Raw genomic sequence first — 225,452 nt, forward strand, 5'->3', positions numbered from 1 at the left:
TTATTTTCACAGGAGACAACCTTGAAGAAATTCGCTCGCGCGGCGCTTGCCGCATCCCTTGCCGCATTCATTTCCTTCAGCGTCAGCGCACAGGACGTGCAGGAACGGACCATCAAGTTCGGCCACCTCAACAACCCCGATCACCCGGTCAGCTTCGGCGTGAAGCGCTTCGCCGAACTGCTGGCTGCCAAGAGCGGCGGCAAGCTGAAGGTGCAGGAATATCCGTCGAACCAGTTGGGCAACGAACTGCAGCAGCAGTCTGCGCTGCAGGGCGGCGTACAGGAGATGTCGGCGCCCAGCACCAGCTCGCTGGCCGGTATCGTGAAGGAATTCGGTCTCGTCGATTTCCCGTTCGCCGTGGCCAACTTCGCGCAGGCCGATGCACTGCTGGACGGCCCGCTCGGCCAGGCACTGATCGCCAAGCTGCCGGAGAAGGGCCTCGTCGCGCTCGGCTACTGGGACCTGGGCTTCCGCAACGTCACCAACAGCAAGCATCCCATCAATAAGCCTGAAGACCTGAGTGGCGTGAAGATCCGCGTGATTCCCAACCCGGTCTTCCTGGAAACCTTCAAGGCCTTCAACGCGAACCCCGTGCCGATGCCCTTCACCGAGCTCTACGGTGCGCTGGAGTCCAAGGCTGTGGACGGCCAGGAAAACCCGTTCGCAGTGATCCTGTCGAACAAGTTCTTCGAAGTGAACAAGTTCGTCAGCGCCACCAACCACGTGTACGCAGCCAACATCATGCTGGTCAGCAAGCGCTTCTGGGACCGCCTGTCGCCCACGGAGCAACGCATGATGAATGAAGCCGCCAACGAAGCGCGTGGCTACCAGCGCCAGGTGAGCCGCGCTGCCGCAGCGAAGGCCGTCGGTGAACTCCAGGCCAAGGGCATGCAGTACAACGAAGTCGCGCCGGCGGAGCAAGCCCGCATGCGCCAGATCGCCAAGCCGGTGACCGACAAGTTCGCCGCCACCTACGACCCCGCCATCGTCAAGCTCTACAACGACGAATTGGCCCGCATCCGCAAGTAAGCGAAAGCAAAGCGACTTCATGAAATTCCTGGTACTTCACGGCCCGAACCTCAACCTGTTCGGGCGGCGGGAGCCGCACATCTACGGCACGACCACGCTGGCCGAGATCAACGAGCGGCTCCAGGGCCTGGCGCGCGAGCTGGATGTCGAACTCGAGATCCACCAGTCCAACCACGAGGGGACACTGGTGGACCGCTTCCACGACAACATCGACATCGCCGACGGTGCGCTGCTCAATCCTGCGGGGTTGACGCAGCATGGCGTGTCGCTGCACGACGCGATCAAGGCGATGCCGTTCCCGGTGCTGGAAATCCACATGTCCAACATCGGCGCGCGCGAGCCGTGGCGGCATCACTCCATCATCTCGCCCGCGGTGAAGGCCACCATCCAGGGGCTCGGCTGGCGCTCGTACACGGCGGGCCTGCGCGCGCTGGTGGAGATCGTGCGCGAGGGCAAGGCAGCTGCTGCCAGGGCGGCGTGAGGGGCACCATGGACAAGGCGTTTCGTTACTATTGCCGCGCCCTCGAGGCGCTGATCGCCGCGGGCCTGTTCGTGATGGTGGTGCTGGTGTTCGGGAATGTGGCCCTGCGCTACATCTTCAACTCCGGCATCTCCGTCTCGGAAGAGATGTCGCGCTGGTTCTTCATCTGGATCACGTTCCTGGGCGCCATCGTCGCATTGCGTGAGCGGGCCCACCTGGGCACGAGCATGCTGCTCGATCGGCTGAACAGCACAGGCAAGAAGGTATGCCTGGTCATCGCCTACGTGATGATGATCGGCACGAGCTGGCTGGTGCTGCGCGGTGCCTGGGAGCAGGCGCGCATCAACCTGGACGTGACGGCGCCGTCGAGCGGCGCGTCCATGGCCATCTTCTATGCAAGCGGCATCGTGTTCGCGGTCTCGGCAATCCTCATCCTGCTGGCCGATCTCTGGGGGCTGGTCAGCGGCAGGATTACGCCCGAGGCGCTTGCTGCCATGCGCGAGTCCGAGGAGGAGCCGGCATGACGATCCTCATCTTCGTGGGCACCCTGCTGGGCGCGATGGCCCTGGGCATCCCGATCGCGTTTTCGCTGCTGGTCAGCGGCGTGGCACTCATGTGGCATCTGGACCTGTTCGACGCGCAGATCCTTGCCCAGAACCTGATCAACGGCGCGGACAGCTTTCCGTTGCTCGCCGCGCCGTTCTTCATCCTGGCCGGCGAAATCATGAACGTCGGTGGACTTTCGCGCCGCATCGTCAATCTGGCACTCACGCTTGTCGGCCATGTGCGCGGCGGCCTGGGTTACGTGACCATCATCGCGGCGTGCCTGCTGGCTGCGCTGTCCGGCTCGGCCGTGGCCGATGCCGCTGCCTTGACGGCGCTGCTGCTGCCGATGATGGTGGCAGCAGGGCATGACCGTGCGCGGTCGGCGGGGTTGATCGCTTCGGCCAGCATCATCGCGCCGGTGATCCCGCCCAGCATCGGCTTCGTGATCTTCGGTGTCGCTGCCAACGTGTCGGTGTCCAAGCTGTTCCTCGCGGGCATCGCCCCGGGGTTCATGCTGGGCGCGGCGTTGTGGCTCACCTGGTGGTGGCTGGTCCGCCGCGAAAAGGTGGAGGCGCCGCCCCGCAAGAGCACGGTGGAAATGATGCGTGCATTGCGCGAAGCGAGCTGGGCGCTGGTGCTGCCTGTCATCATCATCGTCGGCCTGAAGTTCGGTGTCTTCACGCCGACGGAGGCTGCGGTGGTCGCGGCGGTCTATGCGCTGTTCATCTCGACCGTCGTGTACCGCGAACTCAAGTGGCACCAGCTTTACCGCGTGTTCGTTGCGGCTGCCAAGACGAGTGCGGTGGTCATGCTGCTTGTGGCCGCCGCAATGGTGAGCGCGTGGCTGATCACCGTGGCCGATCTGCCGTCCAAGGTGGTGTCGCTGCTGCAGCCTTTCATCGACAACCCCAGATTGCTGATGTTCGCGATCATGGTGCTCGTGATGGTGGTCGGCACCGCGCTCGACATGACGCCGACCATCCTCATCCTCACGCCCGTGCTGATGCCCGTGGTGAAGGCGGCTGGCATCGATCCGGTCTACTTCGGTGTGCTGTTCATCATGAACAATGCCATCGGGCTCATCACGCCGCCCGTGGGCGTGGTGCTCAACGCGGTCGCAGGTGTCGGCAAGATCAAGATGGATGACGTCACCCGCGGCGTACTGCCGTTCATGGCCGCCCAGTTCGCGCTGATCATCCTCATGGTGATGTTCCCGCAACTGGTGACCGTGCCGGCGAAGTGGTTCACCGGTTGAGCCGGCCCTGACCGGCCCGCATGAAAGGCGGGGTTACTTGCCCGTGACCGCTGCGGCTTCCAGCGATTCGAAGCGGTAACCCTGTCCGTACACCGCCGTGAGGCGGAAGCCGTTTTCCGGCCGCAGGCCGAGCAGCGAGCGCACTTTGGAGATGTGCGTGTCCAGCGTGCGCGACATCACGTCCGGGCTGGACTGGTTGCTTGCGCTCCACATCGTGTCCAGCAGATGCTGGCGCGACAGCAGCCGCCCCATGTTGGAAAACAGGAAGAACGCGAGGTCGAACTCCTTCTGCGTGAGCGTCACCGGTGACCCGTCGATCTCCACGCGCCGGTCGGCCGGAAAGAAGTGGAACCGTCCCCATTCCTTTTGCTGCACCTTGCTGACCGGGTAAACGCGCCGCAGGAGGGCCTGAACGCGTGCAGCCAGTTCACCCACGCGCATCGGCTTGATCATGAAATCGTCTGCGCCGCAGGACAGGCCCTCGACGACGTCCTGTTCCTGATTGCGGTTGGTGAGGAAAAGGACCGGAATGCGGTCCTTGTAGTTGCTCCGGATCCACCTGACGATCTCCGGGCCGCTGGTATCGGGTAGATGCCAGTCGAGGATGAGCAGGTCGTAGGTTTCCCGTCGCAGCTCGTGCAGCAGCGCCAGGCCTTTGGAGAAAAGTCGGCAGTCGTGGCCGATGGCTTCCAGCGTCGCACGTGTGAGCTCGAGCTGGCTCAGGTCGTCATCCAGTACAGCGATTCTCATGTTGTTCCCCTCCATTCAACGCGTCATGCAGCGTGAGCACATGAACATGGGGCGCATCGTAGGCGCGTGATGGGAAGAGGGAAAGTCTAGTGACGAACGATGAGAAATGGCCTCGAAAAATGTCAAGGATTGATAACTCCGGACCTGTTTCCGGCCCGCGTTTCACTTACAAATCGAAGCGTGGAACCCACTCGACACAAAGCGTGAGGTTGCTCGTGGGACGTGCCACGCAGGGAAGGATCCAGCCTTCCTTTTTTTCTTCGGCACTGACGCCGGGCCATTCGATGTCGTAGCGCACGGTGCCTTCGGTGGACTGGACGATGCAGGTGCGGCAGGTGCCGTTGCGGCACGAGCTCGGCAGTGCGATGCCGGCCGCTTCTGCCGATTGGAGCAAGGGGCGATCCGGCAATGCTTCGAATGCGATGCCGGCGGGGTCCAGCTTCACTTCGAACGTCATGACGTCACTTCACGGGGATCGCTGTTGCGCGGTCGATGGGCACGGCGGTGATGCTGTTCATCGGTGATCCATCGACCAGGCGTTCCGAATAGGTCAGATAGGCGAGCGTGTTGCGTTGGGTGTCGACCATGCGGACGATGCGCAACCGCTTGAAGAGCACCGACATGCGTTCGCTGAACACTTCCTCCTGGCGGGGCAGGGGTTGCCTGAACGTGATCGGGCCCACCTGCCGGCAGGCGATCGAGGCTTCGGCCTTGTCTTCGGCGAGACCGAGTGCGCCCGAGATGCCGCCGGTGCGCGCGCGCGAGACATAGCACGTGACGCCTGCGACCTTCGGGTCGTCGTAGGCTTCGACCACGATCTTGTGATCCGGCCCGATGAGCTGGAAGGCGGTATCGACGTCGCCGATCTTCTGGGCCGAAGCCGCCGGGACGATGAACATCGCCAGCAGTGCGGGCAGGACGAAACGCCAGTCGGGGGTGGACTTCATCAAAGTACCTTTTCCGGTGTGTCTGCGACGCGACTCACGCGATGTCGATGTTGTGCACGCCAAACGACCCGGCGCGGCGGTCGGCGAAATACTGCTCCAGCGTTTCCTTCACCGTCCGGAAGGCGATCTCGTCCCAGGGAATCTCGGCTTCGGTGAAGAGCCGTGCTTCGATGGTTTCATGCCCCGGCGCGAACTTGTCGCTCAGCAGGCGGGCGAGATAGAACATATGCACCTGCCCGACACGTGGGACGCTCAGCACGGTGAAGAGGGATTGCATCTCGATCTGCGCGCCGGCTTCTTCGTCCGTCTCGCGCGCGGCGCCCTGTGCGGTGGTTTCGCCGAGCTCCATGAAGCCGGCGGGCAGCGTCCACTTGCCCCAGCGCGGCTCGATGTTGCGCTTGCAGAGCAGGACCTTGTCATCCAGGAAGGGCACGGTGCCCACCACGTTGAGCGGGTTTTCGTAGTGGATGGTGTTGCAGGCCGGGCAGACCGCGCGTTCGCGCACATCGCCGTCATCAGGCACCCGGTACGCGACGGCAGTGCCGCAGTTCCGGCAGTACTTGATCTGGCTCTGCAAAGTCATGCGTCGAGTTTACGGGAAGCGTGCGCGTCAAAAGAAAAGGGCTCCCGGAGGAGCCCTTTGACAAACAGCCGGCGAGCCGATCAGGACTTGGTGGTCCTGGTGTGCTTGTCGATCAGGCTGCGGGCCGTGTCGAGCAGCTTGCGGCCGTCGAAGCCGCGCTTGTCCATGTCGGCCACCCATTCCACTTCGATCGCACGCGACTTGCGGCGGAATTCCTGCGCTTCGGCTGCGCCCACCGTGAAGATGGTGTTGCCGCGATCGGCTGCCGGCTTGCGGCCCTTCGGGTCGTTGCCCTGCTGCGTCTTGCCCAGCCAGGCCGAGGTGGCCATGCCGGAGTTGTTGTCGATGACCTTCTTCAGGTCAGGCGGCAGCGAGTTGTACTTCGCCTTGTTCATCGCCATCACGAAGGTGGTGGTGTAGAGGCTGCCGCCCGCCGGGTCGAACTCGGCGTGGTACTTGGTGAGCTCGTGCACCTTGACCGACGGAACCACTTCCCACGGGATCACGCAGCCGTTGATGGTGCCCTTGGACAGCGCATCGGGGATGCTGGGCAGCGGCATGCCGACCGGCGTCGCGCCGAGCGATGCCACCAGCTTGGTCACCTGGCGGGTGGGCGCGCGCAGCTTGAGGCCGCGCATGTCGTCCACCGTCTTCACCGGCTTGTCGGTCGTGTGGATGACGCCCGGGCCGTGCACCTGCAGCGCGAGCACCTGCGTGTCCTTGAACTCGTCGGGTGCGACGGTCTGCACGTATTCCCAGTACGCCTTGGAGGTGGCTTCGGCATTGCTCATCATGAAGGGCAGTTCGAACACCTCGATGCGCGGGAAGCGGCCGGCCGTGTTGCCGGGCAGCGTCCACACGATGTCGACCACGCCGTCCTTGGCCTGGTCATACAGCTGCACGGGCGTGCCGCCCAGCTGCATGGCCGGGTAGCCTTCGAACTTGATGCGGCCGCCCGATTCCTTCTCGACCTTGTCCATCCAGGGCTTGTGCATGTCGAGCCAGACGGCAGACTGCGGGGCCATGAAGGTGTGGAACTTCAGCGTCACGGTCGACTGCGCGAAGCCGGTGAGGGCGGGTGCGCCCAGGGCCACGGCAGCGCCGGACTTGAGCAGGGTACGTCTCTGGATCATCTTCACTCCTCGGTTTCAATGCAAAAAAATGATGGCAACAAGGTAAGGGAAACCTCCCGGCGCGTCCATGGTGTATGCCCTATGGTTTGCGCCGCTCCCGAAGGGAACTTCTGACGCCGCTAGCCGATGTACTGCACCAGCCACAGCGAGATGCCCGGGAACAGGAGCAGCACGGTGGCGCGGATCACGTCGCTGGCCAGGCAAGGCATGACACCGCGATAGCTTTCGCCGATCGGCACGTCCTTGGCCAGGCCATTGACCACGTACACGTTCAGGCCGACCGGCGGCGCGAGCAGTCCGAAGCTCACCGTCATCAGCACCATGATGCCGAACCAGATGGCAACCGACTCCTTGGGCATGCCGAAATCCAGGCCCATGACCATCGGAAAGAAGATCGGGATGGTCAGCAGCAGCATGGACAACTCGTCCATGACCGCGCCGAGCACGACGTAGAACAGCATGATGGCCGTGACGACCATCACCGGCGACAGGCCCCAGCCGCCGACGACCGACGCGAGCTGGTTGGGCACCTGCGTGAGGGCGAGGGCCGCGTTCATCAGGTCCGCCCCGATGAAGATCAGGAAGATCATGGCCGAGCTTTCCGCCGTGGCGTAGAAGCACTGCTTGAACTTGTCCCAGGTGATCTCGCGCTTGATCAGCGCGGCCACGAAGGTAGCGGCCGCACCGACGGCCGCACCTTCGGTGGGTGTGAACCAGCCGCCGTAGATGCCGCCGAAGACCAGCAGGAAGATGATGGCGATGGGCAGGACCGCGAGCGAACCCTTCAGCGACACCGGCTCGATGCCCGATTCGTTCTCGGGCGCCTGGCCGGGCACCACGCGCACATAGACCGAGATCGCGATGATGTAGCCGACCAGCGCGATGATGCCGGGCACCATCGCAGCCGCGAACAGCTTGGCGATGTTCTGCTCGGTCAGGATGGCGTAGATCACCAGCGGCACCGAAGGAGGAATCAGGATGCCGAGCGTGCCACCGGCCGCGAGCGTACCGGTGGCGAGGCGCCCCGAGTAGCCGTGGCGCTTCATCTCCGGCAGCGCCACGCCGGTGATGGTGGCCGAGGTGGCGACCGAGGAGCCGCAGATCGCACCGAAGGCCGCGCAGGCCAACACCGCAGCCATGGCCAGACCGCCCTTGAAGCGGCGCGTGACGGATGCGGCGAACGAGAACAGCGCCTTGCTGATGCCGCCCTGCGTGGCGAAATGCCCCATCAGGATGAACAGCGGGATGACCGACAGGTCGTAACTCGCAAAACGTGCAAAGGCCTGCGTATTGAGGAAGTTTGCCAGCGGCAGCCAGCCGGTCTGCATCACATAGCCGACAGCGCCGGCCACGAACATGGCGATGGCGATGGGCGTGCGGATGGCCATGAAGACCAGCATCAGCCCGAAGATCAGGAGCGTGAGCGTGATGGGGGTCATGGGTGGGCCTCCGTCTCACCGAAGCCGAAGAGTGTCTGCCAGAGGCCGACCACCGACGCCAGCACGAAGGCCGGCACCATGGCTGCGTACACGGTCCATTCGGGGAAGCCCATCATCATCGTGGTGGAGTTGGTGTCGTACGAATTGATGCCGCCGAGCACGGTGCGCCAGGCCAGCAGCGCGAACACGCCTGCAAGCAACAGGGCACCGAAGCGGTCGAACTTGTCGTTCGTGCGGTCACCGAGTTTTGTGGTGAAGAAGTCCACGATGATGTTGCCGCGCCTGAACTGGCACCAGGGCATGAACATGGCGATGGCTGCGCCGGTTGCGACGCCGGTGAGCTCGAAGTCGCCCACGATGGTCACGCCGATGGTGTTGCGGCCCAGGAGGCTCGCGCAGGTCATCAGGGTGATGACTGTCAGAAGCACGCCGGCCAGGATGGCACAGAGCTTCGAGAGGAATTCAAGAACTTTCAACTACGTCTCCAATCCGCCCATTTGTTATGGATGTTTTTATTGGGATGCTGGCGCATGTGGCAAGCAAAGGCCGCGCCAGCCGGGGAATGTAACCGCCCGGCGCCGAAAGCAAGCGGATGTCCCGCCTGCCTGCTCAGGCAACTGGACTGGCGGATCACGCCACCTTGATGGTGAGCGTGCCCAGGCCACCCACGCTGCCGACCAGCGTGTCGCCCTGCACCACGGCGGCCACGCCTTCGGGCGTGCCGGAGTAGATCAGGTCGCCCGGCTGCAGGTCCCACGCGGCGGACAGGTGTTCGATGGTCTCGCCGATGTTCCAGATCAGCTTGGAAACGTTGCTGCGCTGGCGGTCCGTGCCGTTCACCTGCAGCCAGATCTCGGCGTTGGGCACATCGCCGGCATCGGCCACGGGCGTGATCGGCCCGATGGGTGCCGATTGTTCGAACGCCTTGCCGATGCACCAGGGGCGGCCCTGCTTCTTCATGTCGTTCTGCAGATCGCGGCGTGTCATGTCCAGGCCCACGGCGTAGCCGTAGATGTGCTTGAAAGCATCCGCCGCCTTGATGTTGCGGCCGCCGGTGCCGATGGCCACGACGAGCTCGATCTCGTGGTGGAAGTTCTTCGTGAGCGTGGGGTAGGCAATGCTGCCGGTCTGGCCCGCTTCGACGGCGACGACGGCGTCGGCCGGCTTCAGGAAGAAGAAGGGCGGCTCACGACCGGTGAAGCCCATCTCCTTGGCGTGTTCTTCGTAGTTGCGGCCCACGCAGTAGACGCGGTGGACCGGAAAGCGCTCGGCGCGGCCGACAACGGGAACCGAAACCGTGGGGGCCGGCGCGAAAACGTAGCTCATGACAACCTTTCTTCCTTGTGAATGCCCAATGCCTGATGCACGGGTCGATCTGAAAAACTGAACAGCACGCAGCCCGTCTGGGAGCTGAAGCGCGCAGTGTGCCACGAGGGCACGACGAAATGATCGCGCGGGCCGAAGTGGAATGTGTGCGTGGCGTCGCCGCGCGCAACCTGCACCGAACCGGTGCCTTCGACGACGCTGAACACCGCGCCGTCGGTCTGCCGGTACGCCTTGCCGTTGAAGCCGGCGGGCAGGCGCTGCATGAACGTGGCCATAGTCGGCATCGGCGAGCCGCCGGTCGATGGGTTCACATAGCGCAGCTTCACACCATCCCAGTCGTCGATGGGCGCATCGCGTTCGAGCTGGTGCAGCGCGTCGCGCGTGCGCGCGTACGGGTAACTGAAGATGGGGGATGTGGCACCGTAAGGTGCGTCGCGGCGCAGCGGCGCCATGTTGTTGCCGTAGGTCGCAAGGCTCGTGCCTTCGGGGCGCGTGACCTTCTGCACCTTGCCGTCGTCGTTCTGCGCGAAGCCGGCGTCGAAGAAGCGGATGGTGGGAATGTCCAGCCCGTCGAGCCAAACCACCGGTTCGTCGGTGTCATTGCCATGGTCGTGCCAGGTCCAGCTCGGGGTGATGATGAAGTCGCCCGGGTGCATGGTGGTGCGCTCGCCATCCACGGCGGTGTAAGCGCCCGACCCCTCGACGATGAAGCGCAGCGCGCTTTGCGTGTGCCGGTGGCTCGGCGCCACTTCGCGCGGCATGATGAGCTGCAGGCCGGCATACAGCGACTGCGTGATCGCTGACTGGCCCCGCAGCGCCGGGTTCTCCAGGATCAGCACGCGGCGCACGGCTTCGTCGGCAGTGATGGCTGTACCGGCGCGCATAAGGAACGGGCGCACCTCGTCGTACTTCCAGAGCGCGGGCACGCACGGTGTCTGCGGCTGCTGTGGCACAAGCGCGTGCAGGACTTCCCACAGCGGCGTGAGGTTCAGCGGTGACATGTCGGCGTAAAGCTGCTTGCGCAACTCGGCGGCCTGTGCTGCGCCCAGGGCGTTCACTGCGCCGGGCGTGAGTGGGGCGTTCATGCGTGTCTCCTTTTTTCGGGGCGGGTGATTGGCTACCACTCCGTGCCGAGGTAGGCGCCTTCAGCCTTGAGCCGGGTCTGCAGCGCGCCAACGTCCACGTCGGCTGCGGTTGTCTGTTTCAGCAGCGCAAGCGCGGCGGCCGTGCCCGCCGCCTGGCCCATGACGAAGCACGCGCCGGTCACGCGCGCGGCGGACTGGGCTTCGTGCGTCATCGATGCGCAGCGGCCTGCCACCCACACGTTGTCCAGGCCGAGCGGCACCGTCATGCGGTAGGGCAGGTGGTTGAAGCCGCGGCTTTGGGGGATCTTCGGCCAGCGGAATTCGACGTCTCCCTTGAGGTGCAGTTCGAGTGGCCAGCCGTTGACACCGATCGTGTCGTCGAAACTGGCGCACTCCAGCACGTCCGGCTCGGTCAGTTCATACAGGCCCCTGATGCGGCGTGTCTCGCGGATGCCCACCTGCGGCGCGATGTCCACGATGTAGGACTGCTCGAAGCCCGGCACTTCCTTCAGGAAGCCGGCCACGCTGGCGATCTGCTTGCGGCCGAGCACTTCGGCATCGCTCAGTTCGCGTGCGTCGGTGCCGTCCATGGCGTTGCCTTGCGCATTGCCCAGTTGCGTGAGGTTCACGCGCCACTCGACCGGGTTCTTCTGGGGGCGGACGATGGGCGTCTTTCGCGGAAACTTGTAGCGGCCGGCCGCTTCGGCTTCGAGCATCAGGCGTGGGATCACGCCCCAGTCGCTGCCTGCGCGCTGCGGATCGATGCCGTTGAGCCGGAACATCGTGGACGGGTAGAGCATGTGGCCTTCGCCATCGCCCTTCTCGAAGGGCGCGCCAGCCCATGCGGCCAGGTCGCCGTCGCCCGAGCAGTCGATGAACGCGCGGCCCACGACCGCACCGCGACCCGACTTCGTCTCGACCAGCAGCGCCTGCACGCGCCGCTCGCTGTCCATGACCACACCGGCGGCCAGCGCATGGAACAGCAGTTCGACACCGGCAGACAGCAGCAAATCGTCGGCGGCGATCTTGTAGGCAGCGGTGTCGTAGGCCTGCGCGGAGGTCTTGCCGAATACGGTATGCGGCGCGTTCAGCCCGCCCAGCTTGTCGATGCGCGCAAGCAGGTCCGACGCGACGCCGTGCACGACCTGCCGGATCTCGCCATGCACATTCGCGTGCAGGCCGCAGAAGTTGGTGACGCCCGCTGCCGTGCCCATGCCCCCAAGGAAGCCGTAGCGCTCGATGAGCAGCGTGCGCTGCCCCGCGCTTGCCGCCGACACAGCGGCCGCCATGCCGGCTGGCCCGCCACCGAGCACGACGACGTCGTATTCGCCGAGCACCTTCGTCTGCCGGCTGGGTTCAGTGATGAAAGTCATGAATGCTAAGTGTACATATCAAGTGCAAGGATCTCTTGCGGTGTTTACCCGCAAGGCGCGCACAGGGACGTCACCTAAACTCGCCGCCATGCCCAGCAGCTACGATTTTCAGCACGCACCGGGCTATCTGGTGCGGCGAACGCACCAGATGGCGGTGGCCATCTTCACGGAAGAAACAGCGGATTTCGGCATCACGCCGGTGCAGTTCGCCCTTCTCAACGCCCTGATGGACACCCCCGGCGAAGACCAGGTGACGCTGGCGGGGCGGGTGGCGTTCGACGCGGCCACTTCCGGCTCGGTCATCAGCCGGCTCGAAGCCAAGGGTTGGGTCCGGCGCGAAGCTGACGCGAATGACCGGCGTCGCAAACTGTTGTGGGTGACGCCAGAGGGCGAGGCCGTCGTCGGCCAGATGAAGCGTGCGGTCAACCGCGCGCAGGCTCGCATCACGAGCCCGCTGGATGCGCGCGAGCGCGGGCAACTCATCCGCCTGCTGGGAAAGCTCGTTGCCGGTCATGAAGCCGGCGGGGCCTGATCCGCCACGCCGGCCGGATCAGGCCGGCGACTTGATCACCAGATTGAAGTGTTCGACCACCGGCGGCGCCGCGAAGAACGGCCCGACGATCGCGCGCCATTGCGTGAACAGATCGGAGCCGCGGAAATCCACCGTGTGGTTCTCCAGCGTCTCCCAGTGAATCTGCAGGACGTACCGCTCGGGCGATTCGATGCCCTTGCTCACCTTGAAGTCGCGGAAGCCCTGGGCCTTGGAGATCACGGTCTTCAGTCCGCGCTCGATGGCCTCTTCGAAGGCTGCCTGCTGGCCGGGCTGGATGCGGATGTCTGCGAGTTCGAGGATCATGTTCGCGCTTCAGTGCTGGGTGGCCGGCAAGTCTACCGTGATGCCGCTGATCTCGTCGGTCAGCTTGATCTGGCAGCTCAGCCGGCTGTTGGGCTGGCGTGGCGACGCGGTGAAATCGAGCATGCCGAGTTCGTCGTCGTCGGGCGGCGGCAACTGGCTCGCGAAGGGCTCGCGCACCATCACGTGGCAGGTGGCGCAGGTGAGCAGCCCGCCGCAGTCGGCTTCGATGCCCTTGGCGTTGTCGTGGATGGCCGCTTCCATGAGGCTGAAGCCCGGCTTGGATTCGACGGTGGTGGTGGTGCCGTCGGCACTGACGAGATGGATGGTGACCATGGTGATCGTGGTGGTTGTGTTCGTGTTCGTCTTGGCGTTTGCGCCCTGCATTGGAACCGACTCGCGTCAGAACCGGCTGAAGTATTCCCGGCGCTGGAAGTCGTCCTTGTCGGCGGCTTGTTCGTGACGCTCGACCTCGGCACGTTTGACGCGATCGAATGCCTTGATCAGGTCGTCGCCGAAGGCCTTGCACAGCGTGGTGTCCGCCTTCAGCGCGTCGAGGGCTTCACCCAGATGGGTCGGAAGCGGCGTGCTGGCGGCGGCGTAGGGCGAGTCGGTCGCGGGCGGCGCCTTCAGCTTGCGTTCGATGCCGTCCAGGCCCGCGTGGATCTGCGAGGCGATGTACAGGTAGGGATTGGCCGTCGGCTCGCCGATGCGGTTTTCCACCCGTGTTGCGCTGTCGCCGCATTCACCGACGAGGCGGATCATCGCGCCACGGTTGTCCCGACCCCAGAGCGCGGCCATGGGTGCCAGCGCGTTGGGGCGGAAACGGCCGAAGCCGTTGATCGTCGGCGTGCAGAACACGGCCATGCCGCGTGCGTGGTCGAGCAGGCCCGCCATGTAGTGCTCGCCGACCTCGCTCAACAGGAACTGCGCATCGGCAGGTGTCGCGCCGGGGGCAGGTTCGCTGCGGCGGAATGCATTGGCACCGGTCTTCAGGTCCACCAGCGACTGGTGCAGGTGCCAGCCGCTGGACATGATGTGCGGAAAGGGCGGCCGGCACACGAAGGTGGCGTAGTAGCCTGCGCGGCGCAGGGCCTGGCGCACCGCGCTGCGGAACAGCACCATGTTGTCGGCGGCGGTGAGCGCATCGCTCACGTCGAACACGGCCTCCACCTGGCTCGGGCCGAACTCGATCTCCAGCGAGGTCAGCGGAAGGCCGAGCGCCTGCGCCGTGCGCTGCACGATGCGCAGCGGCTCTTCGGTCAGGTCGAAATTGCTTTCTGCGAGCATGTGATAGCCCGGGTGCAGCATCGATACGCGCGGCGGCAGGCCAGGCCAGCCCGCAAGCTCGGGGTCGGTTGCCGGGCTTTCGTCCTCGATGCGATAGATGTGGAACTCGACTTCGAGTCCGCACTTCATGCCGTAGCCCGCGTCGGCCAGCCGCTTCAGTGCCTGTTGCAGCACATGGCGCGTGTCCTGCGCGACGGGTTTTCCGTCGGGGTGATGGAGCTGCCCGCGCAGCCAGCCGGTGCGCTCGGCCCATGGCAGCGTTTTCAGCGTCGACGGGTCGGCCATGAGCAGCGTATTGCCGGCGAACTCGAAGCCCGGCAGGTCGGCAGCGCCGCCTTTCTCGAAGATCTTGAAGGCGGTGCGATCGGAGGTGTCCTTGAGTACCGCCGAACTCACCAGCCCCACACCGGCGCGCAACGCGCCTTCGACGGCCGAGGCCACGAGCGTCTTGCCGCGCACGACGCCGTGCATGTCGCACCAGCCGAAGCGCACCAGCTCGAGGCCGCTCGCGTCGATGACCTTGCAGGTTTGCGCGATTGCACTCTCGCGGGCGGCATCGTGGATGCCGCAACGTTCCGCAAAGCTCGTCATGCAGCAGTTTCCGTTTCGCCGGGCGCCTTCGCGATCCAGGGGGCATTCGCGCGCTTGTCGTCGACCTGCTTGATCCACCAGGTGGGCCATTCACCCGCAGGCGCGATGCCATCCACCGTGTCCGGGCCGCCGTCGATCGACGCCGCGGTTTCCGCCGAGGCGATGCCCGGGCCGGTGCCGCCTGCGGCCACGGTTTCGATCGCGGCCAGCAGCATGCGGCGGTTGGCCATGATCACCTTGTCGCTCGTGCCCAGGTGTTCGCGGGTGCGGTCCTGGATGGGGCCCATGCTTTCGACGGCCCACTGGTCATGCACGTTGATGTCTTCCTCGCCCATGCCGAGGTAGGTGGTCGTCATCTGCTCTTCGGAATTGAAACCCCAGTTGTTATGGCGGCCGGAAACCGGCGTGTAGTCGGGCAGGGTGATGAACTGCTGGCGCTGGGCGCGCATGGCTTCCTTGTCGAGCGGACCGTCGAAGCTGGTGAAGAACGAATACCAGTAGGTGTGCGTGTCGTCCACCGGCACGTGCATCTGGGTGATCGTCATCGTCTCGGACAGCGGGATCACGAAGGTCGACGGGAAGATCGAGTTGGTGATGCGCACGTGCGTGAGCTTCTCCGTCATCGGGCGCAGGGCGGTGAGCTGGATGCCCCAGGGCTTCTGCTCCACGCTGATCTCGGGCTGGCAGAACTCGCGCATGATGCGCGTCATCGGCCACTGCTCGCCGTCGTAGTTGCCCGCACTTGCGCTGCGGAACTGCTTGCCGGCGGCGTTGTTGCCGATCTCTTCCAGCGCTTCGTCCTGCAGGAAGCGGTGCAGGAAGGACGGGTGGGCGGGGTCGATGCCGACTTCGAACGCCTGCAGCCAGTTGGCATTCCACAGGCCCTTGAATGCGAAGCTGTGCGTGGCCGGCGCTGCAAACGCGTCGAAGTTGGGCATGGGCGGCGGCGCCTTGCCCTCTTCACCGAACCACCCGAACAGCACGCCTGCCTTCTCGATGATGGGGTAGCTGCGTTGGCGCACGCGTTCGCACAGCTTGCTGCCGGCGGGTTCAGCCGGCGTTTCGAGACAGGTGCCGTCCGCTGCGAACTTCCAGCCGTGGAAGGGGCAGCGCAGGCCATCGGCTTCACGGCGGCCGAAGGCGAGGTCGGCGCCCCGGTGCGGGCAGTCGCGATCCAGCAGGCCCCAGCGGCCTTGCTCGTCCTTGAACAGCACCATGTCCTGGCCCAGCACGCGCACCGGCTTGACGGGGCGCTTTTCCATTCGCGGGTCGAGCTTCGGGTTGAACTCGTCCACCAGGGCTACCGGCTGCCAGTACTGGCGCAGCACGGCGCCGGCGGGTGTGCCGGGTCCGACACGGGTGATCAATTCGTTCTGCTCGGCTTTCATCGGGGCTTCCTTGAGACTTGAAAATAGGGCTGGATACCAAAATAATTAAACGGTATACCGTTTCTAAAATTCAGTGTACAGTCTGATCCATGAACTTGCAAGACACCGTTCTCATGCAATTGCGGGACCTGATCCTGCGCGGCGAATTCGAACCCGGTCAGCGGCTGGCTGAACAGCAACTGGCCGAGCGCCTCGGTGCGTCCCGCACACCCGTGCGGGCGGCGCTGGTGACCCTGGAGCAGGAAGGGTTGGTCGAGGTCAACGAGACCGGCGGCTATCTGGTGCGCCAGTTCACGCCGCGTGAAGTGGCTGACGCCATTGCGGTGCGCGGGCATCTGGAAGGCATGGCTGCGCGCCTCGTCGCGGAGCACGGCCTTCCGCGCCAGTTGCAGATGGACCTGCAGGCCTGTCTGGACGAGGGCGACCGTGCGCTCGCTGCCAACCCGCTCACTTACGAGAGCTATGCCGACTATGCGGCCATGAACAACCGCTTCCACGCGCTGATCCTCGAAGCCTGCGGTAACCGGGCGCTGCAGCGCTCCGTGGCATTGAACGACAAGCTGCCCTTCGCGCCGGCCTCGGCCATGCTGCCGATGCAATCGACGATGGAGCAGGACCGGGACTGGATGCACTACGCACACCGCCAGCACCACATGCTGTTCGCCGCGCTCAAGGCGGGCGAGGGCGCGCGCGCTCAGGCACTGGCCGTGGAACACATCGAGGTCGCGCAGATGAACATGCGCATGGCGCTGGAGCGGCGCGTCGAGAGCGAGCGCGTCATGCCGGCCATCCGGCTGGTCGTGGGCGGCTGACGCTGACGGGCAAAGCCCCGTTCCAGTAAAGTCGCCTTCCATGACGGAGAAGGCGAACCGGGGGGACGTGTCTTTCACCCGCGCCGGCTTCTGGCATGGGTTCGTGATGGCCCAGCCGCTCGCGCCCGGCGCGGCCATCGGGGTGGCGATGTGGAAGAGCAAGTCCGACCTCTGGCCCGTCTGCGCGGCGGCGCTGAGGCATGGGAGGTGAATCTGCGCATTGATCGCGCGTTCCTGCTGGCGCTGGCGGGCGCGGCCACGGTCGCGCTGTGCCGCTGGCTGGGGCTTTGAAGCGGGTGCCGCGATCGCTGCGGCGTTTATGCTTGGCACTCATGAAGCTCTACAACTATTTCCGCTCCTCGGCCTCCTTCCGCGTGCGCATCGCGCTCGAACTCAAGGGGCTGGCGTACGAGTACGTGCCGGTGCACATCGCCAAGGGCGACCACAAGCAGGCACCCTACGCCTTGATCTCTGCGGACACCCTGGTGCCCATGCTCGAACTGGACGATGGCCGGCGACTCTCGCAATCGATGGCGATCATCGAATACCTCGAAGCCGTGCATCCTGCGCCCGCGCTGCTTCCCGCCGATGCTTATGCCAAGGCGCAGGTGCATGCGCTGTCGCAGTCCATCGCCTGCGAGATCCACCCCATCAACAACCTGCGCGTGCTCAAGTACCTGGTGCGCGAGCTCAAGGTCGGCGAAGACGCCAAGAATGTCTGGTACCGCCACTGGGTGCGCGAAGGTCTTGTGGCGTTCGAGCGGCAATTGGCACAACTGCCTGCGTCCACCTATTGCTTCGGCGATGCGCCGACGCTCGTGGACTGCTGCCTGGTCCCCCAGATCTTCAATGGCAAACGTTTCGACTGCGACTTCAGCGGCTTGCCGCGCACCATGGCTGCTTTCGATGCCTGCATGAAACTCGAGGCTTTCCAGAAGGCGCAGCCCTCGTTCTGCCCTGACTCGGAAGCCTGAAGCGTCACGACATGTCGTTGCCCGACACCCTGACCGGCTCCCTGCCTGAAGCCTGGATCGAGCCGGACTGGCACTTGCCCGTGGGCGTGCGGGCGGCCTGCTCGACGCGCCGGGGCGGACAGTCCACGGGCGCATACGACAGCCTCAATCTCGGCGACCACGTCGGCGACGACCCGGTGGCTGTCCACGCGAACAGGGCGCAGGCGCAGCGGGCGCTCGGCGCGCGTCCGGTCTTCATGCAGCAGGTCCACGGGGCGCAGGCGGCACGGCTTTCTGCCGCAACGCCAGATGGCGTGACGGCCGATGCCTGCGTCACCACCGAGCGCGGTGTGGCCTGCACGATCATGGTGGCGGACTGCTTGCCTCTGCTGTTCGCGCATGACTCGGGTCAGGCCGTCGCAGCCGCGCACGCGGGTTGGCGCGGTCTTGCCGGTGGCGTGATCGAATCCGCGCTGTCGGCGCTCGCGCGCGAAATGGGCCAGCCGGTGGGCCTCGCGGCGGCACGGACGCGTGTATGGCTCGGCCCCTGCATCGGCCCGCGCGCATTCGAGGTCGGGGACGAGGTGAAGGCGGCGTTCGAAGCCGATGACGCGGGGGCTTCGGCGTGCTTTGCACCGCATGCGGCGGGCGCTGCCGGGAAGTGGCTGGGCGATCTGCAGGGGCTCGCGCGACAGCGGCTATCGGCGCTTGGCGTTGCCTCGGTTCACGGCAATGACGGCAGCGACGACTGGTGCACCGTCAGGCAGGCATCACGTTTCTTTTCCCACCGGCGCGATCGCGTCAGCGGGCGCTTCGCGGCTTTCATCTGGCGCGACTGAGGCGCTGACTGAGGCGCTTTGTGTGGCGTGTTGTGCTGCACGCTGTGCGGCTGCCGCACGTGCTTCTTCCTCCTCCCGTGCCTTGATCTTCCGCTTGCGGCCCGGCGTGCCCAGGATGTAGACCACGATGGACATCGGCAATACGCCGTAGAGCACGAAGGTGACGATGGCACCGAGGATCGTGCCGGTGGTGTTCGTGGCTTCGGCAACCGACATCATCAGCACCACATACATCCACGCGATCACGACGAGATACATCCATTCACTCCACAATCGGTTGTCGCGCCAGTTCAATTCCGACATACTAGGGTAATCCCGGATCACGCAGCGCATAGGAGACAAGAATGAATTCTGGAGCAGATTGGGTGCTCCCCACCCAGCAGTTTCAGCAACTTTTCGGCGAGGAATTCCAGAAGTCGATCGGCAAGCCGATCGTGTTCTCCCAGGACAAAGTCCAGTCGCTGCAGCAGGACTACGTGCGTGAAGCCTCCAGCCTCTGGAATGAAGGCGTGCAGGCCGGCACGAAACTCAAGGACCGCCGGTTTTCGGCCGAGGCGTGGTCGCACAACCCGATGGCGGCGTTCAATGCGGCGCTCTACCTGCTCAATGCCCGCACGCTGATGGGCCTTGCCGATGCGGTCGAGTCGGACGAAAAAACCCGTGCGCGCGTGCGCTTTGCGGTCGAGCAATGGCTGGCGGCGACGGCACCGAGCAATTTCCTTGCATCCAACGCCGACGCACAGCAGCGCGCGGTGGACACGCAGGGCGAGAGCATCGCCAGGGGCTTGCAGAACCTGATGCGTGACCTCGGCCAGGGCCATATGAGCCAGACCGACGAGTCGGTATTCGAGGTGGGCCGGAACGTTGCCACGACCGAAGGAGCCGTCGTCTACGAGAACGAGTTGTTCCAGCTGATCGAATACAAGCCGCTCACGCCCAAGGTGTACGAGCGGCCGATGCTGTTCATTCCGCCCTGCATCAACAAGTTCTACATCCTCGACCTGCAGCCCGAGAACTCGCTCATCCGCTATTCGGTGAGCCAGGGGCATCGCACCTTTGTCGTGAGCTGGCGCAATCCGGACGAGTCGCTGGCCGATGCCGACTGGGACGATTACATCGAGAAAGCCGGCATCGAGGCCATCCAGGTGGTGCGCGATATCACCGGCGCCAGGCAGATCAACGCGCTGGGCTTCTGCGTGGGGGGCACCATCCTCGGCACGGCGCTGGCCGTGCTCGCCGCGCGCGGCGAAAAGCCGGTGGCCAGCGCCACGCTGCTGACGACCTTCCTCGACTTCGCCGACACCGGCATCCTGGACGTGTTCATTGACGAGGCCTTCGTGAAGTTCCGCGAGATGCAGTTCGCGCAGGGCGGGCTCTTGCCCGGGCGTGATCTGGCTTCGACGTTCAGCTTCCTGCGGCCGAACGACCTGGTGTGGAACTACGTCGTCGGCAACTACCTGAAGGGCGAGACGCCCCCGCCGTTCGACCTGCTGTACTGGAACAGTGATTCGACCAACCTGCCGGGCCCCATGTACGCCTGGTACCTGCGGAACACCTACTTCGAGAACAATCTGGTGAAGCCGGGCAAGGCGCTGGTCTGCGGCAAGAAGGTCGACCTGGGCAAGGTGGACATCCCGGTGTACGTCTACGGGTCGCGCGAAGACCACATCGTTCCCATCGGCGGCGCCTATGCAAGTACGCAGCACCTGCCGGGCAAGAAACGATTCGTCATGGGCGCGTCCGGGCACATCGCCGGCGTGGTGAACCCTCCGGCGGCGAAGAAGCGCAGCCACTGGATCCGCGACGACGGCAAATTCCCTGCGACCCAGCCCGAGTGGCTGGCTGGCGCGACCGAGCACCCCGGCAGCTGGTGGACGGACTGGTCTGCCTGGCTCAAGCCGCATGGCGGCAAGCAGGTGCCGGCACCGAAGAAATACGGCAATACGAAGTTCAAGCCCATCGAGCCCGCACCGGGCCGCTACGTCAAGGCGCGAGCAAAATAGCATCAAATCCCAGGAGAAAACACATGGAAGACATCGTCATCGTCAGCGCGGCCCGCACGGCAGTGGGCAAGTTCGGCGGCACGCTCGCCAGGACCGCCGCCCCCGAACTGGGCGCCATCGTCATCGCCGAACTGCTCAAGCGCAGCGGGCTGGACGGATCGCAGGTGGGTGAAGTGATCCTGGGTCAGGTGTTGGCCGCAGGCTCGGGCCAGAACCCGGCGCGCCAGGCGCTCATCAAGAGCGGCCTGCCGAAGGAAATACCGGCGCTCACCATCAACGCGGTCTGCGGCTCGGGCCTGAAGGCCGTGATGCTGGCTGCGCAGTCGGTCGCCACGGGCGACAGCGAGATCGTGATCGCCGGCGGCCAGGAAAACATGAGCGCAGCGCCGCACGTGCTGCCGAATTCGCGCGACGGCCAGCGCATGGGCGACTGGAAGCTGGTGGATTCGATGATCGTGGACGGCCTGTGGGACGTCTACAACCAGTACCACATGGGCATCACCGCCGAGAACGTGGCGAAGAAGTACGGCATCAGCCGCGAAGCGCAGGACGCGCTGGCGCTGTCCAGCCAGCAGAAGGCCGCGGCCGCGCAGGACGCCGGCAAGTTCAAGGATGAGATCGTGCCCGTGACGATTCCCCAGAAGAAGGGCGATCCGGTAGTGTTCGACACCGACGAGTTCATCAACCGCAAGACCAACGCCGACGCGCTGGCAGGCCTGCGCCCCGCCTTCGACAAGGCCGGTGGCGTGACTGCGGGCAATGCTTCCGGCATCAACGACGGCGCGGCAGCCGTGATGGTGATGACGGCGAAGAAGGCCGCCGCGCTCGGCCTGAAGCCGCTCGGCCGCATCGCCAGTTACGCGACCACCGGGCTGGACCCGGCTTTCATGGGCATGGGCCCGGTGCCGGCGTCGACCAAGGCGCTGCAGCGCGCCGGATGGAAGGCGTCAGACCTCGACCTGCTCGAGATCAACGAGGCTTTCGCCGCGCAGGCCTGCGCGGTCAACAACGAGATGGGCTGGGACGTGAGCCGCGTCAACGTCAACGGCGGCGCGATTGCCATCGGTCACCCGATTGGTGCATCGGGCTGCCGCATTCTGGTGACACTCCTGCACGAGATGCAGCGTCGCGATGCGAAGAAGGGCATTGCGTCCCTGTGCATCGGTGGTGGCATGGGTGTTGCACTGACTATCGAGCGGTAAACCAGGGGTGCCGTTCCGGCACCCGCCGCAACCCCGCTGTCCTTGTCGCGACCACAGTGACGTTTTTGATGTCACTGTGGCGTTAACCCGTAGCTGCGTCGCGCAGTGCACGGGACAGAATGACAGCGTGCAATCGGGCATTCATTTCAATTCAGAGGAGCATAAAAATGAGTCAGAAAGTAGCGTATGTGACCGGTGGCATGGGCGGTATCGGTACCGCCATCTGCCAGCGCCTGCACAAGGATGGCTTCAAGGTCATCGCAGGCTGCGGCCCCACGCGCGACTATGCAAAGTGGCTGGGCGAGCAGAAGGAAAAGGGCTTCACCTTCTACGCTTCCGTGGGCAACGTCGGTGCCTGGGAATCGACGGTCGAAGCCTTCGGCAAGGCCAAGGCCGAGCACGGCAGCATCGACGTGCTGGTCAACAACGCCGGCATCACGCGTGACCGCATGTTCCTCAAGATGACCCGCGAGGACTGGGATGCCGTGATCGAGACCAACCTCAATTCCATGTTCAACGTGACCAAGCAGGTCGTGGGCGACATGGTCGAAAAAGGCTGGGGCCGCATCATCAACATCAGCTCGGTCAACGGCGAGAAGGGCCAGGCGGGGCAAACCAACTATTCGGCGGCCAAGGCCGGCATGCACGGCTTCACCATGGCGCTGGCGCAGGAGCTCGCTTCCAAGGGCGTCACGGTGAACACCGTGAGTCCGGGCTACATCGGCACCGACATGGTCAAGGCCATCCGCCAGGACGTGCTCGACAAGATCGTCGCGACGATCCCTGTCAAGCGCCTGGGCGAGCCGAGCGAGATCGCTTCCATCATTTCCTGGCTGGCGTCCGACGAGGGCAGCTACTCCACCGGCGCCGACTTCTCGGTCAACGGCGGCCTGCACATGGGCTGACGGAAGGAACCCGCGCCGGATGCCCCACAGCGTTTCCCTCATCAATACCATCGCTGCGGGGCTGGGCCTGGCACTCGTGCTGGGCTTCATCGCGGCGCGTCTGCGCCTTCCGGCGCTGGTCGGCTACCTGCTGGCCGGCGTGATCATCGGCCCGTACACGCCGGGCTTCGTGGCGGATGCCGAAATCGCGGCCCAGCTCGCCGAGATCGGCGTGATGCTGCTGATGTTCGGTGTGGGGCTGCATTTTTCGCTGGACGACCTGCTTGCGGTGCGCAAGCTTGCGCTGCCCGGGGCCATCGTGCAGATGGCGGTGGCGACGCTGCTGGGCATGGGCGTGGCCACCTTGTGGGGCTGGGAGCCCGGCGGTGCCCTGGTCTTCGGGCTGGCGCTTTCCGTGGCGAGCACCGTGGTTCTGCTGCGCGCGCTGGAGAGCCTGGGCATCCTCGATTCGTTCACCGGGCGCATCGCGATCGGATGGCTGGTGGTCGAGGATCTGGCCATGGTGCTGGTACTCGTACTGCTGCCCGCGCTGGCGGGCTGGCTCAAGGGTGGCAGCGAGGCGAGCGATCCGCTCGCATTGTGGGAAGCGCTGGGCATGACGTTGCTCCAGGTCGGCGGCTTCGTGGTGCTGATGCTGGTGGTCGGACGCCGCGTGTTCCCCTGGGCGCTGTGGCAGGTGGCCCGCACCAATTCACGCGAGCTGTTCACGCTGTGCGTCGTGGCGGCGGCGGTGAGCATTGCGTTCACATCTGCGGCACTCTTCGGCGTGTCGTTCGCATTGGGCGCGTTCTTTGCCGGCATGGTGATGCGCGAGTCCGAGTACAGCCATCGCGCGGCTGAAGAGTCGCTGCCGTTGCGCGACGCGTTTGCCGTGCTGTTCTTCGTGTCGGTGGGCATGTTGTTCGATCCGATGGTGCTGGTGGAGCGACCGTTCCAGGTTCTCGCGGTCGTCGCCATCATCGTGGTGGGCAAATCGCTGGCGGCTGCGGCGCTTGTGCTGGCGTTCCGGTATCCGCTGGGCACGGCGCTCACGGTGTCGGCGAGCCTGGCGCAGATCGGCGAGTTCTCCTTCATCCTCGTCGGGCTGGGCATTTCGCTGAACATGTTCCCCAGGGAAGGCCAGAGCCTGGTGCTGGCGGGCGCGCTGATTTCCATTGCGCTCAATCCGCTGGTCTTCCGCTGCATCGAACCACTGCAGCGCTGGCTGCACGCCAAGTCGGCCTTGGCTCGCAAGCTCGAGATGCGTGACGACCCGCTGGCGGAGCTTCCCATGACGACCGACGAGAAGTACCTGTCGCGCCAGGTGGTGGTCGTGGGCTATGGCCGCGTGGGCCGACGCATCGCCGCTGCGCTCATGGCGCACAACCTGCCGTTCGTGGTGGCCGAGCAGAACCGTGAATTGGTCGAGCGACTGCGGTCCGAGGGCATCGCCGCGGTGTCGGGCGATGCAGCCGATCCTTCGGTGCTGATCCAGGCGCACGTGGCGCGGGCACGCATGCTGGTCATCGCCACGCCCGATTCACTCGACGTGCGGCAGATGATCGCCACCGCGCGCGCCCTCAACCCGACCATCGAGACCGTCGTGCGCACGCACAACGAAGACGAGGCGCGGCTGCTCGAACAGGAGAACGCCGGCAAGGTGTTCCTGGGTGAGGAAGAACTTGCGCAGGCCATGACTCGCCACGTGCTCGCGCGCTCGGCGGCATCGACCGCGCCCGTGTAGGCCGTGTCCTACGCGGCGAAGGAGCCCAGGCCCACACAGGGCCCGCACCATTCTTGTTACATTTTCCGCTCAAAGCCAATCGGCCAAGACGGCGCGACGTCGGAAGTCGCCCGGCACATGCATCGGAACAGAAGAATGCGCGCAAGCTCGGGAAAAAAATTGGCAATCGTCACGCTGCACGGCGCGATGTGGAACCCCAGAAGGATTTCGGGACAGACCTCAGGTCAGCTGGCTGAAGCCGCTGTTGCCCCGGCCCCCGGTGCCGACGGCAGTGGCACCGAGCAGGTATTCGAAGAGCAGGTCGAGTTCGTTGGACTTGTCGAACACCGCGTCGGCACCGAGCCGCGAGCAACGTTCGCGGATGTCATTCGTGGCGTAATTGCTCAGCACGACGACTTTCTGCCACGGGTTGCGGTTTCCGGTCGCCTCGATGACGCCCAGGCCGTTACCCTGCTTGAGGAAGAGGTCGACGATTGCGACGTCCCATCCACCGGGATTGTTGCGGAACCATTCGCGCGCTTCGGCTTCGCTCTCGGCGAAGCCCACCAGTTCGGCGCTGACCAGCTCCTGGAGGCTTTCAACAAGCGCATCCCGGATGACCTGGCTGTCCTCGACGATATAAGCACGCATCTGAATCTGTTGTCCTGTGGGGTCCCGCCCTCGGCTCGTGACCTTGGTATATGCAGAATTTACCGCAGGTCCCGCGCCGAGTATGTGGGCTTGGCGGGCGCAGGCGTGTAGGAATTTTCTGAAACCAAACGATTTAACGCCACAAGAAGCAGGGGGAAACACTCATATGCCCGACGACATCCGTACCGACCAGGCCCGCAGTTTCAAGCAGATCCTCGCCCGCAACATCGCGCTTCCGATCGCAATCGGCTTCGGCAGCGCGACCGTGTTCGTCGCGATCATCCTTTACCTGCTGTCGGTCATCAACTGGGTCGAGCACACCGACCGTGTGGTGGCCGACACGACGGAGCTGGCGCGTCTCGCGGTCGAACAGGAATCCAACATGCGGGGCTTCCTGATCGCGGGTGACGAGGTGTTCGTCGGCAATTACAACGCGCTCAAGAGCCGCATGGAAAGCCAGTTGGCAGGCCTCAAGGATCGCATCGCGGACAACCCGGCCCAAGTCGCGCGCCTGCAGAACATCGAGTCGATGCAAGCCCAGTGGAACCGCTTCGCCGAATCGGTGATCGACATGCGCCGTCAGGGGCGCGACTACCGCGAAGCGGTGTTGCCCGGTCAGGGGCGCCGCATGACGGACGAAGTGCGGCGCGAGTTCACTGCCATCCTCGACGAGGAGCGCCGCCTGCGCAAGCTGCGCAACGACGAAGCGCAGGAGACGGCCCGCTGGGTGCTGGTGGGTTATGTCGCATTCACCGTCATCATCTCGCTGATCCTCGCGATCTTCGGGCGACGCCAGCTAATGACGCTGTCGGGCAATTACTCGCGTGCACTGGACGAGCAGATCCGCCACGGCGAGACGATGCAGAAGCAGGCCTGGTTGCGTGCGGGGCAATCGCGACTGGCCGAACGCATCATCGGCCATTCGTCGCTGCAGCAGATGGGCGCAGGCGCGCTCGATCATCTGGCCGACTATCTCGGCTTCGTGGTCGGCGCCATCTACGTGCGTGATGCGGAAGGACGCCTGAGCCGCTTCGCCGTGCACGGCATGGAAGGCTCCAGCGCGGACAGCGCCTTTCACGCCGCGGGCGGGCTGGTGGCGCAGACGGCGCAGGGGCAACGCGTCGTTGCGCTGGAAGACCTGCCGGCCGGCTACTTGCGGGTGAGCAGCGGCACCGGGGAAGGCGCGTCGCAGTCTGCGTTGATCGTGCCGCTGACGGCCGACGGGGAAGTCAATGGCGTGCTCGAAATGGGCTTCCTGCGCAAGCTGGAGGAGCGCGACCAGGAACTCATGGAGCTCATCGGGGGCACGCTGGGCACGGCGATCAGCACGTCGCTGTACCGCCAGCGCCTGCAGGAATCGCTGACGCACACGCAGCAACTCAACGAAGAACTGCAGGTGCAGCAGGAAGAGCTGCGCACCGCCAACGAAGAGCTGGAAGAACAATCGCACGTGCTCAAGGAGTCACAGGCCCAACTGGAAAGCCAGCAGGCGGAGCTGGAGCAGACCAACGAGCGGCTGTCCGAGCAGGCACTCATGCTCGACCAGCGCAACCAGGACCTGCGCATTGCCCAGGACGACCTGCGGCAGCACGCCGACGAGCTGCAGCGCGCCAGCCGCTACAAGTCCGAGTTCCTGGCGAACATGTCGCACGAGTTGCGCACGCCGCTCAACAGTTCATTGATCCTTGCTCGCCTGCTGGCGGAGAACGCTGCCGGCAACCTGACCGATGAGCAGGTGCGGTTCGCGCAGTCCATCACGTCGGCGGGAAACGACCTGCTGAACCTCATCAACGACATCCTGGATATTTCCAAGGTCGAGGCCGGGCACATGGAGCTCGTGATCGAGCCGGTGTTGGTGACGAGGCTGGCCGACAGCCTGCGCCAGACCTTCGAGCCGCTGGCCATGCAGAAGCAACTCGCGTTCAGCGTCGATGTGGCCGAGGAAACGCCGCAGATGCTGCGCACCGACCGCCAGCGCGTCGAGCAGGTGCTCAAGAACCTGCTGTCCAATGCCATCAAGTTCACCGAATCGGGGAGCGTGAGCATGAAGGTTTCGCCGGGCGGGCACGGCGGCATCGATTTCACGGTTCAGGATACGGGCATCGGTATCGCCGAATCGCAGCACGAAGTGATCTTCGAGGCGTTCCGGCAGGCCGATGGCACCACCAGCCGGCGTTATGGCGGCACGGGCCTCGGCCTGTCGATTTCGCGCAACCTGGCGCAGTTGCTGGGCGGCAGCATTTCGGTGGAGAGCGAGGCCGGAAAAGGCAGCCGCTTCGTGCTCCATCTGCCGCTCGTCCATGTCGCCCAGGAGGAGCCCGCCCGAGTGCCGCCCACTGCGGCGAACAAGGCAGCCAGCCCGCCGCCGCCCCGCAAGCCTGCCCCGGCACCCGATGCACCGGCGCCGGGCGATGCGGATCCGGCATTCGTTCCACCACCGCCTTTCGACGACGACCGCAGCATGCCGTCATCGGGTCGCAGCGTACTCGTCATCGAAGACGAGCCGCAGTTCGCGCACATCCTGTATGACCTCGCGCATGAACGGGACTACCGCTGCTTCGTTGCGCAAGGCGCGCAAGAGGGCGTGGCCATGGCCTCGGAGTTCCTGCCCGACGCCATCCTGCTGGACATGCGGCTGCCGGACAAGCCGGGCCTGGACGTGCTGCAGCAGCTCAAGGACAACCCGCGGACAAGGCACATTCCCGTGCATGTGATCTCCGCGTCCGATGCGCGTGAGGCCGCGCTGCACATGGGTGCGATCGGCTATGCGATGAAGCCCGCCACGCGCGACCAGTTGCTCAAGGTGTTCCATCAACTGGAAGACCGCCTCACGCGCCGCCTCAAGCGCGTGCTGCTGGTCGAAGACGATGCACGACAGCGCGACAGCGTGGTGCAGCTCATCGGCGACGACGACGTGGACATCATGGCCGTGGCCACAGGCGCCGAAGCGCTGGCGCAGCTGCATGGCCAGATCTTCGACTGCATGATCATCGATCTCAAGTTGCCCGACATGGACGGTGCGCAACTGCTGGAGCGCATGTCCACCGAGGATATCCAGTCGTTCCCGCCGGTCATCGTGTACACGGGCCGCAACCTCACGCGTGAGGAAGAGCGCCAGCTCCTGCGCTACTCGCGCTCGATCATCATCAAGGGCGCACGCTCGCCCGAGCGGCTGCTGGATGAAGTGACGCTGTTCCTTCACAAGGTCGAATCGAACCTCTCGCAGGACCGCCAGAACATGCTGCGCTCCGCGCGCAGTCGCGACAAGGTGTTCGAGCAGCGCCGCATCCTGCTGGTGGACGACGACGTGCGGAACGTGTTCGCGCTCACCAGTGCGCTGGAGCAGAAAGGCCTGACGGTGGTGGCTGCGCGCAACGGCCTGGAAGCGCTGCAGAAGCTCGACACCTTGCCCGACATCGACCTGGTGCTCATGGACATCATGATGCCGGAGATGGACGGTCTGGAGGCGACGCGCCGCATCCGCGCCGATTCGCGTTTCTCCGCGCTGCCTGTCATCGCCATCACCGCCAAGGCGATGAAGGACGACCAGGAGGAATGCCTGAAGGCCGGTGCCAACGATTACCTCGCCAAGCCGGTGGACCTGGACCGCCTGTTCTCGATGCTGCGCGTCTGGATGCCGCGCCTGGAGCGCTTCTGATGAGCATGCCGGCCAGCGTCACGGACATCGAGATCCGCCTGCTGGTGGAGGCGATCTACCTGCAGTACAGCTACGACTTCCGGAATTACGCAGGTGCTTCGCTGCGGCGTCGCGTGCTGCATGCCACGGCGCAGATGGACTGCGGGACGGTGTCGGCGCTGCAGGACCTCATCCTGCATGACGCGAATGCGTTTGCGCGGTTGCTGCAGTACATGACCATTCCCGTCAGCGAGATGTTCCGCGATCCGGAGTACTTCCGCGCCTTGCGTGAGCACGTCTTGCCGGTGCTGCGCACCTATCCGTCCATCCGCATCTGGGTGGCCGGCTGCAGCACGGGGGAAGAGGTCTATTCGATGGCCATCATGCTCAAGGAAGAAGGGCTGCTGGACCGCACGCACCTCTATGCGACCGACATCAACCCGGTGTCGCTCGAGAAGGCGCGCGCGGGCATCTTTCCCATCGATGCGGTGCGCCAGTACACGGCCAATTACCAGAAGGCGGGCGGCCGCGCATCCTTTGCCGATTACTACCTGGCCGCCTACGACAACGCCTTGTTCGACAGGTCGCTCGCCGCCCACGTGACGTATGCCGATCACAGCCTGGCGACGGACAGTGTGTTTTCGGAGACCCATTTCGTCTCGTGCCGCAACGTGATGATCTATTTCAACCGCAGCCTGCAGGAGCGCGCGCTCGGGCTGTTCCACGACTCGCTGGTCCATCGCGGCTTCCTGGGCCTCGGCACGAAGGAGAGCATCGAATTCTCAAGCTATGCGGACCGCTTCGAGTATGTGGCGCGGCGCGAACGCATCTACCGCAAGGGAGCGGCGTGACATGGCGCGTGCTCCGGTGGACATGGTCTGCATCGGTGCTTCCGCCGGCGGCGTGGAGGCCCTGATGTCGCTGCTGGGCCCCTTGCCCGCGAACTACCGGTTGCCGCTGGTGGTGGTGGTCCATCTGCCGGAAGACCACGAGAGCGTGCTCACCGAAGTGCTGCAGCATCACGTTGCCTTCCCCGTGCAGGAGGCGTGCGACAAGGAAAGCATCGGCCACCGGGGTGTGTACATTGCGCCGCCCGGCTATCACCTGCAGGTGGAGGACGACCGCACCTTTTCGCTGAGTTGCGATCCGCCGGTGAACTATTCGCGGCCCTCCATCGACCTGATGTTCAGCAGCGCCTCGCACGCATTCGGCCCGCGCCTGGCGGGCATCCTGCTGACCGGTGCCAACGAAGACGGCGCCGAGGGCCTGGCCACCATCGCGCGGGCAGGGGGAATCACTGCCGTGCAGGATCCTGCCACCGCGCGCGTGACCACCATGCCCGAATCCGCATTGCGCATTTACCCGCAGCACACCGTGCTGTCGCTGGACCAGATTCATCAATTTCTGCTCAAACTGGAAAAGGACGCCCATGCCTGAGACGCCCGTCAATATCCTCATCGTCGATGACCTGCAGGAGAACCTGCTCGCACTGGAGGCGCTGATCCGGTCGCCGGGCCGCCGCATCCACCAGGCGCGGTCGGGCAACGAGGCGTTGGCGCTCCTGCTGGAGCATGAATTCGCGCTGGCCATCCTGGACGTGCAGATGCCTGCGATGACGGGCTTCGAGCTGGCGGAGCTGATGCGGGGTACCGAGCGCACGCGGCACATTCCCATCGTGTTCGTCACGGCGGCCGGCCGCGATCTCGACTACGCCTTCCAGGGCTATGAGAGCGGCGCGGTGGACTTCCTCTACAAGCCGTTGGACAACTACGCCGTGCAGAGCAAGGTGAATGTGTTTGTCGACCTGTTCCTGCAGCGCCGCGCGGTGCGCGACCAGGTGGAAGCGCTGGAAGAAGCCCGGCGGCTGCAGGACGAACTGGTGCAGCAGTTGCAGGAAACGCAGGCGGACCTCCAGCGCGCCGTGCGCATGCGGGACGACTTCGTCTCGCTCGTCTCACACGAGCTGCGCACGCCGCTCAACACGCTTTTCCTGGAAGTGCAGATGCGTCGTGTGCATCTGGGCAAGGGAGACATGCAGGCGCTCAGCCCCAAGAACATGGAAGCCGTGGTGCAGCGCGAGGAGCGGCAGATCCAGAGCATGGTGCGCCTGATCGACGACATGATCGACGTGTCGCGCCTGCGCCGCGGCGTATTGCCGATCCGGTATGCCCGGACACAGCTGGCCAGCGTCATCCAGCGTGCCGTGGATGGCCTGGCGCATCGCAGCAACGAGGCGGGCGTGGACATCCGTGCGTCGGTCGCGCAGGACGTCGAAGGGCTGTGGGACGAGTTCCGCATCGAGCAGGTGATTTCCAACCTGCTGTCGAATGCGGTGCGTCACGGCAAAGGCGGCCCGGTGGAAATCAACGCCGCGCCTGCGAACGACGCGCTGGGCCAGCCGGGCGTGCAGATCCATGTGCGCGATCACGGCGAAGGCATTGCGCCGGGCGATGAAGAGCGGATCTTCGGTCAGTTCGAGCGGGGCGCGAACCAGGGCGGGACGCTGGGCATGGGGCTGGGGCTGTTCATCGCCCGCCAGCTGGTCAGCGCGCACGATGGTGAGCTGACCTTGTCGAGCAACACGCCGCAGGGCGCAACCTTCACCGTGTGGTTGCCGCTGAAGCCGCGGTCTTCCTCGAAAAGCTGAATCAGAGATCGGCGAAGCCGGTGTTGCCGCTGTGCTCGCGCCGCTGCCAGGCCTCGATCCAGTTCACGGCCCGGCGGCGCAATTCATCGATCACGACGCCTTGATCGGCATGCGAGTGGAGCAGGGAGAGGCGGCATTTGCGTTCGCCTTCCCGCAGCAACTCGACATAGGCGCCAAGTGCGCTGCCATCCGGCGATGCAACCGAATGGAAGCGCATCGACCAAAGGCCGAAATCTTCGGTCTGCAGGAGTTTTTCGCTGTCGCTCATGCAATTCCCCAACGCCTGGATTTGTTGTTGTCGAGGCTGTGCCGCCCCGCGAGAAGGAAAGTGTAACGCCCGGTCTGAAGCCGTAAAGGGGTAAAGCTGGGAAAATGTCGCGCGATGTCACAGCAACCCCAGTCAACCGGATCGCCCCGGCCTCCCGTCACCTCCGTCGCGCCCATGATGGACTGGACGGACCGTCACTGCCGCTATCTGCACCGGCTGCTGTCGCGCCACGCCCTGTTGTACACGGAAATGGTGACAACCGGCGCGCTGATCCATGGCGATGTGGCGCGGCATCTGCGCTTTCACGATGCGGAGCATCCTGTGGCGCTCCAGCTCGGCGGTAGCGAGCCGGCAGACCTTGCACACGGCGCGAAGCTCGGCCAGCAATGGGGCTATGACGAGATCAACCTCAATTGCGGCTGTCCGAGCGAGCGCGTGCAGCGCGGGGCGTTCGGCGCCTGCCTGATGGCCGAACCGACGCTGGTGGCCGATTGCGTGAAGGCCATGGTCGACGTGGTGGACGTGCCGGTCACGGTGAAGCACCGCATCGGCATCGACAGGATCGAGAGCTACGAGTTCGTGCGCGACTTCGTCGGCACGGTGAGCGAGGCGGGCTGCGACACCTTCATCGTCCATGCGCGCAACGCCTGGCTGCAAGGCCTGAGCCCGAAGGAGAACCGGGAGGTTCCGCCGCTGCGCTACGACATCGTGCATCGGCTCAAGCGCGAGCTGCCTCACCTGCACATCGCCATCAACGGCGGCATCGACACACTGGCGCAGATGCGCGAACAGCTGGAGCACCTCGACGGCGTGATGATCGGGCGTGAGGCGTATCACAACCCCTGGTTCCTGGCGGCGTGGGACGCGCAGTTTCATGGCGCATCCGAGCGCGACATCACGCGGGAGTGGGCCGAAGAGCAGATGGTGGCCTACATGGAGCAGGAGGCGGCGCAGCATGGCACCAACTGGTATTCCATCGCGCGGCACATGCTGGGGCTGCGCAATGGTTTGCCGGGTGCCCGCAAGTGGCGCCAGGTGTGGAGCGACCACCGCCTCAAGACCTTGCCGGCGCGTGAGGTGATGGCGCTGGCGCGCTCGGGACAGCTTCAGGCCGCGTGAAGCATCGCCTCGGGCACATCCATGACGGTGGCGCGGCGCATGTCCCGGCGTTGTGAAAGGTCATACCGGCGACCGCGATGCAAGGTACATCGGTTGTCCCACATCACAAGATCGCCGACCTGCCATTGGTGCGCATAAACGAACTCGCGCTGCGTCGCGTGCTCGAGAAGGTCCGCAAGATACATGCGTCCCTCCGCCACCGGCCAGCCGATGATGTGCGTGGCGTGCACACCCACGAACAAGACCTTCCGACCGGAGCCGGGATGCGTTTCGACAAGCGGCCACGTCACGGGCGGCATCTTGCGCTTCTGCTCCTCGGTATAGGCTTCGTCGCCAAGCAACAGCCGGGTATGCAGGGCGTAGTGTTCAGCGCTCAGGCCCTGGATTTCGTCGCGCGTTCGTTGCGAAAGCGCGTCGTAGGCAGCGCGCAGATCTGCGAATTCCGTATTGCCGCCCCAGTCCGGGATGGCCACCGCATGCAGCATGGAATAGGCAGCGCGCGGATCCTGGAAAGAACTGTCACTGTGCCAGAGCTGGTTGGCAAAGCCGGACAAGGCCTTCATCGTTCCCCGGTCCGCGACCTTGCCGTCCGCGTTCAGGTTCGAAATGTCGATGAGCCGCTCGTCGTCCATCCGCTCGGCGCGCTTGAAAATCCGCTTCAGCCCGATGTCCAGGGGACCGAACGATTCGGCGAAGGCCAACTGCTGCTGCTGGCTGAGCGGCGTGTTGCGCCACACCAGCACGGCGTACTGGTTCATCGCCGCGTTGATTGCGTGAATGTCCTTGCGGGCGAGTGGTTGCGTGATGTCGATGCCGCTGGCCTCGGCGGCAAACTGGGAATGAAGGGGCTTGAGTTGCAATGTCATGGGTTGTCTTCCGGTTGGGTTCTTGCGTCTTCACTCGGCCTGGATGTTCCCGTCGGCGATCACCTTGGACCACTTCTTCATCTCGGACGAGATGAACGCATCAAACTGCTCGGGTGTCGAGCCCACGGGCGCCAGCGCCATCTCGTGAAGACGCGCCTGGATTTCAGGCATGCGGAGCACCTTCGCGGTATCGGCTGAAATCTTCTGGACGGTGGCGGTGGGCGTGCCGGCGGGGGCGATGAAGCCGAGCAACGAACTGGCGACGAAGCCCGGCAATGATTCGGCCACCGTCGGATACTGCTTCTCGTATCCTGCGACACGCTGGTCGCCAAAGGTCGCGATCATCTTCATCCTGTTGGCCTTGACGTAAGGCATGACTGAAAGGAACGGGTCGGTCATCAGGTCGATGCGCCCGGCCATCACCTCCGTGTGGGCGGGTGCACTGCCCTTGAAAGGGGAGTAGAGGATGTCCACCTTTTCGTTCTTTTTGAGCAGTTCCATCGCCAGGTGGGTGGTGCCGCCGGCGCCGGCGTTCCCGTAGCTCAGCCTGCCGGGGTTGCGTCGTGCGTAGGCGATCATCTCGGGCACGGTGTTGAACGGGGCATCGGCTCGTGCGACCAGCGCGAGTTGCATGTCGGCGATTTGCGTTACGCCGCGGATGTCCTTCTGCGTGTCGTACGGCAGTGATTTGCGCAGCGACGGGTTGACGGTGAATGCCGAGTTGACCAGACCGATCACGTGTCCGTCCGGCGGTGCCTTGGCAACGAAGTCCACGCCGATGGCCGTGCCGGCCCCGGGCTTGTAGTCGATGACGACCGGCTGCCCCCAGGTTTCCTGCAACTTCTGTGCAATCAGCCGTCCCACCGTGTCCGTCGGGCCACCGGCAGTAAAGGGAATGATGATCTTGACCGGTCCTTTCGGAAAGTCCTGAGCGACAGCCGGAGCGGGGGAAATTCCCACGCAGATGGCGAACAGTGCAAACACGGAAAGGCGGCGATTGAATCCAGCGTTTTGTCTCATGGTGGTTTAATTAAAATGGAACGTGGTTTCAAAATACTATTCGCTCTGCTTGAGCCGTATCAATGATTCCCCGGTGGCGCGAACAGATGTTCCATTTTTCGGGGCAGGGGGTGTTCCTTGGCGAAACAAGTGACCGGGCACAAAGATGAAGTGAGTGCGCTGGCGCGTGGACTCGCGCTCCTGCGTGAGGTCGGGCACGGGGCATATCCGCTCAGCAATCGTGAGCTGGCAGACAAGACGGGCATACCGAAGGCCACGGTATCGCGGCTCGCGGCGACGCTGGTGTCGGCGGGATACCTGCGTCAGCATCCGCACAGCGAAAGGTTCAGCCTGGGTCCGGGCGTGGTCGACCTGAACAATGCCTATTTGCGCAACTTCGATCTCCGTGGGCATGCGCGCCCGCATCTCGCCGTGCTTGCCGATTTCGCGGGCGTGACTGTCCACCTGTGCGTGCAAGACGGGCTGGACATGCTGATCGTCGAATCCGTGAGGCCGCAGACGGCGGTGCTGCTGTCGCACATGGACGTGGGCTCGCGGATGACGATCGCTACCTCCGCTGCGGGGCGCGCCTACCTGGGGATCCTGTCCATGCAGGAGCGCCAGCGGCTGCTCGAACAGATCCGCAGCGCCAGCGCGAAACACTGGCGCTCGCTTCGCCCGCGGATCGACAGCGCGCTCGCGGACTATGCCGATAACGGATATTGCGCGTCGTTCGGGGAGTGGAATCCGCACATCCACGCGCTCGGTGTCGGGTTGTCCGGCCCTCGCGGGGAGAAATACGCGATCAGTTGTGGCGGCGCGGCCTACCTGCTTCCGGAGGAGGACATGCGACAGCGCGTGGCCCCGAAAATGCTCGAGATCGCGAGGGTGATCTCGGCAGAGATCGGCGCACCCGCTGTCTAGGCCGCCGCTTCCAGCCCGTTCGCAAAGTGCTCCTGCATGCGCTGCATGGCGAGCGATGCATTGCGCGCCATGAGTGCGGCCACGACGGCGCGGTGCTCGGCCAGCGATTCCTCGACCCGGCCCGCCTTCAGCAGCGAGTTGTGCCGGTTCAACTTCATCACCTTGCGCAGGTCGGCCACCATCTGGTCACGCCAGCGGTTGTCGGCGATGGCCAGCAGCTTCATGTGGAAGCGCTCGTTGATCTCGAAGAACTTTTCGCGGTCGTCGACGGCTTTTTCCAGCTTGTCGTGCAGTGACTGCAGCTCTTTCAATTGCGCATCGGTCGCGCGCTGGGCCACCACGCCGGCCGCATCGGATTCGAGCAGCGAGAGCAGGTGGTAGACCTCGGAGAGGTCGCGCTCCGAAACTTCCGTCACATAGGCGCCACGGCGCACCTTCATCGTCACCAGACCTTCGGCAGCCAGCACCTTGATGGCTTCACGCAGGGGCGTTCGGCTGATGCCGTATTCCTGGGCGAGCTTCATTTCATCGATCCAGCTGCCGGGCTCCAGCTCACGCCGGAAGATGCGCTGTCGAAGCAGCTCCGCCACCTCTTCGTAGAGGGCGCGGGGGGTCAGGGTGACGGCGGACATGGCGGCGAGTGTAGCCGATCAAAAATTCTGCATCAATAATTATGAATGACGTAGAATCCCGCAGGTTTTATATGCACCGCAGCATCCACGCCGCGCCAACGCCTTATGTCCACGCCCGACAAGTCCGCCAAGCCCGAAACTGATGCGCCGACCTACGCCGTACCCGGCGTGGACGCCTGGGCGAAGTCTGCCGCCAGGTCCGCGCCCGAGGGCGACGTAAACCGCCTCAACTGGCAGACGCCCGAAGGCCTCACCGTCAAGCCGTTGTACACCGCGCAGGATGTGCAGGGCCTTGCGCATGCCAACACGCTGCCGGGCTTCGAGCCGTTCATCCGGGGTCCACAAGCCACGATGTATGCGGCGCGCCCCTGGACGATCCGCCAGTACGCGGGCTTCTCCACCGCCGAGGAGTCCAATGCGTTCTACCGCAAGGCGCTGGCCGCAGGCGGGCAGGGCGTGAGCGTGGCGTTCGACCTGGCGACGCACCGTGGCTACGACAGCGACCATCCGCGGGTGACGGGCGACGTGGGCAAGGCCGGCGTGGCCATCGACAGCGTGGAAGACATGAAGATCCTGTTCGACGGCATTCCGCTGGACAAGGTGTCGGTGTCGATGACGATGAACGGCGCGGTGCTGCCGGTACTCGCGGGCTACGTGGTCGCGGCCGAAGAGCAGGGTGTGCCGCAGGACAAGCTCAGCGGGACCATCCAGAACGACATCCTCAAGGAGTTCATGGTCCGCAACACGTACATCTATCCGCCGCAGCCGAGCATGCGCATCATCGGCGACATCATCGAGTACACGGCGAAGAACATGCCGAAGTTCAACTCGATCTCGATCAGCGGCTATCACATGCAGGAAGCCGGTGCCAACCAGGCACTCGAACTCGCGTTCACACTGGCCGACGGCAAGGAGTACGTGAAGACGGCGCTGGCCAAGGGCCTGGATGTGGACGACTTCGCGGGCCGCCTGTCGTTCTTCTGGGCGATCGGCATGAACTTCTATCTGGAGATCGCCAAGATGCGCGCGGCGCGCCTCTTGTGGTGGCGCATCATGAAGGGCTTCGATCCGAAGAACCCCAAGAGCCTGATGCTGCGTACGCACTGCCAGACCAGCGGCTGGAGCCTGACCGAGCAGGACCCGTACAACAACGTGGTGCGTACCACTATCGAGGCGATGGCGGCTGTCTTCGGCGGCACGCAAAGCCTGCACACCAACAGCTTCGACGAAGCGATCGCGCTGCCCACCGAGTTCAGCGCGCGCATCGCGCGCAACACGCAGCTCATCATCCAGGAAGAGACGCACATCACCAACGTGATCGACCCGTGGGCGGGCAGCTACATGATGGAGAAGCTCACGCAGGACATGGCCGACAAGGCGTGGGAAATCATCGAGGAAGTGGAGGCCATGGGCGGCATGACGCGTGCCGTCGATTCCGGCTGGGCCAAGCTGAAGATCGAGGCGAGCGCCGCAGAAAAGCAGGCGCGCATCGACTCTGGCAAGGACGTGATCGTCGGCGTCAACAAGTACAAGCTCAGGCAGGAAGATGCGATCGACATCCTCGAAGTTGACAACGTCAAGGTACGCGAGAGCCAGATCGACCGGTTGAACCGCATCAAGGCATCGCGCGATACTGCGAAGGTGCAGGTGGCGCTGGATGCATTGACTGCCGCCGCTGAAGAAGGCTCGGGCAACCTGCTCGATTTGTCCATCCGGGCGATCCGCCTGCGCGCGACAGTGGGCGAGGTGAGCGATGCGCTGGAGAAGGTCTTCGGGCGCCATCGCGCCGATACGCAAAAGGTGACCGGTGTGTACGCAGCAGCTTACGACTCGGCCGAGGGCTGGGAAAAACTCAAGACCGAGATCGCGGAGTTCGCGGAAGCGCAAGGCCGCCGTCCGCGCGTGATGATCGCCAAGCTCGGCCAGGACGGGCACGACCGTGGCGCCAAGGTGGTGGCGACGGCGTTCGCCGATCTCGGCTTCGACGTGGACATGGGGCCGCTTTTCCAGACGCCGGAAGAATGCGCGCGCCAGGCCATCGAGAACGACGTGCATGCGGTCGGCGTGTCCACGCTCGCTGCAGGGCACAAGACGCTGGTGCCTGCGATCATCCAGGCGCTGAAGGACCAGGGCGCTGACGACATCATCGTGTTTGTCGGCGGCGTGATTCCGCGCCAGGACTACGACTATCTCTACGAAGCCGGCGTGAAGGGCGTGTACGGTCCCGGCACGCCGATCCCGGCCAGCGCGAAGGATGTGCTCGAGCAGATCCGGAAAGCCATCGGGTGACCCCGTCCGGGTTGATGCAGTCCTTGCGCGGCGATGATGCGGCCGCGCAGCGGCGCGGCATGGCCAAGGCCATCACGCTGCTGGAGTCGACACGCGCGGACCATCGCGCGCAGGCGGACGAACTGCTCTCTGCGTTGTTGCCACACACAGGCGGCGCGTTCCGCTTGGGCATCAGCGGTGTGCCGGGTGTGGGCAAGTCGACGTTCATCGAAGCGCTGGGTCTTTTTCTGATTGACCGGGGGCATCGCGTGGCGGTGCTGACCATCGACCCGTCGTCAACCGTGTCGGGCGGCTCCATCCTCGGCGACAAGACGCGGATGGAGAAGCTGTCGGTGCACGAGAAGGCCTACATCCGCCCGAGCCCGTCGAGCGGCACGCTCGGTGGCGTGGCCGAGAAGACGCGCGAGTCGATGATGGTCTGCGAAGCGGCGGGCTACGACGTGGTGATCGTCGAGACCGTGGGCGTGGGCCAGAGCGAGACGGCGGTCGCAGGCATGACGGACATGTTCTGCCTGCTGCAGCTGCCCAATGCGGGCGACGACCTGCAGGCCATCAAGAAGGGTGTGATGGAGCTGGCCGACCTCGTGGTCATCAACAAGGCCGACATCGACCGCGACGCCGCGACGCGTGCCGAGGCGCAGATCACCTCCGCATTGCGGCTGCTGGGGCTGCACGGCAACCCTGACCATGCGCATCACGACGAGCGTCTCTGGCATCCGCAGGTGCTGCAGATCAGCGCCTTGCTGGGCACGGGCGTGGATGCGTTCTGGTCTGCGGTGGAGACATTCCGCAAGCTGCAGACCGGCAGCGGCCGTCTGCAAGCGCGGCGCAGCCAACAGGCCCTCGCCTGGATGGGCGAACGGATCGAGGCGGGGTTGAAGCAACGCTTCAGAAGCCATGCGTCGGTGCGCGCGGCGCTGCCTTCCGTCACCGCCGAAGTTGCTGCGGGGCGCCTGCCAGCATCGACGGCCGCGCGCCAGTTGCTGGGCCTGCTCGACGGCCCCCCGACGAACTGAATCCAAACGACAACAGACATTCATCCGGAGTCAATCGACATGCAGGACATCCTCGAACAACTGGAAAAGAAGCGTGCTGCCGCCCGTCTGGGTGGTGGGCAGAAGCGCATCGACGCGCAGCACAGGAAGGGCAAGCTCACGGCACGTGAACGCATCGAGCTGCTGCTGGACGACGGCACCTTCGAGGAGTGGGACATGTTCGTAGAGCACCGCTCAGTCGACTTCGGCATGGCCGAGCAGAAGATTCCGGGGGATGGGGTCGTTACCGGCTACGGCATGATCAACGGCCGCCTCGCCTTCATCTTCAGCCAGGACTTCACCGTGTTCGGCGGCGCGCTGTCCGAGGCACATGCCGAAAAGATCTGCAAGGTGATGGACCAGGCCATGAAAGTTGGCGTACCGGTGATCGGCCTGAACGACTCGGGCGGTGCACGCATCCAGGAAGGCGTGGCGTCGCTCGGCGGCTATGCCGACGTGTTCCAGCGCAACGTGATGGCTTCTGGTGTGGTGCCGCAGATCAGCATGGTCATGGGGCCGTGCGCGGGCGGTGCGGTGTATTCACCGGCCATGACCGACTTCATCTTCATGGTGAAGGATTCGAGCTACATGTTCGTCACCGGCCCCGAAGTGGTGAAGACCGTGACGCACGAAGAGGTCACTGCGGAAGAACTCGGTGGTGCCAGCACGCACACCACGCGCAGCGGCGTGGCCGACATGGCGTTCGAGAACGATGTGGAGGCGCTGATGATGTTGCGCCGCCTCTACAACTACCTGCCGCTCAACAACCGCGAAAAGCCGCCGGTTCGTGCCAGCGGCGACCCGGCCGACCGCGCCGACGCGTCGCTCGACACGCTGGTGCCCGACAACCCGAACAAGCCCTACGACATGAAGGAGCTCATCACCAAGGTCGTGGACGACGGCGACTTCTTCGAGCTGCAGCCCGACTACGCGAAGAACATTGTCATCGGCTTTGCGCGCATGGACGGGCAGTCGGTCGGCATCGTCGCGAACCAGCCGCTGGTGCTGGCGGGGTGCCTCGACATCAAGAGCAGCATCAAGGCCGCGCGCTTCGTGCGCTTCTGCGATGCATTCAACATTCCCGTGGTGACCTTTGTCGATGTGCCCGGCTTCATGCCTGGCACGTCGCAGGAATACGGCGGCATCATCAAGCACGGCGCGAAGCTGCTCTACGCGTATGCCGAGTGCACCGTGCCGAAGATCACGGTCATCACGCGCAAGGCCTACGGCGGCGCCTATGACGTGATGTCGTCCAAACACTTGCGTGGCGACGTGAACCTTGCCTGGCCCAACGCCGAGATAGCGGTGATGGGTGCGAAAGGCGCGGTGGAGATCATCTTCCGCGAAGACAAGAACGACCCGGTGAAACTCGCTGCACGCGAAGCCGAGTACAAGGCCCGCTTTGCCAACCCGTTCGTCGCCGGCAGCCGTGGCTACATCGACGACGTGATCCTGCCCCACGAAACGCGCAAGCGCATCTGCCGCTCGCTCGCGATGCTCAAGGACAAGAAGCTCGAGAACCCGTGGCGCAAGCACGGGAACATTCCGTTGTGAACGCCCACCCCCGATGCGCCTGCGGCGCCTCCCCCTCAAGGGGGCGCAGCCAGTGGCCCGGCAAAGCCGGTTCCACGGCTACCGCGCAAGTCCCCTCTTTGGAGATTTCATGTTTAAAAGAATCCTGATTGCGAACCGCGGCGAGATTGCGTGCCGTGTCATCAAGACCGCGCAGAAGCTGGGCATCCAGACCGTGGCTGTGTATTCGGAGGCAGACAAGGATGCGCGCCATGTCGAGCTGGCCGACGAATCCGTGCTGCTCGGCGCAGCGCCATCGCGCGAGTCATACCTCGTGGCCGACAAGATCATTGCGGCCGCGAAGCAGACCGGTGCGCAGGCCATCCATCCCGGCTACGGCTTCCTGTCGGAGAACGAAGACTTCGCCAGGCGCGTGGAAGAAGAAGGCCTGATCTTCATCGGCCCCAAGCACTATTCCATCGCGGCGATGGGCGACAAGATCGCTTCCAAGAAGCTGGCCAACGAAGCGAAGGTCAACACCATTCCCGGGCACAACCAGCCGATCCTCTCGGCGGAAGAGGCGGTGGAGATTGCGAAGAAGATCGGCTATCCGGTGATGATCAAGGCATCGGCCGGTGGCGGCGGCAAGGGCCTGCGTGTCGCGTTCAACGACAAGGACTGCTTCGAGGGCTTCACCTCGTGCCGCAACGAGGCGCGCAACAGCTTCGGCGACGACCGCGTGTTCATGGAGAAATTCGTCGAGGAACCGCGTCATATCGAGATCCAGGTGCTGGGCGACTCGCAGGGCAACGTCATCTACCTGAACGAACGCGAATGCTCGATCCAGCGCCGTCACCAGAAGGTGATCGAGGAAGCGCCGTCGCCCTTCATCAGCGAAGCGACGCGCAAGGCAATGGGCGAGCAGGCCGTGCAATTGGCGAAGGCGGTGAAGTACCAGAGTGCGGGCACCGTGGAGTTCGTGGTCGGCAAGGACCAGGGCTTCTACTTCCTCGAAATGAACACGCGCCTGCAGGTCGAGCATCCGGTGACCGAGTGCATCACCGGGCTGGATCTGGTGGAGTTGATGATCCGCGTGGCTGCGGGCGAGAAGCTGCCGCTGACGCAGGCCGACGTGAAGCGCGACGGCTGGGCCATCGAATGCCGCATCAATGCGGAAGACCCCTTCCGCAACTTCCTGCCCTCCACGGGGCGTCTGGTGAAATTCCAGCCACCGCCCGAAACGATGTTCGCTTCGGACACAGAGCATCTGCACGGTGTGCGCGTCGATACCGGTGTGTACGAAGGCGGCGAGATCCCCATGTACTACGACTCGATGATCGCCAAGCTCATCGTGCACGGCACTGACCGCGACGACGCGATCCGCAAGATGCGCGAGGCGCTCAACGGCTTCGTGATCCGCGGCATCAGCAGCAACATCCCGTTCCAGGCGGCGCTGCTCGCGCACCCCAGGTTCGTGGCGGGTGACTTCAACACCGGCTTCATCGCCGAGAACTACGGCAGAGGCTTCGACGCGCAGGACGTACCGCATGCCGAACCGGATTTCCTCGTCGCACTTGCTGCCTTCCAGAACCGGCGCTACCGCGCGCGTGCCTCGGGCATCAGCGGGCAACTCGCGGGCCACGGCGTGAAAGTCGGCGAGAAGTTCGTCGTCGTCACGCTCGGCCATGGTGGCGAGAACCGGTACACCGATGTATCGGTGACCGACTTCGAGGGCACGAAGGGGTCGAGCCAGGTGACGGTGGATGGCAAGGCCTACAGCATCACATGCAATGCGCCGCTGGGCGCAACGCGCATCCAGGGCGTCTGCAATGGTGCGGCGTTCACTGCACAGGTGGAGCGCGGCGCGTCGAAGAATCCGCTGGCACTGCGCGTCTCGCACAACGGCACGCAGATCGACGCCATGGTGCTGTCGCCTCTGGGTGCGCAGTTGCATCGACTCATGCCCTACAAGGCACCGCCGGACCTGAGCAAGTTCCTGCTGTCGCCGATGCCGGGGCTGCTGGTCGACGTGGCCGTGCAGCCGGGTCAGAAGGTGCAGGCGGGCGAACGCCTCGCTGTCATCGAGGCGATGAAGATGGAGAACATCCTCTTCGCGTCGCAGGACGGCGTGGTCGGCAAGGTGGTCGCGAACAAGGGCGAGTCGCTCGCCGTCGACCAGGTCATCATCGAGTTCGAGTGAGGCAGGCCATGACGAGACCGTTCAAGGTATTGGGCATCCAGCAGATTGCCATCGGCGGCCCGGACAAGGGGCGCCTGCAGAAGCTGTGGGTGGACATGTTCGGCCTCGAAGTCACGGGTACGTTCAAGAGCGAGCGCGAGAACGTGGACGAGGACATCTGCGCCATCGGTACGGGACCGTTCAAGGTGGAAGTGGACCTGATGCAGCCACTCGACCCCGAAAAGAAGCCGGCCGTGCACACCACGCCGCTCAATCACGTGGGCCTTTGGATCGACGATCTGCCGGTGGCCGTGGAATGGCTCACGGCGCAGGGCGTGCGCTTCGCGCCGGGTGGCATCCGCAAGGGCGCGGCGGGTTTCGACATCTGCTTCGTGCACCCGAAGGGCAACGAGGAATTGCCGATCGGCGGCGAGGGCGTGCTGATCGAACTGGTGCAGGCACCGCCGGAAGTGGTGCAAGCCTTCACGGCGCTTGCACTGTCGCCGCAGGGCTGAAAGACCAGCTGATCTTCAGGCGCCGGGACGGCGCCACAAGGCGAGCGTCGCGGCCAGCAGCCACATGCCGGCCGCGCAACTGCGGTTGATGACGAGCAGGCTGCGTGCCGACAGCCAGCGCACCGCGTGCATGCCGGCCGATGCATAGACCACCATCACCATCGTGTCGAGCGTGACGAACACGCTGCCCAGCAGCGCGAACTGTGGTGCCTGTGGCAGCGACGTATCGATGAACTGCGGCAGGAAGGCCGCGAAGAACAGCACCGTCTTCGGGTTGGACAGCGCCACCGTCAGGCTGCGCGTGAACGCGAGGCGCGGTGCCACAGGGCGGGCTTCGAGCGAGCCCAGTGCACAGGCCATGCCTGCAGGCCGATTGCGCCACATCTTCACGCCGATCCACGCAAGGTAGATCACGCCGGCCCAACGCACGACATTGAACAGCAGTTCCGACGCTTCGAGCAGCGAGCCGAGCCCCAACGCGACGGCAACGATCAGCAGACTGCTGCCCAGCGATGCACCCGCGATGCCGAACCACGCAGTGCGCAACCCGCCGCTGATGCCGTTGGAGAGTGCCAGCAACATCGTCGGTCCTGGCGTGACGGCCAGTGCCAGCGATGCGATGGAAAAGACGATGAGGGTTTCGAGTGTCACGATTCAATCCTGCGATTGCGTGCGCGGGCGAGCGCAGCTTCGATCACGGCACGCTTGCGCGCGAGCTCGGCCGTGTCGCCGGATTGCGCGTGCGTGAGGCCCGGCAAGTCAGCAAGTTTGGCCTGCGCCTTGGCTTCGAGGCGGGCTTCGTGTTCGCTGGCCTCGTGCTTGATGCGGCGCGCGCGAGACTCGTAGCGGTCACGCGCCTCGTCTGCCTGCTGTGCTGACCAGGCCTGCCAGCCTGTGCGTTCGCCCGTCACGTTTTCCAGCGAGATGCAATCCACCGGGCACACGGGAAGACAGAGTTCGCAGCCGGTGCAGTACGGCTCGATCACCGTGTGCATGCGCTTGTTGCTGCCCATGATCGCGTCTGTCGGACAGGCCTTGATGCACAGTGTGCAGCCGATGCACCAGGCTTCGTCGATCACAGCGACGGGGCGCGGGCCTTCGGAACCGTTGTCCCCGTTCAGCGCAAGAAGAGGCAAGCCGGTGATGCGTGAGAGGCGGGCGATGCCTTCCGCGCCGCCCGGTGGGCACTGGTTGATGGGTGCTTCGTTGCGCGCGATGGCTTGCGCATAGCCTGCGCAGTCCGGATAGCCGCAACGCGTGCACTGGGTCTGGGGGAGCGCATCGAGGATGCGTTCGGCCAGTGCAGGCGTATCCATGCGTGATGCCTTCAGCGCGTCGCCTTGCGTGCAGCGGGCTTGCGGACGGCAAGCTTCTTTGCCGGGGCTTTCTTCGCAGCAGTCTTTTTCGCTGCGGCCTTCTTCGCTGGGGCAGGCTTGGCTGCAGGCTGCTCGTCGTGCGCAAGAATGAATTCACAGACCTCCGGGTACACCTTCTCGCGCCAGCGCTTGCCGCTGAAGATGCCGTAGTGGCCGGCACCCTTCACTTCGTAGTGGCGTTTGTCGGCGCCCGTGATGCCGCTGCACAGCTTGAGCGCCGCAGCGGTCTGGCCCGAGCCGGAGATGTCATCGAGCTCACCTTCGACGGTGAGCAGCGCGGTCTTGCGGATGTCCTGCGGGCGTACGCGCTCGACTTCGCCTTGCGGGTTTTTCACGTCCCAGGTGCCGTTGACCAGCATGAACTCCTGAAAGACGGTGCGGATGGTCTCGAGGTAGTAGTCCGCATCCATGTCGAGCACGGCGTTGTACTCGTCATAGAACTTGCGATGCGCCTCGGCGCTGGTGTCGTCGCCCTTGAGCAGGTCTTCGAAGTATTCGTAATGACTCTTGGCATGGCGGTCCGGGTTCATCGCCACGAAACCGGTGTGCTGCAGGAAGCCCGGGTACACGCGGCGGCCTTCACCGGGGAAGCCCGAGGGCACGCGGTAGATCACGTTGTTCTCGAACCATTCGAAGCTCTTGTTCATCGCCAGGTTGTTCACGGCGGTCGGCGACTTGCGGGCGTCGATCGGGCCGCCCATCATCACCATGGACAGCGGCGTCATCTCGCCGCGGCTGGCCATGAGCGACACGGCCGCCAGCACCGGCACCGTGGGCTGGCATACGCTCACAACGTGGCAGTTGCCGTATTCCTTCTGGATGTGGCGGATGAATTCCTGCACGTAGTTGACGTAATCGTCCAGGTGGAATTCCCCGTCGGACAGCGGCACGGTGCGCGCGTTCTTCCAGTCGGTGATGTACACCTTGTGGCCACGCAGCATGGTGCGCACGGTGTCGCGCAGCAGCGTGGCGTAATGGCCCGACAGCGGCGCGACGATCAGCACGGCAGGCTGCATCTTCATCTTGTCCAGCGTGGCCTGGTCGTCCGAGAAGCGCTTGAAGCGGCGCAGCTCGCAGAAGGGCTTGTCGATCTCCACACGTTCCTGGATGGCGACGTCGTTGCCATCGACGTCCACCGACTGGATGCCGAACACCGGCTTTTCATAGTCCTTGGCCAGACGGTAGAGCAGGTCGTACCCGGCGGATACACGTTGTGCGAGCGGGTTTTGCCCGAGCGGCGAATGCGGATTGCTGTAGAGCTTGGCAGCGGCCTGGGCAAAGTCCGCGAAGGGCTCCATGAGCGCGCGCTGCGCTTCGTAGATCTGGTAGAGCATCAGGGCAGGATCGGGCTGTGATCTGTTGGTTATGTTGCAGTGCAATATAGCAGCGCAAGGTTGTGCACGTTGGAGAGGAAACACCAATCCCGACAGGCGGCCGGCCTCTTGCGTTCCCGTCATGATTCTGCAAGGCTTCAGAAGGAACCGGTTACGCCTTGGCGACATCCGAAACGGACGCCATGATTGCTTCCCCATGAACAGAAGAAAACTGATGTCCGCGGCCGGCGGCGGCCTCGCTGCCACAATGCTCGGCATGACCACCCAGCCCGCTGACGCCGCGACATTCGACAACCTCAAGTCGCTCAAGCGCAGCCCGAAGATGCCGGTGATCTTCGTCGGGCACGGCAGCCCGATGAACGCCATCGGCGACAACGAATACCGGCGCAGCTGGCAGGCATTGGGCGCCGAGTTCGGCGCGAAGCTGCCGAAGCCCCAGCTCATCCTGTGCATTTCGGCGCACTGGATCACCCGCGGCTGGTGGCTCACCGGCATGGAAAAGCCCAGGACCATCCACGACTTCGGCGGCTTTCCGGACGAGCTCTTTGCCCAGCAGTACCCCGCGCCCGGTGCGCCTGCGGCAGCGCAGGAGATCGGCGCGGGCCTGCGCGCGCCTGACAGCAACAAGCCCGTGGGTCTGGACAAGGACGAATGGGGGTACGACCACGGCACTTGGTCGGTGCTGAAACCCATGTTCCCCAAGGCCGACATTCCCGTCATCCAACTGAGCATGGACTACAGCCGCCCGCCGGCCGAGCACTACGCGCTGGGCAGGCAGCTCCGGGCACTGCGCGAGCGCGGTGTGCTCATCGTGGGCAGTGGCAACATCGTTCACAACCTGCGCGCCGCGCAACGTGGCGTGGCGTCGAACCAGGCGTATGACTGGGCCATCGAGTTCGACCGCGTGGTCGCGGGGCAACTGGAGTCCGGCAAGCTGGACATGCTGTCCGACTTCCAGAAGTCAGGCCAGCTCGCACAACTGGCGCACCCCACGCATGACCACTACCTGCCGTTGCTCCATGCCGCCGGTGCGGCAGATGGCAAAGACAAGGTCCGCACCTTCAACGACAACTTCCAGTCGGCGTCCATCTCGATGCGGTCGGTCGTCTGGGGCTGAAGTCCCGGGGTCAGGCGGCCGATTCAGACAGCCCGGTAGCGTCCGGGCTTGTGGTTGATCCACAGGAACAGGCTCATCACCACGGCGCCGAGCACGGACCACGCAACGCGCGTCCAGTCGATCACCAGCAGCGCCAGCAGCACGATGCTGCAGTCGATGGCCATCTGCACCTTGCCGGCACGGATGCCGTAGCGGTCCTGCATGTACAGCGAAATGATGGTGGCGCCACCCAGGCTCGCCCGATGGCGCGCGAGGAACAGGCAACCCGTGCCCAGCAGCAGCCCGCCCGTGATGGCCGCGTACGCGGGGTGCAGCGAACCGACGCCCAGCACAAAGGGCGTGGCATCGGTCAGCACCGAAAGCAGGGTCACGGACACGAAGGTCTTGATCGTGAATTCCTTGCCCATGCGCGTCCACGAGAACCAGTAGAACGGCAGGTTGATCAGGAAGAAGAGTTGTCCCAGGCTGATGCCCGTGGCGTAGTGCAGCACGAACGCCGCGCCGGCCGTGCCGCCCGTCAGCAGACCGGCCTGGTTGTAGAGCGACAGCGCCAGCGAAACGAAGAGCGTGCCCGCGAAGAGCGCCTGCGCGTCCTCGAACCAGGTGTGCCGGTCAGGCGGCGGAAGGGAGGGGGAGTCCATTGCGGAATCCAGGGAGGCATCCATGGGGATGCCCTTGCAAGTCGCGGGCCACGTCCGGGTTCATGCGGGGGCGTCTGCGTGGGCCGTCAGGCCGTTCTCAGCCAGGGCCAGCGGCTGCGGTAGCTCTCGACCTTGTCGTCGTAGAGGTCCTTGTAGTTGCACTTGGGATTGGGCCGCAGGATGCCCGCCTCCAATTCGTCCAGCCCGTTGGGCGCGTACAGTTCGGCGCCCACGCCGGACGGGGACGGCGTGATGCCCACGCAGGTGCAGGTGACGAGGAAGCGGTCGATGCCGTCCTTCGAGGAGCGCAGCGAGGTGTAGCGATGACCGAACCAGTCCTCGTACCAGAGGTGGACGCGGGCCTGGTTCTTGGTTTCGACAACGATGCCCAGGTCGCCGAACAGCACACGCGCACGGTTCTGGACCTCCTGCTCGGCCTCGGCCGACAGGTCGGTCGGGTCGAAATAGAAAAGGTCGTAGTCGCGGATGTTCGCCATCGGCGGCAGGCCAGTCCGCAGGTTCCACACCGTCTGGAACAGGCAGCCCGCCACCAGCCACGCGTCCTGCAGCTTGAGCTGCGGCAGGCGTTGCAGGATGGTGGCGTTGTTGCTGTTGGTCAGCACCTGGCGGATGAACCGGTCAGATGCCGGGTCCGGCGCCTTGCCGTAAGCCGACAACGGGTTCACGACGGAAACCTCACGATGCGGCGGGCCTCAGATCACCTTGGCGATCGACGCGCAGACGTAGTCGATGTTCTTGCTGTTGAGCGCGGCCACGCACATGCGGCCGGTATCGGTGCCGTAGACACCGAATTCGCTGCGCAGGCGCACCATCTGGTCCTTTGACAGGCCCGAGTAGCTGAACATGCCGATCTGGCGCGTGATGAAGCTCATGTCTTCCTTCACACCGGCAGCCTTGAGCTTGTCAACCAGCGCGGTGCGCATCAGCTTGATGCGGTCGCGCATTTCGGCCAGCTCCTGCTCCCACATGGCGCGCAGTTCGGGCGTGCCCAGTACGGCAGCAACGACAGCGCCGCCATGGATGGGCGGGTTGCTGTAGTTGGTGCGGATGACGATCTTGAGCTGCGACAGCACGCGCGAGGCTTCTTCCTTGTTCTCGCACAGCACCGACAGGGCACCGACGCGTTCGCCGTACAGGCTGAAGCTCTTGGAGAACGAGGTGGAGACGAAGAACGTGAGGCCGGCCGCCACGAACTTGCCGACGACGGCGCCGTCTTCCGTGATGCCGTTGCCGAAACCCTGGTAAGCCATGTCGAGGAAGGGCACGAGCTTGCCGGCCTTGACCACAGCCACCACTTCGTCCCACTGGGCGGGGGTGATGTCATAGCCGGTCGGGTTGTGGCAACAGGCGTGCAGCACCACGACGGTGCCGGCTGCGGCAGCCTTCAGGCTGGCCAGCATGCCTTCGAAGTTCACGGTGCGGTTGGCCGCGTCGTAATACGTGTAGGTCTCGACGGTGAAACCGGCCTGGTTGAAGAGGGCGCGGTGGTTCTCCCAGCTCGGATCGCTGATCAGCACCTTGGCTGCGGGGTTGAGCTTCTTCAGGAAGTCGGCCCCGACCTTCAGCCCGCCAGTGCCGCCCAGGGCCTGGATGGTGGCCACTCGGCCGGACTTGACGGGCTCGCTGTCGGCCCCGAATACGAGGCTCTTCACGGCGTTGTCGTAGGCCACGATCCCGTCGATCGGGAGGTAACCGCGGGCTGAGGGCGCAGCCATCATGCGCTTTTCGGCTTCCTGCACGCACTTGAGCAGCGGCAGCTTGCCGTTGTCGTCGAAATACACACCCACGCCCAGGTTGACTTTGGCAGGGTTGGAGTCGGCAGCGAATTGCTCGTTGAGACCCAGGATCGGGTCGCGCGGTGCCATTTCGACCGAGGAGAACAATGACATGAAAAAGTCCTTTGGAGTTGTCAGTAGCGCCTGTCGCCAAGCTCGGTTAGCCTATGCGATTGGCCTCAATTTTAGCCCCCCATGCCCGAAGCCGTTGAAGCACCGCCCATCCAGACACCCGGCGAATTCGTGAGTTTTCCCGGATCGCCTTTCGAACTGTTCCAGCCTTACCCGCCTTCGGGCGACCAGCCCACGGCCATCGCGGGGCTGGTGGAGGGTGTGCAGGACGGCGAGGTGTTCCAGACCCTGCTGGGCGTCACGGGCTCGGGCAAGACCTTCACCATGGCCAATGTGATTGCGCGGCTGGGTCGCCCGGCGATCGTGTTCGCACCCAACAAGACGCTGGCGGCGCAGCTGTACAGCGAATTCCGCGAGTTTTTCCCCAAGAACGCGGTGGAGTACTTCGTCAGCTACTACGACTATTACCAGCCCGAGGCCTACGTGCCGCAGCGCGACCTGTTCATCGAGAAGGACTCGGCGATCAACGAGCACATCGAGCAGATGCGCCTGTCGTGCACCAAGAGCATCCTCGAGCGGCGTGATGTGGTCATCGTGGCCACTGTCTCGGCCATCTACGGCATCGGCGAGCCCGAGAGCTACCACCGCATGATCATGACGTTGCGCGCGGGTGACAAGATGGGCCAGCGCGACGTGATCGGGCAGCTCATCCGCATGCAGTACCAGCGCAACGAGCAGGACTTCACACGTGGCAAGTTCCGCGTGCGCGGCGACACCATCGACGTGTTTCCGGCAGAGCACAGCGAACTGGCGGTGCGCATCGAGCTGTTCGACGACGAGATCGAGTCGCTGCAGCTGTTCGATCCGCTCACCGGGCGCATCCGCCAGAAGATCCCGCGCTTCACGGTTTATCCGTCCAGTCACTACGTGACCCCGCGCGACAAGGTGTTGTCGGCCGTCGAGACCATCAAGCTCGAACTCGACCAGCGCCTGAAGGAGCTGGTCGGCATGGGCAAGCTCGTGGAAGCGCAGCGGCTGGAGCAGCGCACGCGCTTCGACCTGGAAATGCTCAGCGAAGTCGGTCACTGCAAGGGCATCGAGAACTACACGCGTCACCTTTCGGGCGCAGCGCCCGGTGATCCGCCCTCGACGCTCACCGATTACATGCCGCGCGACGCGCTGATGTTCCTGGACGAAAGCCACCAGATGATCGGCCAGCTCAACGCCATGTACAACGGCGACCGCGCGCGCAAGACCACGCTGGTGGAATACGGCTTCCGCCTGCCTTCGGCGCTGGACAACCGGCCGCTCAAGTTCGAGGAGTTCGAGCGCCGCATGCGGCAGGCGATCTTCGTGTCGGCCACGCCGGCCGCTTACGAGCAGGAGCATGCAGGCAAGGTGGTGGAGCAGCTCGTGCGGCCTACCGGCCTGGTCGATCCGAAGGTGGAAGTCCGCCCGGCGACGCACCAGGTGGACGACGTGCTGCAGGAAATCCGTATCCGCGTCGAGAAGAACGAGCGCGTGCTCATCACCACGCTGACCAAGCGCATGGCCGAGCAACTGACCGACTACCTCACCGACAACGGCGTGAAGGTGCGCTACCTGCACAGTGACGTGGACACGGTCGAGCGCGTGGAAATCCTGCGTGACCTGCGACTGGGCGCGTTCGACGTGCTGGTGGGCATCAACCTGCTTCGCGAGGGGCTGGACATTCCCGAGGTGAGCCTCGTGGCCATCCTCGACGCCGACAAGGAGGGCTTCCTGCGCGCCGAGCGTTCGCTGATCCAGACCATCGGACGGGCGGCGCGCAACCTGAACGGCCAGGCCATCCTCTATGCGGACCGGATGACCGATTCGATGAAGAAGGCCATCTCCGAAACCGAGCGCCGTCGCGCGCGCCAGATCGCCTGGAACGAGGAGCATGGCATCACGCCGCGCAGCATCGTCAAGCAGGTGCGCGACCTGATCGACGGCGTGTACAGCGAGAAGGCCAGCAAGGAAGCAGAGAAGCGTGATCTGGCGCGTGCGCATGTAGAGGACATGAGCGAGAAGGACGTGGCGCGCGAGATCAAGAAGCTCGAAAAGCAGATGCTCGAACACGCGCGCGGCCTGGAGTTCGAGAAGGCGGCGCGTGTGCGCGACCAGTTGGCGCTGCTCAGGCAGCAGGCCTTCGGCGCGCCGGGCAGCGACAACGTCATACCGCTCACACCCAAGGCGGCCGGCGGACGTTAGCATCGCGCGGGTATGCAGACCTCGATCTACCTCATCGAAGACGACACCACGGTCCACGATTTCGTGCTGCGCACGCTGCAGGCGCGGCCCGAGTGGAAGCTGGCGGGCTATTCGGCATCGTTTGCCCATGCGGCTGAAAACGCCGCAGATGCTGCCGCCAGCGTCTATCTTGTGGACCTCGGCCTGCCCGACGGTCACGGCGAGGATCTGCTGAAGATGCTGTCCGTCAGCAACCCCGGCTGCGAGCTGCTGGTGTTCACCGTATTCGGCGACGAAACCCGGCTCATCAACGCCATCGAGGCAGGCGCCACGGGCTATGTGCTCAAGGGCTGCAGCGGCGAAGAACTGATCTCGGCCATCGAGCAGATCCAGGAGGGTGGGGCGCCCATCTCGTCATTGCTTGCGCGGCTGCTGCTCAAGCGCCTGCGGTCCGTGCAGGACTCGCTGCCGCCGGTGCGCGCGGATGCGCTGTCCAGCGAAGTCATCCTCTCCGAGCGCGAGACCGATGTGCTCAAGCTCGTTGCCCAGGGCTACGTGAACAAGGAGATCGCCCGCAAGCTCGACATCTCCGGCCATACCGTGGGATCGCACATCAAGAACCTGTATCGCAAGCTTGCCGTCCACACGCGCGTGCAGGTCGTGCGCGCAGCGCAGGAGCGGGGGCTCGTTTGACCCTTCCGCGCTGGCTCCTGCGTCTGGCGGGGCGAATGCATCAGGTGCCCGCATGGGCCTGGGTGGGCGCGCTGCTCACACTGGTGCTCGGCGGTCTGGTGCTGGTGTCGCTGCCGCCGCAATTGCCCGGCGCGGTGGCCATTGTGGAAGCCGTGGCGCAGCTCGACGAACCGACAACGGTACCGCCGCGGGCCGTGAAGCTGCCGCACATCTGGGACGACGAGCGTCCGCCATGGGAAGGCACGGGACGCTACGCGATCGCCTGGCCCCCGCAACTGTCGGAAGCCGACCATGCGGCACAGCCGCTCGCTGTCTACCTGCCGCGCGTGGGCTCGCGCTTCCGTGTCTGGCTGAACGACCGGTTGATTGCCGAGAACTCGTGGGACGATCCGGGGTATGTCGATACCAGCGTCATGCCGCATATGGTCACCCTGCCGGCTGAACTGCTGGCCAAGGATGCGCGCCAGAACCGCCTCGTCGTCGAGGTGCGCGGCACGCTTCTGCGCAAGAGCGGGCTGTCGCCGCTGGTCATCGGACCGAAAGATGTCGTCGAGACACGCTTCAAGAAGATTTACTGGTGGCAGGTGCAGGCCACATGGATGGTGGCGGCGTGTTCCGTGCTGCTGGCCCTCCTGTCCGGGCTGATCTGGCTGCAGGCGCGGGAGCGTGTGTTCGCGCTGCTGGCTGCGGCTTCCACCGCGTGGGCCATCCGGCTCGCGCTCACGCCACTGGTGGAACCGAACATGCCGTTCGAACTGTGGTTCTACCTGCACAAACTGTCGTTCACTGTCTATTGCGGCTTCCTGTACCTGTTCCTCTGGGAGTTGTTCGATTTCCGGCAAGGCTTTGCGCGCCGTCTCGTCGTCGGCCTCCTGTGGGTCGGGCCGGTCTGGCTGGGTGTGACCACGCTGACTGGCAACTACAACATGTACCGGATCTGGACAGCGGTGCTGGCGGTCATTTCCATCATCACGCTGGTTCTGATGTTTCGCCGGGCGCGCTGGGGACTCGACGGCGACCAGCGGCTGATGGTGGTGGTGGGCATCGTCACGCTCGTCACGGGTGTGCGTGATTTCCTTGTGGTGCAGCTGAATTTTCCCGGCGACGGGGACCTGCGCTGGATGACGACAGGCAGCCTCGTCTTCATGCTGACGCTGGCCTGGGTGATGGTGCAGCGCACGTCCAGCTACATGCAGCAGATCGGGCAGCTCAACCAGGATCTGGAGCAGCGTGTGCGCGACCGCGAGCAGGAGCTGCATCACGCCTTCGACCAGTTGCGCGAGGCCGAGCGGCGGCAGGTGCTGGAGGACGAAAGGCAGCGCCTCACGCGCGATATGCATGACGGCCTGGGCAGCCAGCTGGTCCAGACGCTCAATCTGGTGCGCGGCGGCACGAAGACCGATTCGGCGGCGGTGGAAGCCATGCTCACGCATGCGCTGGAAGAACTTCGCATGACGCTCGACTCCATGGAACCGCTCGAAGGCGATTTGCCTGCCATCCTGGGAACTTTGCGCCGGCGCATCGGGCCCGCGCTGGAAGCCGCGGGCATCGAACTCGTCTGGCAGGTGGAGGAACTTGCGCCCATCACCGTCCGCGGCGAGCCGATGGATTCACGTGGCGTGATGCACCTGTTCCGCTGCCTGCAGGAGGTCTTCGCCAACATCGTCAAGCACGCGGGAGCCACGCAGGTGACGGTGCGCACCTGGATGGACGGCGCTACCGCATTGATGAGCGTGACGGACAACGGCCGGGGACTGGGTGCAGGTTCGCGCGAGGGCGGCCGGGGCATGAGCAACATCCGTCTTCGGGCTGCCGAGCTCGGGGGAACCGTCACCTTCTCGGACACCAGACCCGGCACCTGTGTCGTTTTCAGTTTCTCTACCGGCGCCTGAATATCGATTGACAAACTTGATATCCCGGATCGAGGAACCACTTGTCCTACTGGGAATCACAGGAATTACAAGAACAAGTCGTCGGCCGGGCAACCGGAGCGCATCGGAAGTCCCGAAACCCTGACATATACCTGAGTAAAACAATGGGGTTTTTGTGCTATACTTGATGCAAATACTCAACAACAAAAGACCCGACGATGAAAAGGGCCAGCACAAGCTGGAAAAGGGCGGAGACCGTGTTCCGTAGCCCACAAGGCGTCGGAACTGTTTAGCTTAAGCCTAGCCTAGGAGCTTGCGATGCGTCTCACTACCAAAGGCCGTTTTGCGGTCACTGCCATGATTGATCTGGCCCTGCGCCAGAACAACGGTCCCGTTACCCTGGCTGCTATCAGCCAGCGCCAGCAGATTTCGCTTTCCTATCTTGAACAGCTTTTCGGCAAGTTGCGCCGTCACGAACTGGTCGAGTCCACCCGGGGTCCGGGCGGTGGCTACACACTGGGCCGCAAGGCTGCGGACATCACCGTGGCCGACATCATCGTTTCCGTGGACGAGCCCATTGACGCCACGCATTGCGGCGGCAAGGAAAATTGCCTGGGCGAAGCCGGCCGCTGCATGACGCACGAACTCTGGGCGTCGCTGAACCAGCGCATGGTCGAGTTCCTGGACTCCGTCACCCTGCAGAAGCTGGTGGACGAGCAGATCGCCAAGGGCGTGACGATCGAGGACAAGCCCTCGCCGAAGCGTGCGATCTCCAGCCAGCCCGTGGTCAAGCCGATCCGCGTGAATGCACCGAATTCGGTGTTCGCGCTGGGTAACGCATTCGCGAAGTCCTGACCGGCGTGCCGCGCTTGATCCTGACCCCCGCTCCCGTTGTTTCTTGCCAGCCAGAGTTGTACTGAGCCAGCCATGGACATGACCCCGCACTTTCCGATCTATCTGGACTACGGCGCGACGACGCCGGTCGATCCGCGCGTCGTGGACGCGATGATTCCCTGGCTGCGCAAGCATTTCGGCAACCCGGCTTCCCGCAGTCATGCGTGGGGCTGGGAGGCGGAAGAGGCCGTCGAGAAGGCGCGTGCCGACGTCGCCGAACTCATCGGCGCCGACCCGCGGGAGATCGTCTGGACCTCTGGCGCCACCGAGTCGAACAACCTCGCGCTCAAGGGCGCGGCCCACTTCTACAAGGGCAAGGGCAAGCACCTCATCACGGTGAAGACCGAGCACAAGGCCGTGCTGGACACCATGCGAGAACTCGAACGCCAGGGCTTCGAGGTCACTTACATGGATGTGCAGGAAGACGGCATGCTCGACCTGGAGGCGCTCAAGGCTGCCATCCGGCCGGACACCATCCTGATCAGCGTCATGTTCGTGAACAACGAGATTGGCGTCATCCAGGACATCCCCGCCATCGGCACGCTGTGCCGCGAGAAGGGCATCATCTTCCACGTGGACGCCGCACAGGCGACGGGCAAGGTCGAAATCGACCTCAAGACGCTGCCTGTGGACCTGATGAGCCTGGCTTCGCACAAGACCTATGGGCCCAAGGGGATCGGCGCGCTGTACGTGCGCCGCAAGCCGCGCGTGCGCCTTGAAGCGCAGATGCACGGTGGCGGTCATGAGCGCGGGATGCGTTCGGGCACGCTGCCCACGCACCAGATCGTCGGCATGGGTGAGGCGTTCCGCCTGGCCCGCCTCGAAATGGCGCAGGACCTGGCGAAGGCGCAGGCATTGCACCAGCGCCTGCTGGACGGGCTTAAGGACATCGAGCAGGTGTTCCTCAACGGCCATGCCGAAAAGCGCGTGCCACACAACCTGAACATGAGCTTCAACTTCGTTGAAGGCGAGTCTTTGATCATGGGCATCAAGGGCCTGGCGGTGTCGTCGGGTTCGGCCTGCACGTCGGCCAGCCTGGAGCCCAGCTACGTGCTGCGCGCGCTCGGCCGCAGCGACGAACTGGCCCACAGCAGCCTGCGCATGACCATCGGCCGTTTCACGACCGAAGAGGAAATCGATTACGCGATCTCCACCATCCGGCACAACGTCGCCAAGCTGCGCGACCTGAGCCCGCTGTGGGAGATGTACAAGGACGGCGTCGACCTGTCGACCATCCAGTGGACGGCGCACTGACGCGATAGAACAGAAAAGAGGTAACCCATGGCCTATTCAGAAAAAGTCGTTGATCACTACGAAAACCCGCGCAACGTCGGCTCCTTCGAAAAGGGCGACGAGACAGTCGGCACCGGCATGGTCGGTGCGCCTGCCTGCGGCGACGTCATGAAACTGCAGATCAAGGTGAATCCTGAAACCGGCGTCATCGAAGACGCGCGTTTCAAGACCTACGGTTGCGGCTCTGCCATCGCATCGAGCTCGCTCGTCACCGAATGGGTGAAGGGCAAGACGCTGGACGAAGCCGCGTCGCTCAAGAACAGCCAGATCGCCGAAGAACTGGCCCTGCCGCCGGTGAAGATCCACTGCTCCATCCTGGCGGAAGATGCCATCAAGGCGGCGGTCGACGACTACCGCAAGAAGCACGCGGCTGTTGCCGTCCATTGATCGCAAGCTGAACAGACGGACATGGCAGTCACACTGACAGAAGCAGCAGCAAGGCACGTGACCCGCTATCTCTCCAAGCGGGGCAAGGGCGTGGGCGTGCGCCTGGGCGTGAAGACCACCGGTTGCTCGGGCCTGGCTTACAAGCTCGAGTATGTGGACGAAGCTGCGCCTGAAGACACGGTGTTCGAAGACCAGGGCGTCAAGGTGCTGGTCGATCCGAAGAGCTTGAGCTATATCGACGGCACACAGCTGGACTTCGTGCGCGAAGGCCTCAATGAAGGTTTCCGCTTCAACAACCCGAATGAACGCGACCGTTGCGGTTGCGGTGAGAGCTTCCGCATCTGAGCCGCGCGTCCTGGCCGGTGCTTGACGCCGGCCTCGACCCAACCGCCTTCACATGCGTGCTGGCGGTTTTTTATTGACCCATGAATCTTCAATCCACTGACTTCGAGCTCTTCGGCGTACCGGCGCGGTTTGCGCAGGACCGCGCTGCGCTCGACGCGCGCTGGAAGGAACTGCAGCGCGAAGCGCACCCCGACCGCTTCGCCGCGCAGGGCGCTGCGGCGCAGCGTGTGGCCATGCAATGGTCGGTGCGCATCAACGAGGCGTACCAGCGTTTGAAAGATCCCCTGAAGCGCGCGGCATACCTGTGCGAGCTCCATGGCGCGCCCGTGAACGCCGAGAACAACACCGCCATGCCGCCTGCATTCCTGATGCAACAGATGGAGTGGCGCGAGGCGCTCGACGATGCTTCCACGGAAGACGCGCTTGACCGGTTGTCGTCCGAAGTCCGGAATGCCGAACGCGAAGCGCTGGCCGCGTGCGGCAGCTTGCTCGACGAACAGAAAGACTACGGCGCCGCAGTGGCGCAAGTCAGAGCCCTCATGTTCATTGCGCGTTTCTCGGACGACGTGCAGGCGCGCTACGAGAGACTGGGACAATAGCGGCATGGCATTGCTTCAGATTTCAGAGCCCGGCGAGTCGCCCGATCCACACCAGCGCCGCATCGCGGTGGGCATCGACCTGGGGACCACGCACTCGCTCGTGGCCGCGGTGCGCAACGGCGTGGCGGAGTGCCTGCCGGACGAGCAGGGCAGGGTGATTCTTCCTTCAGTGGTGCGCTATCTCGCCGGTGGCGGTCGCCAGATCGGCTTCGACGCGCAGGCTTCGCTGGCCGGGGACCCGGAGAACACGATTGCATCGGTCAAGCGTTTCATGGGCCGTGGCCTGACAGACCTGCCGCATCGTGGACAGCTCCCATACCGCTTCGTCGATGCGCCGGGCATGGTGTCCATCGACACGGCACACGGCGTGAAATCGCCCGTCGAAGTGAGCGCGGAAATCCTCGCCACGTTGCGCTACCGCGCCGAAGACACATTCAACGACGACCTGTATGGTGTCGTGATCACCGTGCCGGCGTACTTCGACGACGCGCAGCGCCAGGCAACCAAGGATGCCGCGCAACTGGCCGGCCTGAACGTGCTGCGCCTGATCAACGAACCCACGGCGGCTGCCATTGCCTACGGCCTCGACAACGCCAGTGAAGGCGTCTATGCCGTCTACGACCTCGGCGGCGGCACGTTCGACATTTCCATTCTGCGCCTGGCGCGTGGTGTGTTCGAGGTGGTCGCCACGGGCGGCGATTCCGCACTGGGCGGTGACGACTACGACCGCGCGTTGGCGGATTGGGTGCTGGCCCGGGCCGGCCTGCAGGCCACGACCGCCGGTGACAAGGCTGCCGTCAAGGTGGCTGCCCGGGCATGCAAGGAGGCCTTGTCGGCGAACGACATCGCCACGTTCGCCGCACAGCTCGCGTCCGGCCCGGTCCTGCGCGACGTGAGTGTCGCGGACTTCGAGGCCGCCACTGCCGCATTGACGGCCAGCACCATGTCCGCCGTCCGCAAGGTCCTGCGCGATGCAAAGCTCGACAAGAGCGAAGTGCAGGGCGTGGTGCTCGTGGGCGGTTCCACGCGCATGCCGCAGATCCGCAAGTCGGTCGGCGCCTTCTTCGGGCAGGAGCCGCTGACCAACCTGAACCCGGATGAGGTGGTCGCGCTCGGTGCAGCCATCCAGGCCAACCAGCTTGCAGGCAACAACGCGTCCGGCGATCTGCTGCTGCTGGACGTGATCCCGCTCTCGCTCGGCATTGAAACCATGGGCGGCCTGGTGGAGCGCATCGTGCCGCGCAACCAGACCATTCCCACCGCGATGGCGCAGGACTTCACCACCTATCAGGACGGCCAGACCGCGCTGGCCTTGCATGTGGTACAGGGCGAGCGCGATCTCGTGGCCGACTGCCGCAGCCTGGCGCGCTTCGAGTTGCGCGGCATCCCGCCGATGGCGGCCGGTGCCGCGCGCATCCGCGTCACGTTCACGGTGGATGCGGACGGGCTGCTCAGCGTGTCAGCCAGGGAGCAGGGCAGTGGCGTGGAAGCACGCATCGACGTCAAGCCGTCTTACGGGCTTGCCGACAGTGACATCGCGCGCATGCTGCAGGAGAGTTTTTCGACAGCCAGGCAGGACATGGAGGCACGCGCGCTCGCCGAGGCGCGGCTCGAATCCGACCGTATGGTGTCCGCCACGCAAAGTGCGCTGGCGGCCGATGGTGACTTGCTGTCGCCTGCCGAGCGTACTGCCATCGAGGCGCTGATGCGTGCTGCGGCCGCCTCGAAGGTCCTCACCGATGCGGCCGCCATCGAGGCGGCGACCGAAGCGCTGGCGCACGGCACCGAAGCATTCGCTGCCCAGCGCATGAACGCCGGCATCCAGCGCGCGCTGGCAGGCAAGAAAGTGGAGTCCCTCTGATGCCGGTGATCCGGATCCTTCCCCATTCCGAATACTGTCCGCAGGGCACAGAAATCACGGCGCCCGCAGGTACCTCCATCTGCGAGGCCCTGCTGGACAACGACATCAGGATTGAGCACGCCTGCGACATGAGTTGCGCCTGCACGACCTGCCACGTGATCGTGCGCGAGGGTTTCAGTTCGCTCAACGAGCCGGATGAAGACGAGGAAGACCTTCTCGACCGGGCGTGGGGGCTCGAGCCGCAGTCGCGGCTGAGCTGTCAGGCCATCCTGGCGCAGCAGGACGTGGTGGTGGAAATCCCCAAGTACACGATCAACCACGCCAAGGAAAATCACTGACATGACACGTCAGATCGTCCTCGACACCGAAACCACCGGCCTGTCTGCCGAGAACGGCGACCGCATCATCGAAATCGGCTGCGTGGAGCTGGTCACACGCAAGCTCACCGGCAACAACAAGCATTTCTACCTCAACCCCGGCCGCGACAGCCACGAGGAAGCGCTCAAGGTCCACGGCATCAGCAACGAATTCCTGCGCGACAAGCCCAAGTTCGAGGCGGTGGTCGATGAACTCCTGGAGTACCTGCAGGGCGCGGAAATCATCATCCACAATGCGGCGTTCGACGTCGGCTTCCTGAACAAGGAACTCGAGCTTGTGGGACGTCCGGGCATCAAGACCTACGTGAGCTCGGTGACCGATACGCTGGTGATGGCCAAGGAAGCGTACCCCGGCAAGCGCAATTCGCTGGATGCGTTGTGCGAGCGGCTGGGCGTCGACAACTCCGGCCGCACCCTGCACGGCGCGCTGCTGGACGCCGAACTGCTGGCCGACGTCTATATCAACATGACGCGCGGCCAGGACGCGCTGATCATCGATATGGCTGGCGATACCACCGTTGCAGGCAATGTGGCTGCCATCGATCTGCGCGGATTCGATCTGCCTGTCTTATTTGCGAGCGAGCAGGAAGCCGCCGCCCATGAGGACGTACTGGCCAAGCTGGACAAGGCCAGTGGCGGCAAGACCGTCTGGCGACTGCAGCTGTAATCGGGTGCCGGGGCTGTGGCATAATCTCAGGCTTTGCTGGAAAGCAAACGTAAGAATTCGGGTGATTAGCTCAGCGGTAGAGCACTGCCTTCACACGGCAGGGGTCGCAGGTTCAAACCCTGCATCACCCACCAATTTTTCTCGATTCTGTTTAGAATCAGATAGTTAGGCGCACGCTTGCGGCGATTTTTCAACCCGGTCACGGCAGTGACCAAGGAGAATCGTAGTGCGCCCTGGCATCCCTTCCATTGACCTCGCGGCAGCTCTGGCCGCGTCCGTCGCCCAACCCGCCTCAGAGCTGACCCTCTCGGAACTCATCCGGGCCTATTCCGTCGCGCGCTGCGACGGCTCCGACCTGCGCCTGCGCAAGTGGGAAGCCGCGCTCGGCGCAAAATCGGCCTGGGTCATCACCCCCGACGAACTGCAGATTGCCGCTGACGCGATGGTCACGCATGGCTACTCCCCGGCGTCGGTCAACCGCGACCTGTCGGCCCTTGGCAGCGTGTACCTCTGGGCGCGCGAGAAGCGTCTGTGCAAAAAGACCTTCCGCAGCCCCACGCTGGACGTGCCGCGTTTTGAGGAGCCCATCCGGCGCGTTCACATCGACGCTGGCCAGCTGGTCGCGCTCAAGGCGCGTGCGCTCGCCTTCACGGACCGGCGGTTTGGCGTGCTGGTGGCGCTTCTGTGCGACACGGGCGCTCGCAAGTCCGAGATCCTGGACCGGGTCGGCCGTGACTTCGACCTGGATGCCTGCCAGGTCATGGCCCCCATCACCAAGAACGGCACCCCGCGCATGCTCTTCTTCAAGGAGGAGACCGCCGCGTTGATGCGCCGTGTTTTCCCGACGCTCCCGCCCGAGCGCCTGGTGTTCCAGGGGGAGGTGCCGGGCCAGCCCGCCAAGTTCCGCCGCCAGTGGGAGGAGTGCGTGACCTCGGTGGGCTTGCCGGATCTGCGCATGCACGACCTGCGCCATGCGGCAGCCGCCTCGCTCCTGCGCGCCGGGGTGACGCTGCCGGTGGCGGCGCAGGTCCTGGGGCATGACCCCGCCGTTCTGGCGCGTCGCTACGGGCACTTGGAGACGGCAGCTCTCAAGAAGGCGCAGGAGGCATCCTGGGCGTGCGCTGTCTGATTTTTGCACCGCAGGTAGATCGATTCTTCCGCACCTGCGGTGCCTAAATTGTTGGTCGCTGGGAGGATGCTTGTTACGCCGCAAGCGTGCATTTAACTACTGAGAGGACCATCAAAATGACCAACACCCATGGCTGGGCACCTGCCCTCGATGCTTGGGGGCAGTTCGTTCGGGAACACCCCGAACTGGGCTACCGCCCCGGCTTCTGGCAGCTTCATAATTTCCTGCGCCTGCATCGTGACGCGTTGGTGCAGCACGACGTCATCCGCAAGGCTCGCAACAAGTTCTGGATCGCCAATGCCCAGAGCTTCTCCGGGGTCGCCTTCGACTGTGCCACGTCACCCCGCGTGTAGACGGGCTGAAACCGACTGGATAGAGTCAGGGGCATGGCAAAAAACCCTTCGCGTGGCTCGGTGTTGACCGAGCTTAAGCTGCTCAGTCAGCTTGACTACCTGGTCCCGAAATCCGCTGCGCGCTACCTCGAGCTGATCTTGCATCCTCTAAAGCTGAGCGAGAAGGACCTTTGGGATCTGGTGCTTGATCAGAAGGTCCATTTCTCCGTCGAGACGATTGACTACCAGATACTGGCGCGGCGCGGCGAACTGCGTGACCGGGGGCCAGAGACTGATCAAATTCCTCGTGAAGATGTACTTGAAGTCGAGGGCGATCGGATTCTTGATTTCTCCGGCGACCGGCGCTTTGAGAGCCTCTCGGGGGTGTTCGACGTACCGACGCGTGGTGGCTGGCGCAGTATCGCCAGCAAGCAGCGTGACGGCGGCAACGTGGATAACTGGGATTGCCAACCCGTGTTCTACCAGCGCCCAGGGGACCCATTGCAGGTCTGGGTCGGTTTGGCCTACATCGGGGAGCCGCTGGTATTGCAACAGTCGGCGGATCTCGGTCCACAGCTGCGCATCGGCTTCCGCAGGGCGGAACTTGATCGCTTCGTGGAGACCATCGGTGGCGAGACCTCGGTCGATGACGATGATGACCTGAAACAATTCCGTCTGACGACAGCCCTGAAGATCCTCGGCGCTGTGCTGTCCGTGACCACGGATATGGTGAGAACTCAAGACAAACTCCAGAAGCAGATCCACGGTTTGGACCTGACCGGGCTGAGCGAGAGCAACTGCGAGAAGTACTTTCGTGCCGCCAACCGCCAGTTTGCAGAGCTGGATCACGATCGGATGGATGCGAACAGAATCAAAAACCGCAAGTAAGCAAACAGTTCCCTACCTGCGGTGCTTTTATCGCCGTCATTTTCTAAGCTCCTGCTTGCCCTTCGGGGCGTCGCAATTGACCCCGTGTCAACCGACCTGACTCATTCAAGCGTCCGACAGCACGATCCGATAGTCAGAAGCGCGGCAGGATTGAAACCTCACACCGCAAGCGCGCCGAAATCACCAGCGCGAGGATGACCCAGATGCATGGGGTTGTGGTGATCAGCCAAAGAGCGCATCAGCTCGAGGTTACTGCTGCGCGTCCCGACGATGACGGCTGAATGGAGGCCCGCACCACCACGTTGAGGGCGGTATGGGCCTCCTTTGCCCGGGAGCCCTCGGAATCCAGCTGTATGGTTTGAGAACAGTTAGAAGGTTGTGAATAGACCATTCTGAATTTTTAGAAGTGAGGATAAAGAAAATGCCCAACATCACCGTGAAGTCTGCCGCCGACGAAAGCGCTGCCTTGCTGGCCAGCAGTGAGTTCGCTGCGGCGGGTGTCATCGCGGCACGCGCCGGGATGGACGATGCACTCGGACCGTTGATGATCACGCTGCAAGAGCAGGCGGAGGCGATCCAGCGAGGTGACACTGGCCTCGTTGACGCCATGTTCATCAACCAGGCGGTGGCCCTCCAGACACTCTTCTTCTCGCTGCTTCAGGACGCCGCAGCTGCTGTGGGCGCGACAGAGAAGCAGAACCTGACGCAGCTTGCTCTCCGCGCTCAGTCGGGCTCCCGGGCGACGCTGCAATCGTTGATGGAGTCCAAGAATCCGCGACACTTCAACGTCATCCAGCAGGCGAACGTCGCGCACAACCAGCAGGTGAACAACGGCGCGCCGCCGCCCGCGCGTGAGAAAAATCGAGCGAACGCGCAGAACGAACAATTTGTTATTGAGAGCGCCCATGGCAGCACGACGTTGGACGGAAGAGCAGAAGCAGAGGCAGGCCGCCTTGATCAAGACGTGGTCACCGTGGACGAAATCCACCGGCCCGCGAAGCGCCGCCGGCAAGGCCGCGTCCTCGCGTAACGCCTACGCCGGTGGTCGACGCGCAAAGATTCGCGCGCTCGCTGCGCAAATGCGGGAGGCGATGGCTGATTTCAAAGACGCACTCGCTGCTGAAGTTGATGCTCAACATCACACAGGCGGCGAGTCCGGCGGCCAGTTGACCTGATGCGGTAGGTCTGAGATAGTCCGCCTACGGGGCATACCGGGGGCTTGATGGTCAAGCCTCACAACCCGGACAACAGTCCGAGGTTCTATGCCCGCATCCCCGATCACCTTCCAATCCAGCGCCGCCTATGCGACCTTGCAGTTAGCTGCGCGCGACGGATTCATCTCCCACATAGACGAGCACGGTGCCAGCCTGGTTCGGGCAAGTGTGCCGCCGTCGAGCTGGCGGCTGCTGTGCCGCTCTCCTCAGGCGGATATGGAGGTGCTGGCCGAGTACCCATCAATCTCGACTGTCCAGTGGTACGAATTCGTGAATGCTCTGGTCCGTGCTGGCTGGCAGCGCCTGCCCAAGGGCAGCTTGCTCGACGTCCTGCTGGCCAATTCCCGCGTCTATGTCTCCAGGCTGCCCAGGCTGCCGGCAGCGGAGCAAGACCTGATTCTTCTGCGCATCGCTGCGCGAGCTGGGGATGCTCGCCCCAGTCACCTGATGCTGGTCGCGCGTTGGGCTGCTCGTCTGCGCATCCAGCTGTCTGAGGCCAACCAGTGGCACGCGCTCGTGCGGCGCGCCGTCGACTGGCATGCGCGCGGAGCCCAGGCCAACGACGGCGATTCGACCTGGCATTTCCACTGTGGCCGGGTGGCCTGGCGTGGCTACGAGATCGTCCCCCTGACCACGCCGGGTGACCTGTGGATCGAAGGAGATGCGATGTCGCACTGCCTGTTTGATCTGCGGGCACTTTGCAATGCGCGCAACCCCAGCAGGTTCTTCTCAGTACGAAGAGACGGTCGCCGTGCGATGACACTGGAGCTGTCACGCAGCGCGCCTGAGCACGGCATGCTTGGCCCTGACCGCATCTGGGGCCAGTGGGAACTAAGTGATTGCCGGTTGTCCGGGAACAGGGCCCCGGCCGGGCATCTGCTCATCGATCTAATGTGGTTCGCGTGGCAGTACAACCTGTGGTCTCAGCGACCGGCGCGGCAATCAAGTCAAGGCATAACGCAATGACGGGCTACTTCCTCAAGCGGACCAGCTCAAAAAGATCGAAAACGGTCATGCCGAGAGCATTCGCGATGACGTCCATGGCGTTGAGGGTGGGGTTAGCCTGTCCCCGTTCTACGCGGCTTAAATAGGTTTGATAGAAGCCGCATCGCTCCCCGAACTCGACCTGACTGAGGCCAGCTTCGATCCGAAGCTCGCGCACCACAGCACCGAATTTCTGAGAAAGCGTCGAACGAGTCACTGCCTGACTGTTACTCGTATGCTCTAATTCACATAAACACTAATTCGTATAAATTGCTCCTTGAGCAAGACCAAACACAACTTCACTGAGGGGCTGGAAATGACTACGGATATCAATCGATTCCAACTGTTCAACCATGGCGGCGTATTCGTGGTTGTGGCAATGCTTTTGGGCTGCGCGAGCCCACCGCCTCTCTCAGAAGCTGGAGCGCGAGTGCGGGCGATTACCCGTGACCAAGCCAAAGACTGCAGGTTCGTCAGGGTGGTCCAGTACAACCAGCGTGAAATGACGACTGGCAAGACAACCACAGTTCTGAAGGCCATCGGGGAGACCAACATCAGAAACGCCGTTGCTTCGCATGGCGCGAATGCGTTTGTGCTCATCAAGGAAGAAACGGACTGGTTCCTGGGCACGATGGACTACCAGGCTGAAGCCTTCTCCTGTCCCTGATCGCCCCATGATCTCCATTCGATCCGTACTGACTTCTGGACTCGTGACTCTGCTTGCATTACCTGCGGCGCACGCGCTCACGGCCGAGGAGGAGGCAATGATCAGGGCGGCACTTGGTCCCAAGGTTCCCATCTATGCCGATATCAGCGCGGCTACCAAGAAGCGAGAGCCCCGAACCGTGCCGCCACGCACGGTCTACGATGACTGCATCTTGAAGAACATGGCGGGGGTTGCCAACGATGCGGCAGCACGCTCGGTGCGGCAGGCATGTGAGGGCAAGCAGAAGCAGTTCGTGGCCGAGACCCGCTCAAAGTACGACCAGCAGTACGGGCAGGTGGCTGATGACGCCGTGCTCGAAGTGACCAAGGTTGAATCACGGGATGGGATGACGCGGATCTCTTTGCGGAATGGCGATCAGGGAACCAAGAAGATTGTCACGTATGCACGGGTACTGGTCGGTGGACATGCGGTGCTTGGCGAGGGCTGCAGGGGCTTCTACGAGATATTCAGCATTCTGGCCAACATCGCACCGGGTGGCACGGTGGTGGCAGAGGTGCAGCCCAAGGCGCTTGGCAAGGGAGCGGAGCCCTGCGTCGAGGTGCTGGCCGCCCGGGTGAAGGAGCCAGCATGGTCCGATAGCTTGAAGGCTGCCGCGACGTCGAGGGTGAAGCCCATGCAGGATGATTTTCTGGAAGCTTACGAGGGTTCTCGATAGACGTCTCATGGAATTGGGTTGGTGACGACCGGCAGAGTAGCAGGCTCATCAGCTGATCACGGAGTGGCGTGACATTCGATAAACGCGGCCATTTTGCGGACAGCCCTCGCGCCCATGGCTCAACTGCCTGGTTCGGCACCAGTAAAGCGGTGGATCAGTGACGATTCGATGAGTTGTCCGATAGCGGCTGAGGTCACCGAACTGTGCAGCTTTCCATCTTCGCTGCGTGGCAGCTCGCAGAGAAGCGTAGTGCGGCAGGGCATCTCGTTGCCCAGAACATGGATGGCTCCTATGAATTCCACCATATCTTTGCCATCATGGTGCCCAACTTGGTAGTGGCCGATGTAACTCGCAGGCAGCCTGTGACTGCCAATCTCGATGGTTAGAGATCCGTTGATGGGTTCGCTCTCTGCCACTTCGATTTCCTCACGAAATCAGTTGGGTGAAATCATTGGATGGATGCTTGCACCCGTTCGCGCAATGTTCAATCCGGATACTCCGAACGCCTTCATCGCTGACTCGTAAAGCAACTGCTCGCGCTCGATGGCAGCCTGAGCTGCCTGCAACTGCTCGTTTGATGGGCCGGGGCCAACGCTCTGTGCTTTCGCAATCTCGGCCTGGAACACCAGGTTCTTCAGGTCCGAAGCAGCGCGATGGGCTTGATGCCATTGTTCAAGTGAGTCGTTCCAGCGATCCATAGGACAAGTCGTTGAAAGGAGGCACTGCTAAAAAAGGACCCCACGAAGCCGTAACTGCATGGGGTCGAGAGCTTGGGGCGGTAGCCACCCCAGGGGAGGGTGATCAGAGTGTGAAGCAGGTCGCCAGCGTCGAATGTAGGACACCGCCGTAACATTCTTCACTGCCCTCTATCGTTCCTGCGGAGATGCCGCCTATTCGCCCGTTCTTTGCGCTGATTCCTCTGATTGCGTGGCATCGGGCAGCGCGAATCGATACCAGCTTGAGGCTGGCACAGGATAGCGAAAATGACGTGTGGCGATGAAGTCCAGCGCACCAAGGCCAACTTCCACGGCTGGAGACTGCTCAGTCCACTGATAGTCTTTTATCTCCAGAAATCGTGTGATCCGCTGACGTAGCTCGTCGGTCGTGGCTGGTAGGTTATACGGTGCCTCAGAGTGGCCAGTATCCAATGCGCGACCAACGTACCAACTGACTGCCCAATCCAAAGTCGGATGCCATAGCTGCGCCGTGACTGACCCGTAGTCTCCTGTTTTGAGGTGTCGGCGTAGTAACTCGTAGTGTTTTTCCAACTTCAGGATGACACACCAAGCTGCAAGCGTGGCCAACGTCCAAGATGTTTGCCGCAGCCGCTCAAGTAGGCGAGGCTCCCCTGAGCCAACTGCGAGTTCGACGAGATCCTCCAGCGAGTCAGTAGAAACTGGAAAACCATTGTCGGAGCGGAAGGCGATATCTACGCGTTTCACGATCTCTTGCACCCATTGAGATGCCCTATCTTGACGACCTGCGACCATGAGAAACATGAGTGCGAGGGTGATGTCAATTATGTGGTTGTCCATACGCGGCGAGCCGCTGGCGGAATGGTTATCCAGCAAAGCAGTCAATCCATCGGCCAGCGCGTTCACCTCTCGTTGCATGACGTCAGCTTCTTGCTCGTTACTTGGTAACCTCATAGCACAGCCAAGGCCAATGGAGCCCATCAGGCCGATATGCTGAAAAAGAACAATCGAGAAAGAAGCGCCCTCGCTACTGTAGCCGGCCATCCCATCACGAACATGAAAAGCTGGTGCTACCGCCTCGTAATAGCGACCTGCCGTAGCCACATACGCTCCCCAAAGCCCAGCGAGGGCAGGATTCAAGATCTCACGATCCTTCTTTTGGCACAGTTGCACCCGATGCCACGACCAGAGCAACGTGCGTTCGCATATCCAAAGTGCTTGGCGCGAATCGCCATCGGTTAAAGCCCATTGGACGCATATCTGTGAAGCCAGATGGGCGCGTCGAAGCGCCTTCAGCAACACTTGCGAATTTTCAGCTGGACGCGCCAGCGTCCCATCGGCCTTGAGCCCCAATTGCCGCAGCAAGAGGCGGCTGAGGTCGGCGAAGTCATAGTCAATCTCTCCGGATAAAGCCAATGCCTTGCGCAGGTCGGAGCGGTCTTGAGCAGCAAACAGGTTTTCATCGAGCATGTACTGTTCGACCAGCGCCGCGACGCGATCCGCGCCCCAAAAATCGAATCCAGCTTGGCTGATGTATCTGGCTTTGAACCCGTTCCAGTTCAATTCGACTTCCTGCTTCAGATCGCCAGATGTGGCCAACACCACAGTTTTGCGGAAACTTGCGTGCTCAGGTCCAACCATTTTAGAAAGGTACGCATCAACGACTTCTTCAAGACTTGGACGCACCGCCGTCGGATCGTCTTTCGCCCATTCTCTGCGACCAATATCACCTTGCTTAATGACAAAGAGCAGCATCTCTTGGGCACCGTCGACCGGCGATGTCCCAACGACTGCGAGGTCTACTCCAAACTGTCGCACTCCGGTTTGAGGCTTAGATAGCGGTACGTATCCCATCGCAAGACAAAGGTCGGGAAGGAGCTGGTCGAACTCATTGCGCTCGCGTAGCGTGCGTAGGAACTGGCTGATGATGAGCTTCATGATTGCCCCCGCCTCGCACCGCGGAACAGGTGCAGGCGAATGTCGTTTCCTATTGGGTCCGTTGCGAGTCGTGCTGGCAACTCGACGCTGTGTGAAACGGACTTGAGTTCTATTTTTGTATCGAGGCCATCGTCATGAAAGCTGAACGTCGTTGCTCCAGCCTTGATGGTCACTTGCGAGGAGATTTGTCGCCATATAGAGTTGCGGCTCGCTCTCTCAAAAGAATCGTCCATCTGACGGGCACGGGCACGCGAGAAGAGTCGACGCAACTCAGCCGGCGGGCGAAACTCATTCCTGTCGGGCAGGGCCTCTCGTGCTTGGACAACAGCTTCAATGGCCTGAACAACTTGCCGTAAAAATTGTGCTTCAGCTTGTGGACAGTTCTCCCGGTTCGCAGCTTCTCGTGCGGCTTCAATAGTCCGACCTGGATAGTCGTAACCGATTTGCTCAACCAAGAGGTCATGTGCAATCGGAAAGATGCGTTCGGCCGCATCGCGAGAACGGAGCAGGGAGAGCGCGAGAGAAGTAAGCTGAGAGCGATCAAGGACAAAGCCCACCAGACGCCTTGCTAAGAAGACGATGCCATCGCGATCAAGTTCATCAAGCTGATCGATGTCGAGAGGCGGTGGCTGTCGCTCCTCTACATCTGGCACACGCAGAAATCGTGAGGCCGCATCCGCATAGACCGATTGCTCGCTGAGTAGCCATCGCGTTAGTAGTGGTCCCCAGACTGTTGGATGCGTCGGCAGTTTTCGTGCCGTGTCAGAAAATAGATCGTTTACTGGTCGTTCGGATGTTATTGGATGCCGGCCGATCCAATGCGTCAGCGTAGTTGCGGCAAGTATGCGGTGGTCTACGTCACCAAGAAGACGCGCCAGAGAATGGTCGAGTGAGCGAAGGCCGCCCACACTTTCCGGCGCTAAGGCGGGCATGTGCATCAGTAGGCGAGCCACTATCCCGCGCGCCTGAAGATCTTTGCCATGAAGAAATAGACTTTGTGCGAGGACCTCGAGAACATCTTGATCCTCTGCGCCGGCGAGGCGAAGTAGAAGATCGTCAAAGGCAGAGGTAACGTGAAATGCGAGCCCGGCTGCCCTGATGGCGTGGGTACGGCCACCATTCGGCGGAAGTTCGATCAGTTTCGAGAGTTCGAGAGCCGCGTTGTCGTAAGGATGTCCATGCTCGATACCTTCGTGGATTAAGCGACCGAGCGTCCAAATTCCTTGCTGTGATTGACTGGTACGTCCGGCGTGAGCGTCCGTTCTCGCCAGCGCGATTGCTGCATTGAAGTCCGCTTTTGCCAGCGCCATGACAGAGCAGCAGATCAGGGGTGCGACTGAGTCCTCGCCGTGCTGAACAGCGGCATCGTGCAATTGCAGCTGCAAGCTTCTGTCGCGAGTCATTAGCCAGCTTGCAATCGACTCGTAGATGGCGCTGCTGGCTAAGTCGTGGTCGTTCGCTTCATGCCGCGCACTGAGCAGGTCTATGAACGAATGGGGAGCGACATCCTTAATGTAAGGCAGGGCAGAACACACCAACTGCAACACTGCGAAGGCGGGGGAACCGGAGCGAATGTGATGGGCCGCCAGCCTGACGACATCTTGCTCAGGCATCGCCATCGCCAAGAGCCGCCCTGAGGCTTGATCCTTTTCGCCGATCTCGCTGTTCCACAGCTTCTGCGCGAACTCAAATAGAGCATCTGTGTCCAGCACGGGCGTAGAAATGGACGAGAAAATCGAATTTGCAATGAAAGAGTTGCGCACGCTGGTGGAAGCAAAAGTCACGCGACCATCCTTCAGTGACACGCCTTCGGGCAGATCGGTAGACGTCAGTGCTGACGAGGGCGGCACCTCGGCGCTGAGCGCATGCTCACCGTCTTTATGTAGGCGGGACGCTATTGCGAATAGCTCGGTATGTGACGGCGCGGAGTCTGTGACCATTGGAGGAAGCTGATACTTTCAGTGGGTCGTCGATATTAAGAGTTTCCTCTACATCCGTCTCCTCCCTACTTTGCTATTCAGTCGGATCGCGTGACGAGCCGCTACTCATTACGCAGTTCGACAAAGTTGCGCTGCGCCGACGCGTGGACGGTTCGGTTCTGGTATGCCCAAACCGAACCGGAAACGAATTGGTTCGATAAGACGGTTGCGCCATTTAAATCGAACCACTATTATTGGAACCACCTAAACCGAACTGGAGTGACCATGTTGGTCCGGGCATACCTGAGAGCGTCTAAGTCGGAGCAAGATGCCGGGCAGGCGCAGGCGGAGCTGAGGGCGTTCGCCAAGGAGCGCCAGATCCGAATCGCGGCGTTCTACATCGAGCACGAATCTGGGGCCAGCTTGAGTCGCCCTGAGCTGTTCCGTCTCCTGGAGGAAAGCCACCCTGGCGACGTGCTGCTGATTGAGCAGGTTGACAGGCTCTCCCGGCTAAACGCAGCCGACTGGGACATTTTAAAGACCATGTTGCACGAGAAGAAGGTGAGGGTAGTAGCCTTGGACTTGCCCACATCGTGGCAGCTCGCCAGCACGGGTGACCAGCTTACGCAGCGCCTTATGGATGCACTCAACAGCATGATGCTGGACATGCTCGCGGCAATCGCTCGGAAGGACTACGAAGATCGCCGTCGTCGCGCTGCACAGGGAATACAGAAGGCGAAGGCCGCAGGAAAGTATCGAGGCCGGCGCGCGGATGATCAGCGCAATCAGTCGATCTTGGCGATGCTCAAGGGTGGTATGTCATGGAGCGATGTCTGCAGCGCCACCGGCGCGTCTCGTTCCACTCTCAGTAGGCTGACGAAGGTCGCTGCCGTAAAGAGCGCATGACGAGCCTCAGTGACCAGGGTAACGAGCGATTGGAGATGATTTAAGTCAAAGGAAGTACATTTAGTTCTCGACGAAATAAACAATCGAGGACATGGAATGACCAGCTTTGAACTTGTTAAGGTGGCCCTTGATAGCCTGTATGCCGAAGCCCAAGCAGAGCATGGGAAGAAGGCGGACGCCACAATTGCCGCATGTATCGAATACCTTGCTAAGAGCTACAGCGGTCTGAACACACCGGGTCGTGCGGCTGTGGATTACAAAGATCCTGCTACGCGATTCGCATACGTCTACAAATACGTTGCTTCTCACAGCGACTATGTGGTCCAAGTGCTTGAAGCATTGCAGAAGCAAAGGAAGCCGATTTTTGGCGCTGAAAACATCCGGGTCTCTTGTGTGGGTGGTGGACCCGGAAGTGACATCGTAGGCGTGCTTCGCTATTTAGATGAAAACAAGCACGTCGAGAAGGTGTCTAAGGTGACGTGCTATTTGCTGGATCGAGAGCAGGCTTGGGCAGATACTTGGACCGAACTCGACGATTCATTGAAGACGGATCTGGTTTTGCACGCCAACTTTCAACCGCTCGATGTCACTGATCCGGACTCATGGGCTCAGCAGAAGAAATTCTTGCAGGCGGACCTTTTTACGATGAGCTACTTCGTGTCGGAGGTGAAATCGCTTGATAGCGGTGGCGTTGTCTCTACCTTCTGGAAGACGCTCTTCAAGAACGCGAAGTCAGGCGCCCTGTTTCTCTATGACGACAATGGCCATGACAGTTTCAACAACTACTTCGACGCCTTGTGGAAGGCTGAGGGTCTTAAGTGCATAGTGGAGGCGACCAACAGTTGGGTTTGGCCTCGTGGAAATGAACAGAAATCCGAGTTGGGTGACTATCTCAACAAGTTCGGGCAACAGCCCAAGCTGAAGACACCGCTGAGCTATCGGGTCCTACAGAAACTGTGACAGCTGATTTATTTAGCGAGCGATCGTCGTTTGAACGTCTGCCTCTTGAAGGAGGCGACGTGCAGATTTGGCGCGACTTCCTGCCACCGACCCGCGCACAAGCGGTGCTCGTAGATTTGATCGAGAACACACCATGGAGGGCTGAGGAAATTGTGGTGTGGGGAAAGCGGCATCCTCAACCTCGCCTGATCGCTTGGTTTGGTGATCTTGGTAAGAAGTACACCTACTCGGGGATTGCCATGAGCCCACTGCCCTGGACGGGGGAACTTGATGCCCTGCGAGAACAGGTCGAAGCCGCTTGTTTGGTGCGGTTCAACAGCGTCCTGCTGAACTACTATCGCAGCGAACGGGACAGCATGGGCCTACATAGCGATGACGAGCCGGAGCTTGGACCTCGGCCCGTGATTGCGTCTCTTAGCGTTGGAGAGGAGCGCGTATTTGCGTTCAAGTCCAAAACTTCTCCTGTGCAATCCGCGAGCCTGCCACTACCTTCCGGCAGCCTGCTGTTGATGCAAGGTGATACGCAGAAGAATTGGAAGCACGGCATCGCAAAATCAACGCGACGCATGGGTCCTCGCGTTAACCTCACGTTCCGGCAGATTTCTTAACTTTCCAGCGTCGGACTTTCACCGAGTGCGGCGAGACCGCTCCACCTCCCCTTCGACCATTTTCAGCAGCCTTCGTGGGTCGGGCTCGGGCAGCGGTTTTCCGTTGACGAAGAAGGTCGGCGTCGCACGCACGCCCACCGCCTGGAGATCGGCCATGTCTTGCTCAAGCACTTTGTTCACCGCCCCGGTCTTCAGGTAAGCGGCGGCCTTCTCCAGATCGAGTCCGGCAGCGCTGGCAAAGCCCCAAATTCGCTCGGTGGCCGGGTTGTTGTGGCTGGCCCAGACGGGCTGAGATTCCATCAAGGCGTCCATGACAGGCTCGAACAGGTTTTGCTGGCGCGCCGCTTCGAGAACCTGCACCCCGGCCACGGAGGGCTCCCGATGGAAGGGTACGTATCGGATCACCAGGCGTGCCTCCTTGGGATAGGCCGCCAGGATATGCTTCACATAGGGGTGAAATGCCCGGCAGGCTTCGCACGCCGGATCGAAGAACTCGACTATGGTCACGGAGGCGTTGGCAGGTCCTACAACGGGAGAATGCTCCCGCACCATGACGTTGAAACTGGCGGCGGCCTGCTCGGCTGCCTTCTGTCGGTCATGGTGCTGGTAGAGAAGGACGGCAGCGGCGAACGAGGCCAGCGCAACCAGCGCGGTGAGGAGGACGATGGTGTTGCGTCGGGTCATCGGTGAGTCCTTGAACGGGTCATCAGGAGGAGGACGAGGACGGCCCCGAAGGCGGCTACCGCCAGCACAGGCAGCGGCAAGCCGCCCAGCACCGTCATGTCGGCGCCGGTGCAGGCCCCTCCCTGGCTGCAGGGCTTGATGCGTTCCGGGATGGCGCCCATGTACAACAGGGTATGGAAGCCCGCCACCAGAAGGCCGCAGATGGCCAGAGGCAATCCGTAGCGCCATACTGACGCGTCGCCGCGCCAGCTCGCCACGCCCAGCACGACCGCCAGCGGGAACATGAAAGCACGCTGGAACCAGCAGAGATTGCAGGGGGTCTGTCCCATGACCTCGCCGACGAACAGCACCGCCAGCGAGGCGAACAGCGCAATCAGCCAGGCAGAAAACAACAGTGCCCAGCCTGCCCCGTGTCGGTCCGGCGGCGTCGCTTCAGCCATGTCGATCTCCCCGCAACCGACTCACCCCTACTTCACCTCGAAGCGGCCGGTGGAGGCGGCTCGCTTTGGCACGTTGACAGTAGCAATACCTTTGGTGCCCTTTGCGATCTTGAATGTGCCCTTGGCTTCGAGCTTGTCGCCGACGGGAACGAGTTCTACTTCGGATTTCTCGGTGCCGTTCAGCAGCGTCACCTTCGCCTTGGCACCCGCGAGATCGACGGCCTTGCCGTGGTCTTCTGCGTATATCTGGATGAGGTCGGGCTTTGCCACCACCTCGAGGTCCAGCGACTTGGTCTCCACGACGATCCCGCCGCGCTTGGGCTCGTGGCCGTGGCTGCCTGCAGCATGGGCCGCACCTGCGAGGGCCATGGCGGCTGTCAGTGCGCCGAGCATCTGGATGAATTTCATGAGTGACTCCTTGTTGAAGTAGTTTGTGGTTGGAAATCAGAAGGCTTCGTTGCCCGAGGCGTTGTCGACAAGCCGCTCAATCGGCTTGCGGCCGAACAGCTTGACCATCGCGGGTGTGAGGAACGAGTCGAGCAGCGTCGAGGTGATGAGTCCCGAGAAAATGACCACGGCCACGGGGTTCAGGATCTCGGTGCCGGGCTGATCGGCTTCGAACAGCAGCGGCGCCAGCGCCAGTGCCGCCACCAGCGCCGTCATCAGCACCGGCGTGAGCCGCTCCAGCGAGCCGCGCACAAGCATCCTGTCATCGAAGTTCTCGTTCTCGTAGGCGCACAGGTTGATGTAGTGCGACACCTTCATGATGCCGTTGCGGATGGCGATGCCCGCCAGCGTGATGAAGCCCACGAGTGCGGCGACCGACAGTGGCTGACCCGACAGCCACAGGCCCACCACAGCGCCCACCAGCGCCAACGGAATGTTGGCCATGATGATGGTTGCCAGCACGGCCGACTTGTAGCGCGAGTAGAGGATCAGGAAGATCAGCACCACCGAAGCGATGGAGAGCAGGCCGATCAGGCGACTCGCGTCCTCCTGCGCCTGGAACTGTCCGCCAATGGTGACGAAGTAGCCTTCCGGCATCTGCGTCTGCGCGCTCACGTTGCGGATGTCGGCCACCACATCGCTGAGCGCGCGGCCCTGCGCATTGGCCGAGACCACGATACGCCTGCGTCCGTCGTCGCGGCTGATCTGGTTGGGGCCGTCGGTCTCTTCCACCGATGCCAGCAGCGACAGAGGAACGCGACCGCCGGGGGTGTCGATCATCATGTTGCGCAGGCCTTCGATGCCGCGTGCGGTCTCGGGCAGGCGCAGCACCAAGTTAAAGCGGCGGCTGCCCTCCACGATCTGGGTGATGCGTTCTCCGTCGATCATCATCTGCAGTTCTCGCAGCAGCTTCGATGGTGCGATGCCGTACCCCAAGGCTTTGTCGTAGTCCACAGTCACCTTGATCTGTGGCGTGAGCACCTGCTTCTCGACCTCCAGGTCGACGACGCCATTGATCGCGACGAGCTTCTCGCGCAATGCTTCTGCCTGACCGCGCAGCACATCCAGGTCATCACCGTAGATCTTGATGGCGATCTGCGTCCGCACGCCCGAGAGCATGTGGTCGATGCGGTGGCTGATGGGCTGCCCGATGCCAATGGCAGCGGGCAGGGCGGCGATGCGGCTGCGCATGTCAGCGTAGATTTCTTCCACACTGCGGTCACTGCGCTTGAGCTTCACATCCAACTCAGAGACATGCACGCCCTCCGCATGCTCGTCCAGTTCGGCACGACCTGAGCGACGGCCGACGTGCTCGACCTCGGGGACGGCCTGCAGTGCGCTTTCTGCGACCGCGCCGATGCGCGTCGACTCTGCCAGCGTGGTCCCCGGGTTGAGTCGCAGACCGACCAAGGCCACACCTTCGTTGAAGGGCGGCAGGAACGTGGTCGGGAAGAAGGGCACTGCCGCAGTCGCCAGCACGACGGCCACGGAACCCGCGATCATCCATCGGTTGGGCAGTGCCAGCACGCGCTTGAGTGCTCGCTCATAGCCCGACTTCACCCACGCCTGCACCTTGGTGTCGCCGTGGTCCAGCCCCTTAATCTTGGGCAGGAGGTAGTAGCACATGACCGGCGTCACGGTGACCGACACCATCATGGATGCGAGCAGCGAGACGATGTACGCCACGGCCAGTGGCTGCATGAGTCGGCCTTCGATGCCGGGCAGGAAGAAGAGTGGCAGCAGCACCAGCACGATAATGACCGTCGCATAGACGATGGCCGATCGCACTTCCAGTGTTGCGCGAGCGATTAGTTCCAGCGGCCCGATGCGCGCGCCGCCGCTTCCCGTTCGGTCGATCTTCAGCCTTCGCAGCACGTTCTCCACCCCGACCACCGCATCGTCGACCAGGCCACCGATGGCAATGGTGAGGCCACCCAGCGTCATCGTGTTGATGGAGAAGCCGAAGTACTGGAAGACGAGTACGGTAATCATCACCGACAGCGGAATGGCGGTGAGTGCGATGAGCGTCGTACGCAGGTTCATCAGGAAGGCGTACAGCACGATGGCGACCACTGCTGCGGCCATCAGGAACTTGCCCTGCAGTGTGTTCACCGAGGCTTCGATGAAGTTGGCCTGGCGCATGGTGACGATGGGCTTACCCATGCCAGGGGGCAGGCTGTTGCTGAAGGCATCGAGCGCCTGCTCGACGGTCTGGGTCAGTTTCACCGTGTCTGCATCGGGCTGCTTCTGCACGGCCAGAACCACGGCGGGTTTGCCGTTGTAGCCGGCATCGCCCCGCTTGATGGCGGGCGCGAACGCCACCGACGCAACCTGACTCAGGCTGATGGGCTGGCCGTTGCGATAGGCGACGGGCAGTCGTTGCAGGTCTTCGATGCGCGTGGTGCGGCCGATGTTGCGGATCAGGTATTCACGCGAGTTGAGCTCCAGAAAACCGCCGCTCGTGTTGGCCGAGAAACCTGCGAGCGACTGCTCGAGGTTCTCCAGCGTGATGCCCAGCGCGGCCATGCGTTGCGTGTCCGGCTGCACTTGGTACTGGCGCACCTCGCCTCCGATCGGGATGACCTGCGCGACCCCGGGAATGGTGAGCAGGCGAGGACGCACGACAAAGTCCGCATACTCGCGCACGGCCATGGGTGTCGTCTTTTCCGGGTCGATGGGCAGCGCCACCAGCATGATCTCGCCCATGACCGAGCTGATGGGGCCCATGGCCACATGATCGACGCCGGGCGGCAACTGCTCGCGCGCGGTGGCGAGGCGCTCACCGACCATCTGCCGCGCACGGTAGATGTCGGTCTTCCAGTCGAAGGTGACGTAGACGAAGGCGAGGCCGACGCTCGATACCGAGCGGATGCTCTCTACACCCGGGATGCCGCCCATGGCGGTCTCCAGCGGAAAGGTGATGAGCTGCTCGACTTCTTCGGGCGCCATCCCGCCGACTTCTGCCTGCAGGGTCACGGTGGGCTTGTTGAGGTCGGGGAACACGTCCACCGGCATCTGCACGAGCGTGAAAGCGCCGTAGAGCATCAGCACGATCGCGGCGATCGAGACGATCAGCCGGTTGTGCAATGAAAAATGAACCAGTTTGTCAAACATGGGAGTCCTTCATCGCACCTGGTTGATGAGCGCCGCGCCTTGCACGACGACGCGCTCACCCGGCTTGAGGCCATCGACGACTGCGACGGTCGCGCCATCCAGTGGTGTGGCCCGCACCGTGCGCGACACGAAGGTCTCCGCACCGGTGTGGACCCAGACGGCGTCCTGGTTGCTGGGGTTTTTCACCACGGCAGCCGCAGGCAGCGACACGCCCTTCACCTGCTGGCGCGTCTGGACGAGCACCTTGACCGGCTGGTTGACCGACAGCGGGACCGCCTTGGCGCCTTGCGTGCGGAACTGCAGCGGGATCGCGCCTTCGCGCTGCGCCCGGCCAGCGCCTGCCAGTTGTAAGGGCACAGAAACATTGGCCGCCGCTGTGGCGCTTGCCGAGGCGATGTCGTCCAACAGCGCGACGTCGAAGACCAGCGCCTCCACCATGAGGCGGGACGGATCGATGACTTCGAACAGGATTTCTCGGGCATCGACTACCTGACCGGCCACGACGTTCGCGGCCGAGATGACGCCGCTGATGGGGGCAACCAGTGTTTCCGTGGCGGACACCGAGCGCGACACAGCAGCTAAACGCTGCTGCAGGCTTGCGGCATCCGCTTGTGCGGCCTCGATCTCCTTTTGCGGAACGGAGCCTTCGAGCTGCTGCATGCGGGACGCGCGGCGGCGTGCAAGTTCCAGTTGGGACGACAGTTCTGCCACCTGGGCTTGTTGATTGGCCTGCTCAATGGCGCCGGCCGAGGAACGGACGACGGCAAGCACCTCGCCCTTGCGAACAGCCTGGCCCAGTTGCGGCAGGCCACGGCTGCCCGGCTCGATGCGTCCGGGTTGGAGCGGCTGAACGCGCCCACCGGCATTGGCGTCCATGATGACGCGACCGGTCAGCTCGACCGATTTTGCGAGCTGCTTCTCTTCGGTGACAAGGGTTCGCACCAGCAACTGGCGTTGCGACACCTTGGGAAGGAAAACGCTGCCGTCAGGCAGCCGCTTGGGAGCATTGCCGGAGGCGGCCGGTGCGCTGTCGCCATGGTCGTGGCCCGGGGCGGCCAGGACAGGGAAGGGGCTGGCTGCCATCAGGGCTGCGCCGGCAAGGATCGAAAGAATGAATCGGGAATTTTTCATACCGGCCTCTCAGGCTTGGGGTTGCGCGCTGTCGGACTTGCGGCGACTGGCGACGAAGAACAGGACGAGCGCAGCGAATGCCGCCGGCACACCGTAGACAAGCCACTTGCGCCATGCCGGCGCTGCCGCCTCGTCATGGTCGTCATGCACTTCGCCGATCTCCAGATGCGCGGCCAGCAGATCGGTTTCCCCGCCAGCGTCGATGACGAACGAGAAATCCAGCTCGCCCGGGTTCTTCAGCGCGGGCAACTGCACGGCATAGGTGCCGTCCTCCTGGGCTGTGGCGGTGCCTTTGCTGGCACCGACCTCGAAGTCGATCTTTGCGTTGGTGACGGGCTCGTTGCTGGAAAAGCGGTCGAGGAACAGCACGAGCTTCTCGCCCTCGACCACACCTACGAGTTCGAACAGGTCGGAGTGCGTGTTGAAGCGAGGGCTGCTCGGTGCCGACGAGGCGGCGGGCGCTTCACCATGGTCACCGGCCGCGAAAGCAGGAAGCGCGATGGCGGTCAGCAGCGTGGCGACAAGAGTGATGGTGACGCGTGAGGCGCGCCGGATGGCGTCCCCGATGGAAGAGCAAAAATTCATGGAAGCACCCCGAAGGCCTGGTTGAGTTTGGAGATGGCGCGCTGCGTTTCGACGCGGGCGCGCGCATGAGAGAGTTCGGCGTCGAAGCGCTCCGCTTCGGCGCGCAATCGAATCTGCAGGTCGCTCTCGCCCAACTGGTAGGACTTGGCGATGAGGCCATGCACTTCGCGCGCGAGAGTTTCCCGGTCGGCAGCCAGAGACTGCGCGCGCCGGGTTGCTGCAAGCTCTGCCTGAGCGGCATTGCGTTCGGCATCAACGGTGCGCGCGGCCGCCTGCGCCTGCGCCTGGGCTTCGTCCACCTCGGCGCGTGCAAGTGCGAGCTTGGGTGCGTTTCGACTTTCAGATCCGAACGGGATGCGAACCACGAAGCGGATGGAACGTTCGCTGCCCGCGCCGGCGGTGGGGCGCTCGCGCGTCATGCCCACGCCGAGTTCAATCGGGTCGCGCCGGTCTGCTGCGGTCAGGTCAAGGTTGGCCTGGGCGCTGCGCAGTTGCGCCTCAGCAGCAAGTTGCTCAGGATGGGGTTGGGATTGGGTGGATTCAGTCTCTTCAAGTGAGGCGACCGATGCAAGACCGGTGAGTGCCGCCCATTGCGCCTGTAGCCGATTGAGCGCTGCTTCAGTCTGTGCCAGCGCCGTAGACGATTGGTGCTGTGCGGCCAGCGCCTGCAGGTGATCTACGCGTGCCACTTCACCAGCGTCCACGCGGCGCTTGATGTCCGAGGCCAGTTGCTGCGTATCCTGCAGCTTGCGCTGCACGACGTCACGCTCGATGCGCGCGAGTGCGAACTGGGCGGCCAGATCCCGGACGTCGGCAGCGAGTGCCGCGCGTGCGCGCAATACCTGCAACTCGAGCGTGTTGCGCTCGGCATCGACCTGTGCCGAGGTTGCCCTGCGCACGGCAGGTGACCACACAGGTGCCGAGATCTCGGCCTCCATCTCACGCAGGCCTTCATTGGTGCCGACGGAATCGGTCCGGTGCGCGAGGGTCAGCGCGGGAGGGCCCGAGAACCATGACGCGGCCGCATTGCGACGTGCATCGAGTTCGGCCAGGCGGTTCTGCTGCGACCGGGCTTGGGGACTCAGGTTCCAGGCTGCATCAACAGCGGCCCGGAGGGAAACAGGAGCTGGTGTCTGCGCAACAGACGCGCTGGCGAAGGCCAGACAACAGGCTCCCACGGCCAGAGGCCGAAGAAAAATCGAAAGCATTCAGTTCTCCGAAAGTCATGGAAGACGATTCGGCGAACCGCAGAAAGAGGAAGGGAAGACTGCGGCCGCCGTTCAGGCGGCCGGCCACTTGGGCCTATCGAAGGGGGTTGGAACCCAGTTGAATGGCGCCGAATCAGCGCTGCGCAGGAAAACCTCGCGGACGGGAGACGTCACCATGGCGGTGCCGTATGTGGGAAGCAGGTTATGGACACCATGGCAGCCGTGGGCCCAAGGACAGCACGGGGTACTGGTGTCAGCGTCGGCGACAGTGTCTGCCCCGACTTCATGGGCCAACGTCTCGACTTCCAAATGCGCGGAGGCTTCGCCGATGCCATGGATGCCCGCGACTGCGACCTGCAGCGAGAGGACAAGGACAAGCAGCACCGACAACAGCCGTTTCATGGGTCGAGATGCTAACAAATCTCATCCGTCAGTTCCGTGTCTGGAACCTTACGCGGCTGTAATGTAGGGATTTCTGACCGTGCCACTCAGGCAGGATTCTCTGAAAGCGCGATCGACAGGACATCCTTGCTGCGATGCGCCCACTTCGAGCCGAGCCGCAGCGCGTCCCTTTCAACAGAAGTGGCCGTGGCGAAGTACGTCTCGTCACTCCAGCCCATGCGCTTAAAGGTACGTCGCTGGCTCAGTGAACGCTTGCGCAGGCTTCCCTCGATCGCACTGAAATCCTGGTTGTTGCTGGAAAAGAAGGTCGCTGCTGCATTCAGACACTCAAGTGCCTCTGGCGTCGTGGCGGGGATGGCACGGGGGGATGCGAGCCGCGCATGCGCGATGAAGGGATTGTGTCCAACCACCAGTCCCCAGTCCCGTTTGCCGGCTGACGGATCCACCGAGAGAGCCTCCTGCTTCGTGAGCCCGAAGTGCCTGGCAAGCCGAAGACGCATGGCAAGCCAAGGGTCAGTTGCCTGAAGCTCAGTGATGCTCGCCCAGGCCCAATCCTCATCGCCATCGATCGGCAGCACCAGCGATTGCATCAGGAACCCGGCGTGCCGGTCGCCATGGTCGGCAGCCGCGTGAAGCAATTCGATGGCCCGTTCGGTGGCCGTCAGTGTGGTGGCCTCCCGCATCAGGAGGGCACCTAAACGTCGCTGTGCTTCTGCGATGTCGCAGGCGGCTGCCTTCTCGAGACAAAAGCGGGCCAGTTGTGGGTTGGCGACCGAGCTGCGGTTATCCGAGCTGATCCGGTAGAGATGAAGCCAGGCGGTGGCCTCTCCGGCGTCTGCAGCACGCAGGAGCAATGCGGAACTCTTCCGAAAGTTGGTATTGCCGACAAGCCGTTGCCATGGCAGCGAGCCGCAGGGGATTCCGGCGAGTGCGCGTCCGAGCAGATAGCAGGCCGAGAGGTTGCCATGTGATGCTTGGTGCTCGAGCGCCGCCTGGACACTCGAGATCCCGATCTCACCCAGTGGCTGCCCGCTCAGTTCGGCCATCGCCACCACATCGACGACAGCCTTGTAGATGGTCTCTTCGGCCGCGTCCTCACCGTGCAGGGACACCGCCAGTGCATCGATCATTCGGGCCTGGTCGCCGCGTTCCTTGCAGATGGCGAATGCGGAGAGTGCCACGACCCGGGTATTCATGGGATAGAGGTGACACGCTTGGGTCATCAGTCCGAGCAATGCGGAGCTCGAGCCCTTCAGCTTCCTCCAGAGCGAAAGCAATTGCTGGCCTGCCTCATTCGATTGCTCCAGCAGGCGGATGCCGCGATCTTGTTCACCCGTTAGCAACTGCCACACGGCGAGCTTGTTGCCGGCCGTGGCTGAACGTGCTGCCGCAATTTGCAGTGCATCGAGCTGGCCATGTTCCAGAATTTCATCGAGCGTAAGTTGCTCCGCAACGATCACCGCCGCATCTGGTGTGGGTGAGCCAGCGCCGCGCAGATACTCGAGAGCCATGGGGATGTTGCGTGGAAGACCTTCGATTCCGGAAAGATACAGCCCCCCGATCTTGAGCCTCGCACCGAGGTCTCCCTGTTTCGCTAATAGTCTGAGCTGGATGTGATCTCTGCGCATGAATGGTCGTCTCTTTGAAAGTGATTGCAGGATCCCGCGACTCGTTCGCGATGACCTTCTGATTCAGTACGCGTCCATTATTTTTTCCAGGGGTTGACCGAAACATTGCCCCTCGATTACTTGCATGTAATCGGGCTGAAGAGGTGCTTGTGAGCTGTCAAACGTGCTCACTGGTTCTGTTGCATTTGCCAAACGCTGAGGTGCGGTGTCGCCGACCTCGTGCATGCATGTGCCATGCAACTCCGTGTACGGGGGCTGCCGTGCGCCGAAGTTCTTTTTAGATTCGACATCGATGCGCAACTCGCGGATCAGCTCCGTGCGCGGAGCTAACGTTCAACCTGGAGAACTTCTCATGAAAAAGACCTTGATCGCGCTGGCTGCACTCGCAGTAACCAGCGTGGCATCCGCCCAGTCGTCCGTCACGCTGTTTGGTGTCGTCGACGCAACCTATGCGGTTGGTAATGGCAGCATTGCCGACCGTACTCGCCTGCATAACTCAGGCCTGACCAGCTCGCGCTTTGGCCTGCGCGGCAAAGAAGACCTGGGCGGCGGCCTCTTTGCATCGTTCTGGCTGGAAGCCGGCATGAACAACGACGACGGCTCGGGCCAAGCGTCCAACACCAATAACCAAGCTGGCGGTGCTACCGGCGGCGGCGGACTTACCTTCAACCGTCGCTCGACGGTGAGCCTCGAAAGCGCATGGGGTGAACTGCGTCTGGGTCGTGACTACACCCCGCAGTTCTGGAACCTGGTGCAGTACGACCCGTTCGGTGTGGTGGGTGTGGGCAACACACTGACTTTCACCAACGCAATTACTGCGACGACCACCGCTCGTTCATCGAACGGCATCGGCTACATCCTGCCCTCCAACCTGGGTGGATTCTTCGGTGAGTTCCAGTACCACATGGGCGAGAACCTCAGCAACGCCGGCGCTACTGCTGACGACGGCGACGGTTACGGCGGTCGCATCGGCTATGCAGCAGGCCCGTTCAGCGTCGCGTTGGCGCTGAGCCGCACGGATTACGCTGCAGGCCAGGTTCGCCAGAACAACCTCGGTGGCGCGTACAACCTGGGATTCGCAAAACTGATGGCGCAGATCAGCAAGGATAGTGCTGGAGCGGCCGACGGTTCGGGCTGGCTGGTCGGTGGGCAAGTGCCTGTAGGCGCTGGCGAATTCCGCCTTGCCGTGTCCCAATACAAAGTAGAAGTCGGTGCAACGGAACCGCGCGCCCGCAAGCTGTCGCTGGGCTATGTACATAACCTCTCCAAGCGCACGGCGCTGTACGCAACTTTCGCGCGCGTGAGCAACAGTGGTGGCGCGACCACGGCGCTGAACGCCTCTGTGACGGGCGCCAATCAGTCGTCCACCGGCTACGACTTCGGCCTGCGTCACAGCTTCTAATCGAACGAGAAAAGTTTCATTGCAAGTCCTCCAATAGAGATACGAGGACCTTCGGGCCGCCGCAAGGCGGCCCTTTTTTCTTATGAAGATTCTGGTGATCGAGGATGAACCCAGGCTCGGCGAGTACCTGCGTAAGGGACTGGGTGAACAGGGCTTCGCAGTCGAGGTGGCGCTTGACGGCGTGGATGGGCGTCATCTGGCGACAGAAGGTGATCACGACCTGGTGATTCTCGATATTTCGTTACCTGGGATCGACGGCTTTGCCGTGTTGGCCGCCTTGCGGGCCATCCGGGATACGCCTGTCCTCATGCTCACTGGCCGCGACAGCGTCGAGGACAGGGTGCGCGGACTTCGTGCGGGCGCCGACGACTACCTCGTGAAGCCCTTTGCATTCTCCGAGCTTGTAGAACGGATCCGGGCCTTGCTGCGCAGGACGGGCATGGCTCACGCAGATGCGAATGTTCTGCGAGCTGCCGACCTCGAGGTGGATCTGGTGCGCCGCCGCGCCTCCAGGGGCGGACAGCAACTGCCGCTCACGGCCAAAGAGTTCTCCTTGCTTGTGCTGCTGCTGCAGCGTGCGGGCGCCATCCTTTCGCGTACGACGCTGGCCGAGCAGGTCTGGGACATGAACTTTGACAGCGACACCAATGTAGTTGAGGTGGCCGTGCGCAGGCTGCGCGCGAAACTGGATGATCCGTTCCCCACCAAGCTGATCCACACGGTGCGTGGCATGGGCTACGTGCTGGAAGACCGCTCAGAAGTGGTGGATTAGGTGTCTTGCGGCCTGGCGTTGACCGGCAAACTGAACCCGACGGAAGACCGTCCCTTTGAGCTGGATGCGATAGTGGTTCCGCCATGCATGCGCGCGATGGCCTCGACGATCGACAAGCCGAGGCCATGGTTCTCGCTGGCACGTTCCCGTGACGGATGGGCACGGTAGAAACGCTTGAACAGATGTGGCAGCGCATCGACCGGTATCTCCTCACCCTCGTTGGTGACCAGCACCCTCACGTCTTGCGCGTCGCGAATGAGCGCCACCACGATCTCGCTGCCTGGTTTCGCGTAGCGGATGGCATTGCTCAGCAGGTTGTGTACTGCCCTCCGGATCAGGCCGGGTTCGCAGACCAAACCGATTTCTTCGCCGTCCACCCGTGCAGTTAGATTGCGTTCCGCCAGTAGTGCTTCGTGAAACTCGATCACGGCGGCGACTTCCTGGCGGAGCGGTGTCACGCGGCCTTGCGCCCTGCTACCGTGATCCGCGCGTGAGAGAAACAGCATGTCGTTGATGATTGAGGCGATGCGCTGCAGCTCTTCCAGGTTGGAGTAGAGGATCTCCTGCAGTTCCTCTGTGGTTCTCGGCCGTGACAAGCCCATTTCGGTCTGTCCGATTAGCGTGGCAAGTGGGGTTCGCAGTTCGTGCGCGACATCAGCATTGAAGGACTCAAGCTGGCCATAGGCACGCTCTACCCGTTGCAGCAAATCATTGAACTGGTCGACCCATGGCTGCAGTTCCTGAATGGGGCGCTGCAGGCTCAGTCGCTGCCCGCGCTTCTCGGGGGCGAGCATCCTGGTTTGGTGGACCAGGCTTTTCACGGGCAGCAAAAAGAAACGCACCAAAACGAATCCGCCCAGCGAGATGATCGCAGTGCCGGCACAGGTGGAGACGACGAGGATCAAGGCCAGCCTCTGGAGGAGGAGGGTGTTTTGCGACCGGTCGAGTTTCAACTGCCCGGTCGTGAACGTGCTGGCAGATCGAGGAAAGCTCAGTGGTTCTTCCCGGATGTTCACGGACTTAGTTGGCATTTGGTTGCGGCTTCGATAGCTCTCCTTGCCTTCGGTGTCGAACAACGTCAGCTGGATGTCTTCGTGGCTGAGCAGAAACTCGTCGAGCTTGTGGTACATCGCTGCTGCATTTCCGCTCGACGACGCCTCGGCGACAAGATGCTGGACAAGATTGACCTTGCGGTCGATCTCCGTACGCTCGCGGCCGGCCAACGATAGCGTCATAGCGAGGTAGATCGCCAGACTCAGCACGCCGAGGCCAGCCAGGGTTTGGACGGCCAACGCCAGTGAGAGGCGGGCCCCCAGCGAGTACGGTTTGCTGTCCTGGATTTCGGCCATCAAAGGGACCTGTCCTCGAGTACATAGCCCATGCCCCGCACGGTGTGCAGCAACTTCTGGGCGAATGGGTCGTCGATCTTGGCGCGCAGGCGCCGGACAGCGACTTCCACGACGTTGGTGTCGCTGTCGAAGTTCATGTCCCAGACCTTTTCGGCCAGGGTAGTGCGGCTCAGGACCTCGCCGCGACGCTGGATCATGAACGACAGCAGCGTGAATTCCTTTGCCGTCAGATCAAGTCGCTCGCTTTGGCGCGTAACCTTGCGGCGGATGAGGTCGATCTCCAGGTCCGCCATACGCAGCACCGTGGGCTCGAAACTGCCGGTGCCGCTCCCACGGCGCAGAAGTGCATGCACTCTGGCCAGCAGTTCAGAGAACGCGAACGGCTTCACGAGGTAGTCGTCCGCGCCCTGCTGCAATCCGCTCACGCGGTCTTCAATGCTGTCCCGGGCTGTCAGCATGAGCACGGGAAGTTGGCGCTTGGCATCCCGGATGCTTTTCAGGATGGACAGGCCGTCAAGTCCCGGCAGCATGATGTCGAGGATCAGCAGGTCATAGTCTCCTTCCATGGCGAGGTGCTTGCCGTCCACGCCATCGCGCGCAACATCGACGACGAAGCCGTTCTCTCCAAGCCCCTTCTGCACATAGTCCGCGAGCTTGCGCTCGTCCTCGACAACCAAAATTTTCATGCCGTGAAGCGTACAGGCTAAATGGTGAGGCACAGAGCACCTTGCACATTTGTAATGTTCGTGTGCGGGTCATGACGAGGCCCAGATTGCAGACTTCATCCCACGTTGCTGATCCAGCGACGAAGGCGCCGAAAGGCGAGAACGTATTCACCTCATCCAAGGAGATCTTCATGAACGTCCGCAAAGTCCTCATCCCTGTTGCCATCGCTCTGGTCGCAGGTTCCGCCTCCGCCAATACGCTTTGGCATCATGCCGACAACACCATCGGGTACACGGAACACCCGGATCACGTCGCCAAGTCGGGCGTGACCCGACAGCAAGTGCTCCAGGAGTTCGAGGCCGTGCGAAAGACACCTGAATGGCAGGCTCTCCATGCTGAAGGGCCGGCGGACATGGCATTCACCTCCACGAAATCTCGGGAGGAAGTAAAGGAGGAGCTGCGTGTTGCGATGCAGGACCCCGCGTGGCGGCTGATGCAGACCGAGGGGGGTTGGGGTAACCTCCCATCGAATCTGGCCTTGTCGCCCGGTGAACAGGCGCCGCGCGTGTCTGCAATTGATGGCGCAACCGTTCGCTAACAGCTTTCGTTTTGACTGCGCTTCAACCCGGAGAGCGCAAAATAGCCCGGCAGGTCAGCCCTCCCGGGCCTTTTCTGTTTAGAGGGATACATCCATGAGTTCGGATCACGCGGCATTGGACGCCAGCGACAATGCTCAGCGGCGTGTGCTGCTTCAAGTGCTGTTGCTAAACGCTGGCCTCTCAGTCGTTTTGTTGATTGGCGGTCTGCTCTCTGATTCCAGCAGCTTGCTCGCCAATGCCCTCGACAACATGTCTGATGCTTTGGCCTATACGGGCAGCTACTTCGCGGTGTCGAAGTCGGACAAATGGAAGCGCGTCGCAGCAGGGGTGACCGGTGTCATGCTGTTTGTTCTTGCGATTGGAGTCATCCTGGATGCCACGCGCAGGTTTGTGGTCGGCTCGCAGCCTCTGGGACCTGCCATGATTTCACTTGCAATTGTGGCCACCATCACCAATGCGTGGAGCATCTGGCTCCTCAAGAAATTCCGCCAGTCCGACGTGAATCTACGGGCTGCGTGGACGATGAGCGTCAATGACTTCGCTTCCAACCTCGGAATTTTCTTCGCAGGTGGACTGGTGTGGTTTCTGGGGTCGAACTGGCCCGACTTGGCCGTAGCCATCGGTGTAGCGCTCGTGGCGACCTACGGCGGTGTCAAAACATTGAGAGATGTCCTAAAACAACAGCCCACTTGACCTTCAAGTAGCTTCATAGTTTCCAATAAAGCTATTCCAACAGATTCTTCGCGTATGTCAGCCTGCTGCTCCAACGACACATGCTCCGCTACCCCGGCTGTCGACCCCGTCTATCGACGGGTGTTGTGGATCGCCTTGCTCTTGAACGCCTTGATGTTTGTCGTGGAGTTGGGCGCGTCTTGGCGATCCGGCTCTGTGTCTTTGATGGCCGACTCGATCGACTTCTTTGGTGATGCCGCAAATTACGGCTTGAGCTTGGCGGTTCTGGGCATGGGATTGGCGACAAGAGCGAAGGCGGCGATGGTGAAAGCCGCATGCATGGGCGCGTTCGGCATGTTTGTAATTGGGCGTGCCGCTTGGGGTGCTCACGTCGGGGCACCACCTGAGGCCGTCACCATGGGTGCGGTTGGATTCTTGGCGTTGCTCGTGAACGCTGGCGTGGCGTTGATGCTGTTCAGGTTTAGGACAGGAGACTCGAACATGCGCTCGGTCTGGATCTGCTCGAGAAACGATGCCATCGGCAACATCGCAGTGATGCTGGCGGCACTCGGTGTATTTGGAACGGGGAGCGCTTGGCCAGACTTGCTCGTTGCGGCCATCATGGGCATTCTCTCGCTGACAGGTGCTTGGACCGTCCTGGTTCAGGCGCGCGTCGAATTGCGTCCGAGCCAATCGAATCAAGCGCCCGTGCCCATGCAATTCGTCAAGCTCACAAAACCTGTTCGCAAGTAAGAGAAAGATGCTCTTTGTGGTTGGCCGCAGACCGCGTCGAAGTTCAGTCGATCGGTGCACTGCGGGAAGAGGTCTTGTTCTCGGGGCCGCTATTCAGCACACATGCGATGGTTGCGCCAATGATCCCGCCAGCCAACTGTGCGACGAAGAAGGCTGGCGCGTCTGCCGGTGCGATGCCCGAGAAGGTGTCACTTAGCATGCGACCCGTGACAGCAGCTGGATTGGCGAACGACGTGCTCGCCGTGAACCAGTAGGCCGCGCCGATGTAGCAGGCCACCAGCGCACCGGCTCTGCCTGCGGGGGCTTTCAGGATCACGAAGAGCAGACCGGCAGTTGCAACCACCTCGGCAGTCCACTGCCCCCAGCCTGTCCGCATCTTGGTACTCGCCTGCAGAACGGGGAGCTCGAACATCAGGTGCGCGAGCCACGCCCCTGCGACAGCGCCGGCCAACTGGGCAAGGACGAACACCGTTACCCATATGTGCGGTCTCTCATGACCGGATTGCCCCCGCAACGCCAGCACCAGCGTGACGACCGGATTGAAATGGGCGCCGCTCACCGGCCCAAGCGTTTCGATCAGCACGTAGAGGGCGAACACGGTTGCCAGCGTGTTGGCCAGCAGCGCCACTGCCACGTTGCCTCCGGCCAGTCGCTCGCCCATGATCCCCGAACCGATCACAGCGCACAGCAGCGCCGCCGTGCCGACAAACTCGGCCAATGCGGCCGTACGCAAACCTGCCACGATCAACTCTTGGCGAGATCGCGCGCGGCTTGTTGCAGCATCAGCTTCTGGACACGGTCTTCCGGCAAGTTGACCAGCAGCTCCATCCTGCGGCGGATCGCGTGCAGCGTCTGGCGAAATGCCTCCAGTCGCTGCTCGTCAGTGCCTTCTACTTCAGAAGGATCTGCGTAACCCCAATGCGCTGTTGCGGGCTGTCCTGGCCAATAGGGGCACACCTCGCCTGCAGCGTTGTCGCAGACGGTGATCACCAGATCCATGTGCGGTGCATCCGGCTTTCCGAACTCGTCCCAGCTTTTGCTGCTGAGACCTTGGGTTGAGATTCCGGCACGTTCGAGCACCTGCAGTGCCATCGGGTTGGGCTTCTGGTTCTCCCTCGGGCTGCTGCCCGCAGAGAACGCCTTGAAGCGGCCCTTGCCGAGGTCATTCAGGGTTGCTTCGGCCAGGATGCTCCGCGCCGAGTTGTGGGTGCAGAGGAACAGCACGTTGATGGGTTTGTCGCTCACGAGAACTCCAGTGGTTTAACAGCAGGACTTGGTCTGCGTCTGCGCAGGCCGGGTTTTGACGAACTGAATTGGGGCCGGCGCGGCGACGCAACACGCGGGGCCGTCTGCGCGCTCGGACTTCTCGCTGAAGACGGGGATGTCGGCGAGCGTGTGGAACTGCTCCCACGCGATGCCCTGAGGATCAGTGACCCAGTACTTGTCGCTGCGTGCGTAGCAGCAGGTCGTCTCACCGTCATCTGCAACGGCCATGTCTGCTCGGTCCGCGTTTTCGCGCAGGACGGCCAGTTCTTCGCCGTTGTCGACCTGGATGCCGAGATGGTCGATCCCTGCTGCTGTACCCCTCGTGGAGATGGCGAAGTTCACAGGCGGATCCACCAGCATCCATTTCGCGTAGTCACTCTCCTGCCGCGCAGGCTGGGCGCCGAACATGGCCGAGTAGAACGCGATGTTTTTGCCAAGATCTTCGACATGCAGATGCACATGAAAGCGCTTCATCGAGAGTCCTTTCAGCAGGTGGTGCAGGCAGCACCAGGATCGACCGCACACGCTGCGCCTTCGCAGCAGTGCTCGGTGAGGTAGCCAAGCAGCCCGTTCATGGCCTCGAAGTTCGCGCGGTAAATCAGATTGCGCCCACGCTGCTCCACACCGACGAGGCCGGCATGGTTGAGTTCTTTGAGGTGGAACGACAGGCTGTTGGGCGCGATGCCCAGCTTCTCGGCTATGACTGACGGCGTCAGACCGTCCGGACCCGCGACGACCAAGGCGCGGAAGGCGCGCAGGCGTTGAACCTGGGCCAAGGCAGAGAGGGCAGCAACGGTGTTGGATTCGTCCATGAATTTAATACTACAATAATCGTTGAACTATTGCAATGAATGCGATCATGACTGTCCAGATCTTTCACAACCCTGCGTGCGGCACCTCCCGCAATACCCTGGCATTGATCCGCAACAGCGGGGTCGAGCCTGAAGTCATCGAGTATCTGAAGACGCCGCCTGGCCGCGAGACGCTGGTCTGGCTGATCGGCGAGATGGGCATCACGCCGCGAGAGTTGCTGCGCCGCAAGGGCACGCCCTATGACGAACTGGGCCTCGAAGCATCCACCTGGACCGACGACGAACTGATCGCGCAGATGCTGGCGCACCCCATCCTGATCAACCGGCCCATCGTCGTGACGGAGCTGGGCACGAAGCTGTGCCGGCCGTCCGAGTTGGTGCTGGACATCCTTTCCAATCCGCAGCAAGGGCCGTTCAGCAAGGAAGATGGCGAAGTGATCATCGACGCGAAAGGCCAGCGTGTCGTCAAGCCTTGATCTGCCGAACATCGAAGAAGCGTTTTTCCAGATTCCTGCACAGCGCAACCTGGGTGTGCAGCAGACACATGCCCCGCGCATCCTGCTGCTGTACGGGTCTTTGCGTGAGCGTTCTTACAGTCGGCTCCTGACCGAAGAAGCAGCGCGCCTGCTGAAGGCGATGGGTGCTGAAACGCGAATCTTCGATCCTGCCGGGTTGCCGCAACCCGACGGTGCGCCGGAGACGCATCCGAAGGTGCAGGAGCTTCGTGACCTCGCTCAGTGGTCGGAAGGCATGGTGTGGACTTCACCGGAGCGGCACGGCGCCATGACCGGCATCATGAAGTCCCAGATCGACTGGATTCCACTGGCCCAAGGCGCCATCCGCCCGACGCAGGGCAAGACACTGGCGGTGATGGAGGTCAGCGGCGGATCGCAGTCCTTCAATGCCGTCAACCAGATGCGGGTGCTCGGTCGCTGGATGCGCATGATCACCATCCCCAACCAGTCTTCCGTGGCCAAGGCGTTCCAGGAGTTCGATGAAGAAGGGCGCATGAAGCCGTCCGCCTTCTATGACCGTGTTGTTGATGTGATGGAGGAACTGGTCAAGTTCACGTTACTGACGCGAGGCGTGTCACCGTATCTCGTCGACCGCTACAGCGAGCGCAAGGAGAGTGCCGATGCGCTGATGCGGCGGGTCAACCAGCGGTCGATCTGAGAAGCATGCAAACGCGCGGCGCCACAGTTGCCAAGCTCGGGACGGCAGTCACCATTGCATACGCGTCAACCTATTACCTGCCGGCGATTCTTGCGAAGCAGATGGCTGCCAGCCTGGGGGTTGAGACCTCCACGGTGTTTCTCGCGTTCTCCGTGGCGCTTCTGGTCTCTGCGGTGGTCGGACCTCTGGCGGGTCGACTCGTCGATCGATACGGCGGCAGGCGCGTGCTGGCCGCCAACAATCTGGTGTTCGCTGCGGGGCTTGTTGCGCTGGCTTCGGCGCAAGGTTCCGCCAGCCTGTTTGCCGCCTGGCTGCTGCTCGGGCTCGCGATGGGCGCCGGGTTCTACGAGACGGCGTTTTCCACGCTCGTGCGGCTCTACGGAAAAGATGCCCGGTCGACGATCACCGGCATCACGCTGATCGCCGGCTTCGCGAGCACGGTGGGGTGGCCCCTGACGGCGTGGCTGGAAGCAAGTCATGGGTGGCGTATGGCGTGCCTGGCTTGGGCAGGCGTTCATGTTCTTGTGGCGCTGCCTCTGCACCTGTGGCTTGCACAGCCGTCGGGCCCCTCCATCGCAACGGTCGAGTCAACCCCGACTGCTCATTGCGACACAGCTGTTCGACGCAACGGGGTCGCTTGGGTGCTGGCATTCGTCTTCGGGTCGACCTGGTTCGTGAGCACGGCCATGGCTGCGCATCTGCCGCTACTGTTGCAGGCCAATGGTGTCAGTCTCGCCGCGTCGGTTGTTTTCGCGTCCTTGGTTGGGCCGGCGCAGGTGGCGGGGCGCCTGCTTGAACATGGATTGCTGCGCAGGTTCAGCCCGCTCATCTCGGCGCGCCTCGCATCGATCGCGCATGCAGTCGGAGCTTCGGTGTTCCTGCTTTTTGGAGTACCGGCGGGTGCATTCTTCACAGTCTTGCATGGCGCGGGCAACGGCATCATGACCATTGCCAATGGCACGCTTCCGCTCATCTTTTTCGGGCCGCTGGGATACGGGACGCGTCAGGGGTACTTGATGATGCCAGCACGATTTGCGCAAGCGGCGGCACCTTATTTTTTCGGACTGGCTATCGCGGCCTACGGGCCCCAGGCACTGGTGTTGTCCATTACGCTTGGTGCGCTGTCCTGCACGGTTCTGATGCTTCTCAAAGTGCCGCACGAATAGGTGGGCAGAGCAAGGCCTCACGCCTTCGCGGTCCAGCGCGTGAGTAGCTCGTCGACGGAGGGCAAAGCGCCATGCTCAATCGAAGTCATCAACGCGGATCGTGCGAGCGAGAAGGCTGCTATGAACTGCTTGCTGTCGGGCATACGCCCTGCATGCGCCGCTCCTCCACGGGCTTCGTAACTTGCTGCGATGTCGGTATACGCCCTGTCTCTCGCGCTGCCCGGTGGATGCAACATCGTGGCGAGGGCCTTGCATACCTTTTCTGTTATGCGCTGCTGCCCTGGCCGCAAAAGGGCTTCAATCGCTGCCCACGCGATGACGATCCCAGCACCGGGGTTCGCGATCGAAACCGCGCGGTCAAGGGTTTGGAGAGCCCGGTTGAAGACCGGGTCCTTCATCAGGGTCGCGGCGGCCTCAAGGTTGATGCGAACCCAGCGAAGGTCTTCTTCAGTTGGGGCTCTCAGGGGGGCCGTCCGCACAAGCGGAACTTGTAGCTCAATGGCAACGAGGTTGCTGATGTCAGGGTGATTCGCAATCTCTGAGAACGGTCGATCCGCAACAACAGGCACTCGCAGTGGTTGCCCCAACCGCAGACGTAGCAGTGCTACTGTGAACCATACGGTGTTCAACCTGTCGAAGCCCAGCGACTCCGTGTTTGCGGCCAGTTCAAGTTCAGCGTGGACTGTCAGCCCACCCTCGCCGAGCGCAGTCCAAGGACCTGGGTGCGGCAGTTCGGGGCGAGCTGGGGGTGCATACGCCATCAAGTAAGGGGCAATGACTCGGCAGTAGGTCTGGCGCAAGCGGAGACCGGGGAAAAGTTCAAACTCAGGCTGGGGTAGTTCCAGACCCCCGACGGCTGCATACAGAGCGTCCGAGTTGATATCGAAGCGGTCCTTAGTCGGCGGAACGTAGGTTCCATCGAGCGAGGCGCGGATGCGTTGAACCGCATCGCGCTCAGATGACGAGCCCGTGTTGGCGGCAGACTTGCGGTCTTCGTTCTCTCCAGTTATGGTCAAGACCTACCTCCGGGAGTGACTGGATATTTGATGCTTGTATGTTGATTGTTGCAGTAAGATTGTGACCCGCTCGCTGCACGCGGCGCCTTCACACGGCAGGGGTCGCAGGTTCAAACCCTGCATCACCCACCAGTTTTCGTATCAGGCAGCGCGTAGCTCGCCGCTTCGATCGCAGCGGCGTAAACCTCCACGTATCGCCGCGCACCCGATTCCCATCCGAAATCACGCGCCATTCCCGCACGCCGGATGGCTTGCCATCGCGCTGGCTGCGCCCATGCCTTGAATGCCCGGTCCACGGCGTCATCGAACGCCTGCGCCGTATGGTCACGCATGACAAACCCTGTGCCACTGTGCGCGCTTGCGACTGGGGCGTCGTCTGCGTCGTCCACCGTGTCTGCCAGTCCGCCGGTCGCACTGACGATGGGAGGTGTGCCGTAAGCCTGGCTGTACATCTGGTTGAGCCCGCATGGCTCGAAGCGGGACGGCATGAGAAAAGCGTCAGCGCCGGCCTCGATCTGGTGGGCCAGCGTTTCGTTGAATCCAAGCGTGACGCCGAGTTTGCCCGGGTGCTTCCGCGCCAGGGCCTGCAAAGCGTCGGCAAGTGCCGCGTCGCCCTGACCGAGTACGACCAGTTGCCCGCCCCTGGCGAACAACCGTTCCGCACCTGAAACGACGAGATCGACGCCCTTTTGCTCCGTGAGGCGGCTCACCAGGCCGAACAGCATGCGCTGAGGATCGATCTTCAGCGCAGTCAGCGCCTGCAGCGCCGCCTTGTTGACGGCCTTGCCCTGTACGTCGTCTTCATCGAAGGTCCGGGCAATCAGCCGGTCGGTACGGGGATTCCAGACCTGCGTGTCGATGCCGTTGAGAATGCCGGTGATGCGCGGCGCATGCGCGCGCAGCACGCCTTCCATGCCGAAGCCGAACGCCGGCGTCTGGATCTCGTGTGCGTAGGTCGGGCTGACCGTGGTGATGGCGTCGGCGTACTGCACGGCGGCCTTCAGCATCGACATCTGGCCCCAGAACTCGACACCATCGATGCCGCGCGCTGTCTCCGGAATCTCCAGGCGGTCGCACTGGTCCATGCCGAACGTGCCCTGGAAAGCCATGTTGTGCAGCGTGATGATGCTTGCGACGGGCAATGTCGCGGACTTCGGTACCGGAGGCCTTGCCGCATGCAGGTACAGCGGCGCAAGTCCGCAGGGCCAGTCGTTCGCATGCAGCACGTCGGGCTGCCAGCCGAGGGGCGACCGCGGCATCGCCAGGCGCGCTGCCACGCGGGAGAGCAGCGCGAAGCGCAGTGCGTTGTCCGCATGGTCGGCACCCGAGGCATCGCCGTACGGGCTGCCGCTGCGCGCGTAAAGCTGCGGGCAGACCAGGAACAGCCAGCGCACGTCCGGTGCAGTGTCCGGCACCTGATCCATGTGGAGCAATTGGGCGGCGGGCCAGGGACCGGTGGCGGGCAGAGGGATGCTGGTCAGCAGCCGCCCGCTGAGCTTCACCCCGGCGTAGGCGGGCATGAGAATCACGACCTCGTGACCCAGCCGTGCGAGCGCCTGCGGCAGCGCCGCGCTCACGTCGCCCAGACCGCCCGTCTTCACCAGCGGCGCGCATTCGGGCGTGACAAAAAGAATCTTCATGACGGGATTTCAGGACTCGCAGGTGAACACCGCGAACGGCAGGTCGCTGCTGGCCACGCCCGGCGTGCCGAGCAGTTGCTCCAGCAGGATGCGGCCGTCCGCCGGCGCGGGAACATCCACGCCCGTCATCCAGTTGCGAAGTACGCGCGACTTCTCGAGCACCGGGTGCGCATTGAGCTGGATCGTTGCGCCTCGCCATCCCTGCGCGCCAAGTGAATCGAGCAGGCGCGCCACCACGATCACGATCGCGCGCCCTTCGCGGATGCGTGCAAATGCGATGGCGTGCTCCGCGCCTTCGGAGTCCTGCTCCACGGCCAGCGGGAGGTAGTTGCCGTTGCGGAACAACTCCGGCATCAGGGCGCGCAACTGCAAAAGCCGCCAGGTGACCAGTTGCTTGATGCCGGCCGGCGCCTGCTGGACCATCGATCCGTGACCTGCCGCAGGCAGAAGGCGCTGCCAGTCGCTGCGCGACGGATAACCTTTCTCATAGAGTTGGCGCAGGGGCTTCAACCGGTCGGCGAGCCCGCTGTAGTCCACGGGCCGGCGGTTGTCCGGGTCCACGAGGCTGAAGTTCCATTCCTCGCAGCCCTGGTAGATGTCGGGCACGCCCGGCGCGGTGAGCTTGAGCGCCAGCTGCGCGAGGCTGTTGCGCCAGCCCAGTGGCGCGATGCGTGTCACCAGTGCCTGGAGTCCGGCGACGAACGCATCGAGCGACAACACCTGGTCGATGTAGTCACGCAGCGCCGTCTCGTACGCCTCGTTCGGATTGATCCAGTTGGTCTCGCGCTTGGCTTCGCGCGCGGCCTTGAGCATGTAGCGCTGGACGCGTTCACGCAGGTCTTGCGTGACGCTTGCCGCGCCGGGGCCGGCAGGCGCAACCGGCCAGATCCCGGCGAGCGCCTGGAACAGCGCCCACTCGTCATGACGGCATGGCGCAGCGGCGCCGTCCACTTCGCTGCGGAACCGCTCGCCGATTTCGCTCAGGCGGCTTGCGGCTTCCGCCCATTCCTGCGGGATTTCCGACAGCACATTCAGGCGGGCGCGCACGTCCTCCGAACGCTTGCTGTCGTGCGTGGACGTGGCCAGCAGCCAATGCGGCCGCCGGCGTGCGCGCTGCACGTTGGCGTTGTGGAAGGCTGCGGCGGACACACCGAAGCGGCGCGGTTCGGAGCCCACGTCGTTGAGCGAAACGAGGCGGACGTAGCGGTAGAAGGCGGTGTCTTCCATGGCCTTGGCCATCACCGGCGCGGTGAACTGCTGCCAGCGCGCGATGAAGCGCCGGTGCAGCGAAGGCAGTGCGCCGGCTTCACCGAGCAGTACGCCTTCGACGAAGCCCAGCACCTGCGCGTCGGCAGTCCCCAGGCGCCTGCGTGCTGCGGCCACAGCCCAGGCAATGTGCTGCGCGTCGCCTGCCACACCCGAATAGCCGCTGGCACCGACATAGGTGCGGTACACGGGGAACGCTGCCGCCACCTCCGCGAGCACCTCACGCAGCCGGTTGCGCGTGAAATCGCAGGTCGAGCGGTCGGCCCGCGCGATGCGGTAGAGCGTCTCGGTGAGCCAGCCCAGCTCGCTGGACAGCGACTGTCCGATGACGAGCTTCTTGCAGTCGTGCACGATGGCCTCGAACGACTGCGTGTCGCCCGTGAACGCGGCGTAGGCCTCGTCGAAAGCCGCCTCGGCGGACGGATCGACAAAGAGGCCGTTGACCAGGCTGCTGAAGCGGTAGCCCGTGCCGCCGTGCACCGGCCATTCCTCGGGCAGCGCTTCGTGGTCGGCCAGGATTTTCTCGACCACGAGATACAGCGCACGCACTTCGCGGCCTGCCGAACTCGCGAGTGCCGCGTGGCGCCGCTGCAGCTTCATGAAGTAGGCGGCCGGTTCGCTCAGTCCGTCCGGATGGTCGATGCGCAGGCCGGTGATCTTGCCTTCGGCCAGCCACTGCAGGATCAGCCCGTGCATCGCATCGAAGACCGGCGCGCGGTCCATGTTCACAGCGGCCAGCCCATTGATGTCGAAGAAGCGGCGGTAGTTGATGTCGTCACCCGCCACGCGCCAGTCCGCCAGCCGGTAAGCCTGCTTCTGCAGCAACGCATCGAGCGCGTCGAAGCTGCGCGGATCTCCCGCATGGCCGTTGAGCCTGCGCAGGCAGGCGTCGATCCATTGGCGCAACCATTCGTGCTCCGCCGCCAGCGCTGCCAGGCTGCGTTTGTGCAGCGCCGCGTCGCGCAGCCGGATCGCGCGTTCATCGGCAGTTGCAGCGTCGCGCCCCGGCAGCCGCGTGAACGCGTCCAGCAGCGAGCGCACCTGGTCGTTGTCCTGCGACTGTACGGGCTGTACCGGCTGGCTCGCGAGGATGCCGGCGTAGTGCGCCGGATCGATCGGCGCATGGTGTCCCCAGTAGTGCACGCAGAACTGGCCGGCCAGCGCGTCGAAACGCACCTGCAGTTCGCCGGCCTCGAGCACGCGGCCGTAGGCGTCGCCCAGGATGGGCAGCAGCACGCGGTCGCGCATTTCAGGCGCGGCCGGTTGCCACTCGATGTCGAATGTGTCGGCGTGCGGCGATGCGCGGCCGTGTTCCAGCACGTCCTGCCACCAGGGGTTGTGGGCTTCGAGCACGCCCATGTGATTGGGAACGATGTCCAGCACCTGGCCCATGCCGCGCGTGGCAAGCGCGTCGCATAGCGCGGCGTGTTCTTCGGGCGTACCGACTTCGGGGTTGATCCGAGTGGGGTCGATCACGTCATAGCCGTGCGTGCTGCCGGGCCGGGCGGTGAGGTAGGGCGACGCATACAGGTGGCTCACGCCGAGCGCCTGCAGGTAGTCCGCCGCGCGCGTGACGTCGGCGAACGTGCAGCCGGCATGGAACTGCACGCGGTAGGTCGCACGCGGGATGTCCGCCGTGTCCAGCGCCGGCAGGTCGGCCAGGGCGCTGGCGCTGCCTGGCGTGTGGCCGGCGGTCGCGGCGGGCCGCCCGGCGCGCATGGCGGCCGCCACTGTCGCGAGGCGCCCGTCGCCTGCGATGTCTTCCAGCGCAACGGCGATGCGCCGGCGCCAGTTCGGGTGCACGTCCTCGGTGGTCCCCGGCACATTCACCTGTTCGCGCTGGCCTACCACGTCTTCCAGCTGAACGGCGGCCAACCAGCAGGGCGTGCGCGCGAGAAAGCCGTGCACCGCCGCCACGAACGCCGTTGTCGCGTCTGGCAACGAGGGCGGATGCATCGTTGCGCCTTCGGGCAGCAGGTGCTGTTCGTTCAGGGCCATGAGAAGGTGGGCGCGATCGTGCGCGCGGGCGAGCACCTGCCGTGCGTGGCTGTCCGGCTCGGGCAGCAGGTTCAGGCGCGCGGCAGTTTCCACGTCGTCACCGAGCCAGTAGCCGCGCAGCGTCGGCAGGTCGTGCGTGGTCACCACGGCCAGCGCCTGCGGCTGCCAGTCCTGCGGCGGGCGGAAGGCTCCGGCTTCGGTGCGTTCGAAGATCAGCGGCCGGTACGACAGCAGGCCGCGCCGCGCCATCGCATCGCGCATGGCGGGCGCGACGTTACCCAGGTCTTCACCGATCACCATGCACTGCTGCCGGTGGCTTTCCACCGCGAGGATGGCAAGCAGCGGCTCCAGCGGATAGGCGACGTAGGTGCCGTTGCCGCCGCGTGTCCAGTACAGGCGCATCAGGCCCATCACGTGGTCGAGCCGCAGCGCGCCCGCGTGCTGCATGTTGTAGCGCAGCAGTTCGATGAAGGGCGCGAACTGTTCGGCCACCAGCGCGCCCGGGTTGATGGGCGGCAGTCCCCAGTCCTGCCCCAGCGCATTGAGCGGATCGGGGGGCGCGCCCACGTGCAGGCCGAGCGCGAACAGGCTGCGGCGCGACCAGACCTCCGAGCCGCCTTCGCTTGCGCCGACGGCGAGATCGCAATACAAGCCCAGCCCCATCACGCCGCGCGCATGGCGCTGGCAGGCGGCGAGCTGTTCGCTGGTGACCCACTGCAGCCAGAAGCGATAGGCCACGGCTTCGGAGTGCGCGCGCGAGAACGCCGTGACTTCCGGGCTGTCGGGTTCCTGCAGTCCGGCAGGCCATGCAGGCCAGCCCCACACGCTGGAGTCGGCCGCGTGCAGGTGCAGCGCCAGCGCTTCGTGCAGCGCGTGCCGGCCGAGCGTGGCGCGGTGCTGTTGCATGAAGCGTTCGAACGCGCGGCCGCGTTGCGAGCGCTGCTGCAATTCGCGCTGGCAGAAGTGTCGCCACAGCAGGGCGAGCACTTCGTTCTTGACGGCCGCCACCTCGGCGTATTTCACGAAGTCGCCTTCGCGCAGCGCGGCCAGCCGTTGCTGGAACGCGCTGCTGGCCACCAGTTCGCGTGCGGCGTCGCACGCCGCGAACTCCGGCACGCCCGGCACGTCGATGTACAGCGGGTGCAGCGCGATCCGGCTGGACGGGCTGTAAGGGCTGGCCACCTCGGGATGCAGCGGGCTCAGCGCATGCAGCGGGTTGAGCCCGACAAAGGACGCGCCTTCCGCCGCAGCCAGCGAGATCAGCTCGCGCAGGTCCGCGAAGTCGCCGATGCCCCAATTGGTGCCCGAGCGCAGTGCATACAGCTGCGCAGATACGCCCCACCAGCGCTCGCCTTGCATCACGGCATCGGGCAGCCAGCAACGTGCCGGCGCCACGATGACGAGCCGCTCCGGCAGGTGCCGGGTCAGCAGGCGGTAGTAACCGGCCGGCAGCGAAGCCGGCAGTGCCACGGCATCGCCAGTGCCCGCACCCACGGTCTGGCTGGTTTCTGAAATCAGCCGCCAGGGCCCTGCGCGCGTGAGCGCGATCGTGGTGGCTTCGCCCTCGGTGGCGATGAACGCCTGTGCATCGCTCGACGCAGGCGGAATGCTGGAGAACGCCCGGCCGTCTTCCATCGACTGCAGGATCGCCTCCACAGTGTCGCGCGACGCGGCCTGCGGCGCGCCCCAGAAGCTCGTGTAGGCCAGTGCGATGCCCGCACCACGCGCGCGCTCGGCCAGCGCGTGCGGCAGCATGTCTTCGCCCTGGAGACCTTCGGCGCTCATGCGATCCTGTCTTTCATGGCCGGCCCTTCATGAAGCGCCAGCGCGCGGCGTGGGCTGGCCATCCCGTCGCGGCAGCGGACCAGTTGTGCGCGTGGACTTCCGTTCCCTGCTGCGGCGTCAGCAGGCCGGCGGGCAAGTCCCCGGCGGCGATCGCGCGGCTGTCCAGATTGATGTCCATCCAGACAATCGCGTCGTCGGTATAGCGCCAGCGCACCTGCAGCGCCTTCGGGCCGACTTGCGTCGCGTCGTGGCGGCCGTGCGCCAGCAGCAGCTGGCGCGGCGTGATCCATTGCCGTCGCGCAGCCAGCGCGAGCGCCACGAGTTCCTGCCACGCACGCGCATGGTCGGTGTCTGCCTGGCCGGCGACAAGGCGGCCCGCCTCGAACGTGCTTTCCTCGCAGGCATTGGGCAGCTCGCGCGGCCGGCCGCCCGGACCCGGCGGCGCCTGCGCGAGCATGTGACCGAACTCGCGTTGCCTTCCTTCGATGACGGCCTGCCGCAGATCGCCCTGCCAGTCGGCGAAGTAGTAGAAGGGCTGCTGCGCGCCCAGTTCGTCCCCGAAGAAGAGCATGGGCGTTGCAGGGGTGAGCAGCGCCAGCAGCAATGCAACCTGCATCGCGTCGGGTCCGACGAGTTCGCCCATGCGTTCGCCGAACGCGCGGTTGCCGACCTGGTCGTGGTTGTTGGCGTAGTTCACCATCGCCCACAGCGGTTGCGCCGGCGCGGCGGCGGGCATTTCGCGCGCGCCGCCCTCCTTGCGCGGCGAAGGTGCGAACGCGAAGCCGTGCGTGAGCGTGCGTGCCAGCAGCGCGAGCGGCTCCTTGCCATAGTCCGCGTAGTAGCCGCGCGTCTCGCCGGTCAGCAGCACGTGCAGCGCATGATGGAAGTCGTCGTTCCATTGCGCGGTGAACCGGCCTTTCACGTGTGCAGCGGACAGCTGGTGATGCTCGTTGTTCTCGTTCTCCAGCACCAGATGCACCTGCCGGCCCACCGTGGCGTCGCGCACGCGCGTGGACAGTTCCTCCAGCACGTCGGGCGAGCGGGTGTCGTGGATCGCATGCACCGCATCGAGCCGCAGGCCGTCGAAGCGGTATTCCTGCAGCCAGTACAAGGCGTTGCGGATGAAGAACTCACGCACTGCTGTGCTGTCTTCCCCGTCGAAATTGATGGCCGCCCCCCAGGGGCTGGTGCGCGTCTTCGAGAAGAAGGGGGCCGCATAGCGGCCCAGGTAGTTGCCGTCCGGGCCGAAGTGGTTGTAGACCACGTCAAGGAACACCATCAGGCCCAGGCGGTGTGCCGTCTGCACGAAGCGCTTGAGATCGTCGGGCGACCCGTAGGCGGAGTGCGGCGCAAAAGGCAGCACGCCGTCGTACCCCCAGCCGAAGCGGCCCGGAAAGGCGGCTACCGGCATCAGCTCCACGGCCGTGATGCCGATGGCCTTCAGGCGCGGCAGTTCCGCCGCCGCTGCGGCGAAGGTCCCCTGCGGCGTGAAGCTGCCCACATGCAACTCGTAAAGCACTGCTTCCGTCCAGGGCCTGCCTTTCCACGCATCGTCTTCATCCGTCCATTCGAAAGACCGTGGGTCGACAACGACGCTGGCTGCATGCGGCCCGTCCGGGTTGTGGCGTGATGCCGGGTCTGGCACCGACACTTCACCGTCGATGCGCCATTGGTAGGCCGTGCCCGCGCCGGCGCCCGGCACGCTGCAATGCCACCAGCCGTCTCGTCCGGCGGCAGCCGGCGTGTGGCGTGCGGACTGCGCCAATGCCTGCGGCGATCCGGCATGGCACAGCGCCACACGGCGCGCCTGCGGTGCCCACAACCGGAACTCGGTGGCGCCGTCGCCGACCTGGGTGCCGAACGGCATGGCCTCGCTGCCGCTCATCGGGCGGCCGCCGGGGTCGCGCCGGTGGTCGTCAGCACCGCCATCGAGCGGGGATGCAAAGCGCAATGGCCGCCCGACTCGAGCATGCCCGGAAAACAGTCACCGGCGGTGGGCGGTACGGCGGCGCACTGGGTGTCCAGACGGACGGTCCATTCACGCGCCGACTCGTCCTGGGGCAGTGTGAAGAGCGCCTCCTCGTCCGATGCGTTGAAGAGCAGGAGCACCGTCTCCTGTCCCTGTGCGCCTTCGAACAACGCACCGAGGCAGCGCACCTGCGGGTTGTCCCATTCTTCCTGCGTCATCGGCAGGCCCCAGACGCTGTACCAGCCGAGCCTGGCCGCATCCCAGCTGTCGCCGCGCAGGACGGGCAGCGAGGCGCGCAGCGCGGTGAGCGAGCGCACGAACCCGGTGAGATCCGCATGCGCCGCGGCGCGCTCCCAGTCGAACCACGACAGCGCGTTGTCCTGGCAGTAGCCGTTGTTGTTGCCCTGTTGCGTGCGGCCGAGCTCGTCGCCGCCCAGCAGCAGTGGCACACCGCGCGACATGAAAAGCGTGGTCAGCAGGTTGCGCGACTGGCGTGCACGCAGCGCGAGTATCTCTTCGTCATCGGTGGGACCCTCGACGCCGCAGTTCCAGCTGCGGTTGTGGCTTTCGCCGTCGCGGTTGTCCTCGCCATTGGCCTCGTTGTGCTTGTCGTCGTGGCTCACCAGATCGTGCAGCGTGAAGCCGTCGTGCACGGTGACGAGGTTCACGCTCGTCCATGGCGGACGGCGGCGCTGTTCGTACATGTCGGCCGAGCCACAGATCGCGGCCGCGAATTCCGGTGCGGCGCCGTCGGCCCCGCGCCACCAGTCGCGCACGCAATCGCGATAGCGGCCATTCCATTCCTGCCAGCCTGCGGGAAAGCCACCGACCTGGTAGCCGAAGTCACCCACATCCCAAGGCTCGGCGATCAGCTTCACGCGCGAGAGCACCGGGTCCTGGCCAATGGCGGCGAAGAACGCCGAGCGGTGCGCGAAATGGCCCAGCGCGTCGCGGCCCAGCGTGGTCGCCAGGTCGAAGCGGAAGCCGTCGACGTGCATCTCCTGGACCCAGTAGCGCAGGCTGTCCATCACGAGCTTCAGCGCGACGGGGCTGCTCGTGTCCAGCGTGTTGCCGGTACCGGTGAAATCGGTGTAGTAGCGCGGGTCTTCCGCCAGGCGGTAGTAGGCCGCGTTGTCGATGCCGCGCAGGCTGAGCGTCGGGCCCATGTGGTTGCCCTCGCCGGTGTGGTTGTAGACCACGTCGAGGATCACTTCCAGACCTGCCGCGTGCAGCGCCTTCACCATGGCCTTGAATTCATCGATGGCCTGCGACGGCCGCGTCGCGTAGCGCGGCTCGGGCGCGAGGAAGGCCACGGTGTTGTAGCCCCAGTAGTTGGTGCGGCCTTCGTCCAGCAGGTGCTTGTCGGCGATGAACGCCTGAACGGGCAGCAGCTCCACGCTGGTCACCCCCAGCGACTTCAGGTGCGCAATGGCCGGTGCGCTTGCCAGTCCGGCGTAGGTGCCGCGCAGGTGCGGTGGCACGCCGGGCATGGCCTGCGTGAAGCCCTTGACATGCACCTCGTAGAAAACCGCGTTCGCCGGCGCAATGCGGGGTGGCGCGTCGCCGCCCCAGTCGAAGCGGCTGTTCGTCACGAGGCACTTGGGGGCGTGGGACATGTCCACGCGGGTGCGCTGCGCGAGGTCTTCGTCCGCATGCCCGATCTCGTAGGCGAACATGGCTTCGCTGCCATCCACCGCACGGTCGAGGGCGCGCGCATACGGGTCGAGCAGCAGCAGGTTCGGATTGAAGCGCTTTCCCTCGGCCGGCTGGTACGGGCCGTGAACGCGTAACCCGTAGCGTTGACCTGCCTTGAGGCCTAGGACATGGCCGTGCCACACATCGTCGGTCACGCAGGGCAGCGCGATGCGCTCCACTTCGGTCTTGCCGTCGTCCGCGAAAAGGCACACCTCCACGCGTTCGGCGGCCGCCGACCAGACGGCGAAATTGACGCCGTGCCGGCCCACCGTCGCTCCCAGCGGCCAAGGCGATCCTGCATCGACACGGTGATGACGCGCACGGGGTTTGCGCGCTTTCACCGCATCTGGCTGGACCGGCGGCCTCTGCGCCTCTTGCGGCGCTGTGGGGGAGGAGGGCGGCGGGTCGGCCAGGAAAGCCAACCCTTCGCTCATGCGACCGCCCCGACTTCGGAGTCGGCGAAGGTGTAGTCGGACGAGCGCACTTCACCGGTGGCGACCGCGCGTCCGCGCCCGGCCTTGAAGTAGCCGGCGGGCACGACAACGATGCCGCTTTCCGTGACATGGAAGCGCTTGCGGTCTGCTTCGAGGTCGTGGCCGATGCGCTCGCCCGCGGGGATGTCGTTGTCCTGGTCGATGATGCAGCGGCGCACCTGCGCGCTCGGCCCGATGCGCGAACGCTCCATCACGATGCAGTGCTCCAGCAGCGCGTGGCGTTCGACGATGACGGAGCGGCGCAGCATCGCGTGGTCGAGCGTGGCGCCGTCGACGATGCTGCCGGAGCCGACCACCGACCGGTTGAGCGCGCCGTTCTCGATCTGCGCCGACTCCGCCTGGTCGGGACTCGCATAGATGGGCCAGGCACGGTTGGTCATGCGGAAACGCGGCGCGGCACCCAGCGTGTCGAAATGCGCGTCGAAGTATGCGTCGATGGTGCCCACGTCACGCCAGTACGCGTGCTCTTCGTAAGGCTGCGTGTTCGGGATGATGTTGGTGTCGAAGTCGTAGGCGACGAGCTTGTGCGTCTTCAGCATCGCCGGCAGGATGTGCTTGCCGAAGTCGCTGTGGCCGGTGGCATGGGCTTTCTCCAGGACGTCCAGCAGCACGTCGGCGTTGAAAAGATAGTTGCCCATCGAGGCCAGCGCGTGCGTCCGGCTCCCCGGCATCGGCTCGCAGGTCGCGGGCTTTTCCTGGAATTCGGTGATGCGATGGTTCGCGTCCGTCGCGACGATGCCGAACTGGTCGCACTGGCTCAGCTTCACCGGCAGGGTGGCCACAGACGCGTGCGCGTTGTTGGCCACGTGGAAGTCGATCATCTGGCGCACGTCCATGCGGTAGATGTGGTCGGCCCCGAACACCGCCACGATGTCCGGACGGAACTCCCGGATGAGGTGGATGTTCTGGTAGACCGAGTCGGCCGTGCCCTGGAACCACTCGGGGCCGTTGCGCATCTGCGGCGGTACGACCGTGACGAAGTGCTGCGGCATGAAACGCGCCATGGTCCACGATTTGCGCACGTGTTCGATCAGCGACTGCGACTTGTACTGCACCAGCATGTAGATCGAATAGATCTCCGAGTTCACCATGTTGGAGAGCACGAAATCGACGATCCGGTGCTTGCCGTTGAAGGGCACGGCGGGCTTGCAACGGTCGGCGGTGAGCGGGTGAAGGCGCGAGCCTTCGCCGCCAGCCATGATGATGGCGAGGACATTCTTACTGCTGGACATGACTCGGGCTCCGGTTGGAGAAAAACACTGTGGACAGGGGCGGGACGGTGATGGACAGCCTGGCGGGCTGACCGTGGAGTGATTCGTTCCACGCATGGGCACTGCCGAAGTTGCCCATGCCGCTGCCGCCATACACGGCGGCATCGCTGTTGAGGATTTCGTGCCAGGTGCCTGCCATCGGCACGCCGACGACATGTCCGCGGCGTGCTTGCGGCGTCATGTTGCAGACGGCCAGCACGACCTCGTCACCCGAACGGCGCAGGATGGCCAGCAGCGTCGGCTCTTCGTGCAGCGCAGGTGCCCATGAGAAGCCGGCCGCATCGAAATCGGTGGCATGCAATGCAGCGTAGAGCCGGTAGATGCGGTTGAGGTCGGCGACCCAGCGCGCAACCCCGGCATGCAGGGCATTCGCCCAGAGGTGCCAGTCGAGCGTGCGTTCGTGGTGCCATTCCTGCACCTGCGCGAATTCGCCGCCCATGAACAGCAGCTTTTTACCCGGGTGAGCCCACATCAGCCCGTATGTGTTGCGAAGGCCGGCGAAGCGCTGCCACTCGTCGCCGGGGTGCTTCTGCAGCAGGCTGCCCTTGCCGTAGACAACCTCGTCGTGCGAGAACGGCAACACGAAGTTCTCGTCGAAGGCGTAGACGGCGGAAAAGCGGATGTCGTTGCCATGCCACTGGCGGTGAACGGGGTTGCGGTGCATGTAGCGCAACGTGTCGTTCATCCAGCCCATGTTCCACTTCATGCCGAAGCCCAGGCCACCGTGATGCACCGGGCGCGAGACGCCGGCCCAGGCGGTGGATTCTTCGGCGATCACGTGCACGTCGGGGAAGCGCGCATAGACGGCGCTGTTGAGGTCCTGCAGGAAGCGCACGGCTTCCTGGTTGCGGTTGCCACCCTCGGCATCGGGAATCCACTCGCCCGGCTCGCGCGCGAAGTCGAGGTAGAGCATGGAGGACACGGCGTCCACGCGCACCGCGTCGAAGTGGTACTTTTCCAGCCAGAACAGCACGTTGCTGATGAGGAAATCGCGCACCTCGTAGCGGCCGTAGTTGAAGATCAGGCTGTTCCATTGCGGGTGGAAGCCTTTGCGGGGATCGGCATGTTCGAACAGCGCAGTGCCGTCGAACGACGCAAGCGCATGCGCGTCGGAAGGGAAATGCGAGCCCACCCAGTCCAGGATCACGCCGATGCCGTGGCGATGCAGTGTGTCGACCAGGGCCATCAGGTCCTGCGGCGCGCCATAGCGCGCGGTGGGCGCGAAGTAGCCCGTGGTCTGGTAACCCCAGGATCCGTAGAACGGATGCTCGGCCAGCGGCATCAGTTCGACATGCGTGAAGCCCATCGCTTCGCAATGGGCCGCCAGCCGTGTCGCGATGTCGCGGTAATTCAGGAAGCGGCCATCTTCCTCGCGCTGCCACGAGCCCAGGTGCACTTCATAGATCGACATCGGCCGGTCGAGGGCCTGCCGCTGCCCACGCTGCGCCATCCATGCGCGGTCGCCCCAGTCGTGCCGGCCGTCGCCATCGATGTCCCAGATCTGCGAGGCAGTGCCGGGTGGCATCTCGCAGCGCAGGGCATACGGGTCGGCCTTGTCCTGCCATTCGTGCGCGCAGGCCGCCAGCACGCGGTATTTGTAGAGGTCGCCGATGCCGGCCGCGGGGACGAAGCCGGCCCAGCGCCCGGTTCCGTCGTCCAGCCGGGTCAGGGCATGGCCCTGCCACCCATTGAAACTGCCGGCGACCTGCACGGCCTGCGCATTCGGGGCCCAGACGGCGAAGCGCGTGCCTCCGATGCCGTCCCGCACGCCGACGCGCGAGCCCATGGCGTCGAACTGCCTGAAATGCGAAGGGCCGGCATCCGGTCCTGCGTGTGCGGAAGCTTCCAGCGGACCGGAGGACTGCCGGGCTTTGTCGACACGCGAGGAACTGTGCATGGTGCAGATATTGCGCGGTGCAGCATTTGCAACTTGAAGGATTTATGTTCGACCGGATGTCGGAAACGGCCTACATTTTTTTACGTAGTTGTTTTTGACGGAGTCGGGTGTCTGCGGACCGCGCCTACGCTGGACCACGGCGTGTTCCTACGCCGGCGCGGCGAGGGCTGCCCACAATGAATGCACTTCAACCTGAACAGGAGACATTCATGAACACCCGCATTCTTGCCGTCGCAATCGCTGCCATGACCGCCGTCGGCGCGTCGCATGCCATGACCAAGGCCGAGTACGACGCCGCCAAGGACCGCATCGAAGCCACGCACAAGGCCGACAAGAAGGCATGTGACGCGATGAAGGACAACGCCAAGGATGTCTGCGAGAAAGAGGCTGACGGCAAGCAGAAGATCGCCAAGGCAGAACTCGAACAGGGCTACAAGCCCAGCGCGGACAACCAACGCAAGGTCCAGGAAGCCAAGGCCGACAGTGCGTACGAGATCGCCAAGGAAAAGTGCGACGACATGAAGGGCGATGCTGAAAAGTCGTGCAAACAGAGCGCCAAGTCCACCCATGACAGTGCCATGAAGGCCGCCAAGGGCAAGGCCTGACCGCGTCAATGAAAGGAACCGGCGAATGACTCGAAGCGCAAGCGCCTCGCCTTCGGGCGACGGCTCCAACAGCCAGAGCAACCAGGGTGGTCCCGGCGACCGGGACGCCTTCGGCAAGATCGAGGACGACCTGCAATCCGAAGCGCAGGGCCGTGCGCGAGCGAAGCCGGACGCTGACGCCGTGAAGCGCGAGCCCGCGCAACGCTTCAGCCGCACCGGAGCCGCCTTGGGCGACCCTGCCGCTGAGCACTCGCAATATGGATTGATCGACTCCGCGCGCTCGCCGGAGGACGAGAAGAAGATCCGCGGCGTCAAGGGCGCCACTGGCGCCTAGCTGCGCGCCGCGATCTTTTCCACCGTCACCTTCATGTCACGGACCTTCATCGGTCCGTAGTTGGAGAGGAACGCAACGTCCGCCGCATCGCGCCCGTACGACACCACGACGCGGCCGGCTTTGCGGGCTTCCTGCGTGGCATCGAAGGTGTGCCAGGCACCGCCTACGTATGCCTCGAACCAGGCGTGCATGTCCATCGGATCGAGCTGGTAGAGATAGCCCGAGACGAAGCGCGCCGGTATGCGGAGCGCGCGGCAGAGCGTGATGGCGATGTGTGAGAAATCACGGCATACGCCTGCACCCGCCTCCAGCGTGTCGAACGCATCGGTGCTTTCGTTGCTCACGCCGTACCGGTACTCGATGTTCCCGCGGATCCAGTCGCAGATGGCTGCGACCTGGCCGAAGCCGGGTGCAGCATCCCCGACGACCTCCGAAGCCTTGTCATACGCACGGTCGCTCGGGCAGTAGCGGCTCGGCAGCAGGTACATGAGACTGTCCGTCGGAAGGTTCTCCACCAGAACAAAGCCGGCCGATGGCGCGCTGGCAATCTGGTCGTCGACGATCACCTGCGACTCGACATCGATGCTCGCAAGTCCCGGGGGCAGCGTGAACCGCTGGCACGCATTTCCGAAGGAGTCGAGATACTCGATCGCCGGGATCCACGGCTTCACTTCGTAGCTTTGCGACACCACCCATTGGGCCGTGCCGCTGGAGGGGCGCAGCATGGCGACGGTCGGGCAGACACCGTCGCACGTCACCTCCACGTGGCTTTTGACAACCAGCCGCATGTGTGAATGGGCCATGTTTCAGATCGCCGGGGGATCGGTTTCGCGTTCGGGATGGCGGTGGGCTGCCACGGCCTTCACGAACGACGCAGTCGTTGCTTCCGTCAGCGGTCCCTTGACAATGCCTTTGGGCGGCACGTCCTTCGGTCCCACGGCGAGACCGGCCTTCTCCAGCAGGGATGCTGAGGCGCCGATCGCAAGGATCGCCTTGCAGTGGCGCAGGTGGTCCTTGATGAACTCCGCGGTGTGCCCGTCCTTTTCCAGCACGGCGACGCCTTGCGGGCCGTCGGCGATCGCCAGGGCATCGAACAGGAATCCCGGTTCGTTTTCCAGCGAGGCATCGGCATCGATCGCCACACCATCGCTGGTGGCCACGCTGCCGATGCGGGGTGCCACGAAGCGAGGCACCGCACCGCGCTTGAACAGCGCCGCATGCAGTTCCATGGCGGACTGCCCGACACTGCCGTCCGCCAGCACAATGGCAATCTTGCGGGCCTTGACGGTCCCGTCGCCGGGCCGCGCCATCAACGACAGCGAAGGTGATTTCATGATCTCCGGCTTTGCCGGGCGGTCGACCGCCCGGGGCATCGGTGCGGGTATTTCCTTCATGCCGAGGCCGGCGGCGACCTTGCGCGCGAGATCATCGGACACGTTGCGCAGCGATGAAATCATGCGTTCGCGAATGGCGGGAACCGTGAGCTTCGAAAGCTCGAAACGGAAGGCCGCGGCAATGTGCGCCTGCTCCACTGGCGTCTGGCTTTCGTAGAACAGCGTGGCCTGGGTGTAGTGGTCGGCAAACTTCTCGGGCTTGGCGCGGACCTTGCCTTGCTCCTCCTTGCGCGAAATGCTGGCTGCGACTGAAACGAAGCCCTGCGCAGCGCCCGCCTGGAAGGGGCATCCACCGCCGAGCGAGTTGGGTTCATAGGACACGCGACCGCGGTGGATCGCCTGCCGGTGCATGCCGTCGCGCTGGTTGTTGTGGACCGGCGCGACGGGTGCGTTGATGGGAATCTCGTGGAAGTTGGGGCCGCCGAGCCGCGAGATCTGCGTATCCACATACGAGTGGATACGGCCTGCCAGCAGCGGATCGTTGGAGAAATCCAGCCCCGGGATGATGTGCGCGGCGCAATACGCCACCTGCTCGGTCTCGGCGAAGAAGTTGTCCGGATTTCGGTTGAGGACCATGCGTCCCAGCGGCCGGATGGGCACCAGTTCCTCCGGCACGATCTTGGTGGGATCGAGGATGTCGAAGCTGAACTTGTCGGCCTGCTCCTCGGTGAACACTTGCACGCCCAACTCGTATTCGGGGAAGGCACCGGACTCGATGCGTTCCCACAGATCGCGGCGGTGGTAGTCCGGGTCAGCGCCCGAAATCTTCACGGCCTCATCCCACACCAGCGAATGCGTGCCGGCCGTCGGATTCCAGTGGAACTTCACGAACACCGATTCGCCCTGCGCATTGACCATGCGGAAGGTGTGTACGCCAAAGCCCTGCATCGTCGCGTAGCTGCGGGGGATTGCGCGGTCCGACATGGCCCACATCAGCATGTGGGTGGATTCGGGCATCAGCGAGACGAAGTCCCAGAAGGTGTCATGGGCAGAGCCTGCCTGCGGCATCCCGTGGTGTGGCTCGGGCTTGACGGCATGCACGAGGTCCGGGAACTTCATCGCATCCTGGATGAAGAACACGGGAATGTTGTTTCCCACCAGGTCCCAATTGCCTTCGTCGGTGTAGAACTTCACCGCGAAGCCGCGCACGTCGCGCGCTGTGTCCTTGGAGCCGCGCTCACCTTGCACGGTAGAGAAGCGCACGAACACCGGCGTGATCTTGCCGGCTTCCCGGAACGGCGCAGCCTTGGTGATGTCGGTCGCCGCCTCGTAGCACTCGAAGTAGCCATGCGCCGCCGAGCCGCGTGCATGCACGATGCGCTCGGGAATGCGTTCATGGTCGAAGTGCGTGATCTTTTCGCGCAGGATGAAGTCTTCCAGCAGAACCGGTCCCCGCGTGCCGTACTTCAGCGAGTTCTGGTTGTCGGCGATCGGCACGCCCTGGTTGGTGGTGAGCACTTGCCCGGCAGAGTCCACGCGCACGCGGTCCAGCGGCTCGATCGTCGAATTGGTGCCGGGCAGGGCAAAGCTGCCGACCTTGTCGGACTCGTTTGCTTCGGTCAGCGTGCTGGCACCGGGGAGCCCGGAAAGCGGCTCGGCGCTGGCACCCATGGGGGGAGCGATGCCATTGGCGAACCCGTGTTCTGCCGCCTTGTTCGCGTTGAATGGCATCGCGGCCACCAGTGCCTGCGTGTGTTCGGCTTGCAAGGCGGCCGTGTCGGGCACGCCGGGCTCGATGCTGGATGGCGCACTGTCGGTATTGCGAGAGGCAGCCTTGGCAGCCGTATTCGTGGGTTTCGTGGGCGGGGTTTTGGGCATGTGGGTGAGTCGTAGGAGGGTCGTGGGCGAGGCGGAGCGCCCAATTTAGTGACCTGCCCATGCGCAGTTCGTAGGACGCCGCCGCGACCGGTCGCCGGTGCGCCATATTCCGCAGTTTCGGCGCTTTCCTACAGACCGACGGCCAGAACCACGACATTTGTCCCATTTACAGGGGATGACAATTTGTATTCAACGGTGTACAACCGTATGACTACAAGGGGTGTGTGTGCCGAGCGAGTTCTTCATTTCCGGCTTCAGTGACAGCGGGCCCGTGCCCGTGTCGCGTCCGAGCCTCCTGGAAATCCGGGGAGGAGAGCTGCGCTATCTCGCGAAGATCGAACTCAACCGCTTCGAATTCGGCCTGCAGGATCGTACGCAAGGCCGTGACACGGAGGCCTCGCGCGGCATCGCGAAGGCGCTCGAGATTGCCGGCAAGCTGAGCCATCCGCGCGCCAAGCAGCGCGCCCTTTCATACAACCCGCGTGAAGGGCAGGAGCACTGCCCGCACTGCTGGGTGTTCTTCGGCAACAAGCACGCGCTGCATTTCACCGACAACCCGGGCGGTGAAGCCGAAACGGCCCACTGCCACGAGTGCAACAGTCAATACCAGGTTCCCAAGGCCTGACCGGGATTTCCGCGCTGACGGAAATCCTCGCCCCGGCGGGCCGAGGCCGCGCTGCTAAAGTCACCCAATGCCATGGATCACTTATCTGCCGGGCGCGTCGCCACTGGTGCTGGACTCACCGCACAGCGGCACCGCATATCCCGAAGACTTCCGGCACGCATGTGACCTGAAGACGCTGCGCCGTGCCGAAGACACGCACGTCGAAAAGCTCTACGACTTCGCGCCGGCATTGGGTGTCGCGTGGATCGAGGCACATTTCCCCCGGAGCTATCTGGATGCCAACCGCAACACGACCGAGGTGGACACCGGCCTGCTCGACGGCCCATGGCCGATGGAAGTGGCGACCGATCCCGTCGTGCTGTCCAAGGTGCGACTGGGCAAGGGGCTGATCTGGCGCGCGACCGATGAAGGTCTGCCCATCTACGCGCGGAAGCTGGGCGTGGAGGAAGTGCTGGCACGCATCCGAAATTGCTGGACCCCGTACCACGCCGCGCTGGCGCAGGCCATCGAGTCGGCCCATGCGCGCCACGGTTACAGCATCCACATCAATTGCCACTCCATGCCTGCGGTCGCGTCCAGCCATGCGACGGATTTTCCCGGGGAGGTGCATCCGGACTTCGTCGTCGGAAACCGGGATCACAGCACCTCGAGCGAAGCGCTGGCCCAACGCGTGTGCAGTCATCTGCGGGCGCGGGGCTATCAGGTGGCGCTGAATCACCCCTACAAGGGCGTGGAGCTCGTGCGTCGCCACAGTGACCCGGCCGGTCATCGCCACAGCCTGCAACTCGAGATCAACCGCAAGCTCTACATGGACGAGCAGACGCTGGAAATCACATCCGGCTTCGATGACCTCAAGGCGTCGCTGCGATCGCTGGTCGAACTTCTGCTCGCGACCGATCCCCGGGTGCTTTAGATGGACCGGGTCGATGCCGTGGTCATCGGTGCCGGCGTCGTCGGGCTGGCGGTTGCGCGCGCGCTCGCCCTCGAAGGCCGCGAAGTCATGGTGCTGGAGCAGGAAAACCTCATCGGCAGCGGGACGAGTTCGCGCAACAGCGAAGTCATCCACGCGGGCATCTACTATCCGCAAGGCTCGCTGAAGGCGGCGTTGTGCGTGCAGGGCAAGGAGATGCTCTACGCGTATTGTGGAGAGCGCGGCCTGCCGCATCGCCGCTGCGGCAAGCTGATCGTCGCGACGTCCGACGAACAAGTGGCACAACTCGACACCATCCTCGCGAGGGCGCGCGCCAACGGGGTGACTGATCTCGTCAAGCTTGACGCGCAAGAGGCGAAGGCGCTGGAGCCGGCGCTCCACTGCGTGGCCGCATTGCTTTCACCCGGCACGGGCATCGTGGACAGCCACGCGTTCATGCTGTCGCTGCAGGGGGATCTGGAGAACGCGGGCGGGCTGGTCGCGCTGGGTTCGAAGGTCTCGTCGGCGCAATGCTCGGCGGACGGCATCCTGATCCGCACGGACGACGGCACGGAGCTGATGGCCAGCACGGTGGTGAATGCGGCAGGCCTGCATGCGCCGGCCGTGGCTGCGCGTTTCGAAGGCCTGCCGGCAGCCAGGGTGCCGCGTGCCAGGTATGCCAAGGGCAACTACTTTACCTTGTCCGGCCGATCGCCGTTTTCGCGGCTCATCTACCCGGTGCCCGAAGCGGCGGGCCTCGGCGTGCATCTGACCATCGACCTCGGCGGGCAGGCAAAGTTCGGACCCGATGTGCAGTGGGTGGATTCGCCAGACGATCTGGTGGTGGACCCGGCGCGCGGCGATGCGTTCTACGCCGAGGTGCGGAAGTACTGGCCCGGTCTTGCCGACGGAGCGCTCCAGGCGGGCTACGCGGGTATCCGGCCGAAGATCAGCGGGCCCGGAGAGGTTGCCGCCGATTTCGTCATCCAGGGGCCCGGTGAGCATGGCGTGCCGGGACTGGTCAACCTGTTCGGCATCGAATCGCCCGGCCTCACGAGCGCGCTCGCGATCGGCGAGCGGGTCGTGCGCGTGCTGTCTGACGAGCGTTCAAGCTGTATCAGCGAAGGGCCTTGATGGCCTTTGCCGCTTCGGTCACCAGCTCCGGGCCTTTGTAGATCAGGCCTGTGTAGATCTGGACGACGTTCGCGCCAGCATCGATCTTGGACGCTGCGTCCGCACCGCTCAACACGCCGCCCACGCCAACGATGGGAAACGCCGTTCCCAGTGCAGCACGCAATTGCCGGATGACGCGGTTGCTCGCCTCCAGCACCGGAGCGCCGGAAAGGCCTCCTGCTTCCTCCGCATGGGTCAGCCCTTTGACCGCATCGCGACCCAGCGTCGTGTTCGTGGCGACAACACCCCACCCCAGGTTCTCGGCATCCTCGTCAGTGCGGCGCTTCAGCGTCATGGCGATCACTTCGATTTGTGCCTCGTCGAGGTCTGGCGCAATCTTCACGAACAACGGTACGCGTTTGCCATGTTGCTGCGCCAGATCCCTGCGACGTGCGCCGAGTGCGCCAAGCAAGGACTCCAGCGCTTCGTCGGATTGCAGCGCCCGAAGGTTCTTCGTGTTCGGGCTGGAAATGTTGATGGTCACGTAGTCCGCGTGCGGATAGACGCCATCCAGGCATGCCAGATAGTCGGCCGTGGCGTTTTCGATCGGCGTGGCTGCGTTCTTCCCGATGTTCAAGCCGAGCAGCATGGGCGGATTGCTCCTCGCAGTACCGCGAAACCGCGCGTTCTTCACATTGGCGATGAACACGTCGAGACCGTCGTTGTTGAAACCCAGCCGGTTGATGAGTGCTTGTGCCTGCGGCAGGCGGAACATCCTCGGCTTCGGGTTGCCCGGTTGTCCCTTGGGCGTGACGGTCCCCACCTCCACGAAGCCGAAGCCGAGCGAGGCCAGTCCGTCGATGCAACGCGCGTTCTTGTCCAGGCCTGCCGCCAGTCCGACACGGTTCGGAAACCTGAGTCCCGCAAGTTCGAAGGCATCTTCGACGCGCGCATTGCCGACGATGCAACTCACGGGCGTATTCGCCGTCATGGCCAGCGCGTGCATGGTGACTTCATGGGCCTTTTCGGCATCCATCTGGAACAGGAACGGGCGGGCAAGGGAGTAGGGCAGCAGTGGCATTGGATAATTCCGGAATCAACAGGATTTTCCCAGATGACGACACTCTCCCAGGACGAACTCAAGACCCTCGTGGGCCAGGCCGCACTCAAGTACGTGGTGGAAGGCGAAATTGTTGGCGTGGGCACCGGCTCGACGGTCAACAAGTTCATCGAGGCACTCGCTTCGATGAAAGACCGCATCAAGGGCGCGGTATCGAGTTCGGAGGCGTCGACGCAGAAGCTCGAGGCGCTCGGCATTCCGGTGTTCGATTCGAACGAGGTACCGGAACTCGCCGTCTACATCGACGGTGCCGACGAGATCGACGGCAAGGGCTACATGGTCAAGGGCGGTGGCGCGGCACTCACGCGCGAGAAGATCGTCGCTGCGCAGTCGCGCCAGTTCATCTGCATTGCCGACGAGTCGAAACGGGTCGCGGTGTTGGGTGCTTTTCCCCTGCCGGTGGAAGTGGTCCCGATGGCGACGCAGCGGATCGTCGCGCAGTTCGCCGCGATGGGCGGTCAGGCGTCAGTGCGGATGAAGGACGGCAAGCCGCTCGTGACGGACAACGGCCAGCACATCGTCGACGTGAAGGGTTTGAAGATCGAAGACCCGCTGGCGTTCGAAAGCCAGGTCAACCAGTGGCCCGGCGTCGTGACCGTGGGGGTGTTCGCCCACCAGAAGGCCAGCGTGTGCCTGCTCGGCACCGCGCAGGGCGTGAAGACCCTGACCTATTGAGGAAAGGCGGCGCACCGCGCCAGCAAACGCGCTGGAAAGGGCGCCTAGAAGCGGATGCCTGCCGGGTTGCTGGCCGGAGCGGCCAGCGGTGCAAGCGGACGAACGGGTTCTTGCGCGGGGGCTGCAGGCGCTGCCTCTGCGCGCGCGACCAGCGGCGCAGGCGCCGGGTTGCGATAGCCCGGCGGGAGTTGCGACGTCCGCGGATAACCCGCTGCATTCAGGAATTGCGTCCACTCGGCTTCGGCAAACCCCTTCAGTTGCTGCGTACCGATGGTCAGCAGCGGAAGGCCCGTCTCGCCGCTCAGGCGCTGCAGCGCTTCGATGTCTTCAGGGGTGCCGACAATGCGCTCGGTGAATGGCACGCCCCGTGCGCTGAGCAGGGCGCGGCCGCTCGCGCAAGGGGCGCAGGCATTGCCCGTATAGATGGTCACCGGATAGCGGGTGACGGCCTGCCGCAGTTCAAACGGCAGCTGAGGCCCGCTGGCTGCATTGGCGGTGGCGCTGGGTTCGCTCCCCGCAACCGGTGGCTTGTCGGAGAAAGTGATGCGGCCGTCCGGACCGACGCTGCGGAAAATCTGCTGGGCCTGCGCCGGCAACCCCAACCCTGCCAATGCAGTTGCCGCCATCGAGCAGGCCAGGACGTAAGACTTCATCGATCGTTCCCCTTGTTGCAATGCCGCATGCTGCGGACTCAAGCCATTCCCTGATGTCGCAGCAGGGCGTCCAGCTGCGGCTCGCGACCACGGAATGCCTTGAAGGATTCCATGGCCGGGCGGCTCCCACCCGCCTCGAGAATGGCTTGCCGGTATTTTCTACCGGTTTCGATGCTGGGCGCACCGTCGTTACCAGATGTTTCTTCGAACGCGGCATAGGCATCGGCACTCAGGACCTCTGCCCACTTGTAGCTGTAGTAGCCCGCAGCGTAGCCCCCCGAGAAAATGTGCCCGAAAGTATGCGCGGTGCGGCTCCAGACGGGGGGCTGGATGACCGCCACCTCGTTGCGGACGGCCCGCAGCAGGGGCATGAAATCCTCGGACGGATCGTGGCTTGTGTGCAACAGCATGTCGAACAGCGAGAACTCGATCTGTCGCACGGTCTGCAGGCCGCTCTGGAAATTCTTCGCCGCGAGCATCTTGTCGAACAGTTCGCGCGGCAACGGCTCACCGGTGTCCACGTGGGCAGTCATGTGGCGCAGCACGCTCCATTCCCAGCAGAAGTTCTCCATGAACTGGCTGGGCAATTCCACGGCATCCCACTCGACGCCGCTGATGCCGGACACGTCGCGCTCGTTCACCTGCGTGAGCATGTGGTGCAGGCCGTGGCCGAATTCGTGGAAGAGGGTGGTGACGTCGTCGTGCGTGAGTAGCGCTGGCTTGCCGTCCACGCCCTCGGCAAAGTTGCAGACGAGGTGGGCCACCGGTGTCTGCAGATGTCCGTTGTCAGGGCGCAGCCAGCGGGCACGCACGTCGTCCATCCATGCGCCGCCGCGCTTGCCGGTGCGGGCCGAAGGGTCGAGGTAGAACTGGCCGACCAGCACGGGCGCGCCACCCACGCCCGGACGCTCGATGCGGTAGAACTCGACGCCCGGGTTCCACACCGGCGCGCTGTCGCGGCGGATGGACACTTCGAACAGCGTTTCGACGATCTTGAACAGGCCTGCCAGCACCTTGGGTGCGGTGAAGTAGCGCTTGACTTCCTGTTCGCTGAACGCATAACGCGCTTCCTTGAGCTTTTCGCCGATGTACGGCCAATCCCAGGGTTGCGGGTCGGTCAGGCCCAGGTGTTCGGCAGCGAACGCACGCATGTCGGCCAGATCCTTCTCGGCGAAGGGTTTGGCACGATGCCCGAGGTCGCGCAGGAACGTGATGACCTGTTCCGGCGAATCCGCCATCTTGGCAACGACGGAGACCTCGCCGAAGTTGCGGTAACCCAGCAGCTGTGCTTCTTCCTTTCGCAACGCGAGGATCTCGCGCACGAGCGCGGTGTTGTCGAAGCGGATGGCGTCGCCCTCGGCCTGGTCGGACGCGCGCGTGGCGTAAGCGCGATAGAGTTTCTCGCGCAGCGCGCTGCTGCGGGCGAACTGCATCACGGGCAGATAGCTCGGCATTTTCAGCGTGAGCTTGTAGCCGTCGTGCCCGTCGGCTTGCGCGGCGGCGCGTGCAGCGGCTTTCACGTCCTCCGGCACACCGTCGAGTTCGGCTTCACCGGCGTAGTAGGCGAAGGCATCGGTCGCGTCGAGTGAGTTCTCGCTGAACTTCTGGCTGGCCTCGGCCTGGCGCTCCTGGATTTTGGCGAAGCGCTCGCGCGCCTCGCCTTGTAGTTCCGCACCGGAGAGCACGAAATTGCGCATGGCGTTGGTGTGGGCCTGCCGTTGCTCGGCGTTGAGCGTGGACGTGTCGATGGCCTTGTACTTGGCGTACAGCCGCTCGTCGGCACCCAGACGCGTCCAGAACTCGGTGACGCGGGGCAGGGCCTCGTTGTAGGCGGCACGCAGCTCGGGCGTGTCGGCCACGCCGTTCAGGTGGCTCACGGCACCCCAGGCCCGTCCGAATCGTTCGGTCGCGACGTCCAGCTCACGCGAGATTGCCGTCCAGTCGGCGGGGAAGTCCGGCTTTGTGACGGTCTCCAGCGCCTTGTCGGCGTCGGCCATGAGGACATCGACCGCAGGCGCCACATGTTCGGGGCGGATGCGGTCGAAGAGCGGAAGGTCGGAAAAATCGAGCAGCGGATTGGCGGGCGTCGGTTGGGTCATGACCTGCATTTTGCGGCACCCGCGCCGGCTTCAAGGGTTGCGCGGCCATTGAACATGCCAATGGCCGGGCTTTGCAGCGGCTATCCCGGCGGTCAGGCCTTGGCCCGCGCCTCGCGCTCCGCCGATTCCAATGTGTTGACCAGCAGCATGGTCACCGTCATCGGGCCGACGCCGCCGGGCACCGGGGTGATCCAGCCGGCGACTTCCTTGACCGCCGCAAAGTCCACATCGCCGCACAGCTTGCCCTGTTCGTTGCGGTTCATGCCCACGTCGATGACCACCGCACCCGGCTTGACCATGTCGGCGGTAAGCGTGTTGCGCCGGCCCACGGCGGCGACGATCACGTCGGCCTGCAGCGTCATCGCCTTCAGATCGGCCGTGGCGCTGTGGCAGACGGTGACGGTGGCGTTCTTCTGCAGCAACATCAGCGCCATCGGCTTGCCGACGTTGTTGCTGCGGCCGATCACCACGGCATGCTTGCCCTTGAGGTCGTAGCCGATGCTCTCCAGCAGCTTGATGCAGCCATACGGCGTGCAGGACCAGAACCCCGGCAGGCCGGTCATCAGCGCGCCGGCGCTGGCGACGTGGAAGCCGTCCACGTCCTTGGACGGCGCGATCGTCTCGATGACCTTCTGCGCGTCGATGTGCCTGGGCAGCGGCAACTGCACGAGGATGCCGTGGATCGACGGATCGGCATTCAGTGCCTCGACCCGCGCCAGCAGCGCAGCTTCGGTCAGCGAGGCGTCGTACTTCTCCAGCACCGAATGCAGACCGGCTTCCTCGCAAGCCTGGACCTTCTTGCCCACATACACCTGGCTTGCCGGGTCTTCACCCACAAGAATGACCGCCAGACCGGGCGTCGTCCCCCGAGCCTTCAAGGCAGCCGTACGTTGTGCCACCTCGGCACGCAATTGGCGGGACACGGCATTGCCGTCAATGATCTGAGCAGTCATGAAAAATTCCGGTGAATGAATTTCTGGTTCAGATCGCCGCGGAACCGGCTTTGCCGGGCCGCCAGCGATGCCCCCTTGAGGGGGAAGCGCCGCAGGCGCTTCGGGGGTGATCTCGGCTTCGCGCTTCGGGGGTGGGCTAAGCTTTTTGCCCGAGCGCAATCTTCAGCAGGTCGGCCACCGTGTTGGCATTGAGCTTTTCCATGATGTTGGCGCGGTGCGCCTCCACCGTCTTGATGCTGATGCCCAGATCGTCGGCGATCTGCTTGTTCAGGCGGCCGGCGACGATGCGTTCGAGCACCTGCGCCTCGCGGCTGGTGAGCTTGGACAGCAACGCGTCGCGGCTCGCGGCCTGCTGGTATTCGGAGAACGCGCCCTTGGCGTGCTCGAGCATGCGTTCGACGAGACCGACGAGCTCTTCTTCCTTGAACGGCTTCTGGATGAAATCCATCGCGCCCTTCTTCATGGTGTCCACGGCCATCGGGACGTCACCATGGCCGGTGATGAACACGATGGGCAGGGGGGAACGTCGTTCGAGCAGGCGGTCCTGCAGTTCGAGGCCCGTCATGCCGCCCATGCGGATGTCCACGATCAGGCAGGCGACTTCGCGCGGGTCGTAGCGCGACAGGAAAGATTCCGCCGAGTCGAAGCAGCGGACCCGGAAATCCTTGCCCTCCAGCAACCACTGCAAGGAATCGCGCACGGCCTCGTCGTCGTCCACGACGTAGACAGTGCCTTTTTTCGTCATCAAGCTCATGCGGAAACTCCGGCGTCTCTGGAGGAGGATTCAGGGGGCGAGGGGTCCGGCTGTGTCAGCGGTATCAGGAAGGAGAACCGGCAGCCTGTTATTTCCGTCCCATTGTAGAGGTTCTCCGCGCGCATCCGGCCATGGTGCGACTCGACGATGCTGCGGCACAGGTTGAGACCGATGCCCATGCCCTCGGACTTGGTGGAAAAGAACGCTTCGTAGAGCCGCTCCATCACCTCGGGGGCGAGGCCACCGCCGGTGTCCTGCACCGAGAACTCGATCATCCCCTGGCCTTCGACGTGCTTGGGCACCACGCGAACTTCGACGCTGCGCTGCGCAATGGGCCGTCTGGCCTGGTCGACGGCTTCGGCGGCGTTGCGGATCAGGTTGACCAGCACCTGCTCGATGAGGATCGGGTCCACCATCAGCTGCGGAAGTCGTGCAGCGACATAGTGCGACAGGCGCACATTGCGGCGGCGCAGTTCGATCTCGGCCAGCTCGATGGCTTCGTTCACCATCCACGCGACGTCGGACAACGTGCGATTGGGCTCGCTGCGCTTCACGAAACTGCGGATGCGCTGGATGATCTGTCCCGCGCGCTGCGCCTGCCGCGCCGTCTTCTCCAGCGCAGCCAGCAGGTCGGGCTCCGAAATCTGTCCGCTGCGGATGCGCGAGAGCATGCCGTTGCAGTAGTTGTTGATGGCCGTCAGCGGCTGGTTGAGTTCGTGCGCCACGCTGGACGCCATTTCCCCCATGGTGATCAGGCGGCTCACCGACTGGGCGCGCTCTGCCTGCACGGCCGCCTGCTCCTCGGCCTGGCGGCGCGGCGTGATGTCGGAGGCGATCACCATCTGTGCCAGTCGCCCGTCCACCCAGTTCAGGTAGCGGGAACGGACTTCCATCCACTTGTCCAGCTCCGGGATGTAGATCTCGGCGCTGCCGCTTTGCGCGACCGTGAGCGAGTCCGTGGGCAGGCCGACAAGGCCGTCCACATCGTCCAGCGACTCCTCGGTGGGTGGCGTCTCGGGCACGCCGGCCTGTGCGACCAGTTTCAGGTGGCCGCGGGTGTCCGATTCGAACCACTGCCGGTACATCTTGTTGGCGAACAGCAGTTCCTCGCTGCCCAGCGGCGCCACCGACACTGACGCGTCCAGCGCTTCCAGCACGGTCGTGAAGCGCTCGTACGACGCCGACAGTTGCTCGCGGATGCGGTTGGGCTCGGTGATGTCGGTCATCGACGTCATCCAGCCGGTCTGGTGGCCCTTGGCATCGATCAGTGGCGAGAGGTACAGGCGCGCGTCGAACAGCGTGCCGTTCTTGCGCTTCACGCGCACCTGGAAGCCGCCGGGCGTGCTGCGACCCTGCAGCTCTTCCTCGAGCTTGGCCGTGAGCTGCTCGCGGTCTTCTTCCGGCCAGAACGGGAAGGGGGCCGTGCGACCCACGAGTTCACCCTCGCTCCAGCCGGTCATGTGACAGAAGGCGGCGTTGATGTAGGTGATGCGGCCCTGCATGTCCAGCGCGCGCATGCCGGTGAGCATGGAGTTTTCCATGGCGCGGCGGAAGTTCATTTCTGCCACGAGGGCATGCTGTGCCTGCATGCGCCGGCGCGTGTGCCGCCAGGTGCCGATAAGCATCCAGGCGGTCAGGATGCTGAGCGCGCCGACCATCCAGAACAGGCCGTTGCCCACGAGGCCGGACGAGGTCCGGTATGCCTGCCCGCGCAGGCTCAGGCCGTTGCCGACGGGTGAAACGGGTGCCTGGTGCTCGTTGACCTGCGCGGCCCATGGCAGCAGGCTGGCGGTCGCGGGACGCACTGGCGTCGCATTGCCGGCCAGCACACCACCCTTGGCGTCCAGCAGCGAGATGGCATAGCGCGACGACATTTCCGCCGGTACGCCATAGCGCAGCAGCCCGTCGATGCTGTATTCACCGAGAACGGTGCCGGCGAATTTGCCGTGATCGGACATCGGAATATGCAACTGCAATGTCGCCTGCGGCTCCGGCCCGGCCAGGGGCGGGGAGAACACGGGTTGCTGCAGGTCGCGCGCCAGACCGAAAACGCTCTCGGCCTCTCCCTGCAGCAACTCGCCCACGGAATGCTGCTGGCTCGTAGCGGTGCTGGGTGATGCATAACTGGCGCGGACGCGGCGGCGGTCATCGATCCAGGTGACGGCCTGCAACTCGGGGTACTTGCTGACGAGATCTTCGGCGCGGGCTCTGAACTCGGCGCGATCCACCTCGCCGTTGGACACGTCGCGTGCAATGCGCATCAATTGTTCCTGCCGCTCGAGCAGGCGCAGGCGGACCTGCTGCTGCGAGTAGTCGATGTCGCGCTTGACGGCCTCCTGCTCCCGCTCGATTTCCTCGGTGCGCAAATACCAGAACGATGCGACGATGGCTGCAAAAAACAGAAGCACGGACGCCAGCGGTGCCAGCATTGCGTACCGGTCCTGCCGCGTGGGACTCTGGCGGCGCCACCACCGACGCCACCACGCCAGCGGCGGAACGGCGCCGTAGGTGGAATGCGTGAAATTCGGGGGGCTCATGACAGGAGTGTAGGTGTTGTTACTATTGTTGAATTTCTTATTATGAAATCAAAAAGCGCCATTTGAAATTGGTAATGAAGTGTGCGAAACTCGCCGCGCGTGCCGCGAGCGGTACTAAATTACGTCGTGCAACCCACAAGGAGACAAGCATGTCAGCCAACCCGAACAACCTGTTTGGTTCGGCCGCGAATGACGCGGACAGCCAGGAAACCCGTGAGTGGATGGATGCCCTGTCCGCCGTCATCGAAAGCGGCGGCGCGGAGCGTGCCCACTTCCTGCTGGAGCAACTGCTCGAACATGCGCGTGAGCACAGCATCGACATGCCGTTTTCGGCCACCACCGGCTATGTGAACACCATCGAGCCTTCGAAGGAAGCGCGTTCGCCGGGCAATCTGGACATCGAAGGCCGCCTGCGGGCCTACATGCGCTGGAACGCCATGGCCATGGTGGTCAAGGCCAACCGCCATCACCCGGTGGACGGCGGTGATCTCGGGGGCCACATCGGCTCCTTTGCCTCGCTGGCCAACCTGTTTGCGGCCGGCTTCAACCATTTCTGGCATGCGGAGAGCGAGAACCACGGCGGCGACTGCATCTACTTCCAGGGCCACGTGTCGCCAGGTGTCTATGCCCGCGCTTTCCTCGAAGGCCGCCTGACCGAAGAGCACCTGCTGAACTTCCGCCAGGAAGTGGACGGCAAGGGCCTGTCCAGCTATCCCCACCCGAAGCTCATGCCCGGCTTCTGGCAGTTCCCGACGGTGTCCATGGGTCTCGGACCGCTGATGGCGATCTACCAGGCGCGCTTTCTCAAGTACCTGCATGCGCGCGGCATCGCCAATACCGAGAACCGCAAGGTCTGGGTGTTCTGCGGCGACGGTGAAATGGACGAAGTGGAATCGCTGGGTGCCATCAGCCTTGCGTCGCGCGAGAACCTGGACAACCTCGTTTTCGTCATCAACTGCAACCTGCAGCGCCTGGACGGCCCGGTGCGCGGCAACGGCAAGATCATCCAGGAGCTCGAAGGCGAATTCCGCGGCTCCGGCTGGAACGTCATCAAGCTGATCTGGGGCAAGGGCTGGGACGACCTGCTGGCACGCGACAAGGACGGCGCGCTGCGCAAGATCATGCAGGAGTGCAATGACGGCGACTACCAGTCGTTCAAGGCCAACGACGGCGCCTACGTGCGCAAGCATTTCTTCGGCCGCGACCCGCGTACGCTCAAGATGGTCGAGCACATGAGCGACGACGAGATCTGGAACCTGCGCCGCGGCGGCCACGACTCACAGAAGGTCTATGCGGCCTTCCACGCTGCCAACTCGCACAAGGGCCAGCCCACCGTGCTGCTCGTGAAGACCGTCAAGGGCTTCGGCATGGGCAAGATCGGGGAAGGCAAGAACACGGTCCACCAGACCAAGAAGCTCTCGGACGAGGACATCAAGGCCTTCCGCGACCGCTTCAACATCCCGATTCCCGACAGCCAGATCGCCGATCTGCCGTTCTACAAGCCGGCCGATGACACGCCGGAGATGAAGTACCTGCACGAGCGCCGCAAGGCGCTGGGTGGCTACCTGCCCAACCGCCGCGCCAAGGCCGACGAGAGCTTCACCGTGCCGGCGCTCGACACCTTCAAGACGCTGCTCGAACCCACGGCCGAAGGCCGCGAAATCTCGACGACGCAGGCCTACGTGCGCTTCCTCACGCAGCTGCTGCGTGACCAGGCGCTCGGCCCGCGCGTGGTGCCCATCCTGGTCGATGAAGCCCGTACCTTCGGCATGGAGGGCCTGTTCCGCCAGGTCGGCATCTACAACCCGCACGGTCAGCAGTACACCCCGGTCGACAAGGATCAGGTCATGTACTACAAGGAAGACAAGGCCGGCCAGATCCTGCAGGAAGGCATCAACGAAGCCGGCGGCATGTCCAGCTGGATCGCTGCGGCCACCAGCTACAGCACGAGCAACCGGATCATGATCCCGTTCTACGTGTACTACTCGATGTTCGGCTTCCAGCGCATCGGCGATCTGGCCTGGGCCGCAGGCGACATGCAGGCGCGGGGCTTCCTGCTGGGCGGCACCTCGGGTCGCACCACGCTGAACGGCGAAGGCCTGCAGCACGAAGACGGCCACAGCCACATCCTGGCGAACACCATTCCCAACTGCGTGAGCTACGACCCGACCTTCTCGCACGAAGTCGCGGTGATCATGCAGCATGGATTGAAGCGCATGGTGGAGAAGCAGGAAAACGTCTTCTACTACCTCACCCTTCTGAACGAGAACTACGCGCAGCCCGGCCTGATCCAGGGCACGGAAGAGCAGATCATCAAGGGCATGTACCTGCTGAAGGAAGGTGCCAAGCTGACCCCGCGCGTGCAACTGTTGGGCTCGGGCACCATCCTGCGCGAGTCTCTGGCCGCGCAGGAATTGCTCGAAAAGGACTGGGGCGTTGCCGCCAACGTGTGGAGCTGCCCGAGCTTCAACGAACTCACACGTGACGGCCAGGACGCCGAGCGCTGGAACCTGCTGCACCCGACCGAAAAGGCGAAGACTGCGTTCGTGACGCAACAGCTCGAGAAGCACAACGGCCCGGTGGTCGCTTCCACCGACTACATGAAGGCCTACGCCGAGCAGATCCGTCCGTTCATGCCGAAGGGCCGTACCTACAAGGTGCTGGGCACCGACGGTTTCGGCCGCAGCGATTTCCGCAGCAAGCTGCGCGAGCATTTCGAGGTCAACCGCCACTACATCGTGGTGGCCGCACTCAAGGCGCTGAGCGAAGAGGGCACCGTGCCGGTTGCGAAGGTGGCCGAAGCCATCAAGAAGTACGACATCAAGGCGGACAAGATCAACCCGCTCTACGCCTGAGCCGCAGGAGACACAAGACATGGCATTGCTGGAAGTGAAGGTCCCCGATATCGGGGATTTCGACGAGGTCGCGGTCATCGAGGTGCTGGTCAAGGCGGGTGACACCGTCAAGGCCGAGCAGAGCCTGATCACCGTCGAGTCCGACAAGGCGTCGATGGAGATTCCGTCGGCAGCCGCTGGCGTCATCAAGGAGATGAAGGTCAGGATCGGCGACAAGATCAAGGAAGGCTCGATCGTGCTGGTGCTGGAGACGGCAGGTGATGCTGCGGCGCCCGCACCCGCGCCTGCTTCGGCTCCGGCTCCGGCGCCTGTGGCTGTTGCGGCCCCCGCCGCAGCGCCTTCCCAGGCTGCTCCTGCACCCGCGCCCGTGGCCAGCGGCCCGGTCGAAGTGCGTGTGCCCGACATTGGCGACTTCAAGGACGTGTCCGTCATCGAAGTGTTCGTGAAGCCGGGCGACACGGTGAAGCTCGAGCAGAGCCTGCTCACCGTCGAGTCCGACAAGGCGTCGATGGAAATCCCGTCCGCCGCTGCCGGCGTGGTGAAGGAACTGAAGGTCAAGCTCGGCGACAAGATCAACATCGGCGATCTGATCGCGGTGCTCGAAGGTTCTGCTGCCGCACCGGCTGCTTCTGCTCCCGTCTCTGCAGCGCCTTCCGCTGCGCCTGCTGCAACTGCCGCAAGCCCCGCACCGGCCGCTGCCGCAACGCCTGCAGCATCTGTTGCAGCCGCCGCTGCATCTGTTCCTGCGCACGACCCGACCGCTCCGCGCGGCGCATTGCCGCATGCATCGCCGTCCGTGCGCAAGTTCGCGCGTGAACTCGGCGTGCCGCTCGAAGAAGTGAAGGGCAGCGGGCCGAAAGGCCGCATCACGCAGGATGACGTTCAGGCCTTCACCAAGGCCGTGATGAGCGGTGCTTCGCAAACGAAGGCGCAAGCTGCGAAGGCACCGGCATCCGGCGGTGGTGATGGCGCGGCCCTCGGCCTGCTGCCGTGGCCGAAGGTGGACTTCACCAAGTTCGGCCCGGTCGAACGCAAGGACTTGAGCCGCATCAAGAAGATCAGCGGCGCGAACCTGCATCGCAACTGGGTCATGATCCCGCACGTCACCAACAACGACGAAGCCGACATCACCGAACTCGAAGCCTTCCGCGTTTCCACGAACAAGGAAAACGAGAAGTCGGGCATCAAGGTGACGATGCTGGCCTTCGTGATCAAGGCGACGGTCGCGGCGCTGAAGAAATTCCCCGAGTTCAATACCAGCCTCGACGGCGACCAGCTCGTCTACAAGAACTACTTCAACATCGGCTTTGCGGCGGACACGCCCAACGGGCTCGTCGTGCCGGTGCTCAAGGATGCCGACAAGAAGGGCATCCTGCAGATCAGCCAGGAGATGGGCGAACTCGCCAAGAAAGCGCGCGATGGCAAGCTCGGCTCGGCCGACATGCAGGGCGGCTGCATGTCGATCAGCTCGCTGGGCGGCATCGGCGGCACGCATTTCACGCCGATCATCAATGCGCCCGAAGTGGCGATCCTCGGTCTGTCCAAGAGCTACATGAAGCCTGTGTGGGACGGCAAGCAGTTCGTGCCGCAACTTACATTGCCGCTGTCACTGTCGTACGACCACCGCGTCATCGACGGCGCATCGGCCGCACGCTTCAACGCCTACCTGGGCCAGGTGCTCGCCGACTTCCGCCGCGTACTGCTATGACGGTCATTGCAGTCGTGAAGAAGGCGGGGCAGGTGGCCATTGCCTCGGACACGCTCGTCACGTTCGGCGACACGCGTCTGCCCAACCGCTTCGAGAACAACACCAAGGTGTTCAAAGTGGACACGCCCCATGGCGTGAGCCACGTCGGCATGGCGGGCACGGTGGCGCACTTTCCGGTGCTGCGCAAGGCGCTGGGTGCATTGCCGAAAGATCAGGTGCGCCTGAGCAGCCGCGAGGAGGTATTCGACACCTTCACGCGCCTGCATCCGCTGCTGAAGGAAACGTTCTTCCTGCAGACCAAGGAAGACGACAACGACCCTTACGAGTCGAGCCAGTTCACCGTGGTGATCGCCAATTCGAGCGGCATCTACGGCGTTTACAGCTATCGCGAGGTGTTCGAGTTCAAGGAGTTCTGGAGCATCGGCTCAGGTCGCAGCTTTGCGTTGGGCGCGATGCACGCGAGCTGGGCAGGCGCGAAGACCGCTCGTGAAGTGGCGCTGGCCGGCGTGAATGCCGCCTGCGAATTCGACAAGAACTCCTCCGCACCGGTGGAAGTGTCCACCGTCAAACTGAAAGGTTCCGCATGAGCCTCGTTGAAATCAAGGTGCCGGACATCGGCGATTTTTCGGAAGTGGCCGTCATCGAGGTGCTGGTCAAACCCGGCGACACGATCAAGGCCGAGCAGAGTCTGATCACCGTGGAGTCCGACAAGGCCTCGATGGAAATTCCCTCCAGCCACGCAGGCGTGGTGAAGGAAATGAAGGTCAAGGTCGGTGACAAGGTGGCTGAAGGGTCAGTGGTGCTGATGCTGGAGGCCAGCGATGCAGGTGCAGCCGCTGCGCCTTCGCCGGCTCTTTCAACTGCGACGCCTGCTGCGCCAGCACCTGCTGCACCCGTGCCAGTGCCGGCACCTTCCGCCGCACCTGCGCCGCAAGCCGTCAGCTACTCCGGCGCAACCGATGTCGAATGCGATGTGCTCGTTCTCGGCGGTGGGCCCGGTGGCTATTCGGCCGCATTCCGCGCGGCTGACCTCGGCCTCAAGGTCGTGCTGGTCGAGCGCTACGCCACGCTGGGCGGTGTCTGCCTGAACGTGGGCTGTATCCCGTCCAAGGCATTGCTGCACGTCGCGGCCGTCATGGACGAAGTGAGCCACTTCGAAGCGCTGGGCGTGAGTTATGGCAAGCCGACTGTGGACCTGGACAAGCTGCGCGCCCACAAGGCCAAGGTGGTGGGCAAGCTCACGGGCGGCCTGAATTTCATGGCGAAGGCACGCAAGGTCACGGTCATCCGCGGCCATGGCGAGTTCGTCGGCGCGAACCACCTCACCGTGCAGGAAACCTCGGGCGAAGGCCAGGAGCGCACGGGCAAGTCGCAGACGGTCAGGTTCCGCAACGCGATCATTGCGGCGGGCTCCCAGGCGGTGCATCTGCCTTTCATGCCGAAGGACCCGCGCGTGGTCGACTCGACCGGCGCGCTCGAGCTGGCGGGCAGCCCCAAGCGCATGCTGATCCTGGGCGGCGGCATCATCGGCCTGGAAATGGGCACGGTGTACTCCACGCTGGGTGCACGCCTCGACGTCGTCGAAATGATGGACGGCCTGATGCAGGGTGCCGACCGCGATCTGGTCAAGGTGTGGCAGAAGATGAATGCGCCGCGCTTCGACAACATCATGCTCAAGACCAGGACCGTCGGTGCGGAAGCGACGAAGGACGGCATCCTGGTGAAGTTCGAGGGCGAGGCTGCCCCGAAGGAACCGCAGGTGTACGACCTGGTGCTGCAGGCCGTGGGCCGCACGCCCAATGGCAAGAAGATCGGCGCCGAGAAGGCCGGCGTGTCGGTGGGCGACCGCGGGTTCATTCCGGTGGACATCCAGATGCGCACCAACGTGCCGCACATCTTCGCCATCGGCGACATCATCGGCCAGCCGATGCTGGCGCACAAGGCCGTGCACGAAGGCCACGTGGCAGCCGAAGTCATCGCCGGCGAGCAACTGGGCGACAAGGAACTGTCGAGTGCCGCCTTCAATGCACGCGTCATCCCGAGCGTGGCCTACACCGACCCCGAAATCGCCTGGGTCGGCCTGACCGAAGAGCAGGCGGCTGCACAAGGCATCGCGGTCAAGAAGGGCCTGCTGCCGTGGAACGCGTCGGGTCGCGCCATCGCCAACAACCGCGACGAAGGCTTCACCAAGCTGCTGTTCGACGAAAAGACGCACCGCATCGTCGGCGGCGGCATCGTCGGCACGCACGCGGGCGACATGATCGGCGAAGTGGCGCTGGCCATCGAGATGGGCGCTGACGAAGTGGACATCGGCAAGACGATCCACCCGCACCCGACGCTGGGCGAAAGCATCGGCCTGGCGGCGGAAGTGGCGCACGGCAGTTGCACCGACGTGCCGCCGCCGCGCAAACGCTGAAGTTGCGTCAACCATGAGAAACGGCCCGCGAGGGCCGTTTTTTTTGCGGGGCGGAGCAGACGCTCAGGGCATCAATTCCGGATACGGACGGGGCTGGTTGGCCGACGCCGCCGGGGCAGGTGCAGCGGGAGCCGCCGTCTGCATCAGTGACGCAGCCGCAGCATTCGCAGGCAACTGGGCCTGCGACTCGGCCGGCGTGACGCGTCGAGCACCGTCGAAGCGCCGCTGCCAGTAGTTGCTTTGCATGCTTTCCACGCGAACCTCGGCACCGGGCTTGGGCGAGTGGATGAACTTGCCGTCGCCGACATAGATGCCGACGTGGCTGAAGGTGCGGCGCAGCGTGTTGAAGAACACGAGGTCGCCCGGCTTGAGTTCGGTCTTCTCGATCTTCTGCGTGGCGGCCGCCTGCTGCTCGGCCTTGCGTGGCAGCACGAGGCCGATGGTCTGCTCGTACATGGCCTTCACGAAGCCGCTGCAGTCGAAGCCACCGGCTTCGGCCGAGTTGCCGCCGCGCTTGTACGGCACACCCAGGAAACCCATGGCCGTGACGACGAGTTCGGACGTCTTGTCCTGCACGGTTTGGCGGACCTGATTGAACTGCTCGACCAGCCCGCGATCGGACAGGAACTTGTCCATGTCGTCCGATGCGTTCGCGTGAGCCTGCGGCGCAGCGACGGCCTGTTGGGCCATGAGCAATACCACTGCGGCGATGAGGGCTGAACGCATGGGGCCGTAGGATACCGGACAGGGTGAGCCGGCGTCAATTTAAAGAAGATTCTGGATTTTCATTGCAACTAATTGATTTGTAAAGGTTTCCATGAAGAATTTGAATTTTTCTCAGTTCGCCGTCAGCCTGCTGGTGACCATTTCCGGGATCGCTGTGCTGCCCGTGGCCGCGCAGGCGGTGTCGGTCCGTGCCGAGGTTGTAGCCACCGGGCTTGCGAACCCCTGGGGCGTTGCCTTCCTGCCGGAAGGCCAATGGCTGGTGACGGAAAAGGGGGGCAGCATGCGCGTTGTCGGTGCCGACGGACGCATCGGCGAGCCGCTCCAGGGCTTGCCACAGATCGCCGCGGGCGGGCAGGGCGGTCTGCTGGACGTGCTGGCCGACTCGGCCTTCGCGCAGAACCGCACCGTTTACTTCTGCTTCTCAGAGCCGGGCATGGGCAACCAGTCCAGCGCCAACAGCACGGCGCTCGCCAGTGCACGCCTGTCGGTGGACCACCGTCGGCTGGAGAACGTGAGGGTCATCTTCAGCCAGAAACCCAAGGTGGCCAGCCGTGCGCACTTCGGGTGCCGCATCGTGGAGTCCCGTGACGGCACGCTCTTCATGACGCTGGGCGACCGCTTCTCGCGCATGCAGGATGCACAGACGCTGGACAACCACCACGGCAAGGTGATCCGCATCCGCAAGGACGGGGGCATTCCGCCGGACAACCCGTTCGTGAAGCGCGGCGGTGCGCTTCCTGAAATCTGGAGCTACGGCCACCGCAACGGACAGGGCGCAACGCTCGCGCCGGACGGCAGTTTCTGGATGCACGAGCACGGCCCGCAGGGCGGCGACGAGATCAATGTGCCGCAGGCGGGGCGCAACTACGGCTGGCCCGTCATCACCTACGGCGAAAACTATGGCGGCGGCAAGATCGGGGATGGGATCACCTCGCGTGACGGGCTCGAGCAGCCGCTGCACTACTGGGCGCCGTCGATCGCGCCGTCGGGCATGGCTTTCGTCACGAGCGACCGCTACGGCCCGGCCATGAAGGGCAGCCTGCTGGTCGGCTCGCTGAAGTTCGGCTACGTGAACCGCATCACGCTGGCCGGCGGCAAGGTGCAGGGCGAGCAGAAGCTGATTGCCGACATCGGCGATCGCATCCGCGACGTGAAGCAGGGACCGGACGGATTCATCTACGTCTTGACCGACAATTCGCGGGGCCGGCTGATCCGACTGCAGCCATCCTGAACCGATCCCGAGACCGAAAAGAACGCCGAAAGAAAACGCCCATGCTGCTGGATGCCGAACAATCCCAACTCGTGCTGGTGGACTACCAGGCCCGCCTGATGCCCGCCATTGCCGACGGCGCTGCCGCACTGGCCAATGCCGTGCGTCTGGCCAAGGCGGCGCAGGCGCTGGGCGTGCCGGTGTTCGGCACCGAGCAGAACCCCTCGAAGCTGGGCGAGAACGACCCGGCGCTGCGCGCGCTGTGCCAGCAGACGCTGGCGAAGATGCATTTCAGCGCCGTGTCTGAAGGCCTGGGCGAATGGCTCAAGCCGCTCGCCAAGGGGCCGCAGGGCAATGCGCGCAGCCTGCCCAGGCACCTGCAGAAGCCGCCGGAACCCGCGCGCGAGATGATCGTCATCGCAGGCTGCGAAGCGCACGTCTGTCTGCTGCAGACGGCGCTCGAACTCATCGAGGACGAGTTCGATGTCTGGGTGGTGACGGACGCCTGCGCCTCGCGCACCGAGCGCAACCGCGACGCGGCCTTCGACCGGCTGGCCGGTGCCGGGGCCGAGCTCGTCACCACCGAGATGGTGGTGTTCGAATGGCTGCGCACCGCCGAGCACGAGCAGTTCAAGGCGCTCCAGGGCCTGATCAAGTAATTGACATCGGTCACGGCCGTGGCGCGTCAGTCTGTAGCAAGGGCGACGGACACAATAGACGCAAAACGGGAGACAAGCCGTGGCAAGTTATGCAGAGTTCCATCGTCGCTCCATCGAGGAGCCCGATGCCTTCTGGGCCGAGCAGGCCCTCCTGATCGACTGGAAAACGCCGCCGCAGACGATCTGCGACTGGAGCCATCCACCCTTTGCGAAATGGTTCGCCGGCGGCACCACCAACCTGTGCCACAACGCTGTCGACCGGCACCTGAACGACCGCGCAGACCAGCCTGCGCTGATCTACGTCTCCACCGAGACCGGCCAGGAAAAGACGTACACCTTCGCTCAATTGCACAAGCAGGTGCAACTGGCGGCCGCCATGCTCAGGGGTCTAGGCGTCGGCAAGGGCGACCGCGTGCTCATCTACATGCCGATGATCCCCGAGGCTGCGTTCGCCATGCTGGCCTGCGCGCGTATCGGCGCCATCCACTCGGTGGTGTTCGGCGGGTTCGCATCGGTGTCGCTTGCAAGCCGCATCGAGGACGCGAGCCCCAAAGTCGTGGTGAGCGCCGACGCGGGCTCGCGCGGTGGCAAGGTCATTCCGTACAAGCCGTTGCTGGACGAAGCGCTGCGGCTGTCCAGGCACAAGCCGCGGGCTGTGCTGCTGGCCAACCGGGGACTCGCGCCGATGGCGATGACGGCCTCGCGTGACCATGACTGGGCGAGTCTTGCCGGCCGGTACGCCAACACCGATGTACCTTGCGAATGGCTCGACGCGACGGACATCAGCTACACCATTTACACCAGTGGCACGACAGGCAAGCCCAAAGGGGTGCAGCGCGACACGGGCGGCTATGCAGTGGCACTGGCCGCCAGCATGAAGCACATCTTCTGCGGCAATCCGGGCGAGACGTACTTCTCCACCAGCGACATCGGCTGGGTGGTCGGGCACAGCTACATCGTGTATGGCCCGCTCATCCACGGCATGGCCACGCTGATGTACGAAGGCCTGCCGATCCGGCCGGATGGCGGTGTCTGGTGGAGCCTGGTCGAGAAGTACAAGGTGACGGTAATGTTCAGCGCGCCCACGGCGGTGCGCGTGCTCAAGAAGCAGGACCCGGCACTGCTGAAGAAGTACGACCTGTCCAGCCTGCGCGCGCTGTTCCTTGCGGGCGAGCCGCTGGATGAGCCGACCGCGCGCTGGATCAGCGACGGGCTGAACGTGCCCATCATCGACAACTACTGGCAGACCGAAACCGGCTGGCCGCTGCTCACCATCGCCAACGGCGTCGAGAAGAAAGACAGCCGCTTCGGCAGCCCGGGCGTGCCGATGTACGGCTACCGCGTCAAGCTGCTGCACGAGTCCACCGGCGAAGAGCTGACGCAACCGGGAGAGAAGGGTGTGGTCGTGCTGGAAGGCCCGACACCCCCGGGCTTCATGCAGACCGTATGGGGCGACGACGCGCGCTTCGTCAACACCTACTGGAAGAGCATTCCGGGTCAGTTGGTCTACAACACCTTCGATTGGGGCATCCGCGACGAGGACGGGTACTACTTCATCCTGGGCCGCACGGACGACGTGATCAACGTCGCCGGGCACCGGCTGGGCACGCGCGAGATCGAGGAGAGCATTTCCAGCCATCCGGACGTGGCCGAGGTGGCCGTGGTCGGCGTGGCCGATGCGCTCAAGGGTCAGGTGGCCATGGCTTTCGCCGTGCCGCGCGATGCGGGCAGGATCCAGGATGCTGCGGCGCGGCTCGCGCTGGAAGGCGAGATCATGAAGCTTGTGGACACACAACTCGGCGCGCTGGCCCGTCCCGCGCGCGTGCACTTCGTGACGCTGCTGCCCAAGACCCGCAGCGGCAAGCTGCTGCGCCGCGCGATCCAGGCGGTGTGCGAAGGACGCGACCCGGGTGATCTGACGACGATCGAGGATCCGGGTGCGCTGGCGCAGGTCAGGGAGCAGCTGGCAAGCTAGCGTCGGACGGGACGTCGAAGGGGGCAGGGGGCTGGCCGCTGCGCGCGCGCGTGATGAGGGCATGCCAGGCGACTTCGGTTTGTCTCGCCCGGGCTTGCGGTTGCCACCAGGCGGTGGTCCCTTTTGTTGCCTGCCACTGGGTGCGCATGTCGAGCGCGGCTTGCGGCGAACTCAGGATTTCGATGGCCCGGCGCTCGTACTCGTCCGGGCTTGCGGCAACCCAACTTCTCAGTCCTGCGGCCTTCAGCAGCGCAGCACCGCCTTGCGACAACGATGTGTGCGTGGCACACGCCAGTGTGGGAACACCGCGTGCCAGGCCGGCCGCCAGCGATTGCGGCGCACTGTGGCGCAGCGTGTCCAGCACCAGCGCAGCCCGCGACACCTCTTCGACAGGGATGGACTGGAGTCGGTCTTGCGTAATGCCTTGCGCCGCCGCATGGCGACGCAGCCGAGCGAGCACGACCGCACCCGGTGCGACGATGCCAAGCCGCGCTCCCGGCACGGCGTTCAGGATGCGCGACCAGCTGGCGAGGCTGTCCGCGTCGATGTGCGCAGCGGGTGCCGCGACCGCGATCAGGATGTCGGAGCCACTCGCAGTCTCCTGATTGATTTCACGTGGTGATTCCGCGGGTGCATGGGGGCCGGCAAAGGGCAACCGCACCATCGGCATGGCACCAGACCCAGAGGAAATTGCATGGGTCAGCACGTCGGTGAGTTCGTAGTCGTACAGGCCGGAGGCAATGGCGGACGGATAGCCGCGCATCTCGCGGACCTGCACCGGTGCGACGCGCGATGCCGCCACGCACGGCCGGGCATCCGGCGTGCCTGCCGCGACGTCGACCAGCAGGTCCAGCAGGTCCAGCCTCATGCGTGTGATGAGCTCGGCATCGGTCAGGTGCGAGAGATGAACCACGGAATCCGCGAGGGCTTCGACGGGCTGGGTCCATTCGAGCCTGGGAACCGGCGTCTGCGTGTAGACATGCAGCGCGAAGCGGCTGCGGTCGTGGCCGTTGAGGCGTGCGCAAAGTGACTGCGTATCAGCGGTGTTCGCCAGGCGCGGCGCCAGGATGCCGATGCGCATGCGCGAATCGCCCACGCGGCGGTTGTCCTGGGCATGCAGTTTCACCACGGCGGTGTGGCGGATGGCCAGGTCGACATGGGACTGGATGGCCCCGAGCTGCCCTTCATCCAGTTGCAACAGCGGCGCTACTGTGCGGGCGGCCTGCCATGCCAACGGTGATGCCGATTCGGGCCGTGCGAGCAGGGTGGCCAGCATCTGCGCAAGCGCGCGCACGTAGATCCATTCCGATTCGACGCAGGCCTGCGCGGCGTATTGCACGTAGGCACCGGACACGTCGACGGCGTTGCCGATCGGGTTCCACGCCGTCAGACCGATGCGGTGCAAGGCCTCCTGCGCGGCTGCAGGCGTCGTCTGGCTGAAGCTGCGCAGGGCGTCGTCCCAGCTGCCGAGTACCGTGTGCGCGATGCCTTGCCGTGCCCTGAGCGCGGCGCCTGCGGGCGCTCCAGCGGCTGCGGCGCCCGCCAGTTCCTGGATGGCCGTATCCGTCGCCCTGAGTGCGTCGGATGGACGACGGGTCAGCAAGAGGCTGTCGATGAGTTGAAGGCGCGGCTCGGGCGCACGTGGCGCGACATTGGCCTGATGCACCGCGCGCTGCAACGCGCTGTCGGTATGGCCGCTGGCCATGTCGAGCGTGGCCAGGCGCGAGAGCGTGGGAACGTGGTCCGGATCCAGTCGAAGTGCGTGTTCGAGGAGTTCACGCGCGTCGTCGAGCTTGCCCACGCCATGCGCAACCAGTGCCAGATTGTTGCAGCCGTCAGCGGTTTTCATCAATGCGCGGCGGTGCGGCTCGAGCGCACGCCACGCGGCCTGCGGCCTGCGCAATTCCAGCAGCACGGACGCGCAGGCGCTCGCGGGGTTCGGCTCATTGGGCTTGAGGCGGGCTGCTGCCTCGAATTCGACCAGCGCCAGCTCGGCCAGCCTGTCACGGTGAAACGTGGCGCCGCGCTGCATGTGGTCGATGAAAGGGTCCGGATGACGGGCGGCAGCTTCGACGGCTGCACGTTCATTCTTCGGATAGCGGGGGACTGAATCGAAGGTGGTCGTCATGGCGTTGCACAGCATAATCGACCTCATGTCCGCCGCTGTTGTTTCCACGCCGCTCCATCTGGTCGGCAGCTTCACCGACCCCTACACGGGGGGCGAACGCGAACTGCCAGACCTGGCGAAAGCGCTCCAGGGCCGGCGCGACTGCGTGCTCTGGTCGAGTGAGCCGCCGCATCCGGTCTATGCGGCGATGGGTGTCCGGTCGATCGACATGAACGCGGGGCAATACCCGCAGGGCGGCATGCTGCTGCTGGGTGGCGTGCACGTCGGCGTCGGCCCGTGGCTGGAGGCGGGCAAGTTCGAACGCGTGGCGATGCGCTACAACCTGCCCCAGCATGAGCGCCTCTTCCGCATGACAGGGCACCTGCGCAAGGTAACCGGGCGCGAGCCTGAACTCCTGTTCGCTTCCGAGAGCCTTCGTCTGGGCGTGGGGCTGCCGGGACGATTCGAAGCCAGCCTGATCCGGCTCGATCCGTTCCTGGTCGTCCCGGTCGAACGACCTTCAGGGCGACCCTTCACCGTGGGCCGCGCGAGCCGGGACGCGATCGAAAAGCATCATCCGGACGACGTGTTCATCTATCGCATGCTCGCGGCACAGGGCGCGCAGGTGCGAATCATGGGCGGCACGTGCCTTGCGCCGTGGCTCGACGGCGTGCAGGGCGTGGAGCTTCTCCCGACCGGGCAGATGCCGATGCCCGAGTTCACCGAAAGCCTCGACGCATTCTTCTATCGCACCGGCAGTTTCTACGAGGCCTATGGCCGCGTGGTCTTCGAAGCCATGGCCAGTGGACTGCCGGTGGTTGCGTCGTCCTACGGCGGCTTTGCCGAGCAGATCGAAACCGGCGTCTCGGGCTTCCTGTTCGACACGCGGGAAGAGGCGTGGGACGCCCTCATGCAACTGCGCGATGATCCCGGGCTGAGGTATACGATGGGCCTGGCTGCCCGCCAGAAAGCAAAAAGCCTGCACGGCCACGAGGCGGAGCAGGCTTTTCTGGACTTCTACTTGCGCTGAAGTCCTCGATTGGCGTTACTGCGGTGAGGGCGCCTGGAATGCCACCGAACCCGAAACCCGGCCCAGCGTGCCATCCTGCATCTGATAGACGAAACCGGCTTTGCTTGCGTAGTCTCCGACGAACATGCCCGAGATGCGGCCAGCCGCGCCCAGTGTGGCCGTGCCGCTGAACATGGCCGATGCCGTGCTGATAGGCATGTTGTTGGCCGTCATCGCCAGTGTGTTCGCACCACCGTTGAAGCTCGTATTCACCGAGGCAGATGCGGTGAGCCCGGTGAAGTCGGCCGTCAGCGTCGCGCCTGTCAATTGCCCCTCGCCTGCTACGCTCGACACCGGATTCGTCCAGCCCACCGGGGTGTAGCTCACAGTGCCGGAGAGCGATGAGAAATGATCCGAAGGCGTCGGCTTGCCAGTGATGTAGTGCGCGTTGTCCAGCGAATAGGAGCTGCCCGTGTAAGCCGAGCCGCTGCTCCACTTGCCCCAGCCGATGAAGTTGTCGCCTTCGCCATGGGAGCCGGATTGGGCGACAGAGCCGTTGAAATTGTATGAACCATTCGTACCTGCAGACACACCGCCATAGCCGCCCGAGCCTGCGACGGTGTGATCCCCATCGAAAACATACTCGCCGGAAGTGAACGGAGTGCCTCCGGTGATGTTGAAATCGCCGCCGAACGCCAGTGTTCTCAGGCCACCGTACGTGCCGGAATCGATACCGATGACGGGGGTGTATTCGGGATCGACGCCATCACCATAAAGGATCGCGCCGCCGCCGAAATAGGTGTACTCGCTGCCGTAGTGATAGCCGCGATAGGTGAAGCCCGCATACTCGGCATTGTCCCCACTGAAGAAACCGTACGCATCAGCACCGCCTTCGCCACCGCTGGTGATGCTAAGACCTGCATAAAAAGTCGCATTTCCCGTGCCGTAAACGGAACCGGACAAGCTATGGCTGCCCAGCGAACCCAAGGTCACGCCCATGTTCAGCGTGCCACTCGGATCGCCGGAACTGAAGTTGACCGTCATGCTTGCGCTGTTGAGCGTGCCGGTCTCACCATTGGTCATGTGGATCGGGGTAGCCGCGTACAGCGAATAGGTGGCTTCGCCTGACAGGCTGGAGATGTTGAGGGTCGGTGTACCGACAATGTACGCCGACTTGTCATAGTCGGACGTGTAATCGTAATTTGTCGGGCTACCTTCAGCTTCGAAATAGCGGCTGCTGGACCACATGCCAAGACTCAGGTAGGTACCGCTTCCAGGTGAGCCTACCGTTGCCACGTTCTGGCGGACACCGGTGTTTTCGAAGCCCCAGTAATAAGAAGGGCCGTCGGGGAAGTAGAACTTTGAAACGTCTGAGCCGCCAGCCCCCGCGATGACGGTTGCACCTTCTCCGTCGTAAAGGCTGACGTAGCCTCCATCGAGCGACGAAATACTGGCGTAGTAGGAGCCGGGCAGTGCCTGGGTCATGGAGGTACGGCCGAAAACACCCGCGCCGCTGAAACCTCCGCCGATGTAGCTGCCGACGTAGCTCAGGCCGATCTTGGAACCATCCGGTCCGATCGGGAAACCATATCCTTCAGCGCTGGCACCTTCACCGGAAGCATAGGCATTCAAAGTGCTTCCATAGCCGTAGATATAACCATTCAGGTTGTACGAGGAAGACGACCCTTGATAAGGGAGCGTCATGTCAAGGTGAATGGAACCTTCCGAGTAGCCCGTGCCGAACTGCAGGGAAATGTGGCTGGACGACTCCAGCGTTCCGTTGCCGTGCGCAGTGAAGATAGGGGTCGACGCAACCAGCGAGTACTCGCCGACCATGCCGTTGAGCGCGGCGAGGCTCTCGTTCGGGGTCGGAACGCCTGCCACGAAAGCAAGAGGCGTGTAGGTGGTTTCAGCCGCCAGCGACATGCCTTCGCCGTACGACCAGGTGCCCGCACTCCACGAGCCCAGAGTCACGTAGTCGCGGGTTGCGAGAGAACCACTGGTGTAGTAGGTGGTCGCCGTGCCACCAGCTGACAGCGCTGCCTGGTCGTTGTAGACGCTGGTGTACGAGGTGAGATTGCCGCCTTCCGTGACCCCGGCGCCATCGCTGGAGCCATACAAATAGCCATCTGCACCACCTTCATAGGTGAGGAGGCCTGCACCCACGAACGTCAAGCCTGTCAGTACACGCGGACCCTCGATGATCGAAGACGTACCGTCACTGTTCGTCTGGTTGCCTGCCACCTCGGGGTTCTGGCGGAACTGATCGGTCTGGTAGCTGGAGACGACGTTCGATCGACGGGGCAGATCCGTCGCGTTCGGCACGATGGCGGCTTCACCGGCCGTCAAGCCGACGCAGCCCGCAGCTGTACAGACTTCGATCGCGTCCTGCTCGGTTGCCACGGACAGCGTGCCGTCGGCGTTGTAGGACAGCTTGAACGACGAGCCGCGGATACCGACGGTTGCCGTGCTGGTGGTGACCTTGTAGTTGGCGGTATTGCGCTTGCCGATCAGGCCGGTGATGGCACGCATGCTGCCGCGGGCGAGGTTGACGAGGAAGCTGTCTTCCTTGGCGTCGTTCTTGTCGGCATAGCGGGTGATGTCGAACTGCGAGTTCGGCTGGATCGACACCGAGCCTCCATCCGAGAACTTCACTTGAGCCAGGCCACGGGCACCGGTGATGATCGCATCGCCGCTTTCCAGGGTGCTGCCTTTGGCCAGCGGCTGGGTTGCGGCGCCACGTCGCACCGAAACGTCACCCGAGGTGAACTGGGCCGTGCCAGCCGCGCTGTAACCGAGGACCGGATACGCGGCCGCCAGGGCCAGCATCAGGACGCTGCGATTGAGTCTGGATTGGTGCTTCATGGGAATCCTCGACCTGAGTGTTGATCTTCAAAAATCACGGCGGACCATCACGGAGACGATCGTCCGGTTGTAGTCCGAGATGACGACGTTCGACTTGACCTGGGTGAGCGCGATTTGCGGCGTCACGCGCCATTGTGGCGCGGGAATCCAGTTCAGGCCGATGTTGAGGTTGACCTGCTCATCCTTGCGGGTGACCAGGAACAGCGGGTCCGGGCCGCCGTAGCGGCGATTTTCGTAGCCCAGCGTGGCGAATGCAGCGAGGTTGTCGCGGATGGCTTGCTGACCACCCAGGCGCAGACCCCAGAGCTTGTGGCCGAGGCTGGGCACATTGGCGGCCTGCTCGTCTTCCTGGCCGAAATAGCCGCCGATGTAGACAAAGCGGCCATCCCGGAACATGTGCGAGTAGGTCGTGCCGATGACGGTGCGGTCCACGTCACGCACGCCCTGGTTCGGGTAGGACAGTTGCGATAGCTGCAGGTACGTGCCAACCTGGCGGAACTGATCGAAGCGGTAGGTCCATTCGCCGGTCATGCCGATGATGTCGCGTGCGCGGCTGTTGTCGACCAGGTACGTCCCCACCTGCCCGATCACGCTGTACTCGTTGCGCTCGTGGCGGTAGCTGACCCCGCCCCCGATGTCGGCCTGGATGGAGTCGAACTGGTCGGCAGTGCCGCGGTTGTAGCGGGTCTGCAGCGTACCGGTGCCGATCAGCGACCAGCGCGGATCGATCACATGGCGACCGGAGATGCCGGCGTTGACCGCCAGGAACTCCGTGCTCTGCTTGACGCCGCCGGGGGTCAGCGTGAACACGAGACCGCCGAATGCGGGCACCGCAACGTTGCTGCCCGCCGGGCCGCTGTTGGCGTTGCTGTCATGACCGATACCGGTTTCGACATAGGCCTTCCACGAAGATTTGCCTTCGGCGTCGACACGGTCGATGGCCTGCAGGAATTCGTCGATGGTGGTGCTGACGGCCGTGGGAACGCCCTGGGCCTTGGTTTCCTGCAGCAGCGTACGGGCGGCCTTGGTGTCGCCGACGGCAAAGAGCGCGCGACCGAGCTCGGCCTTGGCGCGTCCGTTGTCCGGCTGGACAGAGAGAACGCGTTCGAGCGCCATGATGGCCCGGGTGAACTGGCCGACTTCGTTGGCGGCGATGCCGAACACGAGGTCGAATTCCGGATCGCCTGCGCGATTGACTTCAAGGGGATCGAGGATGGCGTAAGCCTGCTGGGACTGACCGGAGTTGGTCATGGCAAGCGCATCGCGAACAGTTGTATCAGGCTGTGCGTTTGCGCTGGCAACGGCGCCAGCAGCCAGAAGCGATGCGAGCAAGGTACGACGTAAGCGTGCAAAAGCCATGGCGTTCTCTGTATGGGTGATCCGCAGGTTATAGCACCGGACGACAAAACGTTAGTAAATGTTGCAAAAAAAATACGTGCCTACCTGTGTAAAACCACGTTTTTGCGAAAAGCAGCCATTCAGCGTGGACATGTGACAGAAAGTGTGTCGCTTGATATGGGGACAAGCATGCCAAGCGGTCCGTCCCTTGTCTTATCGCGGTCACGAGTTGGTGGCACAATCGAGGGCGTATTCAGGCCCTTCCCAGCCACTGCAAGTCAGAGCATCCGCCATCCGGTTCAGCCGTGTCGCGGAAGGTTTATTCACCAGCTAACGTTTCCCAGAGGGAAATGAAGGTCGCAAGAACATGAGTGACAACTCGTCGCCCCAGACGGCTACCGTCTATACCGCCTATCAAGGCAACTCGTATCTCTTCGGCGGCAACGCGCCGTACGTGGAAGAGATGTACGAGAACTACCTCGCCAACCCCGGCAGCGTGCCCGACACCTGGCGCGAATACTTCGACGCCCTGCAACACGTGCCTGCGGGCGATGGCACCAATGCCAAGGACGTTCCCCACCTGCCGGTGATCAATGCCTTTGCCGAGCGCGCCAAGGCTGGCGGCACCAAGGTGGTCGTGGCCACGGGCGCAGACTCCGAGCTGGGCCGCAAGCGCACGGCCGTGCAGCAACTGATCGCTGCTTACCGCAACGTCGGACAGCGCTGGGCCGATCTCGACCCGCTCAAGCGCACCGAACGCCCCCCCATTCCCGAACTGGAGCCCTCGTTCTACGGCTTCAGCGACGCCGATCAGGAAACGGTGTTCAACACAAGCAACACGTTCTTCGGCAAGGACACCATGTCGCTGCGCGAATTGCTGAACGCGCTGCGCGAGACGTATTGCGGCACTCTGGGTGCCGAGTACATGTACACCACCGACCAGAACCAGAAGCGCTGGTGGCAGCAGAAGCTGGAGACGGTCCGTTCCAAGCCCAGTTTCAACGCCGAAGAGAAGAAAAAGATCCTCGATCGCCTGACGGCTGCAGAAGGCCTCGAGCGCTATCTGCACACCAAGTACGTTGGCCAGAAGCGCTTCTCCCTCGAAGGCGGCGAGAGCTTCATCGCTTCGATGGACGCACTGATCCAGGGTGCTGGCGCGAAGGGTGTGCAGGAAATCGTGATCGGCATGGCCCATCGCGGCCGTCTGAACGTGCTGGTCAACTCGCTGGGCAAGATGCCGGGCGACCTGTTCGCCGAGTTCGACCACACCGCCCCAGAAGAACTGCCTTCGGGTGACGTGAAGTACCACCAGGGCTTCAGCTCCGACGTGACGACGCCTGGCGGCCCCGTCCACCTGTCGCTCGCATTCAACCCCTCGCACCTTGAAATCGTGAACCCCGTGGTTGAAGGCTCGGTGCGTGCCCGCATGGACCGCCGTGACGACCCCGAAGGCAAGCAGGTGCTGCCGGTGCTGGTGCACGGTGACGCGGCGTTCGCCGGTCAGGGCGTCATCATGGAAACGCTGGCGCTTGCCGAAACCCGTGGCTACCACACGGGCGGCACGGTGCACATCGTCATCAACAACCAGATCGGCTTCACCACCAGCGACCCGCGCGACAGCCGCTCGACGCTGTATTGCACCGACATCGTCAAGATGATCGAGGCGCCCGTGCTCCACGTGAACGGCGACGACCCGGAAGCCGTGGTGCTGGCCACCCAGCTGGCGCTGGAGTTCCGCACCGAGTTCAAGAAGGACGTGGTCGTCGACATCATCTGCTTCCGCAAGCTGGGCCACAACGAGCAGGACACGCCTTCGCTCACCCAGCCGATGATGTACAAGAAGATCGCTGCCCACCCCGGCACGCGCAAGCTGTACGCCGACAAGCTGTCGGCCCAGGGCCTGGGCGCCACGCTGGGCGACGACATGGTCAAGGCCTACCGCGCCGCCATGGACGCCGGCAAGCACACGGTCGATCCGGTGCTGACCAACTTCAAGAGCAAGTACGCCGTCGACTGGAGCCCGTACCTGGGCAAGAAGTGGACGGATGCCGCCGACACCGCCATTCCGCTGGCCGAGTGGAAACGCCTGTCGGAAAAGGTCACGACCATTCCGGCGAGCGTGACGCCGCACCCGCTGGTCAAGAAGGTCTACGACGACCGCGCTGCCATGGCGCGTGGCGACGTGAATGTCGACTGGGGCATGGGCGAGACCATGGCCTACGCGTCGCTGGTGGCCAGCGGCTATCCGGTGCGCCTGTCGGGCGAAGATTGCGGGCGCGGTACGTTCACGCACCGCCACGCCGTCATCCATGACCAGAACCGCGAGAAGTTCGACGAAGGCGCTTACACCCCGCTGTCGCACGTGGCCGACAACCAGGCCCCGTTCGTCGTCATCGACTCCATCCTGTCCGAAGAAGCTGTGCTCGGTTTCGAATACGGCTACGCGTCGAACGACCCCAACACGCTCGTGATCTGGGAAGCCCAGTTCGGCGACTTCGCCAACGGCGCACAAGTGGTCATCGACCAGTTCATCGCCTCGGGCGAAGTGAAGTGGGGCCGCGTCAACGGCCTGACGCTGATGCTGCCGCACGGCTACGAAGGCCAGGGTCCGGAGCACAGCTCGGCGCGCCTGGAGCGCTTCATGCAGCTGTCGGCCGACACCAACATGCAGGTGGTGCAGCCGACCACGGCCAGCCAGATCTTCCACCTGCTGCGTCGCCAGATGGTGCGCAACCTGCGCAAGCCGCTGATCATCATGACGCCGAAGTCGCTGCTGCGTAACAAGGACGCGACATCGCCGCTGTCCGAGTTCACCAAGGGCAGTTTCCAGACGGTGATTCCCGAGCAGAACGAAGAGATCGTGAAGAAGGCCGACAAGGTCAAGCGCATCGTGGTGTGTTCGGGCAAGGTCTACTACGACCTCGTCAAGAAGCGCACCGAAAAGGGTTCGGACGACACCGTGATCCTGCGCGTGGAGCAGCTCTATCCGTTCCCGCACAAGGCGTTCGCTGCCGAAATCAAGCGCTACGCCAATGCCACCGACATCGTCTGGTGCCAGGACGAGCCGCAGAACCAGGGGGCCTGGTTCTTCGTGCAGCACTACATCCACGAAAACATGCTCGACGGCCAGAAGCTCGGCTACTCCGGCCGTGCCGCGTCGGCTTCGCCGGCCGTGGGCTACTCGCACCTGCATCAGGAACAACAGAAGGCGCTGGTCGACGGCGCCTTCGGCAAGCTCAAGGGCTTCGTGCTGACGAAGTGACGCACCCCACCGTACTGAACAACCAGAATCAACCGAAAGAACATCAATGGCAATCGTAGAAGTGAAGGTCCCGCAGCTGTCCGAGTCCGTGGCCGAAGCCACCATGCTTCAGTGGAAGAAGAAGGCCGGTGAGGCCGTGGCAGTCGACGAGATCCTGATCGAGATCGAAACTGACAAGGTCGTGCTCGAAGTGCCCGCGCCCAGCGCTGGCGTGCTGGCCGAAATCGTCGTGGGCGACGGCGGCACCGTGGTGGCCGACCAGCTGATCGCGAAGATCGATACCGAAGGCAAGGCCGGTGCTGCTGCTCCCGCCCCTGCAGTCGCTGCTGCAGCCCCGGCTCCTGCCGCCGCGTCTGCGCCCGCTCCGGCCCCGGCCGCTGGTGGCTCGATGGCTGGCGTGGCCATGCCAGCCGCCGCCAAGCTGATGGCCGACAACAACCTGGCCGCCGGCTCCGTGGCTGGCACGGGCAAGGACGGCCGCGTGACCAAGGGGGACGTTCTCGGTGCCGTCGCTTCTGGCGCCAAGCCTTCCGTTGCTCCGGCCGTGGCTCCTGCTGCACCCAAGGCTGCGCTGCAGCAAGTTGCATCGCCCGCCGCTGCTGCAAACCTGGGCGACCGCCCCGAGCAGCGCGTGCCGATGAGCCGCCTGCGCGCGCGTGTGGCCGAGCGCCTGCTGCAGTCGCAATCGACCAACGCCATCCTCACCACGTTCAATGAAGTGAACATGGCCCCGGTGATGGACCTGCGCAAGAAGTTCCAGGACGCGTTCACCAAGGAGCACGGCACCAAGCTCGGCTTCATGAGCTTCTTCGTGAAGGCTGCGGTGCATGCCCTCAAGAAGTACCCGGTGCTGAACGCCTCGGTCGACGGCAATGACATCGTCTACCACGGCTACTTCGACATCGGTATCGCCGTCGGTTCGCCGCGCGGCCTGGTGGTGCCCATCCTGCGCAATGCAGACCAGATGAGCTTCGCCGACATCGAGAAGAAGATCGCCGAATTCGGCAAGAAGGCGCAGGAAGGCAAGCTGGGCATCGAGGAAATGACCGGTGGCACCTTCTCCATTTCGAACGGCGGCACTTTCGGCTCCATGCTGTCCACCCCGATCATCAACCCGCCGCAGTCGGCCATCCTGGGCGTGCATGCGACCAAGGACCGTGCCGTCGTCGAGAACGGCCAGATCCTGGTGCGTCCGATGAATTACCTGGCCATGTCCTACGACCACCGCATCATCGACGGCCGCGAAGCCGTGCTGGGCCTGGTCGCCATGAAGGAAGCGCTGGAAGATCCGTCGCGCCTGCTGTTCGACATCTGAGGAGTCCACGATGTCCAAGCAATTCGACGTGATCGTCATCGGCGGCGGTCCTGGTGGTTACATCGCTGCCATCCGCGCGGCGCAACTCGGCTTCAACGTGGCCAACATCGACGAGTGGAAGGACGCCAAGGGCGGCCAGGCACTGGGCGGCACGTGTACCAATGTGGGCTGCATCCCCTCCAAGGCGTTGTTGCAGTCGTCCGAGCACTATGAGCACGCCGGCAAGCACTTTGCCGAGCACGGCATCGAAGTGAAGGGCCTGGGCCTGGACGTGGCGAAGATGATCGCCCGCAAGGACCAGGTCGTGAAGCAGAACAACGACGGCATCAAGTTCCTCTTCAAGAAGAACAAGGTGACTTCGTTCCACGGCCGTGGTTCGTTCGTCAAAGGAGTTGAAGGCGGCTACGAAATCAAGGTCACCGGTGCTGCCGAAGAAACCATCATCGGCAAGCACATCATCGTGGCGACGGGCTCGAACGCCCGCGCGCTGCCCGGCACGCCGTTCGATGAGGAGAACATCCTCTCCAACGACGGCGCGCTGCGCGTCGGCTCGGTGCCGAAGAAGCTGGGCCTGATCGGCTCCGGTGTCATCGGTCTGGAGATGGGCTCTGTCTGGCGTCGTCTGGGCGCTGAAGTGACGGTGCTCGAAGGCCTGCCGACGTTCCTGGGTGCGGTGGACGAGCAGATCGCCAAGGAAGCCAAGAAGGCGTTCGACAAGCAGGGCCTGAAGATCGAACTCGGCGTGAAGGTCGGCGAGATCAAGACCGGCAAGAAGGGCGTGTCGGTGGCGTACACCAACGCCAAGGGCGAAGCGGTGTCGCTCGACGTCGACAAGCTGATCGTCTCGATCGGCCGTGTGCCCAACACCATTGGCCTGAACACCGAAGCCGTCGGCCTCAAGCTCGACGAGCGTGGTGCCATCGTGGTGGACGACGAGTGCAAGACCAGCCTGCCGAATGTGTGGGCCATCGGCGACGTGGTCCGCGGTCCGATGCTCGCGCACAAGGCGGAAGAAGAGGGGGTTGCCGTGGCCGAGCGCATTGCCGGCCAGCACGGTCACGTCAACTTCAACACGATTCCGTGGGTCATCTACACCAGCCCGGAAATCGCGTGGGTCGGCCAGACCGAGCAGCAGCTCAAGGCTTCGGGCCACGCCTACAAGGCCGGCACGTTCCCGTTCCTCGCGAACGGTCGTGCACGCGCGCTGGGCGATACGACGGGCATGGTGAAGTTCCTGGCCGATGCGGCGACGGACGAGATTCTTGGCGTGCATATCGTTGGCCCGATGGCCAGCGAACTGATCTCCGAAGCCGTCGTGGCGATGGAGTTCCGCGCCAGCGCCGAAGACATCGCCCGTATCTGCCACGCGCACCCGTCGCTCAGCGAAGCGACCAAGGAAGCCGCTCTGGCGGTGGACAAGCGCACGCTGAACTTCTGACGTGACGTCAGTCCGCGAGGCCTACGAGGCCGAGCTCAAGACGCGGGGTTACACCAGTGACCCCGCGCAATTGCGCGCCGTCGATGCACTGGAGCGCTGCGCCCTGGAATGGGCGGCCTACAAGGAAAAGCGCTCCAGCGCTCTCAAGAAGCTGATCAACCGCCCGGACATCCCGCGTGGTGTCTACATGTACGGCGGTGTCGGGCGCGGCAAGAGCTTCCTGATGGACTGTTTCTACAACGCGGTCCCGCTGCGCCGCAAGACGCGGCTGCACTTCCACGAGTTCATGCGGGAAGTGCACCGTGAACTGGTCGAGTTGCAAGGCACCGTCAATCCCCTCGATGAACTTGGCCGCCGGATTTCCAGGCGGTACAAGCTCATCTGCTTCGACGAGTTCCACGTCGCCGACATCACTGACGCGATGATCCTGCACCGTCTGCTGGTGGCGCTGTTCGAAAATGGCGTCGGCTTCGTCACCACGTCGAATTTCCGGCCGGACGACCTGTACCCGGATGGCCTGCATCGCGACCGGATTCTCCCGGCCATCGATCTGCTGAACGAACGCCTTGAAGTGGTCAACGTGGACAACGGCACGGACTACCGTCGCCGCGTGATGGAGCAAGTCAAGCTCTATCACACGCCCCTTGGCGCTGAGGCGGACGCCGCGATGACCGACGCGTTCGAGAAGATCGCCGAGTCCGCAGATGAAGACCCGGTGCTGCACATCGAAGCGCGCGAGATCCGCGCCAGGCGCAAGGCGGGTGGTGTGGTCTGGTTCGACTTCAGGACGCTTTGCGGCGGGCCACGCTCGCAGAACGACTACCTGGAGATCGCCTCGCAGTTCCACACCGTGTTGCTGTCCGACGTGCCGCACATGCCCGTGCGCATGGCGTCCGAAGCGCGGCGCTTCACCTGGCTGGTGGATGTGCTCTACGACCGCCGCGTCAAGCTGATCCTGTCCGCGGCCGTGGAGCCCGAGGCGTTGTACACCGAAGGCCCGCTGGCCCATGAATTCCCGCGCACCATCTCGCGCCTCAACGAAATGCAGTCGGCGGAATTCCTGGCGCTGGAGCGCCGCACGGTGGATACCCGACTGACATGACGCGCGCCCACTTCATCACACATGTTCTGGCACTTGGCTTCGCTGCTTTGCCGCAGCTCGTGTTTGCGCAGGCCCAGATCGATGCCAGCCCCGAAAGCGCGGCGCGTGAACACGCCCGCATCGCGGCCGAGCGCAGTCAGGCCAGCGCCACCTTCGCGCAGGAAGAGAAGGCCTGCTACGCGAAGTTCGCCGTGACCGATTGCCTGACTGACGTGCGCCGCCGCCAGCGTGTGGTGATGGCCGACCTGAAGCGCCAGGAAGTCTCGCTCAACGATGCCGAACGCAAGCGCAAGGCAGCGGAGCAGGCCAGTCGCCTGGAGCAGCGCAACGACAGCAAGCGTGAGGAGAGCGCAGAAGCGAAGATGCAAAGCTCGCTGCGTAGCCAGCAGGAGCGCGAACAACGCGCAGCCGGAAAGAGTGCCGACCGGGCTGCGGCCCAGGCTTCGGAAGCCATGAACCGTGAAAGCTTCGAGGCACGAAAGCAGTCCAGCGCGGCCAAACAGCTCGCACGGGATGAAAAAGCATCCCAGGCTGCACAGGAGCGCCAACGTTTCGAGACCAAGCAGCTCGAAGCCGAAGAGAACCGCAAACGCCGTGAAACCTCACGCCAGAACAGCGGGAAGCCAAAGGCCCAACCCCTGCCGGTGCCCACGAACTGAATCGGCGGGCTGAACTTCGTTCAGACGAACGGGTTGGTTTGGGCCATGCGCACCGTGGGTGCTTCCGGTTCCAGCGCCTCGACCTTCACGACCACCAGCGACAGGTTGTCACCGCCACCCTGACCGCGAGCACGCGCCTTGTCGATCATGAACTCGGTGGCTTCGCGCGGCGACAGCGTGGAAAGGATCGAGCCCATCTCGTCCGGACTGAAGTAATGCCAGACGCCGTCGCTGCACGCCACCAGACTGTCGCCGGGACGAAGCTTGGGGATGAAATGGGTGTCCACCGGCGGGTCTTCTTCCATGCCGAGGCAGCCGAGCAGGATGTTCGACTGCGGGTGGGAGTTGGCTTCTTCCTCGGTGATGTCCCCGCGATCGACAAGCGCCTGCACGTAAGAGTGGTCCATCGTGCGCTTGATCATTCGATCGCCGTGGTAGTGGTACACGCGCGAATCGCCGGCGTGGATCCAGTGGCAATCACCACGAGGGTTGATCAGGAAAGCAGCGACCGTGCTGTGTGGTTCCTGCTCGGAAGAAATGGCCGTGAGCTTGATGACGATGTGCGCCTCGTCGACGATCTGCTTGAGCATCGAGGGCGCGTCGTCCTTTTCGGGGGAGAAGGACTCGAAGAGCTGGCGTGCGGTCAGCAGCACCTGATCGGACGCCTTGCGCCCACCGCTGCGGCCACCCATGCCATCGGCCACGATGCCGAGCACGCAGCCGACCACGCGCGGATGGCTGATGAGGGCGACCTGATCCTGCTGGTAGTCGCGGTCACCCTTATGGATGCCAGTTGCTGCGGTAAGCCGGAAACCTTTGCTCATGGGGAAACGCGAAACACGCAGGGCGTGCTCGAAAAGTTGCGTCCGAAGACGTATTATCAAACGATCCTGAGAGACAGTACCACAGATATCGCGGCGCCCCTTGGACTCCAACCTGCATTCGCCCGAGCGGCGCCTCATTGAACTTCGTATCGAGCACGCCGACCTCGACGCCACCATCGACCGGCTGGGGCCCGATGGCAACCCGCAGGACGAACTCCTGATGCGCCGCCTCAAGAAACGCCGTCTCCTGCTGCGCGACCAGATCGCGCAACTCGAAATCGCACTCGACCCCAAAGAGCCCGCCTGATGAGCCTGCAGGAACAGGTGGCCCACGCGTTCTCGGACGCAGGTGTGCTGGCGCGTGCCACGCCGCATTACCGCCCGCGCGCCGGGCAGACCCGCATGGCGCTGGCCGTGGCCGATGCCATCGAACAGGGTGGGGCGTTGGTAGTGGAGGCCGGAACAGGCGTGGGCAAGACCTTCTCCTACCTCGTTCCCGCGCTGTTGAGTGGGGAGCGGGTGCTGGTTTCCACCGCAACCAAGACGCTGCAGGACCAGCTGTTCTCCCGCGATCTGCCGGGCCTCGTACAGTCGCTCGGCCTGCCGGTGCGCACGGCGCTGCTGAAAGGGCGTGGCAGCTATCTCTGCCTGCACCGCATGGACCTTGCCAGACAGGATGCCTCGCTGCCGGACCGCGCAGCCGTGCGGTCACTGGCGCGCATCGAGGAGTGGTCGCAGGTCACGCGCACGGGTGATCTGGCCGAATTGCCGGGGCTGGACGAGCGCTCGCCGCTGATTCCTCTGATCACGTCGACCCGCGACAACTGCCTGGGCTCGCAGTGCCCCAGGTTCCGCGCATGTCACGTGAACCTGGCCCGCCGCGAAGCGCTGGCCGCCGATGTCGTGGTCATCAACCACCACCTGTTCTTTGCCGACCTTGCGGTTCGTGAATCCGGCATGGCGGAACTGCTGCCGACGGTGCGCGTGGCGATCTTCGACGAAGCGCACCAGCTGAACGAAACCGGCGTGCAATTCCTCGGCGCGCATCTCGGGACGGGGCAGTTGCTCGATTTCTCCCGCGACATGCTGGGGGCAGGTCTCCAGCTCGCGCGGGGCCTGGTGGACTGGCAGGGCGTGGCCGCTTCGCTGGAACACGCCGCACGCGATCTGCGTCTTGTGGTCGGCAGGCAAGTGCCCGGCGCGAAGCTGAAGTGGGCGGGCAGCGCACCTGAAGGCATCGACGACCATGACTGGAACGGCGCGCTTGCACGGCTTGGCGAGGCCTGCACGGAAGCGATGGAGGCCATCGACACCGTCACCGAGATCGCGCCTGATTTCGTGCGCCTGCACGAACGCGCCGCGCTCATGGCGCAACGGGCGCAGGCCTTCGTTGCTGCATGCCAGCCCGGGAATGTCCGGTGGCTGGATGTCGGCAACCACCTGCGTCTCGTTGAATCGCCACTCGACATCGCGCAGGCCGTGCGCGGCAAGCTCCTCAAGGAGGGCAGCGAAGAGCAGGGCGAGGGCGAACTGGCCCGGACCTGGATCTTCACCTCCGCCACGCTGGGCGACGATCCGCAACTGCGCTGGTTCACCGAGCCCTGCGGCCTGACGGATGCCGGCGTGCTACAGGTGGAAAGCCCGTTCGACTACGCACAGCAGGCCAGCCTCTACGTCCCTCGCGATTTCCCGAAGCCGAATGAGCCGACGCATTCAGCGCGTGTCGCTGATCTCGTGGAGGAGGCAGCGGCTGCACTCGGCGGGCGGACGCTGGTGTTGACGACGACGCTGCGCGCACTGCGCAGCATCGGCGAAGCGCTGCAGGCGCGATTCGAGGGCGACACGGCGGTTGAAATCCTGCAGCAGGGGCAATGGCCCAAGCGGCGCCTGATGGAACGATTGCGTCAGGGCAGCGAGGACGGGCAGCGCGGCTGCGTTCTCGTTGCATCCGCCTCGTTCTGGGAGGGCGTGGACATTCCGGGGGACGCGTTGCAACTGGTTGTCATCGACAAGCTTCCGTTTCCGCCACCCGGCGATCCGTTGGTGGAAGCCCGGTCACAGCGGCTGCAATCGCAGGGGCGCAGTCCTTTCGGGGATTACTTCGTGCCGGAAGCCGCAGTGGCGCTGAAGCAGGGTGCGGGCCGGCTGATTCGCCGGGAAACCGACTCGGGAATGCTCGTGATCTGCGATACGCGCCTGCTCACGATGGGCTACGGCCGCCGCCTGCTGGCAGCATTGCCGCCGATGCGGCGGCTTCAGACGGCCGCGGACTTCAGCAACGCCCTGGCCGGCCTCACCACATCTTCCACCAGGGATCCTGGTTTCCCTTGAAACCACGGGTCAGGTACTCGCTCTGCGGATAGTTCTTCTGCAGCACGCGCATCGTGTCGTCACGCATCTGGTTCATGCCCAGCGCTTCGTAGGACTTGACCATGATGTAGAGCGCTTCTTCCAGCGCCGGCACTTCCTGGTAGTCCGCCAGCGCGATCTGCGACCGGTTGATGGCGGCCACGTAAGCGCCGCGCGTGTAGTAGTAGCGCGCCACATGGACCTCGTACAGCGCGAGCGAATTCACGATGTAGGTCATGCGCAGGCGGGCATCGGGCGTGTAGCGCGAATCGGGGAATCGCGTCACCAGTTCCTTGAACGCCTCGAACGATTCCTTGGCCGCCTTCTGGTCGCGCTCGGACAGGTCCTGGCGCGTCAGGAACGAGAACATGCCCAGATCGTCGGTGAAGTTGATGATGCCCTTGAGGTACAGCGCGTAGTCGAAGCCGGGGCTGGCCGGATGCAGCTTCATGAAGCGGTCGAGCGTGGCGACAGCCTGCGCACGTTCTCCGGACTTGTACTGCGCGTAAGCCTTCTCGACCTGCGCCTGCTGGGCCAGCGGTGTGCCCGCAGCACGGCCTTCCAGCTTTTCGTACAGGCCGATCGCATTTTCGTAGCCGCCGGAATCAAGCTCATCCTTGGCTTCGGCGTAAATCTTGTTGGGGCTCCAGTTGGCGGTCTTGTCCACCGACGTCGAGGAACAACCCGCGAGCAGCAGGCCCGCGATCACGAGAGCGGGGACAGCCGATAATTTGGAGCGAAGCATCACAGGCGACTTTCTTGAAAAAAGGCGAAACGATTATATCGGTCACCCCTGACCAGCCCGGCATGGATTCCGGTCCCGACGAAGGGCTGGAAGACGCGGTCGAGTTCGGCGCAGAGATCGAGACGCGGTCCCTCAAATTCGAGGCGCAGGACCACGGCGAACGTCTGGATCGAGCGCTGGCGCGCCTCGTGCCGGCTTTTTCGCGCAGTTACCTGGCCCAACTGGTCGATGACGGCGCCGTTGAGGTAGGCGGTCAGGTCGTCACCAAGCCCGCGCACCGGGTCCGTGCCGGTGACGAAGGCAGCATCGACCTGCGCCCGACGCCGCAAAGCCGCGCGTTTGTGCCTGAGCTGATGCCACTGGACGTGGTGCATGAAGACGAGCACCTGCTGGTGATCGACAAGCCGCCGGGCCTTGTCGTGCACCCGGCTCCCGGCAATTGGCAGGGCACCCTGCTCAACGGGCTGCTCGCGCGTGATCCCGCAGCGGGCCTTTTGCCCCGGGCGGGCATCGTGCACCGGCTGGACAAGGATACGAGCGGCCTCATGGTGGTCGCGCGCACGCGGACGGCCATGGACGCGCTGGTACGCCAAATCGCCGCGCGCGAAGTCCGGCGTCAATACGTGGCATTGGCGCACAGGCCATGGTCGGGCGAGCCGCTGCGGCATGTGAACGCCGCGATCGGGCGCGATCCGCGCAACCGCCTGCGCATGGCCGTGGTCGACCTTGATCGCAATTCCGGCAAATCTGCCAGCACCGATATCCGGCTCATCGAGGATGCGCAGGCGGGCTGCTGGGTGGAGTGCACGCTGCAGACGGGCCGAACGCACCAGATCCGCGTTCACATGGCCAGCATCGGCCACCCGCTCGTGGGGGACGAACTGTATGGAGGTGCGCCCGCGGCAGGCCTGGCCCGGCAGGCATTGCATGCCTACCGGCTGGGTTTCGATCATCCGGTGACAGGCCTTTCAATGGCTTTCGAATCGCCGCTCCCGGACGACCTGCGCGGCGCTCTGGCGGCCTGGGGCCTGCGCTACAATGAACGTTGAAGGCTCCGAAGCCCGTGCGGGCGCGACACCATACCCCCGCACACGCTGCCTGGCCCACCGGCTGCACGCAGCGCCGCGAAACGAATCGCCCTTGATCGAATCGCTTCCGGTTTTGCGCCTGATGCCCGCGTCCCTGGTGACGCTCTTTCCCCGAAGAAACGCAACATCATGAATACGGCGGATGCCAAGCGCGTCCTCGAGACCGCGCTGATTTGTTCGCAGCAGCCTCTGGCGGTGCGCGAGATGCGCGTACTTTTCAACGACGAGCTCGGGTCGGACACCATCAAGACCCTGCTGGGCGAACTGCAGGACGACTGGGCGGCCCGCGGCGTCGAACTGGTTGGCGTGGCAACCGGCTGGCGCTTCCAGAGCCGGCCTGAAATGCGCGAATTCCTCGACCGCCTGCATCCCGAAAAGCCGCCGCGTTACACGCGTGCCGCGCTTGAAACGCTGGCCATCATTGCCTACCGCCAGCCGGTGACCCGTGGCGACATGGAAGACATCCGCGGCGTGACCATCAATTCGCTCATCCTCAAGCAACTGGAAGATCGGGGTTGGGTCGAAGTCATCGGGCACCGGGAAGCGGTCGGCCGTCCGTCGCTCTACGCCACGACGCGCCAGTTCCTCGACGACCTGGGGCTGGCCTCCCTGGATCAATTGCCGTTGCTCGAAAGCCCTGCCCAGCAGGCGGGTGTGTTCGAGGCGCTCGCCGAGATGCCGGAAGGCTCGCAGTCGGCATTGCCGATCGGCGATGAGGCCGACGAAACCAAGGACACGGCCGAGCCGATCGACAGCGCGCCTGACGACGTGCCGGTGGAGCCATCTGCCGAAGCACCGGGCGACTTGTCGCAAGACGCGCTCCAGACCACGACCTCGCCGGAGGCAGATGCCCTGCCTCCCGAAGAAGAATCCGATGCCAAGGACGGCAAGCCGACATGAACTCCACGCCCCACGACGATTCCAGCCCTGAAGCCGGCATTCCCGAAGATGTGCCCGGGCAGGACGCAGCGCCCGCCAAGAAGCCCCGCCGCCGCAGGCGCCCACAGTCGAGCGCCGCCGCCACTTCGGGAGCGCTCGCGGTTGACGAATCGCTGGATTCCGCCACCGTGGACGAATCGCCAGCAGCGCCGGGTTCCAGCGCGGCTGAAGGGGGTGCCGATCGTGACGATGAAGACGTCGACGACGATTTCGACCCGGATTTCGACGATGACGATGAGCCCGGTCAACGTCGTGCACGGCGCGAACCGCCTCCTCCGGCCGACCCCATCCGTTTTTCGGACGTCGTTTCCGGTCAGTTCGACGCCGAGGAAGGCGTCGGGGGAGAAGACGAGCCCGTCAAGCGCGTCCTGAGCCCGCAGGCCGATACGCCCAAACTGCACAAGGTGCTGGCGCAGGCAGGCCTGGGTTCACGGCTGGAGATGGAGCAACTCATCATGGAGGGCCGCATCTCCGTGAACAACGAGCCGGCCCACATCGGCCAGCGCATCCAGTTCGGCGATCAGGTCAAGGTCAACGGCAAGCCCATCAAGGTGCGTATTGCACCGCCGCCAGCGCGGATCATTGCGTACCACAAGCCGGCAGGCGAAGTCGTCTCGCACGACGATCCGCAAAACCGCCCCACGGTGTTCCGCAAGCTGCCCCGCCTGTTCCAGGGCAAGTGGCAATCGGTCGGCCGGCTGGACCTGAACACCGAAGGCCTGTTGCTGTTCACCAGTTCCGGCGAATTGGCCAACAAGCTCATGCACCCGCGTTTCGGACTGGAGCGCGAATACGCGGTGCGCGTGCTCGGTGCGCTCAGCAATGAGGAAAAGCAGCGCTTGCTGGATGGCGTGAAGCTGGACGACGGCATGGCGCAGTTCGGCTCCATCGAAGACGGCGGCGGCGAGGGCTCCAATTGCTGGTATCGCGTGACAATTTCCGAAGGCCGCAACCGCGAAGTGCGCCGGATGATGGAGGCCGTCGGCCACGCCGTGAGCCGTCTCATCCGCATCCGGTACGGGGCCATGGTGCTGCCACGCGGCCTCCGGCGGGGGGCGTGGATGGAGCTGGACGAGTTCGACATCAACGCCCTCACCCAGGCGGTGGGTGGCATGGGCAATGACCGCCCGCGCGAGGGCGGTGGCGACCAGCACGGCGGGCAACCGGGACGCGGCAAGCGCCGCCGCGGGGGACGTGATGGTCGTGGTGGAAATGGCGGCGGGAATGCCGGCGGTGGAGGCCAGCAGCGTGATTCACGCAGCGGCCAGCCGGGTCGCGGGCCGAATCCGCTGTCGACGAGCCAGCAGAACCAGCGCCGCAAGGAGCGCGGCCAGGGTCAGGGCGGCGGTGGTAGTGGCGGGCAGCCCGATCCCATGAAAACCTCGTTCGGCTATATCGGATCGGACAGCTTCACCCGCCAGAGGCAGGGTGGTCCGGGCGGTGGTCAGCGTCGCAACAATGGCGGTGGGGGCGGCGGCGGAGGCGGTGGTTCCCGTCGTGGCGGGGGCGGCGGGCGAGGCCGCTGAGTCCGTGCCGGGCCAGCCTGGGCAAGCCTGTCGTTTCCGGGGACATTTCAGGGCATTTGTCTCTGGGGTGTAGCGCTTGCAGGTTAAAATTGCAGGCTTTGCCTTTAGGGCGAAGAAGAATCCAAAACGAATCCAAACTCTCTGGAAAATAAATCATGGCTATCGAACGTACCCTTTCCATCATCAAGCCCGACGCAGTGGCCAAGAATGTCATCGGCCAGATCTATGCGCGTTTCGAGGCTGCTGGCCTGAAGATCGTGGCGTCGCGCATGGCCCATCTGTCGCAGAGCGAAGCGGAAGCTTTCTATGCCGTGCACAAGGAGCGTCCCTTCTTCAAGGACCTCGTGGGCTTCATGATTTCCGGTCCCGTGATGATCCAGGTGCTGGAAGGCGAGAACGCCATCCTGAAGAACCGTGAACTCATGGGCGCCACGGACCCCAAGAAGGCCGCCGCCGGCACCATCCGCGCCGACTTCGCCGACAGCATCGATGCCAACGCCGTGCACGGCTCCGATGCCCCCGAGACCGCGCAGGTCGAAGTCGCTTTCTTCTTCGCCGGCATGAACGTCTACGCTCGCTGAGGCTTTCCAGCCCGGCGATCCCCATGCCATGACGGCCAATCTTCTCGATTTCGATCTCGAGGGTTTGGCCGCCTTCTGCGAACGGCTCGGGGAGAAGCGTTTCCGCGCGACCCAGCTCTTCCGCTGGATCCACCAGCGCGGCGCGCGCGACTTCGACCAGATGACCGATCTGGCCAAGTCGCTCCGTGAAAAACTCAAGACCGCAGCCCACGTCCAGCCCCTGGACGTCCTGACGCAACAGGAATCGGCTGACGGCACCATCAAGTGGCTGTTCGACGTCGGCGGCGGCAACGCCGTCGAGGCGGTGTTCATTCCCGAGGACGACCGCGGCACGCTGTGCGTGTCTTCGCAGGCGGGCTGTGCGGTCGGCTGCCGTTTCTGCTCCACCGGTCATCAGGGCTTCAGCCGCAACCTGACCACTGGCGAGATCGTCGCCCAGCTGTGGTTTGCCGAGCATTTCCTCCGCGCCCACCTCAAGACGAGCGAGCGCGTCATCTCCAACGTGGTGATGATGGGCATGGGCGAGCCCCTGCAGAACTACTCGGCGCTGGTACCGGCGCTGCGCACGATGCTGGACGACCATGGCTATGGCCTGTCGCGCCGCCGGGTCACTGTGTCCACTTCGGGCGTCGTGCCCATGATGGACAGGCTGGCCCAGGACTGCCCGGTCGCCCTGGCTGTCTCGCTTCACGCGCCCAATGATGTGCTGCGCGAGAACCTGGTGCCGCTGAATCGCAAGTACCCCTTGGTCGAGTTGATGGACGCCTGCCGGCGTTACCTCGATTTCGCGCCGCGCGACTTCATCACCTTCGAATATTGCATGCTCGACGGTGTGAACGACCAGCCCGAGCATGCGCAGCAACTGATTGCACTGGTCAAGGGGCAGGGCGGGCACGCAGGTGTCTCGTGCAAGCTCAACCTGATCCCGTTCAACCCTTTCCCGGCTTCGGGGCTCACGCGTTCGCCGCGTGCGCGCGTCGAGGCTTTCGCCAAAATGCTCATCGATGCTGGTATCGTCACCACTGTCCGCAAGACACGTGGCGACGATATCGATGCCGCGTGCGGCCAGCTGGCGGGCGATGTGCAGGACCGCACCCGTGTGGGCGAGCGCATCGCGCAGCAGCGAACCGTGAAGCTCCATTCCATCAGCCGATCCACCGAAGCCGTCAAGGAGACCTGAGCAGCATGAATTCATCCGTAGCGCATGGGCGGGATCTGGTCGGCGGACTGGGCCGGTGGCTGGTTGTCACGGGCCTGGCCGTTTCGGCGGCAGCCATCACCGGCTGCACAACGAGCACCAGCGGCCCCTCGGATGGCCGCCGTGACATCGCGACCGAATCGGACCAGACCGACGCGCACCGCCGCGCGCGAATCCGTCTCGAGCTGGCCGTCGGTTATTTCGAGCAGGGCCAGACCAACGTGGCGCTGGATGAACTGAAGCTTGCCCTGGCCGCCGATCCGGTCTACGCAGATGCCTACAACCTGCGCGGCCTGATCTACATGCAACTCAAGGACATGGGCCTGGCGGAAGACAGCTTCAAGCGCGCCATGTCGCTGGCCCCGCGTGAGAGCGACATCCTGCACAACTACGCATGGATGCTGTGTCAGCAGCGTCGCTTCACCGAATCCGAGCAGATGTTCAACCAGGCCGTGGCGAACCCGCAATACGCCGGTCAGGCCAAGACGTACATGGCGCTGGGGCTCTGCCAGCTCCAGGCCGGTCGCAGGGCCGAGGCCGAAAAAAGCCTGGCGCATTCCTACGAGCTCAATCCGGGCAACCCCATCACCGGTTACCACCTGTCCAAGCTGCTGTACGAACGCAAGGACCTGACGCGCGCGCAGTTCTACATCCGCCGGCTGAACAACAGCGAACTTGCCAGCGCCGAGTCGCTCTGGCTCGGCGTGAAGGTCGAGCGCACCATGGGCAACCGGGAGGCCCAGGCACAGCTGGGCTCGCAGCTCAAGCGCCGCTTCCCGACCTCGAAGGAGGCCGGGCTCTTCGACAGGGGTGCGTTCGATGAATGACGCCTACGCGTCGGATTTCGTGCCGTCGGTGATCCCGGCGGTAGCACCCCCTGATGCGCCGCCCACGGCAGGGCGCTTGCTGCGCCAGGCGCGCGAAGCAGCTGGCCTGCACATCGCGGCGCTGGCCGTCTCGATGAAAGTGCCGGTGCGCAAACTCGAAGCGCTGGAAGCCGATCGCCTGGACCTGCTGCCTGATGCGGTGTTTGCCCGTGCGCTGGCCTCCAGCATGTGCCGTGCACTCAAGATCGATCCGGCCCCCGTGCTTGGCCTGCTGCCCAGCGGCTCCGCCGCCCTGGTGTCGCAGCACGAGCGCGGCATCAACGCACCGTTCCGTGGCCCTGGCGATGCACCAGCACCCAGCGTGGTCTCGCAACTGTCGCGACCCACCATGCTGGCCGTGCTGGTGCTGCTCATGGGGGCTGCCGTCATCCTGCTGTTGCCTGCGCGTTTCCTGCCTTCCTCCGGCAGCGACAACAATGTGCGTGAAGCAGAGACTGTGGTGATGCCGCCGGTGGCTGCGCCGACGCCGGCCGAACCGAACGTCGTTCTGCCGCCTTCCGACGCGCCTGTGCCGAACAGCGATGCAGGGTCGACCGCCGCTGCGCCCACGGCCGCTGCCGTGACGCCCCCCGCAACAGTTGCGCCTGCCGCGACCATGGCATCGCCAGCCGTGCCGGCGGCGGCAACGCTCGTGGCCTTCGAGGCTTCCGGTTCCTCGTGGGTCGAGGTGGTCGACTCCACCGGTGCCGTCGTCCTTCGCCGCACGCTGGCCTCCGGCGAGTCCGCGTCTGCGTCGGGTGCGCTTCCCCTCACGGTGACCGTGGGGCGGGCCGACCTCACGCGTGTGAAGGTGCGTGGCAAGGATTTCAACCTCGTTCCGCAAGGCCGCGACAACGTGGCCCGCTTTGAAGTGAAATGACCGAATCGCCCAGCTGTCTCCCCATTGCCCCCGCGGCGCCGGCAGCCCGTCGCTCCTTGCAAGGCCAGATCGTCTGGGGCCCGCGCGTGGTGACCGTCGGTGGCAGCGCGCCGGTGCGGGTGCAGTCGATGACGAACACCGACACCGTGGACGTGATCGGTACGGCCATCCAGGTGAAGGAACTGGCGCAGGCTGGCTCGGAGATGGTGCGGATCACCGTGAATACGCCCGAGGCAGCAGAAGCCGTGCCGCACATCCGGGAACAGCTCGATCGCATGGGCATCGACGTGCCGCTGATCGGCGACTTCCACTACAACGGCCACCGTCTGCTGACCGAATATCCCGCCTGCGCCGAGGCGTTGTCCAAGTACCGGATCAACCCGGGCAACGTCGGCAAGGGCGACAAACACGACAAGCAGTTCGGGCAGATGATCGACGCTGCGCTGCGCTGGAACAAGCCTGTGCGGATCGGCGTGAACTGGGGCAGCCTCGACCAGGAACTGCTGGCCGGCCTGATGGACGAGAATAGCCGCCGTCCGCAGCCCTGGCATGTGAAGCAGGTGATGTATGAAGCGCTGGTGACCTCGGCGACCGACTCTGCGCGTCGCGCGGTCGAGATGGGCATGGATCCTGCGCAAGTCATCCTGTCGTGCAAGGTCAGCGGCGTCCAGGACCTGATTTCGGTCTACCGCGAACTCGCGCGCCGCTGCAACCATCCGCTGCATCTGGGACTGACCGAAGCCGGCATGGGAGTCAAGGGTACCGTGGCCTCGGCGACGGCGCTTTCCATCCTGCTGCAGGAAGGCATCGGCGACACCATCCGCGTATCGCTGACGCCGCAGCCTGGCGAAGCCCGTACGCAGGAAGTGGTGGTGGCCTCCGAAATCCTCCAGTCGCTGGGCTTGCGCATCTTCGTGCCGAGCGTGACCGCATGCCCCGGATGTGGTCGCACCACCAGCACGACGTTCCAGGAACTCGCAAAGCAGATCGATGACTTCCTGCGCATGCAGATGCCGGTCTGGCGCAAGCGCTATCCGGGCGTCGAGGGTCTCAAGGTCGCGGTGATGGGGTGCATCGTCAACGGCCCGGGCGAGAGCAAGCACGCGGACATCGGCATCAGCCTGCCGGGCACGGGTGAGGCACCTGCCGCGCCCGTCTTCATCGACGGTGAAAAGGCATTGACGCTGCGCGGTGAAAACATCGCGCACGAATTCCAGCAACTGGTTGAAAACTACATTGAAAAACGCTTCGGCACGCAAGCCGTGACCGAAGCCGCGTGACAGAAGAAGAACATGGCAGATAAACCGAGCGCCGCCCGGGTGGAGAAACTCACCGCGGTCAAAGGCATGAACGACATCCTGCCGCCGGATTCGGCGCGCTGGGAATGGCTGGAAGCAAAAGTGCGCGAGCTCATGGCGCGCTTCGCATACCGCAACATCCGCACGCCGATCGTCGAGCCCACGGGGCTCTTCGTGCGTGGCTTGGGCGAGGTGACCGATATCGTCGAGAAGGAGATGTACTCCTTCGAAGACCGGCTCAATGGCGAACAGCTCACGCTCCGTCCCGAGAACACGGCCGGCGTCGTGCGCGCTGTCGCTGAGCATTCGATGCTGTACGACGGGGGCAAGCGGCTTTACTACATGGGCCCGATGTTCCGCCACGAGCGTCCGCAGCGGGGCCGCTACCGGCAGTTCCACCAGATCGGTGCAGAGGCGCTGGGCTACCCGGGTGCCGAGGTCGATGCCGAGCTGATCCTGCTGGCTGATGCACTCTGGAAAGAGCTGGGCCTGAAGGACGTGCAGCTTCAACTCAACAGCCTTGGCGAACCCGATGAGCGACGTGCGCACCGCGCCGCGTTGATCGCCTATTTCGAACAGCACGCCGACCAGCTCGACGAAGAAGCGAAGCGCCGCCTGCACAGCAATCCGCTGCGCATCCTGGACACGAAGAACCCGGCGATGCAATCGCTCGTGGAAGCGGCACCCAAGCTCATCGATTTCCTGGGCGAGGCATCGCTCAAACATTTCAGGACGGTGCAGGAAATCCTGGACGCCAACGGCGTCGCATGGACGCTCAACCCGCGCCTCGTGCGCGGCATGGACTACTACAACCTGACGGTGTTCGAGTTTGTCACGCAAAGCCTCGGTTCGCAGGGCACCATCTGCGGCGGTGGGCGTTACGACTACCTGATCGGCATGATCGGTGGCAAGCCTGCGCCGGCAGTCGGCTGGGCGCTGGGCGTCGAACGGGTGCTCGAACTCATCAAGGAAAACGGAACGGCGATCGACATGCCCTTGCCCGATGTCTACGCCGTCATCCCCGACGCGGCATTCGTGCCGAAGGCCATGGTCACGGTACAGGCGCTGCGCGCGAGCGGCGTGCGCGTACAGATGCACGCAGCAGCGGGAATTGAAGGCATGGGCAGCATGAAGTCGCAACTCAAACGGGCCGACGGAAGCGGCGCGGGCTTCGCGCTGATCTTCGGTGCCGAGGAGTTTGCGCGCGGCGAAGTGATCGTCAAGGCCTTGCGCGACGGGGCGGGTGCACAAGTTGCCAGGTCCATGGCGGATGTCGCCGGCTGGTCCGCCACCCTACAATCGCCGGCTCAGGCCTGACGAGGCCGACCGGATACAAAGAACCGAAAGATGGCACAACATTTTGATCTTGAAGAACAGGAGCAGCTTGACCAGCTCAAGCACTTCTGGAACCGCTACGGCAACGCCATCACCTGGGTGCTGATCCTTGCCCTTGGCTCCGTCGCAGCGTGGAATGGCTACAACTTCTGGGAGCGCCGCCAGGCTGGTCTGGCTTCCGCGATGTACGACGAGGTGGAGCGCGCTGCCCAGGCCGGCGACACGACACTGCTGGACAAGGCATTTGCGGACATCAAGGACCAGTACGGTCGCACGACCTATGCGGCGCAAGCCGGCATGCTGGCTGCCCGCACTTTCAACGAAAAGGGCAATGGCGACGCAGCGCGTGCGGCGCTGACCTGGGTTTCGGGCAACGCGAAAGACGAAGGCTACAAGGCGCTCGCGCGCCTGCGACTGGCTGCCTTGCTGATGGATACCAAGGCCTATGACGACGCACTGAAGGTGCTTGCCGAGCCGGTTCCTGCCGCATTCAACATGCTGGTCGCCGACCGCAAGGGCGACGTCTTGCTGCTCCAGGGCAAGCGCGACGAGGCGAAGGCCGAATACCTCAAGGCGCATGCCGCGCTGGATCCGCAGTCCGAGTACCGGCAGATCCTCGAAATCAAGCTCACCTCGCTGGGCGTGGACACCAAGACATTGAACAAGCCTGCGGGCACACAGGAGGCGGCCAAGTGATGACGACCGGATTTGCAGCCAGGCTCGGGAAGCCTGTTCGCGTTCTGATGCTGGCGGGCGCGGCAGCGCTGGTGCTGGCCGGTTGCTCCAGTGGTCCTGCACGGCCGAAGCCGGCCGAGCTCGGCCCCAACAATGCGCTGCTCGATGTGCGCCCGGTGTGGAACAACCGCATCAACGCCGTGAACTTCCCGCTGGAAGTGAACGTCAGCGGCAGCACCGTCACGTTGGCCAGCTCGGACGGCCTGGTTGCTGCCATCGATGCACGCAATGGCAACGATCTGTGGCGCGTCAACGTGGGTGCGCCCATCTCGGCGGGTGCGGGCAGCGACGGCTTCCAGGCTGCCGTGGTGACCACGGCCAACGAAGTCGTGGCCATCGAATCCGGCAAGGTGCTCTGGCGTCAGAAGCTCTCGGCGCAATCGTTCACGCCGCCGCTGGTGGCGGGCAAGCGCGTCTTCGTTCTGGGGGCGGATCGTTCCGTCACTGCCTTCGACGGCCAGACCGGTCGCAGGTTGTGGAACCAGCAGCGGACCGGTGAGCCGCTGGTGTTGCGTCAGGCCGGCGTGCTGGTGCCCTTCGAAGACACACTGATCGTCGGACTGTCCAGCCGCATGGTAGGCATGAATCCGGTCAATGGCACCTCGCGCTGGGAAGTCCCGGTCGCGTCGCCGCGCGGCACCAACGACGTCGAGCGTCTTGTCGATCTCGTGGGTTCCGTCAGCCGCTTGAATGACGTGATCTGTGCCCGGGCCTTCCAGGCGGGAGTAGGTTGTGTGGACGCGCGCCGGGGATCGCCGGTGTGGACGAAGACCGCCAACGGCCTGCAAGGCGTGAGCGGCGATGACAACCTCGTTTTCGGCACCGAGTCGGATGGCAAGGTGATAGCGTGGCGCCGTGCTGACGGCGAACGCGCCTGGCAGACCGATCGCCTGCAGTACCGCACGCTCAGCGCTCCGTTGGCGCTGGGTCGATCCGTCGTCATTGGCGACAGCACGGGCCTCGTGCATCTGCTGTCGCGCGAAGACGGCTCGCCGCTCACGCGTTTGACGACCGACGGTTCAGCGATCGCTGCGACACCCGTGGTTGCCAGCCGCACGCTCGTGATCGTGACCCGCAACGGTGGCGTGTTCGGCTACCAGCCGAACTGACATGAAACCAGTCATCGCGCTTGTCGGCCGGCCGAACGTCGGAAAGTCGACATTGTTCAACCGCCTGACACAGTCACGCGACGCCATCGTTGCTGATTTTGCGGGGCTCACGCGCGACCGGCACTACGGCAACGGCCGGCAGGGCAAGCACGAGTTCATCGTCATCGACACGGGCGGCTTCGAGCCGGATGCCTCCGAGGGCATCTACAAGGAAATGGCACGCCAGACGCAGCAGGCAGTGGCCGAAGCCGATGTCGTGGTGTTCGTGGTGGATGCCCGCGCAGGCCTTTCCGCGCAGGACCACGACATCGCACGTTATCTGCGCCGGCTCGGCAAGCCTTGCATCCTGACGGCCAACAAGGCCGAAGGCATGAAGGAAGGCCAGCAACTGGCCGAGTTCTATGAACTCGGGCTGGGCGAGGTGCTGGCGGTGTCGGCCGCGCACGGGCAGGGCATCCGCAGTCTGGTGGAGCTGGCGCTCGAACCGCTCAACCTGCCGGACCCTGACGACGAAGAAGATACCGAAGCCGCGCAGACAATCAAGCTGGCAGTTGCGGGCCGGCCCAATGTCGGCAAATCCACGCTCATCAACACCTGGCTGGGTGAAGAACGCCTCGTTGCATTCGACTTGCCCGGTACGACGCGCGACGCGATCACCGTACCGTTCGAGCGCAATGGCCAGCGCTTCGAGCTGATCGACACCGCTGGCCTGCGTCGCAAGGGCAAGGTGTTCGAGGCCATCGAGAAGTTCTCGGTCGTCAAGACGCTGCAGGCAATCGAATCGTCGAATGTCGTATTACTGCTGCTGGACGCGACGCAGGGCGTGACGGACCAGGACGCTCACATTGCAGGCTACATCCTCGAGACGGGCAGGGCAGTCGTGCTGGCCATCAACAAGTGGGATGCGGTCGACAGCTATCAGCGCGAGCTGGTGCAGCGCTCCATCGAGACGCGCCTGAGCTTCCTGAAGTTCGCGGCGTTGCATTTCATCTCGGCCAGGAAGCGTCAGGGCCTCGGGCCCGTGTGGTCGGCGATCATCCAGGCCCACAAGTCGGCGACACGCAAGATGTCCACGCCCGTGCTCACGCGTTTGCTGCAGGAAGCCGTGCAATTCCAGGCACCCAAGCGCTCGGGCATGTTCCGGCCCAAGATGCGCTATGCCCACCAGGGCGGCATGAATCCTCCGGTGATCGTGGTGCACGGAAACTCGCTCGAGCATGTGACCGACGCCTACAAGCGCTATCTGGAAGGCCGTTTCCGCAAGGAATTCGACCTGATCGGCACGCCGCTGCGGATCGAGATGAAGACCTCGCACAACCCCTATGCCGACAAGGAAGGCAGCTGAGCTTCCGCTGCCATCGGCGCCCATGGACGGGGCAAGGACTTTCGACAACCCGTTACTTGCGTGCCGAGCCCTGTGTGGTATGGTGCATCTTCCAACAACATTTCGTGTGAACACGGAGAATATCGTGAGCAATAAAGGGCAACTCCTCCAAGACCCGTTCCTCAACACCCTGCGTCGCGAGCATGTGCCAGTGTCGATTTACCTCGTCAACGGCATCAAGCTGCAGGGCCAGATTGAGTCATTCGACCAATATGTCGTCCTCCTGCGCAATACGGTGACCCAGATGGTGTACAAGCACGCCATTTCCACCATCGTGCCGGGCCGCGCCGTCAATTTCCAGGCGGCTGAAGACGCTGAGCCAGGCCAGTCCTGACGCAGTGCGGCGCCCGGCCCGGGCGTCGGACGGACGCACCCATTCCAGATTCCTGTTTTGAGTTCGTCCTTTCAACCTGAAAACCCTCTTGCGTCGGCGTTGCTCGTCGGCGTCGATTTCGGCTTGCCTCATTTCGATGGCGAGCTGGAAGAACTCGGCCTGCTTGCACAAACGGCCGGGCTGAATCCGGTCGCCCGCATCACCTGCAAACGCCGTGCGCCCGACGCGGCGCTGTTCATCGGCAGTGGCAAGGCCGATGAGATCAAGCTGCTGGCTGAAGAAACAGGCGCGACGGAAATCCTGTTCGATCAGTCGTTGAGCCCCGCGCAGCAGCGAAATCTCGAGCGCCATCTCGGTTTGCCCGTCAACGACCGTACCCTGTTGATCCTTGAAATCTTCGCGCAGCGCGCGCGAAGCCATGAAGGCAAGTTGCAGGTCGAACTCGCTCGCCTGCAGTACCTCAGCACGCGCCTTGTGCGCCGCTGGTCTCACCTGGAGCGCCAGCGCGGTGGCATCGGCACGCGCGGCGGCCCGGGTGAAACGCAGATCGAGCTGGATCGCCGGATGATCGGCGAGGCCATCAAACGCACACGCGAGCGGCTCGAGAAGGTCAAGCGCCAGCGCAACACGCAGCGCCGCCAGCGTGAGCGACGCGACACCTTCACGATCTCCCTGGTGGGTTACACCAATGCGGGCAAGTCGTCTCTGTTCAACGCGTTGGTCAAGGCGCGTGCCTATGCGGCGGACCAGCTCTTCGCCACGCTGGACACCACCACCCGGCAGCTTTATCTGGGCAACACAGCCACGGGTGCCGGCCGCTCGGTCTCGCTGTCGGACACGGTCGGGTTCATCCGCGATCTTCCCCACGGCCTCATCGATGCTTTCCAGGCAACGCTGCAAGAGGCGGCGGACGCCGACCTGCTGCTGCACGTCGTCGATGCATCCAACCCCAATCACCCCGAGCAGATGGCGGAAGTGCAGCGCGTCCTTGCGGAGATCGGTGCGGCTGATGTCCCGCAACTGGTCGTGTTCAACAAACTCGATGCCCTTGAAAGCGAACGCCGCCCCCTGCATCTGGCCGATACGCTGGAGGTGGATGGGCGACCTGTCCCCCGGGTTTTCGTGAGTGCGCACACAGGCGAGGGCCTGTCCGCGTTGCGGGAACGTCTGGCGGATGTGGCGGGTGTTTCCGGTGCAGTAGAGTCAGGTTTGACCCCAGATTCCGCTGCCCCTTTGCAGGAACTGCCCGCCTGATTGGGCACAATCCGGTTTGCAAGACAAAGATCCACAAGAGACCACAGCGCATGAACCTCAACTTAAGGGCCTTCCGGTGGGCAGGCGTGAAAGGCCGCATCCAGGGCGTTTTCAATCTCAACGACCCCCGCTGGGGGCGTAGTGGTGACGAAAGCAAGCCGGAGGGTGGCGAGCCGCCGCCCGGCAACAACCCCGGGGGCAGCAACGGGCAGGGCAACAACGGGAACAACGGCAATGGCCCGCGCGGTCAGGGGCCGAACCAGGGCCCGCCGGATCTGGACGAACTGTGGCGTGATTTCAATCGCAAGCTAGGCGGCCTTTTCGGCGGCAAGGGCGGGCGAGGCAACCAGAATCCCAACAACCGGTTTGGCGGCAATGGCGGTGGCAACGGTGGCGGCAATGGCTTCCAGCCCGACATGAAGAGTGCGGGCATTGGCGTCGGCCTGATTGCCGGTGTGGTCGTTCTGATCTGGCTGGGCACCGGCTTCTTCATCGTGCAGGAAGGCCAGCAGGCCGTCATCACCCAGTTCGGACGCTATCAGTCCACCGTCGGGGCAGGTTTCAACTGGCGCCTGCCGTATCCGGTGCAGCGTCATGAGGTCGTGGCGGTGACGCAATTGCGGTCTGTGGATGTCGGTCGCGACAACATCGTGCGTTCGACGGGTTTGCGTGAATCCGCGATGCTGACCGAGGACGAGAACATCGTCGAAATCAAGTTTGCCGTGCAGTACCGCCTGAGCGACGCGCGCGCATTCCTGTTCGAAAGCAAGAGCCCGACCGATGCCGTCGTGCAGGTGGCCGAAACCGCCGTGCGCGAGGTCGTCGGCAAGATGCGCATGGACTCGGTGCTCGCCGAAGAGCGCGACCAGATTGCGCCGCGCGTGCGCACGCTGATGCAGACCATCCTCGACCGCTACAAGGTCGGCATCGTGGTGGAAGGTATCAACCTGCAGCAGGGTGGCGTGCGTCCGCCCGAGCAGGTGCAGGCAGCGTTCGATGACGTGCTCAAGGCCGGTCAGGAACGCGAACGTGCCAAGAACGAAGCGCAGGCCTATGCCAATGACATCGTGCCGCGCGCCGTGGGTACGGCATCGCGCCTCAAGGAAGAAGCCGAAGCCTACAAGGCCCGCATCGTGGCCCAGTCACAAGGTGATGGCGACCGCTTCCGCCAGGTCCTGACGGAATACCAGAAGGCACCGCAGGTCACGCGCGACCGCCTGTACATCGAATCGATGCAGCAGGTCTACAGCAACGTCACCAAAGTGCTGGTGGAATCGCGCCAGGGCTCCAACCTGCTTTACCTCCCGCTGGACAAGATCATGCAGCAGTCGGCCCAGCAAGGCGCTGCCGAATCCACTGCCGCCAGTTCGGGTTCGCTGCCGCCGCTGTCGTCCGGTGTGCCTGGCTCCTCGGCCACGTCTTCCGCGCAAACAGGCGATGCGCGCTTGCGTGACAACCTGCGTACCCGCGACCGCGAAGCGCGCTGAGAGGAGGACAAGAAATGAATCGAATCGGTTTCATCGTGACTTCGCTGCTGGTACTGCTCGCGCTGGCCAGCTCCACCCTGTTCGTCGTCGATCAGCGCCAGTTCGGTGTGCTGTACCAGCTCGGCCAGATCAAGGAAGTGATCACCGAGCCCGGCCTGAACTTCAAGCTGCCGCCGCCGTTCCAGAATGTCAGCTACATCGACAAGCGCCTGCTCACGCTGGACAGCACCGACACCGAGTCGATGTTGACGGCGGAAAAGCAACGCGTGGTGATCGACTGGTACGTGCGCTGGCGCATCAGCGATCCGTCGGAATACATCCGCAATGTGGGCCTGGACGAGGCAGCCGGTGCGCTGCAATTGAATCGCGTGGTTCGCAACTCGTTCCAGGAAGAAGTGAACCGCCGCACCGTGCGTGACCTGCTGTCGTCCAAGCGGGAACAGCTGATGACGGACGTGCGCCGCGAGGTGCAGGAGGCCGTCAAGAGCAACCGCCCGTGGGGTGTCGAAATCATCGACGTGCGCATCACGCGTGTGGACTATGTCGAAGCCATCACCAGCTCGGTTTACCGGCGGATGGAAGCAGAGCGCCAGCGCGTGGCGAACGAGCTGCGCTCGACCGGTGCGGCCGAAGGCGAAAAAATCCGCGCGGATGCGGACCGGCAGCGGGAAGTGACAATCGCCAATGCCTACCGCGAAGCCCAGAAGATCAAGGGCGAAGGCGACGGCGAGGCTGCACGTGTCTATGCCGACGCATTCGGCCGCGACCCTCAGTTCGCGCAGTTCTATCGCAGCCTTGAAGCCTACAAGGCAAGCTTCAGCAAGAAGAGCGACGTGATGGTGGTGGATCCATCATCCGACTTCTTCAAGGCCATGCGCAGCGCCGGCGCGCAGAAGTAAAAGCCGTCCCGGACAGGCAGGAAGCAGGGTGAGCAGCGAGACGTTGTGGACGGCGCTTGCGCTGGTCCTCATCATCGAGGGGCTGTTGCCCTTCCTCTCGCCCCAGGCCTGGCGCAACATGTTTGCCCAGATCCTGCAGATGCGGGATGGGCAGATCCGCTTTTTCGCGCTTTGCAGCATCCTCGGCGGCCTCGCGCTGCTCTGGGTCGGCTCTTGAACAGTTTTCCGGCGCGCGTCCGGCCTGCGCTTCGAGGCCGGTAGAATCACGTTTTCAACAGCCCCCGGGAATCCCTTCGGGTTCCTTTTCTCCCATGTCCGCCTGGGTCCTTCCGGATCACATTGCCGACGTTCTTCCCTCCGAAGCGCGGCATATTGAAGAGCTGCGCCGCGAGTTGCTGGACACCGCGCGCAGCTACGGCTATGAGCTGGTGATGCCTCCACTCCTGGAGCATCTGGAGTCGCTGCTCACGGGAACCGGCGAAGCCCTCGACCTGCAGACCTTCAAGCTGGTGGACCAGCTGTCGGGTCGCATGATGGGCCTGCGTGCCGACACGACGCAGCAGGTGGCCCGCATTGACGCGCACTTGCTGAACCGCCAGGGCGTGGCTCGCCTTTGCTACTGCGGCCCGGTGCTGCACACCCGGCCCGACCGGCCGCACGCCACACGGGAGCCTCTGCAGTTCGGTGCGGAAATGTATGGACACGCAGGGCTCGAGGCCGATCTGGAAGCGCTGCTGCTCTCGCTCGATTGCCTGAAGGCCGCGAAGGTCGGCAATCCCGTCGTGGACATGGCCGACGTTCGCATCGTGCGCTCGCTGCTGGCCGGTGTGCCGGTCGATGGTGCCGCGCTGGCGCGCGTCCATGCGGCGCTTGCAACGAAGGACCGCAGCGAACTCGAAAGCCTCACCAGGGATTTTCCTCAAGCGTCCCGCGAGGGACTACTGGCGCTTCCCGATCTGTATGGTGACGCCACGGTTCTGGATGAAGCCGAGAAGACCTTGCCCGCCAGTCCCATGCTGCGCGAGGCACTGCGAAGCCTGCGGTGGTTGTCAGCCCATCTCGGCGCGACGAAGGCGAAGTTCGACCTGGGTGATTTGCGCGGCTATGCCTACTACAGTGGCGTGCGCTTCGCGATCTACGTGCAGGGCGCCAGTGATGCGCTCGTTCGCGGTGGCCGGTACGACGAAGTGGGTGCTGTGTTTGGCCGCAACCGTCCGGCGGTGGGCTTCAGCCTGGACGTGCGTGAACTTGTGAGCGTCGCGGCACGCCGACCGCTGCGTGCTGCCGTGCGTGCGCCGTGGAGCGAGAACGCAGCGTTGAGTGCCGCCATTGCAGCGCTTCGCGCGAAGGGTGAAACGGTGGTCTGCGTGCTGCCGGGTCACGAAAGTGAAATCGATGAATTCCAGTGCGACCGCGAATTGGTTCAATCCGCGGGCGATTGGGTCGTGAAAGCTATTTGAGATCTTGAGATGAACACAACCAAGGGCCGTAACGTAGTCGTGGTGGGCACCCAGTGGGGTGACGAGGGCAAGGGCAAGCTGGTCGACTGGCTGACCGAGATGGCGCAAGGCGTGGTCCGCTTCCAGGGTGGGCACAATGCAGGCCACACGCTGGTGATCAATGGCGTGAAGACCGCGCTGCACCTGATTCCCAGCGGGATCATGCGGCCGGGCGTGAAGTGCTACATCGGCAATGGTGTGGTTCTGTCGGCCGCCAAGCTGTTCGAGGAAATCGAAGGCCTGGAGAAGGCGGGCGTGGAGGTGCGTTCGCGTCTGCGCATCAGTGAGGCCTGCCCGCTGATCCTGCCGTTTCACGCAGCGCTCGACGTGGCGCGCGAGGCCTACCGCGAAAAGGGCGGCAGCGAGAAGATCGGCACCACCGGTCGCGGCATCGGCCCGGCTTATGAGGACAAGATCGCGCGCCGCGCCCTGCGCGTGCAGGACCTGAAGCATCCGCAGCGCTTCGCCGAGAAACTCAAGGTGCTGCTGGACCTGCACAACCATGTGCTGGTCGAGATCCTGGGTGCGAAGGCCATCGACTACGACACCGTGTTCAATGAAGCGATGAAGCATGCCGAACTGCTGAAGCCCATGATGGCCGACGTCTCCCGCGAGCTGAACGAGGCGCACATCCATGGCGACAATCTGCTGTTCGAAGGGGCGCAGGGCACGCTGCTCGACGTGGACCACGGCACCTATCCGTATGTCACGTCCAGCAACTGCGTGGCGGGCAATGCCGCTGCCGGCTCGGGTGTCGGCCCTGGCATGCTTCACTACATCCTCGGCATCACCAAGGCCTACTGCACACGGGTGGGCGGCGGCCCGTTTCCCACTGAACTCGACTGGGAGAAGCCGGGGACCCCGGGCTACCACATGAGCACCGTGGGCGCAGAGAAGGGCGTCACCACTGGCCGCAGTCGCCGTTGTGGCTGGTTCGACGCCGCGCTCCTCAAGCGTTCGGCGCAGGTCAATGGCCTGTCGGGTCTCTGCATCACGAAGCTCGACGTGCTCGACGGGCTGGAAAAACTCGAGCTGTGCACCGGCTACGAACTGGATGGCGAACACACGGACATCCTGCCGATGGGCGCCGACGAAATCGCGCGCTGCACACCTGTCTACGAAACGCTCGATGGCTGGACCGAAAGCACCGTCGGCGTGACGCAATACGACAAGCTGCCCGTCAACGCGCGCCTTTACCTGCAGCGCATCGAGCAGGTGACCGGCGTGCCGATCGCCATGATTTCCACCAGCCCGGACCGCGATCACACCATCATGATGCGCCATCCGTATCTGGCGGACTGAACCCTTCAACCCCCTTCGCCAACCAACCGCGCCCAGCCAATCAGGAGCCCCAAGCATGCTGACCGAAGACGGCAAACATCTGTACGTGAGCTACGACGAGTACCACAACCTCATCGAGAAGCTCGCCATCAAGATCCACCAGTCAGGCTGGCAGTTCGACACGATCCTGTGTCTGGCACGCGGCGGCATGCGCCCCGGCGACATCCTGAGCCGCATCTTTGACAAGCCACTGGCCATCATGTCCACGAGCTCGTACCGCGCCGACGCGGGCACGGTGCAGGGGCACCTGGACATTGCGCGCTACATCACCACGCCCAAGGGCGACATCGCCGGCCGTGTACTGCTGGTGGACGATCTGGCCGATTCCGGTCATACGCTCAATGCGGTGATCAACATGCTCAAGAACAACTACTCGCCGATCACCGAACTGCGCAGCGCGGTGATCTGGACGAAGGGCCTGTCCACCTTCACTCCGGATTACTCGGTGGAGTTCCTGCCCACCAATCCCTGGATCCATCAACCTTTCGAAGGTTACGACAGCCTCACGCCGGACAAGCTGCTGGCCAAGTGGAAGATCTGAGCACCCAGGCCCGTTCGTCATGCCCGCAAAGACGACATCGACCCAGCTGATCCACCATCCCTACGAGCCGCCCGCCGGCTTCGCCGCGCCGCAGCCGGGCGTGTTCAAGGCATCGACGGTGGTCTTCCCTTCGGTGGCTGCCATGCGCGCGCGCGACTGGAAGTCGCGGCAGGGCTACACCTACGGCCTGCACGGCACGCCGACGACTTTCACGCTGGAAGAACGGCTGTGCGCCCTTGAAGGCGGCAAGCAATGTCTGCTGGTGCCCAGCGGCCTGGCTGCGATTTCGGTCGTCGCGCTCGCGCTGCTCAAGAATGGCGACGAGGTGCTGATCCCCGACAATGCCTACGGGCCCAGCAAGGCCCTGGCAGAAGGTGAGTTGGCGGCGTTCGGCATCACCCATCAGCTCTACGATGCGCTCGATCCGGCGGACTTGGCCGCCCGCATTTCCGATCGCACCCAACTGGTCTGGCTGGAGGCCGCAGGTTCGGTGACCATGGAATTCCCGGACTTGCCGGCGCTCGTGCGCATCTGCCGCGACAAGGGCGTGCTCACCGCGCTGGACAACACCTGGGGTGCGGGGCTGGCATTCGCGCCTTTCGATTTCGGTGCCGTGGAAGCGCGCGTTGGCGTCGACATTTCCGCGCACGCACTCACCAAGTACCCCAGTGGCGGTGGCGACGTGCTCATGGGCAGTGTCATCACGCGTGATGAAGCCCTTCACCTCCGCCTGAAGCTCGCCCACATGCGACTGGGCTTTGGCGTGGGTGCCAACGATGTCGAATCCGTGCTGCGCTCCTTGCCCAGCCTGCCGCTTCGTTATGCGGCGCACGACCGGACGGCACGCGAACTCGCGCATTGGCTGGCCGGCCAGAAAGAAATTGTCCAGGTGTTGCACCCGGCGATGCAGGGCTCTCCCGGGCATGCGCACTGGAGGGCCTTGTGCGCGCATGACGGCGGAGCGGGACTTGCGGCCGGGCTGTTCTCGATCATCCTCGACGAGCGATTCAACCAGGCTCAGGTGGACAGGTTCTGCGATTCGCTGAAGCTTTTCAAGCTCGGCTATAGCTGGGGCGGGCCGGTCAGCCTTGTCGTCCCCTATGAACTTGCGGCCATGCGCCCGCAATGGCCGCCACACATCAGGCGCGGCACGCTGGTACGGTTCTCTGTTGGCCTTGAAACGGTAGATGACCTTCAGGCCGATCTGGCAGAAGCGCTCGGCACGATGGCGTCGTAACGGCCTGTGCCAAAAAAGCAGGCGGCGGCGTGTGCAAGCTGCTAAAGTGCCCTCCACGTTACATGTGAAAGGTCCACTTGGCTACACCCAACTACGGTTACGAAAAGCGCCAGAAAGAACTTGCGAAGAAGCGCAAGAAGGAAGACAAGCTCAAGGCCAAGGCCGACCGCAAGGCTGGCATTGCGCCGGCGGACGAGCAGGATGCCGATGCCGGTGAGCCGTCCGACCTGCCGCCGCCGCCGTCCACCGGCGAGACGCCCTGATCCCGGCAGTCAGCGCAGCAGCTTCCTCAGCTCTGGCCACACGTTGTCCAGCATCATCGGGTGCGCTTCCTCGCGCGGATGAATCCGGTCGGGCTGGAACAGTTTCAGCGGATCCGCGCCATCGGCCACACCCTTCAGGAAGAAGGGCACCACGGCTGCCTTCTGCGCCTTCGCCACTTTCTCGAAGCTGGCCGCAAAGCGGTTGGCATAGTCGGTGCCATAGTTGGGTGGCACCTGCATCCCCACCAGCAGGACGCGCGCGCCGGCCTTCTGTGAGGACTGGGTCATCCAGGTCAGGTTGTCCTCGGTGCTCGCCAGAGGCAGGCCGCGCAGGGCATCGTTACCGCCAAGTTCGATGACCACGACATCCGGCGAATGCTGTTTCAGCAGCGCGGGCAGTCGCGATCGGCCACCCGAGGTCGTGTCACCGCTGATGCTGGCGTTGACCACTTTGGCCGGGATCTTTTCCTGCGCGAGCCGCTTCTCCAGCAACGCGGCCCAGCCTGTGCCGCGGCGCAGCCCGTATTCGGCGCTGAGCGAATCGCCGACGATCAGAATGGTCTTGCCCGCACCGGCGGTCTGCGCCTGTAGCATCGCGGGCTGGAAAATCCCGGCGCACACGAGCGCTACGCCTGCCGCGATAAAGTGGCGCCGACCTGCAACCGAAACAGCCTTCATGCCCGAATCTCCAGTCAATTCCATCATTTCCGTGGAGCACGTCTTCAAATCGGTGAGCGACTCCACAGGCACGCTAGACATTCTGCGCGATATCGATTTCCGTCTGGCACCGAGGGAAACTGCGGCCATTGTGGGTGCCTCGGGCTCCGGCAAGAGCACGTTGCTCTCGATCATTGCGGGACTGGACACGCCCACGCGGGGTACGGTTCGGCTGGATGGCCAGGACCTGTTCTCCATCGACGAGGATGCACGCGCCGCGCTGCGTGCGCAGAAGGTGGGCTTCGTGTTCCAGAGCTTCCAGCTCATGGGCAACCTCACCGCGCTCGAGAACGTGATGCTTCCTCTCGAGTTGGCTGGCCGCAGTGATTCGCGCAAGGCCGCCTCGGACATGCTGGCGCGCGTAGGCCTGTCGGCGCGACTCGGACACTATCCCAAGGTGCTGTCGGGCGGGGAGCAGCAACGCGTGGCGCTGGCGCGGGCCTTCGTCGTCCAGCCATCCGTGTTGCTGGCCGATGAACCGACAGGCAGCCTCGATTTTGCGACCGGCGAGAAAGTCATGGAGCTCATGTTCGACCTCAACCGCGAACTCGGCACCACGCTTGTGCTCGTCACGCACGACCGTGCGATTGCCGCGCGCTGCGAACGTTGCATCACCATCGAAGCGGGTCGCGTCGCAGCCTGAAGCAGCGGGAGGTGTGGCCCGCCGATAATGCGGGGATGTCAGCCCCCAAAGTCCTGTTCGGCTTCCATGCCGTCGGCGTGCGCATGAAGACAGCGCCGCAGTCCATCCTGGAAATCTATTACGAGGCCACGCGCCGCGACGCCCGCATGCGCCAGTTCCTGCAACGTGCGCAGGAAGCAGGCATGAAGCTGGTCGAGGCAGACGGGCTGCGTCTGTCGCGTCTGGCTGGCAGCCATGGTCACCAGGGTGTTGCTGCCCGTGTGCAACCCATGGAGCAGGCGCGTTCGCTGGATGACCTGCTGGATCAACTGGAGGCCGTGCCGCAGGAAGAGGGCGCTCAGCCGCCGCTGTTGCTCGTTCTCGACGGCGTCACAGATCCGCACAACCTCGGTGCCTGCCTTCGCGTGGCGGACGGTGCAGGGGCCCATGCAGTCATTGCGCCCAAGGACCACGCAGCGGGCATCAATGCCACCGTGGCCAAGGTGGCCAGCGGCGCCGCCGAGACGGTGCCTTATTTCATGGTGACGAACCTTGCGCGAACGCTCGGTGAGTTGAAGGAGCGCAACATCTGGTGCATCGGCACGAGCGACGACGCACCGAAAACGATTTATCAGGTGGACCTGCGTGGTCCCGTGGCGCTGGTGCTCGGCGCTGAAGGTGCCGGCATGCGCCAATTGACGCGCAAGACCTGTGATGAACTGGTGAGCATCCCGATGCGCGGCGCGGTGGAAAGCCTCAATGTGTCGGTGAGCAGCGGCGTCTGCCTGTACGAGGCATTGCGCCAGCGAGGCTGATACCAGGTCGCCGTAGATCGGCGGCTACAGGTTCTCTCGCAGCAGCGTGGTGTCGCTGCCGCGGCCGGCCTGCTCGACAAGGCTTCTCAGCAGGGCGGGCGCGTTGTTGCTCACCTGCACGAGCTCCATTTGCCATGCATTCATGAAGCCTGCCTGCACCGTGCCCTGCAGGAACGAGACCATGCCGTCGTAGTAGCCCATGTGGTTCAGGATGCCGATCGGCTTGTCGTGGTAACCGAGTTGCCGCCAGGTCCAGATCTCGAACAGCTCTTCGAAGGTGCCGATGCCGCCGGGCAGGGCAACGAAGGCGTCGGAGCGTTCGCCCATCATGGCTTTGCGTTCGTGCATGGTCTGCACCACGTGGAGTTCGTCACAATCGTTGTTGGCCCATTCCTTCTCGACGAGTGCCTTGGGGATGATCCCGACGACGCGGCCCCCGGCCGCGCGCGTGGCCTGCGCCACTTCGCCCATCAGGCCGTTGCGGCCACCGCCATAAACGAGTTGTCCGCCGTGCGAACCGATCCAGTTGCCGACCAGGCGCGCACATTCGACAAAAGATGCATCCTCCCCGGGGCGTGAGCCGCAGTAGACGCAAACGGAGAAGGCGGGTGTGGTCATGAGACGAGCCGGGTGTAGACGGCGCCGGCCCAGATTCCCGAGCACAGCAACAGGCTCAACAGCACGGCGGCGCTGCCCATGTCCTTCGCGCGCTTGGACAGGTCGTGCCATTCGGGGCCGATGCGATCGATGGCGGTCTCGATGCCCGTGTTGAGTAATTCGACCATCATCACCAGCAGCACGGAACCTGCCAGCAGTCCAATTTCGACCCAGCTTCGTCCCAGCCAGAATGCCAGGGGGATCAGCACGATCGCGGCGATCGCTTCCTGGCGAAAGGCGGTTTCACCCCAGCCGGCCCTGAGGCCTTCGAGCGAATAGCCAGCTGCATGCCAGATGCGCGACAGCCCGGTGCGGGCCTTCTGCGGGTTGACGTGCGGATCGACGCCGGAGCTCTGCGTGGGAACGGTCATATGGCGATTTTCTTGCGGATTGATGACAAACGATCGTGATTCACCGGTCGGTCATCGGCAGCAGTCATCGACTGAGCGGAAGCGAGTGGACGAGCCTCGTTCCTGCCCATGCGTCATGCCAGAACTGTCCGAGCGGGTGGAAACGGCTGAGAACTGCCCAGATCGCGATCCAGCCCAGGATGAGGACGGTGGTCTCGCCGCCGCCCAGATGAAAGGCATGGGCCACAGCCATGGACGGCAGGAACCAGATCCATGCGAGAGCGTAGCGCAGAAGCGCGCGCAGTTGGGTCAGCGGACGGCCCTGGCGGTCGACAATGCGGATGTTCCATGTCTTCATCGCCAGCGTCTGCCCCTTGGCCCAGAACCACGCGAAGTAAACGCCGAAGATGATGAACAGGAAGCCTTGCAGCAGTGGGCGCCGTGCGTCCATGGCGTCGCGCATCTGGCTGAGGGTGCTGAACAGCCAACCGGCGACGAACAGCACTGCGAAAAGCAGCATGCCTTCATACAACCAGCAGGCCATGCGTCGACGCAGGCTGGGTGCGATCAGGGGAGATGGGGCCGCAGCGGATGGCGTTGCGGAAGAAGCCGGGCCCGCGCCGGCGAAAATATCGGTCATCCCCGATTATTGGCTGGAAGCGGGGACGGCTTGTCCTGCGACGGGTTGGCCGGCTTCAGCGGCGCTTTCACGGCCGCTGGTGATCTTGGCCGAATGACGGCTGTCCGGACGGGGCGCGGGCACCGTGGCGAGCTTCTGGGGCGACACAGGCTTGACGGCCACCGCCGCACCCGCCGCCTTGCGGGATGCCCTGGACGCCAATTTGTCCTTCTCTTCGGGGCTGAGTGCCTGATAGGCCTCCCATTTGGCTTTCTTCTCTTGCGCAGGAATCTTGCGCGATTCGCCGAAGTTCAGGCGGGCTTGCGCGCGCTGCTGGGGGTTGAGCGAAACCCAATCCGTCATGCGGCCATGAAGTCGCGCTTGTTCTTCAGGTTGCAGGCTGGCGTAATTGGCGGACAGCGCAATCCACTTGCGTTTTTGGGCCTCGGAAATCGAGCCCCAGACCGATGCGAGCGGCTTCAATGCCGTTTGCTGGCTCCTGCTCAGCTCCGACCAGGCAGGACCTGACGCGACCGCTCTTGCCGGGGCCGCCCTGGTTGCGGCGGCTGACTTCTGGGGCGGATCTGCGGCGAATGCCGGCATGGCGGTCACACCGATGCCCGTGGTCAGGGCCACGACAGCGCACATCGCTGAAGCGCGGGGCAGGACGAAGTAACGGACACGCGGCATGTTTGCGCTCCGGGCTCTCACTCGGGAGTGGCCTGACCGCTTTGCAGGAACTGCACGAAACCGGGGTCGGTATAGGCCGCAGGCGGAAGGTCGTCCGTCAGCAGGGCTGCATCGATCTCGGCGACTTCTGCGGCGCGCTGCTCGGCCTGGACCATGTTGATGGCGACCAGGCCGGCAACCAGCGCGACGATGGGCACAGCGGAGGCCAGGCGTGTCCACCAACCTGGGGCGTCACCACCACCCAGTGCCAGTACCGGGCCGGACGATTGAACGGAAGTCTGCATGGCGGGTGCCAGTGCCAGTGCAGGCCGGCGGCGTTGCGCGACAGCCTGGACGCGGGCAGCGCGCAGGCGTTCGGAAATGTCGTAAGGCAACTCGTTGCTACCGGCTTCGAGGCGCGAGGCGATCCGCCGGGCATAACGCCCTTCGGCGGTCCGATCCTGATGCAGATGGTCATTCATGGTTGTATTCCCCTGGCTTTCAGTGCTTTGCTGAGAGCTTGAACCGCCCGAGAGCAGTGTGTCTTGACGCTACCTTCGGAGCAGCCCATGGCCGCAGCGGTTTCCGCAACGTCCATTTCTTCCCAGTAACGCATCAGAAACGCTTCCCGTTGACGAGTCGGCAGGTCCTGGATCGCGTCCTCGATCAAATGCAATATCTGCGCCCGTCGGGTGGTGTCCTCTGCGCTTTCGCCGATGTCCGAGCCGTCGGATGCCCGGAAGTTTTCCAGGATGTCGAAATTGCTGTCCTCGCCGGGCGACTCGAAATCGCTCATGTTGGAGAACAGGGCACGGCGAGTCTTCTGGCGGCGGAACCAGTCCAGCGTGCAGTTGGAGAGGATCCGCTGGAACAGCATGGGGAGTTCCTGCACCGGCTTGTCGCCGTAGTGCATCGCCAGTTTCATCATGCTGTCCTGGACGATGTCCAGTGCTGCTTCGTCGTCCCGCACGTGGTAGAGCGAGCGCTTGAATGCCCTTTTCTCGACGCTGGCGAGAAAGTCGGCAAGTTCCTGTTCGGTGGCCAAGAGGGGTGCTTCGGGGCGCTTGAGTAGTCGGGGCAGTGGCTGAAAAACACCAGCCAGATGCATTTTTGGCCCGGATTATGGCATCCGCAGGCAAAAAAACGGCGCGATTTCACCGTATGCAATTGTTGCGGTGCCATAATCCGCATTGCAATTCAAAAGGCAAACGGGTCACAGTCCGGCGAGTCACAAGACACGCCCATGGCTTTGGCCTCAAGTCTCGACCTGGCCCCACAAGGGCTCGAGGAAGAGGCACCCAAGGTTTTTCGTCAGAGAAATTCGCAAAGGTTGATCATGGAAATCTCCAAAGCCGAGCTGACCTCGGCAGCCGCCGCTCAGGCGCAAGCATCCGGCCAGACCCAGGAACTCATGGGCGCCGAAATCCTCATCAAATCCCTGCAGGCCGAAGGCGTCAAGTACATCTGGGGTTACCCCGGCGGTGCCGTGCTGTACATCTACGACGCGCTGTACAAGCAGGACACCATGCAGCACGTGCTGGTACGCCATGAACAGGCGGCCGTCCACGCTGCAGACGGATATGCCCGCGCCACGGGTGACGTCGGCGTTGCGCTCGTCACGTCCGGCCCCGGCCTGACCAATGCGGTCACCGGCATCGCCACGGCGTACATGGACAGCATCCCGATGGTGATCATCTCCGGCCAGGTGCCCACACCCGCGATCGGGCTGGATGCCTTCCAGGAGTGCGACACCGTCGGCATCACGCGCCCCATCGTCAAGCACAACTTCCTCGTGAAGGACCCGCGCGATCTGGCCGAGACGATGAAGAAGGCCTTCCACATCGCACGCAGTGGCCGCCCCGGCCCGGTGGTGGTGGACGTGCCCAAGGACGTGTCGTTCAAGAAAGTGCCGTACGAAGGCTACCCCGACAAGGTCGAGATGCGCTCGTACAACCCGGTGCGCAAGGGCCATGGCGGGCAGATCCGCAAGGCGCTGCAATTGCTGCTGACGGCCAAGCGCCCGTACATCTACACGGGCGGCGGCGTGCTGCTGGGCAATGCGTCCAACGAACTGCGCACCCTGGTCGACATGCTCGGCTATCCGGTCACCAACACGCTGATGGGCCTGGGCGCCTACCCGGCCAGCGACCGCAAGTTCCTGGGCATGCTGGGCATGCACGGCACCTGGGAAGCCAACAACGCCATGCAGAACTGCGACGTGCTGCTGGCCGTCGGTGCGCGCTTCGATGACCGCGTGATCGGCAATCCCAAGCACTTCGCGCAGAACGAACGCAAGATCATCCACATTGACATCGACCCGTCGAGCATCTCCAAGCGCGTGAAGGTCGACATCCCGATCGTCGGCGACGTGAAGGACGTGCTGACGGAGCTCATCGCCATGATCCGTGAAAGCTCGGTACGCCCCGACGCTGGCGCGCTGGCCGAGTGGTGGAAATCCATCGAAGCCTGGCGCAGCCGAGACTGCCTCAAGTACGACCGCGACAACCAGGACGTGATCAAGCCCCAGTTCGTGGTGGACACCCTGTGGAACATGACGAAGGACGCCGACACGTACATCACGTCCGACGTGGGTCAGCACCAGATGTGGGCCGCGCAGTACTACCGCTTCGACGAGCCGCGCCGATGGATCAATTCCGGCGGTCTCGGCACCATGGGCGTGGGCATTCCCTATGCGATGGGCATCAAGCTCGCCAAGCCGCAGGCCGAGGTGTTCTGCATCACTGGCGAAGGCTCGGTGCAGATGAACATCCAGGAACTGGCCACCTGCCGGCAGTACGACACGCCGATCAAGATCTGTTCGCTGAACAACCGCTATCTGGGCATGGTGCGCCAGTGGCAGGAGATCGAGTACTCCGGTCGCTACAGCCACAGCTACATGGATTCGCTTCCCGACTTCGTGAAGCTGGCCGAGGCCTATGGCCACGTTGGCATGCTGATCGAGCGGCCGCAGGACGTGGAGCCGGCGCTGCGTGAAGCACGACGCCTGAAGGACCGCACGGTGTTCCTCGACTTCCGGACGGACCCGACGGAGAACGTCTTCCCGATGGTCCAGGCGGGCAAGGGCATCACCGAGATGCTGCTCGGTTCGGAGGATCTCTGAACGTTCGGATCGTGGCCGCGTAACGCGCAAGCAACCCGGCCTTCCCCTTGACGAATCTATTGGCTGCCAAGCCGCACGGTTACCGCCGTGCGGGGAGGGCACCGAAAAGAGGAATCACATTTCATGAAACACATCATTGCTGTCTTGCTGGAGAACGAGCCCGGCGCTCTTTCCCGCGTGGTGGGCCTGTTCTCGGCCCGTGGCTACAACATCGAATCGCTCACCGTGGCGCCGACCGAGGACCCGAGCCTCTCGCGCATGACCATCCAGACCACGGGGTCCGACGACGTTATCGAGCAGATCACCAAGCACCTGAACCGGCTCATCGAAGTCGTGAAAGTGGTGGACCTCACCGAAGGTTCGTACACCGAGCGCGAACTCATGATGGTGAAGGTGCGCGCTGTCGGCAAGGAGCGCGAGGAAATGAAGCGCATGGCGGACATCTTCCGCGGCCGCATCATCGACGTCACCGAGAAAAGCTACACCATCGAGTTGACGGGCGACCAGGCGAAGAATGACGCCTTCCTCGTGGCGATCGATCGCGGCGCGATCCTCGAGACGGTGCGCACCGGCGCCAGCGGCATCGGTCGCGGCGAACGCATCCTGCGCGTCTGAGAACGACGCCGACCTGTTCCAATCCACTCACCAAAACCACCAATCAATCCCAAGGAGATTCCATGAAGGTGTTCTACGACAAGGACTGTGACCTGAGCCTCATCAAAGGCAAGCAAGTCACGATCATCGGTTACGGCAGCCAGGGCCATGCCCACGCCCAGAACCTGAACGAAAGCGGCGTGAAGGTCACTGTCGGCCTGCGCAAGGGCGGCGCGAGCTGGTCCAAGGCCGAAGGCGCCGGCCTCGCGGTCAAGGAAGTGGCCGAAGCCGTGAAGTCGGCAGACGTTGTCATGATCCTGTTGCCCGACGAACAGATCGCCAATGTCTACAAGAACGACGTGGCCCCGAACATCAAGCAGGGCGCATCGCTCGTGTTCGCGCACGGCTTCAACGTGCATTACGGTTTCGTGCAGCCGCGCGCCGACCTTGACGTGTGGATGGTCGCGCCCAAGGCACCTGGCCATACCGTGCGCAGTACCTACACGCAAGGCGGCGGCGTGCCCCACCTCGTGGCCGTGCACCAGGACAAGACCGGCAAGGCCCGTGACCTGGCCCTGTCGTACGCGATGGCCAACGGTGGCGGCAAGGCCGGCATCATCGAAACCAACTTCCGCGAAGAAACCGAGACCGACCTGTTCGGCGAACAAGCGGTTCTGTGCGGCGGCACGGTCGAGCTGATCAAGGCCGGTTTCGAGACGCTGGTGGAAGCCGGCTACGCACCGGAAATGGCGTACTTCGAATGCCTGCACGAACTCAAGCTGATCGTCGACCTGATCTATGAAGGCGGCATCGCCAACATGAACTACTCGATCTCCAACAACGCCGAGTACGGCGAGTACGTCACCGGCCCGCGCATCGTGACCGACGAAACCAAGGCCACGATGAAGAAGGTGCTGCGCGACATCCAGACGGGCGAGTACGCCAAGAGCTTCGTGCTGGAAAACGCTGCCGGCGCGCCGACGCTCATCAGCCGCCGCCGCCTGAACGCCGAACATCAGATCGAGGTGGTCGGCGAGAAGCTGCGCGCGATGATGCCGTGGATCAAGAAGAACAAGCTGGTCGACCAGACCCGCAACTGAGTTTCCCGATCTGCGCGAGTCGGTCGTGCATCGAAAAAAAAGGCCACCTTCGGGTGGCCTTTTTGCTGACAGCGCCAAGGGTTTCAGGGCATCTTCGCTCGCTTACACTTGTCCCCATGAAACCGGACGATCTTTCCATGCCCGATGCAAGCCGTGACGTGGCGGACTCCCAGCCCGATGAGCTGGAGACCGTCGTGGTGCGCAAGCGCCGCAAGGGCATCTACATCCTGCCCAACCTCTTCACGCTGGCGGCATTGTTCGGTGGCTTCTACGGCATCGTGATGGCCATGAACGGTCGCTTCGATATGGCGGCCATCGGCATCTTCAGCGCGATGGTGCTCGACAGCCTCGATGGCCGCGTCGCACGCATGACCAACACGCAAAGCGCGTTCGGCGAGCAGATGGATTCCCTGGCGGACATGGTGTCGTTCGGTGCCGCGCCGGCATTGATCGCCTACGAATGGGCGCTCAAAGGCGTGGGCCGCTGGGGCTGGATTGCGGCATTCGTCTATTGCGCCTGCGCGGCGCTGCGTCTGGCACGCTTCAACGTGAACACCGGCGTCGTCGACAAGCGCTATTTCCAGGGTCTGCCTTCGCCGGCTGCTGCTGCGCTCGTGATCGGTTTCATCTGGATCATGACGGAGCTGGAGATCAAGGGTTACGAAGCCGAGTGGTACATGTTCTTCATCGCCCTGTACGCGGGGCTGACCATGGTGACCAACGTGCCGTTCTACAGCTTCAAGGACGTGCACATGAAGAAGAGCGTGCCGTTTGCCGTCATCGTGCTCATTGCGCTCGTGATCGCCATCATCAATATCCATCCGCCGACCGTACTGTTCGGCCTGTTCGTGATCTACGGCGTGAGCGGCTATGTGATCTACGGCTGGCGCAAGGCCAAGGGCCTGCAGACCAGCGTGATCAGCACGTCCACCGACGAACCCGACGAACGCGGGCTTCACAAGTAGGGCTCATGGAGAACCCGTAGAAGGGCTCTCCGTTTCTTGTGCTACATTTGCCGCCATGAACCGAATTTCGCTGGCACTACTGCTATCCCCCGACGGGCGGAGACGGTAGCGCGCGCGCAATCCAGAACCACAAAGGCCCGTATGCACCCGCAACGGGCCTTTTGTTTTGTGCGTCCGTTTTTCGATGTTGCGGGGTTCGATCAGGAAATAACAGGAGTTCCCAGATGACCGACAAATTGATCATTTTCGACACCACCTTGCGCGACGGCGAGCAGTCGCCGGGCGCTTCGATGACCAAGGACGAGAAGCTGCGCATCGCGCGGCAACTGGAGCGTCTGAAGGTCGATGTGATCGAGGCCGGCTTCCCGGCCAGCTCGAACGGCGATTTCGAGGCCGTGCAGTCGATCGCCGCAGCGATCAAGGATTCCACCATCTGCGGCCTTTCGCGCGCCAATGACCGCGACATTGCCCGCGCCGCTGAAGCGCTCAAGCCCGCCAACAGGGCCCGCATCCACACCTTCATCGCGACGTCGCCGCTGCACATGGAGAAGAAACTGCGCATGACGCCTGATCAGGTGTTCGAGCAGGCCAAGCTCGCGGTGCGCTTTGCGCGCAACCTCGTGGATGACGTCGAGTTCAGTCCCGAAGACGGCTATCGCAGCGACGTGGACTTCCTCTGCCGCGTGCTCGAGGCCGTGATCAAGGAAGGCGCCACGACGCTGAACATTCCCGACACGGTGGGCTATGCGATCCCCGAGTTGTACGGCGACTTCATCAAGACGCTGCGCGAGCGCGTTCCCAACAGCGACAAGGCCATCTGGTCGGTGCATTGCCACAACGACCTGGGCATGGCGGTGGCGAACTCGCTGGCCGGCGTGAAGATCGGCGGTGCGCGCCAGGTGGAGTGCACGATCAACGGGCTGGGCGAGCGCGCGGGCAATTGCTCGCTCGAGGAAATCGTGATGGCCGTGAAGACCCGCAAGGACTATTTCGGGCTGGACCTGAACATCGATCCGCAGCACATCGTCGCGGCCAGCCGCATGGTGAGCCAGACGACAGGCTTCGTGGTGCAGCCCAACAAGGCCGTGGTCGGCGCGAACGCTTTCGCGCACGCCTCCGGCATCCACCAGGACGGCGTGCTCAAGGCGCGGGACACCTACGAAATCATGCGCGCGGAAGACGTGGGCTGGACGGCCAACAAAATCGTGCTGGGCAAGCTCAGCGGCCGCAACGCTTTCAAGCAGCGCCTGCAGGAACTCGGTGTGCAACTCGACAGTGAAGCCGAAGCCAACGTGGCGTTCGCCAAATTCAAGGAACTCGCAGACCGCAAGAGCGAAATCTTCGACGAAGACATCCTCGCGCTGGTGAGCGACGAGTCGGTCACGAGCGAAAAAGAGCAGTACGGTTTCGTGTCGCTGTCACAGCACAGCGAGACCGGCGAGCGGCCCCATGCGCGCATCGTTTTCACCGCTGACGGCAAGGAAGTCAGCGCGCAATCGGACGGCAACGGCCCTGTCGACGCATCCCTGAAAGCCATCGAAACACACGTCAAAAGCGGTGCAGAGATGGTGCTCTATTCCGTGAATGCCATAAGCGGTTCAACGGAGAGCCAGGGAGAAGTGACAGTCCGCTTGCAGAACTCCGGCCGGGTGGTGAATGGGGTGGGCGCAGACCCTGACATCGTGGTCGCATCGGCGAAGGCTTATCTCAGTGCTCTCAACAAGTTACAGAGCAAAGCTGACAGGGTGGCCGCGCAAGGATAAGGGTAAACCCTTATAACGACTTTACACTTTTAAGAAAGCCGCGCAAGTAATTGATATTGCGCGGCTTTTTTTCTTTCGTTAAACTCGCGGCGTCAACCTGCCTGGAGATCCCACATCATGCAAGCTTCATTTGCTTCCAAACCGGTCAACGCACTGAGATTTTGGTTGCAAATGCTCGCAGTTTGCACGTTCATTCTGGCGCTGGTTTCGCTGCCTGAAGCCCATGCCGCCGCTGCCAAGCGCAAGGTAACGGTCGTCAAGAAAAAGCCGCAGACCACGGTTGCCAAGCGCAAGACCGTGAGGTCAGCGCCGGTGGCCATCCGCAACAAGAAGGCCATCGTCAAGGTTTCAGCACCGCCGCGTCCTTCTTATGGCCAGATTGCCGGCCTGCACAACACGCAGGACGATCTCGACCTCAAGTCGAGCGTGGCCCTGGTGATCGACCAGGACACCAACGAGGTCCTGTTCAGCAAGAACGACCAGGCTGTGCTTCCAATTGCCTCGCTGACCAAGCTGATGACCGGCTTGCTCGTGAGCGAAGCGAAGCTGCCGATGGACGAGATGATCACCATCACGCAGGCCGATGTCGACACCGAGAAGGGCAGTCGCTCGCGCCTTCGCGTGGGCACCACGCTCAGCCGCGGCGAACTGATGCACCTGGCGCTGATGTCCAGCGAGAACCGGGCTGCTCACGCGCTGGGCCGTACCTATCCGGGTGGCCTCGAGGTGTTCGTGAATGCGATGAACGCCAAGGCGCAGACGCTGGGCATGCGCGACACGCGCTATGTCGAGCCCACGGGCCTGTCCAGCCGCAACCAGTCCAGCGCGCACGATCTGGCAACGCTGGTCGGCGTGGCCTACAACGATCCGATGCTGCGCGACTATTCCACGTCGCCGGACCATGAGGTGATGGTTGGCAAGCAGACGCTGCAGTACAACAACACCAACCGCCTCGTGAAGAATCCGTCGTGGGACATCGGCCTGCAGAAGACGGGCTACATCAGTGAAGCCGGCCAGTGCCTTGTGATGCAGGCCAAGATCGCCGGCCGCAAGCTGATCATGGTGTTCCTGGATTCCGCCGGCAAGCTGAGCCGTCTTGGCGATGCCGAGCGCGTGCGCCGCTGGGTCGAAGCGAATCCTGCGCCGGCCCTCCCGGCGACGCCGCTGCCCGTGCCCGTGGTTGCGCGTCAGGTCAACGGCTGATTCTTCTTTGAAGCCGGGGTTCAACGGCCGGGCGTGAAGCCCAGCGCGCCTGAAATCTCGTCCGCGGTCGACTGCAGCTTGGGCAGCCAGCCTTCGTCCAGACGGTCGGCTGGGGCCGAGATCGACAGGCCTGCCACCAGCTTTCCCTGATCGTCATAGATGCCGGCGGCCATGCAGCGGACGCCCAACTCCAGTTCTTCGTTGTCGCGCGCCAGTCCGTACTGGCGTGCCTTCGACAATTCGCGTTCGAGCACGGGCAACTGCGTGATGCTGTTTCGGGTATGGCCGGCCAGGCCGGTGCGCGTGGCGTAGGCGCGCACGCGTTGCGGATCGTCTGCGGCGAGGAACAGCTTGCCGGTGGACGTGAGGTGCAGCGGCGCACGGCCCCCGATGGCCCGCACCACCTGCATGCCGGAGCGCTCGCTGTAAGCGCGCTCGATGTAGACGATCTCGTCGCCCTGGCGCATGCTGAGATTCACCGGTTGCTGGATCTGCTTGTGCAGTTCGCGCATGGGCAGCAACGCGGCATCACGTACGTTCAGCCGGCCCTTCACCAGATTGCCAAGCTCCAGCAGGCGCATGCCCAGGCGGTAGCTGCCGGCCTCGGGCCGGTCGACGAAGCGGCCGACGGCCAGGTCATTGAGGATGCGATGGGTGGTGGAGGGGTGCAGGCCGGTTTTCTCGCTGATCTCCTTGAGCGAGACGGCATCCTCGCGCGAGGCGAGAACGTCGATGAGGGAGAACATCCGCTCGATCACCTGGATGGTCGGCGTGGCGGCGACGCTGGAATCAGCTTTTCTCATGAGAAGGGCCCGTACTGCAGACGAGTCGGATTTTACTTTATGAAATGCCGGCGTGCGCGGATCGACGCAAAGCAATCCGAATTCATTACGCGGGGCTGTCCTGGACGTCCTGCGCGCGCCATTGTCCGTCGCGCAGCACTTCACTCGGCCTGAAGCGCGACTTGTAGTTCATCTTCGGGCTCGCCTCGATCCAGTAGCCGAGGTAGACGTAAGGGAGCTTGAGCTGGCGTGCCTGCTCGATCTGCCACATCACGCTGTAGGTGCCGTAGCTGGCTTGGGGCTCGGGTTCGTAGAAGGTGTAGACCGCCGAGATGCCGTCGTTGAGCACGTCCAGGATGGACACCATGCGCAGCGCACCCGGCGAACCGTCCTCGCGTGTCTCGCGGAATTCCACCAGCCGTGAATTCACCCGGCTCTGCAGGAGGAACTGGGTGTACTGGTCGATGCTGTCATGGTCCATGCCGCCGCCGGAGTGGCGGCCGTTCTGGTAGCGCAGGTAGAGGTGGTAGTGCTCCGGCACGAAGCAGAGTTTGAGCACGCGCACCTGCAGGTTCGAATGCTGCGCCAAGGCCCTTCGCTGGCTGCGGCTGGCCCTGAATTGCGAAGCCACTACGCGCAGGGGCACGCAGGCCTGGCAGCCGTCGCAATAGGGTCGATACGTGAACATGCCACTGCGACGGAACCCGCTGGTCACGAGGTCGGAGTACGCATCGTTGTGGATGAGATGGCTGGGCGTTGCAACCTGGGACCGTGCCTGTCGCCCCGGCAGATAGCTGCAGGGGTAGGGTGCAGTCGCATAGAACTGCAGTGTCTGTAGCGGCAGGTCCTTGAGGTGCGTCACGTCTGCGGGTGGCGGAGTGCAGAAAGTTCGTCCCAGTATACGGGCTCGAAGCGCCATGGGAAGGGTTGTGCCTTTGTGCTGTCGGCCAGACCCGACACGAAGTCGGCCCGGGGGATTTCGCGCGCGCCCAGCGAGGCGAGATGCCGCGTGTTCTGCTGGCAGTCGATCCGGTCCACGCCGTGGCGCAGGCACAGCGCGACCAATGCGGACAGGGCGATCTTGGACGCGTCGGTGCGGCGCGCGAACATGGACTCCCCGAAGACGGCGCGACCCAGTGCCACGCAGTAGAGACCACCGACGAGTTCATCGTCGATCCATGTCTCCACGCTGTGCGCGCTGCCGGCGGCATGAAGCGCTTCGTAAGCCTGGATCATGTCCTCCACGATCCAGGTTCCCGACTGGCCTTCGCGCGGGCTTTGGGCACAAGCGCGCACGACCTCACCGAAGGCGGTATCGATCCGCAATTCGCAGCCCGGTGTCTGGGCGAAGCGATGCAGCGCCTTGCGCAGCGAACGGTGCAGCCGGAACTCGGATGGGTGCAGCACCATCCGGGGGTCGGTGCTCCACCAGAGGATGGGTTGCCCTTCACTGAACCACGGGAAGATGCCCTGCGAATACGCGGCGCGCAGCGTCGGCACGTCCAGCACCCCGCCGGCCGCGAGCAAGCCGGGCGCGGGCGTGCTCGCACCCCACGCACGCGAGGGCGGGGGGAAAGGTTGCGATGGTTCGAGCCAGGTGAGCTTCATGCAAATCCGGACATTCCTGCGGTGATTGTCCGGGCAGTGGCAATCGTACGCGCGACCTGATAGCGTCGACCACCGTCATGAAAGATATCCGGTGAAAGAAAAGCTGGGGGCGCTCCGTTTCGTGCTGCTCGCCATCCTGATGTGGAGCGCGGGCGCCATGTTCGCTGCGGTCTGGATGTGGCTGTTCGGCTTTCACCTCACGAGCTTCCAGGCCAAGCTGCTGGTGATCGTGTTCGGCGTGCTGGGGCTGGTGTTCGGCCTCGTGCAGGTGGCGCGCGGCCGGGTCCATGGCGATGGTGGAGAGCAGGGCGGGAGTAACTGATACGCCCGGGATGCCGGAACGCCTGAACGCCGCCCGCAACTTACTCGCGGAGTTCGCGGATCGGGCAGGCGGCGCGGATGATCCGCTGCGTCGGGTTGGGTTCGACATCCAGGAAGAGCATCTGGCGTGTCGGGCCGACAGAGTAGTCGGTCGTGACGTGTGACGTGCCCTGCCACAGCGGCTGGCTGAAAAACTCACCCCAGAGATATTTGGCGGTGCGCTTGCCGCAGTCGATCTGCACGCGGGCGTTGTACGAACGGTAGGGCACGCCCTCCCAGTTCCTGCGTTCGGCCGAGCGGCTGATGCGCAGCTTCATGATGCGGCCGGCTTCGTTCACTTCGACCGGCACCGGATCCACCTGGATGGTGTTGACGTTCGGATCCTTCTCGGAACCCATGACTGTGAACCATACCGTCTGCGCGCGGCCCGAAAGGGCAGCAACGCACAGGCACAGACCCACCAACCATTTGTTCATTGAACCCCCGTCGTTGTTTGGCATTTCGAGCCGACTTGTCGCGCGATTGTCGCAAAACCAGCGACAAAAGTCGTGCGCAAAGAAGCAATTTCAATGCCCTGGTTGTGACGGGCCCGGATTCGCCAGCCGTCAGACGCCCAGATGCTGCTCCAGCATGGCGGGCTGGGCCACCAGTTCGGCCGTCGACCCGGCGTAGACCACTTGCCCCTTGACCAGGATGACGTTGCGGTCGGTGATCCGGGTGACGTGCTTCCAGTTCTTGTCCACGATGACGCTGCTGATGCCGGTCTCGCGGATCAGTCCGCAGATGCGCCAGATCTCGCGGGCGATCAGCGGGGCCAGGCCTTCCGTCGCCTCGTCGAGGATCAGCACGTCGGGGTTGGTCATCAGCGCGCGGCCGATGGTCAGCATCTGCTGCTCGCCGCCGCTGAGCTGCTGGCCGCCGTGGCCCAGCCGCTCCTTGAGGCGGGGAAAGGTCTCCAGAACGCGTTCGTAGGTCCAGTCGCGCTGGCCGCGCGTGCCGGTGCGGGCCGCCATCTGCAGGTTCTCGACTACGCTCAGGTTGCCGAAAATGCCGCGGCCTTCGGGCACGTAGGCGATGCCCAGCTGCGCCACCTCATAGGGCGGACGGTGCGTCATGTCACGCCCGGTGATGCGCACCTGTCCGCTGCGTGGTTTGACCAGACCCATGATGCTCTTGAGCAGCGTGCTCTTGCCCATGCCGTTGCGGCCCATGAGGCCGATGGTCTCGCCGCGCGCGACGGAGAAGTCGACGCCACGCAGCACATGGCTCGCGCCGTAGTAGGTGTTGAGGCCCGTCGCCTCGATCAGCATCTCAGCCATGGTGAGCCTCCTCCTCGCCGAGATAGGCGGACTGCACACCCGCATCGGCACGCACGGCAGCGGGCGCGCCGCTGGCGATGACCTGGCCGTTGACCATCACCGTGAGGTGATCGGCCAGCGCGAACACGGCGTCCATGTCGTGCTCGACGAGCATCATCGCGTGCTCCTGCTTCAGGCGCAGCAGCAGCGCAACCATGCGTTCGGCTTCGGCGACACCCATGCCGGCCAGCGGCTCGTCCAGCAGCAGCACCTGCGGCTGCGTGGCCAGCGTCATGGCGATCTCGAGCTGGCGCTGTTCGCCGTGGCTGATGGTGCCGGCGATCGCGTCGCGTCGCGCCGTCAGGCCTGCGAGTTCGATGGCACGCCCGGCGCGCTCGCGTGTCGGCGCGAAACTGTCGGCGCGATGCAGCCAGCGCAGCGCATGCGGTGCGCGCGATTGCGCGGCGAGCTGCACGTTGTCCCACACGGTGAAGGGCGCGAAGATGTTCGTCTTCTGGTAGCTGCGGCCAAGGCCCTTGCGCGAGATGGCGTCGGGCTTGATGCCGGTGATGTCATGACCACCGAGCGTGACCTGCCCCGAGGTCGGTGCGATGTCACCGGACAGCAGGTTCGTCAGCGTCGACTTGCCGGCACCGTTGGGACCGATGACGGCATGGATGCGGCCACGCCACAGGTCGAGCGACACGTCGTTCACGGCAGCCAGCCCACCGAAACGCTTGGTCAGGTTGCGCGCGACGAGCAGGACTTCAGATGCCGTGTCAGTCATGCGACACCTCCTTGTCTGCGGACGGCGCACGCCGCTGCGTGATCTGCTGCACCAGACCAAGCAGACCGCGCGGCGCCAGCAGCACCACCAGCACAATGAAGCTGCCCATCCACAACTGCCAGTGCTTGCCGGTGTTGAAGCTGCCGATGGCCGGCAGGTCCTTGAAGACGTGCAGCAGGTACTCGAAGGCAAATGCGCCGACGATCGCGCCCGCGAAGTTGCCCATGCCGCCGAGGATGACCATCATGATCGCGTGCGCGCTCATGTGGAAACCCATCAACTCGGGGTTCACGAAGCCCGTCTGTGCACCCCAGAGGTAACCCGCAAGACCCGCCAGCGCGCCGGCCAGCGTGAACGCCGAGAGCTTGTAGCCGAAGGTGCTGAAACCGATGGCGCGCATGCGGTGCTCGTTCACGCGGATACCTGCGAGCGTGCGACCGAATGGACTCCACAGCAGGCGTCGCAGGAACACGTAGATCAGTACAAGCAGCGCGAGCACGAAGTAATAGAAGACGCGCTTGTTCTCCAGGTCGAACGCCAGCCATCCGAAGATGGACGCGTCGGGCCGGAAGTTGATGTACAGACCGTCGGAGCCGCCCAGCACCTTGTTGTCGAAGAACAGGTAGAAGATCATCTGGGCGAAAGCCATCGTCACCATGATGAAGTAGATGCCGTGCGTGCGCACCACGAAGAATCCGATGATGAGCGCCACGGCTGCCGAGGCCAGCACCGCGACGGGCAGTGTCCACCAGAGGCTGACCGGTTCACCCTGCGGCGTGAGGAAGGCGAGGGCGTAACCGGCCACGCCGAAGTACGCCGCATGACCGAGCGAGACGAGGCCCGTCACGCCCTGAAGCAGGTCCAGGCTCATCGCGAAGATCGCCAGGATCATCATGCGCGCGACCATTTGCGTGTAGAAATCGCTGCCCACGAACGGGAAGGCTGCCAGGGCGATCAAGCCCAGCACCATGACGAACTGCACGCTGCGCGGCAGCTGCTCGAGATTTGCGCGGGGACTGCTCATTGCCGGAACAAGCCTTCAGGCTTCCAGAGGAGAACCGCTGCCATCAGCATGTACACGAGCATGCCCGCCACCGAAGGCAGCAGCACCTTGCCGAAGGTATCGACCAGGCCGACGAGCAGCGCGGCGATGAGTGCGCCACGCACCGAGCCGATGCCACCGATGACGACGACCACGAAACACATGATCAGCACCTGCGAACCCATGTTCGGGTAGACGCTGGAAATCGGCGCGGCGATCATGCCGGCCACCGTGGCCAACGCCACGCCCAGCGCGAACACGATCGCATGGATCAGCTTGATGTTGATGCCCAGCGCCTCGGCCATGTCGCGGTTGAACGCGCCGGCGCGGATCTTCATGCCCAGTCGCGTCCTGGCGATGAGAAGGTACAGGCCGATGGCCAGTACGATGCAAAGCCCCGACATGAAGAGCCGGTACACCGGGTACGACAGCGTGTCGGTCAGCGGGATCGACGCGGAGAGCAACGAGGGAATTTCCACGCCGTGTACGTCGTCGCCCCACAGCAGAGAACGGACTTCCTCGAAGATGTAGATGAGGCCGAAGGTCAGCAGCACCTGGTCCAGGTGATCGCGCTTGTAGAAGTGGCGGAACAGCAGCCATTCGAGTGCGAGCCCGAACACCACCGACAACGCCGCACCAAGCACGATGGCCACGGCAAGGTTGCCCGTCATGCTGGAGAGCGACCACGCGAGGTAAGCGCCCAGCATGTAGAAGCTGCCGTGCGCGAGATTGACCACGCCCATGATGCCGAAGATCAGCGTCAGGCCGGCGGCCAGCATGAACAGCAGCAGGCCGTACTGCACGCTGTTGAGTATCTGAATCAGGAAGTTCGCTAAATCCATGAACCTGTCGGGCCAACTCATCCACACAAAAAAAACGGCGGACCGCATCCGCCGTCACTGACATCGCATGCAGCCCGGAGGCTGCATGCCTCGTTGCGATGGGCTCAGCCCATGCGGCAACCGGCACCGGAGTCGGCCAGCGCCTTGGCGGCCACGCCGATCACCTTGTTCTCCTTGTTCTCGACCACGCGCAGGTACATGTCCTGCACGGGGTTGTGCGACTTGCTCATCGTCCACTTGCCGCGCGGGCTGTCAATGGTGGCGGACTCCATTGCCTTGTACAGCGCGGCCTTGTTGTTCAGGTCGCCCTTGACCGCAGCGGCGCCCTGCACCAGCAGCAGGCCGGTGTCGTAGCCCTGCACCGAGTACACGTCGGGTTGCATGCGGAACGCCTTCGCGTATTCCAGGCGGAACTGCTTGTTGCGCGGCGTGTCCAGCGAATCGCTGTAGTGCATCGTGGTGATGATGCCGTCGGCCGCAGGGCCGGCTGCATCGAGCACGCCTTCGGTGAGGAAGCCCGAGCCGTACAGCGGGATCTTGCCCTTGAGGCCTGCAGCCGCGTAGTCACGGATGAACTTGGCGGCGCCGCCGCCTGCGAAGAAGCAGGCCACGGCATCCGGCTTGAGCGCAGCGATCTCGGTGAGCAGCGCCTGGAACTCGACGTTGGGGAAGGGCAGGCCCAGTTCCTTGACGATGGTGCCGCCTGCCTTGGTGTAGCTTTCCTTGAAACCTTCGAAGGCTTCGTCGCCGGCCGCGTACTTCCAGGTGATCCACACCGCCTTCTTGTGGCCCTTGGCCACCATGGCCTGGCCCAGCGCGAGCGTGGGCTGCGAATTGGTGAAGCTGGTGCGGAACACATTGGGCGCGCACAGCGCGCGCGTGGCTGCATGCACGCCGGCGTTGGGGATGAGGTTGAGCACGCCCGAGTCGCGCGCGACCTTCTGGATGCCCATCTGCACGCCCGAGTGCACCGTGCCGATCAGCACGTCCACCTTGTCGCGCTGCACCAGCTTGTTGGCGTTCTCGATGCCCTTGGACGGCTCGGACTCGTCGTCCACCTTGAACCATTCGATTTCGCGACCCCCGAGCTTGCCGCCCTTTTCATCGATGGCCATGCGCACGCCGTTCTCGATGGCAACACCCAGTTGAGCGAAGGTGCCGGTGTAGGGCAGCATGAAACCCACCCGCACCTTGTTGCCTTGTGCACGCACGATCTGCGGCAGAAGCAAGCCGGTGGAAGCGGCGCCGATGACGGCGGCGCTGCGGGTGAGGACGAGTCGGCGAGAGGTCATGGTTGTCTCCTTTTAATTTAGGCTTGAAGCAAATCTAACGCAGGACTTTTGTGCAACGCCACATGATTTACCCCAATGAAAGCGCGCTTACCGCGCCTGCGCACGCAAACGGAATCGCTGGATCTTGCCGGTCGCGGTCTTGGGCAGTTCGTTCACGAACTCGATCCATCGCGGGTACTTGTACGGCGCGAGCTGGTTCTTCACATGCACCTTCAGATCTTCGGCTGTCGCCGTCTGGCCGGGCTTGAGTACCACATAGGCCTTGGGCTTCACGAGCTCGTCGGTGTCGGCAACGCCGATGACGGCAGCCTCCAGCACGCAAGCATGCGTCATCAGCGACGCCTCGACCTCGAACGGGCTCACGTAAATGCCGCCGACCTTGAGCATGTCGTCGCTGCGACCGCCGTAGGTGTAGTAGCCGTCCTTGTCCCGTGTGTACTTGTCGCCGCTGCGCGTCCATTCGCCGGCGAAGGTCTGCTTGGTTTTCGCGCGGTTGTTCCAGTACATCAGCGCCGACGTGGGGCCACTGATCTGCAGTTCGCCGATCTCGCCATCGCCGCAGACCTGACCGTCGTCACCCACGATGCGTAGCTGATAGCCCGGCACCGCCATGCCCGTCGTGCCGTAGCGCACCTGGCCCGGCCGGTTGGACAGGAAGATGTGCAGCATTTCGGTGGAGCCGATGCCGTCGAGGATCTCGCAGCCGTATTCGCCCGTCCACTTCTTGCCGATCTCGGCGGGCAAGGCCTCGCCTGCGCTGGTGCACACGCGCAGGTTGAGTTCGGCCTTCTTCGGCCGTGCGGCATCCGCGAGCAGGCCCGCGAACAATGTGGGCACGCCGTAGAACACGGTGGGCTGGTATTTCTTCAGCACGTCGAACACGTCAGCCGGGGTCGGGCGTGCGGGCAGCAGCACGGCTGTGGCGCCCACGCTCATGGGGAACGTGAGCCCGTTGCCCAGGCCGTAGGCGAAGAAAAGTTTCGCGGCGGAATAGACGACATCGTCCTCGCGGATGCCGAGAATGGCGCGGCCATAGAGTTCGGCCGTCTGGATCAGGTGGCTGTGCAGATGCACCGTGCCCTTGGGCGTGCCGGTCGAGCCGCTCGAATAGAGCCAGAAGCAGGCTTCGTCGGCGCAAGTCGGCGTCACTTCGGGCGTTGCCGGCGCAGCTGCGACGAGACCCGCAATGCTCTGGTGCTTGCCCGCATCCATCGTGCCGCCGACGATGACGGTCTTGAGCGAGCGCACGTCGGCCAACCAGGGCTCGAACTGCGCGAGCAGGGCGTCCGACACGATGAGCGCCTGCGCACGCGAGTCGCGCGCCATGAACTCGAAGTCCTTCGCCGTCAGCAACGTGTTCGCCGCGACGGGTACCACGCCCGCCAGAATGCTGCCGAGGAACGCAACCGGCCACTCCAGCGTGTCGAGCATCGCGAGCAGCACGCGGCTCTCGCGCTCGATGCCTTGTACACGCAACGCATTGGCAAAGCGGTGCGCCCGCTCGCTGAGTTGCGCGTAGGTGAGCGTCTCGCCGGAGATGGCGTCGATGAAGGCGACCTTGCTGCCGCGCGTCGCATTGCGCGCCAGCAGGTCATGCGCGGCGTTGAACTCGCGCGGAATTTCTACATGGGGCGGACTGACGCTATGGTCCGCTCGGCTGATCTGCATGCTGTCTCCATCCGGGGTCTTGTTCTCGAAGCGGGTTGCCCTGGTTTTTATCGGCAGGCCCGCGGCATTCTTCGTTTCAGGTCATGCGGGCGTTCCGGCCAGCGCCAGCGCGAGCCACTCGCGGCACCACTCGGTGCCTTCGGTTTCGGCCAGCGTGCCGGCGCTCGCGTCATGGCACCAGACTTCGCCGATGCGATGTGCGCCCAACCCCTGCAGGCGCTCGTCGAATTTCTTGCCGCCGAAGCAGAAGGTCTGCATGTAAGTGCGGTCGCCCAGCGCGATGACGCCGTAGCGGACATGGCCGAGGAACTTGGGGTTGGTGTCCAGCGAGTCGTACAGGGCGCGCGCGTTGTCCGGCACGTCGCCCGACCCGTAGGTGGATGTGCAAATGAGATAAAGTGCATCTTCGTCGAAAACGCTGATGTCCAGCCCGTCCATCAACGTGACTTCGATGTCGCTGACGAGGTCGGCGCAATCCATCTGGATCGCTTGGGCGACATAGTCTGCGGTGCTCGTCATGGTGCCCACGAGGATCTTGAGCTTCATGGTGTCTCCAGAATGCAATAAACTGCTTGACATGAAAGTGATAGGAAGTATACTGCAATCTTGATGTATCGCAAATCTTTTTTGAAAAGACCGCATGCAACCGACCGTCGCGACTGAAATGGAAGCCAAGGCCACGCTCGCCGAACTCGGTGCCCGTGTGCGCGCGTGGCGTGCCCGCCGCGGCATGACGCGCAAGCAACTCGCGGCCGACTCGGGCCTGAGCGAACGCTTCCTGGCCGACGTCGAAAGCGGCAAGGGCAATGTGTCCATCAATTCGCTGGAGGCTGCGGCCCAGGCGCTGAACATCTCCATCCTCGACCTGCTGCACGATGCGCCGCGCCCCGCGCTGGCCCGCGTGCAGGGCATGCTCGCCCGGCTGGACGACACGCAGCTCGACCAGGCGTATTCGCTGCTGGGCAGTACCTTCGGCCTGGCCGATGCGCAGGGCCGCGAACAGCGGGTCGCGCTCATCGGTCTGCGCGGCGCCGGAAAATCCACGCTCGGCGCACAGCTTGCGGCGGAACGCGGCGTGCCCTTCATCGAACTCGACCGCGAGATCGAGCGCGAAGCCGGCACCAGCATGAATGAAATCCTGCTGCTTCACGGTCAGGCCGGGTATCGCCGCTACGAACGTCGCGCGCTGTTCCGCATTGCCGAAGACCACGCCGACGGCGTCGTCATGACCACCGGCGGCTCCATCGTGAGCGAGCGCGAGACCTTCGACCTCCTGCAAAGCCGCTTCTACTGTGTCTGGCTCAAGGCCAGCCCCGAAGAACACATGAGCCGCGTCGTGGCGCAGGGTGACATGCGCCCGTTCGACACGACGCGCGGCGCGACGAATGAAGCGATGGAAGACATCCGCCGCATCCTCTCGAGCCGCGAAGCGCTGTATGCACGTGCGGATGCCGTGGTCGACACGGCTGCCCGCACCCCCCGTCAATCACTCAAGGACCTGGAGCGGGCCGTTCCCGCGCAGGCCGCACCCAACACCAACGCCAATATTTCCAAGGAGACACCCCGATGAATGCAATGACCGAACCCCTCCTGTTCAAGCAGGGCGAGCGCGAACTGGTGCGCTTCGGCACCCACCCCACCAAGTACCAGCACTGGACGCTGTCGGTCGATGGCGACGTGGCGCGCCTCAAGCTCGACATCAACGAAGACGGCGGCATCAAGCCCGGCTACAAGCTCAAGCTCAACAGCTACGACCTGGGCGTGGACATCGAACTGCACGACGCGATCAACCGCATCCGCTTCGAGCACCCCGCCGTGAAGGTGGTGGTGTTCGAATCGGGCAAGGAAAAGATCTGGTGCTCGGGCGCCAACATCTACATGCTGGGTTTGTCGACGCACGGCTGGAAGGTGAACTTCTGCAAGTTCACCAACGAGACGCGCAATGGCCTGGAAGACTCCTCGCGCAACGAAGGCCTGAAGGCCATTGCCGCCGTCACCGGCGCCTGCGCAGGCGGTGGTTATGAACTCGCGCTGGCCTGCGACCGCATCGTGATGGTGGACGACCGCTCGTCCACCGTGAGCCTGCCCGAAGTGCCGCTCCTCGGCGTGCTGCCCGGCACCGGCGGCCTGACCCGCGTCACCGACAAGCGCAAGGTGCGCCGTGACCTGGCCGACATCTTCTGCACGACCAGCGAAGGCGTGCGCGCCGACCGCGCGAAAGACTGGAAGCTGATCGACGACCATGCCAAGCCGCAGCAGTTCGGCGCGCTGATCGACGCCGAAGTGAACGCGCTCAAAGCCCAGTCCGGCCGCAACGGCCCGGCGCAAGGCATCGAGCTCACGCCGCTCAAGGCCACGATCGACGACGCCGGTTACCACTACGAAACCGTGGATGCACTCGTGGACCGCGAAACGCGCATCGCCACCATCACGGTGAACGCACCCCAGGCGTCCATCGAATCGACGCCGGCCGCCATCGAAGCCGCCGGCGCGAACTGGTGGCCGCTGAAAGTCCAGCGCGAACTGGACGACGCCATCCTCAACCTGCGCACCAACGAACTCGAAGTCGGCACCTGGGTCTTCAAGACCCGTGGCGACGCCAACCTGGTGATGCAGGCCGACGCCGTGCTCGAGCAGAACAAGGGACACTGGCTGGTTCGCGAAACCATTGGCGCGCTGCGACGCACGCTGGCCCGCATCGACGTGACCAGCCGCTCGCTGATCGCGCTGGTGGACGAAGGCTCGTGCTTCGCCGGCACGTTCTATGAACTCGCGCTGGCCTGTGACCGGATCTACATGCTGGACCTGCCGGACTCGCCCGATGCTGCGCCCGCGCTGCGCCTGAATGCCGCCAACTTCGGCCGCTACCCGGCAGTGAACGGCCTCACGCGCCTGCAGACGCGTTTCAACGAAGACACGAAGACCATCGAGCAACTGCAGGGCCTGAACGACAGCCCGCTGCGTGCCGACCAGGCGCTGGCGCTCGGCCTCGTCACGCTCACGCCTGACGACATCGACTGGGAAGACGAGATCCGCATCATGCTGGAAGAGCGTGCGTCGCTCTCGCCCGACGCCATGACCGGCATGGAAGCCTCGCTGCGCTTCCCCGGCAAGGAGACGATGGAGACGCGCGTGTTCGGCCGCCTGTCGGCATGGCAGAACTGGATCTTCATCCGCCCGAATGCGGTGGGTGAAGAGGGCGCACTGAAGCTCTTCGGCACCGGCAAGAAAGCCCGTTTCGACTGGAAGCGCGTCTGACGATCAACGAGACAAACAGGAAAGCAACACCATGAGCACGATCGACCTGCAAGCCCTCATCCCCAACAACGTGAACCTGGCGGACAACCGCCAGCTTCAGCGCGCGCTGGAGCACTGGCAACCCGCGTTCCTCAACTGGTGGGACGAGATGGGCCCGAGCGACTTCAAGGCAAAAGAGGTCTACCTGCGCACCGCCGTCGGCGTGGACGCGCAAGGCTGGGCCAGCTACGGCTACACGCCCATGCCCGACTACCGCTGGGGCATCTTCCTGGCCGACAAGGAAGAGAACCGCAAGATCGGCTTCGGCGACCACATGGGCCAGGACGTCTGGCAGGACGTGCCCGGCGAATACCGCTCGACCTTCCGCCGCCTGATCGTCACGCAGGGCGACACCGAGCCCGCGTCGGTGGAGCAGCAGCGCCTGCTGGGCCACACCGCCCCGTCGCTGTACGACCTGCGCAACCTGTTCCAGGTGAACGTGGAAGAGGGTCGCCACCTCTGGGCCATGGTCTACCTGCTGCACGCGCACTTCGGACGCGACGGCCGTGAAGAAGCCGAAGAACTCCTCATGCGCCACAGCGGCGACGCCGACAAGCCGCGCATCCTGGGTACATTCAACGAACCGATGGACAACTGGCTGTCGTTCTTCATGTTCACCTACTTCACCGACCGCGACGGCAAGTTCCAGCTCAAGAGCTTCGCCGAATCCGCGTTCGACCCGCTGGCGCGCACCACGCGCTTCATGCTGACCGAAGAAGCGCACCACATGTTCGTGGGCGAGACGGGCGTCGGCCGCGTCATCAAGCGCACGCTCGAAGTGATGAAGGAACTCGACACCGACAACCCCGCCGAGCTGCGCAAGGCCGGCGTCATTGATCTGCCGACCATCCAGAAGTTCATGAACTTCTGGTTCACCAGCTCGCTCGACCTGTTCGGCTCGGAAGCGTCGTCCAACGCCGCCAACTATTTCAGCAACGGCATCAAGGGCCGTCCGGACGAAGCCAAGTTCGCCGACCACGTGGAAGCCGGCACCGAGATGACCATCGACGTGCCCGACGGCAACGGCGGCGTGAAGACCGAAACCATCTCGGTGCGCAACGGCATCAACGAAGTCACGCGCCTGGAATACGTGAAGGACTGCAACGTCGGCGTGACCCGCTGGAACATGGCCATCAAGCGCGCGGGCGTGGACCTGGAACTCAAGCTGCCGTCCATCCGCTTCCGTCGCGAAGTGGGTGTCTGGGGCGGCGCGCACACCGACCCGCAAGGCAACCCGATCACCGCCGCCGAATTCGAGGCGAAGAAGGACCAGTGGCTGCCGACCGAAGACGACGTGCGTTTCGTCAAGAGCCTGATGAACCGCGTCATCGAGCCCGGCAAGATGGCCGCGTGGATCGCACCGCCGGACCGTGGCATCAATGCCAACCCGGTCGAGTACGAGTATGTGAAGCTTTGATTCGCCGCTGAACTCAGTCGACGATGTCCGCGTCGCGTTCCACAAGGAGCGCGCGCAGCACGGACCGGTGGCAGCGCGATTCATCCTCGCAATAGCACCCGACCGAGAAACTGCCGTGCCGCGACATCGCGGCCAGCAGGTCGAGGCTGCGGCTCGCATCGGCCCCGGCCATCTCGGTGCGGTAGCGCTTCGTGAACGCGGCCCAGTCCTTGTCGGTGGTGGCTTCCTGGCCCAGCTTCATCGTCTCGGGCGTCGGCGCGAGGTTGGGGTACCACACGTCGTACCAGTTCCGGCTGGCGAACTCCGTCTTCGGCACCCCACGCGGCGGCCGGCGGACGGTGCCGATGCGCAAACCCTCGTCCGGCGCACGTTCGCCGCCCAGTCTCACGATGCGGATGCTCATGGAAATCTCCTCACGGTAGAATGCGTCCTTCGTCGGAGCGTAGCGCAGTCTGGTAGCGCATCTGGTTTGGGACCAGAGGGTCGTAGGTTCGAATCCTATCGCTCCGACCATTGACCTCCCGCATCCCCATGAACAGCGAAGACAGTGCCCTGACACCCGCTTCCTCGCCTGCGGAAACTCCCCCCCAAGCCCCGGCACGATTCACGCACCCCAAGGCGCGTCTGGCCTTCATGCTGTCGGTGGCGGGCGTTGTCGGGCATTCGTTCATCACGCTTGCCTTCCTCGCCTTCGCGGGCGCCAGTTCGAGCGACGAAAGCCTGATGGCCTTCGGTATCTTCGTCGGCGTCACCGCTTTCCTTTTTCTCGGCTACATGCTGGCCGTGATGTTCTGCCTGCAGACCAGCCGCCGCAGGCTGGCGATCTGGATCGCGTGGTCGCCGATGCCGGTGCTGTTCGTACTCGGCGTGCTGGTGCAGGCCCTGATCAGCTGAGCTTCTTCACCAGCACCTGGCTTTTCCGGTCCCAGTTGTACTTGCGCTTGCGGGCTTCGGGCAGCCAGTCGGGGTCGACCTGCACGAAGCCGCGTTTCAGGAACCAGTGCATGGTGCGGGTGGTGAGGACGAAGATGCTGTCCAGGCCCATGGCGCGGGCGCGTTGTTCGACGCGTTTGAGCACTTTCTCGCCGTCGCCCTGGCCCTGGCTCTGCGGTGAGACGGTGAGGGCGGCCATTTCGCCGGTTTTGGCTTCGGGGTAGGGGTAGAGCGCAGCACAGGCGAAGATCACACCGTCGTGCTCGACCACGGTGTAGTGGTCGGCGTCGCGTTCGATTTCGGTGCGGCTGCGCTTGACCAGCGTGCCGTCTTTCTCGAAGGGCTCGATGAGTTGCAGGATGCCCGCGACGTCGTCGGCCGTGGCTTCACGCAGTTCTTCCAGCTTCTCGTCGATGACCATGGTGCCGATGCCGTCGTGCACATAGATTTCCAGCAGCAGCGAGCCGTCCACCGAGAAGGGCAGGATGTGGCTTCGTTCCACGCCGGCCTTGCAGGCCTTCACGCAGTGCTGCAGGTAGAACGCGGCGTCGGTGGGCGACTGGGGCGCGGCCAGCGTCTGCAGCAGTTGCTCGGCGGCGGCCAGCGGCAGCTCGGTGTCGATGGGGTTGTCTTCGCCTTCGGGCTCGGTCGGCTTGATGCGGATGCCTGGAATCTCGGTAAGGAACACAAGCTTGTCCGCCTGCAGCGCAATCGCCACGCTGGTCGCCACTTCTTCCATGGTGAGGTTGAAGGCCTCGCCGGTGGGCGAGAAGCCGAAGGGCGACAGCAGCACCATGGCGCCGAAGTCCAGCGTGCGCATGATGCCGGCCACGTCCACCTTGCGCACGAGGCCCGAATGCTGGAAGTCCACGCCGTCCACGATGCCCACGGGCCGTGCGGTGAGGAAGTTGCCCGAGATCACTCGCACGGTAGAGCCGGCCATGGGCGTGTTGGGCAGCCCCTGGCTGAACGCGGCCTCGATCTCGTAACGCAACTGACCGGCGGCCTCCTGCGCGCAGTCCAGCGCGACTTCGTCGGTGATGCGCATGCCGTGCGAGTACTTCGCTGCATGGCCCTTGGCCTTGAGTTGTTCGTTCACCTGCGGGCGGAAGCCGTGCACCAGCACGATCTTCACGCCCATGCTCTGGATGAGCGCCAGGTCCTGCGCCAGATGCGCCAGCTTGCCTGCCGCGATGGCTTCACCCGCGATGCCGACCACGAAGGTCTTGCCGCGGTGCATGTGGATGTACGGCGCGACAGAGCGGAACCACGGGACGAAGGTGAAATTGAAGACGGCAGACATGGGGTGGGGCTGGGATAATCCGCGATTCTCTACGAAGTTGCCCCTTGTCCGCCGAGCCCCTGAAAATCGAGTTCCCCGAGTCGCTGCCTGTGTCGGGCAAACGCGACGACATCATGGCTGCGCTCGCGGAGCACCAGGTCATCATCGTCTGCGGCGAGACGGGTTCGGGCAAGACCACGCAGTTGCCCAAGATCGCGCTGGCCATGGGCCGGGGCAAGCTGAATCATCCCGGTCAACGCGGGCACCTCATCGGCCACACGCAGCCGCGCCGCATCGCCGCGAGTTCGGTGGCCAAGCGCATTGCCGAAGAACTGCACACACCGCTGGGCGAAGTGGTGGGCTACAAGGTGCGCTTCCAGGACAGGCTCAGCCGCGACGCGTCGGTCAAGCTCATGACGGACGGCATCCTGCTGGCCGAGACGCAGACCGATCCGCTGCTCAAGGCCTACGACACGCTGATCATCGACGAGGCGCACGAGCGCTCGCTGAACATCGACTTTTTGCTGGGCTACATCCGGCAGATATTGCCGCGTCGTCCCGATTTGAAGGTGATCGTCACGTCGGCCACCATCGATGCGGACCGGTTCGCGCAGCACTTCGCGTCAGCGCAGGGGCCGGCGCCGGTCATCATGGTGTCGGGCCGGCTGTTCCCGGTAGAGCAACGCTGGCGTCCCTTCGAGGAGAGCCGCGACCACGACCTGAACGACGCCATCGCCGACGCGGTGGACGAGCTCTGGCGCGACTCGCGCGGCAGCGGCGACATCCTCGTCTTCCTGCCGGGCGAACGCGAAATCCGCGAGGCGGCGGATCATCTGCGCAAGCACCTGAGCCACCAGCCGGTATTGCGCAACGCCGAAGTGCTGCCGCTGTTCTCGCGCCTGTCGCAATCCGAGCAGGAGCGCGTGTTCGATTCGCACGCCGGGCGCCGCATTGTGCTGGCCACCAACGTGGCCGAAACCTCGCTCACCGTGCCGGGCATCCGCTACGTCATCGACGCGGGCACGGCGCGCGTGAAGCGCTACAGCTTCCGCAGCAAGGTGGAGCAGTTGCTGGTGGAACCCGTGAGCCAGGCTGCTGCCAACCAGCGTGCGGGCCGTTGTGGCCGCGTGGCCGACGGTATCTGCATCCGCCTCTACGACGAGAAGGACTTCGCGGGCCGTCCTCGTTTCACCGACCCGGAAATCTTGCGCAGCTCGCTGGCGGGCGTCATCCTGCGCATGAAGTCGCTGCATCTGGGTGTGGTGGAGGAATTCCCGTTCCTCGACCCGCCGCAGCGCCGCGCGATTGCCGACGGTTACCAGTTGCTCAACGAACTCGGCGCGGTGGACGACGCGAATGAGCTCACGCCGCTCGGCGGTGAGCTCGCACGCCTGCCGCTCGACCCGCGCGTCGGCCGCATGATCATCGAAGCGCGCGAACGCCAGGCGCTGGACGAAGTGCTCGTCATCGCGTCCGCGCTGTCGGTGCAGGACGTACGCGACCGGCCGCTCGAAGCGCAGCAGGCGGCCGACCAGGCACATGTGAAGTTCGACGACGAGAAGAGCGAGTTCAGCGGCTACCTCAAGCTCTGGAAATGGCTGGAGACGGCGCGCGGCGGGCATGGCGACACCCACCGCCTGAGCAACCGGCAATACGAGCAGTTGCTGCGGCAGAACTTCGTGAACGTGCGCCGCGTGCGTGAGTGGCGAGACATCCACAGCCAGTTGCACACCGTCGTGGCCGAGCACAAGTGGCGACTCAACACCACGCCCGCAAGCTACGAGCAACTGCACATGTCGATGCTGTCGGGGTTGCTGGGCAACATCGGCTGCAAGCTCGAAGATGAGGACGTGTACCTCGGCGCGCGTGGCATCAAGTTCCACCGCCATCCGGGCGCGCACCTGTCGAAGAAGCCGGGCCGCTGGATCGTCTGCGCCGAACTGGTGGAGACGACCCGCCTCTTCGGCCGCGGCATCGCGGGCATCGAGCCGCAGTGGATCGAGACCGTGGCCGGGCATCTGCTGAAGAAGCAGTTGCTCGACCCTCACTACGAGAAGAAGACCGCCGAGGTAATGGCGCTGGAGCGCGCCACGCTCTATGGCCTCGTCGTCTACAGCGGGCGCCGCGTGAACTTCGGCCGGGTCGATCCGCAGGCGGCGCGCGAACTCTTCATCCGCGAGGCGCTGGTCGGCGGGCAATGGGAGACACGCCTGCCGTTCCTGGCCGCCAACCGCAAGCTGCTGCGGCAGGTGGAAGAGCTCGAACACAAGTCGCGCCGGCAGGACGTGCTGGTGGACGAGGAACTGATCTTCGCCTTCTATGACCAGCAGGTGCCGCAGGACGTGATGAGCGGCCAGCAACTGGAAGACTGGTGGCGCAGTGAGTCGAAGGCGAAGCCCGACCTGCTGCTGCTCACGCGTGAAGAACTGATGCGTCACGAGGCCGCCGGCGTCACGACCCAGGCGTTTCCGCGCACGGTGCGGCTGGGCGGCGTGGATTGCGCCGCGACCTACCTGCACGAACCCGGCGATCCGAAAGACGGGCTCACGGCAACGGTGCCGCTCTTCGTGCTGAACCAGGTGAGCGAAGAGCGCTGCGAGTGGCTGGTGCCCGGCATGCTCAAGGACAAGATCCAGGCGCTGCTGAAAAGCCTGCCGCAGAAGCCGCGCTCGCGCTTCGTGCCGCTGCCCGAGGCTGCCGCGCGCCTCGCGCAGGTGCTGGGCACGCCGGAAAACTTCGGCAACGGCTCGCTGACGGATGTGCTGCTCAAACAGGTGCGGCAGGAGACCAGCCTCGACGTGAAGCGCGCCGACTTCAAGCTCGACATGTTGCCGCCGCACATGTTCATGAATTTCCGCGTGGTGGACGAGCATGGCCGCCAGCTCGGAACCGGGCGCAACCTCGGTGCACTCAAGGCCGAACTCGGCGCACAGGCGCGTGGGGCATTCCAGGCGCTCGCCGGGCTGAAACTGGCGGACGCGCCGCAAACTGCGCCGACGCCTGCAACGCAGGGTGCAGCGCAGAAGGCGCAAGGTGACAAGGCCGGCAAGCCTGCACCTGCCGCCGCGCCGGCGACCAGAGCCATGGAGCCGCAGCGCTACACCGCCTGGACTTTCGGCGAGCTCCCCGAGCTCATGGAAATCCGCAAGGGTGGCCAGACGCTCATCGGCTTTCCGGCGCTGGTCGATCTGGGGGATGCGGTAACGGTCGAAGTGTTCGACGAGCACGAAGTCGCGCAGGCGAAGCACCGCATCGGGCTGCGCCGCCTGTTCGCGCTGCAACTTCGCGATGCGCTCAAGTACCTCGAGAAAAACGTTCCCGACCTGCAGAAGATGGCGGTGGCGTTCATGCCACTGGGCACGATGGAAGAACTGCGCCAGCAGATCATCGACGTCGCGCTGGACCGTGCCTTCCTGCTGGACCCGTTGCCCACGAGCGAGGCTGAGTTCAAGCGTCGTGTGGAAGAAGGGCGGGGGCGTCTCACGCTGATTGCGAACGAAGTGGCGCGCCTTGCGGGTGTCATCCTCATCGAATATGCGACGGCCGCACGCAAGATCAAGGACACGAAAATCCAGCCTGACGCCACAGCCGACGCGTCACAGCAGTTGCAGCGTCTGGTGACCAGGCGCTTCATGGCCAACACGCCATGGTCGCAGTTGCAGCATTTCGCGCGCTATCTCAAAGCGGTGACCTTGCGGCTGGACAAACTGCGCGCTGATCCCGCGCGTGATGCGGCCAAGCTGGCAGAACTGCGCCCTCAGGAGCAGCGTTACTGGCGTCTTGTGGCGGAGCGCAAGGGCGTGATGGACGAGCGCATGCTCGAATTCCGCTGGCTCCTGGAGGAATTGCGCGTGAGCTTCTTCGCGCAGGAACTGCGTACGCCCCAGCCCGTGAGCCTCAAGCGGCTCGACAAGGCGTGGGCGCAGCTTTCGAACTGATCTCTTCAGGACCTTGCGTCAGATGTGGCCCATGACGGCCAGCAGCACGACGACCACGACCACGAGGCCCAGACCGCCGCTCGGACCGTAGCCCCAGTTTTTGCTGTAACCCCAGGTGGGTAGTGCGCCGATCAGGATGAGCAGCAGCACGATCAGCAGGATGAATGACAGGGACATGATGTTCTCTCCATCGGGTTGTTGATGGAGCGATCTTGGTCCCTGCCGCGCGCAGCGCAGGCAGGCGCAAGGCGCGACGCGCTGTGGGGGCAGTCTTACAACCGGACTTACAGGCGTGCGAGGCGGTCCAGCGCAGCTTTCAGCGTCTCGTCCTTCTTCGCGTAGCAAAAGCGCACCACGCGCTGGTCGAACCCGTCTGCATAGAACGCGGACAGCGGAATGGCCGCGACGCCGATCTCACCCGTCAGCCACAGGCAGAAATCGGCTTCGGAAAGATCCTTCTCGGGCACGGCCAGGTCGGAGATGTCCACGCACTGGAAGTAGCTGCCTTGGCTGGGCAGCAGTTTGAAACGCGTGCGCGACAGGCCTTCGCGGAACAGGTCGCGCTTGTGCTGGTAGAAGGCCGGCAGCGAGGTATAGGGCTCGGGATCGGCCATGAAGCTGGCCAGGCCGTGTTGCACCGGTGTGTTCACGGTGAACACGTTGAACTGGTGCACTTTGCGGAATTCGTGCGTGAAGGCGGCAGGTGCAGCCACGTAGCCTACCTTCCAGCCTGTCACGTGGTAGGTCTTGCCGAAGCTGGACACGATGAACGCGCGCGCAGCCAGACCGGGGAAACGCGCCGCGCTCTGGTGCTGCTGGCCGTCGTAGACCATGTGCTCGTACACCTCATCGCTGATCAGCAGCACGTCGGTGGGCGCGAGGAGTGCCTCGAGTTTGAGCATGTCCTCGCGCGACCAGACGGTGGCGCTCGGGTTGTGCGGCGAGTTGACGATGATGGCGCGCGTGCGTGGCGTCATGGCCGCGGCGATCTTGTCGAAGTCGGGGCGGAAGGTGCCGGGGATCAGCGGCACGCGGACCGTGGTGCCGCCAGCGAGGTCGATGTTGGGCACGTAGCTGTCGTAGCACGGGTCGAGCACGATGACTTCGTCGCCCGGCCGCACCACGGCCAGGATGATGGTGATGATGGCCTGCGTCGCGCCGGCCGTGATGGTGATCTCGCTGCCTGCGTCGTACGTGTGACCGTACATCGCGGCGATCTTGGCCGAAATGGCTTCGCGCAGCGCGGGCACACCGGTCATGGGCGGGTACTGGTTCAGACCACCCTGCATGGCAGCCGTGACGGCATTGACGAGCTTGGGGTCGCAGTTGAAATCGGGGAAGCCCTGGCCGAGGTTGACGGCACCTTTCTCGGCCGCCAGCGCGGACATCACGGTGAAGATGGTGGTGCCGACGGCGGGCAGCTTGGTTTCGAGGGCGGGGGTGTGGACTGCAGTGGTCATGGTCAGAGATCGTAGTCGGATGCGTTGCCGGTGAGCGCTTTGCCGATCAGGTTCCGGTCGAGCCTGTCGCTCAGCAGTTCGGCGAACTTGAAGACAAAGTTGCGCAGGTAGGCGCCGCGCTTGAACGCTACACGAGCAACGTTCATGCCGATCAGGTGGCCGAGCGGGCGTGACACCAGATCGGCATTGTTGCCCGCGTCTTCACGCACCGCCATCTCGGCCACGATGCCGATGCCCAGACCCAGGCGCACGTAGGTCTTGATCACGTCCGAGTCGATGGCTTCGAGCGCGATGCGCGGCGTGAGTTTCTTCGCGGCGAATGCGTTGTCGATGCGCGTGCGGCCGGTGAACGACGGGTGGTAGGTGATGAGGGGCTCGGCCGCAATGTCGTCCAGCGTCAGGCGTTCCTTCTTGGCGAGCGGATGGTCGGCAGGCACCACCAGCGCGTGCTGCCATTCGTAGCAGGGCAGTGTGACGAGTTCGGAGTAGTCCGACAGCGATTCCGTCGCGATGCCGATCTCGGCGATCTCGTCGATCACCATGCGGGCCACCTGGTCCGGGGCACCCTGGTGCAGGCTCACGTTGACCTTGGGATACGCCTCGCGCAGCTTGGCCACGGGCACCGGCAGCACATAGCGCGCCTGGGTGTGCGTCGTCGCAATGGAGAGCGTGCCGCTGTCCTGTGCGCTGAACTGCTCGCCGATGCGCTTGAGGTTGCCCACCTCGCGCATGATGAGCTCGATGCTTTTCAGGACGTGTTCGCCGGGTTCGGTGATGCGCTTGAGGCGTTTGCCGTGGCGCGCGAAGATTTCCACGCCGAGCTCTTCTTCCAGCTCGATGATCGCTTTGGACACGCCCGGCTGCGAGGTGTGCAGCGCCTTGGCGGCTTCAGTCAGGTTCAGGTTGCGCCGGGCCGCCTCCTGCACAAATCGGAACTGATGCAGATTCATAACTATTTGATTGAAAGAGTTGAATCATTATGCATCAGCCATCTATGGGAAGTGCCCCCGGACGATGCAGCACGTCGTCGTGCAGCCAGACCGCGCTGCGGCGTGCCCGCTCGGCCACGAACGCCGGCGGCATCTGCTGGTAGTCGTCGTTGAACACCTCGAAGCTGTAGTCACCCCGGTAGCCGATACGCTCCAGTGCCAGCAACATGCCGGTGAGCTGCTCCTCGTGCACGCCTTCGCCGGGGAACACGCGGTAGGTGCGCGCCGTGGCCATGCGTTCCTCGAACGTTTTCGTTTCCTGCCAGAGGAAGTCGGACAGTTGCACGAGAAAGATCCGGTCCGCGTCGATGTCGTCCAGCGCATCCAGCGGCGTGCGCGCGGCGAGGATGTGGAAGGAGTCGAGGCAGACGCCCAGATTGGGGCTGTCGGCGCGGCAGACCACGTCCCAAGCGGTGGTGTACTCGTTGATCGTGCGGCCCCACGAGAGGCCTTCGTATGCGATTCGGATGCCCAGTGGCTGCGCGAGCATCGCGAGCTTGCGCAGGTCCTTCGCGATCGCGTCCATGTCCTGCGTGGCGTGGGCCGAAGTGGAGGAGCAGGCCAGCAGCACGCGCGAGCCGACGGCTTCGCACATGCGCAGCATCTGCTTGGCGATGTCCACCTTGTAGGCATGCAGGTGGCCCGACAGGCCTTCGAAATCACGCAGCACCTGGAAGCCCGTGGCCCGCAGGCCGCTCGCGCGCAAGGCGGCGGCTGCCGCGTCGGCGCCGCCCGGGTGGCTGGTGAGGTCGCGGGCATTGAGCATCACCTGCCCGAAACCGGCTTCGGCGATGGCCTGCAGCTTGGCTTCCAGCGGACCCGCCAGCGTGATGGTGTCCATGCCGAAAGCGTGCAGGTGGTTCATGGCGCGCTGCGGTGGACGAGTTCGAAGGCAACGGAGCCGAGCACCGGCTGCGTGAGCGCACCGCGGTCTTCGGGGTGCAACCGTTCCGATTCGACGAAGTGCACGCCACGTTGCTTGAGTGTGGCCACGGCCTGCGCCACGTCCGCCACGCCCAGGCCGATGCGCTCCAGCGATTCGCGTCCGGGGCCGTCGTCGAATGACGGGTCGGGCTCCACCAGTTGCCACAGGAAGCTTCCGCAGGGGCTGCACAGCAGGGTGCCCTTGGGCATGATGCCGAAGCGGCGCTCGGCGGGCATGGTGGTGAAGCCGAGCATCTCCTCGTAGAACGCGATCCAGTCCGCGCTGCGCGCCACGCCGATGTATTGGACGATGCCGAAGTAGTCCATGCCGCAGAGCGCGGGCGGCTTCGTGTCGACACCGGGGATCGGCACGAAGTCGATGTCCCAGATCGGGATGCCGGTGCGCCGGTCGATGAAATGGAATCGGCTGCCGCCGGGGCCGAGGATGGCGGGGATGAGCAGCTCCATCGCCCGGGCATGGCTCGGGGCGTCCCACGCACCCAGGTCCACACAGCGCCGGTGTGCGATCGCCGCGTCCTGCACGCGCAGGCCGACCGCCGAAAGCACCGGCACGCCGCCTTCGAGCGCGCTCACGCGTGCGTCGTCCGGATGCGCGTTGACGATGAGGTTCATGCTGCCCTGGCGGTACAGCGTGACCTCGCGCGAGCGGTGGCGCGCGACCGGCCGGAAACCCATCGTTTCCAGCACCTGCCCGAGCGCCTGCGGGCGCGGCGTCGCGTATTCGATGAATTCGATGCCCGACAGGCCGAGCGGGTTCGGCGGGGCAGGGATGGCTTCGCGTGAAGCCGGGCTGGCAGTCTTCATGCGGTGCCCCTGCTGGCGATCATGGCGTGGAAGTGCGCTTCCATGCGCGCGGCGTCCGGCTTGCGGCCGGTGAAGAGTTCGAACGCGCCGACCGCCTGGCCGACAGCCATCTTGCCGCCGTCCACCACCTCGCAGCCCAGCGCGCGCGCGACGCGCAGGAGTTCGGTCTCGAGCGGGAAGTACACCACCTCGGCGACCCAAAGCGGCGGCCTCAGCAGGGCGGACGGCACCGGCAGGCCGGGCAGCTTCACCATGCCGGTGGGGGTGGCGTGCACGAGGCCGCTTGCACCGTCCAGCGCTGCTTCGATGCGGTCGGTGGCCAGTATCGATGCTGCGGGATGGAGCCGCTGCAGTGCGTCTGCCAATGCGCGTGAGCGTTCGGGCAACTGGTCGGCGATGCGCAGTTCGCGCGTGCCCATCCGCAGCAATGCGTGCGCGATGGCCGAGCCCGCGCCGCCCGCGCCCTGCAGCACCACGCAGCACAGGTTCGCGTTCGGCAAGCTGCGACGGAAGCCCCAGGCCCAGCCTGAACCGTCGGTGTTGTGGCCGACCATGCGGCCCTCGTGCATCACCACCGTGTTGACCGCGCCCATGGCCCGCGCATCGGGCGACAGGTCGTCCAGCAGCGGCACGATGGCCTGCTTGCACGGGAAAGTGACATTGACACCGCCGAAGCCGATGGCCTGCAGCGCAGAAAGCAGGGCGGGGAGTTCCGGTGGCCGGCCCGGGGAGGCGTCGAGGTCGATCAGCTGGTAGTGCAGCCGCAAGCCGTGGTGCCGGGCCTCTTCCTCATGCATGGCAGGCGAGAGCGAGCGCTGGATGCCGGCGCCGATCAGGCCGACGAGGAGCTTGTCGCCCGTCAGGGTTCGCGTGGCCTGTTCGATGCTGTCGTTCGCGCCCATGTACTTCGCGCCCATGTACTGCCTTGCTCCCGCCCCCCTGATTACTTGCGCACCTTGGCGATCTCCGCCATCAGTTCCTTGACGGACGCTTCGCCCACCGTGGCGGCGTATTTGTCGATCACCGGCTTCATGCGCTCGCGCAGCTTCGCCAGTTCGGCGGGCGGCAGTTCGGTCACCTGCATCCCGGCCTTCTTCAACTGGTCCAGTTGCGCGGCGGCCTGCTCGCGCGAAACCTGACGCTGGTATTTGCCGGCCTCGTTCGCGGCGTCCTGCAGGATCTGGCGGTCACCGGCGGACAGCTGGTCCCAGAAGCGCTTGCTGACGATGACGGACTGCGGGTTGTACTGGTGGTTGGTGAGCGCGAGGTGCTTCTGCACTTCGGCGAACTTGTTGGCCAGGATCACGCTCAGCGGGTTCTCCTGCCCGTCCACTGCGCGCTGCTCCAGTGCGGCGTACAGCTCGGGGAAGGCGAGGGGCGTGGGGTTGGCGTCCAGCGCCTTCACCCAGTCGATGTTGATGGGGTTGGGAATCACGCGCAGCTTCAGGCCGCCAATGTCTTCGACCTTGTGGATGGCGCGGCGGCTGTTGGTGAGGTTGCGAAAGCCCAGTTCCCAGTAAGCCAGGCCGATGAGGCCACGGTCGGTGAGCTTCGCGTGCAGGCTCTTGCCGAACGGACCGTCCACCACGGCGTCGGCTTCCTGGGGTGTGGAGAAGAGGAAGGGGAAGTCGTAGACGGCGAATTCCTTCACCTGTGCGGCCAGGATGCCGGAGTTCAGCACCGTCATCTCGACCGTGCCGCCTTGCAGCGCCGACACCGTCTGGACGTCGCTGCCCAGCGAGCCGCCGGGGAACAACTGCACCTTGAGCTTGCCGCCGGACTTCGCCGCGACGATTTCGGCGAAGCGCTCGGCGCCGATCACGGCCGGATGGCCGGCAGGGTTCTGCAGGCCGACCTTGATGGTGCGTTCCTGCGCGATGGCGGTACCCGTGGTGCCAATTGCGCAGACCGCCAGCGCGGCGGCGAGTGTCTTGAGGAAGACGCGTTTCATGGTGATGTCTCCTTGGATCTGGTTGGTTTCTCCAAAATGTACGAACTGGTTAGTTTTGTCGCATGAGGACTTTCCCGCAGGCCGGGCGGACGGGATTACTTGCGGACGTGGCGCACGACCATCTCGACGATGCTGTCGCGCCGCGCATTCATGGCCCGGGCGGTCTCGAGGTTGCGCTTGAAGATCAGCGAGAAGGTGTGGTGGTTCGCCACGTTGAAGAAACTCAGGGCGCTGATGGACATGTGCAGGTCCACCGGGTCGAGCCCGGCGCGGAACACGCCGCCCTGCACGCCGCGCTCGTAAACCTCGCGCACCGCGCTGATGGCGGGGACGTTGAGCTTGTGGATCAGCTTGCTCTGCGCGAGGAATTCACCGCGATGGATGTTTTCGTTCATCACGAGGCGGATGAAGTCCGGGTTGGCGCGCTGGTAGTCCACCGTGAAGGCGACGAGCTTGCGCAGTGCGGCTTCCGGGTCGAGGTCGGCCAGGTGCAGTTCGGCCTCGATGCTGCGGATGCGGTGGTAGGCCTCTTCGAGCACGCGGATGTACAGCGCTTCCTTGCTGCCGAAGTAGTAATAGATCATGCGCTTGCTGGTGCGCATGGCGTCGGCGATCACATCGATGCGTGCGCCGGCGAAGCCCTTTTCCGCGAACTCGCGCGTCGCGACTTCGATGATGTCCGCGACCGTGCGCTCGGGGTCGTTGGTCCGGGCGGCCGTCGTGCGTGGCGCTGTCTTGCGCGGCGTCTTGTGCGGCGTCTTGTGCGGCGTTGCCATGCGTTCAGCCCCGGCCCAGCGCGATGCGCGCCAGCAGATCGACCAGCACGGCGGATTCCCCGACGGCAGGCGCCAGCTCGAACGCCACCTGCGGATGCCTGATCTTCAGCTCGGCCACCAGACGGGGAATGTCTTCCCGTGCATGCTTGCCGACGCCCAGCAGCATCGGGACGATGCGGATGTTTTGCGCGCCGTTGCCGACCAGCGTCGCGCCGGCCTGCGCCAGGGTCGGCTCGCTCAATTCGAGATACGCGCACAGTGCGGGCGTGAACGGCGAGAGAAGGGCGATCTGCCTGGCCACTGCTTCCATGGGCGCGCGCCACGCGGGGTCGCGCGAGCCGTGGGCAAGCAGGATGACGGCGTGGCTCAAGCTGGTGTCCCGCTATCTGCGCAGCACCAGCCAGCCGAACGCACCCAGCGAGAACACCGAGTAGATCAACCCCGGAGCCGCCGCCGTGAGCCACGGCCGCCAGTTCTGCAGGTTGCCGATGTAGCCGAACACGTTGTTCAGCAGGAAGAAACTGATGCCGATCATCACGCCGCTGAACACATAGGCGGCAAGGCCGCCCGAGCGGAAATGCAGGTAGGCAAAGGGCAGCGCCAGCACCACCATCACCAGGCAACTGAGCGGGTAGAACACCTTGCGCCAGAACTCGATCTCGTAGCGCTGCGCGGTCTGGCCGTTGGCGTCCAGGTGGTTGATGTACTGGAACAGGTCGATGGTGCGCATGCGATCCGGCTTGAGCAGCGCGACAGACACCATTTCGGCCGTGATCTCCGTGGGCCAGCGGTAGGTGGCCATTTCGCTGTGCTGCACGATGGCCCGGTCGGCGCCGGTGCTGAATTCGCTGCGTTCGGCGTTCTCGAGCAGCCAGGCCCCGTCGTTGCCGAAGCGGGCCGTGGGGGCCTGTGTGGTCGAGACCATGCGCCCCTGGTTGTCGAACTCGAAGATGCGGATGTTGTGCATGTCGCCATCGGCGTTGAGCGAGCCGACATTGGTGGCGAACGAACTGTACGGCTGCTTTTCCTTGAGCCACGCGCCGGTTTGCCCGATGGAGATGCGGCCTGTGTAACGTGACTTGAGCAGTTGCGCGGTGCGGTCGGCTGCAGGCGCGACATAGTCACCCACGGCGAAGGTCAGCACCACGAACGATGCGCCCAGCACGAGCAGCGTGCGCATCGCCTTCCACGGACCGAGCCCGCTCGTGCGCAGGATGGTGTATTCCGAACTCTGGGCGAAACGCGCCATCACGAAAATCGTGCCGATCAGCACGGCGATGGGCAGCAGCTCGTACAAATGGCTGGGAACCAGCAGCGCCACATACATCAGCGCATGCGTGATCTGGTAGCCGTCGGGCCCGCTCCTGCCGATGTTGGGCAATTCGTCCACCAGGTCGAAGAAGAAGAAGAGCGCGAGGAAGCCCACGGCGACGAAGGCCACGGCGGCCAGCACTTCTCCGTAGATCAGGCGTCGGATGGTTCTCATGCCGTGACTCCATGGGGATGGCGGCGGCGCAGCAGATTCATGACCGACCAGTTGTTGTGGCGCTTGGCCAGCCACAGCAGCGCCAGCGCGAGGATGCCGCCATGCAGGCCGAGCAGCAGCACGCCGAAGCCCACGCGGCCCGAGGCCACCCAGCTCTGGCCGAGGTTGAGCAGGTTGAAATACACCACGAAGGAGAAGAGGGCGAAGATCAGGTTGCCGCTGCGCCCCGCGCGCGGGTTCACGCTGGACACTGCAATCGCCAGCACGACGAAGTTGAAAGCCGCCAGTGCCAGGCCGATGCGCCAGGCCAGCTCACCCAGATTGATGGGTGTGGGATCGCGCAGCAGCGTGAGGGTGCTGCGCGTCTTGGTGGGCGCGCTGTCCTGGCTGCCCAGCGCGTTCGAGCCGACCTGCGTGCCGTATTCCTCGAACTCGCTCACGCGCAGCTCGGGCTTGTCATTCGTGGTGTCCAGCCGCTGGCCGTTCTGCAGCATCAGGAACTGCGAATCGTTGATCGTCTGGACGCGGCCGGTGCGGGCCGAGGTGATGGACTGCTTGCCCTTTTCGTTGATCGAGATAAACACGTTGCTGCCCGTTGTGCCGCCAGCGGTTTCCTTGTCGATGAAAAACACGCGCGTACCGCCGGAAGACTCCTGGAACTGGCCGGGCGCGATGCGTTCCAGGTCGCCGCGCTGTTGGTAGCGGTCCCGCAGATCCTGCGACTGCTGGTTGGCCCATGGCCACACGCCCAGCGCGAGCACGGCGATCACCACGAGCACGGGCCACGCAAAGCGCATCAGCGGCCCGATGAAACCGGCCAGTCCGCGCCCGGCGGCGAACCAGATGACGACTTCGCTGTCCTGGTACATGCGCGATAGCGTGCCCACGATGGCGATGAACAGGCTCAGGCTCAGGATGGTGGGCAACTGGCCCATGACCGTGTACCCCATCACCAGCATCACGTCGGACGGGTTGACGCTGCCCTTGGTGGCCAGGCCGAGCGTGCGGATCAGCATCATCGTCATGACGATGGTGACCAGGACGACCAGCGTGGCCCCGAAGCTGCGGGCCAGCTCCTTGCGGAGCGAGGAATGGAATAACATCGGTTCGAAGGAAAAGCGTTGATTATGGACTTTCAGACCAAGACCCTGAGCCTCGTGGCGGCTGCCAGCGAGAAGACCGATGCCCTCGTGGTGCTGATCACCGAAGGCGCCAAGCCGGGCAAGGACGTGCTGTCGAAGCTGGCCGGCGAAGCCATCGCCGCCGGTGACTTCGACCCCAAGGCCGGCAAGCTGCTCTCCCTGTACAAGCCGGCGGGCGTTTCGGCGCGCCGCGTGTTGCTGGCGGGCGCGGGTGACGGGTCGGCCAAGGCGGTGCGCGCGGCCGTGGCGTCCGCGGTCGGCATGCTCAAGTCGCAGCCGGTGCGCAAGCTGGTGGTGCTTTTTGCCGGGCCGCCTTCCGATGCGGCCATCCAGGCCAGTGTGGTCGCTGCGGCCGAGTCCAGCTATGCGTACACCACCACCAAGTCCAAGGCGGAGGGCCGCAAGATCACCACGGTGACACTCGGCGTGCCGGACGCCGCCAAGGTGCGCGCGCAGGTCGCGCGGGCCGCCGGCACGGTGGCAGGCATCGAATTCGCCAAGGAATGGGGCAACCGCCCGCCCAATCACGCCACACCCACGCTGCTGGGCGAAGCCGCCCGCTCGCTGGCGCGCAAGGGCGGCATCCAGTGCGAAGTGCTGGGCCCCAAGGAAGTGGCCAGGCTCGGCATGGGTTCGTTCATGGCGGTGGCACAGGGCTCCGAAGAGCCGCTGCGTTTCATCGTGCTGAAGTACAACGGCGCGGCCAGGTCGGTGACGCCGGTCGTGCTGGTGGGCAAGGGCATCACCTTCGACACCGGTGGCATCTCCATCAAGCCGGCCGGCGAGATGGACGAGATGAAGTTCGACATGTGCGGCGCGGCCAGCGTGCTGGGCGTGTTCCGCGCGCTGGCGGACATCCAGCCTGCGGTGAACGTGGTCGGGATCATCCCCGCCTGCGAGAACATGCCCGACGGGCGCAGCCTGAAGCCGGGCGACGTGGTCACCAGCATGAGCGGCCAGACCATCGAGGTGCTCAACACCGACGCCGAGGGGCGCCTGATCCTGTGCGACGCGCTGACGTATGCCGAACGCTTCAAGCCGGCGGCGGTGGTGGACATCGCCACGCTCACCGGTGCCTGCGTCATTGCGCTGGGCGGCGTGCGCAGCGGACTGTTCGCCAGCGACGACAAGCTGGCTGCCGACCTGCAGTCCGCCGGCGACCGCGCGCAGGACCTGTGCTGGCGCATGCCGCTGGATGACGACTACGCAGAAGGCCTGAAGACCAATTTCGCCGACGTTGCCAACGTGGCGGGCCGCGCGGGCGGGGCCATCACCGCGGCCAAGTTCCTGCAGCGCTTTGCGGGCAGCTTCGCGTGGGCGCATCTGGACATTGCGGGCACCGCATGGAAAAGCGGCGGCGCCAAGGGCTCGACCGGCCGCCCGGTGCCCCTGCTGCTCGAGTACCTGCTGGCCCGGCAGCCTGCACCGGCGGCGAAGGCCGCACGCAAGGCGCGCTGAGCGCAGCGTCGCACTGATTTCCGATGACCGGGTTCCGATGACCGAGATCGCCTTCCACTTCAACGCGCCGGACAAGGTGGCCTACGCCTGCCGGCTGCTGCGCAAGGCGGTGGCCAGCAAGGCCCGGGTCGTGGTGACCGGGGATTCCGCGACGCTCGGGCAACTGGACGTGGCGCTATGGACCTTCGGCGCACTCGAATTCCTGCCGCATTGCCGCAGTGCGGCGAACGCATCGGTCAAGGCGCAATCACCCGTGTACCTGACCGAAAGCAGCCGCGAGACGCCACACCAGCAGGTGCTGGTCAACCTCGGCGGCGAGGTTCCGGCCGGTTTCGAGCGCTATGAGCGCCTGATCGAAGTGGTGACACTGGACGATGACGACCGTGGGCAGGCCCGCAGCCGCTGGAAGCACTACACCGACCGCGGTTACCCGATCGTGCGGCACGACCTCAATCTCAAACCTCCAACCTGAAAGCCGCGCCCATGAACGCGCCCAACCGCACGCCGCCACGCTTCGTTCCCACGCTCACGGAGGTCGTGCAGGGGCAGGCCGACGTCGCTGTAGCGCCGGCTTACGGCGCATCCGGACAGGGTGGCCCCATGGCCCTGTCCCCGCAGATGCAGGAAGCCCTGATCCAGCGCGTGCTGCAGCGTGTGGACCAGACGCTGGCCCTGCGGTTGCGGGAGGCCATCTCGGCCGCTGCACTGCAGCACAGCCAGGCGTTGGCCCAGCACATGCGCGCCGAAATCGAGGCCGTGGTGACCGATCTCGTCGCCCAGGCCGTGGGCAATGAACTGGCCGGCAGACCGCCTGTTGCTTCGGCGCAGAACCCGCAGAAAAACTGATGTTGCCGCCTATCGGCGCGAAAGCCTTGTGCTAGCATCCTTCGCACGGCGCGAGGCCCCGTCAATACACGCTTTTGCGGGCCCGCCGGGTTATAAACCGACACCTTAACTTTTCCGTTCCTGGAGGCTTTTATGCAATTGAAGTGGACCGCGGTCGCCTTGGCCGCAATGCTGGTTGTTGCTTGCGGCAAGAAAGAAGAAGCACCCGCGCCGGCAGCTGCACCTGCAGCCGCTCCCGCTGCGGCACCCGCTGCCGAAACCGTGACCGTCAAGATCGGCCACGTGGGCCCCACGAGCGGTGCCATTGCCCACCTGGGCAAGGACAACGAACTGGGCGCCAAGCTGGCCATCGAGGAACTGAACGCCAAGGGCGTGAAGATCGGCTCGGCCACCGCCAAGTTCGAACTGCTGGCCGAAGACGACGGCGCCGATCCGAAGCAAGGCACTGCTGCTGCCCAGAAGCTGGTCGACAGCAAGGTCAACGGCGTGGTCGGCCACCTGAACTCCGGCACCACCATCCCCGCCTCCAAGATCTACAGCGACGCTGGCATTCCCCAGGTCTCCCCCTCCGCAACCAACCCCAAGTACACGCAACAAGGCTTCAAGACCGCCTTCCGCGTGGTGGCCAATGACGGCCAACTGGGCGGCACGCTGGGCAAGTACGCTGTCGACACCCTCAAGGGCAAGTCCATCGTCGTGATCGACGATCGTACCGCCTACGGCCAGGGCGTGGCTGAAGAATTCGAGAAGGCAGTCAAGGCTGCCGGCGGCGAAATCAAGGGCCACGAATTCACCACCGACAAGTCGACCGACTTCAACGCCATCCTGACCAAGCTGAAGTCCGCCAAGCCGGACGTGCTGTTCTACGGCGGCATGGACGCTGTGGCCGGCCCGATGATCAAGCAAGCCAAGCAACTGGGCCTGAAGGTCAAGTTCATGGGCGGCGACGGCATCTGCACGGCTGAACTGCCCAAGCTGTCCGGCGACACGCTGGCCGACGAGCAAGTGGTGTGCGCCGAAGCCGGCGGTGTGGACGGTGACCTGAAGGCAGGCCTGGACGCATTCAAGACCAAGTTCAAGGAAAAGAACGGTGTGGAAGTCCAGATCTACGCCCCCTACGTCTATGACGCCGTGAACGTGATCGTTGCTGCCATGGAAAAGGCCGGTTCCGCAGACCCGGCCAAGTACCTGCCCGAACTCGCCAAGATCGAGTACAAGGGCGTGACCGGCAACATCGCCTTCGACGACAAGGGCGACATCAAGAACGGCGCGCTGACCCTGTACACCTACAAGGGTGGCAAGCGCGAGCAGATCGCCGTCGTTCGCTGATCCCGACTTTTTGACGGATTGAAAGAGGCCCTTCGGGGCCTCTTTTCATTGTTGCTTCGGAAATACACGGCGTTATCCAGAATCCCGGCCAACTTATACAATCCCTCGATGAGTTCGAGTCAGAGCAGCAACCGTCCGGTTGCGTGGGGGCCGCGTGCCGGGGTGCCGCGTGATGACATGCCGCGAACGCTGGCGGGACAGACGGCGCGCAAGCTCCGGCAGGACATCATCCAGGGCAAACTCCAGCCTGGTGAACGTCTGACTTTCGAGCGCCTCACGCGCATGTACGAAGTGGGCAGCAGTCCGTTGCGTGAAGCCCTGTTCCAGGTGGCCGCGGAAGGGCTCGTGCACGGTGAGGACCACAAGGGATTCATCGTTGCGCCCATCAATCTCGGCGAGATGATGGATGTGTCGTCGCTGCGCGCCCAGCTCGAGATGTTCGCGGCCTCCCTGTCCATCGAGCATGGCGGCGAAGAGTGGGAGACCCGTGTGCTCAGTGCTTCGCACCGTCTCAAGCGCGCCGAAGTCGCCCTGCGGCAGGCCGGTCCCGAGCAACGCCGCGCGGCCGAAGACGACTGGGAGCAGCGTCACCGCGAATTCCATTACGCCCTGTGCAGCGCATGCGGTTCGCCCTGGGCATTGCACTTCTTCGACCAGCTTTACGACCAGCTCGAGCGGTACAGGCGCCATTTCTGGCAGTACGCCGAGCGCGCGGAAGCCGCCGATGACGAGCACGAAAGCATCCTGCAGGCCGCGCTTGCCCACGATCGTGAGAAGACGACGAGTCTGCTGAAGGCGCACTTCCAGAAGCAGGCGGCGCTCACCACGGACGCGATGCAGGTCGATCCGCAGAGGCTGCAGGAAATTTCTTCCCCGGCCATGCGTGGCGAAGAGGCGGGTGGCGCATCTGCCACGAAGCCGGCGCCCCGCCGCGGCCGTCCCCGCCGCGTCGCCTGAGATTCAGCCGCCCGCTGCGGCCGTCCCTACTTCTTCGTCCTGGTCCGCCGTGTCGAGCCAGTGCGGGTCGACTTCGGGCAGCGGGATGGCGCGCAGCAGCTTGCGCGTGTAGGCA

214 protein-coding genes, 2 tRNA genes and 1 pseudogene (1 of these 217 cut by a window edge) are annotated in these 225,452 nt (G+C 64.0%); 118 read left to right on the top strand and 99 right to left on the bottom strand.

What is annotated here, in order from left to right; all coding sequences use genetic code 11:
• Positions 1–21: 21 nt before the first annotated feature.
• Genes ACO2Q9_RS09410 through ACO2Q9_RS09425 form a run of 4 tightly spaced genes read left to right on the top strand, consistent with a single transcriptional unit; the run spans position 22 to position 3,311 of the window.
• Complete coding sequence (locus ACO2Q9_RS09410) at positions 22–1,029, top strand: TRAP transporter substrate-binding protein (protein WP_423310559.1); 1,008 nt, start codon at positions 22–24, stop codon at positions 1,027–1,029.
• 19 nt (positions 1,030–1,048) lie between these two features.
• Complete coding sequence (locus tag ACO2Q9_RS09415; RefSeq protein ID WP_423310561.1) at positions 1,049–1,510, top strand: type II 3-dehydroquinate dehydratase; 462 nt, start codon at positions 1,049–1,051, stop codon at positions 1,508–1,510.
• A gap of 8 nt (positions 1,511–1,518) precedes the next feature.
• On the top strand, positions 1,519–2,034 hold the full coding sequence (locus ACO2Q9_RS09420) for a TRAP transporter small permease (RefSeq protein WP_423310563.1): 516 nt from the start codon (positions 1,519–1,521) through the stop codon (positions 2,032–2,034).
• Positions 2,031–3,311, top strand: a complete 1,281-nt coding sequence (locus ACO2Q9_RS09425) for a TRAP transporter large permease subunit (RefSeq protein ID WP_423310565.1) — start codon at positions 2,031–2,033, stop codon at positions 3,309–3,311. The genes ACO2Q9_RS09420 and ACO2Q9_RS09425 overlap by 4 nt, the downstream gene beginning before the upstream one ends.
• Positions 3,312–3,344: 33 nt before the next feature.
• Here ACO2Q9_RS09425 and ACO2Q9_RS09430 read toward each other — a convergent pair whose 3' ends face one another.
• The 10 genes from ACO2Q9_RS09430 to ACO2Q9_RS09475 all read right to left on the bottom strand — a co-directional run bounded on the left by ACO2Q9_RS09430 (position 3,345) and on the right by ACO2Q9_RS09475 (position 11,947).
• Complete coding sequence (locus ACO2Q9_RS09430; protein ID WP_423310567.1) at positions 3,345–4,061, bottom strand: response regulator transcription factor; 717 nt, start codon at positions 4,059–4,061, stop codon at positions 3,345–3,347.
• 166 nt (positions 4,062–4,227) lie between these two features.
• The gene (locus tag ACO2Q9_RS09435) at positions 4,228–4,518 is read right to left on the bottom strand and encodes a 2Fe-2S iron-sulfur cluster-binding protein (RefSeq protein WP_423310569.1); all 291 of its coding nucleotides are present in this window, start codon (positions 4,516–4,518) and stop codon (positions 4,228–4,230) included.
• A gap of 4 nt (positions 4,519–4,522) precedes the next feature.
• A complete protein-coding gene (locus ACO2Q9_RS09440; RefSeq protein WP_423311234.1) occupies positions 4,523–4,960 on the bottom strand; it encodes a CreA family protein in 438 nt (145 codons plus the stop codon).
• An 82-nt stretch (positions 4,961–5,042) separates the two neighbouring features.
• On the bottom strand, positions 5,043–5,591 hold the full coding sequence (locus tag ACO2Q9_RS09445; protein WP_423310571.1) for an NUDIX hydrolase: 549 nt from the start codon (positions 5,589–5,591) through the stop codon (positions 5,043–5,045).
• An 80-nt stretch (positions 5,592–5,671) separates the two neighbouring features.
• Entirely contained in the window at positions 5,672–6,724 is a 1,053-nt protein-coding gene (locus ACO2Q9_RS09450) for a TRAP transporter substrate-binding protein (RefSeq protein WP_423310573.1), read from the bottom strand.
• Between the two features lie 119 nt (positions 6,725–6,843).
• A complete protein-coding gene (locus ACO2Q9_RS09455) occupies positions 6,844–8,163 on the bottom strand; it encodes a TRAP transporter large permease (protein ID WP_423310575.1) in 1,320 nt (439 codons plus the stop codon).
• Positions 8,160–8,639: a TRAP transporter small permease gene (locus ACO2Q9_RS09460; protein WP_423310577.1), complete on the bottom strand. Its 480-nt coding sequence runs from the start codon at positions 8,637–8,639 to the stop codon at positions 8,160–8,162. Before ACO2Q9_RS09460 ends, ACO2Q9_RS09455 begins: the two co-directional genes overlap by 4 nt.
• A 154-nt stretch (positions 8,640–8,793) precedes the next feature.
• Entirely contained in the window at positions 8,794–9,489 is a 696-nt protein-coding gene (locus ACO2Q9_RS09465) for a fumarylacetoacetate hydrolase family protein (protein WP_423310579.1), read from the bottom strand.
• Positions 9,486–10,574: a gentisate 1,2-dioxygenase gene (gtdA, locus tag ACO2Q9_RS09470; RefSeq protein WP_423310581.1), complete on the bottom strand. Its 1,089-nt coding sequence runs from the start codon at positions 10,572–10,574 to the stop codon at positions 9,486–9,488. The genes ACO2Q9_RS09465 and gtdA overlap by 4 nt, the downstream gene beginning before the upstream one ends.
• 32 nt (positions 10,575–10,606) lie before the next feature.
• Positions 10,607–11,947 carry an FAD-dependent oxidoreductase gene (locus ACO2Q9_RS09475; RefSeq protein WP_423310583.1) on the bottom strand — a complete coding sequence of 447 codons (1,341 nt, stop codon included), beginning with the start codon at positions 11,945–11,947 and terminating at the stop codon, positions 10,607–10,609.
• 88 nt (positions 11,948–12,035) lie between these two features.
• Between ACO2Q9_RS09475 and ACO2Q9_RS09480 the strand changes: the two genes are divergently transcribed.
• Positions 12,036–12,479, top strand: coding sequence for a MarR family winged helix-turn-helix transcriptional regulator (locus tag ACO2Q9_RS09480; protein ID WP_423310585.1), 444 nt, complete (start codon positions 12,036–12,038; stop codon positions 12,477–12,479).
• Positions 12,480–12,497: 18 nt separating this feature from the next.
• On the opposite strand, the gene ACO2Q9_RS09485 is transcribed toward ACO2Q9_RS09480, so the two are convergent.
• From ACO2Q9_RS09485 to ACO2Q9_RS09500, 4 genes are all read right to left on the bottom strand, one after another.
• Positions 12,498–12,803: an antibiotic biosynthesis monooxygenase family protein gene (locus tag ACO2Q9_RS09485; RefSeq protein ID WP_423310587.1), complete on the bottom strand. Its 306-nt coding sequence runs from the start codon at positions 12,801–12,803 to the stop codon at positions 12,498–12,500.
• Between the two features lie 9 nt (positions 12,804–12,812).
• The gene (locus tag ACO2Q9_RS09490) at positions 12,813–13,136 is read right to left on the bottom strand and encodes a 2Fe-2S iron-sulfur cluster-binding protein (RefSeq protein ID WP_423310589.1); all 324 of its coding nucleotides are present in this window, start codon (positions 13,134–13,136) and stop codon (positions 12,813–12,815) included.
• A 66-nt stretch (positions 13,137–13,202) separates the two neighbouring features.
• The gene (locus ACO2Q9_RS09495; RefSeq protein ID WP_423310591.1) at positions 13,203–14,681 is read right to left on the bottom strand and encodes a glutamine synthetase family protein; all 1,479 of its coding nucleotides are present in this window, start codon (positions 14,679–14,681) and stop codon (positions 13,203–13,205) included.
• Complete coding sequence (locus tag ACO2Q9_RS09500; protein ID WP_423310593.1) at positions 14,678–16,069, bottom strand: Rieske 2Fe-2S domain-containing protein; 1,392 nt, start codon at positions 16,067–16,069, stop codon at positions 14,678–14,680. The genes ACO2Q9_RS09495 and ACO2Q9_RS09500 overlap by 4 nt, the downstream gene beginning before the upstream one ends.
• Positions 16,070–16,158: 89 nt before the next feature.
• On the opposite strand from ACO2Q9_RS09500, the gene ACO2Q9_RS09505 reads away from it, so the two are divergent.
• From ACO2Q9_RS09505 to pgeF, 4 genes are all read left to right on the top strand, one after another.
• Complete coding sequence (locus tag ACO2Q9_RS09505) at positions 16,159–16,881, top strand: GntR family transcriptional regulator (RefSeq protein WP_423310595.1); 723 nt, start codon at positions 16,159–16,161, stop codon at positions 16,879–16,881.
• Positions 16,882–16,948: 67 nt separating this feature from the next.
• Positions 16,949–17,092: a hypothetical protein gene (locus ACO2Q9_RS09510; RefSeq protein ID WP_423310597.1), complete on the top strand. Its 144-nt coding sequence runs from the start codon at positions 16,949–16,951 to the stop codon at positions 17,090–17,092.
• A gap of 121 nt (positions 17,093–17,213) precedes the next feature.
• On the top strand, positions 17,214–17,855 hold the full coding sequence (gene maiA / locus ACO2Q9_RS09515) for a maleylacetoacetate isomerase (RefSeq protein ID WP_423310599.1): 642 nt from the start codon (positions 17,214–17,216) through the stop codon (positions 17,853–17,855).
• Between the two features lie 11 nt (positions 17,856–17,866).
• Positions 17,867–18,673: a peptidoglycan editing factor PgeF gene (gene pgeF, locus ACO2Q9_RS09520; RefSeq protein ID WP_423310601.1), complete on the top strand. Its 807-nt coding sequence runs from the start codon at positions 17,867–17,869 to the stop codon at positions 18,671–18,673.
• Here pgeF and ACO2Q9_RS09525 read toward each other — a convergent pair.
• Complete coding sequence (locus ACO2Q9_RS09525) at positions 18,605–18,931, bottom strand: hypothetical protein (protein ID WP_423311236.1); 327 nt, start codon at positions 18,929–18,931, stop codon at positions 18,605–18,607. The two genes, pgeF and ACO2Q9_RS09525, sit on opposite strands and share 69 nt — an antisense overlap.
• Before the next feature lie 86 nt (positions 18,932–19,017).
• Between ACO2Q9_RS09525 and phaC the strand changes: the two genes are divergently transcribed.
• The 4 genes from phaC (at position 19,018) to ybaL (ending at position 24,506) form a co-directional block, all read left to right on the top strand.
• Positions 19,018–20,676, top strand: coding sequence for a class I poly(R)-hydroxyalkanoic acid synthase (gene phaC, locus ACO2Q9_RS09530; RefSeq protein ID WP_423310603.1), 1,659 nt, complete (start codon positions 19,018–19,020; stop codon positions 20,674–20,676).
• A gap of 23 nt (positions 20,677–20,699) precedes the next feature.
• Positions 20,700–21,878, top strand: coding sequence for an acetyl-CoA C-acetyltransferase (locus ACO2Q9_RS09535; protein ID WP_423310605.1), 1,179 nt, complete (start codon positions 20,700–20,702; stop codon positions 21,876–21,878).
• A 167-nt stretch (positions 21,879–22,045) separates the two neighbouring features.
• Complete coding sequence (gene phbB / locus ACO2Q9_RS09540) at positions 22,046–22,783, top strand: acetoacetyl-CoA reductase (RefSeq protein WP_423310607.1); 738 nt, start codon at positions 22,046–22,048, stop codon at positions 22,781–22,783.
• A gap of 19 nt (positions 22,784–22,802) precedes the next feature.
• On the top strand, positions 22,803–24,506 hold the full coding sequence (ybaL, locus tag ACO2Q9_RS09545) for a YbaL family putative K(+) efflux transporter (protein WP_423310609.1): 1,704 nt from the start codon (positions 22,803–22,805) through the stop codon (positions 24,504–24,506).
• Positions 24,507–24,725: 219 nt separating this feature from the next.
• Here the strand turns inward: ybaL and ACO2Q9_RS09550 are convergent, their stop codons facing one another.
• Positions 24,726–25,136 carry a response regulator transcription factor gene (locus ACO2Q9_RS09550; protein WP_423310611.1) on the bottom strand — a complete coding sequence of 137 codons (411 nt, stop codon included), beginning with the start codon at positions 25,134–25,136 and terminating at the stop codon, positions 24,726–24,728.
• A 166-nt stretch (positions 25,137–25,302) separates the two neighbouring features.
• Here ACO2Q9_RS09550 and ACO2Q9_RS09555 point away from each other — a divergent pair, with 166 nt between their 5' ends.
• The 4 genes from ACO2Q9_RS09555 to ACO2Q9_RS09570 are packed head-to-tail and all read left to right on the top strand — an operon-like array spanning position 25,303 to position 31,420.
• Positions 25,303–28,794 (top strand): response regulator, encoded by a 3,492-nt coding sequence (locus ACO2Q9_RS09555; RefSeq protein ID WP_423310613.1) that lies wholly within the window; start codon positions 25,303–25,305, stop codon positions 28,792–28,794.
• Between the two features lie 5 nt (positions 28,795–28,799).
• The gene (locus tag ACO2Q9_RS09560; protein ID WP_423311238.1) at positions 28,800–29,624 is read left to right on the top strand and encodes a CheR family methyltransferase; all 825 of its coding nucleotides are present in this window, start codon (positions 28,800–28,802) and stop codon (positions 29,622–29,624) included.
• Position 29,625: 1 nt separating this feature from the next.
• Positions 29,626–30,210: a chemotaxis protein CheB gene (locus tag ACO2Q9_RS09565; RefSeq protein ID WP_423310615.1), complete on the top strand. Its 585-nt coding sequence runs from the start codon at positions 29,626–29,628 to the stop codon at positions 30,208–30,210.
• On the top strand, positions 30,203–31,420 hold the full coding sequence (locus ACO2Q9_RS09570; protein ID WP_423310617.1) for a hybrid sensor histidine kinase/response regulator: 1,218 nt from the start codon (positions 30,203–30,205) through the stop codon (positions 31,418–31,420). The genes ACO2Q9_RS09565 and ACO2Q9_RS09570 overlap by 8 nt, the downstream gene beginning before the upstream one ends.
• A 1-nt stretch (position 31,421) precedes the next feature.
• On the opposite strand, the gene ACO2Q9_RS09575 is transcribed toward ACO2Q9_RS09570, so the two are convergent.
• Positions 31,422–31,688: a hypothetical protein gene (locus ACO2Q9_RS09575; RefSeq protein WP_423310619.1), complete on the bottom strand. Its 267-nt coding sequence runs from the start codon at positions 31,686–31,688 to the stop codon at positions 31,422–31,424.
• Between the two features lie 114 nt (positions 31,689–31,802).
• On the opposite strand from ACO2Q9_RS09575, the gene dusA reads away from it, so the two are divergent.
• Positions 31,803–32,807 carry a tRNA dihydrouridine(20/20a) synthase DusA gene (dusA, locus tag ACO2Q9_RS09580; protein WP_423310621.1) on the top strand — a complete coding sequence of 335 codons (1,005 nt, stop codon included), beginning with the start codon at positions 31,803–31,805 and terminating at the stop codon, positions 32,805–32,807.
• On the opposite strand, the gene ACO2Q9_RS09585 is transcribed toward dusA, so the two are convergent.
• Together ACO2Q9_RS09585 and ACO2Q9_RS09590 are read right to left on the bottom strand one after the other, a co-directional pair.
• Positions 32,795–33,673, bottom strand: coding sequence for a TauD/TfdA dioxygenase family protein (locus ACO2Q9_RS09585; RefSeq protein WP_423310623.1), 879 nt, complete (start codon positions 33,671–33,673; stop codon positions 32,795–32,797). The genes dusA and ACO2Q9_RS09585 overlap by 13 nt on opposite strands.
• Before the next feature lie 30 nt (positions 33,674–33,703).
• A complete protein-coding gene (locus ACO2Q9_RS09590) occupies positions 33,704–34,693 on the bottom strand; it encodes a tripartite tricarboxylate transporter substrate binding protein (RefSeq protein WP_423310625.1) in 990 nt (329 codons plus the stop codon).
• 117 nt (positions 34,694–34,810) lie between these two features.
• Here ACO2Q9_RS09590 and ACO2Q9_RS09595 point away from each other — a divergent pair, with 117 nt between their 5' ends.
• The gene (locus tag ACO2Q9_RS09595) at positions 34,811–35,596 is read left to right on the top strand and encodes an IclR family transcriptional regulator (protein ID WP_423310627.1); all 786 of its coding nucleotides are present in this window, start codon (positions 34,811–34,813) and stop codon (positions 35,594–35,596) included.
• Here the strand turns inward: ACO2Q9_RS09595 and ACO2Q9_RS09600 are convergent.
• Positions 35,593–36,228: a GntR family transcriptional regulator gene (locus tag ACO2Q9_RS09600; RefSeq protein ID WP_423310629.1), complete on the bottom strand. Its 636-nt coding sequence runs from the start codon at positions 36,226–36,228 to the stop codon at positions 35,593–35,595. The genes ACO2Q9_RS09595 and ACO2Q9_RS09600 overlap by 4 nt on opposite strands.
• Before the next feature lie 105 nt (positions 36,229–36,333).
• Between ACO2Q9_RS09600 and scpA the strand changes: the two genes are divergently transcribed.
• From scpA to ACO2Q9_RS09625, 5 genes are all read left to right on the top strand, one after another.
• Positions 36,334–38,517, top strand: a complete 2,184-nt coding sequence (gene scpA, locus ACO2Q9_RS09605) for a methylmalonyl-CoA mutase (RefSeq protein ID WP_423310632.1) — start codon at positions 36,334–36,336, stop codon at positions 38,515–38,517.
• Positions 38,518–38,531: 14 nt separating this feature from the next.
• Entirely contained in the window at positions 38,532–39,533 is a 1,002-nt protein-coding gene (meaB, locus tag ACO2Q9_RS09610; RefSeq protein WP_423310634.1) for a methylmalonyl Co-A mutase-associated GTPase MeaB, read from the top strand.
• Between the two features lie 39 nt (positions 39,534–39,572).
• Complete coding sequence (locus tag ACO2Q9_RS09615; protein WP_423310636.1) at positions 39,573–41,105, top strand: acyl-CoA carboxylase subunit beta; 1,533 nt, start codon at positions 39,573–39,575, stop codon at positions 41,103–41,105.
• A gap of 109 nt (positions 41,106–41,214) precedes the next feature.
• On the top strand, positions 41,215–43,263 hold the full coding sequence (locus ACO2Q9_RS09620; protein WP_423310638.1) for an acetyl-CoA carboxylase biotin carboxylase subunit: 2,049 nt from the start codon (positions 41,215–41,217) through the stop codon (positions 43,261–43,263).
• 8 nt (positions 43,264–43,271) lie between these two features.
• Positions 43,272–43,757, top strand: a complete 486-nt coding sequence (locus ACO2Q9_RS09625) for a VOC family protein (RefSeq protein ID WP_423310640.1) — start codon at positions 43,272–43,274, stop codon at positions 43,755–43,757.
• 15 nt (positions 43,758–43,772) lie between these two features.
• Here ACO2Q9_RS09625 and ACO2Q9_RS09630 read toward each other — a convergent pair whose 3' ends face one another.
• From ACO2Q9_RS09630 to ACO2Q9_RS09640, 3 genes are read right to left on the bottom strand one after another with little or no spacing between them, the layout of a single operon-like run.
• Positions 43,773–44,408 (bottom strand): LysE family translocator, encoded by a 636-nt coding sequence (locus ACO2Q9_RS09630; protein WP_423310642.1) that lies wholly within the window; start codon positions 44,406–44,408, stop codon positions 43,773–43,775.
• A complete protein-coding gene (rsxB, locus tag ACO2Q9_RS09635) occupies positions 44,405–45,073 on the bottom strand; it encodes an electron transport complex subunit RsxB (RefSeq protein ID WP_423310644.1) in 669 nt (222 codons plus the stop codon). The genes ACO2Q9_RS09630 and rsxB overlap by 4 nt, the downstream gene beginning before the upstream one ends.
• An 11-nt stretch (positions 45,074–45,084) precedes the next feature.
• Positions 45,085–46,467 carry a polyhydroxyalkanoate depolymerase gene (locus tag ACO2Q9_RS09640; RefSeq protein ID WP_423310646.1) on the bottom strand — a complete coding sequence of 461 codons (1,383 nt, stop codon included), beginning with the start codon at positions 46,465–46,467 and terminating at the stop codon, positions 45,085–45,087.
• Between the two features lie 256 nt (positions 46,468–46,723).
• Here ACO2Q9_RS09640 and ygiD point away from each other — a divergent pair, with 256 nt between their 5' ends.
• Positions 46,724–47,584, top strand: a complete 861-nt coding sequence (ygiD, locus tag ACO2Q9_RS09645; RefSeq protein WP_423310648.1) for a 4,5-DOPA dioxygenase extradiol — start codon at positions 46,724–46,726, stop codon at positions 47,582–47,584.
• 23 nt (positions 47,585–47,607) lie between these two features.
• Here ygiD and ACO2Q9_RS09650 read toward each other — a convergent pair whose 3' ends face one another.
• From ACO2Q9_RS09650 to ACO2Q9_RS09660, 3 genes are all read right to left on the bottom strand, one after another.
• The gene (locus ACO2Q9_RS09650; protein ID WP_423310650.1) at positions 47,608–48,225 is read right to left on the bottom strand and encodes a YitT family protein; all 618 of its coding nucleotides are present in this window, start codon (positions 48,223–48,225) and stop codon (positions 47,608–47,610) included.
• Between the two features lie 86 nt (positions 48,226–48,311).
• Complete coding sequence (locus ACO2Q9_RS09655; protein ID WP_423310652.1) at positions 48,312–48,911, bottom strand: nucleotidyltransferase family protein; 600 nt, start codon at positions 48,909–48,911, stop codon at positions 48,312–48,314.
• A 27-nt stretch (positions 48,912–48,938) separates the two neighbouring features.
• Positions 48,939–50,135: an amino acid aminotransferase gene (locus ACO2Q9_RS09660; protein WP_423310654.1), complete on the bottom strand. Its 1,197-nt coding sequence runs from the start codon at positions 50,133–50,135 to the stop codon at positions 48,939–48,941.
• 81 nt (positions 50,136–50,216) lie between these two features.
• Here ACO2Q9_RS09660 and uvrB point away from each other — a divergent pair, with 81 nt between their 5' ends.
• From uvrB to ACO2Q9_RS09745, 17 genes are all read left to right on the top strand, one after another.
• Positions 50,217–52,325: an excinuclease ABC subunit UvrB gene (gene uvrB / locus ACO2Q9_RS09665; protein ID WP_423310656.1), complete on the top strand. Its 2,109-nt coding sequence runs from the start codon at positions 50,217–50,219 to the stop codon at positions 52,323–52,325.
• Positions 52,326–52,337: 12 nt separating this feature from the next.
• Positions 52,338–52,997, top strand: a complete 660-nt coding sequence (locus tag ACO2Q9_RS09670) for a LuxR C-terminal-related transcriptional regulator (RefSeq protein ID WP_423310658.1) — start codon at positions 52,338–52,340, stop codon at positions 52,995–52,997.
• Positions 52,998–53,032: 35 nt separating this feature from the next.
• Positions 53,033–54,889, top strand: a complete 1,857-nt coding sequence (locus ACO2Q9_RS09675; RefSeq protein WP_423310660.1) for an ATP-binding protein — start codon at positions 53,033–53,035, stop codon at positions 54,887–54,889.
• 297 nt (positions 54,890–55,186) lie between these two features.
• Positions 55,187–55,723 carry a Fe-S cluster assembly transcriptional regulator IscR gene (gene iscR / locus ACO2Q9_RS09680; RefSeq protein WP_423310662.1) on the top strand — a complete coding sequence of 179 codons (537 nt, stop codon included), beginning with the start codon at positions 55,187–55,189 and terminating at the stop codon, positions 55,721–55,723.
• Positions 55,724–55,795: 72 nt separating this feature from the next.
• On the top strand, positions 55,796–57,016 hold the full coding sequence (locus ACO2Q9_RS09685; protein WP_423310664.1) for an IscS subfamily cysteine desulfurase: 1,221 nt from the start codon (positions 55,796–55,798) through the stop codon (positions 57,014–57,016).
• Between the two features lie 27 nt (positions 57,017–57,043).
• Entirely contained in the window at positions 57,044–57,442 is a 399-nt protein-coding gene (gene iscU / locus ACO2Q9_RS09690) for a Fe-S cluster assembly scaffold IscU (protein ID WP_423310666.1), read from the top strand.
• A 21-nt stretch (positions 57,443–57,463) separates the two neighbouring features.
• Positions 57,464–57,787: an iron-sulfur cluster assembly protein IscA gene (gene iscA / locus ACO2Q9_RS09695; protein ID WP_423310668.1), complete on the top strand. Its 324-nt coding sequence runs from the start codon at positions 57,464–57,466 to the stop codon at positions 57,785–57,787.
• Positions 57,788–57,867: 80 nt separating this feature from the next.
• A complete protein-coding gene (gene hscB, locus ACO2Q9_RS09700) occupies positions 57,868–58,386 on the top strand; it encodes a Fe-S protein assembly co-chaperone HscB (protein WP_423310670.1) in 519 nt (172 codons plus the stop codon).
• A gap of 4 nt (positions 58,387–58,390) precedes the next feature.
• Positions 58,391–60,247, top strand: a complete 1,857-nt coding sequence (hscA, locus tag ACO2Q9_RS09705) for a Fe-S protein assembly chaperone HscA (protein WP_423310672.1) — start codon at positions 58,391–58,393, stop codon at positions 60,245–60,247.
• On the top strand, positions 60,247–60,585 hold the full coding sequence (gene fdx / locus ACO2Q9_RS09710) for an ISC system 2Fe-2S type ferredoxin (protein ID WP_423310674.1): 339 nt from the start codon (positions 60,247–60,249) through the stop codon (positions 60,583–60,585). Before hscA ends, fdx begins: the two co-directional genes overlap by 1 nt.
• A 1-nt stretch (position 60,586) precedes the next feature.
• A complete protein-coding gene (gene dnaQ / locus ACO2Q9_RS09715) occupies positions 60,587–61,291 on the top strand; it encodes a DNA polymerase III subunit epsilon (RefSeq protein ID WP_423310676.1) in 705 nt (234 codons plus the stop codon).
• A gap of 59 nt (positions 61,292–61,350) precedes the next feature.
• A tRNA-Val gene (locus tag ACO2Q9_RS09720) sits at positions 61,351–61,425 on the top strand.
• 92 nt (positions 61,426–61,517) lie between these two features.
• Complete coding sequence (locus ACO2Q9_RS09725) at positions 61,518–62,420, top strand: tyrosine-type recombinase/integrase (protein WP_423310680.1); 903 nt, start codon at positions 61,518–61,520, stop codon at positions 62,418–62,420.
• Between the two features lie 116 nt (positions 62,421–62,536).
• Positions 62,537–62,773: a hypothetical protein gene (locus ACO2Q9_RS09730; protein WP_423310683.1), complete on the top strand. Its 237-nt coding sequence runs from the start codon at positions 62,537–62,539 to the stop codon at positions 62,771–62,773.
• 33 nt (positions 62,774–62,806) lie between these two features.
• A complete protein-coding gene (locus tag ACO2Q9_RS09735) occupies positions 62,807–63,640 on the top strand; it encodes a hypothetical protein (protein WP_423310685.1) in 834 nt (277 codons plus the stop codon).
• A 421-nt stretch (positions 63,641–64,061) separates the two neighbouring features.
• The gene (locus tag ACO2Q9_RS09740) at positions 64,062–64,670 is read left to right on the top strand and encodes a hypothetical protein (RefSeq protein ID WP_423310687.1); all 609 of its coding nucleotides are present in this window, start codon (positions 64,062–64,064) and stop codon (positions 64,668–64,670) included.
• 232 nt (positions 64,671–64,902) lie between these two features.
• Positions 64,903–65,820 carry a hypothetical protein gene (locus ACO2Q9_RS09745; RefSeq protein WP_423310689.1) on the top strand — a complete coding sequence of 306 codons (918 nt, stop codon included), beginning with the start codon at positions 64,903–64,905 and terminating at the stop codon, positions 65,818–65,820.
• A gap of 4 nt (positions 65,821–65,824) precedes the next feature.
• On the opposite strand, the gene ACO2Q9_RS09750 is transcribed toward ACO2Q9_RS09745, so the two are convergent.
• A complete protein-coding gene (locus ACO2Q9_RS09750) occupies positions 65,825–66,055 on the bottom strand; it encodes a helix-turn-helix domain-containing protein (protein ID WP_423310691.1) in 231 nt (76 codons plus the stop codon).
• A gap of 60 nt (positions 66,056–66,115) precedes the next feature.
• On the opposite strand from ACO2Q9_RS09750, the gene ACO2Q9_RS09755 reads away from it, so the two are divergent.
• The gene (locus ACO2Q9_RS09755) at positions 66,116–66,505 is read left to right on the top strand and encodes a hypothetical protein (RefSeq protein WP_423310693.1); all 390 of its coding nucleotides are present in this window, start codon (positions 66,116–66,118) and stop codon (positions 66,503–66,505) included.
• A 7-nt stretch (positions 66,506–66,512) separates the two neighbouring features.
• On the top strand, positions 66,513–67,220 hold the full coding sequence (locus tag ACO2Q9_RS09760) for a hypothetical protein (RefSeq protein WP_423310695.1): 708 nt from the start codon (positions 66,513–66,515) through the stop codon (positions 67,218–67,220).
• A 119-nt stretch (positions 67,221–67,339) separates the two neighbouring features.
• On the opposite strand, the gene ACO2Q9_RS09765 is transcribed toward ACO2Q9_RS09760, so the two are convergent.
• The 4 genes from ACO2Q9_RS09765 to ACO2Q9_RS09780 all read right to left on the bottom strand — a co-directional run bounded on the left by ACO2Q9_RS09765 (position 67,340) and on the right by ACO2Q9_RS09780 (position 71,793).
• The gene (locus ACO2Q9_RS09765) at positions 67,340–67,636 is read right to left on the bottom strand and encodes a hypothetical protein (protein WP_423310697.1); all 297 of its coding nucleotides are present in this window, start codon (positions 67,634–67,636) and stop codon (positions 67,340–67,342) included.
• Between the two features lie 18 nt (positions 67,637–67,654).
• Positions 67,655–67,918, bottom strand: coding sequence for a hypothetical protein (locus ACO2Q9_RS09770; RefSeq protein WP_423310699.1), 264 nt, complete (start codon positions 67,916–67,918; stop codon positions 67,655–67,657).
• A 192-nt stretch (positions 67,919–68,110) separates the two neighbouring features.
• Positions 68,111–69,853, bottom strand: a complete 1,743-nt coding sequence (locus ACO2Q9_RS09775) for a hypothetical protein (protein ID WP_423310701.1) — start codon at positions 69,851–69,853, stop codon at positions 68,111–68,113.
• A complete protein-coding gene (locus tag ACO2Q9_RS09780; protein WP_423310703.1) occupies positions 69,850–71,793 on the bottom strand; it encodes a hypothetical protein in 1,944 nt (647 codons plus the stop codon). Before ACO2Q9_RS09780 ends, ACO2Q9_RS09775 begins: the two co-directional genes overlap by 4 nt.
• Positions 71,794–72,057: 264 nt before the next feature.
• Here ACO2Q9_RS09780 and ACO2Q9_RS09785 point away from each other — a divergent pair, with 264 nt between their 5' ends.
• From ACO2Q9_RS09785 to ACO2Q9_RS09795, 3 genes are all read left to right on the top strand, one after another.
• Positions 72,058–72,678, top strand: coding sequence for a recombinase family protein (locus ACO2Q9_RS09785; RefSeq protein WP_423310705.1), 621 nt, complete (start codon positions 72,058–72,060; stop codon positions 72,676–72,678).
• 96 nt (positions 72,679–72,774) lie between these two features.
• Positions 72,775–73,638, top strand: coding sequence for a hypothetical protein (locus tag ACO2Q9_RS09790; protein ID WP_423310707.1), 864 nt, complete (start codon positions 72,775–72,777; stop codon positions 73,636–73,638).
• Positions 73,639–73,697: 59 nt separating this feature from the next.
• On the top strand, positions 73,698–74,246 hold the full coding sequence (locus ACO2Q9_RS09795) for an alpha-ketoglutarate-dependent dioxygenase AlkB family protein (RefSeq protein ID WP_423310709.1): 549 nt from the start codon (positions 73,698–73,700) through the stop codon (positions 74,244–74,246).
• A gap of 18 nt (positions 74,247–74,264) precedes the next feature.
• On the opposite strand, the gene ACO2Q9_RS09800 is transcribed toward ACO2Q9_RS09795, so the two are convergent.
• The 9 genes from ACO2Q9_RS09800 to ACO2Q9_RS09840 form a co-directional block, all read right to left on the bottom strand.
• Complete coding sequence (locus tag ACO2Q9_RS09800; protein WP_423310712.1) at positions 74,265–74,930, bottom strand: DsbA family protein; 666 nt, start codon at positions 74,928–74,930, stop codon at positions 74,265–74,267.
• Positions 74,927–75,370 (bottom strand): disulfide bond formation protein B, encoded by a 444-nt coding sequence (locus tag ACO2Q9_RS09805; RefSeq protein WP_423310714.1) that lies wholly within the window; start codon positions 75,368–75,370, stop codon positions 74,927–74,929. The genes ACO2Q9_RS09800 and ACO2Q9_RS09805 overlap by 4 nt, the downstream gene beginning before the upstream one ends.
• A 27-nt stretch (positions 75,371–75,397) precedes the next feature.
• Positions 75,398–75,778 (bottom strand): hypothetical protein, encoded by a 381-nt coding sequence (locus ACO2Q9_RS09810; RefSeq protein WP_423310716.1) that lies wholly within the window; start codon positions 75,776–75,778, stop codon positions 75,398–75,400.
• Positions 75,779–75,814: 36 nt separating this feature from the next.
• The gene (locus tag ACO2Q9_RS09815; RefSeq protein WP_423310718.1) at positions 75,815–78,931 is read right to left on the bottom strand and encodes an efflux RND transporter permease subunit; all 3,117 of its coding nucleotides are present in this window, start codon (positions 78,929–78,931) and stop codon (positions 75,815–75,817) included.
• A 9-nt stretch (positions 78,932–78,940) separates the two neighbouring features.
• Positions 78,941–80,062, bottom strand: a complete 1,122-nt coding sequence (locus ACO2Q9_RS09820; protein WP_423310720.1) for an efflux RND transporter periplasmic adaptor subunit — start codon at positions 80,060–80,062, stop codon at positions 78,941–78,943.
• 9 nt (positions 80,063–80,071) lie between these two features.
• Complete coding sequence (locus tag ACO2Q9_RS09825; RefSeq protein WP_423310722.1) at positions 80,072–80,647, bottom strand: hypothetical protein; 576 nt, start codon at positions 80,645–80,647, stop codon at positions 80,072–80,074.
• A complete protein-coding gene (locus ACO2Q9_RS09830) occupies positions 80,644–81,855 on the bottom strand; it encodes a TolC family protein (protein ID WP_423310724.1) in 1,212 nt (403 codons plus the stop codon). Before ACO2Q9_RS09830 ends, ACO2Q9_RS09825 begins: the two co-directional genes overlap by 4 nt.
• 72 nt (positions 81,856–81,927) lie before the next feature.
• A complete protein-coding gene (locus ACO2Q9_RS09835; RefSeq protein WP_423310726.1) occupies positions 81,928–82,257 on the bottom strand; it encodes a hypothetical protein in 330 nt (109 codons plus the stop codon).
• 86 nt (positions 82,258–82,343) lie between these two features.
• Positions 82,344–83,885, bottom strand: a complete 1,542-nt coding sequence (locus tag ACO2Q9_RS09840; RefSeq protein WP_423310728.1) for a hypothetical protein — start codon at positions 83,883–83,885, stop codon at positions 82,344–82,346.
• Between the two features lie 352 nt (positions 83,886–84,237).
• Here ACO2Q9_RS09840 and ACO2Q9_RS09845 point away from each other — a divergent pair, with 352 nt between their 5' ends.
• Positions 84,238–85,287, top strand: a complete 1,050-nt coding sequence (locus ACO2Q9_RS09845; protein ID WP_423310730.1) for a porin — start codon at positions 84,238–84,240, stop codon at positions 85,285–85,287.
• Between the two features lie 82 nt (positions 85,288–85,369).
• On the top strand, positions 85,370–86,059 hold the full coding sequence (locus ACO2Q9_RS09850) for a heavy metal response regulator transcription factor (protein ID WP_423310732.1): 690 nt from the start codon (positions 85,370–85,372) through the stop codon (positions 86,057–86,059).
• Here the strand turns inward: ACO2Q9_RS09850 and ACO2Q9_RS09855 are convergent.
• Together ACO2Q9_RS09855 and ACO2Q9_RS09860 are read right to left on the bottom strand one after the other, a co-directional pair.
• Positions 86,056–87,408, bottom strand: a complete 1,353-nt coding sequence (locus tag ACO2Q9_RS09855; RefSeq protein WP_423310734.1) for a heavy metal sensor histidine kinase — start codon at positions 87,406–87,408, stop codon at positions 86,056–86,058. The two genes, ACO2Q9_RS09850 and ACO2Q9_RS09855, sit on opposite strands and share 4 nt — an antisense overlap.
• Positions 87,408–88,094 carry a heavy metal response regulator transcription factor gene (locus tag ACO2Q9_RS09860; RefSeq protein WP_423310736.1) on the bottom strand — a complete coding sequence of 229 codons (687 nt, stop codon included), beginning with the start codon at positions 88,092–88,094 and terminating at the stop codon, positions 87,408–87,410. The genes ACO2Q9_RS09855 and ACO2Q9_RS09860 overlap by 1 nt, the downstream gene beginning before the upstream one ends.
• 170 nt (positions 88,095–88,264) lie before the next feature.
• On the opposite strand from ACO2Q9_RS09860, the gene ACO2Q9_RS09865 reads away from it, so the two are divergent.
• The 3 genes from ACO2Q9_RS09865 (at position 88,265) to ACO2Q9_RS09875 (ending at position 90,098) form a co-directional block, all read left to right on the top strand.
• Positions 88,265–88,672 (top strand): hypothetical protein, encoded by a 408-nt coding sequence (locus tag ACO2Q9_RS09865; protein WP_423310738.1) that lies wholly within the window; start codon positions 88,265–88,267, stop codon positions 88,670–88,672.
• A 94-nt stretch (positions 88,673–88,766) separates the two neighbouring features.
• Positions 88,767–89,366, top strand: a complete 600-nt coding sequence (locus ACO2Q9_RS09870) for a cation transporter (RefSeq protein ID WP_423310740.1) — start codon at positions 88,767–88,769, stop codon at positions 89,364–89,366.
• A 54-nt stretch (positions 89,367–89,420) separates the two neighbouring features.
• The gene (locus tag ACO2Q9_RS09875; protein ID WP_423310742.1) at positions 89,421–90,098 is read left to right on the top strand and encodes a cation transporter; all 678 of its coding nucleotides are present in this window, start codon (positions 89,421–89,423) and stop codon (positions 90,096–90,098) included.
• 43 nt (positions 90,099–90,141) lie between these two features.
• Here ACO2Q9_RS09875 and ACO2Q9_RS09880 read toward each other — a convergent pair whose 3' ends face one another.
• Genes ACO2Q9_RS09880 through ACO2Q9_RS09895 form a run of 4 tightly spaced genes read right to left on the bottom strand, consistent with a single transcriptional unit; the run spans position 90,142 to position 92,176 of the window.
• On the bottom strand, positions 90,142–90,840 hold the full coding sequence (locus ACO2Q9_RS09880) for an aquaporin (RefSeq protein ID WP_423310744.1): 699 nt from the start codon (positions 90,838–90,840) through the stop codon (positions 90,142–90,144).
• Between the two features lie 2 nt (positions 90,841–90,842).
• Positions 90,843–91,343: an arsenate reductase ArsC gene (locus tag ACO2Q9_RS09885; RefSeq protein ID WP_423310746.1), complete on the bottom strand. Its 501-nt coding sequence runs from the start codon at positions 91,341–91,343 to the stop codon at positions 90,843–90,845.
• Between the two features lie 15 nt (positions 91,344–91,358).
• Positions 91,359–91,838 (bottom strand): ArsI/CadI family heavy metal resistance metalloenzyme, encoded by a 480-nt coding sequence (locus ACO2Q9_RS09890; RefSeq protein ID WP_423310748.1) that lies wholly within the window; start codon positions 91,836–91,838, stop codon positions 91,359–91,361.
• An 11-nt stretch (positions 91,839–91,849) separates the two neighbouring features.
• A complete protein-coding gene (locus ACO2Q9_RS09895) occupies positions 91,850–92,176 on the bottom strand; it encodes an ArsR/SmtB family transcription factor (protein ID WP_423310750.1) in 327 nt (108 codons plus the stop codon).
• 47 nt (positions 92,177–92,223) lie between these two features.
• Here ACO2Q9_RS09895 and arsC point away from each other — a divergent pair, with 47 nt between their 5' ends.
• Genes arsC through ACO2Q9_RS09910 form a run of 3 tightly spaced genes read left to right on the top strand, consistent with a single transcriptional unit; the run spans position 92,224 to position 94,515 of the window.
• On the top strand, positions 92,224–92,652 hold the full coding sequence (arsC, locus tag ACO2Q9_RS09900) for an arsenate reductase (glutaredoxin) (RefSeq protein WP_423310752.1): 429 nt from the start codon (positions 92,224–92,226) through the stop codon (positions 92,650–92,652).
• Positions 92,636–93,349: an arsenical resistance protein ArsH gene (gene arsH, locus ACO2Q9_RS09905; RefSeq protein ID WP_423310754.1), complete on the top strand. Its 714-nt coding sequence runs from the start codon at positions 92,636–92,638 to the stop codon at positions 93,347–93,349. The genes arsC and arsH overlap by 17 nt, the downstream gene beginning before the upstream one ends.
• Before the next feature lie 5 nt (positions 93,350–93,354).
• The gene (locus ACO2Q9_RS09910; protein WP_423310756.1) at positions 93,355–94,515 is read left to right on the top strand and encodes an MFS transporter; all 1,161 of its coding nucleotides are present in this window, start codon (positions 93,355–93,357) and stop codon (positions 94,513–94,515) included.
• Between the two features lie 17 nt (positions 94,516–94,532).
• On the opposite strand, the gene ACO2Q9_RS09915 is transcribed toward ACO2Q9_RS09910, so the two are convergent.
• From ACO2Q9_RS09915 to glgB, 7 genes and pseudogenes are all read right to left on the bottom strand, one after another.
• On the bottom strand, positions 94,533–95,531 hold the full coding sequence (locus tag ACO2Q9_RS09915; RefSeq protein WP_423310758.1) for a hypothetical protein: 999 nt from the start codon (positions 95,529–95,531) through the stop codon (positions 94,533–94,535).
• Between the two features lie 122 nt (positions 95,532–95,653).
• Positions 95,654–97,171 carry a glycogen synthase GlgA gene (gene glgA, locus ACO2Q9_RS09920; protein ID WP_423310760.1) on the bottom strand — a complete coding sequence of 506 codons (1,518 nt, stop codon included), beginning with the start codon at positions 97,169–97,171 and terminating at the stop codon, positions 95,654–95,656.
• 9 nt (positions 97,172–97,180) lie between these two features.
• Entirely contained in the window at positions 97,181–102,220 is a 5,040-nt protein-coding gene (treY, locus tag ACO2Q9_RS09925) for a malto-oligosyltrehalose synthase (RefSeq protein ID WP_423310762.1), read from the bottom strand.
• A 13-nt stretch (positions 102,221–102,233) separates the two neighbouring features.
• On the bottom strand, positions 102,234–104,105 hold the full coding sequence (gene treZ / locus ACO2Q9_RS09930; RefSeq protein WP_423310764.1) for a malto-oligosyltrehalose trehalohydrolase: 1,872 nt from the start codon (positions 104,103–104,105) through the stop codon (positions 102,234–102,236).
• Positions 104,102–106,318: a glycogen debranching protein GlgX gene (gene glgX / locus ACO2Q9_RS09935; RefSeq protein WP_423310766.1), complete on the bottom strand. Its 2,217-nt coding sequence runs from the start codon at positions 106,316–106,318 to the stop codon at positions 104,102–104,104. The genes treZ and glgX overlap by 4 nt, the downstream gene beginning before the upstream one ends.
• Positions 106,319–106,325: 7 nt before the next feature.
• Positions 106,326–107,610, bottom strand: a pseudogene (locus ACO2Q9_RS09940) (glucose-1-phosphate adenylyltransferase); the annotation flags it as partial.
• Positions 107,597–109,546 (bottom strand): 1,4-alpha-glucan branching protein GlgB, encoded by a 1,950-nt coding sequence (glgB, locus tag ACO2Q9_RS09945; RefSeq protein WP_423310768.1) that lies wholly within the window; start codon positions 109,544–109,546, stop codon positions 107,597–107,599. The pseudogene ACO2Q9_RS09940 and the gene glgB, both read right to left, overlap by 14 nt.
• A 209-nt stretch (positions 109,547–109,755) precedes the next feature.
• Between glgB and ACO2Q9_RS09950 the strand changes: the two genes are divergently transcribed.
• Both ACO2Q9_RS09950 and ACO2Q9_RS09955 read left to right on the top strand, forming a co-directional pair.
• Positions 109,756–110,151 (top strand): hypothetical protein, encoded by a 396-nt coding sequence (locus ACO2Q9_RS09950; RefSeq protein ID WP_423310770.1) that lies wholly within the window; start codon positions 109,756–109,758, stop codon positions 110,149–110,151.
• A 25-nt stretch (positions 110,152–110,176) separates the two neighbouring features.
• Positions 110,177–110,485: a hypothetical protein gene (locus tag ACO2Q9_RS09955; RefSeq protein ID WP_423310772.1), complete on the top strand. Its 309-nt coding sequence runs from the start codon at positions 110,177–110,179 to the stop codon at positions 110,483–110,485.
• On the opposite strand, the gene ACO2Q9_RS09960 is transcribed toward ACO2Q9_RS09955, so the two are convergent.
• Both ACO2Q9_RS09960 and ACO2Q9_RS09965 read right to left on the bottom strand, forming a co-directional pair.
• Positions 110,482–111,288 carry a transglutaminase family protein gene (locus tag ACO2Q9_RS09960; protein WP_423310774.1) on the bottom strand — a complete coding sequence of 269 codons (807 nt, stop codon included), beginning with the start codon at positions 111,286–111,288 and terminating at the stop codon, positions 110,482–110,484. The two genes, ACO2Q9_RS09955 and ACO2Q9_RS09960, sit on opposite strands and share 4 nt — an antisense overlap.
• A gap of 3 nt (positions 111,289–111,291) precedes the next feature.
• A complete protein-coding gene (locus tag ACO2Q9_RS09965; protein ID WP_423310777.1) occupies positions 111,292–113,697 on the bottom strand; it encodes a catalase in 2,406 nt (801 codons plus the stop codon).
• Positions 113,698–113,923: 226 nt separating this feature from the next.
• Here ACO2Q9_RS09965 and ACO2Q9_RS09970 point away from each other — a divergent pair, with 226 nt between their 5' ends.
• The 3 genes from ACO2Q9_RS09970 (at position 113,924) to ACO2Q9_RS09980 (ending at position 116,366) form a co-directional block, all read left to right on the top strand.
• Positions 113,924–114,322, top strand: coding sequence for a hypothetical protein (locus tag ACO2Q9_RS09970; protein ID WP_423310779.1), 399 nt, complete (start codon positions 113,924–113,926; stop codon positions 114,320–114,322).
• Between the two features lie 67 nt (positions 114,323–114,389).
• On the top strand, positions 114,390–115,235 hold the full coding sequence (locus ACO2Q9_RS09975) for an N-formylglutamate amidohydrolase (protein ID WP_423310781.1): 846 nt from the start codon (positions 114,390–114,392) through the stop codon (positions 115,233–115,235).
• Positions 115,236–116,366: an NAD(P)/FAD-dependent oxidoreductase gene (locus ACO2Q9_RS09980; RefSeq protein ID WP_423310783.1), complete on the top strand. Its 1,131-nt coding sequence runs from the start codon at positions 115,236–115,238 to the stop codon at positions 116,364–116,366. It abuts the gene before it with no gap.
• Here the strand turns inward: ACO2Q9_RS09980 and ACO2Q9_RS09985 are convergent.
• Positions 116,350–117,426 carry a quinone-dependent dihydroorotate dehydrogenase gene (locus ACO2Q9_RS09985; RefSeq protein WP_423310785.1) on the bottom strand — a complete coding sequence of 359 codons (1,077 nt, stop codon included), beginning with the start codon at positions 117,424–117,426 and terminating at the stop codon, positions 116,350–116,352. The genes ACO2Q9_RS09980 and ACO2Q9_RS09985 overlap by 17 nt on opposite strands.
• A 33-nt stretch (positions 117,427–117,459) precedes the next feature.
• Here ACO2Q9_RS09985 and rpiA point away from each other — a divergent pair, with 33 nt between their 5' ends.
• Entirely contained in the window at positions 117,460–118,140 is a 681-nt protein-coding gene (gene rpiA / locus ACO2Q9_RS09990; RefSeq protein WP_423310787.1) for a ribose-5-phosphate isomerase RpiA, read from the top strand.
• Between the two features lie 44 nt (positions 118,141–118,184).
• On the opposite strand, the gene ACO2Q9_RS09995 is transcribed toward rpiA, so the two are convergent.
• From ACO2Q9_RS09995 to ACO2Q9_RS10015, 5 genes are all read right to left on the bottom strand, one after another.
• Positions 118,185–118,793 (bottom strand): glutaredoxin domain-containing protein, encoded by a 609-nt coding sequence (locus ACO2Q9_RS09995; RefSeq protein ID WP_423310789.1) that lies wholly within the window; start codon positions 118,791–118,793, stop codon positions 118,185–118,187.
• Between the two features lie 38 nt (positions 118,794–118,831).
• The gene (locus ACO2Q9_RS10000; protein WP_423310791.1) at positions 118,832–120,892 is read right to left on the bottom strand and encodes a M3 family metallopeptidase; all 2,061 of its coding nucleotides are present in this window, start codon (positions 120,890–120,892) and stop codon (positions 118,832–118,834) included.
• Between the two features lie 92 nt (positions 120,893–120,984).
• On the bottom strand, positions 120,985–121,845 hold the full coding sequence (gene folD / locus ACO2Q9_RS10005) for a bifunctional methylenetetrahydrofolate dehydrogenase/methenyltetrahydrofolate cyclohydrolase FolD (protein WP_423310793.1): 861 nt from the start codon (positions 121,843–121,845) through the stop codon (positions 120,985–120,987).
• A gap of 136 nt (positions 121,846–121,981) precedes the next feature.
• Positions 121,982–122,599: a response regulator transcription factor gene (locus tag ACO2Q9_RS10010; protein ID WP_423310795.1), complete on the bottom strand. Its 618-nt coding sequence runs from the start codon at positions 122,597–122,599 to the stop codon at positions 121,982–121,984.
• Entirely contained in the window at positions 122,596–125,136 is a 2,541-nt protein-coding gene (locus tag ACO2Q9_RS10015) for a PAS domain S-box protein (protein WP_423310797.1), read from the bottom strand. The genes ACO2Q9_RS10010 and ACO2Q9_RS10015 overlap by 4 nt, the downstream gene beginning before the upstream one ends.
• A 149-nt stretch (positions 125,137–125,285) precedes the next feature.
• Here ACO2Q9_RS10015 and aceE point away from each other — a divergent pair, with 149 nt between their 5' ends.
• Genes aceE through lpdA (ACO2Q9_RS10035) form a run of 4 tightly spaced genes read left to right on the top strand, consistent with a single transcriptional unit; the run spans position 125,286 to position 132,115 of the window.
• Complete coding sequence (gene aceE / locus ACO2Q9_RS10020; protein WP_423310799.1) at positions 125,286–127,991, top strand: pyruvate dehydrogenase (acetyl-transferring), homodimeric type; 2,706 nt, start codon at positions 125,286–125,288, stop codon at positions 127,989–127,991.
• Positions 127,992–128,010: 19 nt separating this feature from the next.
• Positions 128,011–129,699, top strand: coding sequence for a dihydrolipoyllysine-residue acetyltransferase (aceF, locus tag ACO2Q9_RS10025; RefSeq protein ID WP_423310801.1), 1,689 nt, complete (start codon positions 128,011–128,013; stop codon positions 129,697–129,699).
• Positions 129,696–130,286, top strand: coding sequence for an MFS transporter (locus ACO2Q9_RS10030; protein WP_423310803.1), 591 nt, complete (start codon positions 129,696–129,698; stop codon positions 130,284–130,286). The genes aceF and ACO2Q9_RS10030 overlap by 4 nt, the downstream gene beginning before the upstream one ends.
• The gene (gene lpdA / locus ACO2Q9_RS10035; RefSeq protein ID WP_423310805.1) at positions 130,283–132,115 is read left to right on the top strand and encodes a dihydrolipoyl dehydrogenase; all 1,833 of its coding nucleotides are present in this window, start codon (positions 130,283–130,285) and stop codon (positions 132,113–132,115) included. The genes ACO2Q9_RS10030 and lpdA (ACO2Q9_RS10035) overlap by 4 nt, the downstream gene beginning before the upstream one ends.
• Before the next feature lie 63 nt (positions 132,116–132,178).
• On the opposite strand, the gene ACO2Q9_RS10040 is transcribed toward lpdA (ACO2Q9_RS10035), so the two are convergent.
• Positions 132,179–132,841 (bottom strand): C40 family peptidase, encoded by a 663-nt coding sequence (locus tag ACO2Q9_RS10040; RefSeq protein WP_423310807.1) that lies wholly within the window; start codon positions 132,839–132,841, stop codon positions 132,179–132,181.
• Between the two features lie 91 nt (positions 132,842–132,932).
• Here ACO2Q9_RS10040 and ACO2Q9_RS10045 point away from each other — a divergent pair, with 91 nt between their 5' ends.
• The 3 genes from ACO2Q9_RS10045 to ACO2Q9_RS10055 all read left to right on the top strand — a co-directional run bounded on the left by ACO2Q9_RS10045 (position 132,933) and on the right by ACO2Q9_RS10055 (position 136,685).
• Positions 132,933–134,072, top strand: a complete 1,140-nt coding sequence (locus ACO2Q9_RS10045; RefSeq protein WP_423310809.1) for a PQQ-dependent sugar dehydrogenase — start codon at positions 132,933–132,935, stop codon at positions 134,070–134,072.
• 41 nt (positions 134,073–134,113) lie between these two features.
• Positions 134,114–134,710, top strand: coding sequence for an isochorismatase family protein (locus ACO2Q9_RS10050; protein ID WP_423310811.1), 597 nt, complete (start codon positions 134,114–134,116; stop codon positions 134,708–134,710).
• A gap of 79 nt (positions 134,711–134,789) precedes the next feature.
• Positions 134,790–136,685, top strand: coding sequence for a propionate--CoA ligase (locus tag ACO2Q9_RS10055; protein WP_423310813.1), 1,896 nt, complete (start codon positions 134,790–134,792; stop codon positions 136,683–136,685).
• On the opposite strand, the gene ACO2Q9_RS10060 is transcribed toward ACO2Q9_RS10055, so the two are convergent.
• Positions 136,663–138,813 carry a tetratricopeptide repeat protein gene (locus tag ACO2Q9_RS10060; RefSeq protein ID WP_423310815.1) on the bottom strand — a complete coding sequence of 717 codons (2,151 nt, stop codon included), beginning with the start codon at positions 138,811–138,813 and terminating at the stop codon, positions 136,663–136,665. The genes ACO2Q9_RS10055 and ACO2Q9_RS10060 overlap by 23 nt on opposite strands.
• Before the next feature lie 25 nt (positions 138,814–138,838).
• On the opposite strand from ACO2Q9_RS10060, the gene ACO2Q9_RS10065 reads away from it, so the two are divergent.
• Positions 138,839–139,822, top strand: coding sequence for a glycosyltransferase (locus tag ACO2Q9_RS10065; RefSeq protein ID WP_423310817.1), 984 nt, complete (start codon positions 138,839–138,841; stop codon positions 139,820–139,822).
• A gap of 15 nt (positions 139,823–139,837) precedes the next feature.
• On the opposite strand, the gene ACO2Q9_RS10070 is transcribed toward ACO2Q9_RS10065, so the two are convergent.
• Both ACO2Q9_RS10070 and ACO2Q9_RS10075 read right to left on the bottom strand, forming a co-directional pair.
• Positions 139,838–142,666, bottom strand: a complete 2,829-nt coding sequence (locus ACO2Q9_RS10070) for a FecR domain-containing protein (RefSeq protein WP_423310819.1) — start codon at positions 142,664–142,666, stop codon at positions 139,838–139,840.
• 27 nt (positions 142,667–142,693) lie between these two features.
• Positions 142,694–143,917 carry a surface lipoprotein assembly modifier gene (locus ACO2Q9_RS10075; protein ID WP_423310821.1) on the bottom strand — a complete coding sequence of 408 codons (1,224 nt, stop codon included), beginning with the start codon at positions 143,915–143,917 and terminating at the stop codon, positions 142,694–142,696.
• A gap of 454 nt (positions 143,918–144,371) precedes the next feature.
• Between ACO2Q9_RS10075 and ACO2Q9_RS10080 the strand changes: the two genes are divergently transcribed.
• The 5 genes from ACO2Q9_RS10080 to ACO2Q9_RS10100 are packed head-to-tail and all read left to right on the top strand — an operon-like array spanning position 144,372 to position 151,780.
• Complete coding sequence (locus ACO2Q9_RS10080) at positions 144,372–147,266, top strand: 2-oxoglutarate dehydrogenase E1 component (RefSeq protein WP_423310823.1); 2,895 nt, start codon at positions 144,372–144,374, stop codon at positions 147,264–147,266.
• A 46-nt stretch (positions 147,267–147,312) separates the two neighbouring features.
• The gene (gene odhB, locus ACO2Q9_RS10085; RefSeq protein WP_423310825.1) at positions 147,313–148,581 is read left to right on the top strand and encodes a 2-oxoglutarate dehydrogenase complex dihydrolipoyllysine-residue succinyltransferase; all 1,269 of its coding nucleotides are present in this window, start codon (positions 147,313–147,315) and stop codon (positions 148,579–148,581) included.
• Positions 148,582–148,591: 10 nt separating this feature from the next.
• Positions 148,592–150,019 carry a dihydrolipoyl dehydrogenase gene (gene lpdA / locus ACO2Q9_RS10090; protein ID WP_423310827.1) on the top strand — a complete coding sequence of 476 codons (1,428 nt, stop codon included), beginning with the start codon at positions 148,592–148,594 and terminating at the stop codon, positions 150,017–150,019.
• A gap of 1 nt (position 150,020) precedes the next feature.
• Positions 150,021–151,121, top strand: coding sequence for a cell division protein ZapE (zapE, locus tag ACO2Q9_RS10095; RefSeq protein WP_423310829.1), 1,101 nt, complete (start codon positions 150,021–150,023; stop codon positions 151,119–151,121).
• Entirely contained in the window at positions 151,118–151,780 is a 663-nt protein-coding gene (locus ACO2Q9_RS10100; protein WP_423310831.1) for a hypothetical protein, read from the top strand. The genes zapE and ACO2Q9_RS10100 overlap by 4 nt, the downstream gene beginning before the upstream one ends.
• A 20-nt stretch (positions 151,781–151,800) precedes the next feature.
• Here ACO2Q9_RS10100 and ACO2Q9_RS10105 read toward each other — a convergent pair whose 3' ends face one another.
• Entirely contained in the window at positions 151,801–152,604 is an 804-nt protein-coding gene (locus ACO2Q9_RS10105; protein ID WP_423310833.1) for a PP2C family protein-serine/threonine phosphatase, read from the bottom strand.
• A gap of 100 nt (positions 152,605–152,704) precedes the next feature.
• Here ACO2Q9_RS10105 and ACO2Q9_RS10110 point away from each other — a divergent pair, with 100 nt between their 5' ends.
• Together ACO2Q9_RS10110 and ACO2Q9_RS10115 are read left to right on the top strand one after the other, a co-directional pair.
• Positions 152,705–152,911, top strand: a complete 207-nt coding sequence (locus tag ACO2Q9_RS10110) for a DUF465 domain-containing protein (RefSeq protein WP_423310835.1) — start codon at positions 152,705–152,707, stop codon at positions 152,909–152,911.
• Complete coding sequence (locus tag ACO2Q9_RS10115; protein ID WP_423310837.1) at positions 152,911–154,935, top strand: ATP-dependent DNA helicase; 2,025 nt, start codon at positions 152,911–152,913, stop codon at positions 154,933–154,935. The genes ACO2Q9_RS10110 and ACO2Q9_RS10115 overlap by 1 nt, the downstream gene beginning before the upstream one ends.
• Here ACO2Q9_RS10115 and ACO2Q9_RS10120 read toward each other — a convergent pair.
• Positions 154,898–155,698 carry an outer membrane protein assembly factor BamD gene (locus ACO2Q9_RS10120; protein WP_423310839.1) on the bottom strand — a complete coding sequence of 267 codons (801 nt, stop codon included), beginning with the start codon at positions 155,696–155,698 and terminating at the stop codon, positions 154,898–154,900. The two genes, ACO2Q9_RS10115 and ACO2Q9_RS10120, sit on opposite strands and share 38 nt — an antisense overlap.
• A gap of 62 nt (positions 155,699–155,760) precedes the next feature.
• Between ACO2Q9_RS10120 and ACO2Q9_RS10125 the strand changes: the two genes are divergently transcribed.
• The 22 genes from ACO2Q9_RS10125 (at position 155,761) to ACO2Q9_RS10230 (ending at position 177,492) form a co-directional block, all read left to right on the top strand.
• On the top strand, positions 155,761–156,747 hold the full coding sequence (locus ACO2Q9_RS10125; protein WP_423311240.1) for an RluA family pseudouridine synthase: 987 nt from the start codon (positions 155,761–155,763) through the stop codon (positions 156,745–156,747).
• 168 nt (positions 156,748–156,915) lie between these two features.
• Positions 156,916–157,686, top strand: a complete 771-nt coding sequence (gene scpB / locus ACO2Q9_RS10130; protein ID WP_423310841.1) for an SMC-Scp complex subunit ScpB — start codon at positions 156,916–156,918, stop codon at positions 157,684–157,686.
• Positions 157,683–159,251: a pseudouridine synthase gene (locus ACO2Q9_RS10135; protein ID WP_423310843.1), complete on the top strand. Its 1,569-nt coding sequence runs from the start codon at positions 157,683–157,685 to the stop codon at positions 159,249–159,251. The genes scpB and ACO2Q9_RS10135 overlap by 4 nt, the downstream gene beginning before the upstream one ends.
• Before the next feature lie 155 nt (positions 159,252–159,406).
• Entirely contained in the window at positions 159,407–159,832 is a 426-nt protein-coding gene (gene ndk / locus ACO2Q9_RS10140; RefSeq protein WP_423310845.1) for a nucleoside-diphosphate kinase, read from the top strand.
• A 28-nt stretch (positions 159,833–159,860) separates the two neighbouring features.
• Positions 159,861–161,012 (top strand): 23S rRNA (adenine(2503)-C(2))-methyltransferase RlmN, encoded by a 1,152-nt coding sequence (gene rlmN / locus ACO2Q9_RS10145; protein WP_423310847.1) that lies wholly within the window; start codon positions 159,861–159,863, stop codon positions 161,010–161,012.
• 5 nt (positions 161,013–161,017) lie between these two features.
• Complete coding sequence (gene pilW / locus ACO2Q9_RS10150; RefSeq protein WP_423310849.1) at positions 161,018–161,857, top strand: type IV pilus biogenesis/stability protein PilW; 840 nt, start codon at positions 161,018–161,020, stop codon at positions 161,855–161,857.
• Positions 161,850–162,776 (top strand): helix-turn-helix domain-containing protein, encoded by a 927-nt coding sequence (locus ACO2Q9_RS10155; protein WP_423310851.1) that lies wholly within the window; start codon positions 161,850–161,852, stop codon positions 162,774–162,776. The genes pilW and ACO2Q9_RS10155 overlap by 8 nt, the downstream gene beginning before the upstream one ends.
• Positions 162,773–164,056: a flavodoxin-dependent (E)-4-hydroxy-3-methylbut-2-enyl-diphosphate synthase gene (ispG, locus tag ACO2Q9_RS10160; protein ID WP_423310854.1), complete on the top strand. Its 1,284-nt coding sequence runs from the start codon at positions 162,773–162,775 to the stop codon at positions 164,054–164,056. Before ACO2Q9_RS10155 ends, ispG begins: the two co-directional genes overlap by 4 nt.
• 39 nt (positions 164,057–164,095) lie before the next feature.
• Positions 164,096–165,391 carry a histidine--tRNA ligase gene (gene hisS / locus ACO2Q9_RS10165; protein ID WP_423311242.1) on the top strand — a complete coding sequence of 432 codons (1,296 nt, stop codon included), beginning with the start codon at positions 164,096–164,098 and terminating at the stop codon, positions 165,389–165,391.
• A gap of 30 nt (positions 165,392–165,421) precedes the next feature.
• Positions 165,422–166,105, top strand: coding sequence for a YfgM family protein (locus ACO2Q9_RS10170; RefSeq protein ID WP_423310856.1), 684 nt, complete (start codon positions 165,422–165,424; stop codon positions 166,103–166,105).
• Positions 166,105–167,253 (top strand): outer membrane protein assembly factor BamB, encoded by a 1,149-nt coding sequence (gene bamB / locus ACO2Q9_RS10175; RefSeq protein WP_423310858.1) that lies wholly within the window; start codon positions 166,105–166,107, stop codon positions 167,251–167,253. The genes ACO2Q9_RS10170 and bamB overlap by 1 nt, the downstream gene beginning before the upstream one ends.
• Position 167,254: 1 nt before the next feature.
• Positions 167,255–168,598 (top strand): ribosome biogenesis GTPase Der, encoded by a 1,344-nt coding sequence (gene der, locus ACO2Q9_RS10180; protein WP_423310860.1) that lies wholly within the window; start codon positions 167,255–167,257, stop codon positions 168,596–168,598.
• Between the two features lie 124 nt (positions 168,599–168,722).
• A complete protein-coding gene (gene hfq, locus ACO2Q9_RS10185) occupies positions 168,723–168,971 on the top strand; it encodes an RNA chaperone Hfq (RefSeq protein WP_423310862.1) in 249 nt (82 codons plus the stop codon).
• Positions 168,972–169,028: 57 nt separating this feature from the next.
• Positions 169,029–170,225 (top strand): GTPase HflX, encoded by a 1,197-nt coding sequence (gene hflX, locus ACO2Q9_RS10190; protein ID WP_423310864.1) that lies wholly within the window; start codon positions 169,029–169,031, stop codon positions 170,223–170,225.
• A 50-nt stretch (positions 170,226–170,275) separates the two neighbouring features.
• A complete protein-coding gene (gene hflK / locus ACO2Q9_RS10195; RefSeq protein ID WP_423310867.1) occupies positions 170,276–171,712 on the top strand; it encodes an FtsH protease activity modulator HflK in 1,437 nt (478 codons plus the stop codon).
• A 14-nt stretch (positions 171,713–171,726) separates the two neighbouring features.
• Positions 171,727–172,611, top strand: coding sequence for a protease modulator HflC (gene hflC / locus ACO2Q9_RS10200; protein WP_423310869.1), 885 nt, complete (start codon positions 171,727–171,729; stop codon positions 172,609–172,611).
• A gap of 28 nt (positions 172,612–172,639) precedes the next feature.
• Positions 172,640–172,828, top strand: coding sequence for a DUF2065 domain-containing protein (locus ACO2Q9_RS10205; protein WP_423310871.1), 189 nt, complete (start codon positions 172,640–172,642; stop codon positions 172,826–172,828).
• A gap of 94 nt (positions 172,829–172,922) precedes the next feature.
• Positions 172,923–174,071, top strand: a complete 1,149-nt coding sequence (locus tag ACO2Q9_RS10210; RefSeq protein WP_423310873.1) for an ATP phosphoribosyltransferase regulatory subunit — start codon at positions 172,923–172,925, stop codon at positions 174,069–174,071.
• 9 nt (positions 174,072–174,080) lie between these two features.
• Positions 174,081–175,412: an adenylosuccinate synthase gene (locus tag ACO2Q9_RS10215; RefSeq protein WP_423310875.1), complete on the top strand. Its 1,332-nt coding sequence runs from the start codon at positions 174,081–174,083 to the stop codon at positions 175,410–175,412.
• A 55-nt stretch (positions 175,413–175,467) separates the two neighbouring features.
• The gene (locus tag ACO2Q9_RS10220) at positions 175,468–175,992 is read left to right on the top strand and encodes a phosphoribosyltransferase (RefSeq protein WP_423310877.1); all 525 of its coding nucleotides are present in this window, start codon (positions 175,468–175,470) and stop codon (positions 175,990–175,992) included.
• Positions 175,993–176,011: 19 nt separating this feature from the next.
• Positions 176,012–177,229 (top strand): aminotransferase class I/II-fold pyridoxal phosphate-dependent enzyme, encoded by a 1,218-nt coding sequence (locus tag ACO2Q9_RS10225; RefSeq protein ID WP_423310879.1) that lies wholly within the window; start codon positions 176,012–176,014, stop codon positions 177,227–177,229.
• Between the two features lie 77 nt (positions 177,230–177,306).
• Positions 177,307–177,492, top strand: a complete 186-nt coding sequence (locus ACO2Q9_RS10230) for a hypothetical protein (protein WP_423310881.1) — start codon at positions 177,307–177,309, stop codon at positions 177,490–177,492.
• A 9-nt stretch (positions 177,493–177,501) separates the two neighbouring features.
• On the opposite strand, the gene ACO2Q9_RS10235 is transcribed toward ACO2Q9_RS10230, so the two are convergent.
• Positions 177,502–178,170, bottom strand: coding sequence for an arylesterase (locus ACO2Q9_RS10235; protein ID WP_423310883.1), 669 nt, complete (start codon positions 178,168–178,170; stop codon positions 177,502–177,504).
• On the opposite strand from ACO2Q9_RS10235, the gene ACO2Q9_RS10240 reads away from it, so the two are divergent.
• Entirely contained in the window at positions 178,169–178,852 is a 684-nt protein-coding gene (locus ACO2Q9_RS10240) for an ABC transporter ATP-binding protein (RefSeq protein WP_423310885.1), read from the top strand. The two genes, ACO2Q9_RS10235 and ACO2Q9_RS10240, sit on opposite strands and share 2 nt — an antisense overlap.
• Before the next feature lie 35 nt (positions 178,853–178,887).
• On the top strand, positions 178,888–179,646 hold the full coding sequence (rlmB, locus tag ACO2Q9_RS10245) for a 23S rRNA (guanosine(2251)-2'-O)-methyltransferase RlmB (protein WP_423310887.1): 759 nt from the start codon (positions 178,888–178,890) through the stop codon (positions 179,644–179,646).
• A 24-nt stretch (positions 179,647–179,670) separates the two neighbouring features.
• Here the strand turns inward: rlmB and ACO2Q9_RS10250 are convergent, their stop codons facing one another.
• The 6 genes from ACO2Q9_RS10250 to ACO2Q9_RS10275 form a co-directional block, all read right to left on the bottom strand.
• Positions 179,671–180,264: a TIGR00730 family Rossman fold protein gene (locus ACO2Q9_RS10250; protein ID WP_423310889.1), complete on the bottom strand. Its 594-nt coding sequence runs from the start codon at positions 180,262–180,264 to the stop codon at positions 179,671–179,673.
• A complete protein-coding gene (locus tag ACO2Q9_RS10255; protein WP_423310891.1) occupies positions 180,261–180,674 on the bottom strand; it encodes a diacylglycerol kinase in 414 nt (137 codons plus the stop codon). Before ACO2Q9_RS10255 ends, ACO2Q9_RS10250 begins: the two co-directional genes overlap by 4 nt.
• Positions 180,675–180,738: 64 nt before the next feature.
• Complete coding sequence (locus ACO2Q9_RS10260) at positions 180,739–181,293, bottom strand: RDD family protein (protein WP_423310893.1); 555 nt, start codon at positions 181,291–181,293, stop codon at positions 180,739–180,741.
• 6 nt (positions 181,294–181,299) lie between these two features.
• Positions 181,300–181,962 carry a DUF3106 domain-containing protein gene (locus ACO2Q9_RS10265; RefSeq protein WP_423310895.1) on the bottom strand — a complete coding sequence of 221 codons (663 nt, stop codon included), beginning with the start codon at positions 181,960–181,962 and terminating at the stop codon, positions 181,300–181,302.
• A gap of 17 nt (positions 181,963–181,979) precedes the next feature.
• Positions 181,980–182,423, bottom strand: coding sequence for a DUF3619 family protein (locus tag ACO2Q9_RS10270; RefSeq protein ID WP_423310897.1), 444 nt, complete (start codon positions 182,421–182,423; stop codon positions 181,980–181,982).
• Positions 182,420–182,986, bottom strand: a complete 567-nt coding sequence (locus ACO2Q9_RS10275; RefSeq protein WP_423310899.1) for an RNA polymerase sigma factor — start codon at positions 182,984–182,986, stop codon at positions 182,420–182,422. The genes ACO2Q9_RS10270 and ACO2Q9_RS10275 overlap by 4 nt, the downstream gene beginning before the upstream one ends.
• Before the next feature lie 291 nt (positions 182,987–183,277).
• Here ACO2Q9_RS10275 and ACO2Q9_RS10280 point away from each other — a divergent pair, with 291 nt between their 5' ends.
• From ACO2Q9_RS10280 to pbpG, 6 genes are all read left to right on the top strand, one after another.
• On the top strand, positions 183,278–185,062 hold the full coding sequence (locus tag ACO2Q9_RS10280) for an acetolactate synthase 3 catalytic subunit (RefSeq protein ID WP_423310901.1): 1,785 nt from the start codon (positions 183,278–183,280) through the stop codon (positions 185,060–185,062).
• Between the two features lie 123 nt (positions 185,063–185,185).
• Complete coding sequence (gene ilvN, locus ACO2Q9_RS10285) at positions 185,186–185,677, top strand: acetolactate synthase small subunit (RefSeq protein WP_423310903.1); 492 nt, start codon at positions 185,186–185,188, stop codon at positions 185,675–185,677.
• Between the two features lie 62 nt (positions 185,678–185,739).
• Entirely contained in the window at positions 185,740–186,756 is a 1,017-nt protein-coding gene (gene ilvC / locus ACO2Q9_RS10290; RefSeq protein WP_423310905.1) for a ketol-acid reductoisomerase, read from the top strand.
• A 137-nt stretch (positions 186,757–186,893) separates the two neighbouring features.
• Positions 186,894–187,721, top strand: coding sequence for a CDP-diacylglycerol--serine O-phosphatidyltransferase (pssA, locus tag ACO2Q9_RS10295; protein WP_423311244.1), 828 nt, complete (start codon positions 186,894–186,896; stop codon positions 187,719–187,721).
• 224 nt (positions 187,722–187,945) lie between these two features.
• A complete protein-coding gene (locus ACO2Q9_RS10300) occupies positions 187,946–189,484 on the top strand; it encodes a 2-isopropylmalate synthase (protein WP_423310907.1) in 1,539 nt (512 codons plus the stop codon).
• Positions 189,485–189,655: 171 nt separating this feature from the next.
• Positions 189,656–190,687 (top strand): D-alanyl-D-alanine endopeptidase, encoded by a 1,032-nt coding sequence (gene pbpG, locus ACO2Q9_RS10305; protein WP_423310909.1) that lies wholly within the window; start codon positions 189,656–189,658, stop codon positions 190,685–190,687.
• A gap of 20 nt (positions 190,688–190,707) precedes the next feature.
• Here the strand turns inward: pbpG and ACO2Q9_RS10310 are convergent, their stop codons facing one another.
• From ACO2Q9_RS10310 to aat, 3 genes are all read right to left on the bottom strand, one after another.
• Complete coding sequence (locus ACO2Q9_RS10310; protein ID WP_423310911.1) at positions 190,708–191,490, bottom strand: IclR family transcriptional regulator; 783 nt, start codon at positions 191,488–191,490, stop codon at positions 190,708–190,710.
• An 85-nt stretch (positions 191,491–191,575) separates the two neighbouring features.
• Entirely contained in the window at positions 191,576–192,331 is a 756-nt protein-coding gene (locus ACO2Q9_RS10315) for an arginyltransferase (RefSeq protein WP_423310913.1), read from the bottom strand.
• A complete protein-coding gene (aat, locus tag ACO2Q9_RS10320) occupies positions 192,328–193,077 on the bottom strand; it encodes a leucyl/phenylalanyl-tRNA--protein transferase (RefSeq protein ID WP_423310915.1) in 750 nt (249 codons plus the stop codon). Before aat ends, ACO2Q9_RS10315 begins: the two co-directional genes overlap by 4 nt.
• A gap of 91 nt (positions 193,078–193,168) precedes the next feature.
• Here aat and ACO2Q9_RS10325 point away from each other — a divergent pair, with 91 nt between their 5' ends.
• A complete protein-coding gene (locus ACO2Q9_RS10325; protein ID WP_423310917.1) occupies positions 193,169–193,399 on the top strand; it encodes a hypothetical protein in 231 nt (76 codons plus the stop codon).
• Between the two features lie 40 nt (positions 193,400–193,439).
• On the opposite strand, the gene ACO2Q9_RS10330 is transcribed toward ACO2Q9_RS10325, so the two are convergent.
• The 8 genes from ACO2Q9_RS10330 to ACO2Q9_RS10365 form a co-directional block, all read right to left on the bottom strand.
• Positions 193,440–193,874, bottom strand: coding sequence for a surface-adhesin E family protein (locus tag ACO2Q9_RS10330; RefSeq protein WP_423310919.1), 435 nt, complete (start codon positions 193,872–193,874; stop codon positions 193,440–193,442).
• A 129-nt stretch (positions 193,875–194,003) separates the two neighbouring features.
• A complete protein-coding gene (locus tag ACO2Q9_RS10335; RefSeq protein WP_423310921.1) occupies positions 194,004–194,717 on the bottom strand; it encodes an ABC transporter ATP-binding protein in 714 nt (237 codons plus the stop codon).
• On the bottom strand, positions 194,710–195,483 hold the full coding sequence (locus tag ACO2Q9_RS10340) for an ABC transporter ATP-binding protein (RefSeq protein ID WP_423310923.1): 774 nt from the start codon (positions 195,481–195,483) through the stop codon (positions 194,710–194,712). The genes ACO2Q9_RS10335 and ACO2Q9_RS10340 overlap by 8 nt, the downstream gene beginning before the upstream one ends.
• On the bottom strand, positions 195,476–196,507 hold the full coding sequence (locus tag ACO2Q9_RS10345; RefSeq protein ID WP_423310925.1) for a branched-chain amino acid ABC transporter permease: 1,032 nt from the start codon (positions 196,505–196,507) through the stop codon (positions 195,476–195,478). Before ACO2Q9_RS10345 ends, ACO2Q9_RS10340 begins: the two co-directional genes overlap by 8 nt.
• Positions 196,504–197,367, bottom strand: a complete 864-nt coding sequence (locus ACO2Q9_RS10350) for a branched-chain amino acid ABC transporter permease (protein WP_423310927.1) — start codon at positions 197,365–197,367, stop codon at positions 196,504–196,506. Before ACO2Q9_RS10350 ends, ACO2Q9_RS10345 begins: the two co-directional genes overlap by 4 nt.
• 104 nt (positions 197,368–197,471) lie before the next feature.
• The gene (locus ACO2Q9_RS10355) at positions 197,472–198,659 is read right to left on the bottom strand and encodes an ABC transporter substrate-binding protein (protein ID WP_423310929.1); all 1,188 of its coding nucleotides are present in this window, start codon (positions 198,657–198,659) and stop codon (positions 197,472–197,474) included.
• A gap of 87 nt (positions 198,660–198,746) precedes the next feature.
• A complete protein-coding gene (locus ACO2Q9_RS10360) occupies positions 198,747–200,327 on the bottom strand; it encodes a benzoate-CoA ligase family protein (RefSeq protein WP_423310931.1) in 1,581 nt (526 codons plus the stop codon).
• An 81-nt stretch (positions 200,328–200,408) separates the two neighbouring features.
• Entirely contained in the window at positions 200,409–200,873 is a 465-nt protein-coding gene (locus ACO2Q9_RS10365) for a flavodoxin domain-containing protein (RefSeq protein WP_423310933.1), read from the bottom strand.
• A 94-nt stretch (positions 200,874–200,967) separates the two neighbouring features.
• Here ACO2Q9_RS10365 and ACO2Q9_RS10370 point away from each other — a divergent pair, with 94 nt between their 5' ends.
• Genes ACO2Q9_RS10370 through boxB form a run of 3 tightly spaced genes read left to right on the top strand, consistent with a single transcriptional unit; the run spans position 200,968 to position 205,041 of the window.
• Positions 200,968–201,897, top strand: a complete 930-nt coding sequence (locus ACO2Q9_RS10370) for a helix-turn-helix transcriptional regulator (RefSeq protein WP_423310935.1) — start codon at positions 200,968–200,970, stop codon at positions 201,895–201,897.
• Positions 201,894–203,585, top strand: a complete 1,692-nt coding sequence (boxC, locus tag ACO2Q9_RS10375) for a 2,3-epoxybenzoyl-CoA dihydrolase (protein WP_423310937.1) — start codon at positions 201,894–201,896, stop codon at positions 203,583–203,585. Before ACO2Q9_RS10370 ends, boxC begins: the two co-directional genes overlap by 4 nt.
• 31 nt (positions 203,586–203,616) lie before the next feature.
• The gene (gene boxB / locus ACO2Q9_RS10380) at positions 203,617–205,041 is read left to right on the top strand and encodes a benzoyl-CoA 2,3-epoxidase subunit BoxB (RefSeq protein WP_423310939.1); all 1,425 of its coding nucleotides are present in this window, start codon (positions 203,617–203,619) and stop codon (positions 205,039–205,041) included.
• A gap of 13 nt (positions 205,042–205,054) precedes the next feature.
• On the opposite strand, the gene ACO2Q9_RS10385 is transcribed toward boxB, so the two are convergent.
• The gene (locus ACO2Q9_RS10385; RefSeq protein WP_423310941.1) at positions 205,055–205,444 is read right to left on the bottom strand and encodes a DUF488 domain-containing protein; all 390 of its coding nucleotides are present in this window, start codon (positions 205,442–205,444) and stop codon (positions 205,055–205,057) included.
• 33 nt (positions 205,445–205,477) lie between these two features.
• On the opposite strand from ACO2Q9_RS10385, the gene ACO2Q9_RS10390 reads away from it, so the two are divergent.
• Positions 205,478–205,554: transfer RNA gene (locus ACO2Q9_RS10390), tRNA-Pro, on the top strand.
• 18 nt (positions 205,555–205,572) lie between these two features.
• A complete protein-coding gene (locus tag ACO2Q9_RS10395; protein ID WP_423310943.1) occupies positions 205,573–205,935 on the top strand; it encodes a hypothetical protein in 363 nt (120 codons plus the stop codon).
• On the opposite strand, the gene argA is transcribed toward ACO2Q9_RS10395, so the two are convergent.
• On the bottom strand, positions 205,928–207,277 hold the full coding sequence (gene argA, locus ACO2Q9_RS10400) for an amino-acid N-acetyltransferase (protein ID WP_423310945.1): 1,350 nt from the start codon (positions 207,275–207,277) through the stop codon (positions 205,928–205,930). The genes ACO2Q9_RS10395 and argA overlap by 8 nt on opposite strands.
• A 113-nt stretch (positions 207,278–207,390) precedes the next feature.
• Here argA and hrpA point away from each other — a divergent pair, with 113 nt between their 5' ends.
• Positions 207,391–211,194, top strand: coding sequence for an ATP-dependent RNA helicase HrpA (gene hrpA, locus ACO2Q9_RS10405; RefSeq protein WP_423311246.1), 3,804 nt, complete (start codon positions 207,391–207,393; stop codon positions 211,192–211,194).
• An 18-nt stretch (positions 211,195–211,212) separates the two neighbouring features.
• Here the strand turns inward: hrpA and ACO2Q9_RS10410 are convergent, their stop codons facing one another.
• From ACO2Q9_RS10410 to lptF, 11 genes are all read right to left on the bottom strand, one after another.
• The gene (locus ACO2Q9_RS10410; RefSeq protein ID WP_423310947.1) at positions 211,213–211,371 is read right to left on the bottom strand and encodes a DUF3309 family protein; all 159 of its coding nucleotides are present in this window, start codon (positions 211,369–211,371) and stop codon (positions 211,213–211,215) included.
• Between the two features lie 107 nt (positions 211,372–211,478).
• Complete coding sequence (locus ACO2Q9_RS10415) at positions 211,479–212,654, bottom strand: pyridoxal phosphate-dependent aminotransferase (protein ID WP_423310949.1); 1,176 nt, start codon at positions 212,652–212,654, stop codon at positions 211,479–211,481.
• 2 nt (positions 212,655–212,656) lie between these two features.
• Positions 212,657–213,604, bottom strand: a complete 948-nt coding sequence (locus tag ACO2Q9_RS10420) for a CysB family HTH-type transcriptional regulator (RefSeq protein WP_423310951.1) — start codon at positions 213,602–213,604, stop codon at positions 212,657–212,659.
• Between the two features lie 34 nt (positions 213,605–213,638).
• Positions 213,639–214,508: a sugar phosphate isomerase/epimerase family protein gene (locus ACO2Q9_RS10425; RefSeq protein ID WP_423310953.1), complete on the bottom strand. Its 870-nt coding sequence runs from the start codon at positions 214,506–214,508 to the stop codon at positions 213,639–213,641.
• A complete protein-coding gene (locus ACO2Q9_RS10430) occupies positions 214,505–215,392 on the bottom strand; it encodes a VOC family protein (RefSeq protein ID WP_423310955.1) in 888 nt (295 codons plus the stop codon). The genes ACO2Q9_RS10425 and ACO2Q9_RS10430 overlap by 4 nt, the downstream gene beginning before the upstream one ends.
• Positions 215,389–216,255, bottom strand: coding sequence for a shikimate dehydrogenase (locus ACO2Q9_RS10435; protein ID WP_423311248.1), 867 nt, complete (start codon positions 216,253–216,255; stop codon positions 215,389–215,391). Before ACO2Q9_RS10435 ends, ACO2Q9_RS10430 begins: the two co-directional genes overlap by 4 nt.
• Before the next feature lie 80 nt (positions 216,256–216,335).
• Positions 216,336–217,343 carry a TRAP transporter substrate-binding protein gene (locus tag ACO2Q9_RS10440; protein WP_423310957.1) on the bottom strand — a complete coding sequence of 336 codons (1,008 nt, stop codon included), beginning with the start codon at positions 217,341–217,343 and terminating at the stop codon, positions 216,336–216,338.
• Between the two features lie 95 nt (positions 217,344–217,438).
• On the bottom strand, positions 217,439–218,119 hold the full coding sequence (locus ACO2Q9_RS10445) for a TetR/AcrR family transcriptional regulator (protein WP_423310959.1): 681 nt from the start codon (positions 218,117–218,119) through the stop codon (positions 217,439–217,441).
• 4 nt (positions 218,120–218,123) lie between these two features.
• Positions 218,124–218,489: a sirohydrochlorin chelatase gene (locus ACO2Q9_RS10450; RefSeq protein WP_423310961.1), complete on the bottom strand. Its 366-nt coding sequence runs from the start codon at positions 218,487–218,489 to the stop codon at positions 218,124–218,126.
• A 12-nt stretch (positions 218,490–218,501) separates the two neighbouring features.
• Positions 218,502–219,605 carry an LPS export ABC transporter permease LptG gene (lptG, locus tag ACO2Q9_RS10455; RefSeq protein WP_423310963.1) on the bottom strand — a complete coding sequence of 368 codons (1,104 nt, stop codon included), beginning with the start codon at positions 219,603–219,605 and terminating at the stop codon, positions 218,502–218,504.
• On the bottom strand, positions 219,602–220,708 hold the full coding sequence (lptF, locus tag ACO2Q9_RS10460) for an LPS export ABC transporter permease LptF (RefSeq protein WP_423310965.1): 1,107 nt from the start codon (positions 220,706–220,708) through the stop codon (positions 219,602–219,604). Before lptF ends, lptG begins: the two co-directional genes overlap by 4 nt.
• A 24-nt stretch (positions 220,709–220,732) precedes the next feature.
• Between lptF and ACO2Q9_RS10465 the strand changes: the two genes are divergently transcribed.
• The 5 genes from ACO2Q9_RS10465 (at position 220,733) to ACO2Q9_RS10485 (ending at position 225,337) form a co-directional block, all read left to right on the top strand.
• Positions 220,733–222,205 carry a leucyl aminopeptidase gene (locus ACO2Q9_RS10465; RefSeq protein WP_423310967.1) on the top strand — a complete coding sequence of 491 codons (1,473 nt, stop codon included), beginning with the start codon at positions 220,733–220,735 and terminating at the stop codon, positions 222,203–222,205.
• A gap of 37 nt (positions 222,206–222,242) precedes the next feature.
• A complete protein-coding gene (locus tag ACO2Q9_RS10470) occupies positions 222,243–222,677 on the top strand; it encodes a DNA polymerase III subunit chi (protein ID WP_423310969.1) in 435 nt (144 codons plus the stop codon).
• 11 nt (positions 222,678–222,688) lie between these two features.
• A complete protein-coding gene (locus ACO2Q9_RS10475) occupies positions 222,689–223,051 on the top strand; it encodes a hypothetical protein (RefSeq protein ID WP_423310971.1) in 363 nt (120 codons plus the stop codon).
• Between the two features lie 132 nt (positions 223,052–223,183).
• On the top strand, positions 223,184–224,380 hold the full coding sequence (locus tag ACO2Q9_RS10480; RefSeq protein ID WP_423310973.1) for a branched-chain amino acid ABC transporter substrate-binding protein: 1,197 nt from the start codon (positions 223,184–223,186) through the stop codon (positions 224,378–224,380).
• Positions 224,381–224,488: 108 nt separating this feature from the next.
• Positions 224,489–225,337 (top strand): GntR family transcriptional regulator, encoded by an 849-nt coding sequence (locus ACO2Q9_RS10485; RefSeq protein WP_423310975.1) that lies wholly within the window; start codon positions 224,489–224,491, stop codon positions 225,335–225,337.
• Between the two features lie 3 nt (positions 225,338–225,340).
• On the opposite strand, the gene ACO2Q9_RS10490 is transcribed toward ACO2Q9_RS10485, so the two are convergent.
• Positions 225,341–225,452 carry the final stretch of an ATP-binding cassette domain-containing protein gene (locus ACO2Q9_RS10490; protein ID WP_423310977.1) on the bottom strand. 740 nt of this gene lie beyond the right edge of the window, so the window shows 112 of its 852 coding nt (coding positions 741–852); its start codon lies off the right edge, out of view; it ends in the stop codon at positions 225,341–225,343.

This window comes from Variovorax sp. VNK109, from assembly GCF_049445855.1.
Taxonomy (GTDB): domain Bacteria; phylum Pseudomonadota; class Gammaproteobacteria; order Burkholderiales; family Burkholderiaceae_C; genus JAGOCV01.

Coding starts and splice junctions, on each gene's coding strand:
- ACO2Q9_RS09415 (WP_423310561.1), top strand. CDS start 1,049: ATGAAATTCCTGGTACTTCACGGCCCGAACCTCAACCTGTTCGGGCGG.
- ACO2Q9_RS09420 (WP_423310563.1), top strand. CDS start 1,519: ATGGACAAGGCGTTTCGTTACTATTGCCGCGCCCTCGAGGCGCTGATC.
- ACO2Q9_RS09425 (WP_423310565.1), top strand. CDS start 2,031: ATGACGATCCTCATCTTCGTGGGCACCCTGCTGGGCGCGATGGCCCTG.
- ACO2Q9_RS09430 (WP_423310567.1), bottom strand. CDS start 4,061: ATGAGAATCGCTGTACTGGATGACGACCTGAGCCAGCTCGAGCTCACA.
- ACO2Q9_RS09435 (WP_423310569.1), bottom strand. CDS start 4,518: ATGACGTTCGAAGTGAAGCTGGACCCCGCCGGCATCGCATTCGAAGCA.
- ACO2Q9_RS09440 (WP_423311234.1), bottom strand. CDS start 4,960: ATGTTCATCGTCCCGGCGGCTTCGGCCCAGAAGATCGGCGACGTCGAT.
- ACO2Q9_RS09445 (WP_423310571.1), bottom strand. CDS start 5,591: ATGACTTTGCAGAGCCAGATCAAGTACTGCCGGAACTGCGGCACTGCC.
- ACO2Q9_RS09450 (WP_423310573.1), bottom strand. CDS start 6,724: ATGATCCAGAGACGTACCCTGCTCAAGTCCGGCGCTGCCGTGGCCCTG.
- ACO2Q9_RS09455 (WP_423310575.1), bottom strand. CDS start 8,163: ATGACCCCCATCACGCTCACGCTCCTGATCTTCGGGCTGATGCTGGTC.
- ACO2Q9_RS09465 (WP_423310579.1), bottom strand. CDS start 9,489: ATGAGCTACGTTTTCGCGCCGGCCCCCACGGTTTCGGTTCCCGTTGTC.
- gtdA (WP_423310581.1), bottom strand. CDS start 10,574: ATGAACGCCCCACTCACGCCCGGCGCAGTGAACGCCCTGGGCGCAGCA.
- ACO2Q9_RS09475 (WP_423310583.1), bottom strand. CDS start 11,947: ATGACTTTCATCACTGAACCCAGCCGGCAGACGAAGGTGCTCGGCGAA.
- ACO2Q9_RS09480 (WP_423310585.1), top strand. CDS start 12,036: ATGCCCAGCAGCTACGATTTTCAGCACGCACCGGGCTATCTGGTGCGG.
- ACO2Q9_RS09485 (WP_423310587.1), bottom strand. CDS start 12,803: ATGATCCTCGAACTCGCAGACATCCGCATCCAGCCCGGCCAGCAGGCA.
- ACO2Q9_RS09490 (WP_423310589.1), bottom strand. CDS start 13,136: ATGGTCACCATCCATCTCGTCAGTGCCGACGGCACCACCACCACCGTC.
- ACO2Q9_RS09495 (WP_423310591.1), bottom strand. CDS start 14,681: ATGACGAGCTTTGCGGAACGTTGCGGCATCCACGATGCCGCCCGCGAG.
- ACO2Q9_RS09500 (WP_423310593.1), bottom strand. CDS start 16,069: ATGAAAGCCGAGCAGAACGAATTGATCACCCGTGTCGGACCCGGCACA.
- ACO2Q9_RS09505 (WP_423310595.1), top strand. CDS start 16,159: ATGAACTTGCAAGACACCGTTCTCATGCAATTGCGGGACCTGATCCTG.
- maiA (WP_423310599.1), top strand. CDS start 17,214: ATGAAGCTCTACAACTATTTCCGCTCCTCGGCCTCCTTCCGCGTGCGC.
- pgeF (WP_423310601.1), top strand. CDS start 17,867: ATGTCGTTGCCCGACACCCTGACCGGCTCCCTGCCTGAAGCCTGGATC.
- ACO2Q9_RS09525 (WP_423311236.1), bottom strand. CDS start 18,931: ATGTATCTCGTCGTGATCGCGTGGATGTATGTGGTGCTGATGATGTCG.
- phaC (WP_423310603.1), top strand. CDS start 19,018: ATGAATTCTGGAGCAGATTGGGTGCTCCCCACCCAGCAGTTTCAGCAA.
- ACO2Q9_RS09535 (WP_423310605.1), top strand. CDS start 20,700: ATGGAAGACATCGTCATCGTCAGCGCGGCCCGCACGGCAGTGGGCAAG.
- phbB (WP_423310607.1), top strand. CDS start 22,046: ATGAGTCAGAAAGTAGCGTATGTGACCGGTGGCATGGGCGGTATCGGT.
- ybaL (WP_423310609.1), top strand. CDS start 22,803: ATGCCCCACAGCGTTTCCCTCATCAATACCATCGCTGCGGGGCTGGGC.
- ACO2Q9_RS09550 (WP_423310611.1), bottom strand. CDS start 25,136: ATGCGTGCTTATATCGTCGAGGACAGCCAGGTCATCCGGGATGCGCTT.
- ACO2Q9_RS09555 (WP_423310613.1), top strand. CDS start 25,303: ATGCCCGACGACATCCGTACCGACCAGGCCCGCAGTTTCAAGCAGATC.
- ACO2Q9_RS09560 (WP_423311238.1), top strand. CDS start 28,800: ATGCCGGCCAGCGTCACGGACATCGAGATCCGCCTGCTGGTGGAGGCG.
- ACO2Q9_RS09565 (WP_423310615.1), top strand. CDS start 29,626: ATGGCGCGTGCTCCGGTGGACATGGTCTGCATCGGTGCTTCCGCCGGC.
- ACO2Q9_RS09570 (WP_423310617.1), top strand. CDS start 30,203: ATGCCTGAGACGCCCGTCAATATCCTCATCGTCGATGACCTGCAGGAG.
- ACO2Q9_RS09575 (WP_423310619.1), bottom strand. CDS start 31,688: ATGAGCGACAGCGAAAAACTCCTGCAGACCGAAGATTTCGGCCTTTGG.
- dusA (WP_423310621.1), top strand. CDS start 31,803: ATGTCACAGCAACCCCAGTCAACCGGATCGCCCCGGCCTCCCGTCACC.
- ACO2Q9_RS09585 (WP_423310623.1), bottom strand. CDS start 33,673: ATGACATTGCAACTCAAGCCCCTTCATTCCCAGTTTGCCGCCGAGGCC.
- ACO2Q9_RS09590 (WP_423310625.1), bottom strand. CDS start 34,693: ATGAGACAAAACGCTGGATTCAATCGCCGCCTTTCCGTGTTTGCACTG.
- ACO2Q9_RS09600 (WP_423310629.1), bottom strand. CDS start 36,228: ATGTCCGCCGTCACCCTGACCCCCCGCGCCCTCTACGAAGAGGTGGCG.
- scpA (WP_423310632.1), top strand. CDS start 36,334: ATGTCCACGCCCGACAAGTCCGCCAAGCCCGAAACTGATGCGCCGACC.
- meaB (WP_423310634.1), top strand. CDS start 38,532: ATGCAGTCCTTGCGCGGCGATGATGCGGCCGCGCAGCGGCGCGGCATG.
- ACO2Q9_RS09615 (WP_423310636.1), top strand. CDS start 39,573: ATGCAGGACATCCTCGAACAACTGGAAAAGAAGCGTGCTGCCGCCCGT.
- ACO2Q9_RS09620 (WP_423310638.1), top strand. CDS start 41,215: ATGTTTAAAAGAATCCTGATTGCGAACCGCGGCGAGATTGCGTGCCGT.
- ACO2Q9_RS09625 (WP_423310640.1), top strand. CDS start 43,272: ATGACGAGACCGTTCAAGGTATTGGGCATCCAGCAGATTGCCATCGGC.
- rsxB (WP_423310644.1), bottom strand. CDS start 45,073: ATGGATACGCCTGCACTGGCCGAACGCATCCTCGATGCGCTCCCCCAG.
- ACO2Q9_RS09640 (WP_423310646.1), bottom strand. CDS start 46,467: ATGCTCTACCAGATCTACGAAGCGCAGCGCGCGCTCATGGAGCCCTTC.
- ygiD (WP_423310648.1), top strand. CDS start 46,724: ATGACCACCCAGCCCGCTGACGCCGCGACATTCGACAACCTCAAGTCG.
- ACO2Q9_RS09650 (WP_423310650.1), bottom strand. CDS start 48,225: ATGGACTCCCCCTCCCTTCCGCCGCCTGACCGGCACACCTGGTTCGAG.
- ACO2Q9_RS09660 (WP_423310654.1), bottom strand. CDS start 50,135: ATGTCATTGTTCTCCTCGGTCGAAATGGCACCGCGCGACCCGATCCTG.
- uvrB (WP_423310656.1), top strand. CDS start 50,217: ATGCCCGAAGCCGTTGAAGCACCGCCCATCCAGACACCCGGCGAATTC.
- ACO2Q9_RS09670 (WP_423310658.1), top strand. CDS start 52,338: ATGCAGACCTCGATCTACCTCATCGAAGACGACACCACGGTCCACGAT.
- ACO2Q9_RS09675 (WP_423310660.1), top strand. CDS start 53,033: ATGCATCAGGTGCCCGCATGGGCCTGGGTGGGCGCGCTGCTCACACTG.
- iscR (WP_423310662.1), top strand. CDS start 55,187: ATGCGTCTCACTACCAAAGGCCGTTTTGCGGTCACTGCCATGATTGAT.
- ACO2Q9_RS09685 (WP_423310664.1), top strand. CDS start 55,796: ATGGACATGACCCCGCACTTTCCGATCTATCTGGACTACGGCGCGACG.
- iscU (WP_423310666.1), top strand. CDS start 57,044: ATGGCCTATTCAGAAAAAGTCGTTGATCACTACGAAAACCCGCGCAAC.
- iscA (WP_423310668.1), top strand. CDS start 57,464: ATGGCAGTCACACTGACAGAAGCAGCAGCAAGGCACGTGACCCGCTAT.
- hscB (WP_423310670.1), top strand. CDS start 57,868: ATGAATCTTCAATCCACTGACTTCGAGCTCTTCGGCGTACCGGCGCGG.
- hscA (WP_423310672.1), top strand. CDS start 58,391: ATGGCATTGCTTCAGATTTCAGAGCCCGGCGAGTCGCCCGATCCACAC.
- fdx (WP_423310674.1), top strand. CDS start 60,247: ATGCCGGTGATCCGGATCCTTCCCCATTCCGAATACTGTCCGCAGGGC.
- dnaQ (WP_423310676.1), top strand. CDS start 60,587: ATGACACGTCAGATCGTCCTCGACACCGAAACCACCGGCCTGTCTGCC.
- ACO2Q9_RS09730 (WP_423310683.1), top strand. CDS start 62,537: ATGACCAACACCCATGGCTGGGCACCTGCCCTCGATGCTTGGGGGCAG.
- ACO2Q9_RS09735 (WP_423310685.1), top strand. CDS start 62,807: ATGGCAAAAAACCCTTCGCGTGGCTCGGTGTTGACCGAGCTTAAGCTG.
- ACO2Q9_RS09740 (WP_423310687.1), top strand. CDS start 64,062: ATGCCCAACATCACCGTGAAGTCTGCCGCCGACGAAAGCGCTGCCTTG.
- ACO2Q9_RS09745 (WP_423310689.1), top strand. CDS start 64,903: ATGCCCGCATCCCCGATCACCTTCCAATCCAGCGCCGCCTATGCGACC.
- ACO2Q9_RS09760 (WP_423310695.1), top strand. CDS start 66,513: ATGATCTCCATTCGATCCGTACTGACTTCTGGACTCGTGACTCTGCTT.
- ACO2Q9_RS09770 (WP_423310699.1), bottom strand. CDS start 67,918: ATGGATCGCTGGAACGACTCACTTGAACAATGGCATCAAGCCCATCGC.
- ACO2Q9_RS09775 (WP_423310701.1), bottom strand. CDS start 69,853: ATGAAGCTCATCATCAGCCAGTTCCTACGCACGCTACGCGAGCGCAAT.
- ACO2Q9_RS09780 (WP_423310703.1), bottom strand. CDS start 71,793: ATGGTCACAGACTCCGCGCCGTCACATACCGAGCTATTCGCAATAGCG.
- ACO2Q9_RS09785 (WP_423310705.1), top strand. CDS start 72,058: ATGTTGGTCCGGGCATACCTGAGAGCGTCTAAGTCGGAGCAAGATGCC.
- ACO2Q9_RS09790 (WP_423310707.1), top strand. CDS start 72,775: ATGACCAGCTTTGAACTTGTTAAGGTGGCCCTTGATAGCCTGTATGCC.
- ACO2Q9_RS09800 (WP_423310712.1), bottom strand. CDS start 74,930: ATGACCCGACGCAACACCATCGTCCTCCTCACCGCGCTGGTTGCGCTG.
- ACO2Q9_RS09805 (WP_423310714.1), bottom strand. CDS start 75,370: ATGGCTGAAGCGACGCCGCCGGACCGACACGGGGCAGGCTGGGCACTG.
- ACO2Q9_RS09810 (WP_423310716.1), bottom strand. CDS start 75,778: ATGAAATTCATCCAGATGCTCGGCGCACTGACAGCCGCCATGGCCCTC.
- ACO2Q9_RS09815 (WP_423310718.1), bottom strand. CDS start 78,931: ATGTTTGACAAACTGGTTCATTTTTCATTGCACAACCGGCTGATCGTC.
- ACO2Q9_RS09820 (WP_423310720.1), bottom strand. CDS start 80,062: ATGAAAAATTCCCGATTCATTCTTTCGATCCTTGCCGGCGCAGCCCTG.
- ACO2Q9_RS09825 (WP_423310722.1), bottom strand. CDS start 80,647: ATGAATTTTTGCTCTTCCATCGGGGACGCCATCCGGCGCGCCTCACGC.
- ACO2Q9_RS09830 (WP_423310724.1), bottom strand. CDS start 81,855: ATGCTTTCGATTTTTCTTCGGCCTCTGGCCGTGGGAGCCTGTTGTCTG.
- ACO2Q9_RS09835 (WP_423310726.1), bottom strand. CDS start 82,257: ATGAAACGGCTGTTGTCGGTGCTGCTTGTCCTTGTCCTCTCGCTGCAG.
- ACO2Q9_RS09840 (WP_423310728.1), bottom strand. CDS start 83,885: ATGCGCAGAGATCACATCCAGCTCAGACTATTAGCGAAACAGGGAGAC.
- ACO2Q9_RS09845 (WP_423310730.1), top strand. CDS start 84,238: ATGAAAAAGACCTTGATCGCGCTGGCTGCACTCGCAGTAACCAGCGTG.
- ACO2Q9_RS09850 (WP_423310732.1), top strand. CDS start 85,370: ATGAAGATTCTGGTGATCGAGGATGAACCCAGGCTCGGCGAGTACCTG.
- ACO2Q9_RS09855 (WP_423310734.1), bottom strand. CDS start 87,408: ATGGCCGAAATCCAGGACAGCAAACCGTACTCGCTGGGGGCCCGCCTC.
- ACO2Q9_RS09860 (WP_423310736.1), bottom strand. CDS start 88,094: ATGAAAATTTTGGTTGTCGAGGACGAGCGCAAGCTCGCGGACTATGTG.
- ACO2Q9_RS09865 (WP_423310738.1), top strand. CDS start 88,265: ATGAACGTCCGCAAAGTCCTCATCCCTGTTGCCATCGCTCTGGTCGCA.
- ACO2Q9_RS09870 (WP_423310740.1), top strand. CDS start 88,767: ATGAGTTCGGATCACGCGGCATTGGACGCCAGCGACAATGCTCAGCGG.
- ACO2Q9_RS09875 (WP_423310742.1), top strand. CDS start 89,421: ATGTCAGCCTGCTGCTCCAACGACACATGCTCCGCTACCCCGGCTGTC.
- ACO2Q9_RS09890 (WP_423310748.1), bottom strand. CDS start 91,838: ATGAAGCGCTTTCATGTGCATCTGCATGTCGAAGATCTTGGCAAAAAC.
- ACO2Q9_RS09895 (WP_423310750.1), bottom strand. CDS start 92,176: ATGGACGAATCCAACACCGTTGCTGCCCTCTCTGCCTTGGCCCAGGTT.
- arsC (WP_423310752.1), top strand. CDS start 92,224: ATGACTGTCCAGATCTTTCACAACCCTGCGTGCGGCACCTCCCGCAAT.
- ACO2Q9_RS09910 (WP_423310756.1), top strand. CDS start 93,355: ATGCAAACGCGCGGCGCCACAGTTGCCAAGCTCGGGACGGCAGTCACC.
- glgA (WP_423310760.1), bottom strand. CDS start 97,171: ATGAAGATTCTTTTTGTCACGCCCGAATGCGCGCCGCTGGTGAAGACG.
- treY (WP_423310762.1), bottom strand. CDS start 102,220: ATGAGCGCCGAAGGTCTCCAGGGCGAAGACATGCTGCCGCACGCGCTG.
- treZ (WP_423310764.1), bottom strand. CDS start 104,105: ATGAGCGGCAGCGAGGCCATGCCGTTCGGCACCCAGGTCGGCGACGGC.
- glgX (WP_423310766.1), bottom strand. CDS start 106,318: ATGAGCGAAGGGTTGGCTTTCCTGGCCGACCCGCCGCCCTCCTCCCCC.
- glgB (WP_423310768.1), bottom strand. CDS start 109,546: ATGCACAGTTCCTCGCGTGTCGACAAAGCCCGGCAGTCCTCCGGTCCG.
- ACO2Q9_RS09950 (WP_423310770.1), top strand. CDS start 109,756: ATGAACACCCGCATTCTTGCCGTCGCAATCGCTGCCATGACCGCCGTC.
- ACO2Q9_RS09955 (WP_423310772.1), top strand. CDS start 110,177: ATGACTCGAAGCGCAAGCGCCTCGCCTTCGGGCGACGGCTCCAACAGC.
- ACO2Q9_RS09960 (WP_423310774.1), bottom strand. CDS start 111,288: ATGGCCCATTCACACATGCGGCTGGTTGTCAAAAGCCACGTGGAGGTG.
- ACO2Q9_RS09965 (WP_423310777.1), bottom strand. CDS start 113,697: ATGCCCAAAACCCCGCCCACGAAACCCACGAATACGGCTGCCAAGGCT.
- ACO2Q9_RS09975 (WP_423310781.1), top strand. CDS start 114,390: ATGCCATGGATCACTTATCTGCCGGGCGCGTCGCCACTGGTGCTGGAC.
- ACO2Q9_RS09980 (WP_423310783.1), top strand. CDS start 115,236: ATGGACCGGGTCGATGCCGTGGTCATCGGTGCCGGCGTCGTCGGGCTG.
- ACO2Q9_RS09985 (WP_423310785.1), bottom strand. CDS start 117,426: ATGCCACTGCTGCCCTACTCCCTTGCCCGCCCGTTCCTGTTCCAGATG.
- rpiA (WP_423310787.1), top strand. CDS start 117,460: ATGACGACACTCTCCCAGGACGAACTCAAGACCCTCGTGGGCCAGGCC.
- ACO2Q9_RS09995 (WP_423310789.1), bottom strand. CDS start 118,793: ATGAAGTCTTACGTCCTGGCCTGCTCGATGGCGGCAACTGCATTGGCA.
- ACO2Q9_RS10000 (WP_423310791.1), bottom strand. CDS start 120,892: ATGACCCAACCGACGCCCGCCAATCCGCTGCTCGATTTTTCCGACCTT.
- folD (WP_423310793.1), bottom strand. CDS start 121,845: ATGACTGCTCAGATCATTGACGGCAATGCCGTGTCCCGCCAATTGCGT.
- ACO2Q9_RS10010 (WP_423310795.1), bottom strand. CDS start 122,599: ATGAGCTTGATGACGAAAAAAGGCACTGTCTACGTCGTGGACGACGAC.
- ACO2Q9_RS10015 (WP_423310797.1), bottom strand. CDS start 125,136: ATGAGCCCCCCGAATTTCACGCATTCCACCTACGGCGCCGTTCCGCCG.
- aceE (WP_423310799.1), top strand. CDS start 125,286: ATGTCAGCCAACCCGAACAACCTGTTTGGTTCGGCCGCGAATGACGCG.
- aceF (WP_423310801.1), top strand. CDS start 128,011: ATGGCATTGCTGGAAGTGAAGGTCCCCGATATCGGGGATTTCGACGAG.
- ACO2Q9_RS10030 (WP_423310803.1), top strand. CDS start 129,696: ATGACGGTCATTGCAGTCGTGAAGAAGGCGGGGCAGGTGGCCATTGCC.
- lpdA (WP_423310805.1), top strand. CDS start 130,283: ATGAGCCTCGTTGAAATCAAGGTGCCGGACATCGGCGATTTTTCGGAA.
- ACO2Q9_RS10040 (WP_423310807.1), bottom strand. CDS start 132,841: ATGCGTTCAGCCCTCATCGCCGCAGTGGTATTGCTCATGGCCCAACAG.
- ACO2Q9_RS10045 (WP_423310809.1), top strand. CDS start 132,933: ATGAAGAATTTGAATTTTTCTCAGTTCGCCGTCAGCCTGCTGGTGACC.
- ACO2Q9_RS10050 (WP_423310811.1), top strand. CDS start 134,114: ATGCTGCTGGATGCCGAACAATCCCAACTCGTGCTGGTGGACTACCAG.
- ACO2Q9_RS10060 (WP_423310815.1), bottom strand. CDS start 138,813: ATGACGACCACCTTCGATTCAGTCCCCCGCTATCCGAAGAATGAACGT.
- ACO2Q9_RS10065 (WP_423310817.1), top strand. CDS start 138,839: ATGTCCGCCGCTGTTGTTTCCACGCCGCTCCATCTGGTCGGCAGCTTC.
- ACO2Q9_RS10070 (WP_423310819.1), bottom strand. CDS start 142,666: ATGAAGCACCAATCCAGACTCAATCGCAGCGTCCTGATGCTGGCCCTG.
- ACO2Q9_RS10075 (WP_423310821.1), bottom strand. CDS start 143,917: ATGACCAACTCCGGTCAGTCCCAGCAGGCTTACGCCATCCTCGATCCC.
- ACO2Q9_RS10080 (WP_423310823.1), top strand. CDS start 144,372: ATGAGTGACAACTCGTCGCCCCAGACGGCTACCGTCTATACCGCCTAT.
- odhB (WP_423310825.1), top strand. CDS start 147,313: ATGGCAATCGTAGAAGTGAAGGTCCCGCAGCTGTCCGAGTCCGTGGCC.
- lpdA (WP_423310827.1), top strand. CDS start 148,592: ATGTCCAAGCAATTCGACGTGATCGTCATCGGCGGCGGTCCTGGTGGT.
- ACO2Q9_RS10100 (WP_423310831.1), top strand. CDS start 151,118: ATGACGCGCGCCCACTTCATCACACATGTTCTGGCACTTGGCTTCGCT.
- ACO2Q9_RS10105 (WP_423310833.1), bottom strand. CDS start 152,604: ATGAGCAAAGGTTTCCGGCTTACCGCAGCAACTGGCATCCATAAGGGT.
- ACO2Q9_RS10115 (WP_423310837.1), top strand. CDS start 152,911: ATGAGCCTGCAGGAACAGGTGGCCCACGCGTTCTCGGACGCAGGTGTG.
- ACO2Q9_RS10120 (WP_423310839.1), bottom strand. CDS start 155,698: ATGCTTCGCTCCAAATTATCGGCTGTCCCCGCTCTCGTGATCGCGGGC.
- ACO2Q9_RS10125 (WP_423311240.1), top strand. CDS start 155,761: ATGGATTCCGGTCCCGACGAAGGGCTGGAAGACGCGGTCGAGTTCGGC.
- scpB (WP_423310841.1), top strand. CDS start 156,916: ATGAATACGGCGGATGCCAAGCGCGTCCTCGAGACCGCGCTGATTTGT.
- ACO2Q9_RS10135 (WP_423310843.1), top strand. CDS start 157,683: ATGAACTCCACGCCCCACGACGATTCCAGCCCTGAAGCCGGCATTCCC.
- ndk (WP_423310845.1), top strand. CDS start 159,407: ATGGCTATCGAACGTACCCTTTCCATCATCAAGCCCGACGCAGTGGCC.
- rlmN (WP_423310847.1), top strand. CDS start 159,861: ATGACGGCCAATCTTCTCGATTTCGATCTCGAGGGTTTGGCCGCCTTC.
- pilW (WP_423310849.1), top strand. CDS start 161,018: ATGAATTCATCCGTAGCGCATGGGCGGGATCTGGTCGGCGGACTGGGC.
- ACO2Q9_RS10155 (WP_423310851.1), top strand. CDS start 161,850: ATGAATGACGCCTACGCGTCGGATTTCGTGCCGTCGGTGATCCCGGCG.
- ispG (WP_423310854.1), top strand. CDS start 162,773: ATGACCGAATCGCCCAGCTGTCTCCCCATTGCCCCCGCGGCGCCGGCA.
- ACO2Q9_RS10170 (WP_423310856.1), top strand. CDS start 165,422: ATGGCACAACATTTTGATCTTGAAGAACAGGAGCAGCTTGACCAGCTC.
- bamB (WP_423310858.1), top strand. CDS start 166,105: ATGACGACCGGATTTGCAGCCAGGCTCGGGAAGCCTGTTCGCGTTCTG.
- der (WP_423310860.1), top strand. CDS start 167,255: ATGAAACCAGTCATCGCGCTTGTCGGCCGGCCGAACGTCGGAAAGTCG.
- hflK (WP_423310867.1), top strand. CDS start 170,276: ATGAACCTCAACTTAAGGGCCTTCCGGTGGGCAGGCGTGAAAGGCCGC.
- hflC (WP_423310869.1), top strand. CDS start 171,727: ATGAATCGAATCGGTTTCATCGTGACTTCGCTGCTGGTACTGCTCGCG.
- ACO2Q9_RS10210 (WP_423310873.1), top strand. CDS start 172,923: ATGTCCGCCTGGGTCCTTCCGGATCACATTGCCGACGTTCTTCCCTCC.
- ACO2Q9_RS10215 (WP_423310875.1), top strand. CDS start 174,081: ATGAACACAACCAAGGGCCGTAACGTAGTCGTGGTGGGCACCCAGTGG.
- ACO2Q9_RS10220 (WP_423310877.1), top strand. CDS start 175,468: ATGCTGACCGAAGACGGCAAACATCTGTACGTGAGCTACGACGAGTAC.
- ACO2Q9_RS10225 (WP_423310879.1), top strand. CDS start 176,012: ATGCCCGCAAAGACGACATCGACCCAGCTGATCCACCATCCCTACGAG.
- ACO2Q9_RS10240 (WP_423310885.1), top strand. CDS start 178,169: ATGCCCGAATCTCCAGTCAATTCCATCATTTCCGTGGAGCACGTCTTC.
- ACO2Q9_RS10235 (WP_423310883.1), bottom strand. CDS start 178,170: ATGAAGGCTGTTTCGGTTGCAGGTCGGCGCCACTTTATCGCGGCAGGC.
- rlmB (WP_423310887.1), top strand. CDS start 178,888: ATGTCAGCCCCCAAAGTCCTGTTCGGCTTCCATGCCGTCGGCGTGCGC.
- ACO2Q9_RS10250 (WP_423310889.1), bottom strand. CDS start 180,264: ATGACCACACCCGCCTTCTCCGTTTGCGTCTACTGCGGCTCACGCCCC.
- ACO2Q9_RS10255 (WP_423310891.1), bottom strand. CDS start 180,674: ATGACCGTTCCCACGCAGAGCTCCGGCGTCGATCCGCACGTCAACCCG.
- ACO2Q9_RS10260 (WP_423310893.1), bottom strand. CDS start 181,293: ATGACCGATATTTTCGCCGGCGCGGGCCCGGCTTCTTCCGCAACGCCA.
- ACO2Q9_RS10265 (WP_423310895.1), bottom strand. CDS start 181,962: ATGCCGCGTGTCCGTTACTTCGTCCTGCCCCGCGCTTCAGCGATGTGC.
- ACO2Q9_RS10270 (WP_423310897.1), bottom strand. CDS start 182,423: ATGAATGACCATCTGCATCAGGATCGGACCGCCGAAGGGCGTTATGCC.
- ACO2Q9_RS10280 (WP_423310901.1), top strand. CDS start 183,278: ATGGAAATCTCCAAAGCCGAGCTGACCTCGGCAGCCGCCGCTCAGGCG.
- ilvN (WP_423310903.1), top strand. CDS start 185,186: ATGAAACACATCATTGCTGTCTTGCTGGAGAACGAGCCCGGCGCTCTT.
- ilvC (WP_423310905.1), top strand. CDS start 185,740: ATGAAGGTGTTCTACGACAAGGACTGTGACCTGAGCCTCATCAAAGGC.
- pssA (WP_423311244.1), top strand. CDS start 186,894: ATGCCCGATGCAAGCCGTGACGTGGCGGACTCCCAGCCCGATGAGCTG.
- ACO2Q9_RS10300 (WP_423310907.1), top strand. CDS start 187,946: ATGACCGACAAATTGATCATTTTCGACACCACCTTGCGCGACGGCGAG.
- pbpG (WP_423310909.1), top strand. CDS start 189,656: ATGCTCGCAGTTTGCACGTTCATTCTGGCGCTGGTTTCGCTGCCTGAA.
- ACO2Q9_RS10310 (WP_423310911.1), bottom strand. CDS start 191,490: ATGAGAAAAGCTGATTCCAGCGTCGCCGCCACGCCGACCATCCAGGTG.
- aat (WP_423310915.1), bottom strand. CDS start 193,077: ATGAAGCTCACCTGGCTCGAACCATCGCAACCTTTCCCCCCGCCCTCG.
- ACO2Q9_RS10330 (WP_423310919.1), bottom strand. CDS start 193,874: ATGAACAAATGGTTGGTGGGTCTGTGCCTGTGCGTTGCTGCCCTTTCG.
- ACO2Q9_RS10335 (WP_423310921.1), bottom strand. CDS start 194,717: ATGGCTGAGATGCTGATCGAGGCGACGGGCCTCAACACCTACTACGGC.
- ACO2Q9_RS10340 (WP_423310923.1), bottom strand. CDS start 195,483: ATGACTGACACGGCATCTGAAGTCCTGCTCGTCGCGCGCAACCTGACC.
- ACO2Q9_RS10345 (WP_423310925.1), bottom strand. CDS start 196,507: ATGAGCAGTCCCCGCGCAAATCTCGAGCAGCTGCCGCGCAGCGTGCAG.
- ACO2Q9_RS10350 (WP_423310927.1), bottom strand. CDS start 197,367: ATGGATTTAGCGAACTTCCTGATTCAGATACTCAACAGCGTGCAGTAC.
- ACO2Q9_RS10355 (WP_423310929.1), bottom strand. CDS start 198,659: ATGACCTCTCGCCGACTCGTCCTCACCCGCAGCGCCGCCGTCATCGGC.
- ACO2Q9_RS10360 (WP_423310931.1), bottom strand. CDS start 200,327: ATGCAGATCAGCCGAGCGGACCATAGCGTCAGTCCGCCCCATGTAGAA.
- ACO2Q9_RS10365 (WP_423310933.1), bottom strand. CDS start 200,873: ATGAAGCTCAAGATCCTCGTGGGCACCATGACGAGCACCGCAGACTAT.
- ACO2Q9_RS10370 (WP_423310935.1), top strand. CDS start 200,968: ATGCAACCGACCGTCGCGACTGAAATGGAAGCCAAGGCCACGCTCGCC.
- boxC (WP_423310937.1), top strand. CDS start 201,894: ATGAATGCAATGACCGAACCCCTCCTGTTCAAGCAGGGCGAGCGCGAA.
- boxB (WP_423310939.1), top strand. CDS start 203,617: ATGAGCACGATCGACCTGCAAGCCCTCATCCCCAACAACGTGAACCTG.
- ACO2Q9_RS10385 (WP_423310941.1), bottom strand. CDS start 205,444: ATGAGCATCCGCATCGTGAGACTGGGCGGCGAACGTGCGCCGGACGAG.
- ACO2Q9_RS10395 (WP_423310943.1), top strand. CDS start 205,573: ATGAACAGCGAAGACAGTGCCCTGACACCCGCTTCCTCGCCTGCGGAA.
- argA (WP_423310945.1), bottom strand. CDS start 207,277: ATGTCTGCCGTCTTCAATTTCACCTTCGTCCCGTGGTTCCGCTCTGTC.
- hrpA (WP_423311246.1), top strand. CDS start 207,391: ATGGCTGCGCTCGCGGAGCACCAGGTCATCATCGTCTGCGGCGAGACG.
- ACO2Q9_RS10410 (WP_423310947.1), bottom strand. CDS start 211,371: ATGTCCCTGTCATTCATCCTGCTGATCGTGCTGCTGCTCATCCTGATC.
- ACO2Q9_RS10415 (WP_423310949.1), bottom strand. CDS start 212,654: ATGACCACTGCAGTCCACACCCCCGCCCTCGAAACCAAGCTGCCCGCC.
- ACO2Q9_RS10420 (WP_423310951.1), bottom strand. CDS start 213,604: ATGAATCTGCATCAGTTCCGATTTGTGCAGGAGGCGGCCCGGCGCAAC.
- ACO2Q9_RS10425 (WP_423310953.1), bottom strand. CDS start 214,508: ATGAACCACCTGCACGCTTTCGGCATGGACACCATCACGCTGGCGGGT.
- ACO2Q9_RS10430 (WP_423310955.1), bottom strand. CDS start 215,392: ATGAAGACTGCCAGCCCGGCTTCACGCGAAGCCATCCCTGCCCCGCCG.
- ACO2Q9_RS10440 (WP_423310957.1), bottom strand. CDS start 217,343: ATGAAACGCGTCTTCCTCAAGACACTCGCCGCCGCGCTGGCGGTCTGC.
- ACO2Q9_RS10445 (WP_423310959.1), bottom strand. CDS start 218,119: ATGGCAACGCCGCACAAGACGCCGCACAAGACGCCGCGCAAGACAGCG.
- lptG (WP_423310963.1), bottom strand. CDS start 219,605: ATGAGAACCATCCGACGCCTGATCTACGGAGAAGTGCTGGCCGCCGTG.
- lptF (WP_423310965.1), bottom strand. CDS start 220,708: ATGTTATTCCATTCCTCGCTCCGCAAGGAGCTGGCCCGCAGCTTCGGG.
- ACO2Q9_RS10465 (WP_423310967.1), top strand. CDS start 220,733: ATGGACTTTCAGACCAAGACCCTGAGCCTCGTGGCGGCTGCCAGCGAG.
- ACO2Q9_RS10470 (WP_423310969.1), top strand. CDS start 222,243: ATGACCGAGATCGCCTTCCACTTCAACGCGCCGGACAAGGTGGCCTAC.
- ACO2Q9_RS10475 (WP_423310971.1), top strand. CDS start 222,689: ATGAACGCGCCCAACCGCACGCCGCCACGCTTCGTTCCCACGCTCACG.
- ACO2Q9_RS10480 (WP_423310973.1), top strand. CDS start 223,184: ATGCAATTGAAGTGGACCGCGGTCGCCTTGGCCGCAATGCTGGTTGTT.
- ACO2Q9_RS10485 (WP_423310975.1), top strand. CDS start 224,489: ATGAGTTCGAGTCAGAGCAGCAACCGTCCGGTTGCGTGGGGGCCGCGT.